Annotated in this window: 222 protein-coding genes, 5 tRNA genes, 1 other RNA gene and 12 pseudogenes (2 of these 240 running past the window's edge); 150 read left to right on the top strand and 90 right to left on the bottom strand. The window is 60.3% G+C overall.

The genetic code is table 11. The features are described 5' to 3' along the window. From H0O21_RS04595 to H0O21_RS13595, 5 genes and pseudogenes are all read left to right on the top strand, one after another. On the top strand, window positions 1-67 hold the end of the coding sequence (locus tag H0O21_RS04595) for a hypothetical protein (RefSeq protein ID WP_185190563.1). Its footprint begins 179 nt before the window's first position; 67 of the gene's 246 nt are visible here — the last part of the coding sequence; its start codon lies beyond the left edge, outside the window; its stop codon occupies window positions 65-67. Continuing rightward, window positions 57-458: a type II toxin-antitoxin system VapC family toxin gene (locus H0O21_RS04600; protein WP_255441132.1), complete on the top strand. Its 402-nt coding sequence runs from the start codon at window positions 57-59 to the stop codon at window positions 456-458. The genes H0O21_RS04595 and H0O21_RS04600 overlap by 11 nt, the downstream gene beginning before the upstream one ends. Before the next feature lie 117 nt (window positions 459-575). Then, window positions 576-875, top strand: coding sequence for a hypothetical protein (locus H0O21_RS04605; protein WP_370523082.1), 300 nt, complete (start codon window positions 576-578; stop codon window positions 873-875). Between the two features lie 946 nt (window positions 876-1,821). Then, window positions 1,822-2,052, top strand: a pseudogene (locus tag H0O21_RS04610) (glutamine--fructose-6-phosphate aminotransferase); the annotation flags it as partial. A 60-nt stretch (window positions 2,053-2,112) separates the two neighbouring features. After that, window positions 2,113-2,190, top strand: a pseudogene (locus H0O21_RS13595) (DUF4351 domain-containing protein); the annotation flags it as partial. Between the two features lie 40 nt (window positions 2,191-2,230). Here the strand turns inward: H0O21_RS13595 and H0O21_RS04620 are convergent. Beyond that, the gene (locus H0O21_RS04620) at window positions 2,231-2,521 is read right to left on the bottom strand and encodes a hypothetical protein (RefSeq protein ID WP_185190564.1); all 291 of its coding nucleotides are present in this window, start codon (window positions 2,519-2,521) and stop codon (window positions 2,231-2,233) included. Next, on the bottom strand, window positions 2,518-2,784 hold the full coding sequence (locus H0O21_RS04625; protein WP_185190565.1) for a hypothetical protein: 267 nt from the start codon (window positions 2,782-2,784) through the stop codon (window positions 2,518-2,520). Before H0O21_RS04625 ends, H0O21_RS04620 begins: the two co-directional genes overlap by 4 nt. Window positions 2,785-2,932: 148 nt before the next feature. On the opposite strand from H0O21_RS04625, the pseudogene H0O21_RS04630 reads away from it, so the two are divergent. The 31 genes and pseudogenes from H0O21_RS04630 to H0O21_RS04780 form a co-directional block, all read left to right on the top strand. After that, window positions 2,933-3,444 (top strand): annotated as a pseudogene (locus H0O21_RS04630) (NAD-dependent epimerase/dehydratase family protein); the annotation flags it as partial. Window positions 3,445-3,764: 320 nt separating this feature from the next. Continuing rightward, on the top strand, window positions 3,765-4,046 hold the full coding sequence (locus tag H0O21_RS04635) for a hypothetical protein (RefSeq protein ID WP_185190566.1): 282 nt from the start codon (window positions 3,765-3,767) through the stop codon (window positions 4,044-4,046). Continuing rightward, complete coding sequence (locus H0O21_RS04640; RefSeq protein ID WP_185190567.1) at window positions 4,043-4,273, top strand: hypothetical protein; 231 nt, start codon at window positions 4,043-4,045, stop codon at window positions 4,271-4,273. The genes H0O21_RS04635 and H0O21_RS04640 overlap by 4 nt, the downstream gene beginning before the upstream one ends. A 174-nt stretch (window positions 4,274-4,447) precedes the next feature. Next, the gene (locus H0O21_RS04645; protein ID WP_185190568.1) at window positions 4,448-4,678 is read left to right on the top strand and encodes a hypothetical protein; all 231 of its coding nucleotides are present in this window, start codon (window positions 4,448-4,450) and stop codon (window positions 4,676-4,678) included. 4 nt (window positions 4,679-4,682) lie between these two features. Beyond that, the gene (locus tag H0O21_RS04650) at window positions 4,683-5,141 is read left to right on the top strand and encodes a type II toxin-antitoxin system VapC family toxin (RefSeq protein ID WP_185190569.1); all 459 of its coding nucleotides are present in this window, start codon (window positions 4,683-4,685) and stop codon (window positions 5,139-5,141) included. A 247-nt stretch (window positions 5,142-5,388) separates the two neighbouring features. Further along, entirely contained in the window at window positions 5,389-6,555 is a 1,167-nt protein-coding gene (gene gmd, locus H0O21_RS04655) for a GDP-mannose 4,6-dehydratase (RefSeq protein ID WP_185190570.1), read from the top strand. After that, on the top strand, window positions 6,552-7,523 hold the full coding sequence (locus tag H0O21_RS04660; RefSeq protein ID WP_185190571.1) for a GDP-L-fucose synthase: 972 nt from the start codon (window positions 6,552-6,554) through the stop codon (window positions 7,521-7,523). Before gmd ends, H0O21_RS04660 begins: the two co-directional genes overlap by 4 nt. A 33-nt stretch (window positions 7,524-7,556) precedes the next feature. After that, the gene (locus tag H0O21_RS04665; RefSeq protein WP_255441133.1) at window positions 7,557-9,362 is read left to right on the top strand and encodes an ABC transporter ATP-binding protein; all 1,806 of its coding nucleotides are present in this window, start codon (window positions 7,557-7,559) and stop codon (window positions 9,360-9,362) included. Between the two features lie 18 nt (window positions 9,363-9,380). Beyond that, window positions 9,381-10,400: a UDP-N-acetylglucosamine 4,6-dehydratase (inverting) gene (pseB, locus tag H0O21_RS04670; RefSeq protein ID WP_185190572.1), complete on the top strand. Its 1,020-nt coding sequence runs from the start codon at window positions 9,381-9,383 to the stop codon at window positions 10,398-10,400. Beyond that, a complete protein-coding gene (gene pseC, locus H0O21_RS04675; RefSeq protein ID WP_185190573.1) occupies window positions 10,397-11,581 on the top strand; it encodes a UDP-4-amino-4,6-dideoxy-N-acetyl-beta-L-altrosamine transaminase in 1,185 nt (394 codons plus the stop codon). Before pseB ends, pseC begins: the two co-directional genes overlap by 4 nt. 289 nt (window positions 11,582-11,870) lie before the next feature. Further along, complete coding sequence (locus H0O21_RS04680; RefSeq protein WP_185190574.1) at window positions 11,871-12,830, top strand: class I SAM-dependent methyltransferase; 960 nt, start codon at window positions 11,871-11,873, stop codon at window positions 12,828-12,830. A 1-nt stretch (window position 12,831) separates the two neighbouring features. Then, a complete protein-coding gene (locus H0O21_RS04685) occupies window positions 12,832-13,992 on the top strand; it encodes an N-acetyl sugar amidotransferase (RefSeq protein ID WP_185190575.1) in 1,161 nt (386 codons plus the stop codon). 6 nt (window positions 13,993-13,998) lie between these two features. After that, on the top strand, window positions 13,999-14,634 hold the full coding sequence (gene hisH / locus H0O21_RS04690; RefSeq protein ID WP_185190576.1) for an imidazole glycerol phosphate synthase subunit HisH: 636 nt from the start codon (window positions 13,999-14,001) through the stop codon (window positions 14,632-14,634). Further along, the gene (locus H0O21_RS04695; protein ID WP_185190577.1) at window positions 14,631-15,407 is read left to right on the top strand and encodes a HisA/HisF-related TIM barrel protein; all 777 of its coding nucleotides are present in this window, start codon (window positions 14,631-14,633) and stop codon (window positions 15,405-15,407) included. The genes hisH and H0O21_RS04695 overlap by 4 nt, the downstream gene beginning before the upstream one ends. 34 nt (window positions 15,408-15,441) lie before the next feature. Continuing rightward, window positions 15,442-16,140 (top strand): pseudaminic acid cytidylyltransferase, encoded by a 699-nt coding sequence (pseF, locus tag H0O21_RS04700; RefSeq protein WP_185190578.1) that lies wholly within the window; start codon window positions 15,442-15,444, stop codon window positions 16,138-16,140. A gap of 1,672 nt (window positions 16,141-17,812) precedes the next feature. Further along, on the top strand, window positions 17,813-18,862 hold the full coding sequence (gene pseI / locus H0O21_RS04705) for a pseudaminic acid synthase (RefSeq protein ID WP_185190579.1): 1,050 nt from the start codon (window positions 17,813-17,815) through the stop codon (window positions 18,860-18,862). 223 nt (window positions 18,863-19,085) lie between these two features. Further along, a pseudogene (locus H0O21_RS04710) lies at window positions 19,086-20,222 on the top strand (IS3 family transposase). Between the two features lie 469 nt (window positions 20,223-20,691). Continuing rightward, window positions 20,692-21,612 carry a radical SAM protein gene (locus tag H0O21_RS04715; protein ID WP_185190580.1) on the top strand — a complete coding sequence of 307 codons (921 nt, stop codon included), beginning with the start codon at window positions 20,692-20,694 and terminating at the stop codon, window positions 21,610-21,612. Between the two features lie 209 nt (window positions 21,613-21,821). Continuing rightward, window positions 21,822-23,111, top strand: a complete 1,290-nt coding sequence (locus H0O21_RS04720; protein ID WP_185190581.1) for a hypothetical protein — start codon at window positions 21,822-21,824, stop codon at window positions 23,109-23,111. Continuing rightward, window positions 23,105-23,941, top strand: coding sequence for a hypothetical protein (locus H0O21_RS04725; RefSeq protein WP_185190582.1), 837 nt, complete (start codon window positions 23,105-23,107; stop codon window positions 23,939-23,941). The genes H0O21_RS04720 and H0O21_RS04725 overlap by 7 nt, the downstream gene beginning before the upstream one ends. Before the next feature lie 14 nt (window positions 23,942-23,955). Beyond that, window positions 23,956-24,885, top strand: coding sequence for a glycosyltransferase family 2 protein (locus tag H0O21_RS04730; RefSeq protein ID WP_185190583.1), 930 nt, complete (start codon window positions 23,956-23,958; stop codon window positions 24,883-24,885). A 353-nt stretch (window positions 24,886-25,238) separates the two neighbouring features. Next, window positions 25,239-26,162 carry a glycosyltransferase family 2 protein gene (locus tag H0O21_RS04735; protein ID WP_185190584.1) on the top strand — a complete coding sequence of 308 codons (924 nt, stop codon included), beginning with the start codon at window positions 25,239-25,241 and terminating at the stop codon, window positions 26,160-26,162. Between the two features lie 83 nt (window positions 26,163-26,245). Continuing rightward, window positions 26,246-27,016, top strand: a complete 771-nt coding sequence (gene rfbF / locus H0O21_RS04740) for a glucose-1-phosphate cytidylyltransferase (RefSeq protein WP_185190585.1) — start codon at window positions 26,246-26,248, stop codon at window positions 27,014-27,016. Continuing rightward, window positions 26,980-28,107: a CDP-glucose 4,6-dehydratase gene (rfbG, locus tag H0O21_RS04745; protein ID WP_255441134.1), complete on the top strand. Its 1,128-nt coding sequence runs from the start codon at window positions 26,980-26,982 to the stop codon at window positions 28,105-28,107. Before rfbF ends, rfbG begins: the two co-directional genes overlap by 37 nt. Continuing rightward, window positions 28,104-29,594 carry a lipopolysaccharide biosynthesis protein RfbH gene (rfbH, locus tag H0O21_RS04750; protein ID WP_185190586.1) on the top strand — a complete coding sequence of 497 codons (1,491 nt, stop codon included), beginning with the start codon at window positions 28,104-28,106 and terminating at the stop codon, window positions 29,592-29,594. Before rfbG ends, rfbH begins: the two co-directional genes overlap by 4 nt. Then, window positions 29,591-30,451: an NAD(P)-dependent oxidoreductase gene (locus H0O21_RS04755; protein WP_185190587.1), complete on the top strand. Its 861-nt coding sequence runs from the start codon at window positions 29,591-29,593 to the stop codon at window positions 30,449-30,451. The genes rfbH and H0O21_RS04755 overlap by 4 nt, the downstream gene beginning before the upstream one ends. Beyond that, window positions 30,432-31,517 (top strand): glycosyltransferase, encoded by a 1,086-nt coding sequence (locus H0O21_RS04760; RefSeq protein ID WP_185190588.1) that lies wholly within the window; start codon window positions 30,432-30,434, stop codon window positions 31,515-31,517. The genes H0O21_RS04755 and H0O21_RS04760 overlap by 20 nt, the downstream gene beginning before the upstream one ends. 353 nt (window positions 31,518-31,870) lie before the next feature. Then, a complete protein-coding gene (locus H0O21_RS04765; protein WP_185190589.1) occupies window positions 31,871-32,779 on the top strand; it encodes a hypothetical protein in 909 nt (302 codons plus the stop codon). Between the two features lie 163 nt (window positions 32,780-32,942). Next, window positions 32,943-33,156: pseudogene (locus H0O21_RS04770) on the top strand (IS5/IS1182 family transposase); the annotation flags it as partial. A 41-nt stretch (window positions 33,157-33,197) separates the two neighbouring features. Continuing rightward, window positions 33,198-33,868 (top strand): annotated as a pseudogene (locus H0O21_RS04775) (IS256 family transposase). Window positions 33,869-34,175: 307 nt separating this feature from the next. After that, window positions 34,176-34,661: pseudogene (locus H0O21_RS04780) on the top strand (transposase); the annotation flags it as partial. Window positions 34,662-35,002: 341 nt separating this feature from the next. Here H0O21_RS04780 and H0O21_RS13350 read toward each other — a convergent pair. From H0O21_RS13350 to H0O21_RS04800, 3 genes and pseudogenes are all read right to left on the bottom strand, one after another. Next, window positions 35,003-35,362, bottom strand: a pseudogene (locus tag H0O21_RS13350) (transposase). Next, complete coding sequence (locus tag H0O21_RS13600) at window positions 35,353-35,577, bottom strand: transposase (RefSeq protein WP_185190591.1); 225 nt, start codon at window positions 35,575-35,577, stop codon at window positions 35,353-35,355. Before H0O21_RS13600 ends, H0O21_RS13350 begins: the two are co-directional and overlap by 10 nt. Window positions 35,578-35,684: 107 nt before the next feature. After that, window positions 35,685-35,831, bottom strand: a complete 147-nt coding sequence (locus H0O21_RS04800) for a hypothetical protein (protein WP_185190592.1) — start codon at window positions 35,829-35,831, stop codon at window positions 35,685-35,687. A gap of 567 nt (window positions 35,832-36,398) precedes the next feature. On the opposite strand from H0O21_RS04800, the gene H0O21_RS04805 reads away from it, so the two are divergent. The 9 genes from H0O21_RS04805 (at window position 36,399) to H0O21_RS13355 (ending at window position 47,996) form a co-directional block, all read left to right on the top strand. Beyond that, the gene (locus H0O21_RS04805) at window positions 36,399-38,297 is read left to right on the top strand and encodes a bi-domain-containing oxidoreductase (RefSeq protein ID WP_221625469.1); all 1,899 of its coding nucleotides are present in this window, start codon (window positions 36,399-36,401) and stop codon (window positions 38,295-38,297) included. Further along, window positions 38,294-39,508, top strand: coding sequence for a UDP-N-acetyl-D-mannosamine dehydrogenase (gene wecC / locus H0O21_RS04810; RefSeq protein ID WP_185190594.1), 1,215 nt, complete (start codon window positions 38,294-38,296; stop codon window positions 39,506-39,508). The genes H0O21_RS04805 and wecC overlap by 4 nt, the downstream gene beginning before the upstream one ends. Then, window positions 39,505-41,442, top strand: coding sequence for a heparinase II/III-family protein (locus H0O21_RS04815; RefSeq protein ID WP_185190595.1), 1,938 nt, complete (start codon window positions 39,505-39,507; stop codon window positions 41,440-41,442). The genes wecC and H0O21_RS04815 overlap by 4 nt, the downstream gene beginning before the upstream one ends. Next, window positions 41,439-42,752 (top strand): glycosyltransferase family 4 protein, encoded by a 1,314-nt coding sequence (locus H0O21_RS04820; RefSeq protein ID WP_185190596.1) that lies wholly within the window; start codon window positions 41,439-41,441, stop codon window positions 42,750-42,752. Before H0O21_RS04815 ends, H0O21_RS04820 begins: the two co-directional genes overlap by 4 nt. 1,352 nt (window positions 42,753-44,104) lie before the next feature. Then, a complete protein-coding gene (locus tag H0O21_RS04825; protein ID WP_185190597.1) occupies window positions 44,105-44,995 on the top strand; it encodes a class I SAM-dependent methyltransferase in 891 nt (296 codons plus the stop codon). 3 nt (window positions 44,996-44,998) lie between these two features. Next, a complete protein-coding gene (asnB, locus tag H0O21_RS04830; RefSeq protein ID WP_185190598.1) occupies window positions 44,999-46,972 on the top strand; it encodes an asparagine synthase (glutamine-hydrolyzing) in 1,974 nt (657 codons plus the stop codon). Between the two features lie 206 nt (window positions 46,973-47,178). Beyond that, window positions 47,179-47,370, top strand: a complete 192-nt coding sequence (locus H0O21_RS04835; protein WP_185190599.1) for a transposase family protein — start codon at window positions 47,179-47,181, stop codon at window positions 47,368-47,370. 102 nt (window positions 47,371-47,472) lie between these two features. Next, a complete protein-coding gene (locus H0O21_RS04840) occupies window positions 47,473-47,724 on the top strand; it encodes a hypothetical protein (RefSeq protein WP_185190600.1) in 252 nt (83 codons plus the stop codon). A 98-nt stretch (window positions 47,725-47,822) separates the two neighbouring features. Beyond that, window positions 47,823-47,996, top strand: a complete 174-nt coding sequence (locus H0O21_RS13355; protein ID WP_255441135.1) for a hypothetical protein — start codon at window positions 47,823-47,825, stop codon at window positions 47,994-47,996. A 341-nt stretch (window positions 47,997-48,337) separates the two neighbouring features. Here the strand turns inward: H0O21_RS13355 and H0O21_RS04850 are convergent, their stop codons facing one another. Further along, window positions 48,338-49,576, bottom strand: a complete 1,239-nt coding sequence (locus H0O21_RS04850; protein WP_370523084.1) for an IS256 family transposase — start codon at window positions 49,574-49,576, stop codon at window positions 48,338-48,340. A 210-nt stretch (window positions 49,577-49,786) separates the two neighbouring features. Here H0O21_RS04850 and H0O21_RS04855 point away from each other — a divergent pair. The 19 genes and pseudogenes from H0O21_RS04855 to H0O21_RS04935 all read left to right on the top strand — a co-directional run. Beyond that, window positions 49,787-49,998, top strand: a pseudogene (locus H0O21_RS04855) (transposase); the annotation flags it as partial. Window positions 49,999-50,383: 385 nt separating this feature from the next. Beyond that, window positions 50,384-51,724 carry a GNAT family N-acetyltransferase gene (locus tag H0O21_RS04860; RefSeq protein WP_185190601.1) on the top strand — a complete coding sequence of 447 codons (1,341 nt, stop codon included), beginning with the start codon at window positions 50,384-50,386 and terminating at the stop codon, window positions 51,722-51,724. 266 nt (window positions 51,725-51,990) lie between these two features. Next, a protein-coding gene (locus tag H0O21_RS04865) for an IS5 family transposase (protein WP_255441136.1) occupies window positions 51,991-52,970 on the top strand; the annotation gives its coding sequence in 2 pieces (ribosomal slippage) (window positions 51,991-52,615 and window positions 52,615-52,970; 981 coding nt in all). A 702-nt stretch (window positions 52,971-53,672) separates the two neighbouring features. Continuing rightward, window positions 53,673-54,686, top strand: a complete 1,014-nt coding sequence (locus tag H0O21_RS04870) for a GNAT family N-acetyltransferase (RefSeq protein WP_185190602.1) — start codon at window positions 53,673-53,675, stop codon at window positions 54,684-54,686. Between the two features lie 246 nt (window positions 54,687-54,932). Next, window positions 54,933-56,099, top strand: coding sequence for a DegT/DnrJ/EryC1/StrS aminotransferase family protein (locus H0O21_RS04875; protein ID WP_185190603.1), 1,167 nt, complete (start codon window positions 54,933-54,935; stop codon window positions 56,097-56,099). An 11-nt stretch (window positions 56,100-56,110) separates the two neighbouring features. Beyond that, entirely contained in the window at window positions 56,111-58,009 is a 1,899-nt protein-coding gene (locus H0O21_RS04880; protein WP_255441137.1) for a nucleoside-diphosphate sugar epimerase/dehydratase, read from the top strand. A 326-nt stretch (window positions 58,010-58,335) separates the two neighbouring features. Next, the gene (locus H0O21_RS04885) at window positions 58,336-58,563 is read left to right on the top strand and encodes a type II toxin-antitoxin system ParD family antitoxin (protein ID WP_255441138.1); all 228 of its coding nucleotides are present in this window, start codon (window positions 58,336-58,338) and stop codon (window positions 58,561-58,563) included. Then, on the top strand, window positions 58,560-58,928 hold the full coding sequence (locus tag H0O21_RS04890; protein ID WP_185190606.1) for a type II toxin-antitoxin system RelE/ParE family toxin: 369 nt from the start codon (window positions 58,560-58,562) through the stop codon (window positions 58,926-58,928). Before H0O21_RS04885 ends, H0O21_RS04890 begins: the two co-directional genes overlap by 4 nt. 254 nt (window positions 58,929-59,182) lie before the next feature. Next, window positions 59,183-59,488, top strand: a complete 306-nt coding sequence (locus H0O21_RS04895; protein WP_185190607.1) for an AbrB/MazE/SpoVT family DNA-binding domain-containing protein — start codon at window positions 59,183-59,185, stop codon at window positions 59,486-59,488. 22 nt (window positions 59,489-59,510) lie between these two features. Continuing rightward, complete coding sequence (locus H0O21_RS04900; protein WP_185190608.1) at window positions 59,511-59,933, top strand: type II toxin-antitoxin system VapC family toxin; 423 nt, start codon at window positions 59,511-59,513, stop codon at window positions 59,931-59,933. 16 nt (window positions 59,934-59,949) lie between these two features. Next, a complete protein-coding gene (locus H0O21_RS04905) occupies window positions 59,950-60,267 on the top strand; it encodes a hypothetical protein (protein WP_255441140.1) in 318 nt (105 codons plus the stop codon). A gap of 197 nt (window positions 60,268-60,464) precedes the next feature. Next, on the top strand, window positions 60,465-60,674 hold the full coding sequence (locus H0O21_RS13605) for a hypothetical protein (protein ID WP_370523085.1): 210 nt from the start codon (window positions 60,465-60,467) through the stop codon (window positions 60,672-60,674). A 99-nt stretch (window positions 60,675-60,773) separates the two neighbouring features. Further along, window positions 60,774-61,028 (top strand): hypothetical protein, encoded by a 255-nt coding sequence (locus H0O21_RS13610; RefSeq protein WP_370523086.1) that lies wholly within the window; start codon window positions 60,774-60,776, stop codon window positions 61,026-61,028. A gap of 18 nt (window positions 61,029-61,046) precedes the next feature. Further along, window positions 61,047-61,388 (top strand): hypothetical protein, encoded by a 342-nt coding sequence (locus H0O21_RS13615; RefSeq protein ID WP_370523087.1) that lies wholly within the window; start codon window positions 61,047-61,049, stop codon window positions 61,386-61,388. 49 nt (window positions 61,389-61,437) lie between these two features. Next, window positions 61,438-62,511 (top strand): UDP-glucuronic acid decarboxylase family protein, encoded by a 1,074-nt coding sequence (locus tag H0O21_RS04915; RefSeq protein ID WP_185190609.1) that lies wholly within the window; start codon window positions 61,438-61,440, stop codon window positions 62,509-62,511. A gap of 89 nt (window positions 62,512-62,600) precedes the next feature. Beyond that, entirely contained in the window at window positions 62,601-63,092 is a 492-nt protein-coding gene (locus tag H0O21_RS04920; RefSeq protein ID WP_185190610.1) for a hypothetical protein, read from the top strand. A 509-nt stretch (window positions 63,093-63,601) separates the two neighbouring features. Then, window positions 63,602-63,892 (top strand): type II toxin-antitoxin system VapB family antitoxin, encoded by a 291-nt coding sequence (locus H0O21_RS04925; protein ID WP_255441141.1) that lies wholly within the window; start codon window positions 63,602-63,604, stop codon window positions 63,890-63,892. Next, on the top strand, window positions 63,892-64,290 hold the full coding sequence (locus tag H0O21_RS04930) for a type II toxin-antitoxin system VapC family toxin (protein ID WP_185190611.1): 399 nt from the start codon (window positions 63,892-63,894) through the stop codon (window positions 64,288-64,290). Before H0O21_RS04925 ends, H0O21_RS04930 begins: the two co-directional genes overlap by 1 nt. Window positions 64,291-64,492: 202 nt before the next feature. After that, window positions 64,493-64,977, top strand: a pseudogene (locus H0O21_RS04935) (sugar transferase). 43 nt (window positions 64,978-65,020) lie between these two features. Here the strand turns inward: H0O21_RS04935 and H0O21_RS04940 are convergent. Further along, window positions 65,021-65,176: a hypothetical protein gene (locus tag H0O21_RS04940; RefSeq protein ID WP_185190612.1), complete on the bottom strand. Its 156-nt coding sequence runs from the start codon at window positions 65,174-65,176 to the stop codon at window positions 65,021-65,023. A gap of 708 nt (window positions 65,177-65,884) precedes the next feature. On the opposite strand from H0O21_RS04940, the gene H0O21_RS13360 reads away from it, so the two are divergent. The 4 genes from H0O21_RS13360 (at window position 65,885) to H0O21_RS04965 (ending at window position 67,836) form a co-directional block, all read left to right on the top strand. Next, window positions 65,885-66,226, top strand: a complete 342-nt coding sequence (locus tag H0O21_RS13360; RefSeq protein ID WP_255441142.1) for a nucleoside-diphosphate sugar epimerase/dehydratase — start codon at window positions 65,885-65,887, stop codon at window positions 66,224-66,226. A gap of 81 nt (window positions 66,227-66,307) precedes the next feature. Continuing rightward, window positions 66,308-66,616 (top strand): hypothetical protein, encoded by a 309-nt coding sequence (locus H0O21_RS04950; protein WP_185190613.1) that lies wholly within the window; start codon window positions 66,308-66,310, stop codon window positions 66,614-66,616. 135 nt (window positions 66,617-66,751) lie between these two features. After that, window positions 66,752-67,084: a hypothetical protein gene (locus H0O21_RS13620; RefSeq protein ID WP_370523088.1), complete on the top strand. Its 333-nt coding sequence runs from the start codon at window positions 66,752-66,754 to the stop codon at window positions 67,082-67,084. Continuing rightward, a complete protein-coding gene (locus tag H0O21_RS04965; protein ID WP_185190614.1) occupies window positions 67,084-67,836 on the top strand; it encodes a YdcF family protein in 753 nt (250 codons plus the stop codon). The genes H0O21_RS13620 and H0O21_RS04965 overlap by 1 nt, the downstream gene beginning before the upstream one ends. 23 nt (window positions 67,837-67,859) lie before the next feature. Here H0O21_RS04965 and H0O21_RS04970 read toward each other — a convergent pair whose 3' ends face one another. Together H0O21_RS04970 and rnpB are read right to left on the bottom strand one after the other, a co-directional pair. Beyond that, window positions 67,860-68,324, bottom strand: coding sequence for a hypothetical protein (locus H0O21_RS04970; protein ID WP_255441143.1), 465 nt, complete (start codon window positions 68,322-68,324; stop codon window positions 67,860-67,862). 101 nt (window positions 68,325-68,425) lie between these two features. Beyond that, window positions 68,426-68,827: RNase P RNA component class A (gene rnpB / locus H0O21_RS04975), an RNA gene on the bottom strand. A 22-nt stretch (window positions 68,828-68,849) separates the two neighbouring features. Here rnpB and H0O21_RS04980 point away from each other — a divergent pair. From H0O21_RS04980 to H0O21_RS04990, 3 genes are all read left to right on the top strand, one after another. Next, window positions 68,850-68,923, top strand: a tRNA-Arg gene (locus H0O21_RS04980). Between the two features lie 94 nt (window positions 68,924-69,017). Next, the gene (locus tag H0O21_RS04985; protein ID WP_185190615.1) at window positions 69,018-69,368 is read left to right on the top strand and encodes a hypothetical protein; all 351 of its coding nucleotides are present in this window, start codon (window positions 69,018-69,020) and stop codon (window positions 69,366-69,368) included. A gap of 38 nt (window positions 69,369-69,406) precedes the next feature. Next, complete coding sequence (locus tag H0O21_RS04990; protein WP_131455672.1) at window positions 69,407-69,862, top strand: hypothetical protein; 456 nt, start codon at window positions 69,407-69,409, stop codon at window positions 69,860-69,862. 6 nt (window positions 69,863-69,868) lie between these two features. Here the strand turns inward: H0O21_RS04990 and H0O21_RS04995 are convergent, their stop codons facing one another. The 3 genes from H0O21_RS04995 to H0O21_RS05005 are packed head-to-tail and all read right to left on the bottom strand — an operon-like array spanning window position 69,869 to window position 75,926. Further along, window positions 69,869-70,921, bottom strand: coding sequence for an acetate/propionate family kinase (locus H0O21_RS04995; RefSeq protein ID WP_185190616.1), 1,053 nt, complete (start codon window positions 70,919-70,921; stop codon window positions 69,869-69,871). Beyond that, on the bottom strand, window positions 70,921-73,449 hold the full coding sequence (locus H0O21_RS05000; RefSeq protein ID WP_185190617.1) for a glycogen/starch/alpha-glucan phosphorylase: 2,529 nt from the start codon (window positions 73,447-73,449) through the stop codon (window positions 70,921-70,923). The genes H0O21_RS04995 and H0O21_RS05000 overlap by 1 nt, the downstream gene beginning before the upstream one ends. Before the next feature lie 47 nt (window positions 73,450-73,496). Further along, a complete protein-coding gene (locus H0O21_RS05005; protein ID WP_185190618.1) occupies window positions 73,497-75,926 on the bottom strand; it encodes a phosphoketolase in 2,430 nt (809 codons plus the stop codon). A gap of 213 nt (window positions 75,927-76,139) precedes the next feature. On the opposite strand from H0O21_RS05005, the gene H0O21_RS05010 reads away from it, so the two are divergent. Next, complete coding sequence (locus tag H0O21_RS05010) at window positions 76,140-77,534, top strand: cation:proton antiporter (RefSeq protein ID WP_185190619.1); 1,395 nt, start codon at window positions 76,140-76,142, stop codon at window positions 77,532-77,534. Window positions 77,535-77,555: 21 nt separating this feature from the next. Here the strand turns inward: H0O21_RS05010 and H0O21_RS05015 are convergent, their stop codons facing one another. After that, the gene (locus tag H0O21_RS05015) at window positions 77,556-77,906 is read right to left on the bottom strand and encodes a hypothetical protein (protein WP_255441144.1); all 351 of its coding nucleotides are present in this window, start codon (window positions 77,904-77,906) and stop codon (window positions 77,556-77,558) included. 47 nt (window positions 77,907-77,953) lie between these two features. Between H0O21_RS05015 and H0O21_RS05020 the strand changes: the two genes are divergently transcribed. Together H0O21_RS05020 and H0O21_RS05025 are read left to right on the top strand one after the other, a co-directional pair. Then, the gene (locus H0O21_RS05020; protein ID WP_185190884.1) at window positions 77,954-78,880 is read left to right on the top strand and encodes an alpha/beta fold hydrolase; all 927 of its coding nucleotides are present in this window, start codon (window positions 77,954-77,956) and stop codon (window positions 78,878-78,880) included. A gap of 49 nt (window positions 78,881-78,929) precedes the next feature. Further along, on the top strand, window positions 78,930-79,790 hold the full coding sequence (locus H0O21_RS05025) for a galactose mutarotase (RefSeq protein ID WP_185190620.1): 861 nt from the start codon (window positions 78,930-78,932) through the stop codon (window positions 79,788-79,790). Here the strand turns inward: H0O21_RS05025 and H0O21_RS05030 are convergent. Further along, window positions 79,783-81,036 (bottom strand): FAD-binding oxidoreductase, encoded by a 1,254-nt coding sequence (locus tag H0O21_RS05030; protein WP_185190885.1) that lies wholly within the window; start codon window positions 81,034-81,036, stop codon window positions 79,783-79,785. The genes H0O21_RS05025 and H0O21_RS05030 overlap by 8 nt on opposite strands. A gap of 32 nt (window positions 81,037-81,068) precedes the next feature. Between H0O21_RS05030 and H0O21_RS05035 the strand changes: the two genes are divergently transcribed. Beyond that, a complete protein-coding gene (locus H0O21_RS05035) occupies window positions 81,069-82,505 on the top strand; it encodes a four-carbon acid sugar kinase family protein (RefSeq protein ID WP_185190621.1) in 1,437 nt (478 codons plus the stop codon). A gap of 12 nt (window positions 82,506-82,517) precedes the next feature. Here the strand turns inward: H0O21_RS05035 and H0O21_RS05040 are convergent, their stop codons facing one another. From H0O21_RS05040 to H0O21_RS13365, 3 genes are all read right to left on the bottom strand, one after another. Further along, on the bottom strand, window positions 82,518-83,831 hold the full coding sequence (locus tag H0O21_RS05040; protein WP_185190622.1) for a (Fe-S)-binding protein: 1,314 nt from the start codon (window positions 83,829-83,831) through the stop codon (window positions 82,518-82,520). A gap of 32 nt (window positions 83,832-83,863) precedes the next feature. Further along, complete coding sequence (locus tag H0O21_RS05045) at window positions 83,864-85,288, bottom strand: NADP-dependent isocitrate dehydrogenase (RefSeq protein WP_185190623.1); 1,425 nt, start codon at window positions 85,286-85,288, stop codon at window positions 83,864-83,866. Window positions 85,289-85,349: 61 nt separating this feature from the next. Beyond that, window positions 85,350-85,472, bottom strand: a complete 123-nt coding sequence (locus tag H0O21_RS13365) for a hypothetical protein (RefSeq protein WP_255441145.1) — start codon at window positions 85,470-85,472, stop codon at window positions 85,350-85,352. A gap of 71 nt (window positions 85,473-85,543) precedes the next feature. Here H0O21_RS13365 and H0O21_RS05050 point away from each other — a divergent pair, with 71 nt between their 5' ends. The 9 genes from H0O21_RS05050 to H0O21_RS05090 all read left to right on the top strand — a co-directional run bounded on the left by H0O21_RS05050 (window position 85,544) and on the right by H0O21_RS05090 (window position 96,421). Next, entirely contained in the window at window positions 85,544-85,954 is a 411-nt protein-coding gene (locus H0O21_RS05050) for a hypothetical protein (protein ID WP_185190624.1), read from the top strand. A gap of 72 nt (window positions 85,955-86,026) precedes the next feature. Further along, window positions 86,027-86,740: a heme oxygenase (biliverdin-producing) gene (locus tag H0O21_RS05055; protein WP_185190625.1), complete on the top strand. Its 714-nt coding sequence runs from the start codon at window positions 86,027-86,029 to the stop codon at window positions 86,738-86,740. Continuing rightward, complete coding sequence (locus H0O21_RS05060) at window positions 86,737-87,825, top strand: glycosyltransferase (protein WP_255441146.1); 1,089 nt, start codon at window positions 86,737-86,739, stop codon at window positions 87,823-87,825. The genes H0O21_RS05055 and H0O21_RS05060 overlap by 4 nt, the downstream gene beginning before the upstream one ends. 81 nt (window positions 87,826-87,906) lie before the next feature. After that, window positions 87,907-89,724, top strand: coding sequence for an ABC transporter ATP-binding protein (locus H0O21_RS05065; protein WP_185190626.1), 1,818 nt, complete (start codon window positions 87,907-87,909; stop codon window positions 89,722-89,724). Between the two features lie 6 nt (window positions 89,725-89,730). After that, on the top strand, window positions 89,731-91,950 hold the full coding sequence (locus H0O21_RS05070) for a glycosyltransferase (protein WP_185190627.1): 2,220 nt from the start codon (window positions 89,731-89,733) through the stop codon (window positions 91,948-91,950). Next, the gene (locus H0O21_RS05075; protein WP_185190628.1) at window positions 91,950-93,113 is read left to right on the top strand and encodes a glycosyltransferase; all 1,164 of its coding nucleotides are present in this window, start codon (window positions 91,950-91,952) and stop codon (window positions 93,111-93,113) included. Before H0O21_RS05070 ends, H0O21_RS05075 begins: the two co-directional genes overlap by 1 nt. Then, window positions 93,106-94,392, top strand: a complete 1,287-nt coding sequence (locus tag H0O21_RS05080) for a glycosyltransferase (RefSeq protein WP_185190629.1) — start codon at window positions 93,106-93,108, stop codon at window positions 94,390-94,392. Before H0O21_RS05075 ends, H0O21_RS05080 begins: the two co-directional genes overlap by 8 nt. A 38-nt stretch (window positions 94,393-94,430) precedes the next feature. Continuing rightward, window positions 94,431-95,546: a glycosyltransferase gene (locus H0O21_RS05085; RefSeq protein WP_185190887.1), complete on the top strand. Its 1,116-nt coding sequence runs from the start codon at window positions 94,431-94,433 to the stop codon at window positions 95,544-95,546. Further along, window positions 95,543-96,421: a sulfotransferase gene (locus tag H0O21_RS05090; RefSeq protein WP_185190630.1), complete on the top strand. Its 879-nt coding sequence runs from the start codon at window positions 95,543-95,545 to the stop codon at window positions 96,419-96,421. Before H0O21_RS05085 ends, H0O21_RS05090 begins: the two co-directional genes overlap by 4 nt. Here the strand turns inward: H0O21_RS05090 and H0O21_RS13370 are convergent. The 4 genes from H0O21_RS13370 to kdsA form a co-directional block, all read right to left on the bottom strand. After that, window positions 96,370-97,563: a hypothetical protein gene (locus tag H0O21_RS13370; protein ID WP_255441147.1), complete on the bottom strand. Its 1,194-nt coding sequence runs from the start codon at window positions 97,561-97,563 to the stop codon at window positions 96,370-96,372. The genes H0O21_RS05090 and H0O21_RS13370 overlap by 52 nt on opposite strands. Further along, on the bottom strand, window positions 97,521-98,246 hold the full coding sequence (locus H0O21_RS13375; protein WP_255441148.1) for a hypothetical protein: 726 nt from the start codon (window positions 98,244-98,246) through the stop codon (window positions 97,521-97,523). The genes H0O21_RS13370 and H0O21_RS13375 overlap by 43 nt, the downstream gene beginning before the upstream one ends. Before the next feature lie 6 nt (window positions 98,247-98,252). Further along, window positions 98,253-98,933, bottom strand: coding sequence for a hypothetical protein (locus tag H0O21_RS05100; RefSeq protein WP_185190631.1), 681 nt, complete (start codon window positions 98,931-98,933; stop codon window positions 98,253-98,255). 219 nt (window positions 98,934-99,152) lie between these two features. Further along, window positions 99,153-100,007, bottom strand: coding sequence for a 3-deoxy-8-phosphooctulonate synthase (kdsA, locus tag H0O21_RS05105; protein WP_131592735.1), 855 nt, complete (start codon window positions 100,005-100,007; stop codon window positions 99,153-99,155). Window positions 100,008-100,051: 44 nt separating this feature from the next. Here kdsA and H0O21_RS05110 point away from each other — a divergent pair, with 44 nt between their 5' ends. Both H0O21_RS05110 and H0O21_RS05115 read left to right on the top strand, forming a co-directional pair. Then, entirely contained in the window at window positions 100,052-100,765 is a 714-nt protein-coding gene (locus H0O21_RS05110; RefSeq protein ID WP_185190632.1) for a hypothetical protein, read from the top strand. A gap of 5 nt (window positions 100,766-100,770) precedes the next feature. Next, complete coding sequence (locus tag H0O21_RS05115; protein ID WP_185190633.1) at window positions 100,771-101,586, top strand: manno-octulosonate cytidylyltransferase; 816 nt, start codon at window positions 100,771-100,773, stop codon at window positions 101,584-101,586. Here the strand turns inward: H0O21_RS05115 and H0O21_RS05120 are convergent. Genes H0O21_RS05120 through H0O21_RS05130 form a run of 3 tightly spaced genes read right to left on the bottom strand, consistent with a single transcriptional unit; the run spans window position 101,583 to window position 104,008 of the window. Further along, complete coding sequence (locus H0O21_RS05120) at window positions 101,583-102,455, bottom strand: sulfotransferase family protein (protein ID WP_185190634.1); 873 nt, start codon at window positions 102,453-102,455, stop codon at window positions 101,583-101,585. The two genes, H0O21_RS05115 and H0O21_RS05120, sit on opposite strands and share 4 nt — an antisense overlap. Then, complete coding sequence (locus H0O21_RS05125) at window positions 102,448-103,011, bottom strand: HAD family hydrolase (protein WP_185190888.1); 564 nt, start codon at window positions 103,009-103,011, stop codon at window positions 102,448-102,450. The genes H0O21_RS05120 and H0O21_RS05125 overlap by 8 nt, the downstream gene beginning before the upstream one ends. 10 nt (window positions 103,012-103,021) lie before the next feature. Next, window positions 103,022-104,008, bottom strand: a complete 987-nt coding sequence (locus H0O21_RS05130) for an SIS domain-containing protein (protein WP_185190635.1) — start codon at window positions 104,006-104,008, stop codon at window positions 103,022-103,024. Here H0O21_RS05130 and H0O21_RS05135 point away from each other — a divergent pair. The 4 genes from H0O21_RS05135 to H0O21_RS05150 are packed head-to-tail and all read left to right on the top strand — an operon-like array spanning window position 103,999 to window position 110,507. After that, window positions 103,999-105,339 (top strand): O-antigen ligase family protein, encoded by a 1,341-nt coding sequence (locus tag H0O21_RS05135; RefSeq protein WP_255441149.1) that lies wholly within the window; start codon window positions 103,999-104,001, stop codon window positions 105,337-105,339. The genes H0O21_RS05130 and H0O21_RS05135 overlap by 10 nt on opposite strands. Further along, window positions 105,336-107,747, top strand: a complete 2,412-nt coding sequence (locus tag H0O21_RS05140; protein ID WP_185190636.1) for a UvrD-helicase domain-containing protein — start codon at window positions 105,336-105,338, stop codon at window positions 107,745-107,747. The genes H0O21_RS05135 and H0O21_RS05140 overlap by 4 nt, the downstream gene beginning before the upstream one ends. A 4-nt stretch (window positions 107,748-107,751) precedes the next feature. After that, window positions 107,752-109,005, top strand: coding sequence for a CCA tRNA nucleotidyltransferase (locus H0O21_RS05145; protein WP_185190637.1), 1,254 nt, complete (start codon window positions 107,752-107,754; stop codon window positions 109,003-109,005). Then, window positions 109,002-110,507: a hypothetical protein gene (locus H0O21_RS05150; RefSeq protein ID WP_185190638.1), complete on the top strand. Its 1,506-nt coding sequence runs from the start codon at window positions 109,002-109,004 to the stop codon at window positions 110,505-110,507. Before H0O21_RS05145 ends, H0O21_RS05150 begins: the two co-directional genes overlap by 4 nt. Here H0O21_RS05150 and selD read toward each other — a convergent pair. Together selD and galE are read right to left on the bottom strand one after the other, a co-directional pair. Beyond that, window positions 110,455-112,608, bottom strand: a complete 2,154-nt coding sequence (gene selD, locus H0O21_RS05155; RefSeq protein ID WP_185190639.1) for a selenide, water dikinase SelD — start codon at window positions 112,606-112,608, stop codon at window positions 110,455-110,457. The genes H0O21_RS05150 and selD overlap by 53 nt on opposite strands. Next, the gene (galE, locus tag H0O21_RS05160) at window positions 112,605-113,684 is read right to left on the bottom strand and encodes a UDP-glucose 4-epimerase GalE (protein WP_185190640.1); all 1,080 of its coding nucleotides are present in this window, start codon (window positions 113,682-113,684) and stop codon (window positions 112,605-112,607) included. The genes selD and galE overlap by 4 nt, the downstream gene beginning before the upstream one ends. Window positions 113,685-113,760: 76 nt before the next feature. Here galE and hisS point away from each other — a divergent pair, with 76 nt between their 5' ends. Genes hisS through H0O21_RS05175 form a run of 3 tightly spaced genes read left to right on the top strand, consistent with a single transcriptional unit; the run spans window position 113,761 to window position 117,599 of the window. Continuing rightward, complete coding sequence (gene hisS, locus H0O21_RS05165; protein ID WP_185190641.1) at window positions 113,761-115,062, top strand: histidine--tRNA ligase; 1,302 nt, start codon at window positions 113,761-113,763, stop codon at window positions 115,060-115,062. 36 nt (window positions 115,063-115,098) lie between these two features. Then, window positions 115,099-116,535 (top strand): nucleotide sugar dehydrogenase, encoded by a 1,437-nt coding sequence (locus H0O21_RS05170; RefSeq protein ID WP_185190642.1) that lies wholly within the window; start codon window positions 115,099-115,101, stop codon window positions 116,533-116,535. Then, entirely contained in the window at window positions 116,532-117,599 is a 1,068-nt protein-coding gene (locus H0O21_RS05175; protein WP_304623036.1) for an NAD-dependent epimerase, read from the top strand. Before H0O21_RS05170 ends, H0O21_RS05175 begins: the two co-directional genes overlap by 4 nt. Window positions 117,600-117,688: 89 nt before the next feature. On the opposite strand, the gene H0O21_RS05180 is transcribed toward H0O21_RS05175, so the two are convergent. From H0O21_RS05180 to H0O21_RS05205, 6 genes are all read right to left on the bottom strand, one after another. Then, window positions 117,689-117,889 carry a photosystem II reaction center protein J gene (locus H0O21_RS05180; protein WP_131455768.1) on the bottom strand — a complete coding sequence of 67 codons (201 nt, stop codon included), beginning with the start codon at window positions 117,887-117,889 and terminating at the stop codon, window positions 117,689-117,691. 11 nt (window positions 117,890-117,900) lie between these two features. Continuing rightward, window positions 117,901-118,020 (bottom strand): photosystem II reaction center protein L, encoded by a 120-nt coding sequence (locus tag H0O21_RS05185; RefSeq protein ID WP_131455770.1) that lies wholly within the window; start codon window positions 118,018-118,020, stop codon window positions 117,901-117,903. 20 nt (window positions 118,021-118,040) lie between these two features. Then, complete coding sequence (gene psbF / locus H0O21_RS05190) at window positions 118,041-118,178, bottom strand: cytochrome b559 subunit beta (protein ID WP_006853745.1); 138 nt, start codon at window positions 118,176-118,178, stop codon at window positions 118,041-118,043. A 3-nt stretch (window positions 118,179-118,181) separates the two neighbouring features. After that, a complete protein-coding gene (gene psbE / locus H0O21_RS05195) occupies window positions 118,182-118,430 on the bottom strand; it encodes a cytochrome b559 subunit alpha (protein WP_115018872.1) in 249 nt (82 codons plus the stop codon). A gap of 100 nt (window positions 118,431-118,530) precedes the next feature. Then, complete coding sequence (locus tag H0O21_RS05200) at window positions 118,531-119,523, bottom strand: photosynthesis system II assembly factor Ycf48 (RefSeq protein ID WP_185190643.1); 993 nt, start codon at window positions 119,521-119,523, stop codon at window positions 118,531-118,533. An 87-nt stretch (window positions 119,524-119,610) separates the two neighbouring features. After that, on the bottom strand, window positions 119,611-120,048 hold the full coding sequence (locus H0O21_RS05205; RefSeq protein ID WP_255441150.1) for a rubredoxin: 438 nt from the start codon (window positions 120,046-120,048) through the stop codon (window positions 119,611-119,613). A 92-nt stretch (window positions 120,049-120,140) separates the two neighbouring features. On the opposite strand from H0O21_RS05205, the gene H0O21_RS05210 reads away from it, so the two are divergent. Genes H0O21_RS05210 through H0O21_RS05220 form a run of 3 tightly spaced genes read left to right on the top strand, consistent with a single transcriptional unit; the run spans window position 120,141 to window position 121,844 of the window. Beyond that, complete coding sequence (locus H0O21_RS05210) at window positions 120,141-120,503, top strand: NAD(P)H-quinone oxidoreductase subunit 3 (RefSeq protein WP_007100866.1); 363 nt, start codon at window positions 120,141-120,143, stop codon at window positions 120,501-120,503. Window positions 120,504-120,516: 13 nt separating this feature from the next. Then, window positions 120,517-121,287, top strand: a complete 771-nt coding sequence (gene nuoB / locus H0O21_RS05215; RefSeq protein ID WP_185190644.1) for an NADH-quinone oxidoreductase subunit NuoB — start codon at window positions 120,517-120,519, stop codon at window positions 121,285-121,287. Continuing rightward, a complete protein-coding gene (locus tag H0O21_RS05220; protein WP_185190645.1) occupies window positions 121,284-121,844 on the top strand; it encodes an NAD(P)H-quinone oxidoreductase subunit J in 561 nt (186 codons plus the stop codon). The genes nuoB and H0O21_RS05220 overlap by 4 nt, the downstream gene beginning before the upstream one ends. Window positions 121,845-121,915: 71 nt before the next feature. Here H0O21_RS05220 and yvcK read toward each other — a convergent pair whose 3' ends face one another. Next, on the bottom strand, window positions 121,916-123,241 hold the full coding sequence (gene yvcK, locus H0O21_RS05225; protein WP_185190892.1) for a gluconeogenesis factor YvcK family protein: 1,326 nt from the start codon (window positions 123,239-123,241) through the stop codon (window positions 121,916-121,918). 277 nt (window positions 123,242-123,518) lie between these two features. Here yvcK and H0O21_RS05230 point away from each other — a divergent pair, with 277 nt between their 5' ends. Next, on the top strand, window positions 123,519-124,262 hold the full coding sequence (locus H0O21_RS05230; protein WP_185190893.1) for an ABC transporter ATP-binding protein: 744 nt from the start codon (window positions 123,519-123,521) through the stop codon (window positions 124,260-124,262). A gap of 5 nt (window positions 124,263-124,267) precedes the next feature. Next, entirely contained in the window at window positions 124,268-125,152 is an 885-nt protein-coding gene (locus H0O21_RS05235) for an MlaD family protein (protein ID WP_185190646.1), read from the top strand. Window positions 125,153-125,203: 51 nt separating this feature from the next. On the opposite strand, the gene bchD is transcribed toward H0O21_RS05235, so the two are convergent. After that, complete coding sequence (bchD, locus tag H0O21_RS05240) at window positions 125,204-127,390, bottom strand: magnesium chelatase ATPase subunit D (protein WP_185190647.1); 2,187 nt, start codon at window positions 127,388-127,390, stop codon at window positions 125,204-125,206. A gap of 91 nt (window positions 127,391-127,481) precedes the next feature. Between bchD and folK the strand changes: the two genes are divergently transcribed. From folK to H0O21_RS05255, 3 genes are read left to right on the top strand one after another with little or no spacing between them, the layout of a single operon-like run. After that, on the top strand, window positions 127,482-128,066 hold the full coding sequence (gene folK, locus H0O21_RS05245) for a 2-amino-4-hydroxy-6-hydroxymethyldihydropteridine diphosphokinase (RefSeq protein WP_185190648.1): 585 nt from the start codon (window positions 127,482-127,484) through the stop codon (window positions 128,064-128,066). Next, entirely contained in the window at window positions 128,044-128,604 is a 561-nt protein-coding gene (locus tag H0O21_RS05250) for an NUDIX hydrolase (RefSeq protein ID WP_131455783.1), read from the top strand. The genes folK and H0O21_RS05250 overlap by 23 nt, the downstream gene beginning before the upstream one ends. After that, a complete protein-coding gene (locus H0O21_RS05255) occupies window positions 128,604-130,085 on the top strand; it encodes an FAD-binding domain-containing protein (RefSeq protein ID WP_185190649.1) in 1,482 nt (493 codons plus the stop codon). The genes H0O21_RS05250 and H0O21_RS05255 overlap by 1 nt, the downstream gene beginning before the upstream one ends. Here the strand turns inward: H0O21_RS05255 and H0O21_RS05260 are convergent. Both H0O21_RS05260 and H0O21_RS05265 read right to left on the bottom strand, forming a co-directional pair. After that, window positions 130,061-131,281, bottom strand: a complete 1,221-nt coding sequence (locus H0O21_RS05260) for a DegT/DnrJ/EryC1/StrS aminotransferase family protein (protein ID WP_185190650.1) — start codon at window positions 131,279-131,281, stop codon at window positions 130,061-130,063. The two genes, H0O21_RS05255 and H0O21_RS05260, sit on opposite strands and share 25 nt — an antisense overlap. Window positions 131,282-131,291: 10 nt before the next feature. Next, a pseudogene (locus H0O21_RS05265) lies at window positions 131,292-131,803 on the bottom strand (thioredoxin family protein). A 9-nt stretch (window positions 131,804-131,812) separates the two neighbouring features. Here H0O21_RS05265 and H0O21_RS05270 point away from each other — a divergent pair. Then, entirely contained in the window at window positions 131,813-132,331 is a 519-nt protein-coding gene (locus tag H0O21_RS05270) for a hypothetical protein (RefSeq protein WP_185190651.1), read from the top strand. On the opposite strand, the gene H0O21_RS05275 is transcribed toward H0O21_RS05270, so the two are convergent. Together H0O21_RS05275 and H0O21_RS05280 are read right to left on the bottom strand one after the other, a co-directional pair. Continuing rightward, a complete protein-coding gene (locus H0O21_RS05275; RefSeq protein ID WP_185190652.1) occupies window positions 132,316-132,765 on the bottom strand; it encodes a hypothetical protein in 450 nt (149 codons plus the stop codon). The two genes, H0O21_RS05270 and H0O21_RS05275, sit on opposite strands and share 16 nt — an antisense overlap. Beyond that, window positions 132,765-133,649, bottom strand: coding sequence for an FAD-binding domain-containing protein (locus H0O21_RS05280; RefSeq protein WP_185190653.1), 885 nt, complete (start codon window positions 133,647-133,649; stop codon window positions 132,765-132,767). Before H0O21_RS05280 ends, H0O21_RS05275 begins: the two co-directional genes overlap by 1 nt. A 118-nt stretch (window positions 133,650-133,767) precedes the next feature. Between H0O21_RS05280 and fabI the strand changes: the two genes are divergently transcribed. From fabI to H0O21_RS05300, 4 genes are all read left to right on the top strand, one after another. Then, window positions 133,768-134,550 (top strand): enoyl-ACP reductase FabI, encoded by a 783-nt coding sequence (gene fabI / locus H0O21_RS05285; protein ID WP_185190654.1) that lies wholly within the window; start codon window positions 133,768-133,770, stop codon window positions 134,548-134,550. Between the two features lie 55 nt (window positions 134,551-134,605). Then, window positions 134,606-135,211 carry an imidazoleglycerol-phosphate dehydratase HisB gene (gene hisB / locus H0O21_RS05290; RefSeq protein WP_185190655.1) on the top strand — a complete coding sequence of 202 codons (606 nt, stop codon included), beginning with the start codon at window positions 134,606-134,608 and terminating at the stop codon, window positions 135,209-135,211. Window positions 135,212-135,285: 74 nt separating this feature from the next. After that, entirely contained in the window at window positions 135,286-136,773 is a 1,488-nt protein-coding gene (locus H0O21_RS05295; RefSeq protein WP_185190656.1) for a carotenoid oxygenase family protein, read from the top strand. Window positions 136,774-136,991: 218 nt separating this feature from the next. Beyond that, a complete protein-coding gene (locus H0O21_RS05300; protein ID WP_255441152.1) occupies window positions 136,992-137,696 on the top strand; it encodes an SIMPL domain-containing protein in 705 nt (234 codons plus the stop codon). A gap of 10 nt (window positions 137,697-137,706) precedes the next feature. Here the strand turns inward: H0O21_RS05300 and H0O21_RS05305 are convergent, their stop codons facing one another. The 6 genes from H0O21_RS05305 to H0O21_RS05330 form a co-directional block, all read right to left on the bottom strand. Next, complete coding sequence (locus H0O21_RS05305) at window positions 137,707-139,302, bottom strand: BCCT family transporter (protein WP_185190657.1); 1,596 nt, start codon at window positions 139,300-139,302, stop codon at window positions 137,707-137,709. After that, a complete protein-coding gene (locus tag H0O21_RS05310; RefSeq protein ID WP_185190658.1) occupies window positions 139,286-140,473 on the bottom strand; it encodes an FAD-dependent oxidoreductase in 1,188 nt (395 codons plus the stop codon). The genes H0O21_RS05305 and H0O21_RS05310 overlap by 17 nt, the downstream gene beginning before the upstream one ends. Before the next feature lie 8 nt (window positions 140,474-140,481). Beyond that, entirely contained in the window at window positions 140,482-141,558 is a 1,077-nt protein-coding gene (locus tag H0O21_RS05315; RefSeq protein WP_185190659.1) for a Glu/Leu/Phe/Val dehydrogenase dimerization domain-containing protein, read from the bottom strand. Beyond that, window positions 141,558-142,595: an SAM-dependent methyltransferase gene (locus H0O21_RS05320; RefSeq protein WP_185190660.1), complete on the bottom strand. Its 1,038-nt coding sequence runs from the start codon at window positions 142,593-142,595 to the stop codon at window positions 141,558-141,560. The genes H0O21_RS05315 and H0O21_RS05320 overlap by 1 nt, the downstream gene beginning before the upstream one ends. An 88-nt stretch (window positions 142,596-142,683) precedes the next feature. Continuing rightward, window positions 142,684-143,271 carry an RdgB/HAM1 family non-canonical purine NTP pyrophosphatase gene (gene rdgB / locus H0O21_RS05325; RefSeq protein WP_131592792.1) on the bottom strand — a complete coding sequence of 196 codons (588 nt, stop codon included), beginning with the start codon at window positions 143,269-143,271 and terminating at the stop codon, window positions 142,684-142,686. Between the two features lie 84 nt (window positions 143,272-143,355). Continuing rightward, a complete protein-coding gene (locus H0O21_RS05330; RefSeq protein ID WP_185190661.1) occupies window positions 143,356-144,843 on the bottom strand; it encodes a phosphoglucomutase/phosphomannomutase family protein in 1,488 nt (495 codons plus the stop codon). 62 nt (window positions 144,844-144,905) lie between these two features. On the opposite strand from H0O21_RS05330, the gene H0O21_RS05335 reads away from it, so the two are divergent. Beyond that, window positions 144,906-146,420 (top strand): TM0106 family RecB-like putative nuclease, encoded by a 1,515-nt coding sequence (locus tag H0O21_RS05335; protein ID WP_185190662.1) that lies wholly within the window; start codon window positions 144,906-144,908, stop codon window positions 146,418-146,420. Here H0O21_RS05335 and H0O21_RS05340 read toward each other — a convergent pair. Both H0O21_RS05340 and pyrE read right to left on the bottom strand, forming a co-directional pair. Then, window positions 146,375-147,274 carry a glycine cleavage T-protein gene (locus H0O21_RS05340; protein ID WP_185190663.1) on the bottom strand — a complete coding sequence of 300 codons (900 nt, stop codon included), beginning with the start codon at window positions 147,272-147,274 and terminating at the stop codon, window positions 146,375-146,377. The genes H0O21_RS05335 and H0O21_RS05340 overlap by 46 nt on opposite strands. Next, on the bottom strand, window positions 147,271-147,855 hold the full coding sequence (pyrE, locus tag H0O21_RS05345; protein WP_185190664.1) for an orotate phosphoribosyltransferase: 585 nt from the start codon (window positions 147,853-147,855) through the stop codon (window positions 147,271-147,273). The genes H0O21_RS05340 and pyrE overlap by 4 nt, the downstream gene beginning before the upstream one ends. Window positions 147,856-147,879: 24 nt before the next feature. On the opposite strand from pyrE, the gene H0O21_RS05350 reads away from it, so the two are divergent. The 4 genes from H0O21_RS05350 (at window position 147,880) to H0O21_RS05365 (ending at window position 150,912) form a co-directional block, all read left to right on the top strand. Further along, window positions 147,880-148,428: an occludin/ELL family protein gene (locus H0O21_RS05350; RefSeq protein WP_255441153.1), complete on the top strand. Its 549-nt coding sequence runs from the start codon at window positions 147,880-147,882 to the stop codon at window positions 148,426-148,428. 60 nt (window positions 148,429-148,488) lie between these two features. After that, window positions 148,489-148,561, top strand: a tRNA-Ile gene (locus tag H0O21_RS05355). 13 nt (window positions 148,562-148,574) lie between these two features. After that, complete coding sequence (locus tag H0O21_RS05360) at window positions 148,575-149,882, top strand: hemolysin family protein (RefSeq protein WP_185190665.1); 1,308 nt, start codon at window positions 148,575-148,577, stop codon at window positions 149,880-149,882. A gap of 25 nt (window positions 149,883-149,907) precedes the next feature. Beyond that, entirely contained in the window at window positions 149,908-150,912 is a 1,005-nt protein-coding gene (locus H0O21_RS05365) for a Gfo/Idh/MocA family protein (protein ID WP_131592804.1), read from the top strand. On the opposite strand, the gene H0O21_RS05370 is transcribed toward H0O21_RS05365, so the two are convergent. After that, complete coding sequence (locus H0O21_RS05370; RefSeq protein ID WP_185190666.1) at window positions 150,896-154,117, bottom strand: glycoside hydrolase family 15 protein; 3,222 nt, start codon at window positions 154,115-154,117, stop codon at window positions 150,896-150,898. The genes H0O21_RS05365 and H0O21_RS05370 overlap by 17 nt on opposite strands. 49 nt (window positions 154,118-154,166) lie before the next feature. Here H0O21_RS05370 and H0O21_RS05375 point away from each other — a divergent pair, with 49 nt between their 5' ends. Then, window positions 154,167-154,922: a WecB/TagA/CpsF family glycosyltransferase gene (locus H0O21_RS05375; RefSeq protein ID WP_185190667.1), complete on the top strand. Its 756-nt coding sequence runs from the start codon at window positions 154,167-154,169 to the stop codon at window positions 154,920-154,922. Between the two features lie 15 nt (window positions 154,923-154,937). Here the strand turns inward: H0O21_RS05375 and H0O21_RS05380 are convergent, their stop codons facing one another. Beyond that, window positions 154,938-155,081, bottom strand: coding sequence for a photosystem II reaction center protein K (locus H0O21_RS05380; RefSeq protein ID WP_007100770.1), 144 nt, complete (start codon window positions 155,079-155,081; stop codon window positions 154,938-154,940). 30 nt (window positions 155,082-155,111) lie between these two features. After that, window positions 155,112-156,230: a tRNA guanosine(34) transglycosylase Tgt gene (gene tgt / locus H0O21_RS05385; RefSeq protein WP_131592810.1), complete on the bottom strand. Its 1,119-nt coding sequence runs from the start codon at window positions 156,228-156,230 to the stop codon at window positions 155,112-155,114. Between the two features lie 74 nt (window positions 156,231-156,304). Here tgt and cobS point away from each other — a divergent pair, with 74 nt between their 5' ends. After that, window positions 156,305-157,072, top strand: a complete 768-nt coding sequence (cobS, locus tag H0O21_RS05390; RefSeq protein WP_185190668.1) for an adenosylcobinamide-GDP ribazoletransferase — start codon at window positions 156,305-156,307, stop codon at window positions 157,070-157,072. Here the strand turns inward: cobS and H0O21_RS05395 are convergent. Continuing rightward, window positions 157,035-158,177, bottom strand: a complete 1,143-nt coding sequence (locus H0O21_RS05395; protein ID WP_185190669.1) for a sensor histidine kinase KdpD — start codon at window positions 158,175-158,177, stop codon at window positions 157,035-157,037. The genes cobS and H0O21_RS05395 overlap by 38 nt on opposite strands. A 388-nt stretch (window positions 158,178-158,565) precedes the next feature. Between H0O21_RS05395 and H0O21_RS05400 the strand changes: the two genes are divergently transcribed. After that, window positions 158,566-158,934 carry a DUF3155 domain-containing protein gene (locus H0O21_RS05400; RefSeq protein WP_131455830.1) on the top strand — a complete coding sequence of 123 codons (369 nt, stop codon included), beginning with the start codon at window positions 158,566-158,568 and terminating at the stop codon, window positions 158,932-158,934. A 54-nt stretch (window positions 158,935-158,988) separates the two neighbouring features. On the opposite strand, the gene H0O21_RS05405 is transcribed toward H0O21_RS05400, so the two are convergent. Continuing rightward, window positions 158,989-159,669, bottom strand: coding sequence for an alpha/beta hydrolase (locus H0O21_RS05405; RefSeq protein ID WP_370523090.1), 681 nt, complete (start codon window positions 159,667-159,669; stop codon window positions 158,989-158,991). Between H0O21_RS05405 and purH the strand changes: the two genes are divergently transcribed. Further along, the gene (purH, locus tag H0O21_RS05410; RefSeq protein WP_185190670.1) at window positions 159,668-161,269 is read left to right on the top strand and encodes a bifunctional phosphoribosylaminoimidazolecarboxamide formyltransferase/IMP cyclohydrolase; all 1,602 of its coding nucleotides are present in this window, start codon (window positions 159,668-159,670) and stop codon (window positions 161,267-161,269) included. The genes H0O21_RS05405 and purH overlap by 2 nt on opposite strands. A gap of 49 nt (window positions 161,270-161,318) precedes the next feature. Further along, window positions 161,319-161,780, top strand: coding sequence for a DUF4079 domain-containing protein (locus H0O21_RS05415; RefSeq protein ID WP_185190671.1), 462 nt, complete (start codon window positions 161,319-161,321; stop codon window positions 161,778-161,780). A gap of 36 nt (window positions 161,781-161,816) precedes the next feature. On the opposite strand, the gene H0O21_RS05420 is transcribed toward H0O21_RS05415, so the two are convergent. The 4 genes from H0O21_RS05420 to sfsA form a co-directional block, all read right to left on the bottom strand. After that, window positions 161,817-162,443, bottom strand: a complete 627-nt coding sequence (locus H0O21_RS05420; RefSeq protein WP_185190672.1) for a DUF1997 domain-containing protein — start codon at window positions 162,441-162,443, stop codon at window positions 161,817-161,819. A gap of 62 nt (window positions 162,444-162,505) precedes the next feature. After that, window positions 162,506-163,702: a 4-hydroxy-3-methylbut-2-enyl diphosphate reductase gene (locus H0O21_RS05425; RefSeq protein WP_185190673.1), complete on the bottom strand. Its 1,197-nt coding sequence runs from the start codon at window positions 163,700-163,702 to the stop codon at window positions 162,506-162,508. A gap of 99 nt (window positions 163,703-163,801) precedes the next feature. After that, a complete protein-coding gene (locus H0O21_RS05430) occupies window positions 163,802-165,352 on the bottom strand; it encodes an ammonium transporter (RefSeq protein WP_185190674.1) in 1,551 nt (516 codons plus the stop codon). Window positions 165,353-165,446: 94 nt separating this feature from the next. Next, window positions 165,447-166,211 carry a DNA/RNA nuclease SfsA gene (gene sfsA / locus H0O21_RS05435; protein WP_185190675.1) on the bottom strand — a complete coding sequence of 255 codons (765 nt, stop codon included), beginning with the start codon at window positions 166,209-166,211 and terminating at the stop codon, window positions 165,447-165,449. Between the two features lie 113 nt (window positions 166,212-166,324). Between sfsA and murJ the strand changes: the two genes are divergently transcribed. After that, complete coding sequence (murJ, locus tag H0O21_RS05440) at window positions 166,325-167,932, top strand: murein biosynthesis integral membrane protein MurJ (RefSeq protein WP_185190676.1); 1,608 nt, start codon at window positions 166,325-166,327, stop codon at window positions 167,930-167,932. Here murJ and H0O21_RS05445 read toward each other — a convergent pair. From H0O21_RS05445 to H0O21_RS05455, 3 genes are read right to left on the bottom strand one after another with little or no spacing between them, the layout of a single operon-like run. Further along, window positions 167,919-168,182: a cytochrome-c oxidase gene (locus H0O21_RS05445; RefSeq protein ID WP_131455848.1), complete on the bottom strand. Its 264-nt coding sequence runs from the start codon at window positions 168,180-168,182 to the stop codon at window positions 167,919-167,921. The genes murJ and H0O21_RS05445 overlap by 14 nt on opposite strands. A gap of 25 nt (window positions 168,183-168,207) precedes the next feature. Further along, a complete protein-coding gene (locus H0O21_RS05450) occupies window positions 168,208-168,498 on the bottom strand; it encodes a DUF3181 family protein (protein ID WP_131592829.1) in 291 nt (96 codons plus the stop codon). Then, a complete protein-coding gene (locus tag H0O21_RS05455) occupies window positions 168,495-168,758 on the bottom strand; it encodes a hypothetical protein (RefSeq protein WP_131455852.1) in 264 nt (87 codons plus the stop codon). Before H0O21_RS05455 ends, H0O21_RS05450 begins: the two co-directional genes overlap by 4 nt. 123 nt (window positions 168,759-168,881) lie before the next feature. On the opposite strand from H0O21_RS05455, the gene H0O21_RS05460 reads away from it, so the two are divergent. From H0O21_RS05460 to H0O21_RS05490, 7 genes are all read left to right on the top strand, one after another. Then, window positions 168,882-168,955, top strand: a tRNA-Arg gene (locus tag H0O21_RS05460). An 87-nt stretch (window positions 168,956-169,042) separates the two neighbouring features. Then, on the top strand, window positions 169,043-170,335 hold the full coding sequence (gene glyA, locus H0O21_RS05465) for a serine hydroxymethyltransferase (RefSeq protein WP_131455854.1): 1,293 nt from the start codon (window positions 169,043-169,045) through the stop codon (window positions 170,333-170,335). A 93-nt stretch (window positions 170,336-170,428) separates the two neighbouring features. After that, window positions 170,429-171,607, top strand: coding sequence for an MraY family glycosyltransferase (locus H0O21_RS05470; RefSeq protein ID WP_255441187.1), 1,179 nt, complete (start codon window positions 170,429-170,431; stop codon window positions 171,605-171,607). Then, on the top strand, window positions 171,579-172,892 hold the full coding sequence (locus tag H0O21_RS05475; protein ID WP_185190677.1) for a competence/damage-inducible protein A: 1,314 nt from the start codon (window positions 171,579-171,581) through the stop codon (window positions 172,890-172,892). The genes H0O21_RS05470 and H0O21_RS05475 overlap by 29 nt, the downstream gene beginning before the upstream one ends. Before the next feature lie 26 nt (window positions 172,893-172,918). Beyond that, window positions 172,919-174,343 (top strand): 3-isopropylmalate dehydratase large subunit, encoded by a 1,425-nt coding sequence (leuC, locus tag H0O21_RS05480; RefSeq protein WP_185190678.1) that lies wholly within the window; start codon window positions 172,919-172,921, stop codon window positions 174,341-174,343. A gap of 49 nt (window positions 174,344-174,392) precedes the next feature. Next, a complete protein-coding gene (locus H0O21_RS05485) occupies window positions 174,393-175,019 on the top strand; it encodes a 3-isopropylmalate dehydratase small subunit 2 (protein WP_185190679.1) in 627 nt (208 codons plus the stop codon). A gap of 74 nt (window positions 175,020-175,093) precedes the next feature. Beyond that, window positions 175,094-175,570, top strand: coding sequence for a pentapeptide repeat-containing protein (locus H0O21_RS05490; RefSeq protein ID WP_185190680.1), 477 nt, complete (start codon window positions 175,094-175,096; stop codon window positions 175,568-175,570). A 3-nt stretch (window positions 175,571-175,573) separates the two neighbouring features. Here H0O21_RS05490 and H0O21_RS05495 read toward each other — a convergent pair whose 3' ends face one another. Together H0O21_RS05495 and H0O21_RS05500 are read right to left on the bottom strand one after the other, a co-directional pair. Next, window positions 175,574-178,663: a DUF3769 domain-containing protein gene (locus H0O21_RS05495; RefSeq protein ID WP_370523105.1), complete on the bottom strand. Its 3,090-nt coding sequence runs from the start codon at window positions 178,661-178,663 to the stop codon at window positions 175,574-175,576. A gap of 171 nt (window positions 178,664-178,834) precedes the next feature. After that, a complete protein-coding gene (locus tag H0O21_RS05500; RefSeq protein WP_006042333.1) occupies window positions 178,835-178,954 on the bottom strand; it encodes a photosystem II reaction center protein I in 120 nt (39 codons plus the stop codon). A gap of 61 nt (window positions 178,955-179,015) precedes the next feature. Here H0O21_RS05500 and H0O21_RS05505 point away from each other — a divergent pair, with 61 nt between their 5' ends. Then, window positions 179,016-182,069 carry an alpha-mannosidase gene (locus tag H0O21_RS05505; protein ID WP_185190681.1) on the top strand — a complete coding sequence of 1,018 codons (3,054 nt, stop codon included), beginning with the start codon at window positions 179,016-179,018 and terminating at the stop codon, window positions 182,067-182,069. A 7-nt stretch (window positions 182,070-182,076) separates the two neighbouring features. Here the strand turns inward: H0O21_RS05505 and psbN are convergent, their stop codons facing one another. Beyond that, entirely contained in the window at window positions 182,077-182,217 is a 141-nt protein-coding gene (gene psbN / locus H0O21_RS05510) for a photosystem II reaction center protein PsbN (protein WP_131455869.1), read from the bottom strand. Between the two features lie 83 nt (window positions 182,218-182,300). On the opposite strand from psbN, the gene psbH reads away from it, so the two are divergent. Genes psbH through H0O21_RS05530 form a run of 4 tightly spaced genes read left to right on the top strand, consistent with a single transcriptional unit; the run spans window position 182,301 to window position 183,693 of the window. Next, window positions 182,301-182,501 (top strand): photosystem II reaction center phosphoprotein PsbH, encoded by a 201-nt coding sequence (psbH, locus tag H0O21_RS05515; RefSeq protein WP_131455871.1) that lies wholly within the window; start codon window positions 182,301-182,303, stop codon window positions 182,499-182,501. A 9-nt stretch (window positions 182,502-182,510) separates the two neighbouring features. Then, window positions 182,511-182,822, top strand: coding sequence for a TatA/E family twin arginine-targeting protein translocase (locus tag H0O21_RS05520; RefSeq protein ID WP_185190682.1), 312 nt, complete (start codon window positions 182,511-182,513; stop codon window positions 182,820-182,822). Then, window positions 182,822-183,439 carry an aminoacyl-tRNA hydrolase gene (pth, locus tag H0O21_RS05525; RefSeq protein WP_185190683.1) on the top strand — a complete coding sequence of 206 codons (618 nt, stop codon included), beginning with the start codon at window positions 182,822-182,824 and terminating at the stop codon, window positions 183,437-183,439. Before H0O21_RS05520 ends, pth begins: the two co-directional genes overlap by 1 nt. Next, complete coding sequence (locus H0O21_RS05530) at window positions 183,436-183,693, top strand: DUF3146 family protein (RefSeq protein ID WP_131592848.1); 258 nt, start codon at window positions 183,436-183,438, stop codon at window positions 183,691-183,693. Before pth ends, H0O21_RS05530 begins: the two co-directional genes overlap by 4 nt. Here the strand turns inward: H0O21_RS05530 and H0O21_RS05535 are convergent. The 4 genes from H0O21_RS05535 to rph form a co-directional block, all read right to left on the bottom strand. Then, a complete protein-coding gene (locus tag H0O21_RS05535; RefSeq protein WP_185190684.1) occupies window positions 183,663-184,115 on the bottom strand; it encodes a resolvase in 453 nt (150 codons plus the stop codon). The two genes, H0O21_RS05530 and H0O21_RS05535, sit on opposite strands and share 31 nt — an antisense overlap. Next, entirely contained in the window at window positions 184,116-185,321 is a 1,206-nt protein-coding gene (locus tag H0O21_RS05540; protein WP_185190685.1) for a DUF3084 domain-containing protein, read from the bottom strand. It lies immediately after the preceding gene. Window positions 185,322-185,384: 63 nt separating this feature from the next. Further along, a complete protein-coding gene (ntcA, locus tag H0O21_RS05545; RefSeq protein ID WP_185190686.1) occupies window positions 185,385-186,134 on the bottom strand; it encodes a global nitrogen regulator NtcA in 750 nt (249 codons plus the stop codon). A 68-nt stretch (window positions 186,135-186,202) separates the two neighbouring features. Further along, window positions 186,203-186,937 carry a ribonuclease PH gene (rph, locus tag H0O21_RS05550; protein WP_185190897.1) on the bottom strand — a complete coding sequence of 245 codons (735 nt, stop codon included), beginning with the start codon at window positions 186,935-186,937 and terminating at the stop codon, window positions 186,203-186,205. Window positions 186,938-187,090: 153 nt separating this feature from the next. Between rph and H0O21_RS05555 the strand changes: the two genes are divergently transcribed. Both H0O21_RS05555 and dcd read left to right on the top strand, forming a co-directional pair. Next, entirely contained in the window at window positions 187,091-187,699 is a 609-nt protein-coding gene (locus H0O21_RS05555) for a cob(I)yrinic acid a,c-diamide adenosyltransferase (protein ID WP_185190687.1), read from the top strand. Next, window positions 187,699-188,292 (top strand): dCTP deaminase, encoded by a 594-nt coding sequence (dcd, locus tag H0O21_RS05560; protein ID WP_130128322.1) that lies wholly within the window; start codon window positions 187,699-187,701, stop codon window positions 188,290-188,292. The genes H0O21_RS05555 and dcd overlap by 1 nt, the downstream gene beginning before the upstream one ends. 16 nt (window positions 188,293-188,308) lie before the next feature. Here the strand turns inward: dcd and thyX are convergent, their stop codons facing one another. Together thyX and H0O21_RS05570 are read right to left on the bottom strand one after the other, a co-directional pair. Continuing rightward, window positions 188,309-189,034, bottom strand: a complete 726-nt coding sequence (thyX, locus tag H0O21_RS05565) for an FAD-dependent thymidylate synthase (RefSeq protein ID WP_185190688.1) — start codon at window positions 189,032-189,034, stop codon at window positions 188,309-188,311. An 86-nt stretch (window positions 189,035-189,120) separates the two neighbouring features. Then, window positions 189,121-189,681, bottom strand: a complete 561-nt coding sequence (locus H0O21_RS05570; RefSeq protein WP_185190689.1) for a thioredoxin domain-containing protein — start codon at window positions 189,679-189,681, stop codon at window positions 189,121-189,123. Between the two features lie 122 nt (window positions 189,682-189,803). On the opposite strand from H0O21_RS05570, the gene H0O21_RS05575 reads away from it, so the two are divergent. Next, window positions 189,804-190,334 carry a hypothetical protein gene (locus tag H0O21_RS05575; protein ID WP_131455892.1) on the top strand — a complete coding sequence of 177 codons (531 nt, stop codon included), beginning with the start codon at window positions 189,804-189,806 and terminating at the stop codon, window positions 190,332-190,334. Here H0O21_RS05575 and H0O21_RS05580 read toward each other — a convergent pair. Continuing rightward, window positions 190,276-192,303, bottom strand: coding sequence for a transglycosylase SLT domain-containing protein (locus H0O21_RS05580; RefSeq protein ID WP_370523091.1), 2,028 nt, complete (start codon window positions 192,301-192,303; stop codon window positions 190,276-190,278). The genes H0O21_RS05575 and H0O21_RS05580 overlap by 59 nt on opposite strands. 51 nt (window positions 192,304-192,354) lie before the next feature. Here H0O21_RS05580 and H0O21_RS05585 point away from each other — a divergent pair, with 51 nt between their 5' ends. Together H0O21_RS05585 and glmM are read left to right on the top strand one after the other, a co-directional pair. Further along, window positions 192,355-192,558 carry a hypothetical protein gene (locus H0O21_RS05585; protein ID WP_131456009.1) on the top strand — a complete coding sequence of 68 codons (204 nt, stop codon included), beginning with the start codon at window positions 192,355-192,357 and terminating at the stop codon, window positions 192,556-192,558. Window positions 192,559-192,604: 46 nt separating this feature from the next. Beyond that, a complete protein-coding gene (gene glmM, locus H0O21_RS05590) occupies window positions 192,605-194,002 on the top strand; it encodes a phosphoglucosamine mutase (protein WP_185190692.1) in 1,398 nt (465 codons plus the stop codon). On the opposite strand, the gene H0O21_RS05595 is transcribed toward glmM, so the two are convergent. Genes H0O21_RS05595 through H0O21_RS05610 form a run of 4 tightly spaced genes read right to left on the bottom strand, consistent with a single transcriptional unit; the run spans window position 193,989 to window position 198,238 of the window. Then, the gene (locus tag H0O21_RS05595; RefSeq protein ID WP_185190693.1) at window positions 193,989-194,960 is read right to left on the bottom strand and encodes a BadF/BadG/BcrA/BcrD ATPase family protein; all 972 of its coding nucleotides are present in this window, start codon (window positions 194,958-194,960) and stop codon (window positions 193,989-193,991) included. The genes glmM and H0O21_RS05595 overlap by 14 nt on opposite strands. Next, window positions 194,957-196,267, bottom strand: a complete 1,311-nt coding sequence (locus H0O21_RS05600) for an IctB family putative bicarbonate transporter (RefSeq protein WP_185190694.1) — start codon at window positions 196,265-196,267, stop codon at window positions 194,957-194,959. Before H0O21_RS05600 ends, H0O21_RS05595 begins: the two co-directional genes overlap by 4 nt. Next, window positions 196,260-196,976 (bottom strand): tRNA (guanosine(46)-N7)-methyltransferase TrmB, encoded by a 717-nt coding sequence (gene trmB, locus H0O21_RS05605; protein WP_185190695.1) that lies wholly within the window; start codon window positions 196,974-196,976, stop codon window positions 196,260-196,262. Before trmB ends, H0O21_RS05600 begins: the two co-directional genes overlap by 8 nt. Beyond that, entirely contained in the window at window positions 196,976-198,238 is a 1,263-nt protein-coding gene (locus H0O21_RS05610; protein WP_185190696.1) for an FIST N-terminal domain-containing protein, read from the bottom strand. The genes trmB and H0O21_RS05610 overlap by 1 nt, the downstream gene beginning before the upstream one ends. Window positions 198,239-198,308: 70 nt before the next feature. Between H0O21_RS05610 and H0O21_RS05615 the strand changes: the two genes are divergently transcribed. Beyond that, on the top strand, window positions 198,309-198,920 hold the full coding sequence (locus H0O21_RS05615) for a DUF3177 family protein (RefSeq protein WP_185190898.1): 612 nt from the start codon (window positions 198,309-198,311) through the stop codon (window positions 198,918-198,920). Then, window positions 198,910-199,218, top strand: a complete 309-nt coding sequence (locus tag H0O21_RS05620) for a hypothetical protein (RefSeq protein WP_185190697.1) — start codon at window positions 198,910-198,912, stop codon at window positions 199,216-199,218. The genes H0O21_RS05615 and H0O21_RS05620 overlap by 11 nt, the downstream gene beginning before the upstream one ends. A gap of 27 nt (window positions 199,219-199,245) precedes the next feature. On the opposite strand, the gene ileS is transcribed toward H0O21_RS05620, so the two are convergent. Both ileS and H0O21_RS05630 read right to left on the bottom strand, forming a co-directional pair. Next, on the bottom strand, window positions 199,246-202,152 hold the full coding sequence (gene ileS, locus H0O21_RS05625) for an isoleucine--tRNA ligase (RefSeq protein WP_185190698.1): 2,907 nt from the start codon (window positions 202,150-202,152) through the stop codon (window positions 199,246-199,248). 22 nt (window positions 202,153-202,174) lie between these two features. Next, window positions 202,175-202,798, bottom strand: coding sequence for a Ycf66 family protein (locus tag H0O21_RS05630; protein ID WP_185190699.1), 624 nt, complete (start codon window positions 202,796-202,798; stop codon window positions 202,175-202,177). Window positions 202,799-202,853: 55 nt separating this feature from the next. On the opposite strand from H0O21_RS05630, the gene H0O21_RS05635 reads away from it, so the two are divergent. Both H0O21_RS05635 and crtR read left to right on the top strand, forming a co-directional pair. Then, window positions 202,854-202,935 (top strand) — tRNA-Leu (locus H0O21_RS05635). A gap of 58 nt (window positions 202,936-202,993) precedes the next feature. Then, on the top strand, window positions 202,994-204,013 hold the full coding sequence (gene crtR, locus H0O21_RS05640; RefSeq protein ID WP_185190700.1) for a beta-carotene hydroxylase: 1,020 nt from the start codon (window positions 202,994-202,996) through the stop codon (window positions 204,011-204,013). A 53-nt stretch (window positions 204,014-204,066) separates the two neighbouring features. On the opposite strand, the gene gatC is transcribed toward crtR, so the two are convergent. Genes gatC through H0O21_RS05665 form a run of 5 tightly spaced genes read right to left on the bottom strand, consistent with a single transcriptional unit; the run spans window position 204,067 to window position 206,588 of the window. Next, a complete protein-coding gene (gene gatC, locus H0O21_RS05645; RefSeq protein ID WP_131455914.1) occupies window positions 204,067-204,360 on the bottom strand; it encodes an Asp-tRNA(Asn)/Glu-tRNA(Gln) amidotransferase subunit GatC in 294 nt (97 codons plus the stop codon). Beyond that, complete coding sequence (locus H0O21_RS05650) at window positions 204,357-205,145, bottom strand: creatininase family protein (RefSeq protein WP_185190701.1); 789 nt, start codon at window positions 205,143-205,145, stop codon at window positions 204,357-204,359. Before H0O21_RS05650 ends, gatC begins: the two co-directional genes overlap by 4 nt. Before the next feature lie 19 nt (window positions 205,146-205,164). Next, window positions 205,165-205,308 (bottom strand): hypothetical protein, encoded by a 144-nt coding sequence (locus H0O21_RS05655; RefSeq protein ID WP_164498747.1) that lies wholly within the window; start codon window positions 205,306-205,308, stop codon window positions 205,165-205,167. 35 nt (window positions 205,309-205,343) lie between these two features. Then, entirely contained in the window at window positions 205,344-206,102 is a 759-nt protein-coding gene (locus H0O21_RS05660) for a queuosine precursor transporter (protein ID WP_131592885.1), read from the bottom strand. A gap of 3 nt (window positions 206,103-206,105) precedes the next feature. Further along, a complete protein-coding gene (locus tag H0O21_RS05665) occupies window positions 206,106-206,588 on the bottom strand; it encodes an HXXEE domain-containing protein (protein ID WP_185190702.1) in 483 nt (160 codons plus the stop codon). A gap of 65 nt (window positions 206,589-206,653) precedes the next feature. On the opposite strand from H0O21_RS05665, the pseudogene H0O21_RS05670 reads away from it, so the two are divergent. Both H0O21_RS05670 and H0O21_RS05675 read left to right on the top strand, forming a co-directional pair. After that, a pseudogene (locus H0O21_RS05670) lies at window positions 206,654-206,887 on the top strand (DNA-3-methyladenine glycosylase); the annotation flags it as partial. 153 nt (window positions 206,888-207,040) lie between these two features. Further along, entirely contained in the window at window positions 207,041-207,715 is a 675-nt protein-coding gene (locus H0O21_RS05675) for a site-specific integrase (protein ID WP_255441155.1), read from the top strand. A gap of 325 nt (window positions 207,716-208,040) precedes the next feature. On the opposite strand, the gene H0O21_RS05680 is transcribed toward H0O21_RS05675, so the two are convergent. After that, complete coding sequence (locus H0O21_RS05680) at window positions 208,041-208,322, bottom strand: hypothetical protein (RefSeq protein ID WP_185190703.1); 282 nt, start codon at window positions 208,320-208,322, stop codon at window positions 208,041-208,043. A gap of 426 nt (window positions 208,323-208,748) precedes the next feature. Between H0O21_RS05680 and H0O21_RS05685 the strand changes: the two genes are divergently transcribed. After that, a complete protein-coding gene (locus H0O21_RS05685; protein WP_185190704.1) occupies window positions 208,749-208,907 on the top strand; it encodes a hypothetical protein in 159 nt (52 codons plus the stop codon). Here H0O21_RS05685 and H0O21_RS05690 read toward each other — a convergent pair whose 3' ends face one another. Then, complete coding sequence (locus H0O21_RS05690; protein WP_185190705.1) at window positions 208,908-211,529, bottom strand: DUF6165 family protein; 2,622 nt, start codon at window positions 211,527-211,529, stop codon at window positions 208,908-208,910. Window positions 211,530-211,584: 55 nt separating this feature from the next. Here H0O21_RS05690 and H0O21_RS05695 point away from each other — a divergent pair, with 55 nt between their 5' ends. After that, window positions 211,585-212,220 carry a DNA-3-methyladenine glycosylase gene (locus tag H0O21_RS05695; RefSeq protein ID WP_185190900.1) on the top strand — a complete coding sequence of 212 codons (636 nt, stop codon included), beginning with the start codon at window positions 211,585-211,587 and terminating at the stop codon, window positions 212,218-212,220. After that, window positions 212,217-213,275 carry an aspartate carbamoyltransferase catalytic subunit gene (locus H0O21_RS05700; RefSeq protein WP_185190706.1) on the top strand — a complete coding sequence of 353 codons (1,059 nt, stop codon included), beginning with the start codon at window positions 212,217-212,219 and terminating at the stop codon, window positions 213,273-213,275. The genes H0O21_RS05695 and H0O21_RS05700 overlap by 4 nt, the downstream gene beginning before the upstream one ends. On the opposite strand, the gene H0O21_RS05705 is transcribed toward H0O21_RS05700, so the two are convergent. The 6 genes from H0O21_RS05705 to H0O21_RS05730 all read right to left on the bottom strand — a co-directional run bounded on the left by H0O21_RS05705 (window position 213,218) and on the right by H0O21_RS05730 (window position 216,038). After that, entirely contained in the window at window positions 213,218-214,729 is a 1,512-nt protein-coding gene (locus H0O21_RS05705; protein WP_185190707.1) for an NAD(P)/FAD-dependent oxidoreductase, read from the bottom strand. The two genes, H0O21_RS05700 and H0O21_RS05705, sit on opposite strands and share 58 nt — an antisense overlap. A 64-nt stretch (window positions 214,730-214,793) precedes the next feature. After that, a complete protein-coding gene (locus H0O21_RS05710) occupies window positions 214,794-215,135 on the bottom strand; it encodes a DUF565 domain-containing protein (protein WP_131455934.1) in 342 nt (113 codons plus the stop codon). A 235-nt stretch (window positions 215,136-215,370) separates the two neighbouring features. Further along, on the bottom strand, window positions 215,371-215,571 hold the full coding sequence (locus H0O21_RS05715; RefSeq protein WP_131455936.1) for a hypothetical protein: 201 nt from the start codon (window positions 215,569-215,571) through the stop codon (window positions 215,371-215,373). A gap of 56 nt (window positions 215,572-215,627) precedes the next feature. Next, the gene (locus H0O21_RS05720) at window positions 215,628-215,786 is read right to left on the bottom strand and encodes a hypothetical protein (RefSeq protein WP_164498749.1); all 159 of its coding nucleotides are present in this window, start codon (window positions 215,784-215,786) and stop codon (window positions 215,628-215,630) included. Next, the gene (locus tag H0O21_RS05725; protein ID WP_131455938.1) at window positions 215,783-215,944 is read right to left on the bottom strand and encodes a PCP reductase family protein; all 162 of its coding nucleotides are present in this window, start codon (window positions 215,942-215,944) and stop codon (window positions 215,783-215,785) included. The genes H0O21_RS05720 and H0O21_RS05725 overlap by 4 nt, the downstream gene beginning before the upstream one ends. 21 nt (window positions 215,945-215,965) lie before the next feature. Then, a tRNA-Ala gene (locus H0O21_RS05730) sits at window positions 215,966-216,038 on the bottom strand. A 59-nt stretch (window positions 216,039-216,097) separates the two neighbouring features. On the opposite strand from H0O21_RS05730, the gene H0O21_RS05735 reads away from it, so the two are divergent. Beyond that, window positions 216,098-216,310: a DUF2555 domain-containing protein gene (locus tag H0O21_RS05735; RefSeq protein WP_131455940.1), complete on the top strand. Its 213-nt coding sequence runs from the start codon at window positions 216,098-216,100 to the stop codon at window positions 216,308-216,310. 23 nt (window positions 216,311-216,333) lie between these two features. Further along, window positions 216,334-217,605 (top strand): bifunctional phosphopantothenoylcysteine decarboxylase/phosphopantothenate--cysteine ligase CoaBC, encoded by a 1,272-nt coding sequence (gene coaBC, locus H0O21_RS05740; RefSeq protein WP_255441157.1) that lies wholly within the window; start codon window positions 216,334-216,336, stop codon window positions 217,603-217,605. Here coaBC and H0O21_RS05745 read toward each other — a convergent pair. Continuing rightward, entirely contained in the window at window positions 217,578-217,895 is a 318-nt protein-coding gene (locus H0O21_RS05745) for a hypothetical protein (RefSeq protein ID WP_370523092.1), read from the bottom strand. The genes coaBC and H0O21_RS05745 overlap by 28 nt on opposite strands. 117 nt (window positions 217,896-218,012) lie before the next feature. On the opposite strand from H0O21_RS05745, the gene H0O21_RS05750 reads away from it, so the two are divergent. The 5 genes from H0O21_RS05750 (at window position 218,013) to H0O21_RS05770 (ending at window position 223,451) form a co-directional block, all read left to right on the top strand. Continuing rightward, a complete protein-coding gene (locus H0O21_RS05750; protein WP_131455947.1) occupies window positions 218,013-218,837 on the top strand; it encodes a photosystem II manganese-stabilizing polypeptide in 825 nt (274 codons plus the stop codon). 106 nt (window positions 218,838-218,943) lie between these two features. Continuing rightward, on the top strand, window positions 218,944-220,113 hold the full coding sequence (gene sat / locus H0O21_RS05755) for a sulfate adenylyltransferase (RefSeq protein WP_185190709.1): 1,170 nt from the start codon (window positions 218,944-218,946) through the stop codon (window positions 220,111-220,113). Between the two features lie 46 nt (window positions 220,114-220,159). Next, the gene (gene ftsH3, locus H0O21_RS05760; protein WP_131592900.1) at window positions 220,160-222,010 is read left to right on the top strand and encodes an ATP-dependent zinc metalloprotease FtsH3; all 1,851 of its coding nucleotides are present in this window, start codon (window positions 220,160-220,162) and stop codon (window positions 222,008-222,010) included. Next, window positions 221,985-222,689 (top strand): bifunctional 4-hydroxy-2-oxoglutarate aldolase/2-dehydro-3-deoxy-phosphogluconate aldolase, encoded by a 705-nt coding sequence (locus tag H0O21_RS05765; RefSeq protein WP_185190710.1) that lies wholly within the window; start codon window positions 221,985-221,987, stop codon window positions 222,687-222,689. The genes ftsH3 and H0O21_RS05765 overlap by 26 nt, the downstream gene beginning before the upstream one ends. A 39-nt stretch (window positions 222,690-222,728) precedes the next feature. Beyond that, window positions 222,729-223,451: a hypothetical protein gene (locus H0O21_RS05770; protein ID WP_185190711.1), complete on the top strand. Its 723-nt coding sequence runs from the start codon at window positions 222,729-222,731 to the stop codon at window positions 223,449-223,451. A 3-nt stretch (window positions 223,452-223,454) separates the two neighbouring features. On the opposite strand, the gene aroC is transcribed toward H0O21_RS05770, so the two are convergent. Further along, entirely contained in the window at window positions 223,455-224,546 is a 1,092-nt protein-coding gene (gene aroC / locus H0O21_RS05775; RefSeq protein ID WP_131455957.1) for a chorismate synthase, read from the bottom strand. 37 nt (window positions 224,547-224,583) lie between these two features. Beyond that, window positions 224,584-225,002, bottom strand: the 3' portion of a protein-coding gene (locus H0O21_RS05780) for a glycosyl transferase (RefSeq protein ID WP_185190712.1). Its footprint extends 865 nt past the window's final position; the window shows 419 of its 1,284 coding nt (coding positions 866-1,284); its start codon lies beyond the right edge, outside the window; its stop codon occupies window positions 224,584-224,586.

Here is a 225,002-nt window from a genome sequence, read left to right on the forward strand (position 1 = left end):
TGGTGTAGAGCCTTTGCAATGGCAGCAGACACCAGAAGATCTGATCCGGGTGGATCGTGAACGCTGACACGCGCTCACTGGTTCTCGATGCCTCCGCTGTGGTGCGGCTGATCTGCCATGACCCTGCGACGGGAAGCTGGGATGCTCAGCTCAGGCAAGCTTCGATGGTGTTGGCCCCAGAGCTGATGCTCACCGAGGTGGCGAATGCCCTGTGGAAACTTCAACGCAACGGCAGTTTGGCCGGAGTCGATCCCCAGGCGCTGCTCGCCGATGCACGCGATCTGGTGGATCAATTTGAGCCAGACCGTGCGCTGCAGGCGGAGGGGCTGGCCCTGGCCTGCCATCTCGATCATCCTGTCTACGACTGCCTCTATTTGGCTCTGGCACGGAGAGAAGCGGCGGCGTTGCTCACGGCTGACCAGCGCCTACGCCGATTAGCAGACCGGGTACTCCCCTGATCACCCCCGCCGACCGCTGCTGATCTGGGGAAGCATTCAGTGGCGGAGCGAATGTCTCCAGGATGCCAGCTTCCGAGCCGGCACCGGCGAGGTGGTGGTGCGCATCAACTGCGGGTCATGCTCGTGCGCACCACTCTGGAGTTGCCGGATCCTCTGTTTGCCCGCCTGAAGGCCCGGGCGGCCAGCGAGGGCGTCTCCCTGAAGAAACTGCTGCATAGGTATGTGGAGAAAGGTTTGAACACTCCACCATCCGAAACCTCGCTGCGGCGATCGGCGGCAGGCCTGCCTCGGCTGGAGGTTCCGTTCGTGAGGGAAGCAGGGTCGCTCAGCAATGCGGCGCTCTTCGATCTTTATCGCGAATTTGCTCAAGATGATCTTCCTGGCATTCGCAGAACAGCTGAGCTTGTGGTCGCTTGAAGCGAACTGGCCGGACTCAACCAGAAGAATTCTTCGCGATCTCCCGGGCTCAATTTGCTGACACCTTGTTGGTAGAGGCAATTCTCAGCGGGTTCGTCAACGCTTTTGCTGATCAAGCTTTCAGCCGAAATGAAGAGCTGAGCCGCCTGTCGCCATCGTCAACTTGATACCATCAGACCCTCACGACCTGCAGCCGACGCTCCGCACCGGAATGCTCTGCATGGAGACCAACGCTGCAGATAGCCAGTCCAAGCTTCTGTGCAGACCGTACAGAACCCTTGCTGCTGCGTTTGAAGAGGCCTTGAGATTGCGATCGCAGCTGATGCCGCCCCAGCACCCTTGCCGCCAACAGCTCTCTGTTCTCCTATGTGTCGATTGAGGAGCGGATTCCGGCCTCTCATCCGCTGCGGCGGATCCGGAGATTGGCGGGTTAGGCCCTCGATCGACTCAAGCCATCGCAACCAATAAAGCAGCGGCCAAGGCGAAAAGATTGTCTTCACCGCCGTAGGCCCAGAGATTTTTCGGAGTCGCCAGTGTCGCTTCGAGGCCCGACGTATCCCTGACTCCAGGTAGGCCGCCATCTCTTTCGATTGCTATGGCGTGGGCAGTTTCCGCCAGATGACGGGGAAGCTACCAAGGCTCGGCCATCAGCGATCAGCCAGCCGCTTCATCCCCGCTGCGTTCTGGGCGTACAAGCGGTCTAGGGCAGCAAGTGCTCCTGCTTCACCTGTAAGCAGTAGCTCCGGGCGAATGCCCACTACTGCTCGCCGGGTTGTGAGGGCGCGGAATCTCATAGAGAATCGTCGGAGCCAGCTCCGCTTCGGCTCTTTGGTGGCGACCACGCTTTTGATCAGGTTTGATTTCGTACGACCATCCTGACTCAGTTGTTGAGGTGATGCCGTTGCTGCTGTCTGGTTGAACCAGCACCTATCCCAGCAGGAGCAGCATGTGCGGAATCGTCGCCCTCGTGGGCTCCCAAGACGCGGCCCCCCTGCTGCTGGAAGGTTTACGCCAGCTGGACTACCGCGGCTATGACTCCGCCGGCATCGCCACAGTGAACGGCGAGCGGCAGCTGAGCTGCCTGCGGGCGGAAGGCAAGCTGATCAACCTCACGCACCGGTTTGAAGCCTCTGGTGCTCCAGGGCAGTGCGGCATCGGTCACACCCGCTGGGCCTCCACGACGAACTCAGGCACACCCGTGCCGCCCAGGAGTGGCTAGCCGAAGGCCACCACCGCCCAGATCCAGGCTTTGCAAATCGATCAGTTGGACGCTCTGGCCGACGCCCTGCTCGACTTTCAGCCCCCAAATTCCTAAGCGCGCTGGAGGAGCTTTCGCCTGAGCCGTGGACGCGGCATCAATAGGCAGAGTCGTGATCGGGGTGGAGCGAGAGCAACCGCAGCCAGGGGCCATCGCGCCAGGCCACAGCCCGGCAGCTGCGGCTGATCCGCAGGGAATACAGCCGCTCACCCGCAGGCCCCTGGCGGCTCTGGATCAGCTCCCAGCGCAGGCCCTTGCTGCTCTGCAGCTGCTCCCAGCTCATCGCCTGAAGCAGGCGAAGGGTTTTGAGCACGGCCCAGGCGTCTGGCTTGGCCAAGGCCAGCAGATTGGCCTGGAACTCAGGGTTGTTGAGGTCGAGCTGAATCACAGCATCCCCAGGTGCTGCTCCAGGGCATCGACATCCGCGGCAAGAGGCGGCTGATCCATGGCATCCATCGCCCGATCGAGACGAGCGGCGGCTTCCGGTTGATGCAACCAGAGTTCGCTGTCGGGAATGGTCTGGGCCGTTTTGATCACCCAGACCCCGGGCTCGCTGCTGTCGACCACCACGGTGCGCCCAGCGAACTCCTTGCCCAAGGAGATCTGGCCGCTGGCCCCCACCTGCTTCACAACCTGCTTGGCGGTTTTCATGCTGCCCTAACTTTCATGCCTTCATGCTAATTGTTAGCGGTTGGAGTCGTCAGGCGCACCGCACGGGCTGCAATCCCAACCCAACCCCAACCCGCGACTATTTTTTCTCCAGCCAGCGCCACGCTTCGTTTGAACACTTGAGTGGTAAGCGATCGCCAAGATCACTGGCATCAAGCTCTGCGAAGCGCTGCGCCAACAGCACGGATTCGATGCGATCAGCCTGTAGGCGCAGCCTTCTGCGTAGCAGTTGCCCACCAACCTCTATGGGCCAGGCGATAACTACCACCCCACCCACAGCCATGTGTTGTCAGCACTGATCCGCCGTTTCCATGAGGCTGCGGAAGCGGATGCTCCAAGCGTGACCTGCTGGGGCACCGGTTCACCGCTGCGCGAGTTCTTGCATGTGGACGATCTCGGCGAGGCCTGCGTGTTTGCTTTGGAACACTGGAGCCCGGCCCCGGGTGAGCTCACCTATCTGAATGTGGCCACCGCTACGGGCTACCAAGGCATGATCACTGGGACAGCAGCAAGCCCGATGGCACCCCGAAGAAACAGCTGGACGTGAGCCGCCTGGCGGCGTTGGGCTGGCATGCCCGGATCCCGCTGGCGGAAGGCCTGGCGAGCACGGTGGCGCTGTTTCGCGAGGAGCTGGCTCAGTAGCTGGTGCGGTTGTAACGACAGGTGATGCATGTGCTGCTCGAGCCCGTGCTGGGGTGGCTTGGATCCAATTCGGCTGATCTGATTCGCGACGAGCGCGATGAGCGTTGAGCAACGTGCCGATCTCTACACCAGCGCACTGTGGCTGCCACTGCCATAGCCCACGGGGTCATGGCTCATCCCCAAGATCACACCAGCTCTGAGATGTTTGAGCCGCTGATTCCTCTCCGGCACCCTTGCCGCGAGCTCGCGCCCGCATCCTTAACCACCGATCGGCTGGTACCGCGAGACTCTTATCATGTGCTGATCATGCACAGGAATTGGTGGTGGCTCGATTAGGCGATGAACGGGCGACAGAGCGGGTGGCCGTGCTGATGACGCCCACGGAGAAGGCAGCCTATGCCGATCGCGCCAGCAGTCTTGGCCTGTCTCTCGGGCAGTTTTTTCGCGAAGCTGGCGCTGTCTATGGAACCCAAAGCACGCACGCCGAAGAAGAGGCGCTGGAGGCGGCTTTAAGGCATCTGGAACTCAGCACCAGCCGCACTGAACAGGCGCTTGACGAAGCCCTGGCTGAGGTCCGTGCTGCGCTGAACGCCGGATCATGAGCGTGACCGATCGAATTCTTACGGCGCTCACCACGGTGATCCGTATGAACGACAAGGTGGAGGAGATGGCTGGCTTGATGAAGGAGCAGCAACGGCACATCGACGACCTGAAGGGGCGTGTGATTCGCCTGGAGACCGTATTGGAACTCGCGCTGAACCGCAGCTCAGCACCAATGACTCGACTCCCGGATGGCGATCAAGCTCAATCACCCGATGGAATCGGGTGATGGCTGGTAACCCCCACGAAGAATTGCGCCACACCCGCGCTGCTCAGAAGTGGCTTGCAGAGGGTCGGCAAGAAGGTCGCCAGCCAGGTGTCGCCCTCCTGCTGCCATGCCCGATTGGGGCAGGACATGCAGGTGGAGGAGATAGCATAATGAGATCATCTTTGGCGAAGCAAGATGCCATCACTCAGCTTGCGTGGGTTGTCGGATCAGACCTATGAGGCCCTGCGGCAACTCGCCACCAACAATCACCGCAGCATGCAGGAGCAGGTGAGGCTCCTGATTGAACGGGAAGTGCGCTATGCCCAGGTGGGTGGGGTGGAGAGGGCCCGGCAATGGCGTTCAAGACTGGCTGGGCGCCATTTTCCTGATCTAGCGGCGGACATTCAGGCCGACCGCAGCCGCTGAAGCGATGACGACCTCAACGCAGACGGCATCAGCGCCGACCCAACCCGACGCTTTTGTGCTCGATACCTCTGCTCTGCTGAGGTTTTATCTGGCTGATGGGCCATGTCTTCCCTCCTTGGAGCTCGCCATGCAGCGGGGGTGCAGTGGCGATGCCTTGTTGTTGATTCCTGATCTCTGCCTGCTTGAGTGCGCTTCGGTGCTGTTGAAACAGGAGCAGCGCCAGTTGCTCAGCGTGGATGAGTGCCGTGATCTGATGACGGATCTGCTGCAACTGCCACTTCGGCCGACCAGCGCTAGCGAACTCGCGGTTGCAGCGCTTGAGCAGGCAATGGCGCTCTCTCTGAGTGTGTATGACGCCAGTTTCCTTGCTTTGGCCCTCAAGCATGACGCTCTTCTAATCACAGCGGATCAACGATTGGCCAAGGCAGCTGCCTCCCTTGGTTGTGCTGCTCCCGTTGAGTGAGCAGTCGTACCGCCATGCCCCCCCTGATCACCCCCGCCGATCGCATCGTCGTGGCCAGCCCATGAATGCTCTCCATTGGTATGACAGGTCGTATGACCTTTGGAGAGCCCTTGCCACTGTCCCAGGGCCCCTGGTTCATGGCACACTCCCAACAATTCACCATCACTGAGACGGTTGAGCAGCTGCTCCCGTCCTGAGCTGGTTGCAGGCAGGACTGGTGTGTCTGCCTGTTTTCTCTCCTCTATCGATGACCGCAAGCGCCACAACTGCCACCCCCACCAAAACCGCCCTGATTACCGGCATCACCGGCCAGGACGGCAGCTATCTGGCGGAGCTCCTGCTGGAGAAGGGTTATGTGGTGCATGGGATCAAGCGCCGGGCGAGCAGTTTCAACACCACCCGGATCGATCACCTCTACCAGGATCCGCACGAGAGCGACCCGCGCCTGGTGCTGCACTACGGCGATCTCACCGACAGCACCAACCTGATTCGGATCATCCAGCAGGTGCAACCCGATGAGATTTACAACCTTGGCGCCCAGAGCCATGTGGCCGTGAGCTTCGAGGCGCCGGAATACACCGCCAATTCCGACGCGCTGGGCACCCTGCGGATCCTGGAGGCGGTGCGGATGCTGGGGCTCACAGCAAAAACCCGTATCTACCAGGCCAGCACCAGTGAGCTCTACGGCTTGGTGCAGGAGGTGCCGCAGAAGGAGTCCACCCCCTTCTACCCGCGCAGTCCCTACGGCGTGGCGAAGCTCTACGCCTACTGGATCACGGTGAACTACCGCGAGGCCTATGGCATGTATGCCTGCAACGGCATCCTGTTCAACCATGAGAGCCCGCGCCGCGGCGAAACGTTCGTGACCCGCAAGATCACCCGCGGCCTGGCGCGGATCGATGCGGGGCTGGAGCAATGCCTGTTTATGGGCAACCTCGACTCCCTCCGCGACTGGGGTCACGCCCGCGATTATGTGGAGATGCAGTGGCGCATGCTCCAGCAGGAGCAGCCGGAAGACTTCGTGATCGCCACCGGCCGGCAGGAATCGGTGCGGCGCTTCATCGAACTCGCCGCTTCCGAGCTGGGCTGGGGCGGCATCGAGTGGCAGGGCGAAGGCCTCGAGGAAGCCGGCCTCCGCGCCGACACCGGCGACGTGGTGGTGCGCATCGACCCGCGCTACTTCCGTCCGGCGGAGGTGGAAACGCTGCTGGGCGACCCCACCAAGGCCAAAGAGAAGTTGGGCTGGACGCCCACCACCACCCTGGAGGAACTAGTGGCGGAGATGGTGGCCGCAGACCGAGACGGCGCTAAAAAAGATGCTTACCTCAAACGCAAGGGCTTTGCAGTGGTGGGGTCGATGGAAAACCCGCCGACCAACCCTGAAGCGATCAAGGCAGCTGGAGGGGCAGCGTGACTCCCCTGATCACCCCCGCTGACCGCATTTACGTGGCCGGCCACCGCGGCATGGCCGGCAGCGCCATCTGCCGTGCCCTTGAGCGTGCCGGCTACCACCAGCTGCTCACCGCCAGCCGCTCTGAGCTCAATCTGCTCGATGGCTCCGCCGTGGAAGCCTGGTTCGCCAAGCACCAACCCTCCGTGGTGGTGCTCGCCGCGGCGAAGGTGGGCGGCATCCAAGCCAACAGCAGCTACCCGGCGGACTTCCTGCTGGAAAACCTCAAGATCCAGACCAATGTGATCGAAACGGCCTGGCGTTCTGGCGTGCGACGGCTGTTGTTTCTGGGCAGCAGCTGCATCTACCCGAAGTTCGCCGAGCAGCCGATCCGCGAGGAAGCCCTCCTCACCGGAGCGCTGGAGCCTACGAACGAGTGGTACGCGATCGCCAAGATCGCCGGCATCAAGCTCTGCGAGGCGCTGCGCCGCCAGCACGGCTTCGATGCGATCAGCTTGATGCCCACCAACCTCTATGGGCCGGGTGATAATTACCACCCCACCAACAGCCACGTGCTTCCGGCGCTGATCCGCCGCTTCCATGAGGCGGCGGAAGCTAAGTCTCCAAGCGTGACCTGCTGGGGCACCGGTTCACCGCTGCGCGAATTCCTGCATGTGGATGACCTAGGCGAAGCCTCCATGTTTGCTCTCGAGCACTGGAGTCCAGCCCCCGGTGAGCTCACTTATCTGAATGTGGGCACAGGCGTGGACCTGAGCATTCGCGAGTTAGCCGAATCTGTTGCTAACGCCACTGATTACAGCGGCATGATCAATTGGGATACCAGTAAGCCCGATGGCACCCTAAAAAAACAGCTGGACGTGACACGAATGTCCACCCTTGGCTGGCGGGCACGGATTTCCTTGGCCGAAGGCTTGAAGAGCACAGTGGCTAAGTTCCGCGACCAGTTGAGCTTGAAACTGGTTCGGCTTTAGATCAATCCAAACTTCATTCCATTTGGGAGCGATTTGACAACACAGCCTTTGGCAAAACAGCAAGCATTCCCTTCAACCCTCACACTCCTGCTGGGCATTTGGGGCAACCTCAGCCGACACCGGCGCATCCAGCTGGGATTTCTTTTGGTGGTTATGCTGGCCAGTGGTGGAGCGGAGTTGGTTTCGCTAGGGGCGGTTTTGCCTTTTCTTGAAGTTCTCAACGATCAAGAGGGGCTTTGGCAGCAACCTTTCGTTCAGGCTCTGGCCCCTCGCGTTGGTTTTACGACGGCAAATGACCTGCTGTTGCCTGCAACTTTAGCGTTTGCGGCGGCGGCTGTACTGGCGGCATTAGTTCGACTGTCAAATCTGTGGCTCAACGGACGACTAGCGGCGGCTGTTGGCTCAGACTTGAGTTGCGAGGCCTATCGACGCACTCTTTATCAGCCCTATGCGGTGCATTTGCAACGCAATAGCAGTGCTGTCATTACTGGAGCAACAGCACAGATTGGTCGAACAGTAGCTGCTCTCGACTCTTTGCTGGGATTGATCACCTCTGCTGTGGTTGCAGTTGGGCTGTTGATGGGGTTGTTGGTCATTGATGCATCAATTGCATTGGGTGCTGCTGCACTTTTTGGCTCCGCCTATGGAGTTCTAGCGATGACAGCTAACCGCCAGTTGCGGAGTAACGGTCAAAAGATCACCGAAGCCTCAAGACTCCAGCTCAAGGCCCTACAGGAGGGATTGGGCGCCATTCGCGATGTACTGCTCGATGGAAGCCAGCTCACCTTTTTGCAGCAGTACAGGAAAGCAGATCGCCCTTTACGCCAACTGACTGCAAAAAACGTCTTCCTTGGGGCTTTCCCTCGCTTCGCCATTGAGGCCATGGGGCTGGTGGCGATTGCACTCCTCGGAGGGCTGTTGGTGTTTCAGCGAGGCAGCAGTGCTGCGGTGATTCCTTCGCTTGGTGCTCTGGCCTTAGGGGCTCAACGCTTGTTGCCTGCGTTGCAACAGGTCTATAACGGCTGGTCGAATTTGACCAGCTTCAACGCTGCCATGAAAGATGTATTGGAGATGCTCAGTCAGACTCTTCCTCCAAAAATTGACGGTGTCAAACCCCTTACAATGCACCAAGCCATAAGTTTTGATGGTGTTTATTTTCGTTATGAGAATGACCAAACGTCTGTTCTTCGAGGACTGAATTTGGAAATAAAATGTGGTGAAAGTATTGGTCTTATAGGGAGTACTGGGAGTGGCAAAAGCACCTCAGTTGACCTTTTGATGGGCTTGCTGGTTCCTACAGATGGAAAGATTCTATTGGATGGTAAAGATCTACATGACCCTGCGCACCCGGAACGTCTAGTGGAATGGCGCGCTTCTATTGCCCACGTTCCACAGACTGTTTATCTGGCCGATAGCTCGTTTGCTGAGAACATAGCCTTTGGTATCCCTAAACAGAACATCGACTTAGGATTAGTAAAGCGCGCAGCTCAACAAGCACAGATCGATAGCTTCATTGAGTCTAATCCTGAGAGCTACGAGGGCTTCGTTGGTGAACGTGGTGTTCGGCTCAGTGGTGGCCAACGACAGCGTCTTGGTATTGCTAGAGCTCTTTACAAAAAAGCGCGGGTTCTGGTGTTAGATGAGGCAACCAGCGCTCTCGATACCCGAACTGAACAAATAGTCATGAAGTCTATCAACAATCTCTCTGAATCTCTCACAGTTATTATGATCGCTCATCGCCTCAGCACTTTGGAGAGTTGTGATCGGGTCATTCGTTTAGAAGATGGTTGTGTATCAGCTGACGGACCTCCACAGCTGGTTTTGGGCATTCAGTCCTAATGAATTAATTTTTTAGTAATGCTGTTCAACTCAAATTCAAGCATCCTGATCACTGGTGGAACGGGAAGTTTTGGCAAAGCTTTTATTGCAGAAGTGTTAGAGAGGTTCCCTGAGATTCATCGGCTTGTTGTCTACAGCCGAGATGAACTCAAACAGTGGGAGCTGCAACAAATCTTTCCTTCATCAAAATTTCCTCAACTTCGATTCTTCCTAGGTGATGTTCGAGATCGTGATCGACTTAGGCGTGCTTTTGAGGGTGTCGATACGGTGGTGCATGCAGCAGCTTTGAAGCAGGTACCGGCTGCCGAATACAATCCTATGGAGTTTGTCAGCACTAATGTTCTAGGTGCTGAGAATATTGTTCAAGCCAGCCTTGACACCAACGTAAAACGAGTAGTCGCATTGAGCACTGACAAAGCAGCTGCTCCAGTTAATCTATACGGCGCTACAAAACTTTGTTCGGATAAGCTGTTTATAGCTGCTAACAACATCAAGGGCCCTCGCGACTTGACCTTTTCAGTGGTTCGTTATGGCAATGTGATGGGCTCTCGTGGTTCGGTCATTCCTTTCTTCCTGGAGAAGGTTAAAACCGGTCTCCTGCCAATCACTGATCCGGAGATGACTCGTTTCAATATTTCTCTCAAAGAAGGTGTTGATATGGTGATTTACGCACTAGAAAATGCTTTGGGAGGAGAGCTATTTGTTCCCAAAATTCCCAGTTACCGCATTACGGATGTAGCCGAGGCTATTGGTCCAAGCTGTGAAAAACCAATTGTTGGCATTAGACCCGGCGAAAAAATTCACGAAGAGATGATCACTTCTTCCGACAGCTTTACTACCATCGATCTCAATCATTACTACGCAATTCTGCCCAACGATCCCTTCCTAATGCAGAAGTACATAGAGTCTGAGGCTGTTTTCAGCAAAGTACCTGCTGGTTTTTCCTATGATTCTGGTACAAATACTGAGTTCTTGTCTGTGGATCAGCTGCGTGCCCTAATTCGTGAGCATGTGGATCATGCCTTTATGCCATTATGAGTAATCATTCAAGATCATTTATCCCTTATGGTCGACAGACTGTTACAGAAGCTGATATACATGCTGTGGTAGAAGTCTTGCGAAGTTCGTATCTAACACAAGGTCCAGTAATTCCAGCTTTTGAAGAAGCTGTTTCATCTAAGGTCAGCGCAAAATATGGTGTTGCCGTAAATAGTGCAACCAGTGGACTTCATATTGCTTGTCTTGCCTTGGGCCTTGGTGCAGGTGATTACCTTTGGACCTCGCCAATCACATTCGTAGCATCTGCAAACTGTGGTCTTTATTGTGGTGCTACTGTTGATTTTGTTGATATTGACCCTACAACAGGGCTAATGAGCATTGATGCTCTCTCTGCAAAACTTGAGCAGGCTGAGATCAGTGGAACTCTTCCAAAGGTAGTTGTTCCAGTACATCTTACCGGCAGTAGCTGTGACATGGCGGCGATTTCACTTTTAGCTGAGCGTTATGGCTTTGCTGTAATTGAAGATGCAAGTCATGCCATAGGTGGTCAGTATCATGGTGAGCCTGTAGGTAACTGTCGCTATAGCGACATCACTGTGTTCAGTTTCCACCCGGTAAAGATTATTACGACAGGTGAGGGTGGGTTGAACACAACAAATAATCCGGTATTGGCTCAATGCATGACAGAGCTGCGCAGTCATGGCATCGTTCGCGAAGCAGAGCAGTTTAAGTACCCCCCAGCTGGACCCTGGGTTTATGAGCAGCAGCAGCTAGGCTTCAATTATCGTATTACTGATTTGCAAGCGGCGTTGGGCTTGAGTCAGCTGCAACGACTTGATGAAATAGTTGCCGAACGTAACAGTCATCTGCATCACTACCAGGTGCTCTTGGCAGACCTGCGCGTTCATCTACTCGAGGTGCCCAAGGATGTTCGTAGCTCGGTGCACCTTGCTGTGATCCGTTTAGTCGACTCCAGACCAGAGCACCATCGTTGTATTTTTGAGGGCCTACGTAATGCTGGGATCGGAGTTCAGCTTCACTATTCGCCGGTACATCTCCAGCCTTATTATCGTAATCTTGGGTTTAAACCAAATGATTTTCCTGAAGCTGAAGCCTACGGAAGAAATGCAATAAGTTTGCCTCTTTATCCAGGCTTAAAGAATCACGAAAAGGAATTTATTGTGAACCTATTGGCTGATTTGTTAGATAGGCGCAGATGAAACTCATTTAAGAGTCTTAGTAAAATCTCTACTCGTCAAAGTGTTTCTCAAGCCTCGTCTTTATTCGATTTTCATTTACTTATTGTATTCATTATAAGCCGCTTCGAGTCAAATCCAAGACATTTAGAGTAATCACTTAATATTGTGCGTTATCATTTGCATCTCACTGGTAAAAAGTGCATAAGATGTATCAAACACTTAAGATATTTTAAATGCTACAGTAACCCTCACTAGTATAGACTCACCTTATCCTCCCCTTCCCTTTTTAGCTGTCACCACTCTAATAAAAATGACGATTGAAACCTCAAACCAAGCTGGCCTCCACAAAAACAGGCAAGATCAGCTTGATAAATCGACCCTTTTTATTGACAGCTTCTTGGCAAGCATGTCACAAGAAAGTGATTACCAATATAATGATTGCCCTACTTGCGGTAATAAGGAAGCTAAAAAGTTGTTCAAGAAGAACGGTGGAGAGTATGGATATTGTGACTTTTGTGATCATATTTTCCTTCTTAAATCACTAAAGCCTATGCATTTAATCGAGTTTTACAAAAATTACCCCACCTCAAGCCTTGATTGGCATAAGAATGAATCAGATTTTTATAAACGCATATACAATAGCGGCTTAGATCTTCTTTGCGAACATCAACCTGCAGGAAATCTGCTTGATATTGGCTGCTCTAGCGGCTATTTCCTTTCTATTGCTTCTAGCAGAGGCTATAATACTTATGGCGTAGAGCCTAACAAGCTCGAATCGACGCATGCAAAAGATAATGGTGTCAATATCATCGGTTCCACTATTGACGAAATACCAGAAAGTTTAAAGTTTAATGCAATAACAATGTGGGACGTCTTAGAACATATAGATTCACCCTCCAATTTTATTGGTAGACTCAAGTCTATCCTAAATCCGGGAGGAGTTGTTTTTATTCAGGTCCCTACTAGCGAATCTTTGGCTGCCAGGATCATGAGAGATAAGTGCAACATGTTTGACGGTATTGAGCATCTTACACTTTTTAGTAGAAAGAGCTTAATCCGATGTTTTTCAAATTGTGGATTCGAACATCTAAATGCTAAGAGCGTAATTACCGATTCTTTTGCCATCAATAATTATTTAAATTACGAAATAGATCCCTATCTTCCCTCCAATCCTAATCCTCATGGTTTAGAAATAAACTGCATAGACTTTAATAATATCGAAAACAGTTTTCTGGGCTATAAAATCCAGGCTTGCTTTAGGGTAAATTAACATGAATGAATTAAAATACTGCAAACGTTGCCTTTATCCTTCCACTAAGCCTGATCTTTGGTTTAAAAATGGGATTTGTGGAGCTTGTCACGCTTTTGAAAGACGTTTAACTTATGACTGGGAGAATGGACCAAGTGTTTTACGCCAAATTATCTCAGAAAATAAGATTAATCCAAAATATGACTGTATTGTGCCTGTTTCAGGTGGCAAAGATAGTACTTATCAAGCTTGGAAGCTTCTCAAAGAGGGCTATAATCCATTGTGTGTAACAGCTCCAACAGATCAACTTACGCCTTTGGGTAGACAAAATATTGAAAATTTGAAAAAAATTGGTTGCGACTATGTTGAAATATCTGTTAATCAGTCAGTTCGCCAGAAAATTAATAGATATGGCTTCTTCAATGTAGGCGATATTCAATGGCCAGAGCATTTGCTTATTTATACCATTCCTGTACATGCCGCAGTGCTGTTTAAAATTCCAATAATAGTATGGGGTGAATGTCCTCAGCGTGAATATGGTGCTGGTAAGCCTGAAGATGCGTCTCTCAAATATTTTGACCGACGTGTACTTGAAGAGTATGGTAGTCTCAATGGCTTGCGCGTCTCCGACCTCCTAATGATTGATGGTGTCGATGAAAAAGATTTATATTTTTATGAATATCCTTCATCAGACCTTGTCGAGGAGATTGGAGTTAAAGGTCTCTATTTAGATAATTACTTCCCTTGGAACGGTATTGCCAACGTCACCATTGCACAAAGTGTGGGATTCAAGACTTACGATAAACCAATTCTAGGTACTATCGCTAACTATGAAAATCTCGATAATTACGTTCATGGTATTCATGATTATCTCAAGTATCTAAAATTTGGCTTTAGCAGGGCCACTGATGTTGCATGTAACTTAATTCGAAGGAATCTTCTCTCACGCACTGATGCCATCGAGCTGGTCAAGCAAAATGACGGTGTTTTCCCTGCTTATTACATGGACAAAACCTTGCAAGAAATCTTAAGTATATATAATATCTCTATTGATGAGTTTCTTGCGCAATGCGATGAATACACTAACTATGATTTGTTTGTACAGGATTCATGCGGAGAATTAGTATTACGTCCTGACGGGTCTCCTACCTTGAATGGTGATTTTAATAGTATCAATTTTTAAAATAAAATGAGTGTTGTCAAGCTTGTTTCATTTCCATTTTGTAATTTAAGGAGTGTCGCCAGGTATCTTCAAGTGATGGGTCATGAGTACTCCTCTTTGGTAGATCAAGCAGATATTGATATTTCAGATACAGTTATTTTGCCAGGAGTTGGAACTTTTGGTGAAGGGATGAAGTATTTATCTCAACAAGGTCTAATTCAGCCCTTGCGAAAGCATGCTCAAGAAGGAGGAAAAATTGTTGGTATCTGTCTCGGTATGCAGCTTTTACTTTCAGAGAGTGATGAGAGTCCAGGCATTGAAGGACTTTCTATTGTCCCAGGACGGTGTTCGAGGCTTTTACCAAAAAATAACTTTGCTGTTCCTCATATAGGTTGGAATAATCTTGTATATAACTCCAAGTGTATAGACGCTCAGCTATATATTGATAGTGATCAAATTGAAGTCATAGAAAGTACAGACTTTTATTTTGTGCATTCATTTGTTGCAAAAACTGACGAAAAAGAGTCTGAAATGTTCCATTTTAGACATCCAGACGCGCTGCAAACAGCAGGCTTGTGCAAAAAAAATGTCATAGGCTTTCAATTTCATCCCGAAAAAAGTGGCCCTTCAGGTTACAGGCTCTTGGAACACTTTTTAAGATGAAGAAAAGAATTATTCCCTCTATTCTCCTTGAGTCTGGCTCCACTAATGCCTGTCTTTCTCAAGAATTCTCTCCCTGGAGAACTGTTGGTACATTGGCTCAGCAGCTTAAACTTCACGTCTCCCGAGGTTGTGACGAGCTGCTTATAATTAATCCACAGTCTTCTTTTAATGGTTTGCTGCCATTTTCAGATAGGATCTCCAAGTTAATAGTAAACAACACTGATATCCCAGTGGCTTACTCTGGTGGAATTCGTGATTCGGCAACAGCTTCTGAATGCATAAATAAATGTTTTGATAAGGTTTTCTTGACCAGTTCCTTCTTGGATTCGCCAAAAATTTTATCAGAAATCGCTTCTATTGTTGGAGTGCAAAGTGTTGGAGTATGTCTTCCTTATCGATGTATCGGTGAATCGAGCAATCGTTTTGTCTGGGACTTTGGTCGGCGAGAATGTCTGACTAAAAAACCACTGCAGTACTATATTCAAAAGGTCTTTGAATGTGGTGCAGGTGAAATTCTACTTTACTCAGTTGATAGAGATGGTACATTGAATGGCCTAGATGAGCAGATTTTGCCACTTCTCCAATCCTGTGATTTATCAAGGCCTGTTCTCTTGGGTGGAGGCGCTGGTAAGCCTGAGCATTTTGTTAATGTTTTGAGGTCCGAATTGGTTCAAGGGGTCGTTGCAAGTTCTATTTTTTCGCTGACACAAGAAACTCCTTCCACTCTTCGTGGTTTTTGCTTGGAGGATGGCATTCCGATGAGAAAAGCATAGAAATTATCTTTTGTAGTTTTTAGGTATTAATCTGATGTCTTTGTGCCTCATTCCCGCTAGAGGTGGCAGCAAGCGAATACCTCGAAAGAATATTCGTAATTTTCGGGGGCAACCTATGATTGCATGGTCAATTCAGGCTGCTCGGCAATCAGGTTGTTTTGATAGAGTTGTTGTAAGTACAGATGATGAAGAGATTGCCTCCATCTCTCTTTCCTTTGGGGCTGAGGTTCCTTTTAAAAGGCCTTCAAGGCTTGCAGATGATTATTCCGGAACAAGAGAGGTCGTGGTGCATGCAATTGATGCTCTCGAGCGCGATATGTGTGCAGGCAATGATGTTTGTTGTATATATGCAACCGCTCCGTTTCTTAGTGCCGAAATTCTTAAAAACGCCAAATCTTACTTGGGATTTTCTAGGCCTGACACAGTGGTGTTTGCGGCCACAAGTTTCCCTCATCCAATCCAGCGATCTTTGACGCTTGATTCGGACGGTTATTCGACAGCCATGGATTCTGCATCTATGTCGATGCGTAGCCAAGATTTAGTTGAGGCTTATCATGATGCCGGCCAATTTTATTGGGCGACAAAGCGAGCTTGGAGTGGCGTGGGAAATATGCTCGAGGGTGCAAGGCCTTTAATCCTTCCTCGATGGAGTGTTCACGATATTGATACCGAAGAAGACTGGCATGGTGCTGAATTAATGCATGCTGCCCTGTTTCCAGAACTTGAAAAATGAAGATCAGGATACTGATTACTGCCGCCCATCCGATGTCGAAGTGCTTGGATGCGGCGGCACCATTGGCCGGCACCCTGATGAGGGGGATTAAGTTCATGTTCTAATCGTTGCTGAGGACTTAACTTCAAGCAGCATGAGTCCGATCGACCCCAAGTTCAAAATGAACTTTAAGTCTTCGCGAAAGCAGAACAAATGGCTGTATCAATCTCACGTGTAGCGATTTTGGAGCTCCTTGACTTTCTAGATAATCGTTTGGATTCATTTGACTGTTTTGATCTTATAAAGCGCATTCTGGATTACATCGAGCACTACGCACCAGAGTGTGTTTACGTTCACTACGGTTGTGATTTGAATGCGGACCATCGCCGATTGCATGGGGCGGTGGTGTCTGAATGCAGGCCTACCCCCGAGTTACACCACTTCCTGGGACGCTGCTCGTTGGCGCCCGGCCGCATCAAACTGCTAAGCAATCGTGGCAGTTGGCTCAATGCGGTTCTTCAAGATCTGATTAAGTTCATTGTGGCAGCAAGGGCTTGATGTTTGTTCGATTCACACTCCGTCAGCTTTATGCACAATCGACGTGTGCCTGTTGCTGAGCTGCAATCTTCTGCTCTGTTCTCAGCAAAGTCGCCTCATCGGCATAACTTCGTGATCCATGTGAGCGCCCTGCCTCAGTGCCAGGACTGGAGTCTCATGACTTGGCAGATTGTCGAGGGGGCAGCTCCATTCAGATCACTCTGTTTGATCTCATCGCTGATCTCGACGCCGGATCCATCCACATACATCACAGACCTCGTTACAGGCTTACAAGCTGGTTGTTGAGTGGCGCTCACTGCAGGCTCGTTCCATTCGAGCTTTGTTTTAGCCTGGTTTTATCGCTACCGAGATGTGGCGGGAACTGCTAAAACTTAATGGTGTGATGCTAGCAATTAGCCCGAATTCTGCCTGCTGAATTTCGCTCTTTTTCTAGGCCATCTATAGCCAAGCAATTTAATGTTCTGCGATTGGTGGACAATCAATGCCCCCGCTCATTTCATGCTCAATGGAAAAAATATAAATCAAATTCTTCAGAATAGCTGCATCATTGTTGAATAATGTTGAGCCCACTGGCTTCTCTTTTCTTCTTATCATGTTTCGCCTGATTCCCTTGTGTTCCTCAAGGTCTGTAGATTCTTGGTTAGATTTTTATCTTTAAATTTTTCGTTTTAAGTGTTTGACATCTTTAAAGCCTGATCTTTCTGCAATGATGTCGCGTTGGTTATTGTGGTTTTCATGCCTTCTGATGGTGCTACTGATCAAGCCTAAGGAGAATATTAAAAATTTAAGAGGTAATTTAAACTTATAGAGATAATAATCTTTAGTCTTTTTGTCAAATTTGCTTATTTTGTCATCGATGACATGTCAATATTCTTGCCTTTTGTTCGAGCATGTTCTTGATAAGCAAGCATACGATCACCATTGAGTCTGCATCTTTTTCTTGTGTCTCTTGCAATAAGCAATAAATTGTACTAATGTAAAAGACTGTTCTACTTTGGCGCTGCATAGCAGAGTATCTTGCGTACTTGCTGCTGGTTTTCTGTTGTTTATGCTGCACATGAAAATTTCGTTTGCTTGGTATTTTAAGATGCTGTAACTGAGTTCATTTTTTCTGTTATCACCTTCTATTTCATTTATGACTATCTGCATTGATGGGCGAGTTATTGGTCGTTCGCACTCTCCTTTCTTAATTGCTGAAATGAGCGGCAACCATAATCAAAGCCTTGAGACGGCTTTAGCGATTGTGGATGCTGCAGCGCAAGCAGGAGCTCATGCGATTAAGCTTCAGACATATACTGCAGATACGCTGACTATCAATGAGCGTGGCGGCAGCTTCAAGATTAATGATAAGGAGTCACTTTGGGCTGGTCAGAGTCTTCATGACCTTTATCAAAAGGCTCACACGCCTTGGGATTGGCATAAACCCATCATGGAGCATGCTCATGAACTCGGTCTTATCTGCTTTAGCTCCCCCTTTGACGAAACTGCTGTTGATTTTTTAGAACAACTAAATGTACCAGCTTATAAGATTGCCAGCTTTGAAAATAATCACCTGCCGTTGATTCATAAGGCAGCTTCCACCGGTAAGCCGTTGATCATTTCAACAGGAATGGCCAGCCTTGGCGAACTTGATGAGGCAGTGCGTACTGCCCGTGATGCCGGTTGCACTCAGTTGATGTTGCTCAAGTGCACAAGTTCTTATCCATCCAGTCCTGAAAATACTAATATTCGAACTATTCCTCACTTGAGGCAGCTCTTTAATTGTGAAGTGGGTTTAAGTGATCACACGATGGGTGTGGGTGTTGCTGTTGCTTCTGTTGCAATGGGAGCCACATTAATTGAAAAACATTTTACCATTTCTCGCTCGGATGGAGGAGTTGATAGTGCATTCTCTTTAGAGCCGAATGAATTCTCAGCACTAGTTCTAGAGACCGAACGTGCATGGCAGTCATTAGGAAAGGTATCGTATGGCCCTACTGATTCCGAACGAAGAAGTATGGTATTTCGGAGATCAATTTACGTTGTTCGTGATATCCAACCTGGAGAACTCTTTACACCGGAGAACATTAGGATCATTCGACCAGGTTATGGCGCACCACCTAACCTGTACAAGAAAATTATCGGTAAAACAGCACAATATCCTTATGAGCGTGGTACTCCTTTGAGTCTCGACAAGCTTCTGTAGGATTCAATTTCGCTTAAGACTATAGTTTGCTGTTATCTTGCCATCATTTTGATTTAAATTACGCGATAATTGCAAAAAAGTTACACCATATTCGTGAATTTCTAGGCCAGTTTATCTAAACGCTTGTCTCTCAGATGCTTAACAGTTCGTGACGTGGCCCCTGGAAATTGGTCCAGGGTGAATGAGAGTCCTCATCCGGCCAGACTGGGCCGGGGACTTCACCATGAAACGCATCCGCCACACAGCCGAGCAGATCATCCGCAAGCTCAAGACCGCTGAGCAGTTGATCGCCCAGGGCAAGACCGTCGCTGACGTCTGCCGCGCCATTGAGGTCACCCAGCCGACCTACCACCGCTGGAAACAGCAGTACGGGGGCATGCAGGCCGAGGAGGCCAAACGGCTGACTCAGCTGGAGAAGGAGAACGCCCGTCTCAAGAAGCTTCTGGCAGAAGCCGAGTTGGAGAAGGCGATGCTCAAGGAGTTAGCCGAGGGAAACTTCTGAGCCCGGAACGACGCCGCAGGGCTGTTGAGGCCCTGCGCGCCATGTTCCGGGTATCGGAGCGGTTCGCCTGCAGGGTGGTGGGTCAACACCGCAGCACTCAGCGACATGCCACCAAGGTTGTCGACATTGAGGAGGCCAAGCTGCGGCGGCGCCTCCGGGAGATCGCAGCTGAGTACATCCGCTGGGGCCGGCGGATGGCATATCGCCTGCTCAGGCGGGAAGGCTGGCTGGTGAACCACAAGCGGGTGCACCGCCTATGGCGCGAGGAAGGGCTGCGGCGCCCAACTCCCCGCAGACAGAAGCGGGCCAGGCCTGCTGATGGCTCCGTGCGTCGTCACCAAGCCGAATACCCGCATCAGGTGTGGGCCATGGATTTCCAGTTCGACGCCACCGCTGACGGCCGCCGGCTCAAGTTCCTGAACGTGATTGACGAGCACAGTCGTCTCTGCCTGGCGATCCGTGTCGGCCGATGCTGCAAGGCCAAGGATGTGGTGGCCGTGCTGGAAGAGCTGACCAGCGTCTATCCGGCGCCGACGTTCATCCGCAGCGACAACGGCCCTGAGTTCAACTGCTTCGCAGAAGCCTGGCGGCTACGCCCACGCTCTCAGGAAGTGGTGCCAGAGCAGCGGCACCAGCACCGCCTACATCAAACCTGGATCACCGTGGCAGAACGGCTTTGCCGAGTCGTTCAACAGTCGGTTCAGGGATGAATTCCTGAATACCGAGTTGTTCGCCACGGTGACGGAAGCCCAGGGCTTGGCCAACCGCTGGCGCTGGGAGTACAACACACTCAGGCCCCATTCGGCCCTCCAGGGGCGTACGCCCCTGGAGGCAGCTCAACAAGGAGCTGCAGCATGATCACGACCACCCACTCTCATAAGCACTGGACCGATGAAGGGGGTCACGTCATTCGCACGAATAGTTTTGCTTTATTGCCTAGAAAAGAGTTCCCCTTGTTCGCGTGGTTTACTCTAGACAATTCTTGGTTCATTGCTTACGATAAGATTTTCACTTTGGCCAATTCTTATTTGTTATGACAATATTCCTCACATTTGCCCTAGTTTTGTAATTAGGTAGAGCGCTCATTGACTAATATTCAATCAGCTTTTGCCGGATCTATGCTGTTTTAATTTACTATTTACTTGTCGCCCTGCGATGCGCTAAATTAAATGAGTCAACCTACTTTATCGATTTTTGCAAGCAATGCTTCGTTGTTGCGCCCTATTGCTGTGATTTTAAGTTTCAGCACCATACTTCCGTTTATTTTCACTTCTGTGCAATACATATTTCCTGATACAGTATATTAAGTATTGCTTTGCTACCGGTCATGCAGATTTCGTTCCCCCCTGTTGTCAGAGTTGAACCAGCTAGTGCTTGCAACTTGGCCTGTAGGCATTGCCCAACAGGGACGGTGAAAATGAAACGGGGAGTAATGTCAAATGCTCTTTTTAACAAGATTTTAAACGAAGTTGTTCAGCACTCTGATTCGTTAAGGGCAATAGTTCTTTATCATGGCGGTGAGCCGTTATTAAACAAAGATTTTGTTTCATGGATTAAGATGTTAAGATCAAAGCTGCCTAATGTTTATATAAAGACGGTTTCAAATGGCATGTTACTTAGTGAAGAGATATCAAATGCGTTGATAGATTCCGGACTTAGTTCTGTCGAGTTCTCTTTAGATTCTACATCGCCAGAAATTAATGATTATATCAGGAGAAACAGCAAATCCTCTACAGTCATTGACAATATATTCAAATTTATAGAAATTAATGCTGCCAAAAACTCTCCCGTCGAAATTTCGATTTCCTCAACACAATTTATACCGTCTTCTGCTGAATTCAATCCTATTAATACAACTCCCTCGGTTCCAGTCTGGCTTAAAAATACTTTTGGACCTTCAATGAATTACAAGGTTTTTGGGGCCATGCAATGGCCACATTTTCCATCTACAGAGTTTTCGGTTCGCAGATTCGGCGATTCATCATTGAATGAAATTTATAATAATAATTGTGACCACGTTGAAAGTAAATTAACTGTTAGATCAGATGGCACGGTTGTTCCCTGTTGTTATGATCTGACTTCACAGATCCCTTTAGGAAATCTTATTACTGATTCTATTAGCCAAATTTGGAATTCAGATGCTTACAATAAGCTTCGCAAAGAAATCAGTACCTCATCTCCATCCGGTATCTGCAAAGATTGCAATGTCATTAAAAATGAAAAGACCTTCTTGCTCTCGCCGATATAACCTTTTTTGTTTTTCTTTTTGCTAATATCTCTTACACATCAACCTCCTTTCGAATCCTTATTAAGATTGTGAGATTATTTATAGGGTGTTGGTTTCGTTCAACTGCAACTAAGTTTTTTCTTGCAAAGAATGTATTTAATTGTCTTAAACTGCAAAACGAAACATGGATTGCTTATGGATCATATCACTTGATTGCTTTAGATTTATATATGCAAAAGCTTGTTTCTAATCATAAGAGTCTTTTAAAGCAGCTCCTTCTTTATATCTATTTGCTATTTCAGCATCTTGGACAAGATTGCAATAACCAATTGCCTCCTCTAGATGTACTTATTTATGTTGGTTCAGATAATCAATATCTTTCTTTGAAGCCAACAATTGATCGATTGAAAGCCCTAGGACTAACAGTTGCTATAGTCTCCTCGAATTCATTAAAAAAACAATTATCTGCGCAAATAGAGCCGATGAAAATAGGCATTGTTGATTTTTTGATTATCGTTATTATTTCCTTGATTCGCCTTCCCTATATATTCTTTTCAATAACCAAAATACGAAGTTTAATTTTTGCTAATTGGTTTTGTGACATCCTCTCAGCAATTTTCTATTTGTATTCCTTTTCAAAAATTCTAAGAGAGACATCACCAAAGATAGTTATCACTTCAAATGATCATAATGTTGCTAATAGATCATTTACTACTTCTGCTCGGTCTATGAATATCAAATCAGCCTATCTACAACACGGAAATGTCTCAAATGTTTTTCCTTTCCCTCTATTTGATTACGCATTTCTATTTGGTCAATACTCCTTGAATGTTTATGAAAGTTGCTTTGAGAATAAGCCAGTCAACTATCATCTATTTCCTAAAACTCATTTCTTTTTGACTGGTATGACTAAGCCCTATTTTCAGTCCAAGCATTCGCTGAACACAAAATCTTCAGATAAAGTTGATTGTATTGGGGTTGCCGTGAGTTCTTTGGATGATTTGTCAGATGTGTTCAAGCTGGTAGACTTTCTGTTGTCTATCCCATATCAAATATGCATTAGATTCCATCCAGGATTAGGTAATTTTTACATATCAAAGGTTATGTCTAGGTACAAGCATTCTGCAACATTTTCGACAAAAAGTTCAGATTGCCTAACAGACTATCTTGGACGTATCTCTTGCCTTATTGCAGGTGATAGTGGTATACATCTAGAAGCAGCTATTTCTAAAGTACCCACTGTCTATTATCAGTTTTCGAAGGCTCAGCCTTTTGATATTTTCGGATATGTAGCGAATGGACTCTCAATTCATCTTTCGTCTGTTAATGATTCCAAAAAGGTAATTCATCAAGCACTAGAACAATCTATTGCCGCTCGTCGAAATGCTATCCGTTACTATATTTCATCTTATGACACTCGTTCGTATGGCGCAGAGCCTTCTACTGTAGCAGAGGCTATCTTGTCATTAGTTAATAATAAAACTCCCTCGGTTCCTTTTTCAATCCTGAAATCATGTTGAGGCGTATCCTCCGTCAACTGCTTCCATTAAATTCGAGAAATAACGGTCCTTGCCACTTTACATTTGACTATAAATCATCTTCTATTGAAGAGATAGCATACGCTCTTCGAAAGTTTGGTGGTGTGCATATTAAAAACTTTTATAGCTCCAGCGAACTCGTTGAGGTTTTTAATGATTATCTTTCTGACTCTTTTACCATTCCTGATAATAAAATTGTATATGATTTCGACGTTAAAGATTATCATCATCAACGTGGGCCTGTTATCCGCGGTTCTGTCGCAACTGAGTTTACGAACAGATTTGGTCGCAGGGAAAAGTTATTTATAGATTCAGGAATGATTGATTTTTTCTCACCTAAATTAGAAGGTAAGCAACAAATTGCTTCGGATTCAATTGTCTCGTTTACTAATAATGTCTTGGCATTAGCCTTTTCAGAGCAGTTTTCTTCTGGACAGCACCATATATACATATATAATTCTGTCAAAACACCTAGATGCTTTCATCGAGACTGTTATGTGCCAAGAGTAAAATCATTTCTTACTCTCAAAGGAGTTGATTCACTTGAACAGGGCCCATACGGCTTTCATCCCTTTTCGCACAGACTTAGATGGCTTCGATTTTCTATTCTTCAGGTGATTAATTTTATTTTCGGATCTGACTTGGGTGGATCTTATACTGATTCAACCTTAACCTCGAGCCGTCAGATAGTTCCCTTTTTCAATACTTGTGGTGATCTCTTAATAACTCGCCAAGATTGTACACATGGTGATTTTCCCTGTACAGTCAGTTTCAAAAAAGTGGTATTAGTACAAAACTTTTTTCTTAGGTAGCCATGCGATCAAAATTGCTTTCAATTGTCATCCCTGTCTACGAAAATTGTGAGGCTCTTAAGTTAAATATCCTATCTATTTCCCAAGGCTTAGATGAATCAATTGATAATGTTGAATTTATTATTTCTGAAAATTTTTCTACTACTCATAATCGTAATCAGTTAAAACTATTTTTGGCATCTATCCCTCAGGCTCGCCTGTTTTGCCATTCATCTAATATTGGATATGCTAGAAACCTTTTTACAGCAATATCTTTAGCTGCTGGCGATTATATATTGTTACTTGGCGATGATGACAGACCCAGTCACTCTCTATTATCTTCATTGATAAGATACTTGCCGCTTAAACGTGATAAAAGTCTTCTATTCCTTCCCTTCAAGGGCTTGCAGTCCTCTTCCTCGCCTGCCAACTCATTCTCCAAGTCTTTTTCTTGGGTATCAATGCGATCTGGTTCTATGCCAGGAATTGTCATCCATAAAAAAACTCTTGACATGAAAAATGTTTCTTTGGATAATTGCATCTATCCGCAAATAGAGATGGCATTGTCGGCATTTGTTAATTTTGGACTTGACCATAAAGTACTAGATGGTGAGCTAGCTTGTGGTTCTGGTTTGGAGCTTGAATCTCGATTTGAAGATCATATGCAACGCCCTTTAGATTTTGGAGTAAATGAACGAATTTCTATTATTAAGCGTGTTGCTGCCGTTCATCACCTTAATGCACTCTCAACCTTTCGTGCTTTTTATTCAACTTATTGTTGGGCCTTTGATAAATCTCTCTTGTTACTGGCTAATCGGAGTAAGTGGACAGCTTCATATACCTTGGCGTATGTTGTTCGTTCGCCTGATTTCATAATCTTATTGCTTACTTTTTCCCTGTATTTGATACGCAAGCTTTTTTCTTTTGTTTCTAAAATTATTTCTCGGATAAAAATTTTGGCATGACGCACAATGCTTCTGCTTGCATTCACTTATGTCCCCATGTATTCAATTCATTTTTGTAGCTTCTGTGTTGTTAATTGATTGCTCTTGTTTTTTACATTTTCTCAAACCGTATGATTAATCATTTTCTCCTGCTCACATGTATGTATTCTCAATTTGTCTCTTAGCGTCAAATGCCTTCTTGTTCCAATAATGTCTCTCTTATGGAATAGCATAGTCACTGTCCTTTCGTTACCCTTTTATTAATTGAAATTTTCATTCACTTGATTTTTGTTTAGCATCTGTTTTCTGATTTGATTGTTACCTATCAAAACTTTTTTGCGGCACACTTTTAGATCAGATTTTTAGTTTTCATTATGAACACTCCTTTGCTTTTGCTGACATGGCGTAGGCCTAATACACTTAAGCAGGTCATCGAAGCAATTCGGCCAGTTGCTCCTACGAATCTGTTTGTTGCCTCTGACGGCCCTAATCTTAGTCGAGATGGGGAAGTTGATAAGGTGAATGCTACTCGCCAAGTAATTCAACAAGAGATAGACTGGACCTGTGACATAAAATTATTTTATTCCGATGTCAATCAAGGTTGTCGATTAGGTGTAAGCCGTGCCATCTCATGGTTTTTTGACCATGTTGAAGAGGGAATTATTTTGGAGGATGATTGCGTTCCCCATCCAGATTTCTTTGTCTTTTGTGAAACCTTGCTTAATTACTACCGTTCTGACACACGCATATCTTGTATTAGTGGAAATAACTTTTTTGATGGGAAATGGATTGGAGATGGTGATTACTTTTTTGGGCAAATTCCAATGTGCTGGGGGTGGGCTACTTGGAAGTCGAGATGGTGCAAATATGACTCTGACCTTCAACTTTGGCCAATTGCCAAGCGGTTGAATCTTCTACAATCTGTTTTCTCTGACTCGGCAATGTGCACATATTGGGCAGAAATTTGGGACACCCTGTACCTTCATTCTAAGCCTGATTCTTGGGCTTACAGATGGGCACTCACTTGTGTTGTCAATGGTGGTTTAACTGCCTTACCAAAGGTCAACCTAGTCTCTAATGTCGGATTTGGTGATGATGCTAGCCACACTCTTGATATTAAATGCTCTCGACCTGCTTCTAGCCTGCTATCTAGTACAATTGCACATCCACATTTTGTAATATCCAATCGTTATAACAACAAACTGATTTTTGATAATCATTTTGGCGGCAAATCGCGCCGTTTTCCTTGGAACTATGTTAGAAAAATTCGCAATTTTTTATTACGTTTATATGGGTAGCCTCGTCGTTTTCACCTCCTCGACTTTTTCTCTCGGCCTGCTATTCTTTCTCTAATTCCTTCCCTACGTATTTATTTTTACTGATGAAAGCAGTTATTCTTGCTGGTGGGCTTGGCACTCGTATCAGCGAAGAAACCCATCTTCGTCCTAAGCCTATGGTAGAGATTGGTGGTAAGCCGATCTTGTGGCATATAATGAAAATCTATAGCGCTTATGGAATTAACGAATTCGTTATTTGTTGTGGATACAAAGGTTATGTTATTAAGGAGTACTTTGCCAACTATTTTCTCCATATGAGTGACGTTACCTTTCATATGAAACTTAATTCCATGGAGGTTCACCACAAGAAGGCGGAGCCTTGGCAAGTTACATTGGTTGATACAGGTGAAACGACGATGACAGGAGGGCGTTTAAAGCGTGTAAGAGAGTACCTAGGGAATTCAAGTTTTTGTTTCACCTATGGAGACGGAGTTTCTGATATCGACATTAACGCTTTGGTTGCCCATCACAAGAATGATGGCCGTCTTGCAACCGTGACGGCAGTACAACCCCCTGGACGTTATGGGGCTCTTGAGTTCGCCGGAGATAATTTAGTAAGTGGTTTTCAGGAAAAGCCTAAAGGTGACGGTGGGATGATAAATGGTGGTTTCTTTGTATTAGAACCAGAGGTAATCGATTTTATAAATGGAGATTCAACTGTTTGGGAGCAAGAGCCTCTTAGGCAACTTGCAGAAGACCGACAACTTACCGCTTATTTGCATACAGGTTTTTGGCAACCCATGGACACTCTTCGTGATCGTAATTATCTAGATAATCTTTGGTTGCAATCAAAGGCTCCCTGGAAGGTTTGGTGATGTTGCAATCTGATTTCTGGCAAGGTAAGCGTGTCTTATTGACGGGTCATACAGGATTTAAAGGAAGTTGGTTGCTTCTTTGGTTGCAGCAGCTTGGCGCGGAAGTTTGGACATATTCACTTGAACCAGAGGGTGATTCTAGCTTGTTTTCTTCCCTTTTTGGGGATTCATTAACTTCTCAACGTTGGCATCATCGGATTGGCAATCTTTTAGATAGGCCTTCTTTAGATCGTGTTGTTCAGTTATCTCAACCAGAGGTTGTGTTTCACCTTGCTGCACAACCCCTGGTCCGACGTAGTTACCAAGATCCTGTTGGGACCTGGTCGACCAATGTTCTTGGAAGTCTCCACCTGCTGGAGTCACTTCGTCTTGTGATGCAACCATGTTCGGTCGTTATGGTCACGACCGATAAGGTTTACGAAAATCAGGAATGGTCCTACGGCTATAGGGAGAATGACCGCCTAGGTGGTCATGACCCCTATAGTGCCAGTAAGGCAGCTTCAGAAATTGCTATTTCAAGTTGGCGTTCAAGCTTTTGTGGCATTGCTCCTCATCAGACTCCCCATATCCGCGTCGCAACTGCGAGAGCGGGAAACGTAATAGGAGGAGGAGATTGGGCTTTAGACAGGATTTTTCCTGACGCTATCCGTGCACTTATGAACAACAGCCCAATCCCAGTTCGAAATCCGTCTGCAACTAGGCCTTGGCAACATGTTATTGAGCCTTTATATGGTTACCTTCGACTTGCTGAGGCACTTTCTTCCGATCGGTCTTTATTTTGTGATGCCTTTAATTTTGGTCCAAACGCATCAAGCAATCGTCCGGTAGTTGATTTGGTTACTACGATATTGAAGCACTGGCCTGGGCATTGGGAGGATCAATCTGTTGACTCTGCTCCACATGAAGCCAATCTTCTCCATCTCCAAATTGACAAGGCTTACCATCACTTAGGTTGGTTCCCACAATGGGATTTCAACACCACCTTAACTCGAACAGTTGGTTGGTATCGAGCCGTTCACGAAGGAGCAAGCCCTTTGGAATGTTGCCTTGCTGATCTTAACGCTTACACCAAACTCCTCACATCATCATGACTGACCCCCAGGCCTTGAAGCAGGAGATCCTGCGCCTTACTCGAGAGTATTCTCGTCAAGTTCACGGAGCTTTTCGTCCTGCTTCAGACTCTGAACGTGCACCTTGGATTGATGGTAGTTCCATTCCGTACGCTGGTCGAGTTTTTACTGAGGCAGAAGTAGAAGCTGCTGTAAGCAGTACACTCGATTTTTGGCTTACGTTAGGAATGGAAGGTGAGGCTTTTCAGGTAGAATTAGCTAATTTTCTAGGTGTTCGCCACAGTCTGCTTGTTAATTCAGGCTCTAGTGCAAACTTAATCGCCATTTCGACCCTTACATCTCCTAAATTACCAGATGTAAGTCGGATTATACCTGGTGACGAAGTCATCACTGTTGCGGCTGGTTTTCCGACAACGGTCTCACCGATTGTTCAAATTGGTGCCGTCCCAGTTTTTATAGATGCTGATCCAATTACAGGAAATGCTCGTTGTGATCAATTGGAGGCTGCTTATTGCCAGGGTAAAACCAAGGCGGTGATGATGGCTCATGCCTTGGGCAATCCTTTTGATTTAGCCACAACTTTGGCTTTTTGTCGTAAGTACAACCTTTGGTTAATTGAAGACAACTGTGATGCGTTGGGCAGTAGTTACTCTATGCCCCGTATACTTGCTGAGAGTTTCGGATTTAATGAGAATAGTCCTGGGTTAGATGATGGACCTGATCGAGTTATTCGTTGGACCGGTACTTGGGGTGACATCAGTACTCAAAGCTTTTACCCTCCTCATCATCTTACGATGGGTGAAGGTGGTGCCGTAAACATCGTTCGTGATCAGAAACTTAAGGTTATTGCTGAGAGTTTTCGTGACTGGGGACGAGATTGCTGGTGCCCAAGTGGTATAGATAACACGTGCAACAAGCGTTTTGCATGGCAGCTTGGTGAATTACCAGAAGGTTATGACCACAAGTACACCTATAGTCATCTTGGCTTCAATCTCAAGCCTCTTGATCCTCAGGCAGCAATAGCTCGAGTTCAGCTCAGACGCCTACCAGATTTCATTGAGGCACGTAAACATAATTGGGACATTCTGAGGCGAGGGCTCGCCAAGAATGATGATGTTCTCGAATTTGCCTTGCCTACTCACGCTACTGGTTGGGATTCTCTGGACGGTTTTTCTTGGGACGATACAGGATGCCGTACTAATTGTTCTTGGTTTGGTTTTAAGATTTCCGTCAAGAATAGTTCACCCTTTACTCGCACACAATTAGCGCAAGAATTGGATCGTAATCATATTGGCAATCGAATGCTTTTCGGTGGCAATCTTGTTAGGCAGCCGGCTTTTGTTCAGCTTAGAAAGGATCGCCCTGAGTCCCTAAGAGTAGTAGGAGATTTGGTTAACTCTGATCAAATCATGAACAATACACTCTTTTTGGGCACTTATCCCGGCCTTACGCCTTCAATGCTAAATACTGAAATCAATGTTATCAGTCGTTTCTGTTCCAGCAAGTGAATATTCTTCTTACCGGGGGAACCGGTTTTATTGGTTCTCATTTTCTTAATCAGGCACTCAATGCATGTCATTATGTACGTGCTCTGAGACGCAGTGAGAATAGTTCGCCTCGTATCAAGCTATTACAGCAACCTGAGTGGCTGAATTGTCAGCTCAATACTGTTACAGCTGCGCAATTGCAAGGCTGTGATGTATTGGTTCATCTTTCAGCACATTCAGTCCAGTATCCTTTCGACTCTCTTGCCGAATGCTTGCATTGGAATCTAATAGCTGTTTTACAACTCTTTGATCAAGCCCGTAAGGCTGGCATCCGCCATTTTGTCGTGGCAGGCAGTTGTTTTGAATATGGAAAAAGTGGAGAACGTTACGAGGTCATTCCATCTGATGCACCATTAGAACCTACCAGCAGTTATGCAGTTTCGAAAGCATCTGCTACCCTAGCTTTAACTCAATGGGCCAATGAGCATCACGTTAATTTAGATATACTGAGGATCTTTCACGTCTATGGAGAAGGAGAATCCACTTCTCGTTTTTGGCCCTCAATGAGAAGGGCTGCTCTTGCTGGTGACGACTTTGCGATGACTGCAGGTGAGCAAATTCGTGATTTTATTCGTGTCGAGGATGTGGCTAATACTTTCTTACTATGGGCTACTGATTCAATATTAAAGAATTCTGGTTCAAACATCTACAATCTTGGCTCTGGGAACCCTACTTCTCTGGCATCATTTGCAACCCAGTATTGGAATAGGTGGAATGCTGCTGGTAATCTGCTGCTAGGTTCCCTCAATTATCGACGTAATGAATGCATGAGACTTGTACCAGGTCCAAATTTAATTAATGTCATTAACTGTGTCTGATATGCACACTCGCGCAAAATATCTAATTTCAGGAATTGGGCCTGGTTCTTCGTCTGGTGTTGGCAGGTTGATGCAATTTCTTGTTCCCGAATATATCTCAAACGGCTTTGTGGTTCTTAATCCTAGCCCTCAGAAATCATTGCGTACTTACTTATCGAGCAAACAATACATTCAGCTTTCTTATGAGTTGGTTATCAGGTTTTTTGACTATATTCTCTTTGTTTTTCGTTGTCTTGCAGTTTTCCGTAGGGATATTCTGCTTCTCCATCCACAGACTATTGGTTACCCTCTCTTCATTTATCTGGTTTTATTCAATAATCCTACCGTCTACTTGATGGATAATTCATTTTTCTGCATCCGCTCTTACAATTATCATCCCATTAGAAAGACCGAATGTCTTGATTGCCTTCAGTCTTTTAAACCTGACTCTTCATGCTTCCCGTTCCCCAATAGGACTCCCCGTTGGTTGAATATTGCTTATCTTCAGATTTTTAAACTCCTTTCTTTTAGAATTCACTTCCAAGCTCAAACCAAACTTCAGGCTGAATTAGTCTGTACCCATTTTGGTAAATCATCATCTGTTTCAGTAGTCGGCCTTCCCTACGTTGAGGAAATCTTCAGACAGCCTCCTCCTCAATATTTAGTTGGTCAGACAGAATCTTTCGACATTGTTTTTCATGGTGCAAGTACTGGACCTAAAGGCTTTTTCTATGCCATTGAGCTTGCAGAGTACTTACCTAATATCAAATTTCTAATTCCTGACCATGCCTCAAATGTGCGCCACCTTACTAATTCTGAGCCACCTCCAAATGTCAGCTGTATTCCAATGACATGGGAGACCGGACTTAAAAATTATGTAGCATCAGCTAAGTTGGTATTGCATCCTAGTCTTTGGTCTGCACCTATTGAGGGAGCTTTAATTAAGAGCTCGGCATTAAACCCAAATATTGCAACTGTTATTTCTTCTTACGGGTATGAGTCCGAGATAAGCACTATCGTAAACCATATTAGATTATCTCGAGATGTATTTACTGCTTCAAGGCAGCTATCAGCTTACTTCTCTTGATTAGCCACATGTTTGTATTCCTCCTTTTTGCTGCGATCTTCTTCCCCTCTCTAGACTTCTTCCCTTTATCTGTTAAAATCTTTCCACTTCTTTCGCTTTTGTATGTTACAGTAACGATCTACAATTTCAATAAATTAAAGTTTTCTAGTTGTAACGTTATTCTTTACCCCGTAGTGTTGCTTCTTGCATTAGGGCAATTTATAGTTGCTACACCTCAGTACCTTTCTCCGCTTCTTTCTTGCATTGTCTATTGCATTGTTTTTAGCTATATAGATTCTTCGGGCTTTAAGCTTAGCTATTTAGGTTTTAGGTCTATTTGTATTAGGTACCGCTATATCTTCTTGCTTCTTTCGTTGGTTGCCTATTTTAGTATTGCTCTCAATTATTTCTCGATACCATTTCCATACGTTAAGGTTTCTTCGGTTTCTTCAGGTTATCTTCAAGCGTCGTACCGTTTACCTGGCTTTTTGGGCCTCATTGGTTCCTCAGGATCAATTGCTTACGCTTCCTTTTTTTTATTAAGTCTAATCCCGGTTTTTCTAATTGGCAAACGATGGTTTTTGTGTAGTATACCATTTTTCCTGCTTTCTATCTTGTCGGGGAGTTCGGGCTTGGTGATAATTCTTGCTTTCTTCGTGTCTTATTTCTTTCTTTCTCTGTCCCTTTCCAATTTTCGATTTCCTAGGAGAGCGCTCAAAAATTCTCTTTTAATATTTATATTTTCTTCTGCCTTCTTCTTCTCTTTTTATATCCTTATCTTTCTCTTGACCGGTCGTTATTATGGCTTGGTCTATATATCAAATCTTTTTCAAGGGGTCGATCTGACCACTCAAAACACTTCGGGTTACTTGTTCGGCCTGCTTTCTGATCTTCCAGTTTATATCTATTCTGCATTGTCAACTATATCGGCTTCAGATTTAACTTTTTCTTTGGGTATGCAAACTTACGAGACTCTGCCTTCTGGCACTGACTCTGGAATACCCAATCTTTTGCTTCTCTTTGGCCTGCCTGCTACGCTTTTGTGGATTCTGTTTATTATTTATGTTTCACTTGTCTCGTTTGTGAAGCTTTTCGATTCATTGCGACGTTCACATTATTCCAACTTCTTGTCTTCCCTTTCGGTTGGCTGTTCCGTCGGTATGTTGTATCTCTTGTACAAGGAACCTTTTTTTGTCAATACACCAGCGATTCTCCCTTTGTACTTGTTGTCATTGATGCTTCCTGCTGATTGTTCTTTGGCTAGAAGGTCTGACGCTGCTTGAACTCCCTTTCGAGCTGAGCTTTTTTCTTGTCAGGCCTCATCGTTAAATGGGGCCTCCTGAATGAGGCCAGATCCATTGCAGCGCAGTCAACTCAGTAGTTTTTGACGCTAAAATGTGCGAAAGCGAGCCGATTTGAGCCCAAAAGCGGTCCGGAGTTTTCCACATGTACCGGCGTGAGCATCGTCATCAGCTCTCGTTCGAGGACTTCTTCCTGCCGTTCGGCGGCAAACTCTCTGGTGACAATCGCTGGATCAAGCTGGCTGGGCTCATTCCGTGGGATGAACTGGAGGATGACTACGCGCCCCAGTTCTGCAAGGGCTTTGGTTGGAGCACCGGCAAAACCCTTTCGCATGGCACTCGGCGCCTTGATCATCAAGGCCGGGCGATGCAGGTCTGCTCCAGAGCCGTCGTTGTGGCCATGGACGTGAACGCTGATGGCCGCAGGGAGTTGCTCGGTCTCAAAGTGGGCGACAGCAAGAGCGAAGCCTTTTGGAGCGAGTTCATTGGCTCGCTGAAAGAGCGCGGCCTCACTGGCGTCAAGCTGGTGATCAGCGATGCGCACAAGGGCCTCACCAACGCCATCCGGCGGATGCTGCAGGGCAGCAGCTGGCAGCGCTGCCGTGTGCACTTTGCCCGGAATCTGCTGCAGCGTGTACCCAAAGCCCATCAGGGCATGGTGACCGCTGCGCTGCGCTCGGTGTTCGCCCAGGAGGAGGCCTCTGAGATCGAGGCCCGCTGGGATGACCTTGCCAGCTCCCTGGCCGAGCGCTTCCCCAAGGCCGCCGAGCTGATGCTTGAGGCCAGAGAAGACGTGCTGGCGTTCCGTCACTTCCCTCGTCCCCACTGGGAAAAGCCTGGAGCACCAACTTGCTCGAGCGCGTCAACGAGGAGATCAAACGCCGCACTCGCGTGGTGGGGATCTTCCCCAATGACGCCGCCATCACCCGCCTGGTGGGAGCGGTGCTGCTGGAGCAGGACGAGCACTGGCAGCTCGAGGGCCGGCGCATGTTCTCAGCTGAAAGCATGGCCGAGATCCCGGCGCTGGATCAGCTCCCGACTCAGCCCTCGTTGCAAGAATCCACGGCCTGAACAGACAACCAGCCCAGGCCCCAGCTGAGCGGTGGAGCTGCGCCCCCACAGGGCGCAGCGGCGCTGCTCAGCGCACGGGGGCCGGCACACACGTCAGCTGCAGAGAAGCAGGCGTAGCCAACAACCACAAACCAATCCAGGCGAACGACTTGACATGTTAATCGTCTGGATTCGTCGTGAAACAACGAGGCACATTTTCGCCTCACGAATGATAGCCCGTCTTTCATCACTGTTCAACCTCAGATCAGTGCAATCGGGCCTCGGGTTTTACACCACGGAAAGGGACGCGGCCCAATCGCTCGCTTGCAATGTTGAGTTCGGAGCCAAGATCTTAATCTCGGTCACCGGTGAGGGATTCACCTTCCTCGATCGGCTTAGTTACGACCCCTACAACGAAGGAGAAGACCTCAAGGCTCAAGCGATAGCCTATCGGCGCCGCCATGGTCACTATCCGAAGGTGATTTGTGCCGACCAGATCTACCGGACAAGATCAAACCGTGCATCCTGTCAGCGTCACGGAATCCGCTTGAGCGGCCCCCGTCTGGGACGGCCGAAGAACGATCTTGAGTTGGTGGCCGCCGAGAAGCAGCAGTTCATCGATGACCAGCGCCAAAGGAATGCCGTTGAAGGCAAAATCGGACAAGGCAAAAGGCGTTTTGGACTGGGCCTGATTCGTGAGAAGCTCCCTGCGACACAGGGTTCAACCATCGCACTGAATGTTCTGGTGATGAACCTGGAGAAGCTGCTGGAGCTTCTTTTTGTCTTTTTTGCGTACTGGCTCCAGCTTCTCCTCGGCAAGGAACCAGGAACGGGTTCACGTTTCGCACATCTGAGTAATCAGGTGGCCCCCGCATGAACTACAAGGCTCCAAGCCATTCGAGCTCAGGTCTTTGACGGATTGGGCTCGTGCTCACTTTCTCAGGAAACCCTAAATGCTGATCTGAGGCGGGCTTGCGTTCATCGCCTCTTCCCACTCGTCAGTATGTGCAGTGCTGATGGTCTTGAATTCATTGCTTGATTCGCCATTGGGGCGATCAGTGGGCGCAAGACACTCTGAAACATTCCTGCGTAACACGCGATCGATCATATCCTTCCGGTTTAAGAAAACTTCTCACCGTCCTGATCTGAACCCGATCAGCGTCCCAGCAAGTGTAAATCGGGGGGCGCTACCTTCCATTGCTCCAGCACCGCCTCCTTGCTCTGCTGTGCGAGTATCCAGCGCAGGGCAGCGGTGACCATCTCCTGGTGAGCTTTGGGCACGGTCTGGAACAGGTTTCTGGCGAAATGGACGCTGCAGCGCTGCCAGAAGCTGCCCTACAGCATCCGCCGAATGGCGTTGGTGAGCCCTTTGTGGACATCGCTGTTCACGAGCTTGACGCCACTGAGGCCGCGCTCTTTGGGCGAACCGATGAACTCGCTCCAGAAGAGCTCGCTCTTGCTGTCGCCCACTTTGAGACCGAGCAACTCCCTGCGGCCATCAGCGTTCACGTCCATGGCCACAACGACGGCTCTGGAGCAGACTGCATTATTTCGCGGCCAGCCGGCCGGCTGAGGAACGCCTGCACCTGCAGGTCGATCACAGCGCAGATGCAGCTCACCTGGGATTTGGAGATCCCGGCGGGTTGAACGCCGGCGAAATAGGCCTCTATCACGACGGCGTGGAGGGCCTGAACCACGTGCCGGCGGGGCTCGAGGATCGAGGGCAGCAAACTGCCGCTGCGCAGTTTGGGGGTTCGAAATCGTTGTCGCCCACCTGAGTGGTGAGCAGCCGAGGCCGGTGGCCGTTGCGTTGGCCGAAGCGCTCCTCGCGGCGCTCTTAGCGCTCAGCACCGAGCACAGCAGCGATCTTCAGCTCGATCACCTGCTGCAGGCCATGGCGCATCAGCTCAGGGATCAGCTCCCCGGCGCTGTAATCATCCATTAGCGGTGCCAAATCCGCTGCGGCACTATGACTCTTCAGCATGCTTCGTCTGGTTGAGGTAGGACTCAAACCAGGGTCACGGGCTTACCCACCCCCTGCAACGACGGCAGCTGAGCTGAGTACCTGAGCTGCGCGCTCAACCCCGGCTCACCCCGGGTTGAGATCCCCAGAGATTTTCACTACTCCCGGGGACGCTGGTTATCGCTTTCCATTCCACCTGAATGGTAATTCTGGAGTCACACCTTCCCTGAAAGTCACCGCCACTGACCTTTCAGATAGCTGCGGAATTTTGTTCGAGTAGCGTAGTGCGATCTCCTTGTTGGGCCTAATCCCACTTTTTCGTCTCAGAGTTCTCTTCTTTTTTGACGTTACATCCAGTCCTTACCCATGTTTTCTGACTTCTGAATTATGAAACAGCTTTTTCAATTACTTGACACAGGTTCCAGCGATCTACGTTGTCTTCCTTCGCCTGTGGCTTCCCGAGGCCAGTTACTGGTCCGCAGTGCCTGTTCGCTGGTCTCTGCTGGTACAGAACGAATGATTGTTGACTTCGGTAAGGCTAATTGGATCGATAGGGCTCGCCAGCAACCAGAGAAGGTGCAGCAGGTGTTGGATAAAGCCCGCACCGATGGTCTTCTCACTACATTCGATGCGGTTCGCTACAAGCTCGATCAGCCCCTGCCCCTTGGCTACTGCAACGTAGGTACTGTGGTGGCAGTGGGCGAAGGAGTTTCAGGCTTCCAGGTAGGTGATCGTGTGTCCTCCAACGGCCCCCATGCCGAATTGGTGGCCGTACCCCAGCATCTTTGCGCTCCCATCCCCCCTGATGTGAGCGATGAGGCCGCCGCCTTCACGGTGCTGGCTTCCATTGGTCTCCAGGGTATTCGCCTCGCTAATCCAACCCTGGGAGAAACCTTTGTGGTGAGTGGTCTTGGCCTGATCGGCCTGCTCACCGCCCAGCTCCTTGCTGCTCAGGGTTGCCGTGTGCTGGGCCTTGACCCCGATTCCTCCAAATGCGCCCTCGCAGAAAAGCTAGGTATTGTCTCTTTTCATCTTACCAGCGGCGCGGATCCGGTGGCCTGGTGTCTGGAGTACACATCTGGAGTCGGTGCGGATGGGGTGTTGATCACTGCTGCCACCCCTTCCAGTGAGCCGGTGCACGTGGCCGCCAAAGCCTGCCGCCAGCGCGGACGCATTGTTTTGGTCGGCGTCACTGGCCTCGAACTTCGCCGCGATCTCTTTTACAAAAAGGAGCTCTCCTTCCAAGTGAGCTGCTCCTACGGCCCTGGCCGCTACGACCCGGTCTATGAGCAGCATGGCCACGACTACCCGATCGGCTTTGTGCGCTGGACCGAACAGCGCAACTTCCAGGCCGTCCTTCACGCGATGGCCACTGGTTCTCTGCACACCAAGGCGCTGATTTCCCATCGCTTCCCGATCGATCAGGCATCCGACGCCTATGAGCTGCTCAGTAGCTCTGAGCCTTCACTCGGAATTCTGCTGCGCTACCCCCAAACAGCTGACCCTGAGCAGCGGGTGATTCAGCTCCCTGTAACTGCTGAATCGGTGGCCGCCAGCCAACCGCTGCTCAGCGTGATCGGTGCCGGCAACTACGCCAGCCGGATACTCATCCCAGCTTTTGCGAAGGTCGGCGGGCGCTTTCACACCCTGGCCGCTTCCTCCGGAATCGGCCCGGTGCATGTGGGCCGCAAATTCGGCTTCTACCAAGCAAGCACAGATATTGCAGCTCTACTTGCCGATCCCATTGCCAACAGCGTGGTGATTGCCACCCGCCACGACAGTCATGCTTCTCTAGTACAACTGGCTCTCGATGCTGGCAAGCACGTGTTTGTGGAGAAGCCGCTCTGTCTTACGGCTGATGAGCTCTCTGCGGTCGAAGCCGCTCACTCAGGCAATGCGTTGCTGATGGTGGGCTTCAATCGCCGCTTTGCTCCCCTTTTGATCGAGCTTCAGCAGCATTTGTCCCGCCTCAGTGGCCCCAAGGCTTTCGTTTACACCTGCAATGCCGGCGCCCTTCCCGGCGACCATTGGACTCAAGATCCAGCTGCAGGAGGTGGGCGGCTGCTGGGCGAGGCTTGCCATTTCGTAGACCTGCTGCGCTTTTTGGCAGCTAGCCCCATCGAAGACCTGCAGTTGATCAACGCCGCTGATTGCAAACCCTGCCCCGACACCTTCTCGATGCAGCTCCGTTTCGCTGACGGATCGATTGGCACCGTGCACTACTTCGCCAACGGCAGCAAGGCCTTCCCCAAGGAGAGACTCGAAGTGTTTGCTGATGGCAAGGTGCTGCAGCTCGACAACTTCCGCAAACTCAAGGCTTGGGGCATCCTTGGCTTGCGAACCCGCCGACTCCTGTCGCAAGACAAAGGCCAGGAGGCCTGTTGTAAGGCTTTTCTTAAAGCGATTGAAACTGGTGGCTCACCGCCGATTCCAGTTGAAGAGATCTTTGAAGTGCAGCGATGGCTGCTGCGGGCGGTGAACCGATGACGACGTGCTGCATCCTCGGCCTCGGCTACATCGGATTGCCCACAGCTGCCGTGCTTGCCCGCGCCGGCCATCGCGTGATCGGCGTTGATGTGAACGCTCAGGTGGTCGCCACCGTGAACCAGGGCCATATTCATATTGTGGAGCCCGATCTTGATCAGGCCGTGGCCGACGCAGTGGCCTGCGGTGCTCTCAGCGCCCAGCTCACCCCGGCCACTGCGGATGTGTTCCTGATCGCCGTGCCCACCCCATTCCGCAGTGGTGTGGATGGCATCCCCCAACCCAACATCGACTATGTGCTGACCGCAGCCCGCGCGATTGCACCGGTGCTGCAGCCCGGCGATCTGGTGCTGCTCGAATCCACCTCGCCAGTGGGTACCACCGAGCAGGTCGCCCAGGTGATCGCAGAGCTTTCTGGGGTGAATCCCGATCAGCTGCACATCGCTTACTGTCCCGAGCGGGTGTTGCCTGGCCGGATCCTGAAGGAATTGGTTGGCAACGATCGTGTGATCGGTGGACTCACCCCCGCCGCGGCAGAAGCCGGCAAGGCCTTTTATGCCACCTTCTGCCAGGGCGATTTACTCACCACCACCGCTCGGACAGCTGAGCTAGTGAAGCTCACCGAAAACAGCTTTCGCGATGTCAACATCGCCTTCGCCAATGAGCTCTCGCTGGTGTGTGATCGACTTGGCATCAAAGTGCGCGAGCTGATCCGCCTCGCCAATCACCACCCCCGTGTGAATGTGCTGCAACCCGGCTGCGGTGTGGGTGGCCATTGCATCGCCGTCGATCCCTGGTTCATTGCTGCAGAAGCTCCCGACTGCACTCCCCTGATCCAAACGGCCCGCCGCGTGAACGACGGAAAGAGCCGCTGGGTGATTGAGCAGGTTCAGGCTCGTGCTGAGGCCTTGGAAGACCAGCTTGGCCGACCTGCCCGCATCGGCTGCTTGGGCCTGGCCTTCAAGCCTAATGTGGATGACCTGCGTGAGTCCCCCGCTCTGCACATCACCACTGAGCTGTTGGTGGCCGGCCTGGATGTGCTCGCCTGCGAACCCAACCTGCACGACCACCCCACCATCAAGCTCCATAGCCTCGAGCAGGTGCTCGCCGACGCAGATCTGCTTGTTTTCCTCGTGTCCCATAGTCCCTTCCGCAACCTGAATCTCGCTGGCCGCACCGTGTTTGACCTCTGCGGCGTGACTGAGCAGGCGTGAAGGTTCTCTCCCAGCTCCGCACCAGCAAGCAGCTGGGCTGGCGTAATTGTGCGGCAGTTGCCGTTCATCGAGTAGCGCTGCAGGCTGGCCTCTACGAGCGCCAGTTTCCCATAAGGCCGTGCCCCATCCCTGAGCCTCTTAACGGCCAGCCCCAACCGGCTCCGTTATCTGCCGATGGCTGTCTTGCTGCGGCCGATGCTCTGCTGGCAGGCACGGCCACCTGGTTCAGCCATGAGAGCCATGCCGCTGGCTCTCCGCCCGATTGGTTCCTCGATCCCGCCTCGGGTCAGCGCTTTCCGGGTGGCGCGCAGCATTGGAGTCGCTGCCGGCCCTTTGCCGGCGCCGACATCAAGCGCTGTTGGGAGCTATCCCGCTGGGGCTGGGCGCCGCTGCTGATCCGCGCCTGGCGCTTTAGCGGCGACCACTGTTACCGCGATGCTCTTAACAGTTGGTGCCAGAGCTGGTGCCATGCCCACCCAGTGAATAGCGGCAGCAACTGGCTCTGCGGCCAGGAGGTTTCCATGCGCCTGCTCCATGCCCTGCAGGCCTGGCAGCTTGCTGATGCCCCCGCCCAGCTGCCTGATCCCAGTCCCCAGCGGGCGGCTTTTGTGGCAGCGCATCTGCAGCGCATCGCCACCACCGAGCGCTACGCGCAAGCGCAAGACAACAACCATTGGACCTCAGAATCCGCAGCCCTGTTCATCGGCGGCAGTTGGCTCGCCGCTTCCGCCAGCGCCCATGCCCCGGCTGGCCGTCGCTGGGCCGCTGATGGCCTCCGCGCCCTGGAGCGCAGCGTGGCTCGGCTGGTGATGCCCGATGGCTCTTTTGCGCAGCACTCGCTCACTTATCACCGCCTGCTGCTCGACACCCTCGCCCAGGTGGAGCTCTGGCGTCGTTGGCTCGATCTGCCTCGCTTCTCGGGGCGCTTTCAGGAGCGCTGCCGTAAGGCCACCCATTGGTTTGCTGCGCTGCTGGATCCCTGCAGCGGTGATGGCCCCAACCTCGGCAGTAACGACGGTGCCTTTTGCTACCAGCTGCACAGCCAGCCCTACCGCGATTTCCGGCCCACCCTGCAGCTGGCCTCGGTGCTGTTGACAGGTCAGCCTGCCTTGGCGCCGGGCCCCTGGGATGAGCCGCTCCACTGGCTTGGGCTGATCAGTCCGACAGCAGAGGGGCTCGAGGATGCATCACCTCAAGCGCCGGAGACCGCTTTGCCCAAGCCCCCACCAGCAGTTGAGCTTTTTGCCGATGGCGGCTATGGTCTGCTGCGTCCCAGCAGCACCAGCTGGGCTTTGCTTCGTTTGCCTGTCTACCGTTTCCGGCCGGCCCATGCCGATCCTCTGCATCTGGATCTCTGGCACCAGGGCGTGAACCTGCTGCGCGATGGCGGCAGCTACGGCTACAATGCCGATGCTGTCGACCTGGCCTACTTCCCAGGCATCTCCAGCCACAACTCCGTGCAGTTCGATGGCGTCGAGCCCATGCCCCGCCTTGGTCGCTTCCTCTGGGGCAACTGGCTTCAGCTGGAATCACCGCCGCAGGTGGAGACGGGCAAAGCCATCTCGTCGATTACAGCGGCCTACCGCTGCCCCCACGGCCGCCATCAGCGCCGGGTAGAGGCCGATTCCAGTCGACTGCTCTGGACGATCATCGACCACTGCGCCGCGTTTAGTGATCGTCTGGTGCTGCGCTGGCGCCTCTGCCCCGCCGATTGGCAGCTGTGTATTGATGGTGCATCAGCTCAGCTTTTCAGCTTCTATGCCCAGATCAGCGTGGAGTGCAATCAGCCGATAAAGCGACTGGAACTTGTGGAGGGCTGGGAGTCGCATTTCTATGCACAGAAAACACACCTTCCGGTGTTGGAACTTGAAGTGGCTGCTGCATCAACCCCCGTTTTGATCACCACCTACATCGCCCTACCACCGCAGCCGTGAAGGTTCTCTATTACCACCAGTACTTCTCTACGCCTGCGGGTTCCAACGGGACCCGTTCTTATGAATTTGCACGCGATCTCGTACGTCATGGTCATCAGGTCACCATGGTTTGTTTGCGGACAGACCGTTCAGTGACTGGCCTGACAGGGGATAGCCGTAATGGTCGCCGCCATGGCTTTGTCGATGGCATCGAGGTGATCGAGTTCGATTTGCCTTACACCAATCACGCTGGCCTGTTGGAACGCGCCCTGGTGTTTCTGCGCTACAGCTGGCAAAGCCTGCTGCTGGCGCTGGGCTCCGATGCCGATCTGATCTTCGCCACCACCACCCCGCTCACAGCGGGCATTCCTGGAATCGCCACCCGCTGGTTGCGGGGGATTCCCTTCGTGTTTGAGGTGCGCGATCTTTGGCCCGAGCTGCCCCGTGCCATGGGGGTGGTGCGTAATCCTCTAGTGCTCCGAGCTCTCTCCGTTCTGGAGTGGTGCAGTTATCACTCGGCAGATGCCTGCATTGGCCTGGCCCCCGGCATCTGTGAGGGCATTGCCGATCGGGGCATCCCCCCCAGCCGCATAACCAGCATTCCCAATGCCTGTGATCTTGAGTTATTTCAACCGCTTGACTCACACCAGTTTAAGCAGCCAGAGCTAATCCGCGACTTGGTTTCATCCATACCAGCAGGATCTTTTGTTGCGGCCTTTACGGGCACTCATGGTCTGGCCAATGGCCTTGATGCAATCCTCGATGCAGCCACCGAATTGCAGCTGAGAGGACGCCATGACATTCGACTACTCTTCATCGGCGATGGCCGTTGCAAGCCCTTACTCGAGCAGCGTACGCAGGCTGAAGGCTTAGTCAACTGTAATTTCATGTCGCCGATTCCCAAATTCCAACTGGCCCAGATCTTGAGGCAGTCGGTGCATGTGGGTCTAATGGTGCTTGAAGATGTACCGGCCTTTTATCGTGGCACCTCACCTAACAAGTTTTTTGACTACCTCGCATGCGGATTGCCAGTTGTGAACAATTACCCTGGCTGGTTGGCCGAACTCATTGATGAATATCAATTAGGGATTACAGTTCCTCCACGGAATCCTATAGCCTTTGCAGAATCTTTGATAAGTTTAGCGGATTATCCAGATCGGCGAGAGTTTATGGCTGCCAACGCGCGCCGCCTCGCTGAATCCCATTTCTCTCGTGCGGTGTTGGCTGGTCAGTGGCGTCACGTTTTGACTTCTATAGCAGTTCGCAATAGTCGGCGAACTAGGAGTCACCCGCTCATAGGCTTGCGCAAAGTACTCCAAAGACGCTTCTAGATGTGTATTCTCACTAGGCTATTCTGCTGTCAAAGAGATGTGAGGTCGTCATCTTCCGGGTTTTACCTCCGACCCACAGACTCCAGACCCCATGCATATCTACTCGAAGGATTCGGTTGGCGCCCTGGTGGAGACGTTGTGGCCAGCCCTCATACATCACCAACTGTATCTGCATGCCTACACGATGGCTGGGAGGCTGAATTCAATCTGGTCCGCTTCCTTTGGAGGTACTTTCATGTAAGGCCACATAGCTCTATAGGAGTCAAAACTCCCCAAGAGGTTCATGCTGAAACTGACCCTGTTCTTCTCGCTTAAACAAACGTTATCATGGGACAGAATTGTTCAACAAAAGCTTCCTACGCCACTCCTCTCATTTCCTCCCCTTGTTCGTTTGATTGCATTTCGATACATCCTCTAAAACACGACTTGCAGCTCAATGAATAAGCCATCAATTGCTGTTGTTATTCCTACGCACGGTCGGTTGCATCAGACGAGAAAACTTGTTTCTTCAATCTTGTTTCAGACAATTCAACCTGCTCATGTGATTATATCTGATTCGAAGGGCGATCCTCTTCTTAGCGAATATATTCGTAGTCTTAATTCACTGTCTTGCTCGATTGTCTTTCACTATCTTCCTCTGTCATCAGATAATTTTTGGACTGGCGCTGTTCGTCAATCTTTGATTGACCTTGTAAGTCTTTCTTCGCCTTTTGATTGTTTCTGCATCATGAATAACGATGTTGTGTTAAAGACGCGGGAAACATTCTCTGCTTTATCGCATTACTGTTGTGATTATCAAATTGTTGTCTCCCCTATCAATCTACTTGTGAAGACACAACAAGTTATTTATTCTGGAGCTCGTTCTGTTTTCCCACCCTTTGCGCTTTTTTATCCTCCATTCGTCGGCTCAGACTACTCTGTAATCTCAAACCTTTCAAACGTTCTTCAACCGATGGATGTCTTAGGTTTTCAATGCACTTTTGTGCCCGCTGAGGCTATTTATAGAAATATTTTGCCGGATGATATTAATCTTCCGCATTACCACGCTGATGGTGAATGGTGTCTTCGTCTTCATCGATTTGGTTATCCATCATTTACTTGCCTTTCGGTTTGTGTTGATCATGATAATACTTCGACGGGACCTGGTAATAACTTTTCCACTTCTAGCATGAATCCATATCTTTACTTCAAATTATTATTTGACATACGATCGCCTAGGCATCTGTTGAGTCGTTACAAATTTCACTGTTGTATTCTCCCTTTCTATTTTATTCCATTAGCGATTATCTCCGATTTGCTTAGGTTTTTTCTATCCTACATACTCTTGATTCGTTTTCAGCTTTTCTCTTCTAATGATTAAGTACGACAATCATCAGTCAGAATGGGATCGAGTTCTCAGCGATCCGCATCGCGCTGCGGTCGGTGAGAGTTGGATGCATTCTGATACCCTAGATTCTTTTGCGCACAATCGTCAACGTTCTCCCTTCCTTAAGCTTCTAAACTTTTTCAATTCTCCCAGCCTTCTAACCTTGGGAGATGGTCGTTATGGAAACGATGCTGCTTATTTTTATCATAAGGGTTTTAATGTTCATGCAACCGATATTTCTGATACCTTACTCTCTATTGGGAATTCAAGGGGGTTTATAGGTGATTTTTCCGTGCAAAATGCGGAGTCAATTGGTTTTGCGGACCAGTCTTTTGACTTTATATTTGTCAAGGAAGCTCTTCATCATTGCCCGCGGCCTTTTCTGGCTATATCTGAAATGCTACGTTGTGCAAAGGTTGGTGTTTTCATTTCTGAGCCAAATGATTTGTTTGCTTCCATGTCACCATTTCTCCGAGCCCTCCTATTTTTGTATCGCTGTTTGAAATCTAAGCCTTACCCGCGCCATGCTCATGAGCCTGTTGGCAACTATATGTATTCTATATCGTATCGGGATATAGAAAAAGCTTGTATGGGCTTGCATTATCATCACCTGGCTTTCTATCCGCTTAACACGACATATTCACCAGGATATGAATTTATTCGCATGAGTGATACTTCCTTAAGGTCTAGGTGTATTATTTTTCTTTTCAAGGCAAAGCTCTTCTTTTTGGATTTTCTTGTTCGGTTTCGGTTTATGCCTCCGTTGATTACCTGCGCTTTTATTTTTAAGGTTGAACCTCCTTCTCAATTGGTTATTCAAATGCAACGATATGGCTGGGTCTTCCCACAATTGCCTAAAAACCCTTATATTAACTGAGTCATGTGCGGTATTGCTGGCTTTAGCCTTTTTGAATCTGTAGAGTATCCCTCTTCTGGTTGGTATAATCATTATTTTGCTCGACTGTCTCACCGAGGGCCAGATGGTCACGGTTATTATCAAGATTTTGCGTCCAATATTGGCCTAGTCCACACGCGTCTCTCTATTCTTGACCCTTCGGAAAATGGGCGCCAACCGATGCGCAGTCTAGATAATGACGTTGTTGTTACTTTCAATGGTGAGATTTATAATTTTTCTGCATTAAAGAAAGGCTTGGAAAGTCAGGGTTTCCTGTTCAAAGGATCATCTGATACCGAAGTTCTTCTTGCTTCTTATCTTGCTTGTCGTAATTCATTTGATGGTTCTTTTGATACACAGGCTTTCTCTGATTTCTTGAATCGCCTCAATGGTATTTTCGCTTTTGCGATTTGGGACAAGCGTTTTGATTCTCTTATATTAGCTCGCGACGCTTTTGGAGTCAAGCCTCTTTATTTTCAGGAATCGAGAGATGGTTTCTTTTTTGCTAGTGAGATCAAGTGTCTTGATACAGCGTATAGTGATGTTGATGTTGTTGCGCTTGAGCGTTATCTTACGTTTCTATGGAATCCAGGCCCAAGTACACCTGTTCGTCAGGTCGCTAAACTAGAGCCTGGCAACGCTATGGTCATTTCCCGGGGATTGATTCAAGAATACTTTTCTTGGTATCGGTTGTCATTTTTTAATCCCCTGCTGAATTCAACATCTATTCCTGATAAGGCCGAAGCTATTCACGGTTCTAGATCTTTCCTCCGTCAGGCCGTCCATCGCCAAATGGTCTCTGATGTGCCAGTGGGTGCCTTCCTTTCAGGTGGTCTCGATTCAAGCAGTGTCGTTGCTTTTGCGCAGGAAATTAATTCTGATCTTCAGTGTTTCACGATTAATGTACGAAGCGATTCGAGTGAAGGTTTTTCTGATGACCTTCCTTATGCACAAAAAGTTGCACGTCACCTCGGTGTACCTCTGAACGTCGTTGATGTTGACGCTGCGCGTATGGCACATGGTCTTGAGGATATGGTTTATCAACTCGATGAGCCACTTGCCGACCCTGCTTCTTTAAACGTCTTACTGATCAGTCAGCTTGCTCGTGATCATGGTATAAAAGTCCTCCTATCTGGTGCAGGAGGTGATGATATCTTTACTGGATATCGTCGACACTTCGCCTTGCAATCCGAACGTTATTGGCGTTGGTTGCCACGACCTCTACGGATTCAGTTGCGCAATCTTTCTGCCCGACTACCCGTAACCTATTCCTCGTTTAGACGTCTTCGAAAAGCCTTTTCGGGTGCTCATCTAAATGGTGATCAGCGTCTCGTTCATTATTTTCGCTGGATTGATCGAGCCGATCTTCATGACTTGTTCACCCCTGCTTTCCGCCACGCCTTGGGTTCGACAATTGCTGAAGATCCAATGTTGGCATACTTAGCAGAGCTTCCATCAGAAACAGATCCACTTCATCGTATGTTGGCTCTCGAGCAACGTTTTTTTCTCTCTGATCATAACCTTAATTATACCGACAAAATGTCCATGGCAGCTGGTGTCGAAGTGCGTGTTCCTTTCTTGGATCGTGATTTGGTCGAGTTTTCTTCCCGCATTTCACCTCATTTTAAGCAGCGCGGTGGCCAGAGCAAATGGGTCCTTAAGAAAGCGATGGAACCCATTTTGCCTTATGATGTGATTTATCGTCCCAAAAGCGGTTTTGGTGCACCTTTGCGCTCCTGGTTGCGTTATGAACTCAAGGATTGGTTGTTCGACAATTTATCAACGGATCGATTGCGCCGCCGTGGTTTGTTCGATCCTCAGGCTGTTCACGGTTTAATTTCTTCTAATAGTGAGGGTGATGTTGATGCGAGTTACACCCTCTTGTCTCTTGCCTGCATTGAAGTCTGGTGTCGCCGTTTTATCGACCAACCCGCTCTGAATCTCTCTTCACATTCTTAGGAGTTTGGACCCTCTACAACTGGAGGAATGCCTGGCGGTTGCAGGGAGAGGCAGGGCTGATTCAAAGTCTGTCCCAGGCTCTCTTGCCGGGGCTGTTAACATGGGTTGAGTTCGGCGGAATCGCCTCCTCTATATGCTCGAAAGCGCACCCGCCGCAACCGATCTCGACCTGATCAGCTAATCGAGGTCGACCCCCCTATGCGCGGATGCGGCGCGGGGTTCGGTTTCCAGCCTGGTATCTGCTGCTGGTGGCCGTTTTCGGAATCCTGAGTGGCTGCCAGAGCTTGCGGGATCTGCAGCGCTTTGCCATTCACCACCACGCCGTGCTCACCGAGGCGCCTGGCGTGGAGCTGCGGCTGCCGCCATCGGATTCCTCGTTTCGTTACTTCTTCCACTAGGTGGACGTGGCGGCGCTCTGCGCGGCGATCCGTGACTGGACGATTGCCCAGATCCCAGACGAAGCAGCGGATCTCGATCAGCTGGTCTGTGACGGTTAGACCTTGAGAGGCTCGATTCAGCCCACAGCCGGTGGTGGAACGGCGTTCATTGCCCAGGTCACGCTGTACTCCGCCGCTCTGGGCGTGGCGATCAGCCAGGCTTGCTACGCCACCGGCGAAAGCCACGAGCGGGCGGTGCTGCGCCAACTGCTCGGCGAGCTCGATCTTGAGGGTGTGCTGATCCAGGCGGATGCGCTCCATACCCAGCGACCGTTTTTCGGCAGCTCTAGGAGCAGGGAGCCGACTTCCTCCTGACCGTGTAGCCGAAGGCTTCTCCGAAGGAGTGAGCCATCCAGAAGACGCTGCACCGCCAGATCCGCAGCCAGTTCCAGGGCAAGCGCAGAATCCCTTTCGTGGCAACGGATCACGAGGTTGGCCATGGCCGCGATATCACCTGGACGCTGCGCGCCAAGCAGGCTCTCGAGCACATCAGCGAGGCCTGGATCGGCACCAGCTGGACCGTGGAAGTCACCGAGCCAGCGGCACCCGTGACGGCAAGGCCTTTCACGCCACCCACGTGTTCCTGACGAGCCTGCGCACCACGCCAGAAGCGCTGCTGCAACTGGCGCGACCGCTGGAGCATTGAGGCCTGGCACTGGATCCGTGACAACCAGCTCCATGAGGATGCCCACCGCTACCGGGGCAATGGCGCTGGAGTGATGGCCACCCTGCGCACGGCAGCGATGAACCTGCTGAGGCTGGCTGGCTTCCGCTCGATCCGGACTGGCTTACAGGCAGTGATGCACGACATCACGGCATTGCGTGCAAGGTAGCGCACCCCTCTGAGTGGTGTAACTCAGGTGGTCCTATGACCCTTTCCGGAGGGTGAACAGGTGCAATCAGAAGATGACTGCCCGGGACTGATTGTTCAGCTCCGTTCATCCACTTTGAACCCTGATCGCTGAATGTGCAACTCAACGATCGTGGAGTTCTGTATGGAATCTGCAAGATGCTGATGTGATTCAGTTGATGGCTGCAACCGTCTGATCTGCCGCATCACCATCGGTGAGCTCCAGCGGCTCTTCTGGCTCTGGAATCTTGGCCATGGTGGCCTCAGAGAAGAAGCGACGACGCTCCAGCTGCCATTCCTCCTGTTGCTCCAGATCTTGCGCCAGTGCGTCTGCGGGAAGTGCAGGAAGGCCAGGACGTCGTCTCTGGCAGCCTCCATCACCGGCACAGCGGAGGGGAACTGCTTTCGCAGCATCTCAGTGACCCGCTGCCAGTGGGCGCGGACCTGATCGGGTGCCTGTATCACGAACACCGCTTTCATTGCAGCAGCCACCATGTCCTGACCCGCCTTGGGCACGTGGGAGAGCAGGTTGCGCAGGAAGTGCACCCGGCAGCGCTGCCAGCAGCAGCCCTGGAACATGCGTTTGATCGCCGCGGTCAGCCCCAGGTGGGCATCGGAGATCACCAGGCGGGTGCCATTGAGTCCTCGCTCCTTGAGGCTGCCCAGGAACTGGCGCCAGAAGCCCTCCGCCTCGCTGTCGCCCACGGCGATCCCGAGCACCTCGCGGTAGCCGAGGGCATTGATGCCGATCGCCACCACAACGGCCCGCGACACCACCTGCAGGTTGCGGCCGAGCCGGCCAGGGAGATAGGTGGCATCGAGGTAGACGTACGGAAAACGGGCATGGTCCAGCGGCCGGCCCAGGAAGGCCTTGACCTGCTCGTCCAGGCCAGCGCAGATGCGGCTCACCTCGGATTTGGAGATGCCGCTGGCACCGCCCAGCGCCTCCACCAGAGCGTCGACCTTGCGGGTAGAGATTCCACCGGTGTAGGCCTCCATCACCACGGCGTAGAGGGCCTTGTCGACCCTCCGGCGTGGCTCAAGCCAGTTGGGGAAGACGCTGCCCTGGCGCAGCTTTGGGATGGCGAGGGTGAGGTCGCCCACCTGGGTGGTAAGCACCCGCTCGCGGTAGCCGCTGCGGTGCGTGGCGCGTTCATCAGGCCGGCGCTCGTGCAGCTGCGCACCGATGGCAGCTGAGACCTCGGCCTCCAGCAGATCCTGGAAGCCCCGCCGCACGATCTCCGGGATCAGGTCGCAAGCGGTGGTGCCCTCCATGAGCAGAGCCAGCTCGGAGGCGCCACTATGGGTGAGGGTCATGGTCTGTGTTCGGTTTGGTGGTACTGCTCCGAACAGGGTCACAGACCTGCCCACCCATTGCTACATCACAGACGTGAGTGAGGCGAGCCGTCAGCCCCGGCTACGCCGGGGCTGATGCCCCCGAGTTACACCACTTGCTGGGACGCTGCTGCTGGCAATGGCGCGGCGGCAGCCGGAATCCACTCCTGGCTGAACTTTTAATCAGCCCTGGCCGAGAAGCAGCAGTTCATCGATGACCAGCGTCAAAGAAATGCCGTTGAAGGCAAGATCGCACAAGGAAAGCGGCGCTTTGGACTGGGCCTGATTCGTGATAAGCTCCCTGCAACAAGGGTTTAACCATTGCACTGAATGTTCTGGTGATGAACCTAGAGAAGCTACTGGAGCTTCTTTTTGTCTTTTTTGCGTACTGGCTCCAGCTTCTCTTCGGCAATGAACCAGAGAAGGGTTCACGTTTCGCGTATCTGAGTAATCAGGCGGCCCCCGCATGAACTACAAGGCTCCAGGCTATTCGTGCTCAGATCTTTGATGGGTTGGGCGTGGGTTCACTTTCTCAGGAAGCCCTACTTGGACCTTTGCATGCCTCATTGTCTCAGTCAGATCCGTTGGTGTCACTGCGATCTCGTCTGATTTAGGGGCGTTTTTGGAAAGCCGCGATAGGCTCTATGTGAAACAGCTTCACTGGAGGCAAAATTCCACAAGAGGCCTACGATATAACCGAATCCTGTTCCTTTCGCCCGGCGCTCACCGTGTTAGCTGCTAGAACTGTCCAATAAAAGCCATCAACCTCACTAAGCCTTTTACAACTGTATGATTTATTTCTTTTTTAAGGCAATCTGCGACCGCATCATTGCTTTAATTGCTTTACTCCTTCTTGCTCCGATGCTGCTAGCAGTGGCTCTACTGGTGCTTGTGAATCTGGGATCGCCTGTTTTGTTCCACCAGCAGCGAATCGGTTACCGCGGCAAGGCCTTCTGGTTAGTAAAGTTTCGGTCAATGACTGATGATCGTGATTCATCGGGAGCTCTTTTAGCAGATACCTATCGTCTTAAACCTTTTGGCTGCTGGTTGCGTTCTACCTCACTGGATGAATTGCCAGAGCTTTGGAATGTACTCAAGGGCGAAATGAGTCTGGTGGGGCCTAGGCCACTGCTAATGCGATACCTGCCCTTTTTTAGCGAAAGAGAACTATCTCGATTCAAAGTTCTTCCTGGGATGACTGGGTATGCTCAAGTTCAGGGCAGAAATTTGTGTGGGTGGGATCAGCGTTTGGCAGCAGATGTCAAATATGCAGTTGGTTATAACTTGTGGATTGATTTGCGTATTTTACTGAAAACAGCTTTCGTGGTCACTCGGGGCCATGGCGTCTTAGTAGACCCAAGTCTCTCCATGAAAGATTTGGATACAGAGAGAGCTCATTCTCTTCATGTTAAACAAGTGCCTAGTAGTAAAATAATCAGTGCTGGAAAGCTGATTCAGTCAGAAATTTCAGATGAAATTAAAGATGCGACGATTTTGTCAGCAGTCAACTTCCCTTTTTTTCTTAAACAGGTGCTGCTCAAAGAGTCGAAGTTGATGGGTGTTTTTAGGGGGCAAGAGATGCTTGCCGCTATTTGCTATATTGTACATGATGCATTTTTTCATGTCAATTACTTTGCCGTCTTGCATTCTGAGAGATCAAAAGGTATCGGGAAAAAACTGATCAACTATCTAAAGTTTCTTTCTGGTGGTCTTGCTGTAACCCTGCACGTTGATTCAAGAAACCATGACGCAATACGATTCTATTCTCGCAATGGATTTAGGGAAGTAAGCAGGCAGTCAACTTGCATTTTGAGCGCACATGGGTCTGGCCGTAATTCATTGGAAGATTATATTCAAATAATTAATTCCGAGCAGTATAAAGTTTACGGAATTTCTCATTCAATTATAGACGGAATCAAAGTGGGAATTATTGATGGTAGATTCGTGAATCTGCCTTCTGATGCGCCTCCGCGTGTTTTAGAAAAATGCCTCATGTTACCCGATTATCTTAAAATTAGATGTCCTGTTTCAATATTTAAATCTCTTTTAAATGAAAGGCCTGCTTTTGTGAACGTATGCGCTACATATGATATTATTCTAATGCAATGGACTCCATTTGCGGGCTCGTAATTGTTCCATTAGGGGCTTCTGACATCACTCTGCCTGCGTTAAATTCTTGCTTAAGAGGCTGATGAAAAGCTAGTCAGTTTCGAGAGAATCGAACAATTGCAGTGAGTGTATGCGCGGCCTGCAGGTGTGTACCGGTCCCCCTGGCTGCCCAACACATCTGCGAGACCACTTGTTAGTGAACGGGTCTCACTTGATTAGGGAGACTCTGGAAAACCAGGGCCATTCGCGGGACAATGTCCCTGTGATCGCAGGCCAAGACTGGGTTGATGGGCGGCAAACAGCTCGGCTTCTTGGATTACGAGCTCACCACGGCCAAGAAGCAGACTAAACGGGAGAAGTTTCTCTCTGAGATGGAGGTCGTTGTGCCATGGCAGGCGCTGATCGACTTGATCGAGCCCCACTACCCAAAGACGAGCAAGAAAGGCGGTAGGCCTCCCTATCCGTTGGCCACCATGCTGCGGATCCACCTGTTGCAGCAGTGGTATTCCCTCAGCGATCCGGCCATGGAAGAGGCCCTGATCGAGGTGCCCACCATGCGCCGCTTTGCCGGCATCGAGTTGATCAGCGACCGGATCCCTGATGAGACGACGATCCTGACCTTCCGCCACCTGCTGGAGAAGCACGATCTGGGCCAGCAGATCTTTGAGACGGTCAAAGCCCATCTCAGCACAAGGGGCATGACGATGCGCCAAGGCACGATCGTCGATGCCACCTTGATCGCGGCACCCAGTTCCACCAAGAATAAAGAAGGGAAGCGCGATCCCGAGATGCACCAGACCAAGAAGGGAAACCAGTGGTATTTCGGGATGAAAGTCCATATCGGCGTCGACAAGGACTCCGGCCTGATCCATTCAGTCGTCGCCACAGCCGCCAACGTGCACGACCTCACCCCACGGCTGAGCTGTTGCATGGCGATGAGGAGGTCGTCTACGGCGACGCCGGCTACCAGGGCATCACTAAACGACCTGAAATGGCGGGCCATTCAGCAGTGTTTCGGGTGGCGATGCGACCAGGCAAACGCCGAGCGCTACCTTACACTCCAGAAGGAAGGCTTGAGGATCTGATCGAGGCTGCAAAGGCACACGTCCGCGCCAAGGTTGAGCACCCATTCAGGGTGATCAAACAACAGTTCGGCTTTCAAAAGACCCGACTGCGTGGCCTGGCCAAGAATCGATGCAAGATTAATGTGATGGCCGCACTGACCAATCTGTTTCTCGCTCGTGGCCATCTACTGGCTGCAGCATGAACACAGAACTGGTGTGGCTGTTGGGATGAACAGGGTGCCAAAAAAGAAGGCAAAGAGCCCGTAATCAGCTATCCAGGAGCTGATTCAAGTCTCAATGCAACACAAAGGCCACGTCAGACAACTTTTGGCGGCCCCGCGCCGCTCAAACCGGCGTTGCCCAGAGCTTCCCTAGCGTCAACCTGACGTTGTCTGGATCAATGAACCGCCAGATGACGCAACCGCAGAGCAAGAGTTACTATTTCAACAGGTCGCCTGAAGAGGCGCCGACAGCGACATCTTTCCTGAAATTCACCGCAATCCCACTGACCACTCCATGCCAAGAGCCACAGCAAGCATGCCTGTGACACACTTTGAATCAACCTTGGAGTCTGATCCGCGAGAAGCTTGCTTTTACCCAGGTTGCCACCGAAACACTGAATAAGCTGCTTATGACGCTCCAGAAGCAGCTGGAACAGTATGTTGACCTTTTGCGACCTTTCTACGCTCCCTAGTGATCAATTTGCGCGGTTAAAATGTTCGCACTCTGCCACCGAAGCCTCAGATAGCTGCGGCGTGTTGATTGATTGCTCGACTCCGATTCTATCTTCTCGGTAGTCCCTATTCTCGGTAGTCCCTAAATTTTCAAGTTTCACATGTCTCCTATGCTCTTCCAGCGTTTCAGCTCTTTATTCCTTTTGACCGGTTGCTTGTTGTTCTCCTAAAATGATTACTGAAATTATCTCTGATAAGACTCGATGGAAATATATCCTAAAACAATTAAGATCTTATGATTATTCGCATTCATTTGACTACCATGAGATTAGTAAAAATAATGGCGAGGGTGATCCTTTGCTATTCACCGTCTTTGATGATCGCCATAGAGTGCTGGGTTGTTGGCCAACTCTGAGGCGTAATATACAAAATACAGTCTACCATGATCTTTCTGGCGCGTATGGCTATGGGGGGCCGTTGTTTATGAAAGGGGTTGATTCTAGTCTAATTCTGGAATGCTTGCTTAGTGAGATGAAGAACTATGGCGCTATTTCTTTGTTTTCGAGAATTCATCCGCTTTTTGCAGATTACTTAGATGCTGGATATTATCGAAGCGATCACGACAAAATTGGAGATGTCGTTGTCATTGATATTAGGCCAGGGCAGCCCATCTTGCAGTCTTATCGTGGCTCTCATCGTAGGGAAATTATTAACGCCAGGCAAAAAGGACTGCGGCTTGAAGTTGATTGGCAATGTTCCCGGCTAATGGAATTTATTCGTATCTACGTAAATGCAATGCGTGACCTAGGTGCGCGCGACTACTATTTTTTCAGCGAGAGCTATTTTGAGCAGCTTGTCGCTGTTAATGACTTTAAGCCTTTTATCATTTTCGCGTCTTTTGAGGGAAAGGTGATAGCGGCTTCTATGTTTGTTGTTACGAATAAAATAATGCAGTACTATTTGAGTGGATCTTGTCGTGAGTTTCGGGGTTTGTCTGCTTCCAAGTCGATAATAGCTACAGCGCACGAGCTGGCGGAGAGCATGAACCTCGATCATTTAGTTTTAGGTGGTGGTCTTGGTGGCGCTAGGGACTCGCTTTTCAAGTTTAAGGCTGGCTTCTCGGGTGCGATCAAGCCCTTTTATGTTACTAAAATGGTATTCTCGGAGCGTATCTATTGCGAACTTTGTGAGTCCAAGCAGCATCTTCGCGCCGATAACTGCTTCTTTCCGTTGTATCGGCAATAGATTATTTATTTAATGTTTTATTTTTACCGTACCTCCTGTGAGAGATTCATTTGGTACTGCTTTGCTTCTCTTATTTGGCCCCGCGCCCTTTTCCGAGTAGAAAAATATTGCTGTTCAGCCGCCTGCTTAGAAAGTCGCTAAATATTTTGGCTACATCGGCAAGACTGCCCGATGGCATTATAGTTTTTGCCTTGCCAGTGCAGGTGTTGCCCCCACCTAATTTATCACTTTTGTCCTCATTATATCGTGACCCTCGCCCCCTGGCCCCATTTCGATGCCGATCAGATCGACGCTGCAAGCCAAGTGCTCGCCTCCGGCAAGGTGAACACCTGGACCGGCCAGGAAACCACCGGGTTTGAGCAGGAGTTCGCCCATTGGTGCGGTACCGCCCATGCCATCGCCATGGCTAACGGCTCTCTCGCACTCTCGTCCGCCTATCTTGCGATTGGTCTTGGGGAAGGCGATGAGCTGATCACCACCCCGCGCACGTTCATCGCCACAGCCTCAAGCGCTGTGCTGCTTGGCGGCAAGCCGGTGTTCGCCGATGTGGATGCTGAGTCCGGGGCTATCACAGCCGAAACGATCGCGCCGTTGATCACCCCCCGCACCAAGGCCATTTCCGTGGTGCACCTGGGAGGCTGGCCCGCCGACATGCCCGCGATTCTCGAATTGGCCCAGGCCCATGGAATCGCTGTTATTGAAGACTGCGCTCAGGCCCATGGCGCCAGCATCCACGGTCAGTCCGTCGGCAGCTTCGGTGATTTGGCCGCCTGGAGCTTCTGCCAAGAAAAAATTATTTCCACTGGCGGAGAAGGCGGCATGGTCACTACCAACCGAGCCGATCTCTGGGATTCGATGTGGGCCTTCAAAGACCACGGCAAAACCCACGAGGCGGTTTACGGCTGCGAACACCCCCCCGGCTTTCGCTGGTTGCACAAGCGCTTCGGCTCCAACTTCCGCCTCACCGAACTGCAGAGCGCCATCGGCCGCATCCAGCTCCAGCGCCTACCCGAGTGGACCGCCGCCCGCACCCGCAACACCCTCCTGCTCGCCGATGCACTGGCCGATTGCTCCGCCGTGCGTGTGCCTCTGCCGCCAGAAGGGATCACTCACGCCTGGTACAAGTTCTATGCCTTTGTGAGGCCTGAAGCATTAGCCGATGGCTGGAGTCGCGATCGCATCCTCAGCGAGATCGCATCCCTGGGATACCCCGCCCTCTCTGGCAGTTGCAGTGAGATTTATCTGGAGAAGTGCTTCCAGGAGGCTGGCTTGGTACCTGCGCAGCGGTTGCCTGTGGCCCGTGCGCTGGGGGAGACCAGTTTGATGTTTTTGGTGCACCCCACCATCATCCCCGAGCAGATGGCTGGCTATGCAGAGGCTGTGCGGACGGTGGTGAAGTGCGCTTGCCGGTGAGATCTGAGTCATTGCGCCAGCTCGTTTGGTTGTCTCCGCTCGCCCGCCGGCTGCTGCTGATCGGCATCGACGCCCTGCTGCTGCCATTGGCGGTGTGGCTCAGCTTTTGGCTGCGGCTGGCCCATCCGCTCCATCCCAGCTTTCAGGCTGCCGGGTTGTGGTTGCTGCCGGCGGTGCTGCTGGTGGGCCTGCCTCTGTATGCCCTCACCGGGCAATACAAGGGCCTCACGCGCTACGTCGGTAGCCGCGCTCTTTACCGGCTCGCTGGTCGCAATGGACTGTTGGTGCTGCTGTTGGCGGGCCTTGGCGTGATCTTGCGTCTGCCGATGCCGCCTCGCAGCAGCTGGATCCTGCTCTGGTTGCTGCTCACCGGGTTCACCGGAGCAGTGCGTTTTGCCTTGCGAGATCTGCTCCTGTCCCTCCGCTCGGTGAGCCAGAAGCAGATGGTGCGTGTGGCGATCTACGGCGCCGGTGAGGCCGGTGCCCAGCTCGCCGCGGCTCTGCGCCTGGCCGGCAACCATCAGATCGTGTCCTTTCTCGATGATGCACCGTCGCTTTGGCAGCGCTCGATCAACGGCATTCCGATCCAGCCGCCCCAGGTGCTGAGTGAGATCCAGGAGCAGCTCGATCAGGTGTTGCTGGCGATTCCCTCGCTGCCCCGCAGTGAACGCCGCCGCATCGTGGCTGAGTTGCAACGCCAGGCGATCCCGGTGTTGCAGATCCCCTCGGTGGACGACCTCACCTCCGGCCGGGCCCGCATTGATGCGCTCCGCCCGGTCGCCATTGAAGACCTGCTCGGCCGTGATACCGTGCCGCCCGTGCCGGAGCTGCTCGGTCCTTGCCTGCGTGATGCGGTGGTGTGCGTCACCGGCGCCGGTGGCTCGATCGGTTCGGAGCTCTGCCGCCAGATCCTGCAGCTGTTTCCCAAAACGCTGATCCTGCTCGAGAGCAGTGAACCGACGCTCTATGCCGTGGAGCAGGAGCTGCGCCAGCAACTGCCTGCATCAGTGGCCCTGCTGCCGGTGCTCGGTAGCGCCGCCGATCCGGCGCTGGTGCAACGGCTGTTTGCCGGCCATGGCGTGCAGACCGTGTTCCATGCCGCCGCCTACAAACACGTACCCCTGGTGGAAGCGAATCCGCTGGCTGGCCTCGCCAACAACGTGGGCTCCACCCGGGTGGTGTGTCAGGCCGCGATTGCCGCGGGCGTCAGTGAACTGGTGCTGATCTCCACCGATAAGGCCGTGCGTCCCACCAATGTGATGGGCGCCAGCAAGCGCCTGGCGGAGCTCGTGGTGCAGGCGTCAACATTGGAGCTCTTGCAGAGTGCCAAGGGCTCTGGCCATCCCCGCACCCGACTGGCGATGGTGCGCTTTGGCAATGTGCTGGGTTCGTCGGGTTCGGTGGTGCCCCTGTTCCGTAAACAGATCGCCGCTGGCGGGCCGATCACCCTCACCCACCCGGAGATCATCCGCTACTTCATGACAATCCCGGAAGCGGCCCAGCTGGTGCTCCAGGCCGCCACCCTCGCCAAAGGCGGTGATTTATTTCTGCTCGACATGGGTGAACCGGTGCGCATCAAAGACCTGGCCGAGCAGATGGTGCGCCTCAGTGGCCTTTCGCTGCGCGATGCCCAGAACCCCAATGGTGAGATCACCATCACCTGCACCGGCCTGCGCCCCGGCGAGAAGCTCTACGAAGAGCTGCTGATCGACGCCGAATCCGAACCTACCCAGCACCCCCTAATCTTCCGCGCCCAGGAACGAGCGCTGCCGCCAGAGGTGCTTTGGCCTCGTCTCGATGTGCTCGACGCCGTCATCGCAGCCCAGGATGTGGAGGCTGCCCTTGCTCTCCTGGCGGAGCTGGTGCCGGAGTGGCAGCGGGGGGATGGGGCAAAGACAGCCGAGAGCTGATTTTTTGGGGTTAAACGATGCGTCTATGGGCATCAAGGCCAGCGCTTCTCCGTCTCCATGGGGTGATCTGCTGCCAACGCGGCTTTGAGGCCGCGGCTGTGTTGGCTGTGGCGATCAAGCCGGAGGCCTTGTGAGAGCCGCTGGGGAACTTGTCATTGGAGGAATACGGCGGGCTTGTCGATAGGGCTCACCCATGAAGCCAACGCGGCTTTCAGGCTGCGGCGGTGTGACTCGAGAGCGATGGTCAGGACCCTTGACGACCCGGTGTTACTCAGTCACACTAAGTTTTGCTTGTGCGTGTTGTTCTAGTGGTCATCAAGAGTTCTGTGTCTCTCCGCGAGGATCAGCATGCGTTTGCCAAGGCCCTGGTGGGCGCCGGTCGCTTCCCTTCGGTGAGTGCTGTGCTGCAGCAAGGGCTTGAGCTCCTGCAACAGCAGGAGGCGGATGCTCAAGCCGATCGAGCCGCTTTGCAGGTCTTGCTGCAGCAGCGCGCTCGTGGGGAATTTATCTCTGCCGATCAACTGCGTGCCAAGTTGGCGGCGCAGCCCCGATGAGCGAGGCTCCGTGGACGGTTGTCTTCGCTGCAGAGGCCATCAACGATCTGTTGCTGATCACTGAGTACCTCGCTCAGGCCTACTGCAGCTTTGGGGAATCACCGGCCGAGGCTGATCGTCACGCACAGGCGCGCATCGAGGTGATCATTGCTGCCGCTGAACGGTTGGCCACCGCTCCTTGGCGCGGAGAATCGCACGATGATCTGATGCCTGGCCTTCGACATCTGGCTCTCGATCGCGCGGTCTATTGGTTTCGGCCACGCGCGCAGCATCGCGAGATCCAGGTGCTTGCTGTGTTCTTCGGTGGCCAAGATCACCAGCGCAGCATGTTGGTTCGCCTGCTGCAAAAGAGTTCCGAGGTCTGAGCCTGCCTTGTTCACTGGCTACGCCAAGGCTGTGCGGTCGGGGCCCTCGTGGGTAGGGTTTGGTTCTTCGGCATCCAGTGCTGGATCACCCTGGTCCTGGGCGGCCTGCTCGCGCTGATCTCTCTTTTCACGTCGTACAACCATGTCCACCTCCCCTACCTCGGCGCCGTTGAGCTGCTTCCCGCGTGGATGGTTTTCAGCCTGAAAACGTAGAGACGTGTGTCTACACTGGTGGCCGCGAGTGGGGTGATGTCGTGACGCAATCCGACTCTCAGGGCCGAGACGGTGTTCCACGCAGGCGCTTCCACCAGGCAGTCCGCCGCTGGGGAAACAGCCTGGCCTTGCGTCTTCCTGCTGCTTGTCTGCGTCAGGCCGGTCTGCGGGAAGGTGATCAGGTTGAGATTGTTGTCGGTGACGATGGTCGGTTGAGCCTGGAGCCTTTGCACCATTTGCACCAATTGGACCGCTCGGCTCTCGCCATGGATCTGCGCCGGCTGCAGGCCACACTGCCCCTCACCCCTTCGGTGATGGAGGAATGCCGAGCCGCTGAGCGCTGGTGAGGCCAATCCGGGGGATCGCTCAATGATCTATCTCGACACCAGCGTGGTGGTGGCACTGTTGACGCCAGAAGATCGCAGCCCTCTGGCTCTCGACTGGTTTGCACAGTGCCGAGGACCCCTGATCAGCAGCGATTGGCTGATCACCGAGACCCACAGTGCCCTAGGCCTCAAGCAGCGCCATCACGGTCTCAGCCCTGAGTTCAGCCTGGTGGCTGGCGAGCAGTTCGAGCGCTTGCTGCAGAGCGGTGTTGAACTGCGCTCGCTCGAACGCGATCGTTTCCGTCGGGCAGCTGACTTGCTTCGGGATCCAGCCCTCGGTCTCCGTGCTGGTGATGCCCTGCATCTTGCGGTGGCGCTGCACAGCCACTGCACTCAGTTGGCCAGCTTCGATCGGCAGATGTTGATAGCCGCGGCCGCCCTGGGGATGAGCCCAGCACTCGACTAAGCCCATCATCTGACTGTTGCCATCGCGTCTTTCAGGCCGCGGTTGTGGTGGCTGTGGCGATCGAGGTCAGCGGCACCTCAGTGTTGGTGCGGTGATCAGTGAGTTGGCGCGCCAGGCGTTGCGCCGGCCTGCTGGGCCGGAGGCGCCGCCATCGGAGCGATCCGGGTTGCCGCTCCTGACCATCACCTCTTCAGGTGGCGTGGTGGATCTCAACCTGGTGAATCAGCGGCACCCCCTGCTCCAGCGCTGCGTCAGGCCAGAAGGAGTCGTTCGAGGCCAGCGAAGCGCTCGAAGTCGCGATCAAAGCTCACAAGCCGCCAGCCATTGCAGATAGCCAGCGCTGCCAGGTAGGTGTCGGTGCAGAGGCATCCCGGGCTCTGTTCACCGCGGCGCCCATCACCTTCGCTTGGCTCACCAGGCGCACGAGGCCCAGGGCTGTCACCGTGCAGAACAGCACCTGTTCAGCGAAGTCATGGCGCGATGGCGAGGCTTGATTGATCCTGAGGTTTGAGCGGACGCTCCATCAGCCCCATGGCTCCCACCCTGTATCTGCACTGGACTGCCACCGGTTACGACTGGATTCGGCCCGGCCACTATCACGCGATCATTAGTGGTGCGGGCCGGGTGCACCGGCTCCATGCCTACAGCGTGGATCTGCCCGCCCACACCTACGCCCGCTACAGCAACAGCGTCGCCCTCTCCTGCGCCTGCATGGGCGGCAGCCCCGACCCCTGGAGTTAGCCGCCCACGTCACCCCAGCTGCAAGCGCTCTGCGAGGAGGCTGCCGCCATCGCCCGCAGCTGGGGCTGGAGCGCTGATGCCATCACGGTCCGCACCGTGATGACCCACGCGGAAGCCGCTTCCAATCGTGATGGTCGCGTCATGCACGACAACTACGGCCCCATGATCTGGGGCGGCACCGGCGAGCGTTGGGATCTGCTGCAGCTCCAGAAGAACGGCCCCACCGATGGTGGCGATCAGCTGCGCGCCCGCATTCGCGCCATCCTCGCTGGCACCGATGGTTCGCCTTCGGCAACGCAACCTGGGCAGCCGTCCGGCGCACAGCTGCAGTTCCGCGGCAGCACCACGATTTAGGCCCGCGGCGAGGCGCTCATGGTGCAAAGCGATGCCCAGGGCACCTCCTGGGCCCTGGTCTCCGATCTGCTCGCGCGCTATGGAATCGCCTACGCCTGGGATGCCAATGGCCGCCGGGTGTTGATCGGTGCCCTCGATGTCGCCCCCACCTATCGCGACGACTCCGTGCAGGCGTCGCTGGGCTGGCCCCTGTTCACGATGACCCTGCAAACCGGCAGCGCCCCAGTAGTGCTCACCGGCATCCTCCGCCCCTCGGATGCGGGCGATCGCGCCTGGTGCCGCGTGGTGGAATTCGCCGAGGAGTTCGGCATCTCCGTGCAGTTCGATCCCCTCTCCCTCGGCGAACGCCGCGGGGGCTGAGCCAGTGGCTTCGCTCTGACTAGCGTTGGCTCGGTTGTGATTGATGTCCATGCCCGCCGGCCCCACCCGCAACTTGGTCACCGGTGGTGCCGGCTTCCTTGGCTCCCACCTGGTGGATCGGCTCATGCAGGCCGGTGAGGAGGTGCTTTGTCTCGACAACACCTTCACGGGCCGCAAAGCGAACGTGCGCCAGTGGTGGGAGCACCCCCGCTTTGAGTTCATACGCCACGACGTCACCGAACCGATCAAGCTCGAGGTGGATCGCATCTGGCACCTGGCCTGCCCTGCCTCACCGATCCACGACCAAACCAACCCGGTCAAGACCGCCAAAACCAGTTTCCTGGGCACCTACAACATGCTCGTCCTGGCTCGCCGCGTTGGCGCTCGGCTGTTGCTCGCCTCCACCAGTGAGGTGTATGGCGACCCTGAGCTGCACCCCCAGCCCGAGAGTTACCGCGGCTGTGTGAACACCATCGGTCCCCGCGCCTGCTACGACGGGGGCAAGCGCATCGCCGAAACCCTCTGTTTCGACTACCGGCGTATGCACGGCAGTGAGATCCGCATCGTCCGCATCTTCAACACCTATGGGCCACGCATGCTCGCCGATGACGGCCGCGTGGTGAGCAATTTCATCGTGCAGGCTTTGCGCGGTGAGCCCCTCACCCTCTATGGCGACGGCAGCCAAAGCCGTTCGTTTTGTTATGTCGACGATCTGATCGAGGGCTTGATTCGCTTGATGAACGCGGAGCACACCGGTCCGATCAACCTGGGCAATCCCGATGAATTCACGATTCGGGAGCTGGCTGAGCAGGTGCGCGCCCGCATCAACCCCGCGCTGCCCTTGATCGACCAGCCGCTGCCTGCTGACGACCCGCGCCAGCGCCAGCCTGAGATCGCTCTGGCCCAGCGCGAACTGGGCTGGGCACCATCGGTGAGCCTCGAGCAGGGCCTGGAGCCCACCATCGCCTGGTTCCGCAAACTTCTCGATAGCTCCTCCACCCCGCCCGGATTCCCTCATCCTCACCGGCGCCGCCTCGATCGCCGCACGGCCGTTAGTGCATGCGCTCCTGCGTGGTCGCTTCGCTGCCGTGCAGCTTTGTGCCGATCTGCCCGAGCTTGCTGATCTCCAGGCCCATCTCTCGCCTTGGTGCGGAGCCCAAGGCTTGGCAACTGCGCTGCAGTGGTTAGCCGAGGAGCCCGAGAGCAGCTCCGTTGCGCCGATGCCGTGCCACCGCTCAGCGTTTGGAGACGCTGCCCGATTGCGGAGTTGACCTTGTGTTGCTCAGCAGCCACCAAGCTGCCCACCGATCCGGCATCTCCGGCTCCACCCTCGCCGCCGCCGAGGCCCTGGTGGAGAACTGGAGTGCGAGCCATCCCGCAGCGTGCGTGCAGGTGTGGCGGCTCCCGGCGGCCTTCGATGCCGAGCAGGTGTTGCCCCCCGAACCCCCCGAGCTCAACGCAGCCTGGCAGCGCGAAGCCCTTGCCGAAGCCTTTGTGGATGCATTGGCTGCCGCCCAGCCGGGTGGCTGGCTGGTGCAGGCGGATGCGTGCGGATCACCCTGTCTGCAGCAGGTGCCGTTGGCTGAGGCGGTGCATCGGCCCAGGGAGCCGGTGGATGCATGGCTCGAGCGGTTGCGGGAGCCCCTGGACCGCTACGACGAGGATCTGGTGCGGGGGGAGCTGGAGATATTGTGGGGCCAGTGAGAGGGGATTTGGGATTGGAGAGGGCAGCCAATACTCTTTTTTGCGCTCAAGATATGTGTCTATACTCATATGCCGCTATCGCGTGATGCTGGTCATTGCTTCGGTTTGAGGGTTGTTAACGGCGTTTGCCCCTGCTCCATGGATGGGTTCACTGCCTTCTTGGTTCGCCCGACTTGCCGTTCTGTGCAGTCTGTTCAGAATTCATTAGGGCCCAGGGCTCCGTTTCTGCGCCGCGCTACCGCTCGGGAGTTGTTCCGGCTGCAGCCCGTGAGGTCGCCATGCCGCCGTGAGTGGTCCGCTGAAGGTGGCCCAGGTATGGTTCCGGCGGGGTTGGCTGGCGGCTGCGAGGGCAAGCTCCTTCGTCTTCTGTCGACTGGCTTCGGTGACACTGTCGATGCAGCCGAGTGCCAAGAATCAGTACAGCTTGGGCCGGTGCAATTCGCTGATATGCCGGCCTGATCCGCCTGCTTGTCTTCGAGCTCGCCTTTCGCAGCTACACTAAACCAAGCTTGTCTACACACGCTAACGCCGTGGCTCTCAACATCCGAAACCCGGAGGCGGATCGCCTAGCCGCACAGGTGGCCTGCCTCGCTGGAGAAACCAAAACGGATGCTGTGATCCTGGCCCTCAAGGAACGCCTCCAGCGTTTGCAGTGCCAGCCCGAGGCGGGCAAGGTTCGGCAGCGTTCGCTGATCCATCGCCTCGATCAGATTGCCCTGCGCTGTGCCGCTCGACCGATCCTGGATCGCCGCAGCGCTGATGAGATCTGCGGCTACGACGCCAGCGGCCTTCCCTCCTGATGGTGATCGATCCCTCAGCCGTTTTGGCCATCCTCCAGAACGAACCGGAGCGCCCTGCTTTCAATGCAGCCATCGCCAGTGCCGATCACTGCGCCTTGTCGGCCGCATCCCTCGTGGAACTCTCGATCGTGATTGAAGCCCGGTACGGGTCTGATGGCCAAGGAGATCTGGATCTGTTTCTCAGCACGGCACAGATCAGCATCGTGAGCCTGGATCGCGAACAGGCCGAAATCGCACGCGCAGCCTTCGCGCGGTATGGCAAGGGTCGTCATCGTGCCAGCCTCAATCTCGGCGATTGCTTCTCCTATGCCCTAGCCCAGTGGCTCGAACAACCCCTGCTGTTCAAAGGTGATGATTTCTGCCACACCGATCTCAAGCCAGCCTGCCCTATGACATGAGGCGTCGTATCGCTTTCAATGGCGGGCCCCATCGCGCAGGTCTCTGATCAGTGCAGTGGCATCTGCTCCCTCATGCAGGGGCTGCGCTTGGGTAGTGGCCTTCAAGATCAGCCAGGTCAAACGCCGGTTCTGGTGCCACGTTCGGTCGCACCAAACGGGCCACTGGCGCGCCGTGCTGCTGCTGCTCAGTCCTCTGTTGCTTGTGATTGCCGGGGCTATTGCTCTTACCAGCCCGGGGTCGGTGCTGTTCGCCCACGATCGCTACGGCCTTGATGGCCGCCGCTTTCGCATCCTCAAGTTCCGCACCATGCGCGTGCTCGAGGCCGGCGACCAGCAGGGCCTGCGCCAGGCCACCCGCAACGACCCGCGCCTCACGCCCATCGGCGGCTTCCTGCGCCGCTGGAGCCTCGATGAGCTGCCCCAGCTCGTCAATGTGCTGCGCGGCGACATGAGCCTGGTGGGCCCCGCCCCCATGCGGTGGATCACAACGAGCAATACCGCCGCCTGATCCCCGGCATCACTGGCCTGGCCCAGGTGGAAGGCCTTCGCGGCGAAACCAGCACCCTCGACCTGATGGCGAATCGCGTAGACGCCGATCTCCGCTACCAGCGCGATTGGAGCCTCAAGCTCGACATCAAGATCCTGATCAAAACCCTGCTGCATCTGCGCTCGCCGCATGCGTATTGATTGGGCGAGCTGTCCACCGAAGCCCTTGGGGCCTGGGTGTGGATCAGCGCTGTTCCTCCAAGTAGCGCCGCAGGTGCGCTGGAAGCACGCGCTGCAGAGCCTGCTCGCGAGCCATCCAGGCCGTCGCCACGATTTCCAGCTGATCAGGGTTGAGTGGTAGCCGCCGCTGCCCAGCCGGGTGGCTGCTTGGTGCAGGCATGGCTCGAGCGGCTGCGCGAACCCCTGGACGGCTGCGACAAGGATCTGGTGCGGCGGGAGCTGGAGAGAGCAGCTCAATGCACCTTTTTGTGCTCAAGCTATGCGTTTATGGCCATATAGCGCTAACGCTTGTTGCTGGTCGTTGCTTCGGTTTGAGGGATGTTGACGGCGTTTGACGCTGCTCCTTGGATCGATGCACTGCCTTCTTGGTTCGCCCGACTCGCCGTTCTTCGCAGTCTGTTCAGAATTCGCGCGGGCCCAAGGCTCCGCTTCTGTGCCGCACCACCGCTCGGGAGTTGTTCCGGCTGTAGTCCGTGAGGTCGCCGTGGCGCCGTGAGTGGTCCGCTTAAGGCGGCCCAGGTGAGGTCCCGGCGGGGTGAGCTGGCGGCTGCGAGTGCAAGCTCCGTCGTCTTCTGTCGACTGGCTTCGGTGACACTTTCGACGCAGCCGAGCGACAAGAATCAGTCGAGCTTGTGCTGCGACTGGCCCATCCGCTCCATCCCAGCTTTCAGGCGTCCGGCCTGTGGTTGCTGCCAGCGGTGCTGCTTGTTGGCCTGCCGCTGGTTGCCCTCACCGGGCAATACAAAAGCCTCATGCGCTACGTCGGTAGCCGGGCTCTCGATCGCCTCGCAGATCGCAATGGACTGTTGGTGCTGCTGTTGGCGGGCCTTGGCGTGATGTTGCGTCTGCCGATGCCGCTCCGCAGCAGTTGGATCCTGCTCCTGTCGCTGCGGTCGGTGAGGCCGGTGCCCAGCTCGCCGCGGCTCTGCGCCTGGCTGGCAACCACCAGATCGTGTCCTTTCTCGATGATGCGCCAAGTCTCTGGCGGCGCACGATCAACGGCATCCCGATCCAGCCGCTCCAGGTTCTGCGTGAGATCCAGGGTCAGCTCGATCAGGTGTTGCTGGCGATCCCCTCGCTGCCTCGCAGTGAACGGCGCCGCATCGTGGCTGAGTTGCAACGCCAGGTGATCCCGGTGTTGCCGATCCCGTCGGTGGATGACCTCACTCCGGCTGGGCTGCATCGATGCGCTCCGTCCTGTCGCCATTGAAGACCTGCTCGGCCGTGATCCCGTGCCGCCTGTGGCGGAGCTGCTCGGTCTAAAGGGTTTCTAAGGGGCCACCTCGTCCCCATGGGGCATGGGGCGATCTGCTGCCAGCGCGGCTTTCAGGCCGCGGGTGTGGTGGCTGTGGCGTCCGAGGCCGGCGGCCTTGTGAAAGCCGCTCGGGAGTTGCGGCAGCTGCCGTTTGTGCTGCAAGACCAAATCACGGCTGTGAGCTCGCTCTTTAGGCGTTACGACAACGTGCCAGCCTCACTGACCGATGCGGACCTCATCCGCCTCTCGGAGATCAACGCTTCTCCTTGTCGACTCGCCACCGACAGAGACTTTCAAATCTATCGCCGTCATGTCCGGCAGGTGATCCCCCTCATCTCTCCCTGATTCGCAGTCATCGACGCCTGCACCCAGGTCGATCGCGCTGATGTCTTGGCACCCCTTTCCTTGGCGCCGTGATAACAGCTGAGGAGCAAGAACGCGCAGTTTGCGTAGCATGAGGGAGACCGCCGGATGTCGGCGATGACCCTCACCACCGCGTCGCCAGATCCGGCCGCTACATCGAACGCCTTGGCGCCATTGCGCCTGCCTGCAGATCAGCAGGGCGGTTGGAAGGTGTTTGAGAGTTCGGGTGGCTTCCGTTTGCCTGATGGCTCCGTCTTGAGCCCCGATGCGACCCTGGTGCGCCTCGAGCGCTGGCATTCGCTGAAGCCTGAGCAGCAGCGTCGCTTTGCGCCCCTCCGCCCCTCCGACGCTGGCGATCGCGCCTGGTGCCCCGTGGTGGAATTCGCCGAAGAGTGCGGCATCACCGTGCGCTTCGAGCCGCTGGAGCTGGGCGAACGGCGCGGCGGCTGATGACCTACTGGCTCAGCAAGATCCTGCCCCTGGCTCTGCTGCCCCTGGGGCTCAGCCTCATCCTGTTGCTGCTGGGGTTGTGCATGCGCTGGCGCTGGCCCCTGATCGGCGCCCTTGCGCTGCTCTGGTTCTTCTCGCTGGGTCTGGTGAGTCAGGTGCTCTGGCGTTGGTTGGAAGCGCCCTGGCAGCGCTTGCCTGCGGTAGCGGCCCCAACCGCCGATGCGATTGTGGTACTCAGTGGCGGCCGTCACCCGGCTCCAGGGGCGGCCCGGATCAGCGAATGGGAGGATCCCGATCGCTTCCTGGCTGGGCTCGATCTCTACCGTGCCGGAAAAGCGCCGCGCCTGCTCTTCACTGGCGGTGCCAGCCCTTTCCGACCCGGTCAACCACCGGAAGGCCAGCGCTATCTCGTCGAAGCGGAGCAGCTGGGAATTCCTGCAGCGGCCATGGCCAGCACGCCGGTGGTGGTGAACACCGCTGAGGAAGCGGTGGCGATTCGGCGGCTGCTCCAGGCTCCTTCCGCCAGAATCCTTCTGGTCACCAGCGCGTTCCACATGCGCCGCGCCCAGCGGCTGTTCGAGCGGCAGGGGCTGGAAGTGAAGCCGTTTCCGGTGGATTTTCAAACCCGTGGGGCCTGGGTAGGTCCCCTGTGGCGGGATCCCAGTCAGTGGTTCCCCACAGCCCAGGCTCTGGACCACAGTTCCCGCGCCCTGAGGGAGCTGCTGGGGCGTCTCGTCTATCGGTCTTGGTGAGTTGTGCGCTTCTCCCGTGGGCGCTAGTCGTAAAAGCGTTTGTTGTCGAGGCGCTTCTGACGGTGACGCCTCGCTTCCCGGCGCGTGAACTGGCTCACCGTGGGATTGGCCGCAATCGGATCGACGTGAGCGACCTGTTCCCAGAGATGCCGCGGTGCCCAGCGCACGCTGTGCTCCACCCGGTCGTGCTTGGTGATGTGGCACCAGCGGCTGCCGCCGCATTGCGGGCAGAACAGTTCCTCAAGCCACTCGTTACTCAAGACCAGCACCGGATGGGCCTGAATCACCAGGCGGGCCGTCTTGGCGGCCATGCCCCGATGCTGCAGCTCTTCAGCGCTTAGCAAGTGCAGGAAGTACTTTCTGCCATTGCCCTCGATCCGTTGCTCGGGATGGGCGGGGCAGAACAGCTCCCGTCGCTTCGGCCGACGGCGCTGCCTTTGCGGTGGGCGTGAGGTCTGGATTGGATTGCGATCTGGCGTGGCAACCAAAGCTTTCCTGTCTAGCCCTCTTAATAACTTACGCCGTACCGAGGCCAAAAACAGTGGCGGGGCACACGTCAGGTGGCTTGTATGCCAATGACGCATCAAGAGGGTGAAAGCAGGACATAAGCCGGGTTCTGTTCTCCCTCCCGAAGGAGGGGGGCGGTCATCTATCTGGGATCGCCGTTGCCGACGACCTCGAGCGGCACGCTGTTGGCGGAACGGGGCAGATGGCCAACCGTCGTTCCTGGGCCTTGCTCCCGGCCGGGGTTTACCGAGCCAGCACCTCTCGATGCTGCTGGTGCGCTCTTACCGCACCTTTGCACCCTTGCCTGTGCCCGGGGCGGAACCCCATGGGGCCATCGGCGGTGTGTTTCTGTGGCACTCTCCTCACGGTCACCCGCACTGGGCGTTACCCAGCAAGCCTGGCCATCGGGGAGCCCGGACTTTCCTCAACCGAGCCCGTCAACCCTTGGGCCAACGGCTCGATCGCGACCACCTCGCCTGCTTTCAAACCCCATAATGGCGGGTGATGGGGCTGTAGCTCAGCCGGATAGAGCGACGGTTTCCTAAACCGTAGGTCGTGGGTTCGAGTCCCGCCAGCCCCGTGAGCTCGATCACTGCTCCGGTAGCCGCCACTACATTTGGTGCACTAGCCAGACGCCACACTCCCGCTAGCGTTGCCGTAGTGAACACGGTGCCATGACCCAGCTTCACGATCTGCGCCTGAGGCTCCTCGTGCAGCAGGAAAGCGAGCGCATCGCCGACTCCCAGCCCACCGACCTTGATCTTTCGGTGGTTCAGGCCCGATGCCTCTGCTGGCTTGCTCTCCTGGTCGAAGCCCACGAGGACCAGGCCAGTGACGCCGAGCGCCGGGGCGATACGGAGCAGGCGATGGGCTGGTTCGCTGACTCCATGCGCCTTCGCGACGTGATTCAGGTGGTGAGCTCGATTGAGATCCCGCTTCCCGGTGCCAGCGAGGAGGCAGACGCTGATGGTCGCTACGGAGACGACGATGGCGGATTTTCGGGAGAACCCCCCCTGGCAGCTTGATCAGGTGCCATAGTGGACGTTGATCTCGAGGGTCTGCGGTGCCTGAAGAGCCCTGTCAATGCCCTGATTGTCAACGCTTCTACCGGGAGCATGACCGTTTGATCCGCGAATGCCCGACCCTGCGACAGCAGCAGGAGCTCAGCTGGGCAGCGCTGCAGGCCTTCCGGACCCTTTCGGGGCGCGTGCTCGAAGATCTTCAGAAGCAGCACGGCTCCCGGGCGTCAGAGGCCCAGGCCCATGCCACCCCTGTCGGTGGCAGCGAAGAGCCGACCGATGCGATCCAGCAGGCCATGGCTGACCTGGAAAACATCAATGCCCACCTCTTCTCGATCGAGGCACTGATGGAGCGCATCTTCGATGTGCGCGTGCCCGACGACATCGAGCAGAAGTTCCAGGAGCTGGCTGGTGAGCTCGCCCCGGATCCCCTCAATGCCGATCGTTTGCGGCTCAATCGCCTGCTGCACCAGACACCGGATCTCCCCGACCGCGGCTGATTGTCGTCAGGTCTCGGCTCGCACGCAGAGCCTGGCGATCATCCCTTCCTCATCGGCCGGCACCACCAGGATCTCCAGTCCGGGGATCCAGCCCAGGGCTTGTGCGAGTTCCTCGCGTAGGGCTCCATCGTGCTCGCCGATCCCACCCGTTAGGGCGAGCACATCCACCCCGCCAAGGCTGGCGGCCATCGCGCCAAGTTCTTGGAGCAGCCGGTGCCTGAACACCTCCAGGGCCAGGCCCGCACCGGTATGACCTTGCAGGGCCTGTTCACGGATTTCGCGCATGTCGCCGCTCAGGCCTGACAGGCCCTTCAGCCCTGCCTGCTTCTGCAATTGATCGGCCAGCTCTGCCGCCGTGTGCCCCTCGCGCATCAGTTCGAGCAGCACGCCGGGATCGACACTGCCGCAGCGGGTGGCCATCACCAGACCTTCGAGGGGCGTGTAGCCCATGGTGGTGTCGATGCAGCGGCCCCCTTGCACCGCCGCCAGGGAGGCGCCGGCCCCCAGATGGGCGCTGATCAGACGCAGCTGGCTGGGCTGCTTCCCTTGCTCCTGCCAGCGCCGGCTCACCGACTCGCTCACGTGCTGGTGGTTGAGGCCATGGAAGCCGAAACGCCGGAAGCCTCGGGCCCGTATTGGTTCCGGCAGGGCGTAGGTGCGGGCCGCATCCGGCAGGGTGCTGTGGAAAGCTGTGTCAAAACAGGCCCACTGGGGCAGCTCGGGCGCCCAGGCCCGAGCCCAGGCCACCCCTTCAAGCGCCGGTGGATTGTGCAGCGGTGCCAGCGGGATCAGCGCCTGCAGGGCCGCTTCCATCTCTGTGCTGATCCGGGTTGGTGCGGTGAAGCGTTCGCCGCCATGCACAATCCTGTGGCCGATGCGCCGCACAGCAGCACGGTGGGGCTGGAGTGCCGGCGCCAGCCAGCTCTCGAGCACGTCGTTGAGTGCTTCGCCTGGGGCGAGGCTGCGGCCTTCGTGCCAGATGTTGGCCCCGCCCGAATCGAGCAGGGCCGCCTTGAGGCTGGAACTCCCCAGGTTGATCACCAGGGAGAGATCCAGCATCAGCGCACGTCGCAGGTGATCTCCACGTTCAGCGGCTGCACGTTCCAGATCGACTGGCAATACTCCCGAATCGAACGATCGGAGGAGAAGAAGCCGGAGCGGGCCGTGTTCAGCAGCGACATGCGGTTCCAGTGCTGGCGGTCACTCCAGGCGCGGCTGACCTCATCCTGGGCTCGCAGGTAGTCGGCGAAATCAGCCATCACGAAGAAGGGATCGCTGCCGGTGAGGTTGTCGAGTAGGGGACGGAATAGGTCGCCATCTCCGTTGCTGAAGTGGCCGATCTCCACCAGGCGGATCGCCTCGGCGAGTTCGGGCAGTCCCTGAATCACGTCCCAGGGGCGATAGCCCGCTTGCTTGAGGGCACTGATCTCCTCCACGGTCTTGCCGAACAGGAAGAAGTTTTCGCCGCCCACCCGCTCGCGGATCTCCACATTGGCGCCATCGAGGGTGCCGATCGTGAGCGCACCGTTCATGGCGAATTTCATGTTGCCGGTGCCGGAGGCTTCCTTGCCGGCGGTGGAGATCTGCTCGGAGAGATCCGACGCCGGATACACCTTCTCGCCCAGCTTCACGTTGTAATCCGGCAGGAACACCACCCGCAGGCGGCCATCCATGTCTGGATCAGCGTTCACCGTTTCGGCGATGCCGTTGATGAAGCGGATGATCAGCTTGGCCATGTAATAGCCCGGTGCTGCCTTGCCGCCAAAGATCACCGTGCGCGGGGCCATGCCGTCGGCCTGGCCGTTCTTGATCCGCAGGTACTGCGTGATCACCTGCAGGGCGTTGAGGTGTTGGCGCTTGTACTCGTGGATGCGCTTCACCTGCACGTCAAACAGGCTGGCGGGGTCTACCAGCACACCGGTGTGACGGTGGATGTAGCTGGAGAGCTTGCGCTTCACCGAGAGCTTGGTGTTGCCCCAGTGCTCCAGGAAGCCGTGGTCGTGCTGGCGCTCCTCGAGGCGGCGCAGCTGTTCCATGTCGGTGATCCAGCCCTCGCCGATGTGCTCGTCCAGCAGGGTGGAGAGTTCGGGGTTGGAGAGGGCCACCCAGCGGCGGGGGGTGACGCCGTTGGTCACGTTGCTGAATTTCTCCGGCCACAGCTCGGCGAATTCAGGCAGCAGCTGGCTCTTCACCAGGTCGGAGTGGAGAGCGGCCACGCCATTCACGTGGTGGGCGCCAATCGTGGCCAGGTGGGCCATGCGCACCGCCTTGCCGCCCTCTTCGTCAATGATCGACAGCTTGCGCTGAATCGTGTCGTTGCCAGGGAAGCGCAGGCGCACCTGCTGCAGGAAGCGGCGGTTGATCTCGTAGATCAGCTCCAGGTGGCGGGGCAGCAGGTCGGCGAACAGGCTCAGATCCCACTTCTCCAGCGCCTCAGGCAGCAGGGTGTGGTTGGTGTAAGCGACCGAGCGGCTGGTGATGTCCCAAGCCTTCTCCCACTCCAGGTGGCGGTCATCGATCAGCAAGCGCATCAGCTCGGCCACGGCGATCGCCGGATGGGTGTCGTTGAGCTGAACGGTCCAGTAGTTGGGGAAGTCCTCGACGTTGAGACCGCGATGGTCAAGGCTGCGCAGCATGTCCTGCAGCGAGCAGCTCACGAAGAAGTGCTGCTGCTTCAGGCGCAGGCGGCGGCCCTCATCGGTGCCGTCATTGGGATACAGCACCTTGGAGAGGGTTTCACTGCCCACTTTCTCCTCAACGGCGCCGTAGTAATCGCCGATGTTGAAGGCATAGAAATCGAAGCTTTCCGTGGCATCGGCGCGCCACAGGCGCAGGCGATCGCAGGTGTTCACCCGGTAGCCCAGCACGGGAACGTCGTGGGGCACACCGATCGCATGCTCGGCTGGGATCCAGCGGGAGCGGTAGTTGCCTTTGTCGTCGATGTAGCTTTCGGTGCGGCCGCCGAAGCCCACGAAGCAGGCTTCATCCGGCTGGGGTAGCTCCCAGGGCCAACCGCCTTTCAGCCACTTGTCGGTGACCTCCACCTGCCAGCCGTCGCGGATCAGCTGATCGAAGATGCCGAACTCGTAGCGGATGCCATAGCCGGTGGCGGGCACCTGCAGGCTGGCCAGCGATTCCATGTAACAGGCGGCAAGACGACCAAGGCCGCCATTGCCCAGCCCGGGCTCCTCCTCGACCTCGAGGATCTGTTGCAGCGACTCGATGCCAAAACGTCGGAGCGCTTCCTCTGCCTCCTTCTGGATGCCCAGGTTGAGGAGGTTGTTGTTGAGCTGGGGGCCAATCAGGAATTCCGCCGATAGGTAAGCGACGGTTTTCTGCGGCTGGGCACGGATCGCTTCCAGACTGGCCAGATAGCGGGTCATCAGCCGGTCGCGCACCGCATAGCTGAGGGCCATGTAGAGGTCATGGCGGCTTGCGGTGGGAGCCAGCTTGCCGAGCGTGAAGAAGAGGTGCTCGGTCATGCCGTCAAACACCGAGTCAGCGTCAAGGCCCGCCCGTTCCGGGTCGGCGTAGCAGCCGGGGGTGGGCAGACGCAGGTCGAGGCTTTGGGAAGGTGTGGTGCTCATGGCTGGGACGATGGGGAAGGGGGGCTTGGAAGTTCAGGCGATGCAGTTCAGGCGTTGCAGGAGGAGCGGCCGAGGCTCCAGCGCCAGTTGTTGATCTCCGGGGCATCGGTGCCGTGCTCGTAGGCGTAGGCACGTTGCTTTTGGATCTCGTCTTTCATCTGCTCCTTCACGTGGGCGGCGCGTGAGCCGAGACTCTCGACCCGGTCGATCACATCGATCACCAGGTTGTAGCGGTCGATCTGGTTGCTGATGGCCAGCTCAAGAGGGGTGTTGATGTTGCCTTTTTCCTTGTAACCACGCACGTGGAAGTTGTCGTGGTTCGGGCGGTTGTAGGCGAGACGGTGAATCAGCCAGGGATAGCCGTGGAAGTTGAAGATCACCGGCTTGTTGGGGGTGAACAGGCTGGCGAAGTCCAGGTCGCTGAGGCCATGGGGGTGATCCTTGGGTGCCGCGAGGGCGAACAGCTTGACCACATTCACGTAGCGGACCTTGAGATGTGGAATCCGCTCCCGCAGGATTTCGATCGCCGCCAGGCACTCTTTGGTGGGGATGTCGCCGGCGGAGGCGAGCACCACATCGGGCTCATCCGGTTCATTGCTGCAGTTGTCATTGCAGGCCCACTCCCAGATGCCGGCGCCCTTGGCCACATGGCGTCGGGCTTCATCAAGGGTCAGATATTGCAGGTGTTTCTGCTTGTCGGAGACGATGATGTTGGCGACATTGGTTTCGACCAGCGCCTTCTCGGCCACCGCCAGCAGGCTGTTGGCATCCGCAGGTAGGTACACGCGGGTGATGCTGCCCTTTTTGTTGCCGGCCAGATCGATAAAGCCGGGGTCTTGGTGGGTGAAGCCGTTGTGGTCCTGGCGCCAGACGGTGGAGGAGATCAGGCAGTTCCAGGGGCCGATCGGGGCGCGCCAAGGGATCTCCTCACAGTGCTCGAGCCACTTGCAGTGCTGGTTGAACATTGAGGCGACCACATGGGCGAAGGCCTCATAGGTGTGGAAGAAGCCGTTTCTGCCCGTGAGCAGATAGCCATCCATCATTCCCACCAGGGTGTGCTCTGACAGCATCTCTACCACCTGGCCATCCCGGGCGAGTTCACTGCCGTTGAGGTCTTCGGGCAGGAATTCGGCCATCCAAGCTTTCTTGGTGGCTCCGTAGACCGCCTGAAGGCGATTGGAGGCGGTTTCGTCGGGACCGAACAGGCGATAGCCGCCTGGATTGAGGCTGATCAGGTCGCGGATCAGCTCCCCGAGTGGGTAGGTGTTTTCCTTCTCAGTGGCGCCCGGCATCGGCACAGGCACCTCAAAGTTGCGCAGGTCGGGCATGACAAGCGCCTTGCGTAGGACGCCTCCATTCGTGTGCGGATTGGAGCCCATCCGCCGCTCACCTTTCGGGGCCAGGGCGCGGATTTCCTCGCGCACGGCCCCGTTGTCATCGAACAGCTCCCAGGGGCGGTAGCTCTTCATCCAGTCCTCGAGCAGGCGCAGGTGGCTCTCGTTGGTCTTGACGTCTGCCACCGGCACCTGATGGGAGCGCCAGAAGTTTTCGATTTTTTTGCCGTCGATCTCCTGAGGGCCGGTCCAGCCTTTAGGGGAGCGCAGCACGATCATGGGCCAGCTGGGGCGGAAGGCCTCCCCGCTGTTGCGGGCTTGCTCGCGGATCGCACGGATCTCCAGCACGGACCGCTCCATCGCCACCGCCATCTGGCGGTGCATGGTCATCGGGTCGGACCCTTCGACAAAAATGGGCGTCCAGCCATAACCGCGCAGCAGGCTCTCGAGCTCCTCGTGGGGGATGCGGCTGAGGATTGAAGGATTGGCGATCTTGTAGCCGTTCAGGTGCAGCACCGGCAGCACGGCGCCGTCCTGGATCGGGTTCAGGAATTTGTTGATGTGCCAGCTGGTGGCCAGGGGACCGGTTTCGGCTTCTCCATCGCCGACGCAGGCGATCGTGATCAGCTCCGGGTTGTTGAACACCGAACCGCAGGCGTGGGAGAGCACATAGCCGAGCTCACCGCCTTCATGGATCGAGCCAGGCATCTCGGCGGTGCAGTGGCTGCCGATGTGCCCGGGGAAGGAGAACATCTTGAAGAACTTCTTCAGCCCCGCTTCGTCCATCGACTTGTCGGGGTAGCGCTCGCTGTAGCTGCCGTCGATGTACACCGGACCACGAGCGCCCGGGGCTCCGTGACCAGGGCCGGACATGTAGATCATGTCCAGGTCGTATTTGTTGATCAGCCGGTTGGCATGGGTCCAGATGAAGGCTTGCCCTGGGCTGGATCCCCAGTGACCGAGCAATCGGTTCTTGATGTGCTCGGGCCGCAGCGGCTCCCGCAGCAGCGGGTTGTCCTGCAGGTAGATCATGCCAACGGCCAGATAGTTGGCGGCACGCCAGTAGGCGTCCAGGTGCTGGAGCTCCTCCTCCATGGGCGCCTGCACGGCCGCAGCTGAGGCCTGATAGGGCGTGGTGGTCATGAGCCTGTCGATCCAGGGTGCGTACGCGGAAGGTAGCCATGGCCCCTTGGCCTGGTCGTTAACGACCGCACATCGACACCGTGTAATGGCAAACGTGTCAGGGCCAACCTTTGAACGGTCCTGATCGGGCCGGTTTGGTCCCCATGGATCGCTGGAAGCGTCGCCCTGAGACGTTTCCCCTTAAGGTCCCCCACAGTTCAAAGCGATGCCTGCATGGCTCCCCCCCTAGTGCTGGCCCAGCTGCCCGAGCTGCTGACCCAGCTCAGCAGTCATGACCTGGAGGTGGCCGAGACCCTGATCGGGGTGATCCGCTTTCTGCTGATCTTCGTGGCGGCTCGCACCCTGGCGGAGGTGCTGGTGCGGCTGCAACTGCCCACGATTCTCGGGGAGCTGCTGGCGGGCGTGATCATCGGCGCCTCCGGCCTGCACCTGCTGGTGCCGCCGGAGACCCAGGCGCAGCTCAGCAGCGGTTTTGTTTCTCTGATCAGCGGTTTGGCGGCGATCCCGCCGGAAACGATTCCCGAGATCTACAACGAGACCTTCCCCTCCCTGCAGGCCGTGGCCACCCTCGGCCTCTACGCCCTGCTGTTTCTCACCGGGCTGGAGAGTGAGCTCGATGAGCTGGTCGCCGTCGGCGGTCAGGCGTTCACGGTGGCCGTGGCCGGAGTGGTGCTCCCCTTCGCTCTCGGCACCTTCGGCTTGATGTCGCTCTTTCACGTAGAGCTCATCCCGGCGATCTTTGCCGGTGCCTCAATGACAGCCACCAGCATCGGCATCACGGCCAGTGTGTTTGGCGAGCTGGGCTATCTCAAAACCCGCGAGGGGCAAATCGTGATCGGAGCCGCCGTGCTCGACGACATCCTCGGGATCGTGATCCTGGCGGTGGTGGTATCGCTCGCCAGCGGCGGCTCCTTGGCGATTGCGCCGATCGTGAAGCTGGTGGCTGCGGCGGTGATCTTCGTGGTGGCAGCGATCGGCCTCAGCCGCACGGCGGCCCCTGCCTTCGATTGGCTGATCGACAAGCTCAAGGCCCCGGGCGAAGTCTTGGTGGCCTCCTTTGTGATCCTCTCGCTCAGCTGTTTTGCTGCCACGGCCATCGGCCTGGAGGCAGCACTGGGGGCTTTCGCTGCCGGCCTGATCCTCAGCGGCTCAAAGCACAACCACGCCATTCAGCAGGCGGTGCTGCCGATCGTGACCCTCTTCGCCACGATCTTCTTTGTGCTCGTGGGCGCCGGCATGGACCTGTCGGTGATCAACCCCCTCGATCCCTCCAGCCGTTCAGCCCTCGTCGTGGCCGGCTTCCTTTTGGTGGTGGCCATCATCGGCAAAGTCGTTGCCGGTTGGGCCTTCGTCAGTGACAAGCCCACCCGTCGGCTGGTTGTGGGTTTGGGCATGATGCCCCGCGGTGAAGTGGGCCTGATCTTCCTGGGCCTCGGTACAAGCGCCGGTTTGCTTTCACCCTCTCTTGAGGCGGCGATTCTGCTGATGGTGATCGGCACCACGTTCCTGGCACCGATCCTGTTGCGATTGGTGCTCGGGGGAGACAAGCCTGATGACGGAGACCAGGTCAACGAGGAGGTCGCGGCCGATCCGGTCGGCCTGGTCTGATCGGGTTCCTTGGAGCGGGCTTCAGCCCCGTTCCCGTCGGGCGAGCAGCAGAAACAGGCTCCAGCCCACCGTGATCAGGGCCAGGCTGGAGCCCCATCCGGGCCCAAGGGTCCAGCTCAGCAGCAACTGCACCACAAGGCCCACGGCCAAAGCCAGCAGCAGGCTGCTGATCACCAAAGCGATCTGCTGGCTCTGCCCGTTGAGGGGGCCCTGGGTCAGGCTCTCCTCCAGCCGTTGCAAAGGCCCGCTCAGGGGCACGTAGAGGGCCAGGGCCCAGAACAGGCCACCCCTCAGGATCGCTGGATCGGCCAGGGGACCGATGGCGCCGCTCCACTCCTGCATGAACCGCACCTCGGCAAGGCTGCCTAGCATCGCTGGCCTTGCGGGCGATTGTGGTGACCCCTGCTCCAGCTGCTGCTTTGGATCGGAACCAGGGCGCTGACCTGCCCCCCTGGAGCTTTCAAGGCCACGCTGTGCACTGCCTGCGGCAGGGCCCCCTGGAGCCTGATGCAGGCCTTGATCAGCCGGCCCTGTTGCTGGTGCATGGCTTCGGTGCCTCCACGGATCACTGGCGCCACAACATCCCCGTGTTGGCCCGCCGCCATGAGGTGCATGCCCTTGATCTGCTCGGCTTCGGGCGGAGCAGCAAGCCGGCTGAACTGGCCTATGGCGGTGCCCTCTGGCGCGATCAGTTGGTGGCCTATGTCCGCGAGCGGATCGGCCGTCCCACGGTGATCGCTGGCAACTCCCTGGGTGGTTTTGCTGCCCTTGCGGCCGGGGCTGCCCTCGGGGAGCAGGCCGGTGGGGTGGTGCTGCTGAATGCCGCCGGCCCTTTCAGCGATGAGCAGAAGCCTCCCCAGGGCTGGGGGGCGATCGCCCGTCAGACGATTGGTTCCGCCCTGCTCAAGAGCCCCGTGTTGCAGCGGCTGCTGTTTGAGAACCTGCGCCGTCCGGCCACGATCCGGCGCACCCTCAACCAGGTGTACATCGACCGCACGAATGTGGATGAGGCCTTGGTGGAAGCGATCCGTCGGCCGTCCCTGGATCCCGGAGCCTTCGGAGTGTTCCGCACCGTGTTTGACATTCCCCGCGGTCAGCCTCTTGATGAGCTGTTCGCCCAGCTGCAGGCCCCCTTGCTGCTGCTCTGGGGCATTCGTGATCCCTGGATTAACGCGGCCGGGCGCCGCGCCAGTTTTCAGCGCCATGCGCCGGAGGCGACCACGGAGGTGGTGCTGGAGGCCGGGCATTGCCCCCACGATGAGGTGCCTGATCAGGTCAATGCCGCTCTGCTGGATTGGTTGGCGAACCTGCCGCTTCACGGGGCATGTCAGCCAGAACACCCGTGATTCGTGGGCGGGTCGGTAGTTTCCCGCCAATCTTGGGTCTCTGGAATCGATGGCCATGACGCTCACCCAGCAGTCCGAGCCCTACGCCCACTGGGAGTTTGTGCATCCGGACAGTGGGGATCGCCTCAGGATCGTCCCTGAGCGTGGCGGTCTCGTGAGCGAGTGGCGTTGCAATGGCCGCGAGCTGCTCTATTTCGACCAGGAGCGTTACGCCGATCCGGCTAAGAGCATCCGTGGCGGCATTCCGGTGCTGTTCCCGATCTGCGGCAACCTGCCTGGCGATCGGTTGCCCCTGGCCAGCGGCGACTACACCCTCCAGCAACACGGGTTCGCCCGCAATCTGCCCTGGCAGCTGCAGCTGCTTGAGGATCAGAGCGGCGTTCGCCTCAGCTTGAGCGACACCCCGGAGACCCGGGCGGCCTATCCGTTCGCGTTCCTGGTGGCGATGGAGGTGCGTCCGGTGCGGGATGCCCTGGACATCGTCACCACGATCAGCCATTGCGGCGATGAGGGCGAAGCGATGCCCTTCAGCTTCGGCCTGCATCCTTACTTCAATGTCACTGATCTGGGCCGGACCCAGCTCGAGGGCCTGGCACCGGTCTGCCTCAATCATCTGGAGATGGCTGAGGCCGAGACGGCCACTCAGCTCGCCCGCCTGCCGGAGGGCGTTGATTTCCTGACCCGTCCCGCGGGGCCGGTGACCCTCGTGGATGACGCCGCCGGCACCCGCCTGCAGCTCCAGCACCTGGATCCGATGGATCTCACCGTGGTCTGGACCGAGCCGCCCCGGCCGATGGTGTGCCTCGAGCCCTGGACCGGGCCCCGGCAGTCATTGATCAGTGGTGATCGCAAGCTGGAGCTGGCCCCGGGCCAGAGCCAGACCCTCACCTGTCGCTACTCGGTCAGCTGAGGAAGGGCTGGGCCACCCCCGGCAGCCGCCCGCGGCTGAGTTGCTGCAGGGGGTCGAATTCCCGCTTCACCGCCTCGATCAGTGGCTTTGAGGGCGCATCGAGCCAGGCGGGCAGGGCCAGTTCCGCGTTGCCGGCATCGGGTTGCAGCAGAACGCTGAGCTGTCCCCCCAGAGTGCTGAGCTTGTGGCGCAGCGCCTGCACCTGATGGTGGGCGGAAGGCTTTTCAGCACACTGCCAGAGCTCACCGCTGCCTGCTCCTGCCGCCAGCTCTCCGCTCCAACCCCGCAGGCCGCGCAGTTCTTGACTCGCCAGGAGTTCGCTCACTCGGGCGGGTGGCAGGGCCAGTCGCAGCAGCCAGCCAGGCTCAGCGCCCGCTCGCTCAGCAGGCAGCTGTGAATGGATCGGTGTTGGAAGTGGGCTCGCCCAGGGGTGGCGTTCCGCGCTCAGTCGCTGGGGCACCGCGAGCGCTTCGAGGCGGTTCAGCTGGGCCTCCACGGCCAGCTCACTGACGCTGGCGATGCCCACCCGGATCGACCAGCCTTGGTCGGAACCACCCCGCCAGTTGATCCACTCCGGGGTCAGGGTGCTGGCCAGCACCTCGGCCCGCCAGGCCTCGAGGGCCTCCAGCTCGCCCTGCACCAGCAGTTGGGCCCGGGCCGGACGGATCGGCTGGGTGCGCAGGGTGAGGGTGTGGATCAGGGCCAGGCTGCCCCAGCTGCCGCAGAGCAGGCGCATCAGGTCATAGCCGGCCACGTTTTTCACCACGCGTCCGCCGGCGTTGGCGCTGATGCCATCGCTGCGGATCAGGCCGATGCCAATGATCTGGTCGCGTAGGCCCATGTGCCGGTGGCGCAGGCCGCCGCTGAGGCCCCGAGCCACCAGCCCGCCGATGCTGCCGGAGCCGTCGGAATGGCTTGGGTCACTGCCCCAGGGCCAGTCCACCGGCAGCCACTGGTTGTGTTCGATCAGGGCTGCCTGCAGCGCCGCCAGGGGCAGTCCCGCTTCCACGGTCACGGTCAGGTCGTCGACCGCATGGTCGAGGATTTGGTTCAGGTTCCGGGTGCTGAGCGTTGGGATCGGCTCCCCTGCGGCGTGGGTCTGCAGCGGTGCCCCCCAGGCCAACCTTGTGCCTAGACCACTGGGCACCCAGGGGCGCCCTCCCCGGTGCCAGTCACTAACGAGCGACTGCAGCTCTGCCTTGGACTCGGGGCAGTGGAGCTGCTGGTGGGCCGGTGACGCAGTGATGACGACAGAGCGGTGCAGGCCATGATCGTGCCATGACCATCGTGGTGATCGACGACGACCCCACCGGCTCCCAGACGCTGCACAGCTGCCCACTGCTGCTGCGCTGGGACCTGGACAGTCTGTGCCGTGGTTTGCGTCAACGCCCGCGCTTGTTGTTTCTTCTCGCCAATACCCGGGCGCTGACGGCGGCCCAGGCGGCGGAACGCAACCGCGAGATCGTGGCGGCACTGGCTGAGGCACTGGCGGCGGAGGGGATCCCAGCGGATCATGTGCAACTCGTGAGTCGTGGAGATTCCACCCTGCGCGGCCACGGGGTGCTGGAACCCCAGGTGTTGGCGGAGGCTTGGCAGGGGCTGGTGGGGCCGGTCGACGCCACCTTGCATGTGCCCGCCTTCCTGCCCGGTGGACGCACCACGGTTGATGGTGTGCATCGTCTCCATGGTGAGCCGGTGCACACCACGGCGTTCGCTCGCGATCGCCTGTTTGGTTACAGCACCAGTGATCTCGCCGCCTGGCTGGAAGAAAAGAGCGCTGGCCAGATCAAGGCCGCGTCCGTGGCGCGGCTGGGGCGGGTCCAGTTGGATCAGGCTGCAGTGAGCAGGGCCGCCGGTTCAAGGGCAGTCGGTGATTCCGCTGGTTTTGAGGCGCTGGTGGGCTGGCTCGCTTCCCTCGAGGGCAACCGCGCGGTGGTGGTGGATGGGGAGCGGCCGGAACAACTGGAGGCGTTGGGGGCCGCGGTGGAGGTGCTGCGGGGCCGCAAGCGGTTTCTGTTTCGTTCCGCTGCCAGCCTCCTGAACGGACTGGTGGATGGGGGCGTGCGGCCCCTGGGTCCTCAACCCCTCGATGCAGCTGGTCTGGCTGGTTTGCGTCGCCGCGCCTCCTCCGGTCAGCCGTGGCCAGGTTTGGTGCTGGTGGGCTCCCATGTGCCCCTGGCGGATCAGCAGCTGGATCAGCTTTTGAAGGAGCCTGGCTGCCTTGGGGTGGAGTTGCCGGTGGCCAGGGTCGCCCGGGTGCTGGAGGGGGGGTGCCCCGATCTGCTGTTGGCGGATCTGGAACGGGAGTGGGGAGCACAGCTGCAGAGCGCCCTGGCGGCAGGACGCACCCCGGTGTTGTTCACCAGTCGCGGAGAGTTGAGCTTCGGTGCTGGGGATGCGGCGCTTGAGCGGCGGCTGGCCTTCGGAATGGAACTGGCGCGGCTGATGGCTCGCTTGGTGGCAGCCTTGGCCCCCCAGCTGGGCTACGTGATCAGCAAGGGCGGCATCACCACCGGCACGCTGCTGGCGGAGGGCCTCAGGCTTGAGGCGGTGCAGCTGGAGGGGCAGCTGCTCCCAGGCCTCTCGCTGGTGCGCCCTCAGGACGATGGCGCTCAGGCTGTTGGTGTGGAGGGACTGCCGGTTGTGACCTTCCCCGGAAACCTGGGGGACGGAAGCACCCTGGCGGAAGCATGGCGGCTGATGGAGGCGGGCTGAGTCGGCGTCGGTTCAGGCTTTGTCAGCCTCTTGATTGCTCTTCTCAGAGGTGCTGTTCAGGCTTGCAGCGCGGGCCAGCAACTCCATCGGATGCATGACCTCCGGGCCACCCTTCTGGAGGTGGCGACGCAGCTGCAGGCTGCAGCCGATGTTGGCGCTGGCGATGACCGTGGCGCCGGTGCCGCTCAGATCGTCGGCCTTGATCCGGCCAAGCTCGGCGGCCTCCGCCGGTTGCACCAGGTTGTAGATGCCGGCGCTGCCGCAGCACACGCCTGCCTCGCTGGCTTCGTGCAGTTGCAGGCCTGGGATGGCGCGCAGCAGCGCCCGTGGCTGGGCGGCGATGCCCTGGCCGTGAATCATGTGGCAGGCGTCGTGATAAGCCACCGCAATCGGCAGGGGTTGCAGGGCCGCGCGGAAGGCTTCCGAAAGACCTCGGTCCGCGAGGAATTCATGCACATCGAGCACGGGGCAGGCAAAGCCGCTGCGTCCCTCGTTCAGAAGCTCGCCGTAGGCCTTCATGGTGTGGCCGCAGCCAGAGGCCGCCACCAGCACGGCATCCAGCGTCTCTCCAGCGAAGCGGGCCACCAGGGCACTGGCCAGTTCCCGGGTCTGCTCGAGCTGCCCCTGGTGATGACTCACGGCACCGCAGCAGCCCTGATCGGCTGGAATCACGACGTCAAAGCCGTTGGCCTGCAGCACCGCCACCGTCGCCGCATTGACGGCCGGATCAAAGCAGCGCTGCACGCAACCCAGCACCAGCCCGACGCGGCCGCGGCGTTCCCCCTGAGCCGGATTCAGCTTGGGGAAGCGATCGGCGAAGCCCTCCGGGGCCAGGGGCGGTAGCAGCGCCTCCATCGCCTCCAGTTGCGGCCCGAGCAGGCGTGGCAGCCCAGACCGTCGGGCCAGGGCCTGCAGAGGTCCGCCTGCATAGGCGCGGAGGGGGGTGAGCAGGGCGCGCAGGCGTCGGGGATAGGGAAGCACCGCCAGGAGCAGCTGGCGGAAGCTTTGCTGCCAGCTATTGCGCAGCTCGGCTGAGTTCAGTTTTGGTCGAGTCGCTTCAATGAGCTGGTCGTAGCGCACCCCTGAGGGGCAGGCGCTGACGCAGGCGAAGCAACCCAAGCAGCTGTCGAAATGGCTGGCCACCGTCGCATCGAGCTCCAGTTCGCTCGCCTCAATCGCCTTAAGGGTGTGAATGCGCCCCCGTGGCGAATCCATCTCCGTGCCCAACACCCGATAGCTGGCGCAGGTAGGCAGGCAGAAGCCGCAGTGCACGCAGGGGTCGGAAACACCGGTCGGCAGGCCGGGCAGGGAGGTCTGAGAAGCCATGCCGCAGAGTCTGGCGCCTTCTGCCGCGTCCGTTAGAAGCGGGCGATGATCGCCTCGGCGAAACCGCTGCAGCTGACAGGCTCCACCTGGGGTTCCATCAACCTGGCCAGGTCGTAGGTCACCTGTTGATCGGCGATGGCGGCACTGAGCCCCTTTGTGATCAGGTCAGCAGCCTCCTGCCAGCCCAGGAACTCCAGCATCATCACGCCGCTGAGGATCACCGAACCCGGATTGATGCGATCAAGCCCCGCATGCTTTGGAGCGGTGCCATGGGTGGCTTCGAAGATGGCGGCGGTTTCGCCGATGTTGGCGCCGGGAGCCATGCCCAGACCGCCCACCATGGCGGCGGCGGCATCCGAGATGTAGTCGCCGTTCAGGTTGAGGGTGGCCAGGATCGAATACTCCTGCGGTCGGGTCTGGATCTGCTGGAAGATGCTGTCGGCGATGCGGTCATCGACCAGCACCATGGCTTTCCACTTGCCGCCACCGTGGCTGCTGCCGATGGCGTCGATCACGGCCTGCACCTCGGCGTCGATGTCGGCTTTTTTCTCAGGGGTGAGGCTGTCGTAGCCCGGCTCGATCATGCGGGCGTTGGCCTGCACGCTCAGGTTGGGATCCTTCTCGAGGTTGCCGAGAATCCAGCTCTCCCGCTCGGTGATGCACACATTGCGGAACTCGGTGGTGGCCAGTTCATAGCCCCAGTCACGGAAGGCCCCTTCCGTGAACTTCATGATGTTGCCCTTGTGCACCAGGGTCACGTGGCGCTTGTCGCCTTGCAGGCGCAGGGCGTGCTGAATCGCCTTGCGGATGTGGCGCTGACTGCCGTGCTTGCTCACCGGCTTGATGCCGATGCCTGAACCTTCGGGGATCTGGCGCTTGCCCAGCTTGCCGTTGGCGGGGATCACCACCTCGTTGAGGTGCTTGCGCAGCTCCTGGCCAACGCTGTCATCGGCCTCCCATTCGATCCCCATGTAGATGTCTTCCGTGTTCTCGCGGTAGACGATCACGTCCAGATCCTGGGGGCGCTTGTGGGGGCTGGGGGTGCCTGCGTAGTAGCGACAGGGGCGCACGCAGGAATACAGATCAAAGATCTGGCGTAGGGCCACATTCAACGAACGGATGCCGCCGCCCACCGGTGTGGTGAGGGGACCCTTGATGGCCACGCCATAGGCGCGGATGGCCTCGAGGGTGTCCTCCGGCAGGTACTGGTAGGTGCCGTAGAGCTCGCAGGCCTCATCGCCCGCGTACACCTTGAACCATTCGATCCGCTTGCTGCCGCCGTAGGCCTTCGCCACCGCTGCATCCAGAACTTTCTGAGTGGCCGGCCAGATGTCCACGCCGGTGCCATCGCCGCGGATGAAGGGAATGATTGGGTCGTTGGCCACCACCGGCTGACCGTTCTCGAAGCGGATCGGAGTGCCCTGGCTGGGGGCGGTGAGCTTCTCGAACTGAGCCATGGCTTGATCGCCGCCGGGCGGCATTCACGACGTGGCGAGCCTATGACTCAGAGCAGGCTCCCTAAAGTTCGCCCTGATCCGGCGCCCGCCCGAGGCCAATCAGCACAGAGGCATGACCGGCGGTTGCCACGATGCCCACCAGGCCGTACAGGCTGATTCGGGTTCCCAGCGACCGCAGGATCATGGTGGCAACCGTAACGGCGGCTGGCGGCGCCGAGCGGCATCCTTCACCCTGGAGACAGAGATGGCACGCGGGTGAACGCAGCGGAAGCGGTTGACAGTGTGGTGCTGGCCCAGGCTCTGGCTTCGGCCGTCACGCTGGTGCGCGATCAGTTCCCTGCGGCGACCGCCAACCTCAGCCCCTGGCGGGATGACCCCCTCACCCGTCACTGGAGCGAGGAGGAGACCCTCGACCTCTCCTTTCACTTCCCGGGTTGGAGTCCTCGCCTGGAGTGCCGCAGTCTGTTGCTGCAGCTTCGCTTGAACAGCAACCGTGCCCTGCTGGGGGTGCTGATGCGCGGCATGACCTACGACGGCGAGCGCTGGCGGCTGGCCACTGTGGGTGATTGGCAGCCCTCTGGGCGGCATCTCCCCCAGCCGGATCGCGTGCTTCAGCTGCAACAGATCTGCCGCGATCTGCACAACCTCTTCCCAGCGGTCTCGTAACCCTTCGCAACCCTTGTTGCCGAAAAGCCGGGCATGGCTTTTAAGGTTTTGCGACTGCCGACCCTTCGTTTCATGTCCGTCGCTCTTGCTGCCCAGCTGCGTGAAGGCACCAAGAAGTCGCACACCATGGCCGAGAACACCGGTTTCGTGAGCTGCTTCCTCAAAGGTGTGGTCGATAAGGGGAGTTACCGCACGCTCGTGGCCGATCTGTATTTCGTGTACAGCGCCATGGAGGAGGAGATCGCACGCCTGTCTTCCAACCCGGTGATTGCTCCGATTGCCTTTCCTGAGCTCAACCGCCGCGAGGCCCTCGAGCAGGATCTCGCTTACTATTTCGGTGCCGATTGGGCCCAGCAGCTGAAGGCCACCCCTGCCGCCCAGGCGTATGTGGAGCGCATCCGTCAGGTGGCGCAGGAGGCGCCGGAACTACTGGTGGGCCATCACTACACCCGCTATCTCGGCGATCTCTCCGGCGGGCAGATCCTCAAGACCATTGCCCAGAAGGCAATGAACCTGTCTGACAACGATGGTCTGAGCTTCTATTCCTTCCCTGCCATCGCGGACGAGAAGGCCTTCAAGACCACCTACCGCGCTGCCATGGATCAGCTGCCGATCGATCAGGCGATGGCCGACCGGATCGTGGAAGAGGCCAACCATGCCTTCCACCTCAATATGAAAATGTTCCAGGAGCTGGAGGGCAATCTGGTGGCCGCGATCGGCAAGGTGCTCTTTGGCTTCCTGACCCGCCGTCAGCGGGCCGGAAGCACTGAGGCAGTGGCTGCTTGAGCCCCAACGTCACGATCGACTCCATTCGGGTTCTGGTGCCGGGCACCGGGGCCCGTTTTCGTTGTGGCGGTTTGAGCGTGGCGTTGCAGACCGCCCGACTGCTCGGGAGGTTGCGTCCCACTGAGCTCGTCACCTACCGGGCTCGGGAAGCCGAGCATTCCTTTCTGGATGACGTGCTCGCTCAAGAAGCGTCTCCCGGCAACGCACTCTGGCTGGTCAGCTGGGGTTTTGACGTCCCAGCCACCCTGAAGAAGCTGCGGGGTCGACCGGTGCTCTATCAGGCCCACAGCAGCGGCTATGGCTTTGATCTGCCTCCAGGTGTTCCGCTGGTGGCCGTGAGTCGCAACACACTGGGCTATTGGGGTGACCGGGCACCGCGGAATCCCCTCTTCCTGGTGCCCAATGCTCTCGAACCTCAGTGGCTGGAGCGGGGCGCCCGTCCCAGGCTGATGGGCGCTGCGGCCGGGAAACGTCCGATTGATGTGCTGGTGCAGCAGCGCAAGAGCAGCCCTTATGTGCTCAACACGCTGGTGCCCGCCCTGAGGGCGCGAGGACTGACGGTCGAGGTGCAGAGCGGTTGGGTGGATGATCTTGTGGCTCTGTTCAACAGTGCCAGCGTTTACCTCTACGACTCGGCCGAGTACTGGCGGGGCCGCGGGGTGAGCGAGGGCTTTGGCCTCCCCCCACTGGAAGCGCTGGCCTGCGGCTGTGTCGTGTTCAGCAGTTTCAATCACGCCCTTGCCGACACCCTGACCCCCGGAGTCAGCGCCCATCAAATTGGCCAGGGCTCTCTCAGCAATGATCTCGAGCGAATCACAGCGGCGGCGGCTGACCCCTCCGCCTGGGGCCCCGATGCTGCGACGCTGGCTGCTCTGCTGGAGGAGGTGTCGGAGGCTCGGCTGCTTGAGCGTTGGCGCAGCACGCTCGGGCAGTTGCAATCCCTTCAGGCCAACAATGCCATGGGTCTGAATCCGGCCTACAGCCTGCGCAGTCCATCCACCCGTCGCCTGCGCTGGAGCCAGCGTTTCGATCGCTTGCGTGGCAAGGTGGTCAATCGGTTGCCCGGCTGGCTGCCAAAGCCCTGAAGAACTCTGGCTGCGGTCTTAAATAAAGCATTGCAAGAACAGGCCTCTGCCATTGAGGCAGAGTCTTCAGCACCCTCGTTCATGCCCCTGAAAAGCCAGACCTGGACTGAACTGAAGCTGCTGCTGCAGGAACTGTCGCCCAAGCGTCTGCGCTACCTCGCTCTTGTGTTGCTTGCTTCCCTGTTTCAGGGAATCATCGACATTCTTTTGGTGGGGCTGCTCGCCCGCCTCGTGGGACTTCTGGCCGGCGCGAAGCTCGGTGATCAGATCCCAGGCATTCGTTTTTTCGGTGGTGGTCTGCTCGATCAGGCCGGATGGATCGTTGCTCTGTTGATTGCGGCCTATTGGCTCGCCTCTGGAATTCGCTTTGGGGTGGCGCTGCTGGAGTCATTGCTCACAGCTGAGATCTGGTCTGACCTGGTGAATAAGGTCTACCGGAATCTGATGCTGCAGCGCTATGAGTTTTTCATGCACAAGCGCACTTCAGTGTTGTCCGAGCGCTTCAATCGCATTCTTAGTCGTGTCACCGGAGCGGTGATTACGCCCATGATTGCGATTGCAGGGAGCCTGCTGTCGGTGATGGCATTGATTATGGGTGTGGTGTTTGTGCTCGGTGGTTCGTCAATTCTTATTTTCTCTTTGCTGCTACTCGCCTATGCAATTTCTTCTAAAATCATTACTCCATATTTGCGATTAGCTGTTCGTCAAAAAAATCGCTATACCCGTCGCCTTCATATTATCTTTTCGGAGTCTATTCGCTCCATGCGCGATGTGCAGCTTTACTCATCGCATGAGTTTTTTGTTGATCGATTTTCCCGCGATGGAGTGCTTGCTAAGCGCAACGATCGACTCTCGACCCTGTTGCCAAATGTTCCGCGTTTTTTGATCGAACCAGCGGGGATCACGATACTTTTTGCTGTTGGCCTGGCCCCGGCGATGATCGCTGGTGACGGATCAAGATTAAGGGAGGCTCTTCCAGAGCTGGCCACGATTCTTGTGGTGCTGCTGCGGATCTCTGGCCCGCTGCAGTCAGTGTTTCGCAGTATCAATAAATTGCGCGGTGGCCTGCCTGAAGTTAAAGATGCGCTCGAACTTTTGCGGATGCGGCCAGAGAGACTCTCTCTGGGAGATCCCGGAGTGCCATCGCCGGAGGGGGTGATGGCGCGTCGCTTAATTGAGCTCCACGATGTGAGCTTTAGCTACCAGGGCAGCAGCACGCCCGTGCTTGAGGGCATCAATCTTTCCATTCCTGTGGGGTCTCGGATTGCCCTCGTCGGCAAGACGGGTAGTGGCAAGACCACCATGGCTCATTTGCTGCTCGGTCTTTACACGCCCACGCTGGGTGAGTTGTTGCTTGATGGCGTCCCGGTTTCCGATGAGGAGATGCCGGCATGGCAGGCTAATTGTGCGTTTGTGCCGCAGTTGATTCGTCTTCTTGATGCCAGCGTCCGTGAAAACGTCGCCTTCTGTGAAGATCCCGATCTGATTGATGACGATCAGGTCTGGGCGGCTCTGGAGGCGGCTCAATTTGCTGAGTTTGTCTCTCAGATGCCCTATGGCCTGTTCACGATGTGTGGAGAAAATGGCATGAAGCTTTCGGGTGGCCAGCGTCAGCGTCTGTCGTTGGCGAGAGCTTTTTATCGCCGCGCCAAGTTGATGGTGCTCGATGAAGCCACCAGCGCTCTCGATAACAAAACCGAACACGATGTGATGCAGGCCCTCGATCTTGTGGGACGTCGTTGCACGATGGTGGTGATTGCCCATCGCCTTTCCACCGTCAAGAAATGCGATCGCATTTACGAGGTGGACCGCGGGCGAATCATCGCCTCCGGTGACTTCCAGCGTCTCACTGAAATCTCCCCCAGCTTCCGCGAGAGGACCATGTTGGATGCGGTTTGAGTGTTGATGGCAGACATTGTTCTCCTGGCCACGGCTGACTGGGATCACCCCCTTTGGACGAATAAGCAGCACGTCGCCTGTGCACTCGCGGATCTGGGCCATCGCGTGCTCTACATCGATTCCCTTGGGGTTCGCGGCCCGAGGGGCGATCACGCCGATAACGGGCGGATTCTGCGACGCCTGAGCCGTGGCCTGCGTCTGCCGCGAGCCGTGCGCCCCGGAGTCTGGGTTTACTCCCCGCTCGTCTTGCCCGGTAAGACTCTCGGTCTGGCCGGTCGCCTTAACCGCTGGAGCCTTTATCTCGGCCTGCTGATCGCTGATGTCGTCCTCGATCTACGTAGGCCCCTGCTGTGGACGTTCAATCCCCTGACGAGTCATTATCTGCCCCTGGGCAAGTTTCACGCCACCATTTACCACTGCGTGGATCGGATCCAGGCGCAGCCAGGGATGCCAGGGGCAGAGCTGGAGCTTGCTGAGCGGCATCTCTGCAGTGTCGTCAAGGTTGTCTTTACAACCTCTCCGGAGCTGCAGCATTCCTTAGCGCCGCTCAATGCCGGAACCCATGGCTTCGGCAATGTCGCTGATGGCGAACACTTCCGGCGAGCGCTCGATCCAAGACTCCCCAAGCCGTCCGACTGGCCCCTGATCAGTGGTCCGGTGCTGATCTTCATCGGCGCGATCGATGCCTACAAACTCGATTTGGCCATGCTGGAGGCCTTGGTGCGATCCAGTCCTCACTGGAATTACGTGTTCATTGGTCCAGTAGGAGAGACCGATCCGAGCACGGACATTGCGTCCTTGGACGCTTTGCCCAACGTGCACCTGTTGGGTCCGCGCTCTTACGCCACCCTGCCCGCCTACCTGGCCCAGGCCGATGTGGCCTTGCTGCCCTTGCAGCTCAATGACTACACCCGCCACATGTACCCGATGAAATTCTTCGAGTACCTGGCTGCGGGTTGTCCTGTCGTCGCGACGGCGATTCCCTCCCTGGAGGATCAGGGAGATGTCGCTCTGCTCTGTCCACCGGATGCCGAAGCCTTTGCCCAGGCGATCAGCCTCGCTTTGTCAGGGGCAGGTCCAACGCTTGAGCAACGGCTGGCCCGTGCAGAGCAGCACACCTACAAGAGCCGCACGAAAGCGATGCTCACCTGCCTGGAAAACCATGGCTTGATGCCTGCTGTTCCCCAGGCACCGCAGGCTCCTCCCTACAACCGCATACGCAGCCAGTGGCGACGCTCCTCCCTCGCTGCCCAGCTGCGGCTTGTCCTGCTACGCGGTCTCGATCGCCTCGGGCAGGGGCGGTTGGTTCGGACTCTGCTCAGTCGCTGGTTCAGCGCTGATCCGCACAACATCCCCTTGCTGACTGAGCTCACCCAGCGCCTGCTGGAGGCCGGTGACTATGCCGAGGGTTGTCGGATGATCGAGCGGATCTGGCTCGAGGATGGTGAGGCAGACATCCTGCATCAGCTTCTGTTCCGCAGAGGATCACGTCCTGGCAGTCGCTTCGATCAGCTCTTGCTTTTTGATGTCCTTGCGGCCAGCCCTGTGCTGCCCCTGCATTATTCCGGCTATTGCTGGGTGGTGCGCACCTACCGGGCTACTGATGCCAAGGATGCGCAGGCGATGCGTCGAGGGGTGCAGGGTCTAGGGGGGATCCTCGCCAGGCTCGAAGCAGATCCCAACACCTACTGCTGTTTGAAGCCGAATCGAGAAAATCGAGCCAAGCTTTTGATCTCCAGTCAGCTCACGCGTCTACGCGCTCTTATGGCGCTTGAAGACTGGTCTGGGCTTGACCTGGCTGCCCGAGAGCTGCTGCACAGCGCCCGTCGCTATGACCCTTTCCTGATCGAGCGCAACACAGCCACTCGGATGACGCGCAACATCATGCGCAGTCTCACGGTCGCGGCGGTGATGGCCTGGCATCGGGGCGATGCCTGTGGCTTCGATGCTGTGCTGGATCAGATCAGGCGCCTGCGAGAAGCCTGTTACGCCGAACGCTTTGACCCCATTGCCAACAAAACTCAGGAGGATCACCGGGGCTTCTCCGACGCCATTCTCGAGATCCTCTCGGCCTGTCACTGGCCGGCGGATCAGCCTGAGGCAAGGCCGGATGCTGAACAGCTCGTTGATGCGTTGCTGCTGGTGTACTTCCCCACCTTGAAGCGAGCACGCGCCGAGAAGGCGCATGACTTTTTTCGTGCCCTTGCGCTGGCTCCGGCCCTCTGATGGCCCTCCTCCGCGTTGCCTTCACCATTGATTCGCTCAAGCTCGGGGGGGCTGAGCGGGTGCTGCTCACTTGGGCGCGCTGGTGTCGTGATGCTGGTTGGCAGGTGCTGGTGATCACAAGGCAGGGGGCCGAGCGCGATGCCTATCCCCTGCCGGAGGGGGTGCAACGTCGGGTGGAACCCGGCCTCCGCCCCACGCTGGAACGATTGGGTTGGTTCGCCTTTCCATGTCGCGTCTGGACCCTGCGCCGCCTTCTGCAGGAGGAGCGCTGCGAGCTGGTGGTGGGGGTGACCACGCTTCCTGCCATCAAGCTTCTGCTGGCCTGCAGTGGTCTCGCCATCCGCACGCTGGTCTCGGAACGCAACTATCCGCCTGCAAAGCCCCCCGCCTTGCCATGGCGCTGGTTACGTCGTCTCACTTACCCCCGGGCCGACCTGCACCTGGTCCAGACCGACACCACGGGCCAATGGCTCAGCCGGCATTGCGCGGTGCGTCGCCAGCTGCTGCTGCCCAATCCGGTGGTCTGGCCCCTGCCGGATCGTGAGCCTGTGCTGGATCCCGAGCTCTGGATCCAGCCGGAGCATCCCTTGCTCCTGGCGGTGGGGACCAAGGCCCATCAGAAGGGGTTCGATCGGCTGATCCCGGTCTTCGCTGCCTTGGCCCGTCGAGATCCAACCCTGCATCTGGCCCTGCCAGGCCTGGCGCCAGGCACGTATCACGGTCTTGATCAGCAGGCCTGGTTGCGGGAGCTGCTGGGTCCCGACCCCGATCTGCAGCGCCGCCTTCTGCTGCCTGGCGTTTGCGGTTCCATGGCCCGTTGGTATGCACGGGCAACCGTCTTTGTCTTGCCCTCCCGCTTTGAGGGTTTCCCCAATGTGCTGCTCGAGGCGATGGCGGCTGGCTGTGCCTGCATCGCCAGCGACTGTCTCACTGGGCCTCGCGATTTGATCTGCGATGGCGATAACGGTGTGTTGTTACCAGCGGAGGCCAGTGGTTCCGATTGGATCGCCGCGCTTGGGGATCTGCTGGGCGATCCCGACCGCCGCCGTCGTTTCGGCGAGCGGGCAGCTGCGGTGCGTGAGGGTTTTGCTGAACAACGCCTCCGCCATGATTTTCTGGAGGCGTTGAGCAGCCTGCAGCGGAGCAGCCTCCACCATGGATGATCTCTGGGTCGTGCTTCCCCATTTCGGTGCCGGTGGAGCCCAGAAGGTGGGTCTCCTCGCTGCAGAGCATTTCGCGGCTCAGGGTCTCAAGGTCAGCGTGCTCTCCCTGCGTCATGGACATCCGATCAAACATGCGTTGCCAGATGGTGTTCGCGCGTTTGACCTCGGTCCCGATCTGCTGCATCCCTGGCTTGCTGACGTGCACAATCGCTCCCTGCCGGCGTGTGGCCGACGGTTTTTACTTGCCCAGGTGCTGCGCTTGCAGCGGGCAGGTGTTTGCTTGCTGTTTGCTTTGTGCTGGCCCTGGATCGCCCGGCGGATGCGTCCAGAGCTGCAAGGCCTGGTGACTCGTTTCATGGCCAGCGCCATGCCATGGATCGGTGGTTCTCGGTTCGTGCGCTTGCGTCAGGAGATGTTGGAGCAGCGCCCGAAACGGGTGCTGGCCCTGCTCACCAAAACCAACATCCTCTGCTGCGCGGCACTCTGGGATCAGCCGGTGCACCTGGTGGTGTCGGAGCGGAACGATCCCCGTCGCCAGAAGTTGGATCGACTCTGGAGTTGCCTGCGCCGCCTGTATTACCGCCGAGCCGATGTGGTGACAGCCAACACCGAAGGTGTGCTTGAAGCCCTCCAAGCGATGGGGAGTTGGCAACGCTTGGATCTGCTGCCTAACCCCCTCCCGGGTGGGCTGCATCTCCAGGAGAGCGCTGGGTCGGGCCAAGGCGAGCTGCAGGTCGCCAGCCGTGAACTGGAGGTGCTGGCGGTGGCACGGCTGGTGCCCCAGAAGGGGCTGGATCTGCTGATCCGAGCCTTCGCCTCCCTACCAGAGCCGGTTCGTGCCGGTTGGCGCCTCGTGCTGGTGGGTGATGGTCCAAAGCGCAGTGCGCTCAAGGCACTCGTGCACCAGAAGGGCATCGGTGATCATGTGGCCTTCGAAGGGTTCCAGGCGGACCCGCTTCGCTACATGCAGCAGGCCTCGATCTTTGCACTGCCCTCTCGCTTTGAAGGCATGCCCAATGCCCTGCTGGAGGCGATGGCCTCTGGACTGCCCTCCGTGGTGAGTGATGCGTCGCCGGGCCCCCTGGAGATGGTCTGCGATGGCCGTCAGGGGTTGGTGGTGCCGAACGAGAACGTGGACGCTTTCGCGGTGGCCCTGGAGCGTTTGATGGTGGACGAGTGTCTGCGCCTGCGGCTTGGGGCGGCAGCCCAGGACACCCTTCGCGCTCTCGACTGGGATGTGGTGGAGCCCCACTGGCGCTCGGTGCTGGCACTGCCGTGAGCATCGGCATCCCCGTGACGGCTCACCATCGGCTGCTGATGCTGGCGCCCACCCGTCGCGCCGCCAGCGAGACCTTCATCCGCGCCAACCTGGAGGGTTTGCCCTTCCAGGTCACGGCCGGTTTCGGGGACGAATGTCCCCTGGGTCGTCCCCTTGCTCTGGCCTATGGCCTGGCGATTGTGCTCAGCAAGCTTCTCACCCGCTTGCATCTGTTGCGTCTCGCGGGGATGCCCGCTGCTCTCGTGACTTGGCTGCTGATTCGCTGGAAGCGCCCTGAAGCGGTGCTGGTGGACTTCGGGTTTGAGGCGGTGCGGGTGATGGAGGCCTGCGCCTGGACCGGCGTTCCACTGGTGGTGCATTTCCGCGGATCGGACGCATCAGCCCGAGGCCGCCTTGGTTTGCTGAGGGGCCGCTACCGGCGGCTGCTGGCGATCGCCGCTGGGGTGGTGGTGAAATCACGGCCGATGGCCGAAACGCTCCTGGCCCTGGGTGCTCGCCCGGAGCGGCTGTTGATCAGTCCCTCGGGAGCTAATGCCCGGCTGTTCCATGGCAGCCATCCGGCCGAGATGCCACCGGTGTTGCTGGCGGTGGGGCGCTTCGTAGCGAAGAAGGGGCCTTTGCACACAATTCGTGCCTTTGCGCTGGTGTGTGAGGCCCTGGGGGCTGCAATGCCGACCTTGGCGCTCTGGATGGTGGGCGAGGGTCCGTTGCTGAGCGAGGCTCGCGCCCTGGTGAGGTCGTTGGACCTAGAGGGGCGAGTGCATTTCCTCGGCGTCCGCGGGCAGGACGAGGTGGCGCAGCTGATGCGGCAGGTGCGGGGCTTTGTGCAGCACTCCCTTGTGGCGCCTGACGGCGATAGCGAGGGCAATCCAGTGGCAGTGATGGAGGCGCAGCTCAGTGGGCTGCCGGTGGTGGCCACGCGCCATGCCGGCATTCCTGAGGTAGTGCTCGATGGCGAGAGCGGCCTGTTGGTGGACGAGGGGGATGAGCAGGCGATGGCCGAGGCGATCACGCGCCTGGTCGTCGATCCAGCCCTGGCGGCACGTCTGGGAGACTGCGGTCGGCGCCGCATCCAGGAGGGGTTCACGATCGACCACCACCTCCGCCAGCTCTCCGACCTGCTGTTGCAGGTGATGACGGAGGTTGAGCCATGAGCCGCAGACTTCTGCTGATCCGCGGCCTCGGCCATAGCGGCACCACGATTCTCGACTTGGCCCTCGGGGCCCATCCCCAGGTGGTGGGTCTGGGGGAAGCCGTCAGGATCCTGGCGACACCGGGTGCTGGTGAGGAGAAGCGCGGGCCTGCTCAGCTGCGCGGTGATCTGCGTTTTCAGCGCCGCTGCACCTGCGGAGCGCTTGCCGCCGACTGTGCGGTCTGGGGGCCGCTGCTTGCTTGGCTTCCCGCCCATGAAGCTCAGCCCTTGGCCGACAAGATGCAGCATCTGATGACCTCCTTGGAGGCAGCCACTGAGGCAGCGCCCACCTGGGTCGTGGATTCCTACCAGGGGGATTTCGTCTTGCCCTTTGATCAGGATGACGAGCTCGAGATTCGCATCCTGCATCTCACCCGCGACGTGCGTTCGTGGGTCCATTCCCGTTCCCGGGATGGGCGTCAGCGGGGCCAGTGGCTTCCTTGTCTGAAACCGTTGCTGCGCTGGTGCCGGATCAATGCTCGCCATGAGCGCTGGTTGCGCCGCTGTGGCAAGCCTGTGTTCCGGCTGGGTTATGAGGAGCTGGCCCTGCAGCCGGAGCCAAGCCTGCGCCGCCTTTGCGCCTGGCTGGAGATCCCATTCGATCAGCGGATGCTGGCACCCGCTAGCCATAGCAGCAGCCACGTGCTCGCTGGCAATCGGGTGCGTTTTGATCCGGAGCGCAGCGCTTCGATCCATTACGACGGCGCCTGGATGGCAGCCCCTGCAGGTTTGGCCCAGCTGGCCCTGGCCCTGCCTTGGGTGGCGGCCCTCAACCGCCGGCTTGTTTATTCCGCCACGGAGGATCCAGCGGGAGCCGACTTGCCAGCACCTCGGTAGCGGAAGATGCGTCCGCTGCCGGCTGGCTTAGCGCGATACACCTGGTCATAGCGATCGAGTTCCGCACCGAGGGAATCGAGATTCCCTCGGTCGATGCTGATCAGGACATCACCAGGTTTGGGGGTGTAGGTCTCCCCAGGGCGGATGCCATCGACCGTGGTGTAGGTACCTGTCTCGGGATCGAGAAAGATGAGGCGATCCACCTTGAAGCGATCCAGGTGACGTTTTCGTCGAAACCAGGATTTGGTGAAAATCAGATTCACCTCCTCCCCCCGACGTTTCGCTTTCGCTGTGAGGTCTTCGATTTTGTTGAAGGTTTTCAGCCAGGAGTGCTGTTTCGCTTTGATCGCACTGACCCGTTCGACGAAGCCATCCCCCCGCTGATGTTCAACGCCGAGCAGGCCAGCGCTGGCGGTCACGGCCACCAGGACCAGGGCTGCAGGTGAGGAGAGGCGTTGGCTGAGTGCGGGAGCGATCCAGGCACACCAGGCGAAGCTCAGATCGAGCACCGTCACCAGCTGCACCGGCAGGCTCATGTAGCTGCTGCCCTCGTAGCCAACGGCTGCGTAGAGCGCTGCCATGTAAATGACGGCCGCAGCATTGAGCCCATCGAGCAGGTTCGCCCCGCAGCGCCGACTGCTGATCAGGGCGATGCGTAGGCCGATGAAGGCGAACAGGATCCAGCAGCGCAGATCCCCGAGGAACCGGAAACCGTCATCGGAGCCATAGGCCTGCTTGCCGTGATAAAGGCTGGGTAGATAGCTCAGGTAGGTGTAAGCCAGGGCAAACACCACCAACAGGCTGATCAGCCAGAGCTCGAGGTTGTAGCTGCTCAGCCAGTCGCGCAGTCGTTGGCGGCTCAGCTGGCCGCCTGGAAAGGCCGGGTAGCGGTAGCGCGCCAGTCGTCCAGCCGCCCCAGCCACCAGGGTGAAGCCGGCGGGGGTGATGAACAACAGCACGCCGATGTCCTTGAAGAACAGCCCCACCAGGGCGAACAGCAGGCTGAAGCACCAGGCCTGGCGATGGCCTGATTCTTGGTAGCGGCAATAGAAGAAAGCGAAGGCCACGAAGCAGAGCATGAGCATCCGCTCGGCATAGATCAGTTGGAAGAATCCGAAGCCCGTGGCGGGTGCGACCAACAACAGCAGGCTGACAACCAATAGGAGATGACGGGGGCCTGACGGGGCAGCAGCCCGCGCACGATGCGAGTGGCCAGCACCACGATCGTGAACAGTTCAGCGGCACTCACCAGCATCCACACCTTCACGTAGGGGGTGAACCAGCTGAGAACGTGCAGGTCCTGATGGGCGAGCGGGAAGAAGCGGTAGTCATTGCGGCGCATGGTCTCCGCGATGAATTCGTGGCGGACCGAAAAGTTGTCGAGCAGGTGGTGATCAAGGATTCCGTCGTACCAGGCCACCAGTTCCGGGTAGAGCCAGCTGGTGCCGTTCACCATCGCCACCGTGTAGCCGATCCAGAGGATCAGCACCAAGGGATGCTCACGCGAGAACGTCAACAGCCGCTGTCCCCACATCCCCCGTTTGGGGGATGCCGACCGCTCAGCTCCCGGCTGATCGTGAGCGCGCAGTCCTACCCAGAGCAGCACCAGCACGGTGATGGCTAGGAGGGCCAGAGCGATGTCGTGGGAGGTGCGGTTGTAAAGGTAGAGAAGCTTCTCGCCAGCTTCACTGCGGGGAGAGGGCAGCCAGTCTTTGGCTTTCTGAAGCCATAGCCAGCTGCTGAAGGCACCCATCCCCAGAGCAGCGGCCAGGACCGTCAGCGGCACCCAGGGTTGGATGCGCCGTGAGATCGACTGCAGGGGCATGAAGGCTCAGCGGTGGCGGAAGATTCGCCCAGCACGTGTTGACGCGCTGTGGCGGTAGATCTCCGCGAAGGCCTCGCCATCCTGCCCGAGGTCGCTGCGTTCACGTTTGTCGATCGTCAGTAGAAAATCCCCCGCCTGGGGGATGTAAGGCTCTCCCTGGTCGATGCCCTCCACCACGGTGTAGGTCTTGCGCTGGCGGTGGTACTCGATCAGACGATCCACCGCCAGTGGCTTGAGGCTGTGTCGATTGAAATAGGAGCGCATGAAAATCACGTTCACAGGCTCCCCCTTCTCCCGGCTTTCGCGGCTGAGTGTTGCCATGGCATCGAAGGTTTCGCGCCATCGGAGCTGGGTGGTCTTGATCGTGTGAACGCGTTTGCTGAAGCTGTCGGAGCCACGCTGCTCGAGGCCAATCACCAGGAGGCTGGCGGCCAGCCCCAGGCTGGTGACCGCTGCTGAACCTGGGCGGCCTCTGAGCTGGGGAACCAGCCAGTGGCACCAGATGAAGCCGAGATCCATCACCGTGACCAGCTGCACCGGCAGGGTCCAGAAGCTGGCGTAGGGGTAGCCGACGCTGGCCCAGAGGGCCGCGGCATAGGCGATGGCTGCCAGGTTGAGCCCATCCAGCAGGTCCGTGCGCCGCTGCTTGCGCAGCAGCGGCAGCAGGCGCAGGCCGTTGAAGCTCACCAGGGTGATGAGGCGCCAGTCGGTGTCCAGGCTCCAGCGACCGCCAGCGGCGTTGCTCCGGGAGGGTGAACCAGCTCAGCAGGGCTGGTGTCACGAACAGCAGCAGGGCGATGTCTTTCACAAACACCCCCAACAGGGCGAAGGCCAGGGCGATCACAGCCAGCCCAACCAGATCAGCCAGCAGCCACTGTTTGCCGGCTTCGCTGCCGGCGGTGGGGATCAAAGCGTGCTGACGGCCGGCTGGTCGCCGACGGCGGCACGGATCGCCACCACCTGGGCTAGCAGTGCTTCCAGGCGATGGAGAGGAACCATGTTCGGGCCATCGCTCAGGCCCTTGTCGGGGTCAGGGTGCACCTCCATGAACAGGCCATCCACGCCAACCGCCGCTGCGGCCCTCGCCAGAGGCGCCACGAATTCCCGTTGGCCGCCGCTGCTGCTGCCTCGTCCGCCCGGTTGTTGGACGGAATGGGTGGCATCAAAGATCACCGGGCAGCCGAGGGCCTGCATCTGAGGAAGGCTGCGGTAGTCCACCACCAGGGTGTTGTAACCAAAGCTGCTGCCCCGTTCGGTCAGCCAGAGGCGACCGCTGGCGGGATCGAGCCCGGCCTCGGCCATCTTGTTGACGACCTGGGCCATGTCCCAGGGGGCGAGGAACTGTCCCTTCTTGACGTTCACCACCTTGTCGCTTTCTGCCACAGCCGCGGCTGCGGCGAGGAGCAAATCGGTCTGACGGCAGAGGAAGGCGGGGATCTGAAGCACATCCACCACCTCGGCCACGGCCGCGGCCTGGCTGGATTCATGGATGTCGGTGAGCACCGGCAGGCCGAATTGCTGCTTCACCTCCGCCAGGATCGCCAGACCCCCCTCCACGCCGGGGCCGCGGAAGGAGTGGCCGGAGCTGCGATTCGCCTTGTCGAAGCTGGCCTTGAAGATGTAACGGATGCCCAGGCGCTCGCAGATGCTTTGCACCTGACTGGCAACCTCCAGCACGAGTTCGCGGCTTTCGATCACGCAGGGGCCGGCGATCAGGGTCAGGGGTGCGGTCACGGCCAGTGGCTGAGCTGCCCCGATCATCGGACAGGGCCGCCGTAACCTGCGCGCGACGGCAGAGGTTTGCGGTGGCAGTGACTCCGATCCCAATCTTCATCGGTTATGACCCGCGCGAGCGGGCTGCCACCAATGTGCTGCTTGACAGCCTTTATCAACACAGCACCACTCCCTTAGCGATGACTCCCCTGGTCACGCCTCAACTCGAGACCCAGGGGTTGTATCGGCGGGAACGAGACCCGAAGCAGAGCACTGCGTTTTCCTTTACCCGGTTTCTGGTGCCCCACCTGATGGGTTACGAGGGCTGGGCACTGTTCATGGACTGCGACATGCTCTGTCGCGCCGATATCAAGGCTCTGTGGGACCAGCGTGATGACCGCTACGGGGTGATGTGCGTGCAGCATGAGCATGTGCCTGGAGAAACGGTGAAGTTCCTCGGGGAGGTGCAGAGCGCTTACCCCAAGAAGAACTGGAGTTCACTGATGCTGCTCAACTGCAACCGCTGCACCAGATTGACGGTCGATTATGTGAACACGGCCACGGGCCTGGAGCTTCACCGCTTCCACTGGTTGGACGGTGACCATGAAATCGGCGCCCTCGATGCCGGTTGGAACCATCTCGTGGACGTGCAGGCGGCACCGACGGCTGCGGCGTCTGCTGGTGGCCCGGGGCTGCTGCACTGGACCCTTGGTGGACCTTGGTTCCGAGACCAGCGCACCATGGGTGGACCACTGGCGGCGGAGTGGTTTGGCGCCCGGGATGACGCCATGAAGCTCTGGGACTGACGGCGATGGCCATGGCACGTTCAGTGGTGGCGGTTCCAGCCCGCCTGGCTTCTTCGCGGTTGCCCGACAAGGTGCTGGCAGACATCGGAGGTAAGCCGATGATTCAGCGGGTTTTGGAGCAGTGCGCCAAGGCAGCCGGGCCGGCCACCGTGGTGCTCTGCACCGATAGTGAACGGCTTCAGGGTCTGGCCGAGGCCTGGGGCTTTCCTGTCTTGATGACATCAGAAGCGTGCAGTTCCGGCAGCGAGCGGATTGCTTCTGTCGCTGATCAGTTGGTCGCCCTGGCTTGGGATGAGCAGCCTGACGGCTGGGATGCCACCACCCGTGACCAGCGGCTGTCATCCACGGCGGTGATCAATGTGCAGGGGGATCAGCCGTTCCTGGATCCGGCCGTGGTGACCGCCATGGTGGCGGAATTCTCCCGTCGGGATCCGGTCCCTGCGGTGGTGACGCCGGTGTATCGACTGCAGCCGGACACGATCCACAACCCCGCTGTGGTGAAGACCCTTCTGGCCCATGACGGCCGTGCTCTTTATTTCTCCCGCTCGGCCATCCCCCATGTGAGGGATGTGGATCCTGCCGACTGGCATCGGCACTCCCCCTATTGGGGCCATGTGGGCATGTATGGCTTCCGCGGCGATGTGCTCGCTGGCTGGGACCAGTTGCCTGCTTCACCCCTGGAGGATTTGGAGCGGCTGGAGCAGTTGCGTCTGCTCGAAGCGGGGCACACGATCGCCACCTTCCGCGTGGAGGGCACGTCTCTGTCAGTCGATACGGCAGAGCAGTTGGAGGAAGCCAGGCGGATGGCAGGGGGGGCCTAGGTCTGACACCAGCGGCTGGCGGTCGGCCAGAGCTGCTCCAGGTTCGCGTTTGGCAGCACCCTGCGGACCGTCCTCAGATCTTCCGCGAGCTGCTCCCCCAGTTGAGCCAGGAGCTGCTCAGGGATTGGGTTGGCAGTGGCGCTCACATTCACCTTCTCGCTCCAGGCTGGTTCCAGATACGGGATCTCCAAAAAGCGGCACAGATTGGCGTAGCTGGTGGGGGTGAACAGGGTTTCGAACAGGCCGATGAAACACTCCTCCAGTCCAAAGGTCTGCTGGAGTGCTTCTAGGGTCTGGGCGTAATTGCTGCGCAGCCCGCGGCCTTTATTGATGCGTCGGCGCAGGGCGGCCTGCTCCGACTCGGCATCGCGCTGGCCCAGTTTGCGCAGCTTCATGCGTTGGCTGGAGATGATCCGTTCGATCGGATCGCGCATCAGGAAGACGGGGCGCACGGGAACCCCCCGCTGCTGAAAACCGCGCTTGATTTCCCCTAGGGCGTCGGCGCTCAGCAGGGCGTAGGAGGGGGTGATGTCGCCGGTGAGGCAGACCTTCCGACCAGGCCGGTGGGGGCGCCTCAGCAGCCAGGTGAAGTAGTCGTAATAGAGGCCAGGGCTGCGGATGAAGCACTGGCGGAGCCAGGTGCGTGGCTGCACCCAGCTGCGGGGCCGTCGCAGCTCCATGGGAACCTGCCGAAAGCGGGCCAGTTCCGGCACTGTTCGGGCGTCATGAACGTGATACTCCTTCAAGACGCCGAAATCGGCATCCTTGCGGTTGTGCAGCTGCTGATGCAGCCAGGTAGTGCCCGCCTTCTGGGCACCCACTCCGAGCAGAAACACTCCTGGACCGTCTGGAGAGCCAGTCTTAGTCATTGCGATCCCTCCAGCCTTGGCGGCGCAGGGTCTGCCAGTCGCCCCGGGCCTGCAGGATCCGTTCCGCCAGCTCGCGCACGGCGCCATGGCCGCCACGCCGGCGAAGTACAGCGTCGGCCTGGCGGCGCAGGGGGCGGCAGGCATCGGCTGGGGCCAGCAGAAGTCGCACCTGGGCGCGCACGGCCAGATCGTTCAGGTCATCCCCCACAAAGGCTGTGCTCGCAGGGCTCACCTGCAAGTGCCGCTGCAGGGCCTCCAGGGCCACGGGCTTGTCCTTGATTCCCACCAGGCAATGCTCAATGCCCAGCTGCCGCGCCCGCACCTCGGTGGCACCTCCGCGGCCGCCACTGAGAAAGGCCAGTTGAAGTCCGGACTGCTGGAGCAGGCGAAGGCCGAGCCCATCGCGCACATCGAAGCGCTTCTGCAGGACACCCTCAGGATCAAACCAGAGGCCGCCGTCGGTGAGGACCCCATCCACATCCAGCACCAAGAGTTTCAGCGCCGCCAGGCTGGAGCGCTGGCGCTGCCATTGCCATTCGCGCAGGACTGCTCGCATCAGTTCATCCTCAGGCCAGGCCGGCCTGGACCAGGTCATGGAGCCGCAGCAGCCCTTGCAACTGGCCGCTGGTGTTGATCACCGGCAACACAGAAATCGGCTTGCGTTGGTTGTGCTCCATGGTCTGGATCGCTTCCACCGCCAGTCGTTCGGCGCTCACCGTGATCGGATCGACGGTCATGAGGTCGGCGGCCGTCAGGCTGGCCCAGCTCTCACTGCCGTGGTCGCGCAGGGCGCGCCGCAGGTCACCGTCGGTGATGAGCCCGATCAGCCTGCCGGCCTGAGCGGGGTCCTCCACCCAGCCGCTGCCGATTGCGCCTTGGGTTAGGCGACCAATCACCTCCGGCAATGGGGTCCCTGGTTGCAGGGGTGGCAGCTGGGCTGCGGGCACCATCAGGTCGGCCACGGTCATCGTGAGCTGTTTGCCCAGGGATCCGGCCGGGTGATTGAGGGCGAAATCAGCCGGCGAGATCCCGCGCCGCTCCATCCAAACCGCGGCGAGGGCATCGCCGATCGCCATCGCCACCGCCGTGCTGGCCGTGGGGGCGAGGTTGAGGGGGCAGACCTCCCGATCCACCGAGGCTTCCAGCACTACATCGCTTCCCTGCGCCAGGGGCGACGCGGCACGGCCCACCAGCGCGATTCGGGCGGTTCCGCGCCGCTTTAGGTGGGGCAGAACTTCCAGCAGTTCGCTGGTTTCGCCGCTGTTGGAGAGCAGCAGGCACACGTCATCGGGAGCCACGACGCCTAGATCGCCATGGAGGGCATCGAGGGGGTTGAGGTAGAGCGCCATCAGCCCGATCGAGGAGAAGGTGGCCGCGATCTTGCGCGCCACGATGCCGCTCTTGCCGACGCCAGTGATCACCAACTTGGCCTTGCGGTCGGCGCAGCGCTCGAGCAGGGCCAGGGCTCCTTCCACCTGGTCGCTGCTCAGCCGTTCAGCGGCCGCGGCGATCGCGGCCGCCTCTTCTTGCAGGCAGCGGGTGAGTGCGGACACGCGAGCGGCCTCCAATTGAGCGCATTCTCAACCATGCCGGGTCTGTCAGGCTGGAGGGCCTTCTGAGGTTGCCGGGGGTGCTGAGCCAGATCAGAACGTTTGTTGGCTCCCCCTGGCTGGATGCCCTGCTGCCCCTGTCGCTGCTGGGTCTGGCGCTGGAACGCAGCGAGGATCCTGCTGGCATGGTCTGGCTGCTGGCCCTTTGGTGTGGCCTCAAGTTTGCGTCCCGGCTCCCTGCTCAGCCGGCTTATGGGGTGTTGATCGGTGTGCTGATGGTCAGCCTCAGCGCCGTGCTGCATCCCCTGAGCCTGTCGTCACCAGCGGATCTGATCTTGGTGCTGCTGGCGTTCGCCGCAGGTCTGCAGCAGTCCGGCAGCCAATGGCGCATCGCCCTCTGGATGCTGCTCTGCGGCGTGCTGGTGTCGTTGCCCTTCATTGCCTGGGATCGCAGCAACGGCAATCTGGCTCTGATTCCCTTGGAGGCGCTTCGGGAGGGACTACCGGAACAAGCCGTGCGGATTCAGAAGATCACCATCAATCGCTCGGGTTATCTCTTCGGTCTGTTCAGCCTGATCGGCTATGGCTTAGCCCGTAAGGAGTCTTGTCCACGGCTGGCCTGGCTCGCCGCTGCTGGTGGTGCTCTGGCTTACCTGCTCGCCTTCGCCACTGGATCACGCGCTGCGGCAGCCTTTCCGCTTGTGGCGGTGTTGCTCTGCGAGCTCTGCTGGCGCCATCGGCTGTGGGTCGCGCGCCGGTCAGGTTGGCTGGCCAGCATGGTCCTGGTGCTGGCCTTGGCCTTCAATCTGCTGCTCTACGTCCCGTTGAGTCCACTGGCCAATCGCAATCCGAGCGATGCCGGGCGAGCCAGCGTCGCTCAGTGTTTCGTTCGGGAGTCCTTGCGTTCTGGTGCCGACCTCTTCTCAGGCAGCGGCTTTGATCGCCGTTCGGATCGCTGTCTGGCGATCACGGCTGCGATTCCCGGTCGTGATCGGGGCATTCCCCATGCGCATAACGCCTTCCTCCAGGTTCTTGCCGATCAGGGGGCATTGACGCTGACCCTGCTGATCGTGGTGCTCTGGTGTTCTCTGCAGCGTCTACTGGCTGGCTTGGTTGGCGCCGATGGTGCGATCGCCTTCGTCGGTCTGGCTTGTTTGTCGTTCATGGTGAGTTCGTCTCTGGTGGAGTCGACCCTGATCAAGACCTCCCTGCAGCAGGTGGTCAGTGGTTATTTGCTTGCGATCGCCTGGAGGCGTTCGCCAGGGTCACCGCAAGGGGGATCTCAAGCGCCAGAGCTGGCGGCCTCGACGGACTCCCATACCATCGACCCATGAGCTTTCTGGCAGGCCTCAACGACGCCCAGCGCCGGGCGGTGGATCACCATGAGGGTCCGCTCTTGGTGGTGGCGGGGGCCGGTAGCGGCAAGACCCGGGCACTCACCCACAGAATTGCTCATCTGATTGGAGAGCACGGTGCCGATCCGGCCCAGATCCTGGCGGTGACCTTCACCAACAAGGCGGCCCGGGAGATGAAGGAGCGGCTGGAGCTGCTGCTGGCCCAGCGGTTGGCGCAGAGCCAGTTCGGCCAGCCCTGGAGCACCCTGCCAGCTGTCGAGCAGCGGCAGTTGCGCAGTCGCATTTATCGGGAGGTGACCAAGGAGCTGTGGATCGGCACCTTCCATGCTCTGTTCGCGCGCATGCTGCGCTTCGACATCGACAAGTTCAAGGATGCGGAGGGCCTGACCTGGACCAAGCAGTTCTCCATCTATGACGAGAACGATGCCCAGAGCCTGGTGAAGGAGATCGTCACCCAGGAATTGCAGCTGGATCCCAAGCGGTTTGATCCCAAGAAAACGCGATGGGCGATCAGCAATGCCAAAAACCAGGGTTGGCTGCCGGATGATCTGGAGGCCAATGCCGAGGGGCAGCGGGGCAAGCTCACCGCCGATGTCTATCGGCGCTACCGCAAAGCGCTGGCGGCGAACAATGCGCTCGATTTCGATGATCTGCTGTTGCTCCCGGTGCAGCTGCTCCAGCAGAACGAACAAGTGCGCGCCTACTGGCACCGGCGCTTCCGGCATGTGCTTGTGGATGAGTACCAAGACACCAATCGCACCCAATACGAACTGATCAAGCTGCTGGTGACCGATGGCCTCGATCCTCAGGTTTACGACAACTGGAGCGGTCGCTCGGTGTTTGTGGTGGGCGATGCCGACCAGAGCATCTACAGCTTCCGGGCCGCCGATTTCACGATCCTGATGGGTTTTCAGGACGACTTCGGCGACAAGGCCCCCGATGACAGCACCCGCACGATGGTGAAGCTGGAGGAGAACTACCGCTCGACGGCCACGATCTTGGAGGCGGCCAATGCCCTGATCGCTCACAACAGCGAGCGGATCGACAAGGTGCTGCGGCCCACTCGGGGCGAGGGTGAGCTGATTGCGCTCACCCGCTGCGATGACGAGATCGCGGAAGCGGAGGCGGTGGTGCATCGGCTGCGGATGATGGAAGCGGCCAATCCGGAGTTGAGCTGGCGCGACATGGCGGTGCTGTACCGCACCAATGCCCAGTCGCGGGCGATCGAGGAGTCGTTGGTGCGTTGGCGAATTCCCTATGTCGTGGTGGGCGGCCTGCGCTTCTACGACCGGAGGGAGATCAAGGATCTGCTCGCCTATCTGCGCCTGTTGATCAATCCAGCTGACACCGTCAGCCTGTTGCGGGTGGTGAACGTGCCCAAGCGGGGGATCGGCAAGACCACGATTCAACGGCTCACCGACGCGGCCAATCAGCTGGGGATTCCCCTCTGGGATGTGGTGAGTGACCCTGAGGCGGTGCGCTCCCTTGGGGGGCGTTCCGCCAAGGGGCTGCTCCAGTTCTGCGAGCTGATCCAGGGCCTCAAGGACCGGATCCATGACGCCGCTCCGTCGGAGCTGATCCAGACGGTGATGGAGACCAGTGGGTATGTGAGCGAGCTGATCGCCGAGGGCACCGACGAGGCGGAGGAGCGGCGACGCAACCTGCAGGAACTGGTGAATGCGGCGCTGCAGTATCAGGAGGAGAACGACGAAGGCGATCTGGAGGGCTTTCTTGCCTCTGCCGCCCTGGCCAGTGATGCCGACAGCAAGGACACCGCCGCCGATCGGGTGACCTTGATGACCCTCCACAGCAGTAAGGGTCTGGAGTTTCCGGTGGTGTGTCTGGTGGGTCTGGAGCAGGGCCTGTTCCCCAGCTATCGCTCGTTGGATGATCCGGCGTCGCTGGAAGAGGAGCGTCGCCTTTGCTATGTGGGCATCACCCGGGCGAAGGAGCGCTTATTTCTTTCCCATGCCAGTGAGCGTCGCCTCTGGGGTGGGATGCGTGAGCCGGCGGTGCCGAGCGTGTTTCTGTCTGAGTTGCCGGAAGCGCTGGTGCAGGGGGAGATTCCCCGTTCAGGCGGAGCGGCGTTGCGGCGAGAGCAGCGGCTCGACCGCCTCACCCGCGTGGATCGCGACGACTCCCGCAGGGTGGCGGCTGCGGGTTCCGCCGGTGCCCCTGCCAATGCGGTGCGCAGGCGCCAGGCCGGTCCGGCACCGGGCAAGAGCTGGAGTGTCGGCGACCGGGTGATGCACGCCAGCTTTGGGGAGGGAGAGATCACCCACACCTTTGGTAGCGGGGAGAAGGTGTCGATTGCGGTGAAATTTGCCGGGATGGGGCCCAAGATCCTCGATCCGCGCCTGGCGCCGATCGAGCCGGCCGGGAGCTGAAGCTGTGGAGCTCCCCGGCATTCCCCCAGGCTTGCTGGTCACTCTCCAGACCACGGCAGTTGCCAGTGGGATCTCACGTCTAGCCCTGGTGGGCGGAGCCGTGCGTGATGCCCTGCTGCACCACGAACACCTGGACCCCTGGCGGGGCCTGCCCGATCTCGACCTGGTGGTGGAGGGATCGGCGCCGGAACTGGCGATGGCCTTGAGGCGCCTGTGCGGTCATGAACGGGTGCCGGAGCTGCGGGCCCATGGGGCCTATGGCACCGTCGAGCTGGTGCTGGATGGGGTACTGCTTGATCTGGCCGGAGCGCGTCAGGAGCAGTACCCGGCCCCTGGCTTCAACCCTGTGGTGGAGCCCGGCCCCCTGGAGCGTGATCTGGAACGTCGCGACTTCACCGTGAATGCAATGGCCCTGGAGCTCCCCCTTCTGGAGGGGGGCGAGCCCCGCTTGTTGGATCCCCATGGTGGCCAGCAGCATCTCGCCCGTCGAAAGCTGATGTTTCTGCATGCGGGAAGCGTTGCCGATGACCCCACCCGGCTGATCCGGGCGGCCCGCTACGCCGCCCGGTTGGGGTTTGAACTGGCCCCTGAGGCTTTGGAACAGGTGGGCAGCACCCTGGCGGTCTGGCCCTGGGGGTGGCGACCGGGAGATCCGCCGAACCAGGCGCCGCCCGCGTTGGCCACCCGCTTGCGCATGGAGCTGGAGTTGTTGCTTGGGAAAGAGCCCTGGCCCGTCGCCCTCGAGCATCTGCAGCATTGGGGTTGCTTGGTGCTGCTCGATGACGCCCTGCAGGCGGACACTCGTTTGGTCCGACATTGTCATCAGGCCCAACGGCTTGGCGTGCCTTTGCTCACCGCTCTTGTGGCCGCAGCCTCCGACCCTGTCGCCCTCGCGGCGCGCCTGCAACTGCCCCAGCAGCAGCAGCGTGACCTTGAGGCGTTGGTGGCCATGCGCCACTGGTTGGCCCAGCAGGAGCGCCAGTCAGGGTTGGCTGGTTGGCGGGCAGCCGAATGGACGCAGGCGTTGGAGGCCCGCGCTGTTCGTCCCGATGTGGCGGCCCTGGCCGTTTGTGCCCTGCTCAGGGAGGGGGGGGCGACGGCCTGGCGGCCGCTGCTGCGCTGGTGGGGGCGCTGGCGTCATGTCAGTGCCCCGCTGTCGGCGCGCCAGCTGATCGCTCAGGGTTGGACGCCAGGGCCTGCCCTCGGGGCTGAACTGGACCGCCAGCGCCTGCAGGCGCTTCGGGCGCAGCAGCGATGAAAGGAGGCGCCGTGAGCCGCGTGCGCTGGCCTGCCGCTTGGGTGGCTCTCGTCTGTGCGGCGTTTGCCTTCAAAGCTCTGGCCTTGATCGACGCCATGACCCTCTGGAGTGATGAGCTCTACAGCGTCGGCAAGAGCTTCCAGCCGAGCTATTCCAGCCTGTTGGCCATGCTCCGGGAGGTCACCCATCCTCCGCTGTATTACTCCCTGCTCTGGTTCTGGGGGCGGTGGCTGGATCCGAGTGCCGTCAGCTTGAGGTTGCTTTCCTGGCTGGCCTATGGGCTTGGGGCTGTGCTGATCAGTCGTCAGGCCTGGGCCCTGGCAGCGCCAGCAGTGGCTCCACGGGCAGCCGCCCTCGCGGCGCTGTTGGCCTTCTGCAGCCCTTACCCCGTGCGCTTCTCGATCGAGGGCAAGAGCTACGCCTTCCTGGTGCTGCTCGTGGTGCTGGCCCTGATGGCCCGGCGACGCTGTCTTCAGAGCGGTCGCTCGCCCATCGGCTTGGCTGCCTATGGCCTTGCTCCCTATGCGCTAGCGGTGGCCGCGGCTGCCCTCACCCATTTCTATGGGCTGTTTCTGTTCGCTGCTGCGGCCCTCTGGGATGGCTGCCGCCGTCGCTGGGCGCTGGCCAGCGTTGCCCTGATGGGCCTGTTGCCGGCCTTGGCCTGGATTGGTTACGCCTCGGCCTATCTGTTCAGCTCCCGATCGGCGAGTTGGATCGGTCGCCCGGATCTTGCATTGCTGGAAGACACCCTCGCGCGGGCGCTGGGCCCTTGGCCCCTGCCCAAGCTCGCCTTGTTGTTGCTGCTGCTGTGGGCCCTGGGCCGCTGGGGAATGGAGCGAACCGCCGTTGAGGCGGATCAAACGCTGCGCATCAAAGGGCCGCGTTTGCTGGATGCCAGCGGTCTCGGGCTTTCCGGGCTGATGGTGCTTGGGGTGGTGCTGCTCTCGTTCGTCAAGCCATTCGCCTTCAGTCGTTACTTCGTGGTGCTGCTGCCGGCCCTGGTGCCCTGGTTGAGCGTGCGGGCTGCTTGTCTCCCCTTGAATGGGCGTGGACGTGCCCTGGCTCTGGTTGGGCTCGCACTGATGCTCGGCCTCTGGTGGCAGCAAGCCTTCGCTGCGCTTGATTCGGAGGGCGGCAGTCGGGAGGCGGATCAATTCCGGGCGATTAGTCAGCTCACCGCCGACCAGCCTGAGCGCTACAGCCCCCGCCCGCGGCTGCTCAACCTCAGCGATCGCATGGAGTTGGCTGCCGGCAGGATTCAGCGGCCCGTTTCTAGCTGGGGAGACGATGATGCGCTCCGCACCCGCCTCCACCGTGATCCGTTGCCTGAACAGATCTGGCTGGCGGCCACTGGCCCCGATGCTGTGGTGCGTCGCCGATTGAAACCCCTGGGCCGAGAGCTGGAGGCAGCTGGATTCCGCTGCAGCACCCTCACATCCGCTCCTCGCTTCAGCCAGGTGATGCAGTGCCGATCTGCTGCCAGTCCGTCTGGGGATCCCTGAGCAACGCTTCAGCCAGGGCAGGCCCCACGGCAAGCAGAAGCGGGCCGCAAGTTTGTGGATCGACCAGTAGCTCGAGCAGGGCCCGATGTTTGCTGCTCCCTGTAGGGATCGCACCCAGATTCAGCGCTACGGCAGCGGGCTGTGCCCCTGTCCCATCCAGAAGCGACCAGGCCCGTCGGTTGGCGGGAGCGAGGCTGCTGCTGTGGCCGGCCTCCAGCAGGGCAAAAGCACCAGGTAGAGCTGGGATCGCAGCTCCATCGAGCTGGAGCTGCAAGCGGTGATCATCTGAAGAGGGAGGGCCGAGCATTTCACCGAGATGGCCCAGGAGGCCGAACCCGGTGATGTCCGTGGCGGCATGGAGCTCGCCGGGGTGGGAGCGCTCGAAGCGGCGCAGCCTCTCCACCATGGTGTGCTGGCTGTTGGTCATCTGGGCCAGGGCGGAATCAAGATCCTCGGGGCGGGTGGCTCCAGCCATCGACGCCGCGAACAGCACACCAGTGCCGAGCGCCCGGCTCAGCAGCAGCACATCCCCGGCCTGCAGGCCCCGTTTGGGCCAGGGCCGCGGGGTCGGTGCACTGTTCACCGTCAGCACCACCTGCACCCCCAGGCTTGGGGAGCCATCTGTGGGTGCAGAATCCCGCGCCTCGAGCGTGTGACCGCCGATCAGGGCGGCTCCCTGCTCCTCGAGGGCAGCGCGCAGACCCGCGAGGGTTTGGCTGAGGAGCCATTGCTGCACCCCAGCATCCGCCCGGGGCAGGGTGATCACCGCCTGGGCGCTCTGCACAGTGGCTCCACAGGCCCAGAGGTCGGAGCTGGCATGCAAGGCGGTGAGGCGACCGTTGAGCCAGGGGTCACTCACCAGGGCGGGGAAGCCATCCACGCTCTGCAAGATGCCGCTTCCTTCGCCGGCTGGGTCAGCTGTTAGCTGGGCGGCATCCTCTGGAGCGCTGCCAAGGTGAGCGAGTCCAGCTGCACTCAGGGCAGTCTCCAGGGGGGCGGCGGGCAGCTTGGCGGCGCAGCCTCGGCACAACATGGCGTCCCCGCCTTCAGAGCGGGTCCGCATGCTCCCCTGGAGCTGGAAGCGTTCCATGAAGCGCCTGTCGATGCGTTGTTTCCAGCGCCAGAGCAGCGGGTGGGGGCCCACCAGCCAGCGACCCCAGAGGGCCCAGGCCGTGGGCTGTCCGTTCCGATCAGCGCCTCCCAGCAGCTGCAGGGCCCGGCGTTGGGGACGCCAGCGCTGCAGCGGTTTCCCTTGGCTGCTTGCTTCCAGGTTGCGGGCGAGGGGGCCAGCGGCCCGCACCGCCCAGACGCCGGATGGGGGACGTGGGGAGCTGCGGATCACGGCGCAATCACCGCTGGCGAAGACAAAGGGATGGCCGATCACCTGCAGGGAGGAGTCCGTTTGCACACGCCCCTGGGCATCCACCGGCAGGCCAGCTCGCTCCAACCAGCTGGGCGCGCGGCTTCCGGTGCAGCGCAAGCCGGGTCCATCGCTGCTGAGGTTGGAGCCGACCAGCCGATCGATCTGCGCCACCTCCAGGGCCCGTCGCAGGTTGGGGTGGGGGTGATCGGAACGGGCGATGAGCTGCAGGGGGCGTTGCGGCCAGCGTTGTCGCAAGGCGAGCGCCACCTCGACGCCGGCCAGGCCGGCCCCAAGGATCCGGAAGGGCCCCTCCTTTTTTGACCGCTTGGCATCCTGCGTCTGCAGATAGGCCAGGGCAGGTTCCAACGGTTTGATGGCCTGCTGGCTCTCATTCGACTCCCGGCTGATCGCGCCCACGTCCAGGCTCAGTTGATCAAAGGCCAGTGCCGGTCGATCCGCGAGCTGAAGCCGGCGTCGCCTGAGATCAAGCCCGGTGATCTCGGCCACCACCAGGATGACCCCGGCCTGGTCGGCCAGTTGGCGCAGATCGATCGCCACCTCGTCACGGCTGTAGCGGCCTGCGATCAGCCCGGGCACCATCCCGGAATAGAGGGCGGTGCTGTGGCGGTTGACCAGGGTGATCAGTCCGCGGGGCCGCTGTTGGGGCTGCATGGCCCAGCGGCGCAGCACCAGGGCATGGCTGTGGCCGCCACCGGCCAGCAGCAGGTGGCCGCTCATGGGGCCTCAGCGTCGAGGTCGTATCCCTCGGGGTTGCCCTGCTGCCAGATCCAGCCGTCGCGGCAGATGTCTGCGAGGCTGCGTTGGGTGCGCCAGCCGAGCCGCTGCCAGGCCGCCGTGGGATCTGCAACGGTCACGGCTGCATCACCAGGCCGTCGTTCAGTGATCTCGAAGGCAATCGTTCGGCCGGAGGCTTCCTCAAAGGCGCGGATGACGTCAAGCACCGAGGCCCCCTGGCCGCTGCCCAGGTTGAGGGTGAGGACCTGGGGTGACTCAGAGACAAGCGTCTCTAGAGCGGCGCGATGGCCCTCGGCCAGGTCCATGACATGGATGTAATCGCGGATGCAAGTCCCATCGGGGGTTGGCCAGTCGCCACCGAACACCGAGAGTTTCGGGCGACGCTTAACCGCCACCTGGCAGAGATAGGGAAAGAGATTGTTGGGAATCCCGTTGGGTGCTTCGCCGATGCGTCCGGAGGGGTGGGCGCCCACCGGATTGAAGTAACGCAGACATGCGATTCGCCAGCGGTCGGGAGCTGCGGCGCTCAAGTCATGCAACATCCTCTCCACAGCAGCCTTGGTGTGGCCGTAGGGATTGATCGGTTGCACCGGAGCTGATTCCGGAATCGGCACCTGGCTGGGATACCCATAAAGGGTGGCGCTGCTGCTGAACACCAGGGTGTGACATCCATGACTCTCCATGGCCGCCAGCAGCGCCCGGGTCCCATTCACATTCACATCCCAATAGCGCAGAGGGTCTTGCACCGACTCCCCCACCGCTTTGAGGCCAGCGAAATGAATCACCCCTGTCAGGGGCTCACCCTTGGCAGAGGCCGTTGCAAACAGCTGGTTGAGAGCGCAACCGTTCCGAATGTCGCCTTCAATCAGCTGCAGCCGGCCGCTCCCGCTGCCATTCCGGATCTGCACGCCCGCCAGTTCGGCCACCCTTTGCAAGGCTTCCGGCGCGCTGTTGCTGAAGTCATCCAGCACCGTGAGGTCGTGACCGGCATCCAGCAGCACCACACAGGTGTGACTGCCGATAAATCCGGCACCTCCGGTGATCAGAAGACGGGCCATGTGCAGACCCTATGGCAGGGACAGGGTCTTGTCCCGCCCTCCGCCGGGCAGACTGGACCACTGCCATAGGAATTGCGTGAGTCAGCTGCAGAGCCTGCGCGGCATGGTCGACCTGCTGCCGGAGCAGACCCGCCGCTGGCAGGCGGTGGAAGCCGTCGCTCGGGACCACTTCCGTCGTGCTGGTATCGAAGAGATCCGCACCCCTCTGCTTGAGGTCACCGAATTGTTTGCCCGTGGCATTGGTGAAGAGACCGATGTGGTGGGTAAGGAGATGTATTCCTTCCTCGATCGCGGTGAGCGTTCCTGCACCTTGCGGCCGGAGGGAACAGCCTCCGCAGTGCGGGCGGCGGTGCAGCACGGTCTGCTGAGCCAGGGCGCCCAGAAGCTTTGGTACGCCGGGCCGATGTTCCGCTATGAGCGTCCCCAGGCAGGGCGGCAACGCCAGTTTCACCAGATCGGCGTGGAGTGCCTAGGGGTGAGCAGTGCCCGCAGTGACGTGGAGGTGATCGCTTTGGCCTGGGATCTGCTCGCCGCCCTTGGCGTGCAGGGCCTGGAGCTGGAGATCAACAGCCTTGGCACCCCTGAGGATCGTCTGCGCTACCGCAACCAGCTGGTGGCGTGGCTGGAGGCGCGGGTGGATCAGCTCGACTCTGATTCACAAGAACGGCTGGCGACCAACCCCCTGCGCATCCTCGACAGTAAAAACAAAGCCACTCAGGCTCTTTTGGTCGATGCTCCCACCCTGCTCGAGGCCCTCAGCCCGGAGAGTGCGTCGCGGTTCGAGCAGGTGCAAGAGCTGCTCAGCCAGCTGGGGATCCCGTTTCAGGTCAACACTCGGCTGGTCCGTGGCCTCGACTACTACGGCCATACCGCCTTCGAGATCACCAGCGATCAGCTTGGTGCCCAGGCCACCGTCTGCGGGGGCGGCCGCTACGACGGCCTGGTGGAGCAGCTGGGCGGCCCGGCAACCCCCGCGATCGGTTGGGCCCTTGGGATGGAGCGGCTGCTGCTGGTGCTTGAGGCTGCGGCCCAAGCGGATCCTGAGGGCCCTGCTGCTCGGCTCACGGCCCCGACGCCTCCCACGGTGTATCTGGTGAACCGCGGTGAGGCGGCGGAGTCCGCTGCCCTGGGCGTGGCCCGCAGCCTGCGTCAGCTTGGCCTGTCCGTTGAGCTCGATGGCTCCGGTGCCGCCTTCGGAAAGCAGTTCAAACGAGCCGACCGCAGTGGTGCGGCCTGGGCCGTGGTGATCGGCGATGAAGAAGCGGCCGCCGGTGTGCTCCGTCTCAAGCCCTTGCTTCGGGAGGGTGAGGAGCAACGCTTGGCCTTGAACGCACCGTCTGAGCTGGCTGAAGCTCTACGCCAAGCCGAACAGCGATAACCTGCCCCGATCTTCTGCGCGTAGATACCCGTCGCAATGACCGCCACCTCCATCCGCTCCATCTGCTGCATCGGTGCCGGTTACGTCGGAGGCCCGACCATGGCGGTGATTGCGGACCGCTGCCCCGACGTGCAGGTGACCGTCGTCGATATCAACCAGGCCCGCATCGATGCCTGGAACGATGAAGACCTGACTCGCCTACCGGTCTACGAGCCGGGGCTTGATGCTGTGGTCGGCCGTGCCCGTGGCCGCAATCTGCACTTCTCCACCGCTGTCGAGGGGGCGATCGCCGCTGCAGACATGGTGTTCATTTCCGTGAACACTCCCACCAAGACCAAGGGCCTGGGCGCTGGTCAGGCCAGTGACCTGCGTTGGGTGGAAGCCTGCGCCCGTACGGTCGCCAGGGCTGCCAAGGGTCACACGATCGTGGTGGAGAAGAGCACCCTTCCGGTGCGCACGGCGGAGGCGGTGAAAGCGATCCTTAGCGCCGCCAGCACCGAGGGCGGCGAGCGCAGCTTCTCCGTGCTTTCCAATCCCGAATTCCTGGCGGAGGGCACCGCGATTCCTGATCTTGAATCGCCGGACCGGGTTCTGATCGGTGGCGAACACCCTGAGGCGATTGATGCACTTGCCCAGGTGTATGGGCAGTGGGTGCCTCAGGAGCGCATTCTGCGCACCAATCTCTGGAGTAGTGAACTCTCCAAACTCACGGCCAATGCCTTTCTGGCTCAGCGCATCAGCTCAATCAATTCGATCGCTGCCCTCTGTGAAGCCACCGGTGCTGATGTGCGGGAGGTCGGCCGTGCCATCGGCACTGACAGCCGAATCGGCCCCAAGTTTCTCAATGCAGGCCCTGGTTTCGGAGGGAGCTGCTTCCAGAAGGACATTCTGAATCTGGTATATCTCTGTCGCCATTTCGGGCTTCCCGAGGTGGCGGACTACTGGGAATCAGTGGTCAACCTCAACACCTGGCAACAGCACAGGATCGCTCGCATCGTGGTGCAGAAACTGTTTGGCACTGTCACGGGCAAGCGACTGGCCATTCTTGGTTTTGCCTTCAAGGCCGACACCAACGACACCCGCGAAGCTCCGGCGATTCGGATTGCCCGTGACCTGTTGGAGGAAGGCGCGCAGTTGGCGATTCACGACCCCAAGGTTGAGCCAGAGCAGATCGAGCGCGACTTGAATCTCCCAGCTAGTGAGGCCCCCGATGCTGAGGCAGGACCCACTCGGGCCGCCCTCAGTGGTGAAGGGACCTGGTGGAGCAGTGCCGAAGTGGCTGATGCAGTGGCTGGAGCTGATGCCGTGCTGATCCTCACCGAGTGGAAGCACTACCGCCAGCTCAACTGGGATCAGCTTGCCCCTCTGCTGCGGAAGCCCGCCTGGGTGTTTGATGCTCGCGCTGTTGTTGATCCTGCAGCGGTGGCTGCTTCAGGATTGAAGCTTTGGCGTGTGGGAGACGGCGACGCGTGACAGGGATTCCTGCTGCCACAGGGGCCGCCGCCGTCCGTCGACCCATTCTCGTGACTGGTGCCGCAGGTTTCATCGGTGCCGCCCTCTGCCAGCGCCTGCTGGAGCGCGGCGATCGGGTCATCGGCATCGACAATCTCAACAGCTACTACGACCCGGCCCTCAAGCGCGCTCGCCTCGCTGAGGTAGAGGCTGTTGCGCAAGCAGCGGGCACCGGCAGCTGGCGCTTTGAACCCATCGCTCTCGAGGATGCTGAGGCGCTCATGGCTCTGTTCGCTGCGGAGCGCCCGGCTGTGGTCGTCAATCTCGCCGCCCAGGCCGGCGTGCGTTATTCGCTCGAGAATCCTGCCGCTTACATCCAGAGCAATCTGGTGGGCTTGGGGAACATCCTGGAGGGCTGCCGCCATCACGGCGTCGACAACCTGGTGTATGCCTCGAGCAGTTCGGTGTATGGCGGCAACCGCAACCTGCCCTTCCATGAGCGCCAGCCGGTGAATCACCCGGTGAGCCTCTATGCGGCTAGTAAGAAAGCCAATGAGTTGATGGCTCACACCTACAGCCATCTCTACGGCTTACCTGCAACCGGCCTCCGTTTTTTCACTGTGTATGGCCCTTGGGGCCGACCCGACATGGCGCCGATGCTGTTCGCCAAGGCGATTCTGGCTGGCGAACCGATCAAAGTTTTCAACCACGGCAAGATGCAGCGGGATTTCACCTACATCGATGACATCGTGGAAGGGGTCCTGCGCTGCTGCGACAAGCCCGCCACCGCGAATCCCAACTTTGATGCGTTGAATCCTGATCCCGCCACGGCGGCGGCCCCCCACCGGGTGTTCAATATCGGCAACAGTCAGCCCACCGAATTGCTGCGGTTCATCGAGGTGATGGAGCAGGCCCTGGGGCGTAAGGCGATCAAGGATTTCCAGCCGATGCAGCCGGGTGATGTGGTGGCAACAGCTGCTGATACTGCCGCTTTGGAGTCATGGGTGGGGTTCAGGCCTTCAACACCCATTGAGGAGGGTGTTGATCGCTTTGCCCGTTGGTATCGCGAGTTTTACAGGGTTTAGGCCTCCGCTTCGGCAGCGAGAGCCTCATCAATAAAAAAACCGCTGGGGTCACCAGCGGTTCAAATGATCGATGGGTTGTAGAGCTGCGATCAGGCGGAACCGACGCCGGTGTAGGAACCGTAGAAGAACAGGCCCACCACAAAGATCACCGCCATGCCACCGGCTGTGGCGACGAGCCAGAGGGGAAGCACGCCTTCGGTCCAGCGGGAGCGCCAGGCAACAGCTGGGCGACCGTCGGGAAGGCGGTCGGGAATACGACCGTCAGGCAGGTTGGATTTCTTGCCGCTCATGACTCAGTTCCTCAGTTGAAGAAGTAGCTGGAGAACAGAACCCCGGTGGTGAACACCAGCAACAGCCCCAGGTAGAGGCTGGTGCGGTTGAGTTCCACCGGCAGGTTGTTCGGATTGGGATTGCGCTGCATGGGGAGATCCGTTGGGTTGATCAGCGGCGGATGAACTGCATGGCAGCCAGGGCGCCAAGGAAGAACACCGTGGGAACGCCCAGGGTGTGCAAAGCGAGCCAGCGCACCGTGAAGATCGGGTAGTTGCGCGGCGTGGAGGTGGCGGGAGTCTGCGTCATGGCTTATTTCAGGCGAACGTCAAGCTGGGACTTGCCTTCATAGCGCTGGCTCACAACCGGAGCCTTGCTCTCAGATGCCTGGAAATAGGCGTCTGGGCGAGGTGTTCCGAAGGCGTCGTAAGCGAGGCCGGTGGACACGAACAGGAACCCAGCGAGGAAGATCGCGGGCAGGGTCACGGCGTGGATCACCCAGTAGCGAATGCTGGTGATGATCTCAAAAAACGGGCGTTCCCCGGTGGAGCCGGCAGCCATGGCTTCGGGCGTATCAGCTTCGGGATCCTAAGGCGCGAAGCCGAAGGGCCGGGGCTGGCGGCGGGGCTTGGTTACACAGCGTTGTGGCTTTCGCCGGCCCTCAACCCTGCCAGCGCAGCAGGATGCCGCGCTCGCCGAGCAGGAAGGCCTTGCCATCAGCGGTTTCAAAGCGAGTGAAGTTGGAGGGTTGCTCTGCACCCACAGGGTCCCTTTGCCAGCTGTCGCCGCCATCGCGGCTCAGCAGCAGCGTGCCGTTGCCGCCTCCGGCCCAGATCGTGCCGTCAGGCGTCCAGGCCAAATCCATGTAGCCATAGCCGTTGGTGATGGGGATCACCGGCTTGCTCCAGCTTTCGTTGTCGCCCTGCTCGCTGTTGAAGCGGATCTGGGCGCCGCGGGCCAGCATCCACAGGCGGCCGTCGGGCTGGAAGCCGATGCTCTGCAGCCGCTGGCTGCTTACCCGCTGGTGCACCTGCCACACGTCCTGGCCGGGATCCCAGCTGGCGTAGAAATTGCCCAGGCTGCTCACACTCACATAGCGGCCGTCGTCACTGCGGCGCAGATCGCGCACGGCACCGGCCGCGTCGCTCACCTCGGCCTCCCAGCTCCCGCCTCCATCACGGGTGCGATACACGGCGCCCACGTTGGTGGCGAGCTCGGCGCTGTCGGGTCCAAGAGCCGTGATCAGATAGGGCTCACCTGGCAGCTTCGTGTCCAGGAAGAGGCGGGTCCAGTTGCTGCCACCATCGCTGCTGTGCATCAGTAGGCCGGGCTGGCCAGCGATCCAGCCGTCATCGCCATCGAAATCGATGCTGATCAGTCGGAAATTTTCCTCTTCAGGCAGATCGAGGCTGCGCTCACTCCAGCTGCTGCCGCCATCGTTGGTTTCCAGGATCATCCGGTTGCTTCCCACCAGGAAGCCATGGTTGGAATCGGTGAACGCCACATCCAGGGGGTTGGCCTGGGTGTGCAGATCGATCGGTTGCCAGGGGCTGGTCTCCGCTGCAGCGAGACGAGTGGAGACACAGCCGCCGAGACCGAAGCCGATGCAGGCCACCAGCAGCAGGTTGAAGAGGGGAGCAAGCAGTCGCTTCATGGGGAGAGAGGCAGGTCCTTTGAACGGGTTGGCTGTGAACGCAGCGGCTGTCAACGCAGTAGCTACGAAGGCAATGGCTGGGTTAGGTCAGCGCAGGGAGTAAAGCGAGAGGAAGAAGGCGAAGGCGAGGGCAAGGCTGCCGAAGATCAACACATTCTTTTGGCCGGGGGTGAGTCGGTTCACACCGAGCCCGTAGTTGAGGTTCTCCTCGAAGCCGCTGGCTTTGGAGCGGGGGCCGATGTCCCGGAAGGCGCCCACCTTGCTGCGGCACACCGGGCAGCGGAAGCGGATCGCATCGAGATCCTCGAAGGCGGTACCGGTGGCAATCCCCAACTTTTTGACACCCTCATCCGGGTCGTAGACGTAACCGCAGCTGCGGCATTCGAAGCGGTGGGTGCGTGGGTCGCTGGTTTCGGCGACAGGTTGCTCCCCTTCAGAACCAGCGGCCCCCTGTTCAGAAACAGCCTGTTCAGAGGCCGCCCGTTCGGACAAGGGTTCTGGAGCTGTGCTCTCGTCGCTCACCATGGATCGGCCGGGCCCCGCAACTCTATCGGGGGCATTCCGCAACAGAGGGTGGCGGTGAATGCCAGACTGCCTGCCAGATCGGGCCTGCCCAGATGTTTGCGCTGCCGGGTTATGACGCCTTTCTCGGGTTTCTGCTGATCGCAGCGGCAGTGCCTGTGCTGGCGTTGGTGACCAACAAACTGCTGGCACCGCGCAGTCAGCAGGGGGAGCGCGAGCTCACCTATGAATCCGGCATGGAGCCGATCGGTGGCGCCTGGATTCAGTTCAACATCCGCTACTACATGTTCGCGTTGGTCTTCGTGATCTTCGACGTGGAAACGGTGTTCCTCTATCCCTGGGCGGTGGCGTTCCACCGCCTCGGGCTCTTGGCTTTCATCGAAGCCTTGATCTTTATTGCCATTCTGGTCGTGGCACTGGCCTATGCCTGGCGCAAGGGCGCCCTCGAGTGGAGCTGATCCGATGTCTGAGATGACCACCCCTTCCCTCTCAACGACGCCCTCCATCGATGCTGTGCGCGACCTGCGTGCCGCAAGCTGTGGACCCGTCGCCGGTGCTGCAGGGGGAGCGCCAGCAGTCACGAGCGATCTGAGTGAGAACGTCATTCTCACCAGCCTTGATGACCTCCACAACTGGGCCCGCCTCAGCAGCCTCTGGCCCCTGCTGTACGGCACGGCCTGTTGCTTTATCGAGTTCGCGGCCCTGATCGGCTCCCGCTTTGATTTCGACCGATTTGGTCTGGTCCCCCGCAGTTCACCGCGCCAGGCCGATCTTTTAATCGTGGCGGGTACCGTCACCATGAAGATGGCCCCGGCGCTGGTGCGGCTCTACGAGCAGATGCCGGAGCCCAAATATGTGATTGCCATGGGGGCTTGCACGATCACCGGCGGCATGTTCAGCGCCGACTCCACCACCGCGGTGCGGGGGGTCGATAAGCTGATTCCCGTTGATCTGTATCTCCCCGGCTGCCCTCCTCGCCCGGAAGCGATCTTTGATGCGGTGATCAAGCTGCGCAAGAAAGTGGCGAATGAGTCGGTGGCGGACCGCCGTCAACTGCAGCAGACCCACCGCTATTTCACGGTGCAGCACGCCATGCAGCCGATCGAACCCGCCGTGACCGGGGCCTATCTGCGCGCTGAAACCCAGGTGGCTGCCCTCAAGCCCGGCATCGGCCTGGCCATGCCAGCCGTGCCCAGCACTGAACCTTCCGAGACCGCCACCGCACCCGCCGAATCGTCATGAGCGCGACTCCCGACAACAAGCCCGCAAGCGAAGCAGCGGCAGAAACCACCGTTCCAGCAGCACCTGAGCCCGGCCTTGTCAGTCAGTGGCTCAGTCAGCAGGGATTTGACCATGATCTGCTGCCTGCCGATCACATCGGCACGGAAACCATCGGTGTTGAGGCGATCTTCCTGCCGGTGATCGCCGCCGCGCTCAAGAGCCACGGGTTTGATTACCTCCAGTGCCAGGGTGGCTACGACGAGGGCCCCGGCGAGCGGTTGGTCTGCTTCTACCACCTGGTGGCCATGGCTGAAGTCACCGAGGGTGGAGCCCAGGCCGTGCGTGAAGTGCGCCTCAAGGTGTTCCTCTCCCGGGAAGGTCAGCCCAGCGTGCCCAGCCTTTATGGCCTCTTTCGTGGAGCGGATTGGCAGGAGCGGGAAACCTTCGACATGTTTGGGATTCAATTCGAAGGCCATCCCCATCCCAAACGTTTGCTGATGCCAGAAGACTGGAAAGGTTGGCCCCTGCGCAAAGACTATGTGCAGCCCGATTTCTACGAAATGCAGGACGCTTACTGATCAGCAAGTGATTGATTGACGCTGATTGATCAGCCCTGATCGATTCAGGATCTTCGATTTTGCGGTTGGATTTAGGTGTCTTTATCGCGTTTGTGTTTGCGGTAGAAACGCATGACTGCCAGGGCAAGACTGCGCGGATCGTGTCGAAGCGTGGCTGTGGGCCTCGCACCTTGAAGGGGTGCTTCGGTCACGTCGTAGCCCTCCCGCTGCAAATGCAACCGGTCGCAGGTCACGGGCTCGGCACCGCGTTGTCGGTAGTGGGCGATCAGTGGTGATTCCGCCAGGGGTTCCTGAGCAAGCACCGCATGGAACAGCCGCTGGCTGATTCCGAGTGAAGCGAGCTGCGCTTCGATGGCGCGCAGATGACCGCTCACATCCAGGCCATCGGTTTCCCCGGGTTGGGTCATCAAATTGCAGATGTAAAGCCGTGGTGCTCGGCTGCGTTGAATCGCCGTCACCAGTTCAGGCACCAGCAGATTCGGGAGCAGAGATGTATAGAGGCTTCCTGGGCCCAGCAGGATCAGATCGGCCTGGGCGATCGCCTCCAGGGCCCTTGGAAGTGCTGGAGGCTGTTCGGGAAGGCAGCCGAGGCGCACGATCGGGCTCGGGGCCTGGCCGATCGCTGATTCGCCTTCGAGGCGGGTGCCGTCCTCCAGCTCCGCCCAAAGCCGCACATCCACGTTGGTGGCGGGCACCACCTGACCTTGCACCGCAAGCACCCGGCTGGAGGCGGTGATCGCCGTTTCCAGGCTGCCGGTGATCGCCGTGAGCGCCGAGAGGAACAGGTTTCCGAAACTGTGGCCTTCTAGGCCGCCACCGGCGGAGAAGCGGTATTGAAACAGTTTGGTGAGCAGGGGCTCTTCGGTGGAGAGGGCCGCCAGGCAGTTGCGGATGTCGCCGGGGGGCTGCACGCCCAGCTCCCGTCGCAACACCCCGCTGCTGCCGCCGTCATCGGCCACGGTCACGATCGCTGTGATGTGGCTGCTGTAACGCTTGAGGCCGCTGAGCAGGGTGGAGAGCCCCGTGCCGCCACCGATCGCCACGATGTTGGGGCCCCGGTTGAGCCTGCTTTTGGCCCGCAGGGCATCCACCAGCACCGTGTCTTTCTCCGGGGCGAGCGCCTGCTGGATCGAGCCGAAGCTGCGGCTTTGCCCCCACAGCACCAAACCAATGCCGATGAGCAGCACCAGAGGGCCGGTGATGCCTCTTGGCATCACGCGGGTGATCCAGCTGAGTCCTTCTTGGATCGCCCAGAGGGTCCAGTAGATCGGCTGCAGATCGGCCCAGACAGCGGCCCCCAGCAGCGCCATCACCAGGCCGATTCCGGAGGTGAGCAGCCAGCGCTTCACTACCAGCCCGGGTTGGAGCCAACGCACCGCACGCCTGGAGCGGGTCACCAGATCCTTCTGGCGCAGAGCCCGCTCCTGAACAGCCTGCTGCCGGCGCCGGTTGCCGCGTCGCTCGCGGCGCTGGGTGGGTGGAATCGGCGCAGTCAAACGGGCGTCTTCAGTGATTGCCTTAGCAGGAACTGTACGGAAATTGCGCTGTCCCACCACTGTCCCTGGCCAGCGCAGGCAGGATGAGCCCGGTTGCACGTTCGATTCCGTGCCTGAGCCCACGGCCAACACTCCATCCATCGCAGCCTGTCCTGTGGTGGAGATGCGCAACCTCACCATGCAGTGGGGACCGAGGCCCGTTCTGGATGCGGTCAACCTCACGATGCAACCTGGGGAGCGTTTGGCCGTCGTGGGCCCCTCCGGTGCCGGCAAGTCCACTGTGTTGCGTCTGCTGGCGGGCTTGCAACTGCCCACCTCAGGCGAGTTGCGTCTCTTTGGTCAGCCTCAGATTTACCGCCGCTTGGATCAGCGTCAGCCCCCTGATGTGCGCCTCGTGTTTCAGAACCCGGCGTTGCTGGCCTCTCTCACCGTGGAGGAGAACGTCGGCTTCCTGTTGATGCGGCTGGGACGGTTGCGGCCCCGGGAGATCCGTGAGCGTGTGATGCAGTGTCTGGAAGCGGTGGGCCTCAATGATGTGGCCGACAAGTATCCGGGTCAGCTCAGCGGCGGTATGCAGAAGCGGGTCAGCTTTGCGCGGGCCCTGATCGACGACCCCGACCGTGCCGCTGATGCAATGCCCCTTCTGCTCTACGACGAACCCACGGCCGGTTTGGATCCCGTGGCCTGCACGCGCATCGAGGACCTGATTGTGAAGACCACCACCGTGGCCAATGGCTGCTCCGTGGTGATCAGCCATGTGCGCAGCACGATCGAGCGTTCCGCCGAACGGGTCGTGATGCTCTACGGCGGCAAATTTCGTTGGGATGGCTCGATCGACGAGTTTCGCTGCACCGACAATCCCTATATCGAACAGTTCAGGACCGGTAGTCTGCGCGGACCGATGCAACCCTCCGACCACTAATCCTTATGCGTCGCAGCGTTCGTGAGGCCATCGTTGGATTCTCAATCGTGGGGGCGGTCACGGCGTTTGCCGGCACCATGCTCTGGCTGAGGGGTGTGCGTCTCGGCGCGGAAACCTGGACGGTGACCGTGGATTTCGCCGACGCTGGCGGTCTGGCAGAGCGTTCCCCCGTCACCTATCGCGGCATCCTTGTAGGGGTGGTCAAGAACATCCAGGTCACCCCTCAGGCGGTGCGCGCCACCCTTGAAATCGATCAGGAGGATTTACGTCTGCCCCTGCCGGTGTCGGCAAGCGTGGGAGCTGCTTCGTTGCTGGGCGGTGATGCCCAAGTGAACCTGGTTAGCCGTGGCAAGCCCCTGGCGGCCAATGCTCCCTTGCCGAAATCAAGACACTGCGCCGGAAGCGGTGTGCTCTGCAATGGTGCCGCGATTCGCGGACAGCAGGCCGCCAGCCTCGACAGCGTGACCGCCTCGCTGCAGCGTCTGCTGTCCCAGGCCGAAAAGGACAAGCTGGTGTCGCGTCTTGTTGAGTCGACCGATGAGTTCGATGCCACAGCTCAAGACATTCAAAAACTGATCCAGCAGCTCAGCGCTGAGCTGGAGCGAGCCGAGCCCACGATCAACAACCTCAACCAGGCCACGGATGATGCCGCCAAGGCGGCGGCCCACATCCGCAACTTGGCGGCGGCCCTTGATAACCCGAAAACCGTCAGTGAGCTGAAGCGCACGGTGAGCAACGCTGAGTCGCTGACGCGCAAGATTGACACCGTGGGCGGCGATGTGGAGAAGCTCACCTCCGACCCCAAGTTCATGAAGGCCGTTCGGGACGTGACGATTGGCCTGGGCGCCTTTTTCCAAGAGCTCTACCCAGCCCAAACCGGCAAGCCCTGAGGGCGCCAACCCTTTGACCTGGGCTCCCGTAACGGGGGCGTGCCGTTTTCGTTACGTCACTGCGTTAATGGCCTCCATGGCGATCGCGGCGATGGCTTGATCGCTGGCTTTCGGGAGTTGCACATACTTGCCACCGGCGGCTTCGGCCAGGTCCTTGCCCATGCCACTGCCGATGAACTTGCGTTCGGTGTCGATCACCAGCAGCTTGATGCCGAGCGCCCGGTAGCGGGAGGCCACATCGAGCACCTCCTGCTTGAGATCTGGTTTCTCCTCCCCCTCCAGCTCCGGCTGCCCTAGGGAGGTGCTGAGGGGAACGTTGCCGCGCCCATCGGTGATGGCCACCACCACCACTTGGCCCAGATCACCAGTAGCCAGGGCGTTGGCCCCGACCCGGGCTGCCTGGGTGAGGCCGTGGGCCAGCGGTGAACCACCGCCGCAGGGCATCGATTCAAGCCGTCGTCTTGCGGCGGTGATCGAGCGGGTGGGCGGAAGAAGCACCTCCGCCTGGTCGCCGCGGAAGGGGATCAGGGCCACTTCATCACGGTTTTCGTAGGCCTCGGTGAGCAGACGGATCACGGCACCTTTGGCGCTCTGCATTCGATTCAGCGCCATCGATCCGCTGGCATCCACCAGGAAGATCACCAGGGCGCCGGCCTTGCGCTGCAGCAGCTTGGCGCGCAGGTCGGCCTCCTTCACGATCACGGTGCGCTCCGGTTGGCGGGCGCGGCGCGCCCTCTGGTACGGAGCGGCCGCGCGCAAGGTGGCGTCCACGGCGATCCGGCGCACGGGCCCGCGGGGCAGCATCGGTTTCACATAGCGGCCGCGGCTGTCGCTGAGCACCACCGAACGGCTTCCGCTGTTGCCGCTCTTGCCCTTGGCGGCGCCAAACAGCAGCAGCTCCGGGTCGATCGCCACCGCTTCCGGGTCGAGCATGAACTCTTCCGGCACCGAGGGAGGCGCCTGGTCTTCTGGAGAGTCGTCCTCCGGGCTGTCGTCTTGGTCCGGATCGTTGTCGTCGCTGCTGTCGCCCTCGGGAGGGTCGCTCTCGTCCTCGCCGGATCCTTCCGGCGGTGGCGGCTGATTCTCCGGGTTCTGATCCCCCGCCTCCGGTGGCGGGGGGCTCTGGTCCTGTGGCTGCTCGGGGGGAGGTGGCGGCTCCATCTGCTGATCCGGTGGCGGCAGTTGCGAGGCTCTCGGGGCGATCACCAGGGCCACGGCCACCTGCAGGTCAGCGGCCTCCACCTGGTCGCGGCCGCTGAGGGCCGCATGGGCCTTGGCGACGCGCACGGCATACAGCTCGGAGCGATGCCCTTCCACGCCGCCGCGAATCGCCTCGGTCACGAGGTATTCGATCTGTTCGCCGCTGATCTGCACATCCGGCAGCCATTGGCGCGCGAGCAGTAGCTGCGTGGCCAGGGCATCGGTCTCCTCGCGCCATTGCTCCGCAAAGCTGCGGCTGCACTGGCCGTGGGCCAGCACCGCCTCGGTGATCTCCACCCGCTGTTCGGTGCTCACCAGCTGATTGGCAGAGAGAGCAATCGCGAAACGATCGAGCAGATGGTCGCGGACGTTGCCTTCCTCCGGGTTGTAGGTGGCGATCAGCAGCGGCCGGCAAGGGTGGCTGAGGCTCAGCCCCTCCCGTTCCACTTGGTTCACGCCGCTACCCACCGCCGCCAGCAGCAGATTGACGATGCCGTCATCGAGCAGGTTGAGCTCATCCACATAGAGCACGCCCCGGTGCGCTTCCGCCAGCAGGCCTGGTTGGAACACGGCATTGCCAGTGGTGAGGGAGGCGGTCACGTCCACGGCACCGACGAGCCGGTCTTCGGTGATGCCCAGGGGCACCTGCACAAAGGGGGCTGGGATCACCTTGGTGGGCAACAGGGCTTCTGTGCCGGTGGCCTCGGGATTGCCGCCTAAAGCGGTGATGCGTCGCCGGGCGTTGTCGTCCCATTCCTCAGGGTTGAGGGGGTCGAGGTTGCGTCCATGGCTCTGGGGCCCATCACCGCCCTCCACATTGAGCACTTCGATCGGAGGGAGCAGGGCATGGAGGCCGCGGGCCAGCACCGATTTGCCCGTCCCCCTGCCGCCGGCGATGATCACGCCCCCCAGGCCGGGGTCCACCGCCGCCAGCATCAGGGCAAGCTTCAAGGTGCCGTGGCCGGTGATGGCCGCCAGCGGGAAGGCGCGGTTGGCTTGGTCTTGGGCTGCCGTGCTCACCACTCCGCTTGCCACCATGAATGCGTCCGGCGCTGTTCTGGAGGCTCAGTCTCGCTGATGCTCTGCAGCGGGCGTTGGATCAGGCTTGGGAACTGATTGCAACGCGCGGATGCCCGCCACCCGTCTGGCTATTGCCCTCGGCGCCAATCTGCCTAGCTCTGCTGGAAGCCCCTATCAGACTCTGCTGGCGGTGCGGCCACAGCTGGAGGGTGTCCTGGCGGCATGGGCGGATTCGGGCCTTGATGGTGCGAGTGGCAGGGACGACGGCCGCGATCAGGGCTTCCGCTGCGCTTGGTCTCCTCTGCTGAACACCGCGCCCGTCGGGGGGCCGCCGGATCAGCCCAGCTATCTCAATGCCGTGGTGCTGGTCACAGGGGATCTTGGCGATCCTTGCCTTGAGAAGGCCTTGGCATTGCTGGATCAGCTTCATGCCATCGAACGACAGTTCGGGCGTGACCGTGCCAGGGAGCAGCGCTGGGGGCCGCGCCCGTTGGACCTCGATCTCCTCTTCTGGGAGGAACTGCGCCTCGAGCACCAGCGCCTGCGTTTGCCCCATCCCCGACTGCATTTGCGCGAATTTGTGATCCAACCATTGCTGGCAGCGATGACGGGATCCGCCAGCTGGGATGAACAACCCGTCATGCTGGGCCGCAGCGATCTCCCCGCGTCCCATGGCTCCGCTGCCGCCTCCTGAACCTTTCCAGTTGTTGGAGACGCTCGAGGCTCTGGATGCGCGCAAGATCCGATTTGAGCGCAACCGCATCCGGCTGCCCCTCGGGGTGGAGGGCACCTTCGGGCTCATTCGCCACCCAGGGGCCTCCCTGGCGGTGCCGATCACGGACGAGGGCCAGGTGGTGCTGCTGCGCCAGTACCGCTTTGCGGTGCAGGCCCGCCTGCTGGAGTTCCCCGCCGGCACCCTTGAGACGGGGGAAGATCCTCTGGAATCGATGCAGCGGGAGCTGGGAGAGGAAGCGGGTTACAGCGCTGCTCGCTGGGATGCTCTGGGGCCGATGCTCCCCTGTCCCGGTTACTCCGATGAGGTGATCCACTGTTTCCTGGCCCGCGAGCTCACTCCGCTGGAGAACCCGCCGGCCGGTGACGACGATGAAGACCTCGAGGTGGTGCAGATGAGCCCTGCTGAGCTCGATGCTCGCCTGGCCTCCGGCGAGGAGTGGCTCGATGGCAAGAGCGTCACCGCCTGGTTCCGCGCCAAGCAGCTGTTGGGTCTGTGATGGCGATGGCACGCACGCTCTTCTGGCATCGACGCGATCTGCGCCTGGCCGATAACACCGGTCTGAACGCTGCCGTCGCCCTCGGCCCCGCCGTTACAGGGGTGTATGTGCTGGATCCGGCGCTGATCACGCCGCCAGAGCAGCTGCCGCCGATGGCGCCGGCCCGGCTGTGGTTTCTGGTGGAGAGCCTGCTCGAGCTGCAGCGTCGTTGGCGCCAAGCAGGCAGCCGCTTGCTGGTGGTGGCGGGTGATCCCGTGGCTGTGCTTCCGCAGCTAGCCGATCTGCTGCAGGTGCCGGCGGTGGTGTGGAGCCGCGATGTGGAGCCCTATGCCCGTGAGCGTGACCGGGCGGTGGCCAAGGCCTTGCAGGCCGATGGCCGCAAGGTGCTGGTGGATTGGGATCAGGTGTTGGTGGCCCCTGAGGCGCTCAAGACCGGCGGTGGTGATCCCTACCGGGTGTATGGCCCTTTTCTGCGCAACTGGCGCGGCCAGGTGGAACGCAGCGAGCCCAGCACCGTTGACGCGCCTGCCGGCTTGATCGATCTGGAGGCTGCAGCGCTCGACGCCATCAGCAGTGGTGAGGGTCCTCTGGGCCGCCTCTGCCTGGAGGGTCAGCGGACGTTGGAGCGCCTGAGGGCTGAGCATGGTTTCCGTGGCACTGAGATGTGTCCCTGTCGGCCTGGGGAGGCCGCGGCGGCGGAGCAGTTGGCCACGTTTGTGGATGGCCCGTTGATGGCCTACGAGCCCGACCGTAACTTCCCTGGTGTGGTGGGCACGTCCTATCTCAGCGCTGCCCTGAGTGTGGGCACGGTGAGTCCGCGTCAGGCCTGGTGTGCAGCCCAGGAGATCAAAGCGTTGGCCCGCAGCGATGAGCAGCGTCAGGCGATCACGGTGTGGGAGCAGGAGCTGGGCTGGCGCGAGTTTTATCAGCAGGCCTTGTTTCATTTTCCCGAGCTGGCGGACGGTCCCTACCGGCCGCAATGGCGTCAGTTCCCTTGGGACAACAACAAGGACTGGTTTGACTTCTGGAAGGATGGTCAAACCGGCATGCCGATCATTGATGCGGCGATGCGACAACTGAACGAAACCGGATGGATGCACAACCGTTGCCGCATGATCGTGGCCTCGTATCTGGTCAAAGATCTGATCTGTGATTGGCGCTGGGGGGAGCGCGCCTTCATGGAGCTGGAGGTGGATGGCGATTTGGCGGCCAACAACGGCGGCTGGCAGTGGAGCGCCAGCAGCGGCATGGACCCCAAGCCCCTGCGCATCTTTAATCCCGCCACCCAGGCTTCAAAGTTCGATGCGGAAGGGGAGTACATCCGCCGCTGGGTGCCGGAGTTGCGCCACGTGAACACCAAGGATCTGCTCAGTGGAGAGATTGCTGCATTGGAGCGGCATGGTTATCCCGAGCCGCTGGTAAATCACAAAACCCAGCAGGTGCGCTTCAAGGCGCTCTACGCCACCATTCGCTCCGCCTGAGTGGTGCTGGCCAGTAGGTTGCGCAACACGGCAATCACCCTGTCCTGCTGATCGCTGGATAGCTCAGGGAAGATCGGCAGGCTCAGGACCTCGCTGCAGAGCTGTTCGGTGATCGGCAGGCTTCCGGGTGCGAGGCCGAGGGCCTCGTAGGCCGGCTGGCGGTGGATCGGAATGGGGTAATAGATGATCGTGTTGACGCCCTGCTCCTGAAGGCTCTGCTTGAGCCAGTCACGGCAGCGGCTGCTGGGTAATCCGAAGCTGCTGGCTGGGGCGTCGTCGCACCGACCGGCGCAATGGGGCTGGTTCTCGGGGCAGAGGCGCACGCGCACCACGAACTGGTTCCAGCCATGGCCGACGGCTGTGGCAGAGGCGGGGTCGGGGAGTTGGAGACCATGCAGGCCTGCCAGAGCCTCCTGATAGCGGGCGGCGATTGCACTGCGCTTCTCCACCCAATGGCCCAGATGGGGCAGTTTCACGTTGAGCACTGCGGCCTGCAGAGCATCGAGTCGGCTGTTGTAGCCCAGCTCCGTGTGCAGGTAGCGCCGGGGCATGCCATGCACCGCCAGTTCGCGCATGCGTTGGGCTAGGTCGGCATCGCAACAGGTCACGGCACCGCCGTCGCCAGCTCCTCCAAGGTTCTTGGTGGGGAAGAAGCTGAAACAGCCCACATCCCCCCAGCTGCCGACGGGTTTGCCGTTCCAGTGCGCACCGGTGGCCTGGGCGCAGTCTTCCACCACCTTGAGGCCATGGCGCTTGGCGATGGTCATCAGCGCGTCCATGTCCACCGGTCGGCCGAACAGGTGCACAGGGATGAGCGCTTTGGTGGCTGGAGTGATGGCCGCTTCAGCCTGTGCCAGATCGATCAGATAGGTGACGGGATCCACATCCACGAACACCGGGGTGGCGCCCACGGCGCTGATCGCTTCGGCTGTGGCAAAGAAGCTGAAGGACGCCGTGATTACCTCGTCACCGGGGCCGATGCCCAGGCCGCGCAGGGCCAGAATCAGGGCATCGGTGCCGCTGTTGCAGCCCACGGCATGGGGGCTGCCGATGCTCGCGGCAAAGGCCTCCTCAAACCGCTGGATTTCGCTTCCACCGATGTATTGGCCGCTGCGCAGCACCCGCAGAACGGCATTGTCGAGCTCCGCTCCCAGATCGCTGAGCTGCTGACTGAGACTGAAGGGAGGCACCTGCATGGCAGGCACCTTAAGCCGAGCCGCTGAACCACGGGGGCTCCTGGCCTGGATGCCATTTGATGTTGCAGCCGATCGATGCCTGCTGGTCTGCACTGGGGGTGCCTCCTGCCAGCACCGCTTGGAGGGCCGAGCGGAGGTCGCTGCCAGTGACGGGCAGGCGGCCCGCAGCGCCTTGGCCAGCGTCTGCTCCTGGTCGATGCAATAAGGGAATCGCCAGCCGTTGGCTTGGGCCTGGCGAGCCAGGGCCTCAGGACCATCCTCGGGGTGGGTGATCCAGCTGTTACTGGCGACGGCCACCAGGCTGACCCGATCGCCGTCATCCAGATCAAGCCGGCTGAGCTCTGCCTCGATGTGTTTCACAAAGGGGCAGTGGCTGCAGAGCAGCATCAGCAGCAACGGTTGTTGCGGCAGCTCGCCGCTGCTGAGATGGCTCGCGCCAGGTCCGGTGCCGGTTGCAATCGGCAGCGAAAAAGCCGGAAGGACGCTGCCCAGCGGCAGCATGGTGGAGGGTGTGAGAACCATGGGGCAACGATGGCTCGTTTCTGGACGGCGGCACTGTTCTTACTGATTCTCAGTGGATGCGGTGGTGGCGACCAGAAAGCGAGCTGGCGGATTTTCCCCCTTCAGCGCCGTCAGCCCCATGACGGTCTGGCGGTGGTCAGCCAGCCCGATGGCTATGGGCTCCATCTGTATCTGGAAACCGACAGCAGCGATCCCGCCTTCTGCAGGCCCCGCTGGCTGGCGAGTCCGGCCCGTCTGTTCAACGGCAATGGCACGGCTCCCTTCTCGTCTGGGCTCGCTGATCAGGAGGAGTTCTTTGCCGCGGTGAAGCGTCAGGATGTGCGCCATGCCCTGCGCAGGGAGCTGGAGGCTCTCTGCAAGGCCCGTGCCCCAAAGGCTCGCTGGCAGTGGCAGGAGCCGCCGCGGCAGGCCTCAGAGCTCAAGCCCGTTCGTCTGCCCGCGCTGGAGGAAGAGGATCTGCTGACGGATCCAGCCCTGGAGCAGCAACGCGAGGAGGCACTGCTCCATGGGGGTCAACCCCGTTCTTGAGGCGGGAATCCCTCCCAGACCACCGGTTCCGCCTCGCGCCAGTAACGGCTGAAGCGCCCAAGCCGTGGTGGTCTGGGCAGGGTGACGAACGGGTCAGGCTCGAGCATCCAGAGGGGTAGCTCCCGGTCGATCGCAGCCGCGATCCGTTGCAGGCGTGGATCCACTGCCTCGCTGGTGATCACGCCATCGGCGCCATGGTGCTGCGCAAAACCAATCACCTCGGCGGCCACATCGCCGTGGCGAATGCTTACGGGCAGTTCCAGGACACACTCGTAAAGAAAACCCAGGCGCTTGCGACTGATGCACTGGTCGCGGATCCAGTGGCTGTCAAACACAAACAGCGCCGGCGTTCCTGGGGCGGCATCCTCCAGGGCGGGGTTCCTGGGGCCGAGCGCTTCATCATGAATCCAGAGGATCGGTTTCTGGAGGTCCATCAGCGTCGTCTGCGCGCGGGAACGTTGCCAATCGCTCCAGCCATGGGGATGGCGAATAAACGCTGTTCCAGCTGCTCGTAACTGCCTTCAAAAGGGCAGTTCTGGGCGCTGGGGCAGCCGTTGCAGTAGCGCCCCTCGCTGTAGCGCTCAAGGTTGTCGCGATTGAAGAAATAAGGCTTGTGGCTGAAGCTGCTGGCCACCCATTGCCAGCTCAGGTGATTGCTGGCCGGATCACCATCGAGCAGGTGCTCGAGGAACCAGTCGGCGCCGGCTTTCCAGTGGATACGCCGCCAATGCACCACGTAAGCGGCCAACCACATGCGTGCGTGGTTGTGCAACCAGCCGCTGCCCACCAGGTCCGCCTGAAAACCATCCATGCAAGCCAGCCCAGTTCGCCCCTCGCGGATGTCTTCGGGCAGCGTGCGGCCATAGGAGGAAGGATCGTGCCCCGTTTTGAGCTCCTCCTGGCTGTGATGGATGGCATCGCCCAGATCCATCCACATCCGCTGCCAGAAATCCCTCCAGCCCAACTCGTTGATCAGCTTGCCTCCCTCCTGCTGGCCCTGCCCCCGGCCCGATAACTGGGCAAAGACGGCATCGCGCACCTCAGCAAGGGTGAGGACGCCGTGACGGATCCAGGGCGACAGCCTGGTCACCGCACCTTGGAGATGGTTGCGGCTGCGCCCGTAGCGCTTTGCATCCAGCCGATTGAGCTGGGACTCCGCCGCCTGGCGGCCCCCGCGGATCCCACTGAGGCCCCCCTCCGCCTCTGGGAACGTCTCCTTAAGTAGGTCTTGCAGGGCATCACGATCGGCCAGGTGTCGCGGGAGGTCGCCGGGGCGATCAGGCCAAGACAGGGGAGGTGGCGTAGGCAGCGGCGGCACCGTCAGGAAGCTTGAGCACACGTCATCCTGTCGATCCGTTGGTCCGATTGCGAGTGATCGGACGGTGGCGGACCCTGGATGGGGGAGAATCCCCGTCAGTTACCTCTGTGCCGGTCCGATGCTTCTCGATCTCACGGGCAAGAAGATCCTCGTTACCGGCATTGCCAACAACAAATCGATCGCTTGGGGAATCGCCCAGCAGCTGCGGGCCGCTGGGGCCGAGCTCGGGATCACCTATCTGCCCGATGAGAAGGGTCGCTTCGAGACCAAGGTGCGCGACCTCACCGCCCCCCTGGAGCCCAGCCTGTTTTTGCCCCTGAATGTGCAGGACCCGGCTCAGATGGAAGCGGTGTTTGCGGAGATCAAGAAGACATGGGGTGTGCTCGATGGATTGGTGCACTGCCTGGCCTTCGCCGGCAAAGACGAGCTGATCGGCGACTACAGCGCCACCACCGCCGAGGGCTTTGCCCGTGCCCTGGAGATCAGCGCCTACTCCCTGGCACCGCTTTGCGCCCACGCCAAGCCCCTGTTCAGCGAGAAGGCCGGCGTGGTCACCCTCACCTATCTCGGCGCTGAGCGGGCGATCCCGAACTACAACGTGATGGGTGTGGCCAAAGCGGCGCTGGAGGCCTCCGTTCGCTACCTCTCCGCTGAGCTGGGTCCCGAGAAGCAGGTGCGGGTCAACGCGATCAGTGCTGGTCCGATCCGCACACTCGCGAGCAGCGCCATCGGCGGCATCCTCGACATGATCCACAACGTGGAGGAGAAGGCGCCCCTGCGCCGCACCGTCACCCAGACCGAGGTGGGGAACACCGCCGCCTTCCTGCTCAGCGAACTCTCCAGTGGGATTTCCGGTCAGACCATCTATGTGGACGCCGGCTACTGCATCAATGGCATGTAAGTCCGGCATGATCGGATTGTTCTGACTGAGTCAGCGCTTCGGGCGCCAACAAGCCATGCGCACAGGTGAAGTGCATCGCGTCACCGGAGAAACCGATGTGCGGGTGAAGCTCGGGCTCGATGGTGGCGGCAGCTGCCAGGTCGAGACGGGGGTGCCGTTCCTTGATCACATGCTCCATCAGATCAGCAGCCACGGCTTGATCGACCTGGAGGTTGCCGCTCGGGGAGATACCCACATCGATGATCACCACACCAATGAGGATGTGGGCATTGCTGTGGGTCAGGCCCTCTCCCAGGCGCTGGGGGATCGCCGGGGCATTCATCGCTTCGGCCATTTCGTGGCGCCCCTGGATGAGGCTCTGGTGCAGGTGGCGTTGGATTGTTCCGGACGCCCTCATCTGACTTTCGGTCTGCAGATTCCTGCCCAGAAGATCGGCAGCTACGACACCGAACTGGTGAAGGAGTTCTTTGTGGCCGTAGTCAATAACTCCGGTCTCACCCTCCACATCCGTCAACTCGATGGGGTGAATTCTCACCACATCGTGGAGGCCTGCTTCAAGGCGTTTGCTCGTGCCCTGCGCATGGCCACCGAGATCGACCCCCGCCGGGCTGGATCGGTGCCCAGCAGTAAAGGCGTCCTGGAGCAGGCCGGCGGCAGCTGAAGGGACTGAGCGGGCCGTGATCCGCGCTTCACACTCCGTTACGAGAGGATGGTCACGCTGCTGTGCTTTCCGCTGTGACCGTTGCCCCTGCCGTTGACCGTATCAACCGCGCGGACTGGGCCAGCGCGTTTCGCAACGTGGAGCAGGAACTGACGGACGTGGCGCTGACCCCCGTGCGCGGCAGCGTGCCCTCCGCATTGCTCGGCACCCTCTACCGCAACGGCCCAGGCCGTCTCGAGCGGGGTGGCCAGAGGGTGCATCACCCCTTCGATGGGGACGGGATGATCACGGCCTTGCGCTTCAGCGGCGACGGCGTGAAGCTCAGCAACCGATTCGTGCGCACCGCCGGCTGGCTGGCGGAGGAGGCGGCCGGGAAGGTGCTGTATCGCGGGGTGTTCGGCAGTCAGAAGCCTGGAGGGGTTGCCGCCAATGCCTTGGATCTGCGTCTCAAGAACATTGCCAATACCGGCGTGGTGCAACTGGGCGATGACTTGCTCGCTCTCTGGGAAGCAGCGGAGCCCCATGCCCTCGATCCCGTCACCCTGGAGACCCGCGGCATCAGCTTGTTGGGAGGGGTGCTCAAGAAAGCCGAGGCCTTTAGTGCCCATCCCCGCTTCGATCCTGGCCATCACGATCGGCCCCGCATGGTCAATTTCGGAGTGAAAACCGGACCTCGCAGCACGATCCGGCTGATGGAGTTCGCGACGGAATCGGACGCCGCTGCTGGCATCAAGGCTGGGGATCTGCTCAGCGAACGCCGCGACAGCTTCAACGGGTTCGCTTTTCTGCACGACTTCGCGATCACACCCAACTGGGCGGTGTTCCTGCAGAACGCTGTGGAGTTCAACCCCCTGCCCTTCGTGCTTGGCAAGAGAGGTGCGGCCCAGTGTCTGCAATCCAAGCCAGACGGTCAGGCGAAGTTCTGGCTGATTCCCCGTGATTGCGGTGCCTTTGCAGGCGAGAAGCCCCGGATCATCGACGCCCCAGACGGCTTTGTCTTCCACCACCTCAACGCCTGGGAGCAGGACGGGGATGTGGTGGTGGAGAGCATCTACTACGCCGACTTCCCCTCGATCGGTCCCGATGTGGATTTCACGGCCGTTGATTTCGATCTGATTCCTGAAGGGTTGCTGGAGCAGTGCCGCATCAATCTGAAGACCGGTCGGGTGGAGACCCGTCGGCTCAGTGAGCGTTGTTGCGAATTTGCGATGGTGAATCCCAACAAGGAGGGTCTCCCCTGCCGTTTCGCTTGGATGGCGGCGGCGGCTCGCGAGCAGGGCAACGACCCGCTTCAAGTGATCAAGAAGTTGGATCTGAGCACGGGTGAGCGTTTGATTTGGAGTGCTGCTCCCCACGGGTTTGTCAGTGAGCCCTTGATGGTGCCCCGTCCCGGTGCGGAGTCAGAGGATGATGGCTGGGTGCTTGAGCTGCTCTGGAACGGTGCCCGCGAAGCCTCTGATCTGGTGATCCTTGATGCTTCAGATCTCAGCGAGTTGGCAGTCTTTGAGCTTCCCTTGGCGATTCCCCATGGCCTGCATGGCAGCTGGGTCACCGCAGCCTGATCGCACGGTTCTGATCGCACGGTTCTGATTGCTCGGTTCTGATTGCACGGTTCTGTGCAGGGTTGCCCGAACGCTCAGATGGATCTGGTGATGATTCGCGCTCTTGTGGTCATGCATCCGTCACAACTCCTGCGCCGGAACGACTTAGACAGCGGTAACCATCGTTGTCTCCCTCTCGAGTGTTTGTGAAACCGTCCAGACCGCATCGCGCGGCAGCCTTGTTGAATCGTTCGGGCCTGGCTCTGTTGCCGGCTTTGGTCTCGCTACCGACTGCGTTCCTGCCGCCTGCAGCGTCAGCTGCGGCAGCGAATCCGCCGGTTTGCAATGGCACCCTGCTGGAGCTGAGTGTTTCCGAACAGGGGCAGACCCGTAGCGATCGTTTCCGCTTCAGCCTGAGGATTCAGGCGGAGGGTGCCACGGCCGCTGCGGCGATGGATCAGCTCAATCAGCGGCTCGAGCAGACGCGGATGACCCTGGATTCGTTGATCAGTGGGCGGCTGACGGTCCCCGCCCCTCGCACCTATGCCATCGGCGGGGGCAGCCAGGGTCCGCGTCGGCAGCAGGCGAGTACAACCATCAGCGGCGAGGTGGATCGAGGGCGCTACGACGCGCTGATTCAGGCAGCCGGGCGCTTGGCTGGGGTCAGCCTCCAGGGGATGACGTCCTTGGCATCCGATCAGGACGGAGCCGCCCTTGCCGATCAGCTGCTCCAAAAGGCCTTGCGCGATGGTCGTCAGCAGGCTGAGCGCACGGCCTCCATCCTCGGGCTCCGAACGGTGACGCTGCTTCGGATTGACCAGCGGCGAGGTGGTTCGATCCGTCCGCTGCCCTATGCCCTCAATACGGCGCGCCAGTTCCGTCCAGATGAGGCACCCAGGCCGGGGCAATCGCTAGCGCTGGACCTGGATTATTGCCTCTCCTGAACGGCGCCGATCAGGTGTTTGTGCCCTGCTGCCTTGCCTCCTTCCAGGCGAGTCTTGGGGCGCTCCACAGTGTGGTGAGCACCAGCGGGGTCACGGGGACCGCTGTGATCACGATGAAGGCCTGAAGGGCGTCGATCGAGGTGCTGTCCCCCACGCCTGAGCCAATACGGAGCAGCACCAGGGTGAGGCTGCCGATCATCAGGGCCCAGAACAGACGCAGCAGCGGCGCAGGTTCGCTCTTGCCACTGACCACCATGGCCGCGGCATAGCTCATGGAGTCGGCGCTGGTGGCCATAAACAGCACCACCAGCAGCAAGCCCACAGGAATCAGCAGCCAGGCCATGGGTAGTTGGCCAAGGATCGCCAGCAGGGCTGCCGCGGCTCCGTTATCCCCCAGGGGACCGCTGATGCTCCCTGCCGTCGCCAGTTCCAGCGCCATGCCCGTGCCTCCGAGCAGGGTGAACCACAGATTGGTCACCAAAGGGCAGAGAATCGCCACGGCCAGCACCAATTCGCGAAGGCTGCGGCCGCGGCTGACCCCTGCTGTGAACAGGCCCATCAAGGGGGCATAGCCAAGGAACCAACCCCAGTAGAAGACGGTCCAGCCGTTCAGCCAGCTTCCCTGAGCTCCTTCATTGGAAGCCAGAGCCATCTGGGGCAGGTTGAGGAGATAGGTGCCAAAGGCGGTGAAGAAATGGCGGGTCAGCCAGAGCCCAGGTCCGAGGAGAAGCAGGCCTGCGGCCATGATCAACGTCAGCCACACGTTCAATTCGGAGAGCCATTTGATCCCTCGCTGGATTCCGCTCACCGTTGAAGTGGCGAACACTGCTGTCAGGAGGACCACCACCAGTGACTGCAGTCCGGCGCTGTCACTGAGTCCCGGTAGTTGGCCGGCGGCATTGCTGAGTTGCAGTGAAAGAAAGCCCAGGGGACCGACGGTTCCGGCAATGGCTGCCACCACTGAGAGGCCATCGGCCAGGTCTCCGATGGGCCCATCCACCATGGAGCGAGGCACCAGCCCGACCAGCAGTGTGCGCGGGCGCAATGGTTCCCCACGGCGCTCGCGGATCGAGAGCGTGATCGTGACCGTGGTCGCCACAAGAGCCCAGGCCAGAAAGCCCCAGTGGAGAAAGCTCACAGCCAAGGCCGGGTCGACGGCTGCTGCGGTCGAACCCTCCACACCTTTGAAATACGGGGCCGGCGTCTGGAAATGAAACAGGGGCTCGGCGGCGGACCAGAACACGCCACCTCCTGCCAGCAGGGTGCAGATCAGCACGGCGCACCAGTCGAAGAATTTCAGACTTGGCTTCGCCTCGGCGCCGCCAAGGCGCAGCCTGCCGATCGGGCTCACCGCCAGCGCGATGGCGATCACGAACAGCGCCACCACCATCCACTGCCAGAGCCCACCCAGGAGGTTGCTGGCCAGCAGCTTGCCTTCGTTGGTGAATTGTTTGGCGACTGCCAGATCAGCGGCAGCCAACAGCAGGAAAAGCAGCAGTGGACCTGCGCCGATCCAGAGGGGTGGGTGGCGCCACCAGCCCTTAGGGGCCTCGATGGGCAGGGGGGACGATCGTTGGTCAGGCAAGGCTTCAGGCGCGAACGGCATCCCGCTGGTGGTTCCAGCAGGTGAGATCGACGGCGGGTTGTTCACCCCTGGCGAGACGAGCCAGGGAATCGCCGATCAGGGGGGCAAATTTGAAGGCCTGGCCGGAGCCGCCGGCAAACAGGCTCAGTTTTGGGGTCAGGCGATCGAGCACGAAATTCACATCGCTGGCCATCGAATAGGGGCTGATCACGGTTTCAACGCGCTCCTGCACCCCCTCCAGTTCGTTGAACAGGAAGCCATCGAGGAGTTCCACCAGCCGAGCCGGAGGCTCGGTGACCATCGCATTGGGTTCGGCCACCCGTAGCTCTTTCGGGCTCCAGTCGATGCCGCACTTGATGCGGGGGCGGCCGTCGGCGGTGGTGCTCAACACTGGGAAGCCGTAGTACAACCCGCCGTCATCACCCCGTTCCCGCTGGAAGCAGAACCACTGCGGATAGCGGCTGGCCAGGGCCGGATCCACGGTGTAATGAGCCCAGAGCATCGGCCATACCTCAAGCTTTGGAGCCAACCCGAGGGGTGCCAAGAGCAGCTGACTCCAGATGCCGCAAGCCACCACCAGCTGATCGGCGCTGATGTGATCCCCGGAGCTGAGGGTGACGCCTCCGCCATCGGCATCCAGCTGGCTCACGGGGCAGTGCTCCAGCAGTTGATGGCCAGCCTTGCGGGCTGTGCGAATCCAGTGGGCCACGACCTTGTCGCTGCGCACCGCGCCAGCGGTGGGTTCGAAGAGACCGGTGAAGTCGGGTTTGGGCTTCAGGGGAAAACGCGCAGCGATTGCGCTGGCACTCAAGGCTTCATAGGGAATTCCCTGGTCATCCATCACCCGGCGGGCACCGGGAATTGAGCCCTCAATCGTTTCTTCATCCCAGCTCTCGCCGTAGAAGAGCAGCCCGTGGGTGTCGCGTAGCTGTTCCCCGGCGTGGGTTTCTTCCTCCCGCCAGAGACGGTTGGCTTCCTGGGCCAGCCGGCAGAGCACGGGATCGGAGTACATCTCCCGGAACATGCGGGTTTCCCCAAAGCTGCTGGCTTTCGCATGGGCCAGGGTTTCGGCCTCGAGCAGCACCACATCGGACACACCGCGGCGGGCGAGGGCTGCGGCGCAGCTGAGGCCGGCCATGCCACCGCCGACGATCACCACAGACGCCCTCTGGGGTAGGGCGTTGGCCTGCATGGGTGCCGTCACAGTCCCACTCCCGTGGGTTCTCCGAAGCTGAGTCCGATCGGCTCGGTCCTGGATTCCGCTGTCACCTCGGTGAGGGCGTCGCGCACGCTCAGTCCTTGACCACGCTGGCTCAGGTAGTCACTGGCCCGCTGGCGTACCTCCTCGCGAACGAAGCCGTAAACGTCCTCGGCGCTGGCCGATTCCCAGGCATCGGGAGCGAAGCGTTCGATCGAGTCGGCGATGACCGCCCCGGCATTCACGAGCGGATCAGGCAGCACCCGGATCCCTCGGCGTCGCAGATCATCAGCGAGCTGGGGGACTTGAAAGGGGGCATTGGCGGCCGGCACAACAGCGCCGGTGCGCAGGGCGCTGGCCATTTCTGTGTTGATCAGACCCGACACAGAGCAGGGCAGCAGCAGATCGAGTTTCAGTTCCCACCAGGGACAACGTTCCGGTAGCGGCGTGGCGCCCGGAAAGCCAGATCGACCACGGTCGAGATCCACGGTGAACACGGTCCAGCCATGCTCCACCAGCTGTCGAGCGACTGTGCCTCCCACAGCTCCGCAGCCATGGACTAAGGCGCGTCCGGGAGTGGCGTCGACCAGCTCGGCTTCCAGCACCGCTTCCACAGCGCCGAGGGTTCCGTGGGCCGTTGCGGCGCTGGCATCCACGGGGCTGCCCACAGCTGCCAGCACATAGGGAGTGAGCGCACTGAGACGCTCCATGTCCTCGAGGCTGGTGTTGAGATCGCAGCCCGTAATCATCGAACCGTCGAGGGATTCCAGCAAGGCAGCGGTGACGCTGATCAGCTCCTCCTTGACGGCCTCTGGTTCTGTGGCCCGGGCCACGATCTTGCCGCCGGCAAATCCGGTGCCGTACAGGTCGTGTTTGTGGGTCATCAGGCCTGCCAGTCGCTCGCCGTCGGCGATGCAGGCTTCGTCACTGGGGTAATTGAGCAGGCGCAGTCCCCCGTTTGCGGGGCGACTGGCATCGGTGTCTTCGCCGACCACGAAGACCGACAGGTGGTCGGAGACGTGTTCCGCTAGCACCGACACCGCGGGAGCGGTCGGTGGGGTGGGATTCGGGTCAGTCATCAGGCCACTCGCTCCATCATCTGGTGATGCTCCACGTAATCCAGGCTCCATTCGCTCGGGGCGTCAGCGATGCGCTGCTCCAGGCGTTGGAAGACCGCATCGGCGGCTGCATCTCCGGCGCTGCTGGCGAAGCTGTGACGGCTCCAGCTGCGGATCGTGGCCATGAGGCCGGCGGCGAAGGCTGCGGTGTTGCCGTCGTCGTTCCAGCGTTTTCTGTAAGGGCAGCTCACGTGGACCGTGCGTTCATCGACAAGACGCAGGCCATTGCGATACGGCGCTGAGGTTGGATCCTTCAGCGGCGCCATGAACTCCTCGGGCGATTTGTAGAAATTGAGAACGGTGCCGTTGCGGTACTGCTCCTCACTGATCGCTCCCTCATCGGCCAGTTCCCGCCAGATCTGATGCAGCTGGTCGTGAACGTTGCGGGTCTTGCCGCCGTTATGGCCCAGGTAGCGGCCCTCCTCATCACGGGAGAGATTCACCGTGAGTAGGCGACCTCCCACCTGCAATTCGCGGCTGCGCAGCTCGAGGATCGCCGTCCAGTCCTGCATGGCCTTGGCGGTGAAGCGCTCCAACGCTTCTGCATCGCCGGATGCCAGCACATGGGTATGGCGCGGGAGTGGTCCCGGAGACTGGCTCAGCCAGTGCATAGCGGTGGCGGAGAAGCCGAAGCTCACCGTGCCGGGTGCCGTGGTCGGCTCATAGAAGCTGCGGGCGCTCAAGAGCACCGTCGGCTTCGGTGGCCGGGGGATCTGCAGGGCCAAGTTGGCGGCGAGTGCAACGTTGTCGTTGCTGGGCAGATCGTTCCCGATCAGGGTCAGATGGGCTCCGGGTTGTTGGGCATGGAGGTGATCAAGCACCCGGTTCCAATGCTCCACGGCCGTGCCCCCATCGGCGGCGCCGTAATCAACCAGAACGTGATGGTTCTGATCGTTCAGTTGTTCAACACAAGTCAAGGCCCAGTCCGAGGCGGCATCGATGCAGAGACGTGCGCCTTCGGTCTGCGCGCTGTAACCCGTGGTCATGGCGATGGCCATGGACCTCGTCAGCGGCAGCTTTCACCGTACAGGGTGCATCTGTCAGCACTTCGTGACAGGGAACACGCTGCGCTGATCCCTGCGGGCCTCAACCAGGCTGGAGAAGTTGCTGGAGCTGCGGCTCCAAGAGGGCGAAGGCTCGGCCGCGGTGCCCGTGATGTTTCTTCTCTTCCAGGCTCATCTCGGCAAAGGTCAGCCCGGTGTTGGCGACTTCAAAGATCGGGTCGTAGCCGAAGCCCTGATCGCCTCTGGGGGCAGTCGTGATCAGACCGTGGCACTGCCCTTCCACCTCCGCCAGCACGCTCCCATCGGGGGCGGCAATGCAGAGGGCCGCGCTGAAATGGGCGTCACGGTTTGCGTTGTCTCCCAGTTCCTGCAGCAATCGAGCAATTCGCTCTGGATCCGTGGCTGCATAACGGGCGGAGAACACGCCCGGCGCTCCCTGCAGCGCGTCCACGCTGAGCCCGGAATCATCCGCCAGCGCCCATGCGCCTGTGGCTGCCGCCACCGCACAGGCCTTGAGGCGGGCATTCGCGGCAAAGGTGGAGCCGCTTTCCTCCACCTCCAGGCCCTCAGGTTGGGGCTGCACCTCCAGCGGTAGTGCACTGAGTAGGCGGGCGAATTCGCGGATCTTGCCGGCATTGCCGCTGGCGATCACCAGGGTGCGTTGTCTCATGGTTTTCAACACTTGGCTCGTCCCATAGCTCTCTTGTCAGACAGTTTTTTCATCACACAGCTTTCTCATCAGACAGCTTTCTCATCAAACAGCCGTGGCGAAATCGCGGGCCCAGTCCAGCACCGCTGCGACCCGCTCCTCGTCGGGGCCTTCGCAGTAAAGCCGCAGCAATGGTTCGGTTCCCGAGAAGCGAAGCATCAACCAGTGGCTTGGTCCGAGCCGAAGCTTCACGCCATCGGTGCGCACCACCTCCTGCACGGCAACACCGGCGACCTCCTGGGGCGGTTGATCGGCCAGCAGAGTCTCCAGGCGCCGGCGCGATTCCATGTCGGCCAGCCTCAGGTCGAGACGGTCGTAATGGCTGGCTCCACCACAGCGGCTCTGCAAGCTGCGGATCCGTTCGCCCAGGGGCTGGCCACCTTCGACCAGGGCCTCGAGCACCAGCAGGGCTGCGAACAGTGCATCCCTTTCCGGCAGATGCATCCCAAAGCCAACCCCACCGGATTCCTCGCCACCGATCAGCACCTCGCCAGCCAGCATCTCGGCAGCGATGTATTTGAAACCCACCGGCAGCTCCAGCACCGTTCGACCAAGGTCTTCAGCGACCAGGCGCATCAGATCCGAACCACTCACCGTTTTCACCACGGAGCCCGGTAGCTGTCTGGCCCTGGCGAGATGATCGATCAGGAGGGGCATCAGCTGTTGGGTGCTGCAGAAGCGACCCTGTTCATCCACCGCTGCAATCCGATCGCCATCGCCATCGAACACCAGGCCAACGGCTGGCTTCCCGGCTGCTGTGGCTGCTTTCACCGCAGCGATCAGCTCCCCCAGATAGGGGGCGAGGGGTTCGGGGGGGGCTCCCCCGAACAGGGGATCGCGCTGGCTGCGAATTTCGCGGACAAGGCTGTTTTCGTTAGAGCTGTTTTCGTAAGAGCTGTTCTCGCCGAGCAATTCCCCCACGCAGCCTGCCGCCGAGCCGTGCATCGGATCCACAATCACCTGGAGACCCATCCCCTCCAGGCCGCGGCGCAGGGAGGAGAGATCAAGCTTGCGGCGAAGGCCTTCGATGTGTTCACCACGGCCGTCAAAGCGTGCGGTGACCCCCTGCACCGGTGGCGTGATGCCACCAGCCGCCAGGCGCTGCTCCACCGCGGCAGTGAAGTCTCCCTCCACTGATCCTCCGAAGGTGCCCTTGATCTTGAGCCCCAGCCATTCCGGTGGGTTGTGGCTGGCGGTGATCACCAGGGCGCCGAGGGCGCTGCGCTCCACCACCGCCCAGCTGCAGGCGGGCGTTGGTACAGCTGAGTCTGTGAGCAAGGGCTCCAGATCACAACCGCGTACGGCGGCGGCAATGGCCTCCGCCAGCTCAGGGGCAAGAAAACGGCGGTCGTAGCCGATCACAACCGTTCGAGAGTTCAGGCCGGCAGGAGCGCGGTGGGCCAGTTCCTGGGCGGCAGCCGCCGCCACGGGGAGGAGCCGCTCCACGGTGATGTCCACCCCGAGAATCCCTCGCCAGCCATCGGTCCCGAACTTGATCGGCGCTGCAGCCAGGGGCAGAGGGGCAGAGGCCATGGGCGCAGATGGAGGAACGCACTGAAACAGGATTTAGCAGCCGGCCGCCGTAACGTCGTTGGATGGGTGACACCCCTGCTGCTGACAAGGCTGTCCCGTCCGGACAGGTGCTGACAGACCGCCTGTTGCGGAGCTGGTTGCGCTGTCGCCGTCGGGCCTGGCTGGATCGCCATGGGGATCCGAGCACTCGCTTGTATTCAGCCCATCGCACCCTTCAGCTGGATGATCAGCAGCGCAGTTTCGTGGCGTTGCTGCCTGAGAAACCCGCTCGGGGACTCGCTGCCTTGGAGCAGGGGGCGGCGGCGGCCGTGGGGGTGCGTCTCAGGGGGGCCGGCCCGGCCGGGTGGTGGCTTGAGGCCCATCCACCCCTCCTGCAGCGGGTGTCCGGCCAGAGCCGCTGGGGTTCCTTCGCCTATTGGCCAGTGCTCGCCCGTCAGGGGCGTCGGTTGACCCGAGAACATCGCCTGCCGCTGGCCCTGGCTGGCCGGCTGCTCGAGCCGCTGCAAGGGGCGGCAGTGCCCGAGGCGCTGGCGGTGGCCGGTGCCGGACGCCGATTGGAGAAGGAACGTCTGCCTCTCAACAGCAGCCTGCAGCGCCAGCTGGATGAAGCCCTGCGCAAGCTGGCTCAGGATTTGCTTCGGCCCAATCCACCGGCCCTTGCGGCGGATCGTCGCAAGTGCACGCTCTGTAGCTGGCGCGGGGTCTGTAATGCCGAGGCGGCTGCGGAGGGGCACCTCAGCGAAGTGAGTGGCATTGGTGCCAAGAGGCGAGAGATGCTGCAAGAGCTCGGATTTGCCCGATTGGCCGATCTTGCGGCTGCCGACCCGCAGCAGTTGGCCCTGCAGTTGGAGCGCTTCGGTGAGCAGCACGGTGCCATCGCGGCTCCGCTCGTGGCTCAGGCCAGGGCCCAGAGAGATGGAAGGGTCGAACACCTGGGGTCAGGCCCGGCTTTGCCGGAGCTGGGCTCTGCTCCTGGGGTTTTGCTCTACGACATTGAGTCGGATCCCGATGCCCGCGATGACTTCCTGCATGGGTTTGTGCGTCTGCCGCGCTCAGATTCCGGTGGGTGGGATCTGGCTGCAGCCACCTACCACCCAGTGCTGGTGCTCCAGGAGCACGGGGAAACACGCTGTTGGGAGCGTTTGCAGGCTTTTCTGAGTCGCTATCCCGACTGGCCGCTTCTGCATTACGGCGAAACGGAATCCCTTGCCCTCGTGCGGATGGCCCAGCGGCAAGGGCTCGCAGAGGGGGAGCTGGCGACCATTCGCGCGCGAATGGTCGATGTGCATGACCGTCTTCGCCGGCACTGGCGCCTGCCACTCAACAGCTATGGACTCAAAACCGTGGCCGCCTGGCGCGGCTTCCGCTGGAGGCAGCAGGGTGTCGATGGAGCCCGTGCCCTGCTCTGGTGGCGGCAGTGGCGTGGTTCCGGCCGGCACGATCGCGGCCATGTGCAGGCCTTGCACTGGATCTTTATCTACAACCACGACGACAGCCTGGCCACCTGGGCAGTGGCGCAATGGCTGCTCGGTCAGGACAGTTCAGGATCCCGGAAGCCGGCGGGCACGTCCAGCTGAATCTCGACGGGATGCTCCGTGGCGAGACCTGCCAGTTGAAGATGGCTGGCCTCCAGTGCGGCTCGGCGCACCAGGGCCAGACCCTGGTAACGGCCTTCACTGGCCAGCACTGACGTGATCACCCCGGCTCGTTCATCGCCCTGCAGCAGTTGTTGGCCGGCGGCAATCGTCAGGGGTGCAGCCGTGGTGGTGGCTTCGGCGGGCAGCTGCCAGCAGCGCAACTGCTGCTTGACCCCCTGACGGCCGGCCACTTTGGCGATGGTTTCCTGACCCAGGTAGCAGCCTTTGCTCAGGCTCAGCCACTCCCCCAGGCCGAGTTCAAGGGGATTGGTCTCTCCGTTGAGTTCTCCGGTGCCGAGGGGCAGTCCCAGCCCTAGGCGCCAGCGTTCGAGTTCTTCAGCACTCGCAGTCGTTGGGGCGGTGGCAGCAGCGATGGCGGTCGATTGGCTTGATGCGGTCTTAGACCTTGAGGCGTCGCCCGACCACTGCACGTCCTCGTGCCAGCTGGTGTTGCTCAGCTCGGAGCGCAGGCGCTGTTGTCGATGCTGTTGTTTGATCGGCAGCAGGCGTACCCGGTCGGCGGGGAAGATCACCCGATCGAAGCCCGAGGCCAGGGCCTCGGCATCACCGGCCAGCACAAGAACGTCAGCGCCGCTGCTGTCCAGTTGGATCTCGAGCAGGGCCTGCAGGCGGCCGGTGGCACTGAGCCAGCAGCTGCGGATCAGTTGACTCTCGTTGGCCGCGTTCACATCCGCACTGGTCTGGCCGTGAAGGAAGGCCCGGGTGCCGCTGCCCTCGAGCCGCAGTAGCGGAAACCAGGCGTCCCAGAGCTTGTCGGATCCTGTGCCGTTCATGCCGCCAGCTCCTTCGCCCTGGCAGCCACTTGTTCGAGACGGAACAGGCTCATCAGCTCCAGATCGGCAGCGGCCATGGCTGCTGCACCCCCCTCCTCCCGGTCGACGATCGTCACCACCCGATTCACCACAAAGCCGGCATCACGCAGCTGGTTCACGGCTTTGATCGATGAGCCGCCCGTGGTGACCACGTCCTCGAGCACGGTCACGCGGCTGCCAGCCGGTGGGAGCGGTCCTTCCAACCAGGCGCCGGTGCCGTGGCCCTTGGCCTCCTTGCGCACGATCAAGGCATCCAGCGGTCTGCCGCTCTGGGCAGCGGCCATCGCGACGGCGCTCACCAGTGGATCGGCGCCGAGGGTGAGGCCTCCTACCGCCAGCGCATCCGCCTCCACCAGGTGAAGCATGGCGGGCCCAAGCATGGCCAGTCCGCTGCCGCTGAGCGCCACCGGTTTGCAGTTCACGTAGTGATCACTGCTGCGTCCGGAGGCCAGGGTGAAGCGGCCATGGCGGTAGGCCTCCCGGGCCAGACGGGTGAGCAGTGGATCGCGCGCGTCGTTCTGGGCGGGGGATGGAGTGCTCATCAGGGCTGGTGCATCGCGAATCCTGTGTCTAGTTTGCGCTCAACCCTGGAAACCTCTGTGGCAAGGCTTCCCCTCTCTCTGGTCCTGCTCGCTCTCGGCGGTTTGGCAGCACCGACGGCCTGGGCCAATCCGGTGGTTTGTACCACCAGCCTCGAGGCACCGGCGCCACTGAGCCCTTCCACGGACACTGCTCCGGCACCGGTGGAGGTCACCCACTGCGGACCGGTGGAGCGCACGGATCAGCTGGTGGTGAACCGCTTCTACACCTGGACAGCGCCCTACGCCCGGGGTGTTGACCTGCTCCATCAGGTCACGGATCTGCTGGGCATCGCCGTGGCCGGCCCGGAGGGCAACAGGGTGATGGGGCTTGGTTTCCCCGATCAGACCATCGTCTGGGATGGATCGGCGCTCCAGAACACCTACCAGGTGCTCCTGGAGGAGCAGAGCTCGCCAATTCCTTGGCGGACGGTGGATCTGAGCAGCGGTTTCAGTGGCAGCCTCGCTGGCGATCAGCCGGTGCAGAGGCTCGCTCCTGAGCCATCGTCGGTTCCGCCGGTTCGCGGCCTGTGGTAACACTTTGCAGGCACTGATTTTGGCGGCACTGTTTTGCAGCATTGTTCGTCAGGCCGGTGAGGGGGTCTAGCAATCTGGTGAATGCAGCGAACTCATAATTCGCCTAAGGCGAGTTCGATCCTCGCGACCCCCATTTCATCCATCCAATGCGACTGCTGCTGCTGATCGTTCTGCTGCTGTTGCCAGCTTTCTTTGCAGCGGTTGAGGTCTCCCTGCTGCGGCTTCGCCCCAGTCGTGTGCAGGTGCTCACCGAAGAGGGTGTCCCTGGTGCACCGGCGGTCCAGCGTTTGCAGCGGCGTTTGCGGCGGGCCCTGCTGATGTCGCAGCTGGGCGTGACTCTTTCCCTGGTGGCCTTGGGCTGGGTGGCGCGGGGCCTTGGCCATCAGTGGTGGCCCCACGACGCCCAGGCTGGTCGCTGGTGGGACCTGCTCTGGTTCGTGCTGCTGGTGGCCCTCGCCACCCTGTTGGCCGGTCTGCTGCCCCGTGCTTGGGTGCTGAATCGTCCGGAGCGGGCAGCGCTGCGTCTGGCGCCCTTGCTGGAGGTGGTGATGCGGGTGCTGAGACCCCTGCTCACGCTGCTCGAGGGGTGCGGCACGGTGTTGCTCCGGCTTGTGGGGCTGACCCCCCGCTGGGATGCTCTCGTGCCTGGTCTGACGGCCGGTGAGCTGGAGACCCTGATTGAGACCGGTGGGGTGACAGGCCTGCGGCCCGATGAGCGCAACATTCTTGAGGGCGTGTTCGCTCTGCGCGACACCCAGGTGCGTGAGGTGATGGTGCCCCGCTCCGGCATGGTCACCCTGCCGGTGGAGGTCCGTTTTGCCGAACTGATGGAGGCCGTGCATCGCACCCGCCACGCCCGCTTTCCCGTGATCGGCCAGTCGCTCGATGATGTGCGCGGTGTGCTCGACCTGCGGCGTCTCGCCGAGCCGATCGCCCGCGGGGCTCTTCAGGAGGACTCTCCGTTGGAGCCTTATCTGCTGCCAGCCCAGCGGGTGCTTGAGACCAGCACCCTGGCGGAACTGTTGGCCCTGATCCGCAGCGGTCACCCCCTCCTGCTGGTGGTGGATGAGCACGGAGGGACGGAGGGACTCGTGACCGCAGCTGACCTCACCGGTGAGATCGTCGGTGAGGAAGTGGAGCCGGAACCGGCCGTTCCCGACCTGCAGGCCCTCCCCGATCAGCCTGGCGTCTGGTTGGTGGCCGGTGACCTGGAGATCTTCGAGCTGAACCGGCAACTTGGCCTTGAGCTGCCGGAAGCCACGGATCACCACACCCTGGCGGGGTTTCTGTTGGAGCGTCTTCAGCACATCCCGGCCCCCGGGGAAGCCTTGCGACATCAGGGCTTGCACTTCGAGATCTTCGAGATGGAAGGGCCGCGGATCGTGCGAGTGCGACTCCTACTTCCTGACGATCGTGGTGCGTCAGTAGCGGATCAGGAGCAGGATCACCGATAATCTGCCCCGACCCGTGCCTCTGCCGATGACCGACCCCATGGTTCCGGTGAAGGTCGGCGTGATCGGCATCGGCAACATGGGCTGGCATCACGCCCGCGTGCTCAGCCTGCTCAAGGATGCGGAGCTTGTGGGCGTCGCAGATCCCGATGCTGAGCGCGGTCATCTCGCCACCGAGCAGTTCGGATGCCGCTGGTTTGCCAGTTACGAGGCCATGCTCAGCGAGGTGGAGGCGGTTTGCATTGCCGTGCCCACGCTGCTGCACCATGCGGTTGGACTGGCCTGTCTGGAGGCTGGTCTGCATGTGCTGATCGAGAAGCCGATCGCCGCCAGCCAGGAAGAGGCGGCGGCCCTGATCGCCGCCTCCAGCCGCAACGGTCGCCTGCTGCAGGTCGGTCACATTGAGCGTTTCAACCCTGCCTTCCGTGAACTGACCAAGGTGGTGGCCAGCGAGGAGGTGGTGGTGCTGGAAGCGCGCCGTCACAGCCCCCATGCCGACCGAGCCAATGATGTGTCCGTGGTCTTGGATTTGATGATCCACGACCTCGATCTGGTGCTGGAGCTGGCCCAGGCACCGGTGGTGCGCCTTGCCGCTGCCGGAGGCCGCAGTGCCGAAGGTCCGATCGATTACGTCAACGCCACGCTTGGGTTTGCCAATGGTGTGGTGGCCAGCCTGACGGCCAGCAAGATGAGCCACCGCAAGATCCGCAGCCTCAGCGCCCATTGCCGGGCGAGCCTGGTCGAGACCGATTTCCTCAATCACACCCTGCATATTCACCGCCGTGCCCACGAGTGGTACTCGGCCGATCACGGTGAATTGCTCTACCGCAATGATGGATTCATTGAGGAGGTCAGTACCACCTCGATTGAACCGCTTTACGCCGAGCTGGAGCACTTCCTCCAGTGCGTCCGCGGTCGTGAAACCCCTGCAGTGGATGGTCTTCAGGCCTCCCGGGCCCTCCGCTTGGCCGATTTGATCGAGCAGGCGGTGGAGCACCCCGGCATGGGAGTGCCCCTCAGCGATCCGATCTGATCAGCTCCCGCAGAGCGGCGATCTGCCAGCGACGGCAGTCGGCGGGCGAGGACCGGTAGAACTGATCCCAGGCGTCAGCCTTATGCACTGCGTAGCTGGAAGCCTCCAGCTCAGGGTGGGTCATGAGCCAGCCCACCCGCACGGCGTGACCGATGACCACATCAAGGGCCACATCGTCATCGATGTGCACCGTTGGGTTGGTGGTCACAAACGCCATCAGTGACAGCAGGCACTCCGTACAGAGCTGTCTGTATTCCGGCGCCGGGATGCGGCTGAGCAGATGCTCCACGAGGGTGGCGAAATTTTTCTCGCCCGGGGTCTTCTCCAGCAGCAGAGCACTGGTGAGACGGTTGCGTCGTTCGAGCTTGTCGCCGATCACGAGGCCGCGGCAATGCTGCAGCAGTGACCAGATCCCAGCATGGAAATCCTTCGGGACCCGTTGCAGAGAGCCCAGCCGGATGCGTTGCTGCAGCCAGTCGTCACCGCTGGGCGACTCCTCCAGGGGGGAGGGAACGGCCCACTGCACCGGACCGCTGAGGTGCAGGGCTTCATTGCGCTGCAAGGAGGCGTGGGCATGTTCAAGGTCGGCGAGCACCGCCCGTAGCCGGCGACCGATCGTATGGGGAGGGTCAGAGCAGAGGGCCTCAAAGGCTTGGTCCTGACTGAGTCTTGATTCCGCCGCCAGTTCGGCGGTGAGCATCAGCATCAGCTGCCCGAGTTGCAAGGTGAGCGTGCCCTTGAGCATCTGGGGTTCGCGGCGAGCGATCCCGTCGAGGGCGAGGAGCAGCTCCTGCTGCAGAGCCTGCTCACGGGAGTCAGTACCGCAGGTGCGTCGGATTCTTGTGGCGATCGCCCCATTGGCCAGGGGGGTGGCCAGGAGGGAGTCGCTGCTGTAGCTGCGCCCCACCACCACAGTTTTCTGACGGGCCAGCAGGTCGATCAGCGCATCCTCCAGCTGGGGATGCACCAGGCCGAGCACTCCGGCGCAGCGGCGCACCACATTCCAGTCCTGTTGATGCAAGCCTCGGTGATAGATCTCCTCCAGCAGGCTGCGCAGCTCCACCGGCGATCCACTCGGACCGGTGAGAATCGCTTCGTCACCGAGATGGCGGTGGAGCAGTTCCAGCACCTCGGCTTGCTCCCGGAGGGAGGAGCTTCTCCATAGACGAGCCCGCAATTCCGGCAGGGAGATCTCATCGAGCTCCTGTTCCTGCGCGGCGGTTAGATCCTCCAGGTCAGTGGAATCCTGCAGCAGTTCGGATGCCGCTGCAGGGGGCTGGAAGGACCGAACCCTTCCGGGATCGAGGCCGGCTGGCAGGTCCAGCCACTGCCCCTGGCTTGCCAGTTGCTCCAAGGGGGCGAGCTGCACAGCAATGCCTTCCAGTTCACCGCTTGCCAGTCGGCTTGCCAGCTCCTGCACGGTCTCGAGATCCCGCTGAACAAGAACGTCTGGCAGGGGGATCAGCAGAAGCGGGGCGCCTGCGCCCCGCCAGTGACGCTGCAGCAGATGCAGTTCGTTCACCACGGTGTCCAGCAGCTGCTTTGGGTCATCCGCGAGGTAGAAGGTGTCCTCCTCAAGCACCGCAGGCAAAAAGGCCATCCGGGCTTCGCCCTGGCGGTAGAAGCGTGCAGTCGTGGCGGTTTCAGCGCGCAGGGGTGGATGGCCGCCAAGCCCCAGGGCTGGGTTCGCCCCCAGTTGCTGAAGTCGTTCACCCAGGGCATCGGAGGGCAGCACCTGGATGCTGCACCGGTCGGGATCGGTGACTGGGATCCCGCGGCTCTGCAGGCTGGCGCTCAGGGTGGAACTGGCTGGAACCAGGGCAACCAGCACCTGATCGGCACCGAGCTGCTGGGGCAGCCTGCGGCCACAGGGGTCCAGGTCTTCCGGCAGGAGCAGTCCGCTCAGCAGCATCTCTCCCAGCCAGGTCAGGCTCTGGGTCCAGAGCAGGGGCACGTTGTCGTTGGCAAGCCGCTTCTGGCTGCCGGGGCTGCGTCGCTCCAGCTCCACCACCGAATCCGGCACCAGATACAGCTCAGGGAAGAGCCGTTGTCCGTTGTGCTCGACCGCTAGCGGCTGCAGCCGCTCCCGCCAGTGACGGGCGTCCTCCCAGCGCTCTTCGCAGCAAGCGGTGACCAGTTCATAGGCGAGGAATAGGGGCCATTCCGATTCGATCCCCTCAAACGTGGCGAGCTCGTCCCGTTCGTAATGAAGGCGGCTGATGTCCTCCACCACGGTTTGGTGACCATCACGTCGGAAGCGCTTGTAGCCATAGGCCCCCCCAAGGTCGCGGCGGATCCGCTCGCAGGTGCGTTGCACAAGTTGGGGGTCTTCCACGGCCCAGGCTGGATACCCCACCACGGAGAGGCAGGCGCTGTCTGCCTCCTTGCTGGCCGATTCCCGTGGCAGCAGACCCTGCAGGGCCCGTCGCAGGCGCACAACGGCGCCATGGGGAATCTGCGCCTGCAGGGATCCGTCACCGTGGACGCCGAACAGGTCGAGGCCGTCGAGGGCCTCGAGGGCAGCCTTGGCCATGCCGATCGAACTGGCGTTTCGTTCGGGCAGGCCATGGTTTCCCTTGTCACCCCGCTCCCAGATCCCGTAGTCAGGCACGCGATAGGCCCGGGCCACGTAATAGATCAGGTTTTGGACGAAGTCGGCCTCGTGGCGACTCTGCAACACGGTCAGACCGCTGCGGGTCAGCTGGGCGAGCTGCAGCAGAAACAGCGAAGTGGCGTCGATTTGCAGATGCCCCCAGCCGTCGTCAGGCACCACGGTGTCGCCACTAGCGGTGTCGTATTTGGCGTGGAGTGCATCGAGGGGATCAAGGCTCTGCTTGAACCGCTCCACCTTGGCGGCCTGGCGCATCATGGCGTTCAGCAGGCCGCGCATCAGGGCGAGCACGCGTTGCTCCAACTCCCAGGAGCGTGCTGTGGCGCCGTCGTTCAGTCGACGATGGGCGAGGGCCAGGCCCCAGACGCACTGGATCGAGTACACACAGTCCCGTACCCAGGCGTCGCCGTAGTTGCCATGCACGGTGTGGGCGGTGCTTGCGGGCAGCAAGCCGCTGATCGGATGCTGTCGCTGCAGCACCACCTGATCAATGGCCGCATCAAGGCTTTCGAGCAGGCTCCAGCGCGCCTCCTCTGAGGTGCTGTCTGGGCTGATGAGGGAGGGGTGCGACAGGGAGGGGTGCGACAGAACCATGACCTCCAGGCCGACCAGTTCTAAATTCTCTCCTGTAGCAGGACCGCGGATGGACGCCGTCAGTACCGATCCGTGTGATCAGCACCGTTGTCAGGTGCTTGGTGTTGGGGTGGATGCCTGTCGGGATGTCCACGCCGCTGCCATCGGTTTGCATGCACGAGGCGGTGGTCAGATCGTCACCCTGAATGCAGAGATGACGATGGCGGCCAGGGCTGATGCGCAGCTCGGCGCAGCGATTGCCGCCGCCGAGCTGGTGATCCCCGACGGTGCTGGGGTGGTCTGGGCCTTGGCTCGCCAGGGCGTGCGGGTGGGCCGCAGTCCTGGAATTGAGTTGGCTCGTGCTCTCTTGGCCTATGCCGAAGCGCATGGCTGGACAGTGGCCCTGATCGGCGCGGCGCCGGAGGTCATGGATCGCTTGCGCCAGCGTCTGGCGGCAGAGTTGCCGGCCCTGCGACTCGTGATGGCCGAACACGGCTATCAATCAGCCGAGAGCTGGCCGCTGCTCGAGCGGCGCCTGCAGGTGCTGAAACCAGACCTCGTCCTCGTCGCCCTCGGAGTTCCCCGTCAGGAGACCTGGACCCAGCGGCTGCATGCCGATCAACCCGGACTCTGGATGGGTGTTGGCGGCAGTTTTGACGTCTGGGCCGGAGTCAAGCAGCGTGCACCCCAATGGATGGGGCGACTGCAAGTGGAGTGGCTGTATCGATTGGTGCAGGAGCCGAGTCGTTGGCGGCGGATGCTGTCGTTGCCTGGCTTCGCCTGGGAGGTGATCCGCAGGGGTGAAGGCAGAGCCAAGCGACGCTGAGCTCGGCTTCAGGATTCAGCGGAAGCCGACGGAGGCCTGCCAAACGAAGGCAAGCAGCAGGAAGAACAGGGGAATGATCGGCAGGATGTCGACCAGCGGTCCGAAGGCCTGATAGGCCTCGGGCAGTTGGGCCAGCAGATCGAGTGTGGTGGCGGCCATCCCGGCGATGTCATGGGCGATGAGCGGACGCTACCACGTGTGATGGGCGGGAGACTCTGGGAGCCAGGGAGCGAAATCCTCTGCAAAACAACCGTCCCGGATCGCTTGCCCCATTGCAGTCGTGAAGCGGATCAGGTGGGTCAGGTTGTGGAGGCTGAGCAGGGTCAGTCCGAGCAGTTCATCGCTGCGGATCAGGTGATGGAGGTAGGCGCGGCTGTGGCGTGTGCAGGCGGTGCAGGGGCAGCTGGCATCCAGCGGGCTGTGGTCGTGGCGGAAGCGGGCATTGCGCAGATTCCAGCGCTCGCCATCGACCAGGGCGGTGCCATGGCGTCCGAGCCGGGTCGGGAGCACACAGTCGAAGAGGTCGATGCCATTGGCCACGGCCACCGCCATCTCCCGGAGGGTGCCGATGCCCATCAGATACCGAGGACGGTCATCGGGAAGTAAGGGCGTGACCTCTCTGACGATCCGGTGCATCTCCTCCACCGGTTCGCCCACACTCACGCCACCGATGGCGATACCGGGCAGGTCGAAGCCAGCGACTGTGCGGGCACTCTGCTCGCGAAGATGCGGGAAGCAGCCCCCCTGCACAATGCCGAAGAGGGCTTGGTCAGGCCGATTGTGGGCTGAGGCACAGCGCTCGAGCCAGGCGTGGGTGCGGCGACAGGCTTCCTCCACGTCGCTTTCGCTGGCCGGATAGGGCGGGCATTGATCGAAGGCCATCGCCACATCAGCCCCGAGAGCCATCTGGATCTCCATCGACCGTTCCGGGGTCAGGAGAATCTTGCTGCCATCGCGGGGGTTACGGAAATCAACGCCGTGATCGTCGATGCGGTTCAGCTCACCCAGGCTGAACACCTGGAAACCACCGGAATCGGTCAGCATCGGGCCGTCCCAGCCCATGAAACGGTGGAGGCCGCCGGCCTCCGCCACGATCCCTTCGCCGGGCTGCAGATGCAGGTGATAGGTGTTGGACAGCACCATCTGAGCGCCTGTGTCCGCGAGCTGGGTGGTGCTCACCCCTTTCACGGTGCCAAGGGTGCCCACGGGCATGAACCGTGGGGTGTTCACCGGGCCGTGGGGGGTTTGGAAGCAGCCGCAGCGTGCACGCGTGTGGGTGCAGTGGGCTTCGATCTGAAAGCTGAACACAGGCCCCTCAGGCGCCATCCCTGACCTTACGGTGAACCCCTGCCCCCGCCCCTCACCTCTCTCGTCTGGCTGCCATGGCTCCGCTCTGGATCCGCGACTTCGCTGGCGCCTGGGTCTTCTACACCGTGTTGCCGGGTTGGCCCCGCCTTCAGCCCCGCTTTGAACGGATCGCTCGCTTCGCTCCCTGGATCGGCTTGGTGATCGGCAGCTTGCAGGCCCTGCTTTGGCTGCTGTTGGAGGCATTGGGCTGGTCGCCACTCCCGCTGGTGCTGGCGGTGACCAGTTTCGGTGCCTGGTTGACCGGAGGTCTCCATCTCGATGGTGTGATGGACACCGGGGATGGCCTGGCGGCTGGTCGAGATCGATGCCTGGAGGCGATGGATGACAGCCGCGTCGGGGCCAGCGGCGTGCTGGCGTTGTTGCTGGTGCTCGCACTGCTGGTGGCAGCGCTGTTGACGCTGGCCCAGCATCAACCGTCCCTTGTGCCGCTAGTGCTCCCCGTCGTTGCGTTCTGGGGGCGCTGTTCTCCGCTCTGGGCGATGTTGGGCTTCCCTTATCTGCGCGAGGAGGGAACGGCGTCCTTTCACCGAACCCATGCCCGATCAGGCCAAGAGCTGATTCCCGCCGCAGCGGTTGTTGGGCTTGGGCTCGTGGTGTTGCTGCCGTGGCCGCAGTGGCGAGGGCTGCTGATCAGTGTTCCCTGCGGACTACTAGCGGCCTGGGGAGTGGCCACTTGGCTGGGGCGCCGTCTGGGGGGGCACACCGGAGATACCTACGGTGCCTCCGTGGTCTGGACTGAAACACTCACGTTGGTGTTGCTGGCGCTTCTGCTGGGAGGGTGAGCAGGAAGGCATTGCCTTCCACCGGTAGCTCCGGGCTCAGTGTCTGTGGGTTGCAGAGCAGGCGCAGCTCTCCGCCTCGGTCTTCGGCTAGTTGCCGGGCGAGGGCCAGCCCTAGCCCGCTTCCGGATCGCTCGCGGCTGCGTTCGCCGCGGACGCCCTGCTCGAAGATCTGCTCTCGCTCTGAGGGATGGATGGCTGGTCCTCCGTCCCAAATACAGATGCCGCGTTGGTCGCCCTGATTGCTCAGATGCAGGCCCAGGGGCGCACCGGAGGGGCTGTAGCGGAACGCGTTTTCCAGCAGGTTGGCGATGATCTCGGCGACCACGCCGTCTTCTCCTGGACGCTCCTCATCGCTCCAGTCAGGCCAGGGTTGCGGACTCGACCAGGAGCGTCCCTGGAGTGTTGCCGTCGCTGCGGCGCGATCCGCTAACGGTGCCAGCAGGGAGCGCAGGCTCTGCTTTTGGCGGCTGGGGAGCATCGGTGGCAGCAGCAGGGCGCTGGATCCCTGGGCTTCCAGCAAGCGGCTCTCCCGGCCGATCCCGTCGATGGCAGTGATGTAACGGTCCAGTCGTCCTTGCTCATCGAGCAGGTTCTCCACGAGGGGGCGGTGCTGGCTCTCGGGCTCAAGTCGGCGCAGGAGCAGTTGGGCATAAGTCCGTAGGGCGGCCAGAGGATTGCGGAGCTGATGCACGACGAGATCAAGCTGCTCTCGCTGCAGCTGAAGTTGGTGGCTCAAGCGGCTGCGTTCCAGGTCGAGGCTGAGGTTGTAGGCGAGGGCGCCCGCACAGGCCTCCAGGCGGCGATCGAGCCCGCGGGTCCAGGTTGCGGCACTGCTGCATTCAGCCCGCAGAGCCCCGAGCAGCAGGTTGCCTTCACGGAGGGGGTACCAGCGGCGTTCGGCGGCCGGTGCCCGCAGGGCTGGATCCGTTTCGACGGGCGGAAGCGGTGTGGCGCTGTCCGGCCATTGATGCACCATCGCAAGGCCTGGCTCCGTCCCGTCCTGGCCACGGGCGACGTACAGCACGAGCCTGGCGATACCCTTCTCTCCCTCAAAGCAATCCAGCTGTTGCTGGGCAAGGGCAAGAAAGCGTTCGCTGAGGAGCATGGAACCCAGATGTGCCGTCGAACACAGACGGATGGCGCTTACCCCGTCTCGGGGGGTTGTCAATCAGGGAAAAAGTCTTAAGATCTGATGATCGACCGATAGCACGCCCCCTCCGAGAGGCGAGGCTTCGGCGTCAACTCCGCTGCGGTTGCGCTTTAGTCGCTACCAAGGCTACAGCAGAGGTTGATGCGTCCCCTGTTGTGCATCGGTTTCGGCCGGTGATGTTGATGCCGTGAGCCGGCGTCAGTGTGGCTCGCCACAGCTGGCGCACCTTTCGGATTGCTGACGTCTCGACGCTTTGCGTCTGTTTTTGCGCTGGTGTTCGTCCGCTCTGACGGGCTGCTCCGACGCTTTCCACCTTCATGCTCCCCAGTGGGAGTCTCTCGCCATGTCCAAAAAGCGCAAGCGGATCAGTCGCCGCCGTCTCGCCGGTCAGCGTGTTCTCGCCCACGTGCCGACCTACAACCTCGAAACCGGTGAGCACAAGCCCGTCACCGCCGGTCGTCGCTTCATTGCCGAAAACGGCATTACACCTCCTGCACTGCTGAAGGTTCGCCGCAACGAACACACCACGGATCATTTCTTCTGGGGAGAAAAGGGTCTGTTCAGCGCTCAGTACGCCGAAGAGAACCACTTCCTTTTCCCTTCTCTGCGCTCCATCGTCGACAACATTGGCGAGGACACCCTGTTTGAAGGCCTCGAGCTCGTGGCTGATGACTGGGAAGAGATGGAGGAGTACGAATACGCCTTCGTCTGAAGCCGTCCCCAGGCCTAAAACCACCACCATGGCGAGCAAGCCCTCAGAGTCTGGTCATGACCACCAGGCCCTGAGGGCTTTTGCGATGGCTGGCAGAGCTGCGGCGTCGATGGTGTGTCCGGATTCGCTGGCGACGAGGTCCGCTTTCGCTGCGTTGGTGTTCGCGTTGAGAAGGCTCTGGAGTTGAAGGCTGGCCTGAAACGGCACGATCTCATCGTTTTTTCCATGGAGCAGCAGCACCGATGGCCGATTCGCCGGCGCTGCCCAGCCTGGATGGGGGTAACCGCTGCAGGAAATCACCCCCGCCAGAGGCAGATCACAGCCACTGAGCACGGCCATGGCTGCACCTTGGGAGAAGCCCAGCAACACGGTTTGCGCCAGCGGAATCCCTCCGCTCTCCAGCTCCTTCAGTCGTTGGCAGAGCGCTGCCTGGGCGGAGGGAACGGCTTGCCAGTCGGAGGGGAAGAGTCCATACCACTGGCGGCCCGATCCCTGGGGATGGGGCTCCGGCGCGCGCAGGGCGATCAGTTCCACCGGCTGGGGGAGATCCGCTGTCAATGCCTGGCCGAGAGGCAGCAGGTCATCGGCATCCGCACCCCATCCATGCAGCAGCACCAGCCGCTGCTGCGCCCCTGGGGGGCTGAGCAGAAGTCGGTCGCTGGGGTTCGCTGCAGGCATGAACAGAGGCGGAGTCGCTGCTGCGTAGGTTGGCCCATGGAATCCTTCTGCTGCCATGGCTCCCACAGCCCTGCTGAGCGTGTCCGACAAGCGGGGGCTGGTGCCCCTGGCGGAGGCCTTGCACCGTCGCCATGGCTTCCAGCTTCTCTCGAGTGGCGGCACGGCTACGGCGCTCGAGCAAGCGGGCTTGCCCGTGACCCGCGTCGCTGATCACACAGGCGCTCCGGAAATTCTCGGTGGTCGGGTCAAGACCCTGCATCCCCGGATCCATGGGGGGATCCTGGCCCGTCGTGGGGATCCCGCCCATGAGGCCGATCTCGCGGCTCAGCAGATTGCACCGATCGATGTGGTCGTGGTCAATCTCTATCCCTTCAGGGAAACGGTGGCTGATCCTGCTGTCAGCTGGGACACCGCCATCGAGACCATCGACATCGGCGGACCCACCATGGTGCGCTCGGCAGCCAAGAACCATGCGCATGTGGCTGTGCTCACCAGCCCCGAGCAGTACGACCGGGTGGTCGCTGCCCTCGATCGCCCCGGTGGGATTGATGCTGGCCTGCGCCGTCGTCTTGCTCTTGAGGCGTTTGCGCATACAGCCGCTTACGACACCGCCATCAGCCATTGGATGAAGGGCCGGATGAACCCGGCCGACAGCGATGCAGGGCAACAGGACAGCGAGGAGGGTGGAGCAGCGCTGCCGTGGCTCGAAGCAGTGCCCTTGCGTCAGACCTTGCGTTATGGCGAGAACCCCCATCAGCAGGCGGCCTGGTACAGCGCACCCCGCCGTGGCTGGGGAGGAGCGCTGCAACTGCAGGGCAAGGAGCTCAGCACCAACAATTTGCTCGACCTGGAGGCGGCCCTTGCCACGGTGCGCGAATTCGGATATGGCACAGAGGGGTCCCACCCTGCGGAGCAGCCGGCGGCCGTCGTGGTCAAGCACACCAACCCCTGCGGCGTGGCCGTTGCCGAGGGGGTGGCCGGGGCGCTCACCCGTGCGCTTGATGCTGACCGTGTCAGCGCCTTCGGAGGGATCGTGGCCTTGAACGGTTCCGTGGATGCCGCGGCGGCCCGTGAACTGACCAGCCTGTTTCTGGAGTGTGTGGTGGCACCGGGATTCAGCCCTGAGGCGCGGGAAATCCTTGCCGGCAAAGGGAACCTCCGTCTGCTCGAGCTTGCCCCTGCGGCGATCGATGCGGCCGGCCGCGATCACGTGCGCAGCATCCTCGGCGGTGTCCTGGTGCAGGATCTGGATGATCAACCGATCGATCCAGCCGGATGGACCGTCGCGACGCAGCGCCCGCCGACAGCCCAGGAACAGGCGGATCTGCGCTTCGCATGGCAGTTGGTGCGCCATGTGCGTTCGAACGCGATTGTGGTCGCCAGGGACGGACAGAGCCTGGGGGTGGGCGCCGGACAGATGAACCGCGTCGGTTCCGCTCGCTTGGCGCTCGAAGCTGCCGGAGAGCAGGCCCGGGGGGCGGTGCTGGCCAGTGACGGCTTCTTCCCTTTCGATGACACGGTGCGTCTTGCGGCCAGCCATGGCATCACCGCAGTGATTCATCCCGGCGGCAGCCTTCGCGACGCTGAGTCCATCAAGGCCTGCGATGAACTGGGCCTGGCGATGCTGCTCACCGGGCGGCGCCACTTCCTGCATTGAGGCCCTGAACCCCTAGCCTCGCCCCACGCTCTCTTCCCTCTTCCGCGCGATGACCCTCGCAGCCCTTCCTTTTGCCCTCAACTTTCTGCATCCGCTGATGATGTGGGTGTTACTGGCCGCCGGTGCTTATGCACTGTTCCTGGGCATCAAGGCCAAAAAAGTGCGCACTGGCACCCCGGAAGAGCGCAAAGCCCTGATCCCCGGCAAGTTCGCTCAGCGTCACTACCTCTGGGGAAGCCTGCTGCTGGTGGTGATGGTGTTCGGCACCCTCGGAGGCATGGCCGTGACCTATCTCAACAACGGCAAGCTGTTCGTGGGCCCACACCTGATCGTCGGTTTGGCCATGACCGGGATGATCGCAGCCGCTGCGGCGCTTTCACCGCTGATGCAGCAGGGGAATCTCTTGGCCCGCAAAGCCCATGTGGGCCTGAATATGGGCATGCTCACTCTGTTCCTTTGGCAGGCCGTGAGCGGGATGGAGATCGTCAACAAGATCTGGACCAACCGCTGAGCCGGATCAGGCTGCTACGGGAAGGCCGTCAGGGATTCAGAACGCTGCCCGCTTTCTCGGCGGGCAGACGAGTCCATGGCTGGCATGGAAATCTTCCTGCACTTTCCAGGTCAGCTTGCGTGAGATCTGGCGCACGATCTGGCGCAGCAGGTGATCGCCACTCGACTGCACCAGTCCCTCAGGCAGCATCGTAATCACCTTGGGCAGCCGGATCCAAACGGAGAGATCCAGTGACCAGCTGACGCTGGTGGCTTCGTTGTTGCCGTTTTTGCTGGTCTGCGGTTCCAGGTTGAGAGTCGCCTGGAAGTCAACGTCGTAGAGCTCCTGAAGGGCCGGATCCGCATCGGCGAGGGGCACGGTCACGATCGCGTAAGTGCCCTCTTGCTGCGGCAGCAACCTCAGGCCGATGGTCGGTTCCACCTCAAAGCCGAAATTGCCGAAGCGACCGAGGCGCAGGGCGTAGGCCTGGTTGTCGATCGCCGCGACCTCCATTGGGGCGGCACAACGTCGGAACCAGCCTTCATGCCGGTCGAGGTAGACCGCCACCGGGTCGCGTGGGGCCAACATCTCCATGCGATCGGAGAACGTGCTCCGATAGCAGCGGACCTGGCGATCGTCGCTGTGGCGCAGGGTTTCGGCTGGAGGTCTCGCCAAAAGCAGCACGGATGAATGTCCCTCGCCGGGGACGGTCCCCGTTAGATCAACCAATGTAAAGGGGCCGGGCCTCAGCGTTCGCTCAGAGCGATCAGACGCTGAATCACATGCTCCACGACGCGATCAGGGGTCGAGGCGCCGGAGGTGATTCCCACCTTCACGGGGCCGTCCGGCAGAAAGTTCTGTTCGCGCACCAAGTCCTGGCCCAGGGGTTTGTGCTCGATGCTGTTGTCGGCATCGATGCGCTCGGGCGTATCGATATGGAACGAGCGAATCCCGCGGCTGATGGCGATCTCCTGAAGATGGGTGGTGTTGGAGGAGTTGTAGCCCCCGATCACCACCATCAGATCAAGGGGTTCATCCACCAGGGAGAACATGGCGTCCTGCCGCTCCTGGGTGGCATCACAAATGGTGTTGAAGGCGAGAAAGTGCTCGTTGAGGTGGGCCGGTCCGTATTTGCTGAGCATCGTGCGTTCGAACAGCCGACCGATCTCCTCGGTTTCGCTCTTGAGCATCGTGGTTTGGTTGGCGACCCCCAGGCGCTCCAGGTCGCGATCGGGGTCAAAGCCTGGTGAACAGGCCTTGGCGAAGCGAGCCATAAAGGCGTCCCGATCGCCCTGACCGAGGATGTAATCGGCCACCATGCGGGCTTCCTCGAGATCGAGGACCACCAGATAGGTGCCGGCGAAGGAGCTGGTGGCGAGGGTTTCCTCGTGCTTCACCTTGCCGTGAATGATGGACGTGAAGGCCTGTTTCTTGTGCTTCTCCACGGTCGTCCACACCTTGGAGACCCACGGACAGGTGGTGTCCACGATGTGGCAGCCCCGTTCATTGAGCAGCTGCATCTCCTGCACCGTCGCACCGAAGGCCGGCAGGATCACCACGTCTCCTGAGGCCACTTCGGAAAAGTCCTTCACCCCTTCATCCACCGGGATGAACTGCACATTCATGTCGCGCAGGTGGTCATTGACCGAGGGGTTGTGAATGATCTCGTTCGTGATCCACAGCCGTTCACTTGGATAGTGCCGACGGGTTTCGTAGGCCATGGCCACCGCCCGTTCCACGCCCCAACAGAATCCGAAGGCTTCGGCTAGTCGCACCGTCAGTCGGCCGTGGTTGAGGCGGTAATCGTTGTCGCGGATCGAGCCGATTAGGCCACTTTGGTAAGCCTGCTCCAGGCTGCCGGCCACCTCCTCGGCGCGACCGAAGCCCCGACGGTTGTAGCGATCGGAGTGATGCAGAGAGCGCTTGAAGGCGTGGGTATCCATGGCGCGACGTCGGCGGTGGGATGACTCTATGGGTCCAAAACAAAACCCGACCCCCTGAGGGGTCGGGTCGGAACGCCCAGGAGGCTGAGCCAAGCGGTCTTAGTTGCCGGCTGAAGCGAAATCGGGATAGGCCTCCATCCCGTGCTCACCGATGTCGAGACCTTCGATCTCTTCCTTCTCAGTGACGCGGATGCCACCAAAGAGACCGCCGATCACAGACCAAGCGATCCAGCAGGTGGCCAGGGTCCAGATGGCGTAGGCAGCACAGCCCAGGGCCTGAATACCCAGCTGGGAGATGCCACCGCCGTTGAAGAGGCCGATGCCGGCAGCACCGGGATCCATGCCATCCACGCCCCAGAGGCCGATCACCAGGGTGCCCCAGATGCCGCACACACCGTGCACAGAGAAGGCGCCGACGGGATCGTCGATGCCAGCGGCATCGAGTGCGGAGACTGAGAAGACAACGATGATGCCGCCGACAGCACCAGCGACCCAGGAGCCCACCAGGGTCATGTTGCCGCAACCGGCAGTGATGCTCACCAAACCGGCGAGAATGCCGTTGATGATCATCGTCAGATCCGGCTTGCCGGAGGTCAGGGTCGACACAATCGTGGCAGCGATGGCGCCACCGGCAGCCGCCAGGGTGGTGGTCACAGCCACGTAGGGCACGTACTGGTCCATCTGCAGCTCGGAGCCGGGGTTGAAGCCGTACCAGCCGATCCAGAGGATCAGGGCCCCCAGGGTTGCAATCGACATGTTGTGGCCAGGAATGGCCTGCGGCTTGCCGTCGATGAATTTGCCGATGCGGGGGCCAAGCAACATGGCGCCCACCAGACCGGCCCAAGCACCCACGGAGTGGACGATCGAGGAACCAGCGAAGTCAATGAAAGGGTGAATGGCAGTGCCAGCAAGTTCGGGGTCACCTGCTGCCTGGGCAGTTGCTTCGGTATACAACTCGCCAACTTTGTTGAGCCACCCGCCGTTCCACTCCCAGCTTCCGGAAATCGGATAAATGACCGCAGTGAGGACGAGGGCGAAAATCACGAACTCACCGAACTTGACTCGCTCAGCGACCAGACCGGAAACGATCGTTGCAGCTGTGCCGGCAAAAGCCGCCTGGAAGAGGAAGTCAACGGAAGGGACGAGATCTCCATTCGTCACCATTTCAGGGGTGACTGTTGGATCGAAGAAAAGTCCGAGGGCACCACCCTTGCCGTAGTACAGAAGGCTGCCCCAAAAGGCTTCGCCGTACATCAGCGAATAACCGACGAACCAGTAGGCGGTCACCGCAAGAGCGAACACAAACAGGTTCTTGGCGAGGATGTTGACCGCATTCTTCTGACGGCACATACCGGCTTCGACCATGGCGAATCCGGCGTTCATGAAGATCACCAGGATGGTGGCCACCAGCAACCAGAGGTTGTTGGCCAGGAAGGCGGCATTCAGCTCGGGCATCTCAGCGGCGTGGGCCGAGAGATTGAAGAGACCGAGGCCGAACAGCGCGACCGGCACACAGGCCAGCCACATCAAAGAGCGGTTCGACTTAAAGCCGCGGATGCTGCGCAGGAGGAGCATGGGGCCTTCCAAGAGACTGGCGTCTTGGAGGCGTGTCTTGCCCCGCCTTGCAGGCGAGTGCAGAGCAGTTGTCATGAAAGGAGAGCAGGGCTGCAGAAAGGGCTGGACGCTGGGTCCGGCTTCCAAGCCCCAAAGTGCTCGCTTATGAACCTTTCCCTGGTGACGATTGCTACGGAATTGCCGATTGGTGGCTTTGAACCGGCCTGAGGCCATTCCAGAAGACCCCGTTCCGTTCGAACTGAAACGCGCAGGGAAAGACCTCCACGCCAGCACTCAGGGCCTCTCGGAAGAGCTCGCCGTAGCGGGGATCAGCACTGTCTCCCGGCGCGAACGCCGTGACATCCGGTCGGCTCAGGCAGGGCACCAGCACGGCCCGTGCCTCCGGCGGTAGGGCGCTCAGCTCCTTCAGGTGTTTCTGCCCTCGCTCGGTCACCGTGTCGGGAAAGAGAGCTAGAGACCCCTCGCTCCAGGTGGTGTTCTTGACTTCGAGATAAATGGGGCGCTGATCCTTGGCTGTCTCGTCAGGTTGAAGCAGCAGATCAATGCGACTGCGTTTGTCGGCTCCATAGGCGACTTCTGGCCGAATCGAGCCGATGGCCCCGAGTTGTGTGTCCAGGTGTCCCGCTTCAATCGCCGCCCGGATCAGGCGATTGGGAAGGGCCGTGTTGATGCCCACCCAGCAGGGGCTGCCATCAGCCCCTGCGACTTCCGCCTGCTCCCAGGTCCAGGCGAGTTTGCGGGTCGGTGAGGGGGCGTAGCGCAGTCGCACGCGTCCGCCGGGATGCAGCACTCCTGTCATCGGTCCGGTGTTGGCGCAGTGGGCGGTCACCTCGCTGCCGTCATCAAGACGCACGTCAGCGAGAAAACGCTTGTAGCGCTTCAGCAGCACGCCCTCCTGCAGGGGCTCGAATTCAAGAAGCGGTTGGCCGGGCATAGCTGCGCAGCACCAGGGACGGAGATGGTGGCCATGGTGGCCCCTGGAGTGGGCCTGACAGCGCCGTGGGGTCGAGAATGCCGCGCAGTTCAGACGTGCCGGCCGGGCTGTTGATGGCGAGATCCCTGAAGCGCATCGCCCTGGTGGTGACCTACGGCACCTTGCTCAGCAAGTTGGGGGGGCTGGTGCGGCAGTTGGTGATTGCCGCTGCCTTCGGGGTAGGGGCTGCCTACGACGCCTACAACTACGCCTATGTGCTCCCGGGCTTTCTGCTGATTCTTCTGGGTGGAATCAATGGCCCCTTTCACAGCGCCATGGTGAGCGTGCTCAGCCGTCGGCCGCGGCAGGAGGGGGCTCAGATCCTCGCCACCCTCAACACGATGGTGAGCGCCGTGCTGTTGGCGGTCACCATCGTGCTGGTGTTGGCCGCCGATCCCTTGATCACCCTTGTGGGACCTGGCCTGAGTCCCGAGCTGCACCAGAACGCCGTACTTCAGCTTCAGGTGATGGCGCCGATGGCACTACTTGCTGGTTTGATCGGCCTGGGGTTCGGCTCACTGAATGCCGCCGATGAGTTTTGGATCCCGGCCATTTCGCCGTTGATGTCTTCCCTGGCCCTCATCCTTGGCGTTGGGCTGTTGTGGGGGCAGCTCGGTGCCTCGATCGCGAGCCCCGCCTTCGCGATCCGCGGGGGGGTGGTGCTGGCCTTTGCCACTCTGGTGGGCGCCTTGCTGCAGTGGCTTCTGCAGTTGCCGGCCCTGGCCCGCCAGGGATTGGCTCGGATGCGTTTGGTCTGGGACTGGCGGCATCCCGGGGTTCGTGAGGTGTGGCAGGTGATGGGGCCGGCCACCCTCTCCTCGGGCATGCTCCAGATCAATGTCTTCACCGATCTGTTCTTTGCCTCCGGCATCCTCGGCGCGGCTGCTGGTCTCGGTTACGCCAACCTGCTGGTGCAGACACCTCTGGGCCTGATCTCCAATGCCCTGCTGGTGCCGCTGCTGCCCACCTTCTCGCGTCTGACCGCTCCGGAGGATCGCGAGGCCCTGGTGGCGAGGATCCGGCAGGGTCTGATGCTTTCCACCGCTTCGATGCTGCCGTTGGGCGCTTTGTTCGTGGCCCTCGGACAGCCGATCGTCGCTCTGGTTTACGCCCGTGGTGCTTTTGACCAGCAGGCCGTCCTTTTGGTCACAGGACTTTTGATGGCCTACGGGGTGGGGATGCCCGCCTATCTGGGGCGAGACGTGCTGGTGCGGGTCTTCTATGCCCTTGGTGACGGCACGACACCCTTCCGCCTCTCCCTGGCGGGCATTGGCCTGAATGTGGTGTTCGACTGGTTGCTCGTTGGCGGCCCGACCCCCTGGGGGCCTCAGCTGCCTTTCAATTTCGGGGCGCCGGGCCTGGTCTTAGCCACTGTGGCGATCAACCTGATCACCTGCGCCGCTTTGGTTCTGGCCCTTCAGCAGCGTCTCGGCGGCCTGCCGTTGGACGCCTGGGGTCGGGATGGACTGCGGTTGCTGCTGGCGGCGGTGTTGGCCGGTTTGTCTGCTTGGGCGCTGAGTTCAGGCCTCGATTGGGCTCCTGATGGCATGGGTCGAATCCTGCAGGTGGCCCTATCCGGTGCGATCGGATTGGTGGTGTACGCCCTGATCGGTCAGGCCAGTGGTGTCCCGGAAGTGCGTGAGATCACGCATGGACTGATGCGTCGGTTCAATCGTCGCTGAGCCGAACCTCCCGCTCCTCCCGCACCTGGATCGGAAGCTCCAGTTGCTGACGGCCCACCACCTGCGGTCCTTGGACGGAGAGGATTCTTGCTTCGATCCCGAATTCGCGGAACGCGGTATCCAGTTCTTGGATCAACGCTTTCTCCACCTGGGCCTCAGCGTCGACCACTTTGCCGATCAGCCGCTCGCCCAGCCGGCCAATCCGTTGGCGCACCACTTCACGTGCGTTGGTGACCTCAATGATCAGCACGGGACCTCCCGGGATGGCAGCAACCTTATCGGCAGTACTCCTCCAGGATCTCCTCGAGATCGCGGAGTTGTGCGGCTGGCATCAGCCTGGCGAGGGGGAGCCTGGTGCTGCCGCCGCCGATGGGCACCTGCACGGCTTCAAGGGCCTGACGGGCCGCTACAGCAGCGCCCTGGTCCATGCGAGCGCTGCATTCAATGGCCAGGGCCTCGGCGAGTCCGGCATCGCCGAGATACAGATGCCAGTTGGCGATCTGCAAATAGAGACGGTCGCTCAGGCTGTTACTGAGATCCCGCAGGGATGCGGCGTCAAGGCTCATGGTCCTGGAGGGGCAGAGGGCTGGTCTTCAGAGGCTGGTCGCATCTTGATCAGCACACCGAGTTGCACCACCAGGATCGCCAGCCAGAACTCGCTGAACAGGTTGAGGTGCTCCCAGGGGTGGCGCATCTGCTGAACGAACCAAAGGCCGCTGTTGACGGCCGCGAAAACCATGGCGTGCAGGCACAGGTTCACAATCCGATTGAAATGCCTGTAGGTCGGGTCCGTGGGATCAGCAGGGCCGTACCAGCGGATAGGCATGGAGCTTCCCGTGACGATGCGTTGATTCTGGCGCCCGGGCTGTTGCTTCCAGTCGATGGGCTCCCAGTCGATGTGCCCCAGTTGACGAAGGGTGCCTCGATAGGGTCAGATGGTTGGGCGCAAGCGCTTGTAGCTCAGCGGATTAGAGCATCTGACTACGGATCAGAGGGTCGGGAGTTCGAATCTCTCCAGGCGCGCTTCTCCAACTGCCTTCGGGCAGTTTTTTTTTTGGCTGCTCGCAGGGGTCCTATTTCCTACGATTCGACAACAGTCGGATTGTGTCGATGTCTGAACGAGCCCCTTCCAAGATCAATGTCGCTCTAGGGGAGACCGATCCCGCTATCGCAGCACTGATCGCACGGGAGCAGGACCGTCAGGAGACCCACCTCGAGCTGATCGCTTCCGAGAACTTCGCCTCCCGGGCCGTGATGGAGGCTCAGGGGTCGGTGCTCACCAATAAGTACGCCGAAGGCCTGCCGCACAAGCGCTACTACGGCGGCTGTGAGCATGTGGATGCGATTGAGGAGCTGGCGATCGAGCGGGCGAAGCAGCTCTTTGGTGCCGCCTGGGCGAATGTGCAGCCCCACAGCGGCGCTCAGGCCAATTTCGCCGTGTTCCTGGCCCTGCTCCAGCCCGGCGACACGATCATGGGCATGGACCTCAGCCATGGCGGCCATCTCACCCATGGGTCACCGGTGAATGTCAGTGGCAAGTGGTTCAAGGTCGTTCAGTACGGCGTTGACCGGGAGACCCAGCGTCTCGACATGGAGGCGATCCGGAAGCTTGCGCTCGAGCATCGGCCCAAGTTGATCGTTTGCGGATACTCCGCTTATCCCCGCACGATTGATTTCCCTGCTTTCCGGGCGATCGCCGATGAAGTGGGGGCCTTCCTGCTTGCCGATATGGCTCACATTGCCGGCCTCGTGGCAGCAGGTGTGCACCCCAGCCCTGTTCCCCATTGCGATGTGGTCACCACGACCACCCACAAGACCCTTCGCGGTCCCCGTGGAGGTCTGATCCTCTGCCGTGATGCCGAGTTCGCCCGTCAGTTCGATAAGGCGGTCTTCCCCGGCACCCAGGGTGGCCCGCTCGAGCATGTGATCGCCGCTAAGGCCGTGGCCTTTGGGGAAGCACTTCAGCCCGCTTTCAAGGCCTACAGCCAGCAGGTGGTGGCTAATGCACAAGCCCTCGCTGCCCGGATTCAGGAGCGGGGAATTGATGTGGTGAGCGGTGGCACTGACAATCATGTGGTGCTGCTCGACCTGCGCAGCATCGGCATGACCGGCAAGGTGGCCGACCTGCTGGTGAGCGATGTGCACATCACCGCGAACAAGAACACCGTGCCCTTTGATCCGGAGTCCCCCTTCGTGACCAGTGGTCTACGCCTGGGCACTGCCGCTCTCACCACCAGGGGCTTTGATGCTGAGGCCTTCCGAGAGGTGGCTGATGTGATCGCTGATCGTCTGCTGAATCCCGAGGACGACGCCATCCAGGCCCGGTGTTTGGAGCGGGTCCGTGACCTCTGCTTGCGTTTCCCGCTCTATGGCGGAGTCGCTGTTGCACCGGCGCTTGCCTGACTGTCCCAAATGGTCTTGGAGCCTGGGCATGGACCTGCCTAGGATTTTTCCATTCGATCCCTTTTCGGGGTGATTCCCTCCGCGGAGCTTCCTGTGACCCTCGCGAGCAGCCCCCTCGCAGTCGCCGTGGCGAGCTTCGTGATGGCTGCGGGCATCACCACGATCATTGTTCCTCGGGTGCGGGCTCTAGGACTGCATTTCGGCCTCACCGATCAGCCCGATCCGCGCAAGCAGCACTCCACCCCGATGGTTCGTCTCGGTGGGGTGGCCATGGTGATTGGTTTCGCCCTCGCTCTCGCGGTGACCTGGGGGCTGGGGGGCTTTGGCCTGCTCGCTCCGGAACGAGATCAACTGATCTGGACCACCCTGGCGGGTTCCCTTTGCTTTTTTGTGATCGGCCTGGCCGATGACCTCTTTGCTCTTTCCCCCTGGCCCAGGCTCGCGGGGCAGGTGGCTGTCGCCGTCGTCGTCTGGTCCCAGGGGGTGAGGATCGGTGCCATCGATTTCCCCTGGCTGATCGATGGCGGCACGCCTCTTGTACTGCCCGATCTGCTCAGCCTCGCGGCCACAGTGATCTGGCTTGTGGGTATCACCAACGCGATCAATTGGCTTGATGGCCTCGACGGCCTGGCCGCTGGGGTGGCGGGTATTGCCGCCGTTGGCCTGGTGTCCGTCAGCTTCTCGCTCCATCAGGTGGCCGCTGGTTTCTTAGCGGCTGCTCTGGCTGGCTCCTGCCTCGGCTTTCTTCGCCACAACTTCAATCCCGCCCGCATTTTCATGGGGGATGGAGGGTCTTATTTCCTCGGCTTCACCCTTGCAGCGATCAGCATTGTGGGGCCGGCCAAAGGCATCACGACCGTCAGCTTGCTGCTTCCCCTGCTCATCCTGTCCCTCCCTCTGGCCGACATGAGCGCCGTGATCATGGGGCGTCTCCGGGAGGGGCGCTCGCCTTTCTACCCCGATCGACGCCACCTTCATCACCGCTTACTCAGGGCCGGTTTCAGCCATCGACGGACGGTTCTCTTGATCTATGTGTTCACCCAGTGGCTTGCTGCCTTGGCCATGGTGGTTGCCAATGTGGAGCTGCGCTTCCTCTGGCTGGGCTTGGCCACAGCCATTTTGGTGGGAACCGTTGTGGTGCTGCGTCGTCGCCAGCAAGAAGAGCGAGCCGAGCTGCGCCGCTCCTCAGGTTGTGGACCCGACGACGGTGAGCGTCAGACCTGTGTGTCACCGAACTGTTCCCATGGGAACACCCCTGCGCAGCGTGGCTGAACGGGACGATCAACGGGAAGATGGCGTTGAGCTTCTTTGTGTTGGCACGGAGTTGCTGCTCGGCAACATCCTCAATGGCAATGCCCGCTGGCTGGGCGAACAGCTGGCGGCACTCGGTTTGCCTCACTACAGGCAGTCGGTGCTTGGAGACAATCGCTCCCGTTTGATCCGCTTTGCTCAAGAGGCTGCAGAGCGCTCCAGGGTGTTGATCACCACGGGCGGCCTTGGCCCTACGCCGGATGACCTCACGACCGAGGCATTGGCCACAGCTTTCGAGACTCCCCTGGAGGAGCGGCCCGAGGTCTGGGCCGACATCGTCGCGAAGTGCCGCAGTCGCGGCCGCGAGCCTGGCCCGAGCCTGCGTCGTCAGGCACAACTGCCTCGAGGGGCCCAGGTGCTTCCCAATGCCACCGGTACGGCGCCAGGGATGATCTGGTCACCCCAGGAAGGATTCACGATCCTCACCTTTCCTGGTGTCCCGAGCGAGATGCGGGCGATGTGGAGTGCAACGGCAGCCCCGTGGCTGCGCGATTCCGATCTGGCCCAGGGGGTGATTGCGAGTCGCCAGTTGCATTTCTGGGGCATCGGCGAATCCAGCCTTGCCGAGCAGATCGAGGACTTGCTGGCTGGTCGCAATCCCACCGTGGCCCCCTATGCCGGTGGCGGTGAGGTGATGCTGCGTCTCACCGCAAGGGCCCAGACCGAAGACGAGGCGTTTCGCTTGTTGGACCCCGTGGAGCAGGAGTTGTGCCGTCGCACTGGGCGACTCTGCTTTGGAGCCGATGACGACACCCTGGCCTCTGTGGTGATTGCCTCGCTTCGGGAGCGTGGGCAGACCCTGGCGGTGGCGGAATCCTGTACTGGGGGCGGCCTTGGCGCTTCCCTGACGTCTGTTCCGGGCGCATCGGAGGTGTTGCTTGGAGGCGTGATTGCCTACGCCAATCCCGTCAAGCGAGACCTGCTCTCGGTTCCTCAAGAGCTGCTCGACCGCCATGGGGCCGTCAGTGATCCAGTGGCGATTGCCATGGCGGAAGGGGTCCGTCGCTGCACTGGTGCCGACTGGGGAGTGGCGATTACTGGGATCGCCGGTCCATGTGGCGGTAGCGAGACCAAGCCGGTGGGCCTGGTGCATTTGGCCGTGGTCGGTCCTGATGGTGCCGAAAGTAGTGGCGAGCGTTTTGGTGCCAGCCAAGGTCGTGACTGGATCAGGCGGCTCAGTGTGGGAGAGGCCCTGAACCGCCTTCGCCTTCGCCTTCTCGAGAGTGCTGCTGTTGCTGACGCTTAGGCTGATGCGCTGATCATTTGGCGGGCATGAGCAGCGGCACGCTTTACGACAAGGTCTGGGAGTTGCACCGGGTGGCGGAGCTTCCCGGTGGATCCACTCAGCTCTTCATCGGTCTGCATTTGATCCATGAAGTCACCAGCCCGCAGGCTTTTGCGGCGTTGGACGACAAGGGTCTCGCCGTGCGCTGTCCTGAGCGCACGGTTGCCACGGTGGATCACATCGTGCCAACCACAAGCCAGGCGCGTCCGTTCGCCGATCCCCTGGCTGAAGAGATGCTCAGCACGCTTGAGCGCAACTGCGCGCGGCATGGCATCACCCTGCATGGCCTCGGCAGCGGCCGTCAGGGCATCGTGCATGTGATCGCTCCCGAGTTGGGTTTGACCCAACCCGGCATGACCGTGGCTTGCGGCGATTCCCACACCTCCACCCATGGCGCCTTCGGTGCGATCGCTTTCGGGATCGGCACCAGTCAGGTCCGCGATGTGCTCGCCAGTCAGAGCCTGGCGATGAACAAGCTGAAGGTGCGACGCATCTGGGTCGACAATCAGCTCAGTCCAGGCGTGTTCGCCAAGGATCTGATCCTGCATGTGATCCGCACGTTGGGTGTGAAGGCCGGTGTGGGCCATGCCTATGAGTTCGCTGGTCCAGCGATCGATGCGCTCTCCATGGAAGAGCGCATGACGCTCTGCAATATGGCGATCGAGGGTGGTGCCCGGTGTGGCTACGTGAATCCCGATCAGGTGACATTCGATTACCTCGCCGGTCGGCCAGCGGCACCCAGCGGTGATGCCTGGGAGCGTGCTGTGACCTGGTGGCGCTCACTCGCTTCCGATCAAGACGCCAGCTTTGATGATGAGGTGCGCTTCGACGCGGCTGCGATTGCGCCCACGGTGACTTGGGGGATCACCCCTGGCCAGGGCATCGGTGTGGATGAAGCGGTGCCGACCCCTGATGAGCTTCAGCCATCGGACCGACCGATTGCGGAGGAGGCCTACCGCTACATGGATCTGGCTCCAGGTCAGGCGATTGCCGGAGTGCCGATTGATGTCTGCTTCATCGGCAGCTGCACCAATGGTCGTCTCAGCGATCTGAAGGCTGCGGCTGCGGTGGCCCGTGGACGCCATGTGGCTGAAGGCATCAAGGCGTTTGTGGTGCCTGGATCAGAGCAGGTGGCTCGGGCGGCGGAAGCGGAGGGGCTTGATGCGGTCTTCCGTGCAGCTGGTTTTGAATGGAGAGAGCCCGGCTGCTCCATGTGTCTGGCCATGAATCCTGACCGCCTGGAGGGGCGGCAGATCAGTGCAAGCTCCAGCAACCGCAACTTCAAAGGGCGCCAGGGTTCTGCCAGTGGGCGCACGCTGCTGATGAGCCCGGCGATGGTGGCCGCGGCTGCGGTGACCGGCACCGTCACGGATGTCCGCAGCCTGGTGGCAACAGACGCCGTCTCCGGCTGAGTCAAGTCTCATTTCGTTTCTTCCCCGAGTTCTCCACCCGACGCTGTCCATGACCCAGTCAGGCGCCTTCCCCCAAGGCATGATCACCCAAGTGCATGGGCGTGCCTTCACCCTGCGGGGCGATGACATTGATACCGACCGAATCATTCCCGCTCGCTATCTCAAATGTGTGAGCTTCGAAGCGCTAGGCGATCAGGTGTTCGCGGACGATCGTCAGGAACTCGCTGGTGCTCACCCCTTTGATCAGCCCGAGCATGTCGGGGCAAGGATCCTTGTGGTCAACGGCAATTTTGGTTGTGGCTCCAGCCGAGAACATGCGCCTCAGGCACTGATGCGTTGGGGGATTCGTGCTGTGATCGGTGTCAGTTTTGCTGAGATCTTTCACGGCAACTGCCTCGCTTTGGGCATTCCCTGTGCAACGGCAACACCTGATGAGGTGGTGCGCTTGCAGGCAGCGGTTGAAGCTGACCCAACGCTCGAATGGTCCCTTGATCTGGAGCGCGGCCGTTGTCAGAACGAGCGGGCGGGCGACTGGGAGGTGCGCCTGGATCCAGGAGCGCGGGAGATGCTGCTGAGCGGTCGATGGGATGCCACGTCCCAGCTTGTGGCTAGGGAGGCGGAGCTGAACGCAACGCTGCAACGGTTGCCGTATCTCAACGGTTTTCATCCCCTCTGAGCACGCGGGGATGAGCCTGGGGCTGCGGACACTTGCCTGAGTGTCTATGACGGAAGGAGAGGAGTCTTCCGTCCATGGCCTCCATTGCAGCCTCAGCATCTGTCCTGGCGGGGGTCTTCACCCTGGGCCTGACCGCTGTTGCACCCTTGCGCAGCGAGAGCGTGGTGCCTCTCCAGGTGCAGCCGTTCATGGCGCCCATCGAGCAGTTACTCACCGTTGGTGCTTGCCGAGCCTGTGATCTGCGTGGTGCTGATCTGCGCGGTGCTCATCTGATCGGTGTTGATCTCCGTGATGCCGATCTGCGCGCTGCCCAGCTCGCGGATGCCAACCTCGAGGGAGCTGATCTCAGTGGTGCGCGCCTCGACGGGGCTGATCTGCGTGGGGCGATGCTGACCAATGCCGAGCTCTCCGGCACGGATCTTCGCCATGCCGATCTGCGCAACGCGGTTGTGATCAATGCCTATGCACCGGGGGTGCAAACGAAGGGCATGCAGTTTGCCGGCTCCGATCTCACCGGTAGCCATCTGATTTATGGAGGTGGGCCCGACTGATGTTCAGAAGGGTCTGGCTTCCAACGTGTTCGGCAGGTTGCGCGGGGTGTAAGGGATGAAGGGCACACCGGTGCCGGTGAAATTGAAGTCATTGAGACGGAAGCGGAAGCCACCGATTCCTTCGTAGGGGTTGTAGTAGAAGCCGAAGTCATAGCTGCGCCGCTGCCAGCGCAACTCGATGTTGGAGTTGATCACGTCGCCGTAAAACTCTGAGGCTGGATCCACGTTGAGAGCCACGCCCATGTTCAGGAGCAGTGGTCCTGCGATCTGCTGGGTGATGCCAATCCCAAGAGTGCCCAGATCGATGGCCTGGTCAAAGTCGAAGGGGCTGCTTCCCTGCTTGAGCGTGCCGCCGCCGCTGACCGACAGCTGGGTGTAGTCGAGGAAGGGTTTGCTGAAGGTGCCCAGGGTGAGGGTTGGGCCGCCCGACAGACTGATCGTGTTCTGCGATGTGCCGTTGCCGTAAGCCGCCAGCAGGGTGTTGACGTTGGTATTGAAGGTGAGGCCAGGCACAATCGCTACGGGTGAGTAGCGATAGGCCCCTTCAGGAGTAAGGGGAGCTGTTTTGCCGCGCCAGAGCGGATAGCTGCTGTTGAAGGAGCCGTAGAAATTTGCCCTCCAGAGTTCGCTCAGGTTGGTGCTCTCGAAGTCTTCGGCCTGGTAATTGCCCAGCCCGATTCGCCACAGATAGGAATTGCTGAGTTTGCCCCAGTTCACGTTGCCCTTCTGTTCGGCGAAGCCGCCGAACGCCGAATACACATCGGTTTCGCCTAAGGAACCGTTCCAGGTCCGGTAGCGATAGGCGCCGAAGAAGCGGGTGGTGAATTCCCCGATCCAAGGAAGCGTGAAGTTGTTTTTGATGCTTCCCCAATAGCGACTGCCATTGGCGATGTTCTGAGGGCTGAAGGTGCTGATGTCGGCGTTGACCGTGGTGTCCCAACCCCAGAGCTGGCCATTCAGCTCGGCTTCCAGTCCAAACAAATCGCCGATGGTGGTGGGCTGAGTCACATCGCCGCTGTCGACGGAGGAGCCCGGTGCCACGTAGCTGTTGGTCTGGCCATCAATGGCCCGCTGCACCAGAAACTGCGGTTGCAGGCTCAGGGTGTAGTCACTGCTGAGTTCGATCGGCTTGAGGTTTTTGCCGATGAAGAATCCATCACGGTCTTCATTGTCGATGCCGAACACCCAGCGATTCTCAATCTCCTCCTCCTTCTGAATGCGTTGGGTGCGGCTCACTGGAATCGGGAGCCGTTCCTCGACAATCAAACGGTTGCGATCGCTTTGGATCACGATGTCGCCATTGGGCTGTTCCCTGGCAATGACGTTGTCTGCATCGATGCGGGTCTGGGCTGGTGTGAACGGGTCATTGCTGAAACCCATGCGATCGGCTTGCCAGCCTTCTGGGGTCACGCGGACCCGTGCCGCCTGAATGCGCCAGCGACTGATCTCTCCGGTGACCAGCTGGGTACGGCCCATCTGATTGAGCTGGCTAGCGCGCACGCCGCCGTAGTCGTTGGTTTCCTCTACAGCGCTGTTTTGCACAGTGCCGGGCACCCCGAGGCGACGTTCGACCGTGAGTGCTTGTTGGAACTGGATGCTGCTGATTCGCTGGTCGATGGCTGCGATCGCTCTGGCCCTCTCTGCTTCCTGTTCTGAAAGGGACAGCTTGGAGGTCTCGCTCTGAGCCAGACGGGTGACCGGTGGCTGGGCAGCGGTTGGGGTTGGGTTGCCCAAGGTGATGTCATCCAGCAGCTCGTTCAGGCTCTGCGGTGGTACGCGACTGGCGCGGTCAGGGTCGGGACAGCCCAGGGGTGGCGGTACCACCGCCTGTTCCGGCGCTGCAGGATCCTGGCCCCAGCGGTAGCGCACCCCGACTAGATAAGCGTTGCTGCCCTCCCTGACACCGCTGTAGGTGCCGAAGGCGCCGGAACGGTGGTGGATCCTGCCCACCACTGAGAGCTCGGGAGAGACGGCGGCCTCGAGTTCAAAGGCCAGGTAATTGAGCAGCTGCGCGTAGTTCTCCCGGTAGGTGCGCTCGTAGTTGCTGACGGAGGTGTTGTAGCTGATGCCCTCGACAAATCCGAAGCTCAGCCAGGGTTGCAGCCAGAGCCGCGCCCCTAGGCCGAGGATCCCTTCAGCAAAGGTCTGATCAGGCGTGTCGGCATAGGGCACGGATTGGTTGAATTGGCCGCCTTTCTGGCTGTAGGCGTGGTGGCCAAACAGGTCGGCCTCCAGTTCCAGCGATAGGGGGCCTGCCCGCCAGATGCGCTTCTGAAGACTCAGGCCGAGCAGGTATTCCGGTCGCATCCTTCCGTTGAAGAGGAAGGTATCGCCGAAGTTGGAATCGATCATCTGCCCACCCCAGGCCGTCACAGCCCAGGGATGGGGATGCCAGGGGGGGACCGGGGGCAGCACTGGCGGGCAGGCCATCCCTGCATCGGCGGGTTTGTTGTTGGGTTGTGCCGCATCGGGCACCTGCCATTCCTGTGCCGGCGGGAGTTCCACGTCCCAAAAGCCGCTGCCGTCACCCTGGGGGCTGATCCGCTCGGGGGTGCTTGCCTCCAATTCGATGCCGAGGGCTGTGGGGAACCCCAGACCGCTGCTTTCAATGACCGGCAGGAGGCGCGACGTGCCAGTTGATCGATCCGTGGGCTTCTCCGCAGGCTTGGGGTTGGCTCCGCCGTAGGGGTTGAGATCGATGGCGGCGCTGTCGAGATCCAGGACGCCGTACACGTCTTCCAGCTCGCCCTCGCCCTGGATCAGGCTGAAGCGAAGCGTGCTGGCCTGGAAATACTGCGCACCCTTGCGATAACGAACGCTGCCACGGGCGAACAGGGTGTTGAAGTTGCTGTCGAACTCGATGCGGTCCGCCTGCAGGACTCCGCCGTTGAGGACGGCCCGTACGTTGCCCTCGGCGATGAACAGGTTTCTGCGCGAGTCGTAGCTCTGTTGATCAGCCTTGAGCTTGATCTCCAGCGGTGGACGGGGAGGTTGCTCCGAGTCTTTTGTGCTGCCGGCTGACTTGCTTTCCGTGGGCGCAGGCGTCTTTGCCGCCGCTGGCGAGATCGGGCTGATCAGGGAGCCCAGGAGCACAAGCGTGTAAAAGTGCCTGGCCAGCAGGCCTGAATGACCGGATGTGACGTTGCGAGCCGGCAAGCGCTGCTGCTGCTGTGGCCGCTGATCTTGCCACGCGCAGCACGCTCAACTCTGCAGATGTTGTCCAGTGTCTGGCGTGACTGAACGCGCGGTCAGCCGACTCTGGATTCAGTCTTCGAGGTCCTTGCGGCTGGGGGTGCGGCTGGGATCGCTCGCCAGGAAGCCGAACACGAAGATCCCGAGGAAGAAGAAGACGACCGAGTAAACGGAGATCTTGAGGGCAAGCATGGAGACCGACCGGCGTCTGGGACAGCGCCATCATCCTATGGGGCAATGTTTGGTGATCACGATGCAAACCCAGCTCCAGGCCCGGCGATTGGGGTGGATTGAAACGTTTCGAAGCCGCTCGCGTCTGGATCTGATCGGTCATTGGCTGCGCAGCGATGCCCCAGAACGGGGCCCTGCTTTGGAGGATCCATGGGGGCGTGAGCACCGTCCCGACTGGGTGCAGCGGGGGTTGCTCGTCTGGCCGAGAGGTGGAGTTTGGAGGCGACTGCGACAGGAGATCCGCTGCCCGCCTGCCTGGCGGGATTGCACGGGAGCCCAGGCGCGTCTGGTCTTGAGCTGGTGGGCTGATGCCGTGCGCATCTGGGTGGACGGTCAGCTCGTCCATGAGGGCGACCTCTTCGATACCCGCTGTCGCTGGCCGATTCCCTCGGTCTGGTTGGCCGGCAGGCCGATCGTTCTGGAGCTGGAATTGCGCAGCCCTCTCCACGACGACGGTGCCCTGATCAGCAGTGCCATCGTTCTTGAGCCAGAGACGTCGTCGGCAGCCGATGGGGCGGAACGGCTGTTGCTGCCTCAGGCCCTGGATTTAGCGCTCGCGGCCTCTCCGGCAGGGCCTGAGCAAGAGGCCGAGACAGGGTTGCCGGAGTCATGTCTGGATCTGGATCCCCTGCAGGACGCCGCGGCTGAGGCGGTGGCGGATGCGTTGAGGCGGCTCGCTCCTGCGGCCGGCCAGGTGCATTGGTTTGGTCACGCTCATCTCGATCTCGCCTGGCTCTGGCCGGTGGCCGACACCTGGGAGGCCGCAGAGCGCACCTTCCGCTCTGCTCTTGCCTTGATGGAGCGATTCCCTGATCTGCATTTCGCCCACTCCACTCCTGCCCTCTATGCATGGCTCGAGCGCTTTCGTCCGGCTTTATTCGCCAGGATCCAGGCCGCCAGTTCGGCTGGCCGCTGGGAACCGATCAATGGCCCCTGGGTCGAGACCGACTGCGTGCTGATTGGCACGGCGTCGCTGCGGCGCCAATTCGCATTGGGCCAGGCCTACAGCCATCGAGCGTTCCCCGACTGGCGCCATGAGCTGGCCTGGCTTCCCGACAGTTTCGGCTTTGCCGCCGGCCTGCCGGCGATTGCGGCCATGGAGGGGGTGCGGTGGTTCTGTACGCACAAACTGGCCTGGAATGCCTCGAACCCCTTCCCCCATCGCCTGTTTCGCTGGCGAAGCAGGGGTGCGGCTGAGGTGCTGGCGTTGATGTTGCCGCCGATCGGCACCGATGGTGACCCTGGGGCCATTCAGGCGGAACAGCGTGCCTTCGAAGCGGCCACAGCGTTAGACCAGGCCCTCTGGATTCCAGGGGTGGGTGACCACGGTGGTGGTCCCACCGCTGAAATGCTCGAGCAGTTGCAGCTTTGGGAGGGGCATCCCCAGGTTTCGGCCCGGCGGCCAGGCAGTCTCCGTGACTACCTGCAGGGGTTGGAGGCTCACATGGAGAGCCTGCCGGTCTGGCGGGATGAGTTGTATCTGGAACTTCACCGGGGCTGCCCCACCAGCCGTCCGGATCAGAAGCGCCACAACCGCAGCCTGGAGCGGCTGCTCAGAGAGGCGGATCTGGTGGCTGCATTGCTGAGCGCAGGGTTCAATGCTCGAGCTGGTGCCGGCGCCCGCGCTGCTACTGACTGGCGACCGCTTCTGTTTCAGCAATTTCACGACATCCTTCCTGGTACGTCGATTCCGGAGGTGTTTGAGCAGGCTGAACCCGTCTGGCGGGCTTCGCGGCGGCAGGCCCTGCGCCAGCGCAATCAGGGATTACGCGACTTGCTCGGGCTTGCTTCTGGAGAGAACCGCTGGTGCTGGGTTGGTTTGCAGCCGCTGGCGCGCTGGTCACCTCTGCTGCGCCTGCCCCGGGGGCACTGGACCCATGCCGGTCAGGCGTTGGCTGTTCAGGATGCGCCCACCGGTGGCAGCTGGGTGCAGCTGCCCTGCCAGGAGGGGGTCGCGGCGGTTGCGCTCGAGCACGTGCCGCTCGAAAAGGCTGCTTTGCCCCAACAGGCTGCTGTCTTGAAACAACCGCCAGTGCGGGGCGCTGTGCAAGTGACCACCCTCCCAGGGGGTGGTTGGCGGATCTGCAACGGCTTGGTCTCCGCCGAGATCGATGCCTCTGGACTCCGCCAGCTCAGGGATGCGGCTGGTGCTCCGCAGCTGTCCGCCCCGCTGGAGTTCCGCCGTTTTGGTGATCACGGCGAGTTTTGGGATGCCTGGGATCTGGCGGCTGACTACCGGGAGCACCCCCTGCCTCTCGAGGGGCCGCTTGATCCGCCTGAACTCGTCGAATCGGGGCCGCTGCTGGCCCGTTGCCTGTGGCGTTGTAACGCCGGTGCGAGTCAGATCCGAGTGGATCTGCAGCTCCGTGCCGATCACCCTTGGATTGAGATCACCTGCAGCATTGACTGGTGTCAGACCCATGAGCTGCTGCGCCTGGAGCTTCCCCTGGCCAGCGAAGCCGTCCGCTGGGCTGCGGACACCAGCGGCGGGGTCCTTGAGCGGCCGGCTTTGGCTCAGACCGCCAGGGAGCAGGCCCGTTGGGAGGTGCCGGTGATCTCCTGGCTAGCGAGCCAGGCGGCAGCTCCAGCAGGGGGGCTCGCGGTGCTGCTGGATGGTCCGCAGGGGGTGGACCTGGTGCCGGATCGGCTTGGCGTTTCCCTGCTGCGCGGCCCTACCTGGCCGGATCCCTCGGCGGATCGGGGCTGGCATCGCCAACGGCTTGCGCTCATGCCGGTTCCGGAGGGCTGGGAGCGAGGCGCTGTTCCCCAGGCGGCCCTCGCCTTTCGTGAAACCGGTTGGTGGGGCAAAGCGACTACAGCAAGAGACCAACGTCTGTTGCCGGGCCTTCCGCCGGGGTTGGTGCCGATTGCCCTCACCAGCGAAGCCCCAGAGGGTTCTGTGCGTCTTCAGGTCCACAACCCCGGTGGTCGCCGCCAGCAATGGAAGCTGCCGCAAGACGCCGGCTGGACTGTTCGATCCTGTGGTTCCAGCGATGGAGATGGCGAATGGGGTGAAGCCATCTCAGTCAGGCCGGGAGCGCTGGTGGATCTTGAGCTCCGCCGTTCCGACCCCTGAGCGGGCTTCAGTCGTCGTGATCGTCGAAGGGATCGTCCAGCTGCTTTGAGGGAGGTCCAAAGGCTGTGTAGACGCCGAACCCGGTCAGCCCGAGCAATACGGCCAGCACGGCGATCGCCACGGAAAGGGCCGGGGAGGAGGTTTCCATCACATCTCTCGACAGGTTCGGCCCGATCAGGACCGTGGCCCCTACAGTATCGAGACTGAACCTCACCCGAGACCAAGCCCGCCATGGCTCAACGCACTCGTCTGGGAGATCTCCTCCGTCCCCTCAACTCTGAGTACGGCAAGGTGGTGCCCGGCTGGGGAACCACTCCTGTGATGGGCGTGTTCATGGCCCTGTTCCTGGTCTTCCTACTGGTGATCCTGCAGCTGTACAACAAGTCCCTGATCCTCGAGGGCATCAACGTCAACTGGAACGGTCTCGGCTGAGGAAAGCCCATGAATGTCTTCGGCATCGGCCTCCCTGAGATGGCCGTCATTGGTGCTGTGGCCCTGCTTGTGTTTGGGCCCAAGCGCCTGCCGGAGCTGGGGCGGACCCTGGGCAAAACCCTCAAGGGTTTTCAGTCTGCTTCCAAGGAATTCGAGCGAGAGATCAACAAGGCGATGGCTGAGCCAGAGCTGCCTGAAGCTGGCGAAGTGAACGATGTGAAGGTGATCCCTAGCACCGCCTCAGTGGATAGCGCCTCTCCCGACATCGCCTCTGCCGACATCGCCTCTTCCGACATCAAGGCCTCCAATCCTGAGCTCTGATGGATCGGGGCCAATTGCGCCTCGTCGTCGGTCTCGGTAACCCCGGAGATCGCTACGCGGGCACGCGTCACAATGTTGGCTTCATGGCCCTCGAGGCCATGGCTCGCCGCGAGGGCACTCGCTTCCGTTCCATGCCCAAGCTGCATGGGGAGCTGGCTGAGCTTGGCCTTGGGGCCGAGCGTCTGCGCCTGCTGATGCCGCAGACCTTCATGAACGACAGCGGTCGGGCGATCCGTGCTGCCCTCGATTGGTTCGATCTAGACGTGAACCAGTTGCTGGTGGTCGTCGACGACATGGATCTGCCTCTGGGAAGACTGCGGCTGCGGGCCAAGGGCAGTGCCGGTGGTCATAACGGGCTGCGCAGCACGATTCAGCATCTGGGCACCCAGGACTTCGCCCGCTTGAAGATCGGCATCGGTGCCCCTGGTCGCACCCCCGAGGAGCGGCGCGCCCGCACGGTGTCGCATGTGTTGGGCAGCTTCAGCAAAGAGGAACAGCCGCTCCTGGAGACCGTTCTTGATGCGGTGCTCAAGGGGCTCGATTTGATCCAGCGTCAGGGTCTGGAGAAGGCTGGGAACCAGCTCAATGGTCTCCAGCTCGCGGAGACGGACGCATGAGTCCGCTGCCTGTGACAACGGCCCATCTCAGGGTGTTGCGTCAGAGCTTTCAGGAGCAATGTCTGGAGGGGGAGGTGCAAGCTGGCGGATTTGCTTGGCAGTTCTGCTGGGCCTTTGATCGCGGTGAGCTGACGGTGGAGCCATCCCTCGGCAGGGCCTTGATCCAGGACGCTCTCCAGCGATTTCTGGTCAAGGCTGACTATCACCTCGAGCCTGGCGGCGATTACACCTTCACCGTTCGGGCGCGATTTTGAATCGGTGGAGGGCAGGTCCATTCCAGGGGCCGGCCGAGGTGGTCTTCGAGCATCACCAGAGCAGCGATGGCATCCAGCTCCACAGGGGGCAGGTCGAGCCCGCGAGGCAGCAAGCGTCTCCAGCCTTGCGGTGGCCATAGCTGCCAATAACGTTCTCTCGCTCGCAGGGTGGTGCCCCGCTCGTCCATGAGCTCAGGTTCCAGCTGCAGTTGCTCCTGCAGACGTTCACGCCAGAGGCTGCTGCCGGTGCCATTGCCAAGAAGGACCTGATCGATCGGACTGCTGCTGCTCCAGTGCCGGATCTGATCGAGCACTGTGTCGACTGGATACACGCCTGATGCAATCACCTGGTGGCGTTCCTTGTCGCAGAGCACCAGGCCGCATTTGCTGCGGCCAGGGTCGATGGCCAGGAGCCGTGCCATTTAGGTGGGGCCTGAGACCTGGCCTGGGCGCACCCCATTGACGGGGCGCAGCTCCACGACGATCGGGTCTGCGGTGTCGCTGCTGCGCAGGGCCACGACCTCAAGCTCAACGCGGGATGGTGCTCGGCTCAGGAGCTGTTGGCCCAGGCTATTCAGGGCTGTCGCGTCAAACTGAAGTCCCTGACTGAGGGATCCCCGGCGCTGGACCTCCGCGAGGGCGGAGGCGAGCAGGAGGTTGAGCCGATTGCGTACGGCTTGTCCTTCCGTTTCCTGGCGTTCGATGGAGGTGCGGGCCAGCACGTCGCCGGTTTTCACGATGCGGGTGTTCGGACGAGCTTCAGGGAAGGCATACACCACCTTTTCGCCCAGCAGAACATTCGCTGCCGAGCGCACATTCACCACCCAGGTGCCCGGTTGGCGGATGGTTTTTTCAAGTCGTTCGATGTCGCTGCGCGGCACCAGCAGGATCTGTCGATCGGGTTTTACCCCAGGGAGGACCTGCTGGTAGGCCTGCAGGTTCGCTTCCCGCAGCAGCTGATCAATCACCTGTTTCGCCTGTCTGGGGTTGTCGAGTCGCAGGGTGGCGGTGGCCAGGGGCTGGCCGCTGCTCAGCACCACGTTCCCCTGCCGCAGTGCGAGCACGTTTTTCTCGAGTTGGCGCAGCTCCGCTTCACCGTTGCTGATGCGCTGCCGCACGCTGGCCAGCTCCGCTTCGGTGCGTCGGATTTCCGCATCCCGAGCCTGCACGTCGCGACTGAGGCGAGCCCGTTCTGCTTCCAGACGTTCCCGCTGCTGGTTGAGGGGAACCAAGGCCTGGCGCAAGGTCTCTGCCTTTGCTTTCGCTTCCGCAAGATCCCGTCGTGTGCGTTCCCGTTGCTCCTGGGCTTGCGCCAGTTCTCGGGTGGCTTCCTTCTGGGCTCTGCGGCTGCTCTCAAGGGCCGTGCGGCTGTCATTCAGCCGCTTCTGCAAGGCATCCAGTTCAAAGAGGCCCACGCGAAGCTGGCGGCTTACCAGCAGCATCAGCCCAAGGGACAGCGCTGAGATCAGGCTCCCTGTGAGCACCGTGATCAGCACGGCGGTGCGGCGGGGGCGCATGCCCAGCAGGCTGAGTCGGGCCTTCCCGACCCTGGAGCCGAGTCGATCCCCCAGGGTGGCGAGCACGCCACCGAGCACAAGCAGGGAGAGGATCAGCAGCCAGCCGGTCACGAATTCAAGGGCGAGGGAAGGCGAGCTGAGGCCGTCCGGGCTCCATCTTCTCCCGTGACCCGCTCAGCTGAAGCGTTTCGCCAGGGCGATTGGATCGAGCACCGTGATTTTCTTGCGGTCGATCTCCACCAGACCAGAGATGCGCAGATCCCCGAGCAGGCGCGTAATCGTGACCCGGGTGGAGCCGATGGCCTCGGCGATCGACTGGTGCGAGAGGCGCAGGTCAATGGTGATTCCCGTATCGCCAGGCACTCCGAAGTCACGGCAGAGCACCAACAGAAAACTCACCAGGCGGGACGACATGTCGCGATGGGTGAGGGTTTCGATCATGGTCTCGGTTTGCAGGATCCGGCTCGAGAGACCCTGCAGCAGGAGCAGGCCAACACCGGTATCGGCTTCAATCGCCTGGCGCACCGAGGCAGCTGGAGCTGTGACCATCTCCACGCGGGTGAAGGCCACGGAGTGATAGAAGCGATCGGATCGGTGGCCGGTCAGCAGGGACAGCACGCCGAACAAGCTGTTTTCCCTCAGCAGAGCCACGGTGATTTCCTCCCCGGACTCGTAGACCCTGGAGAGGCGAACCGCCCCGCGCCTGATCAGATAAACCCGTTCAGCGGGATCGCCGGGGAAGAAAATCGTCTTGCCGCGTTCCACCAGCTCCGTGCTCGCGCCTTCGAGATCACGGATCACTTCCAGCAGCGTGCGTGCGTTGGCTGCCGGAGCGTTCGCCAGGGTGACTCCTGCTCCGGCACTGGCCGTCACGGAGGCGGTCTGCGGTGAATATCGGCTGAAGCCGCGTGTGGCTCCGACCATGGCGGCTTTGCAGTTGGCAGGACGCTACGGATGGTCCTGGCTCCACCTTGTAGCAACCCACACGAAATTCAGCGTTGAGTCAGGGCGCTGCGTTGGTGCTGCATTAACTCCGTCAGGCCTGGTTCGGCGAGGTCCAGGAGGCCGTTGAGGGCGCTGCGACTGAACGGAGCCCCCTCCGCTGTGCCCTGCAGCTCCAGCAGACGCCCTTCGCCGTCCATCACCACATTCAGGTCCACGTCGGCCCGGCTGTCTTCGCTGTAGTCCAAGTCGAGCAGGGGGGTTCCCTGCACTAAACCCACGGAGACGGCCGCCACCTGCTGGCGGACCGGTTGACGCGTGATGACCCCGTTCGTCAGGAGTTGGTTGCAGGCGTGCTGAAGCGCAATCCAAGCGCCGGTGATCGAGGCCGTGCGCGTGCCTGCATCGGCCTGGATCACATCGCAATCGATCAGCAACGTGTTTTCACCCAGAGCTTCCATGTCGAGGCAGGCCCTGAGGCTGCGGCCGATCAGGCGCTGGATCTCCTGAGTGCGACCCGAAAGTTTGAGCAGCTCCCGGTTCTGGCGTTCGGGAGTGGAACCAGGAAGCAGCCTGTATTCAGCACTAAGCCAGCCTTTCCCTTCCCCCTGACGCCAGCGCGGGACACCTTGTTCATGGCTGACGCTGCAGAGCACGGCGGTGCGGCCCGTGCGCACGATCAGGGAGCTGATGGCAAAGCCCATTGGATCCCACTCGATCGCGAAGGGGCGCAGTGCGGCGGCATGGCGACCGTCGTGACGGAGTGGGGGCTGGTGGCTGCTCATCAACCGCAGAAGCGCTGCCATTGAGCCTGACAGGGCGGGTGTCACCAGCAGGCGGGGCGCTCAAACACCATCAGTGGTGTGTCAGGGGCTTGTGAGCTGCGACTCCGGCGCTAGATTTTGCTTCTGCCGGCATGCCGGCCGTGTGAGGAATCAATGACCGCCAGCCTGAGCTCCAGCCATCGCCCTGCCGATCCGCGCACTGCGGATCACCGGGCACTGGAGCGAGCGGGTCTACGGCCCTTGCCCCCTGTGCCACCCCGGGCACCCCTCCATCTGGTGGCTGCCGAGGGTCAGCTGCAGGTGCATACCGCCCCCTACCGCGGCAGTTTTTCCAATGTGCTCAGTCAAGCGTTGCGTGCTGCCGGTCTGGGCAGTCGTGTGCTGGTGGTGCAGTTCCTGAAGGGAGGGGTCGACCAGGGTCCGGAGCGGCGTCTGACGCTCTGCGGTCGGCTCGGCTGGTTACGGCCTGCTGTCTCCACTTGCCTCGATGGGCCTGCCGCTGACCAGGGTCAGGCTGTGCAGGAGGCGGTGGAGGAGGTCTGGCAGGTCTGCCGACGTGAGCTGCTGGCTGGCGAGCTCGATCAGCTGGTGCTTGATGAGCTGGGGCTGGCCATTGCCCTGGGCTACCTCAGCGAGGAGGAGGTGCGTGCGACTCTGGAGCGCCGCCCCGGCTCGGTGGACGTGATTGTCACCGGACCCTCCATCCCCGAGTTCTTGATGGGGCTTGCCGATCAGGTCACTGAACTGCGTCGAGGCTTCTGATGCTCAAGAACGATCGCTGGATTACTGAACAAGCTCAGGCCGGCATGCTTGAGCCCTTCCAGGCGGGGCTGGTCCGTCACCTAGAGCCGGATCAAAAGCAGCGCCCGGTGCTCAGTTTCGGTTGTTCGTCCTATGGCTACGACCTGCGCCTGTCACCTCAGGAATTCCTGATCTTCAAGCACGTGCCGGGCACGGTGATGAATCCCAAGCGATTCAATCCGGCCAATCTGGAGCCCACTGAACTTCACCACGATGAGGATGGTGATTACTTCATCCTCCCTGCCCATTCCTACGGGCTTGGTGTGGCCCTCGAAAAGATGAAGGTGCCCGCGAACATCACGGTGATTTGTCTTGGCAAGAGCACCTATGCGCGCCTGGGAATCATCGTGAACACCACCCCGGCGGAAGCGAGCTGGGAGGGACATCTCACCCTGGAATTCAGCAACAGTTCCGGTGCTGATTGCCGCATCTATGCCAATGAGGGCATCTGTCAGCTTCTCTTCTTTGAAGGTGATCCCTGCGACACCACCTACAGCGACCGCCAAGGCAAATACCAGCATCAACCGGAGCGAGTGACGCTGGCGAAGGTGTGATCAGGGATCAACCTGATCAGGGCGCCAGCCTTGCTTTATGGAGGCGACTCTTTTCGTACCAGGCTGCGAATTCAGGGGCCCATTCCTGCAGGTGCGGCCACATCAGGTCGCACAGTTCGCGGATTTCCTGCTGAGCATCGAGCTTGGCGCGGAGGTCCATGAAGTGCAGGAAAGCTCGCAGGCTGAAGCTCACCACGAAGTGCTGGCGGTAATCAAAGGGCAGGATCCCGCGCGCGTGTTCTTCCGCGAAGCCTGCCTGGAGAAGATCCCGATAGCGGGCAGCAGCCTGCTGGCAAAGCTCCAGATCCTGGCGGCGCAGATCTTCGCTGTAGTGATACTTCTTGCCTTGACGATCGCTGTAATCCCCCACCGGCCGGAGGTAAAACACCTCCTCGAGGGGGAGCTCGCCGTTGGCGGCTTTACAGATGCGATCGCCGGTGTAGCGCATCGACTGCACGTCGAAGCTCACACCCACCCGGTGGGTGCGGGCCTGTTGCATCACCGAGTGGGGGAACCAGCCCACGTTGAGCACGATCTGGGCATGTTCGAGCGGTCCGTAATGGCCTCGCTCGCCCGCCAAGAGCCGTTTGACGCAGATTTCTCCGGCCCGCGTTTCATCCGGCCATTGATCCCGATCAGCGGCTACGAAACCTTCGCTGTAGTCCTGGTGCATGCCGGCATACACACACTGCTGAGGGTTGGGTGTCGCGGCAATCAGGTCGACCCGGAAGCGGGGATCCATGGCGGGCGTCAGGTCGGAGTGAACGGTTGTGGGCTGATCATGGCCGGTTCGCGCCTGGATGGCCGCCCTTCATGAAGGCTCAGGTCTCAGGAATGGCTGCGCGGACCGGGGCTGCTGACCAGGGAGCTGGCTGTCGTTTCGCTGGCGGTGAGTGCCGAGAGGCTGCCGATGCCGGCCAGCTGTGGGAGCTTCGTGTTGTCGATCAGAGCGTTGCTGATGGCCTCCAACTGGGCAGCGCTACGCACCCCCAGGGAGCGGCCCCGCAGGCTCCCGTCAGCGGCGAACAGATTCAGTTGAGGGATGCCATTGACCTCGTAGCGATCAATGAGGTCTTGCCAGCGAGGGTTCTCGATGTTGACCAGCACCACGTTCATGCGGCCATTGGTGCGGCGTTCGGTCTCCAGCATCGCTGGAGCCATTTCCCGACAGGCTTCACACCAATCGGCGTAGAACTCGAGCATCGTCGGCTTCTGATTGCTGAGTGCTTGCTCGGGGGGCAGAGAGCGTCGCGCCAGCTGATCCATCGGCGACTCCACGCTCAGGCCATTGCGAAGCAGAAACAGGATCAGCGCCAGTGCGATGGCACCGATCACAAGCAGGACCTTCTGGCCGGCGGAGAGGCTGGCGGATGGTGCGCTGCCGGTCATGCCTCGAGCGATGGACGCTTCGCCACTCTGGCAGGACTCCCGCGTCAACGTTGCTAGTTTGAACGCGGCTTTCTGGCTGTTGCGGCGCTCTGCCGGATGACCCGAGTCCTGATGTTCTCCTGATGGCTCTGCTGCGTTTCCTGGCCCTGCCGTTCCGCGCGCCGCTGTTGCTGGTGTTGTTCGTGGTGGCGATCCTGCTTGGTCACCACTGGACCATCTTTCAGCAGGACTTGATGAATGATCGGGGGATTGACCCTCAGCTGTTCTGGACCGTGGAGGTGGTTCAGGCTCTGGTGGTGGTGGTGGTCTGCACGATGCCCGATCTGCTGCTTCGGCAGGTGTCGATGTTGATGGCCTCCAGCCGGGTGATCAGTCTTGTGGTCACCCTCCTGCTGGTGATCACCGGTGGCTTGTATGTGCTGCAGCTGAGCCTGCTCTCCGATGTGCTGATCCTGTCCTCGGCGGTCTTGTTGGCCCGCCTGGATCTCACGCGCATCAAGGTGGTGCCACCGCCGGTTGTGATGGCCGCCTGGATGTCCGTGATCGTGCTCTGCGGGGTGTGGCTCGGCCACGTGCTGCCCAATCCATTTGCGATTAGTCCCCTGGGGGCCGAAGCGCTTCGCTTCTTGTACACCCCTGGTCTGCCGGCTTGAGATAGGCCCAGAGATTCCCCAGCACTTTCTTGGTGTAGAGCCGAGTTTCTGGATAGGGGATCCGCTCAACCCAGAGCTCCGGGTCGCGTGTCAGTTCTTCGTTGCGCCAGCGGCCTGCGGCGCCTGGGCCTGCATTGTAACTGGCGATTGCCAGCCAGGCATTGCCTTGCCACTGCCGGAGCAGCTGGGCCAGGTAGCGCGCTCCAAGGCGGGCATTGGCGCTTGGCTCCTGCAGTGCCGCCTCGCTGAGGGGGGCACCGGCCAGCTCCGCCGCGGTTTCCGGCATCAGTTGCATCAGCCCGATCGCTCCCACGGGTGAGGCCACCCCTGGTGAGAAGCGTGATTCCTGCTTGGCGATCGCCTGAAGTAACTCTCTGCGAACGCTTGCCTCCTGGCCGGCAGTCGACAGATGGTCGAGGAAGGTCTGGGGCTGCTGACTGCGATGCACCAGGGTGCGGGTGGAGCAGTCGTCAGACACCAGGCGGAGGCTGGCACGCCAGAGACGCTCGAGGCCGTTCCAGCTGTCGCCGTTGGCCAGCCGCAAGCGGCCCTCCACCACCCCTTCTTTGGCAGTGGGCGGCTGGGGATGGCGGCTCTGCCAGGTTTCAAGGGCAGTCTTGACAAGCCCCAGGCGCCAGAGCTCATCCACCTCCTGGTCGCCACTCTGCAGTGGTTGCCAGGGGTCCAGCTCCGGGGCCGAACTGGTGGCTGTATCCAGGGCTGGCAGGGGGGTGCCTTTGAGCCGATGCTCCGCCCGCCAGGTGTAGAAGCCGGGGGGATGCTCCGCCAGCAGTCGCTTCCAGATGTCTGCTGCGGCCTGAGGGCGTCCCTGTTTGCCGATCGCTAGCCCCAGCCAGAACTGCTGACGTGCCGCCAGAGGTTCCGGGAGCTGATCGGAGGGAATGCGACCGAGCCAATCTTCCGCCTGTCGCCATTGCCCTTTCAGCAGAGCCTCCCGGGCAAGATCCCATTGCAACTGCCAGATGGCGGGATGTTGGGGCCAGCGACTCAGCACCGCGGCCCCATCATGGCGACGACCCAGACGGACCTCGGCAGCGGCCACATCGGCGGAGCGATTGCGAACTGCTTTAGGGATCGCCTCCAACAGCGCGGTATCCGGTTTCAGGGGGGCGCTCAAGAGTTCCGCCGCTGCCAGGGGGATGTCGATCTCTTGCGACCCCTGCGCTGGCGTGGACTGGATCTGGCTGAGCTGCACGAGCATGGCTTCGGCAGTTCGTTGCTGTTGGGCATCTCCCTGCAGCAGCGCCCGTGCCAGAGCCAGCGCTGTGATCGGTTGAGGGGGGTGTCCGTTCAGGCAGCGCAATGCCGCAGGGCCATCGCCCAGCTCTGCGAGGCCCCGGACCAGCCACTGGCGCTCATTGGCAGTCGCTGCTGACAAGGGTGCGTTGCAGGCCCGACGCAGGAGTGCTGCAGCGCCGGGATGCCTCGGGGCCCAGCGGGCCAGGTGCAGCGCCTCGCCATCGCGGACGGCGCTGTCGAGAGCAGCGGGGTGGGTCGGTTGGCGTCGGCGCAGCTCCCGCTGGAGGGCTGGATTGGTTGCGCTGAGGTGATAGCGCGCATCGGCGCTGGCGGCGCTGTCTGGAAAGCGCTGCAACAAGTCGCGCCAGAGCCCTTGTGCTGCTTCAGAGGCCTGGCGCTGTTCGGCGGTTTGGGCCTGGCGTTGCAGGGTGACTGCCGCCAGGGGGGAGTGCCCCCAGCCCTGCCCGGCCAGCAGTCGTTGCCTGGTGCTGGCGTCGTTCACCGTTGTGCTGAGCAGCAGTGCCGCCTGGCGGCGCTGACCTGGATCGCTTGACCAGCGGTATTGGTTCCAGAGGGTGGTTCCATCGAGTTCGGGCGTGAGCCTGAGCTGCAGCTGCTGCAGGAGTGGCTGGCCCGCCAGGATCACCGCAAGGCTGGCGATCGCCGTGCCACCGATCAGCAGCAGCCCGCGGGGGGACGACTCGGACACGCCACAAGCGATGACTGCTGGCATTCTGGGCGCAGTCAGGGACCGATGGCGATGGCAGAGGATCCGCGCTGGACGCGCCCAGGACAGGGTCAGCGCCGCCGCTGCGGACTCGCCTGGTTGCTGTTGCTGCTCGTCTGGGGGTTCCGCTGGCTCTGGCCCCTCCAGTGGCTTCCCGGTTGGGTCGTGGTGGCCGTGGCGGTTTGGGCCATGCTCGAGCTGGTGGGGCTGCTGGTTGCGCCGCGGCGCTGGCGCTGAGTGCATGGGCTGGGCCCCGTAATCTTGGTTGCCTTCCCTGGATCCCATGGACGAGATCGCGGTTCCGCCCTTGGGCACGCCACACCCTCCCGCCCAGGTCAGCTTCGGGACCGATGGCCTGAGGGGACGGGTTGGCTCCGCGATTACCCCTGCCCTCGCCCTGCAGGTGGGCTTCTGGTGTGGACGGGTGCTGCCGCAGTCTGGTCCGGTGCTGATCGGGATGGATTCCCGCAGCAGCGGAGCCATGGTGGTGGCCGCGCTCACCGCCGGGCTGACGGCTGCCGGTCGTGAGGTTTGGACTCTCGGACTCTGTGCCACCCCCGCCGTTCCCGGACTGATTCGCCGTTGCGGTGCCGCAGGCGGCCTGATGGTCTCGGCGAGCCATAACCCCCCGCACGACAACGGCATCAAGGTGTTTGGCGCCGATGGCAGCAAGCTGCGAGCGGAGTTGCAGCAGTCGATCGAAGCCGGACTGCGTGGTGAGCGGGATGCCGGGCCTGCCGATGGGCTGCTCAGCTGCGCAGCGGCGCACCATCGGCCGGAGTTGCTGGTTCAGTACAGGGACTCCTTGCTGGACAGTGTGGGCGGCCAGCGCTTGGACGGGGTGCCGATTGTGCTGGATCTCTGCTGGGGATCGGCGACCGCCTGCGCTGCGGATGTGTTTGCAGCCCTCGGCGCTGAGCTGACCGTGCTGCATGGTGAGCCGGATGGAGCACGGATCAATGTGAATTGCGGCTCCACGCACCTGGAGCCCCTGCTCCAGGCCGTGCTGCAGCAGAGGGCTGCCATGGGTTTTGCCTTTGATGGTGATGCTGACCGCATGCTTGCGGTGGATGGCAGAGGCCGAGTGGTCGATGGCGACCATGTGCTTTTTCTCTGGGGGGCCGCCCTGCAGGACGCCCAGGCCTTGCCGGAGCAGCGTTTGGTCGCCACCGTGATGTCCAATCTCGGGTTTGAACGGGCCTGGCAGGCGCGGGGTGGCGTGCTTGAACGCACGCCGGTGGGTGACCAGCACGTCCATGCCGCCATGGTCAGCACGGGCGCGGCCCTCGGCGGAGAGCAGTCGGGCCACATCCTTTCCGCCGCCCATGGCCTGGCCGGTGATGGGGTGCTGACCGCTTTACAGCTCGCCAGTCTTTGTCAGGCCCGGCAGCTGACCCTGGCTGATTGGTTCGATCAGAGCTTCCAGGCCTATCCGCAGAAGCTGGTGAACGTGCGCGTTCCTGACCGAACGCGCCGCAAGGGTTGGGCTGACTGTGCACCGCTTCAGGCTCTGGTGCTTGAGGCTGAGGCGGCCATGGCCGATCAGGGCCGGGTGCTTGTGCGGGCCAGCGGAACGGAGCCCCTGCTGCGGGTGATGGTTGAGGCAGCGGAGCAGGCTGTGGTGGAGCACTGGACGAGTCGCCTGGCTGAGGCGGCTGATCACCATCTCAACGCGGCCTGAGCAGCCCCTTCGCGAGGGCCAGTGCTCCGGCGCAGGCGTCGCCACCGCCCTGCTGCCAGTGCCAGCCCGGTAAGCGTTCGCCGAGAGCGTCCTCCACAAGGTCTCGCATCAGCGGCAGGTGACTGAGCACGCCGCCTCGGGGACTGATCGCAGGAGCGCTCAGCGCCAGGGTTGTGGCCACGGCCTTAACCGCTTCCGCCAGGGCCTGAGCCGAGTGCTGCACGATCCTGCGGGCGTCGTGATCCCCATGGCCGGCGGCCTCCACCACGAGCGGTGCCAGTTGGGCCAAGGCGGCCACGCTTCGCTCCGGTCGCACCACCAGGGCCTTGATCTCTGCAGCACTGTTGCAACCCAGGGCATCCCAGAGCCGATGACGCAAGGGGGCACCGGCCATGCGGCCATCGGCCATGCGCAGGGTCAGCTGCAGTCCTTGATGGCCAAGATCGAAGGCGCTGCCGCCTCCATCCAGCATCCAGCCCCAGCCACCACTGCGGGCCTCAACGCCTTGGTCATCCCTGCCGACGGCGATCATGCCGGTGCCACTGATCAGCACGATGCCTGGGCGATTCGGGAAGGCGCCGTGCAGGGCGGTGCGCTCATCACCGGTGGCCAGACAATGCTCCGCCGGCAGTCCAAGGGCTGCAGCCATCAGTGCTTGGGCTCGCCCCTGCAGGGCGGTTCCCTGCTCCAGGCCGCTGGCGCCGATCACCGCAGCGAGCGGCGCTGCCGTTGACGGCAGACCCGCCGCTGCCCTGGCGGCGGTCAGGCTGCTGTTGATGGCAGCGATGAAGCGGGCTTCACCGTGTTCAGCCTCAAGGTGGCTGACACCAGACCCCTCGCCATCTCCAAGCGTTGGCTCGTCGAGGCCGTCGCTGGGGTTGGTTGGGTCCCAGCGCAACAGCCGGCAGCGGCAGGTGGTTTGGCCTGCATCGAAGCCGGCCACAAAGAGGGGACTCATCCGTCGCTGGGCTCTGCCGTCAGGGGCTGCGCCAGGGTCGCCAGACAGAACCAACCGATGATCTGCACCTCCGGTCGGAAGAAGATCGTGTCGGTGGCGCCCTGTACCAAAAGGCCGGCGATGGCCGCCAGGGCCGCCAGGCGGGGCAGGCTGAGGTTGCCGCGCTCCCGCAGTCCGATCAGGCCCTGCTGCAGGCTGCTCCAGGCCAGGCCAAGGCAGGTGATCAGGCCGGGAACACCGGTCTCAACCAGGATCTCGAGGGGCACCGAGTAGGCGCTCAGGGCATTGAATTTGGGTTGTTGGTAGAGGGGGTAGATGCTGTTGAAAGCGGCATTGCCAGGGCCAATGCCGATCCAGGGGCGGTCTTGGATCATGTCGATTGCGGCGAGCCAGACGTTGATCCGGAAGTTGTTGGAGCTGTCGCCACGGCCGGCCAGCAGGCTCACCACCCGGGTGCGGATCGGCTCGATCTGGGTGGCGGCGATGGCGATGGCCAGTCCGGCCAGCACGAGCAGGGCCAGGGGCAGCAGCCTGCGCCAGAGGGCAGGCCAGTCGCGGATCGCCCGCAGCAGCAGCAGCAGCACGAACAGCCCTAGTGCAGCGAGCATGCCCAGCCAGCCACCGCGGCTGTAGCTGAACAGGGTGGCTGCGCTGCCCAGCAGGAGGCAGCAAGCGGCGAAGAGCCGCTGCCCCCAGCCGCGCCAGCGGATCAGGGCCACAGCGGCGATCGGCAGGATTGGCACCAGATAGCCAGCCAGCAGGTTGGGATTGCCCAAGGGGCCGTAGATGCGGATCGTTCCTTCGGCCACGGAATTGGGATCGGCCCAGCGGGCGAGTTCTTCGGTTGGGCCATAGAGCTGACGCAGGGCGATCACGCTGCTCACCAGTTCTCCGGCCAGCAGGGCCGCCACGAGTCGGTCCCACCAGGCCGGCTGGCTTGCCAGCAGCTGTCGCATCAGGGCGTACACGCCCAGATAGCTGAGCAGTTTGGCCAAGCCTTTGGCGGCAGCCATCGGCACCGGTGAGAGACCCGTGGCCAGGACTGCGATGCCCAGGAAGAGCAGCAACCAGCCGCTGATGGAGCCAATCCGTCCGGAGGGGGTGCATGCGGCCCAGAGCAGCCACAGCGCTCCGGCGCTCAGGACTACCAGGCCGAGGCCGGTTCTGCTGATCAGGGGTAGGCCCGCGAGTAGGGCGATCAGGATCAGACCCGCCCAGGTGCTCAGCCGTTGCCTGAGGGCATGGCTGCTGGGAAGCAGGCCCTGCCAGCGCAGGAGCAGAGGAGTCGGGGCCGCAGCCTCAGCCATCGGGGGTGCCTGGGGTGTCGTCTGCCGGATTATCGACCCGTTCCCAGGCGGTTTCGAGTGCCTCCCGCCCGGGCAGTGGGCGATCGTTGCGACGGAACAGTGCCCGGTAAACCGGCAGGTCCTGGGCAAGCACGTAGCGCTCCCGTTCGGTGGCGACGGGTAGGGGATTATCTCCGCGCCAGGGCCTTGCATCCTCTGGAGGCCTGGAGAAGACCCCGGACAGCTCCGTGAGCTGCACCATCGGTTCAATCACTTCGAGAACATCGCTCTGCAGGAACAACTCCCGGCCGGGGGCGAGGGCCGCGGCGATGGCAAGCAGCAGCGACGGTTGCAGCACCCGTCGCTTGCGATGGCGCTTTTTGAACCATGGGTCGGGGAACTGGATCGAGACCCGCTGCAGGCGGTCGCTCGCTAGTGCGCCAAGCCAGCCCTCCAGGCTGACGTTGGCGTTGCAGAAGAGGAAATGAAGGTTGCCCAGCTCCAGCTGTTGGCATTCGCGCTGGGCGGCGTCCACGAGGGGCCGTCGAATCTCCACGCCCAGATGATTCCAGTGCGGTTGCACGGCGGCGAGATCGAGCAGGAAGCGACCGCGGGCACAACCGATGTCGAGGTGAATCGGCTGCAGGGGATCGTTGAAGAGCTCGGTGGGACCAGGCAGCTCACGGGGCAGCTGGAAGAACCGGCTGAGGGGATTGACGTGCTGACGCATCAGACGTTGAGAGGGGCATGTCGCAGAAGCCCCCAGCAGGCGGTGTAGCCGTGGAGGTGGGTGCTGCCGCCGAGGGGACCGATCTCGCCGTTGCAGAAGGCGCCGGCGATGGGCAGATCGGCCATCACGCTGCGGGCGATCGAGACATCCCCGTCGGCGCAGCCAAAGAGCCCGCTGCCGCGGCCCAGGCAGGCGAACAGTAGGCCCATGAGCGGGGCACTCTCGCAGCGTTCGCGGGCCGCGCAGAGCAGCTGACTGGCCTCCTGGCGGGAGGCATTGGCTTCCCGCAGCTGAAACTGCACGTTTTGTCCGGGGCGCACCCGCTCCGCCACCGCGACAGCGCCGTTGCGGGGATCCACGCCGATCAGATTGCGCACCAGGAAGGCGCTGCCTGGCCCAGCGTCGTTCTGATGACCGACCACCCAGTCACGACGTTCGACACCAAGGAAGAGGGAATCCTTGGCCTGTTCCCGCTCCTCGTCGGAGAGATCGGCCAGCACCCGCTGCAGGCAGTCCACAGGGCTAGCACTGGTGTTGTTGGCACTGAGCTGCAGGAGCACATTGCGGTGCGACTGCTCGATGGCAAACACCGGCCCAATCGGCCGGCAGCCCTGGGCGACCACCGGTTCGAGGGTCCAATCACCACCGATGCCGAGCCCGATCGCTCCATTGCAAACCTGGTCACCGATCAGCAGGGAGCCATGGGGAGCGTTGTGGGGCGCAGCGATGCCGCCGATGCAATCCGCCCCGGCATAGGCATAGTCGCGACCGCTGATGAGATCGTTGATGCCACTGCTGCCTGGATCGACCAGCAGCAGCATCGAGCGCGTGGTCGCGGGGTCGAGATCAAACCATTCCTGCCACCGCTCGGCGGGGCCATCGAGATCCGGCAGTGTCTCGGTGGTGACGGCAAAAGGCTTGAGGATGGCCCCCGGCAGGTTGAGCAGGGTCACGCTGAGGGCTGCACTGCGCTCAAGCTCTGAGGCCTGGCCACTTCGGTCTGTGCCGACGACTCCACCCCCGGTGCAGCCCAGCCAGTGCTCCGCCTTCAAACGCTCCCTCAGCAGTGGCAGCAGGCGGGGGAGGTCACTGGCGAAATGACTGGACACAAAGACAAGCGCCAGATCAGCTGAAGCACTGCCCAGCTCTTCTGCCACCTGTTTCACGGCCGCGTCCAGGGAGGTCTGGCTCGAGAGGGCCGTGCGGCATCGGGCCTGCGCAGCGGGCGAGCGGAACCAGTTGAGCGGCGAAAACGGCGTCATAAATCGGACCCTACCAACGGCGGCGGTCCTTGCGCCGGCGTCGATAATGGCGCCTTCCCGAACCTTCCTGGTGCCTGATCTTCCCTATCGCAGCCTGGTCTGGCTCACCTACAGGCTGGGGGCCACCTTCGCCTTCGGTGTGCCGCTCCTGCTCCTGATCTGGGCGGCCGTGCGCCGGGAGGGGGCGATGGTGCGCCTGCTCACGATTTACTGGAAGGTGGCCAGCCTGATGGCAATCAGTCTGCTGCTGCTCACCGATCAACGGCCCCTCGGCTACATCGTTCTCTTCATCGCGCCGATTCTCATGTTGGTGTCGGTGTGGTTCTGGGTGGATCTGAATGAGGAGCTGGCGGATCTGCCCCCTTGGCGTCCGCTGCCGCTCACTGTGCGGGTCTGGCGCTGGGCCCTGAGTGGCTTCGCTGTGCTGGCGACGCTGATGGCCGCCAGCAGTCTTCCTTGCAGTCGTGTGTTGGCGACTGCGGATTGCAAGGCATGGCTGGAGGCGCCCCAGGGGCTGCACCGGGTGGTGGAGCGATTGTTTGATTTCGTCTTCGGCGGGCAGTGGACGGAGGCTGTGGCCGCTTTTGTTGGTTACGTCGTGCTGGTGGCTTACCTGGTGGGCTTGATCCAGTGGCTGCTGGTGCGCTTGCCAAAGCAGGGGCGGGTCGCTGGTGAGTTCTGAACTGCTGCAAACGCTCGAGTCAATCAGCCGCGAGCGGCCGGATCGGGTCGTGCGTCTCAGGGGGATGGTGACGGCCGCTGATGGGGGGGCTGAGCCCCTGGAGGTTTTGATCTTTCGCGGTTTCAGCAGCTGCACGACGCATCCCACCGCCTTCGATCCCGATCAGAGCGTGCTGCCTGATGGAGCCAGCATCCAACACGCCGATCTCCTGCAAGGGCCCCTCAACCCGCTCCAGGAACAGCTGCTCCTAGAGGGGGTGCCTCCGGAAAGGCTGCTGGACCCTTTGGCCTGGGGTTGAGTGAAGGGTGCTGGAGCGACGGGTGAATTAGCGCCGTTCCAGCACGGCTACGCAGCGGCCGCAGAGGCTGGGGTGGGCACTGTGTTGGCCGATATCGCCTTCGTAATGCCAGCAGCGCTCGCATTTCTCGCCGCGGGCGCGGGCGACTTCGATCACAGCGAGGTCACTGTTGTCGCTGGCCAGCAGCTCTGCCCAGGGTTCACCCCCGAGTTGCAGTTGGGAGACCAGCAGCCAATCCCGCAATCCATCGACCTCCGGATCACCGTGATTGGCCAGCCAGGACAGCGCGGACTGGAGCGTTTCGGAGCAGGCGTCGATTCGCACGGATGCCTCCAGGGAAGCCCCCAACTCCTGACGGCCGCGGCAACCCTCCAGCACCCGGTTCACGGCACTGCGCAGATCGCGCAGCTGTTGCATCGGTGCTTGCAGGCTGTCATCGCGCCAGCTCTCTGGCACCACGGGCCAGCCACGACGGAAGACGGAGTCGTCCTTCACCGGATAGGGCAGGTTCTGCCAGATGTCTTCGGCCATGTGGCAGAGAACGGGCGCGATCGCTCCGGCGAGTCCTTCGATGATCAGAGCCATCACCGTCTGGCAGCTGCGCCGCCGCCTGTCGTTCGGTGCGCTGACGTAGAGCCTGTCCTTGGCGATGTCGAGGTAGAAGTTGGAGAGATCGGCAACGCAGTAGTTCTGCAGGATCTGGAAGAAGCGGAAGAACTCGTAGCGTTCGAAGGCTTCGCTGATCTCATCAAGCACCACGGCGGTGCGCTGGAGCATCCAGCGATCCAGGAGCGGTAGCTCCTCCACTGGCATGCCATCGCGGGCGGGATCGAAGTCGTGGAGGTTGCCAAGCAGATAGCGAGCGGTGTTGCGCACCTTGCGGTACACATCGGCCAGTTGGCGCAAAATTCCGGCACCGATCGGCACGTCGGCGGAATAGTCGACGGAGCTCACCCAGAGGCGCAGCACGTCGGCGCCGTAGGGAGGTTCCTGTTTCTGGTTCTTTCCACCCTCGATGATCACCATCGGATCCACGACATTGCCGAGGGATTTGCTCATCTTGCGGCCCTTCTCGTCCAGGGCGAATCCGTGGGTGAGCACCGTCCGGTAAGGGGCATGGCCATTTACCGCCACGGAGGTGAGCAGGGAGCTTTGGAACCAGCCGCGGTGCTGATCCGATCCCTCCAGGTAGAGATCGGCCGGATAGCTGAGACGATCGCGCTGACTGGCAACGGCGGCCCAGCTGGAGCCGGAGTCAAACCACACATCCATCGTGTCGGTGCCCTTGCGCCATTGGTCTGCCTCGCCCTGATGGCTTTGGGGGAGTAGCTCGGATTCGTCTTTCTCCCACCAAACGTCGGCACCGTGTTCGGCGATCAGTGCCTGGATGTGCGCAATGGAGTCGGCGTTGAGCAGTACATCGCCACGACTGCGGTGATAAAAAACCGGGATTGGCACACCCCAGGTGCGCTGACGGGAGATGCACCAGTCACCCCGTTCCGCCACCATCGATTCGATCCGGTTGCGGCCGGAAGCCGGCAGCCATTCCACCGCGTCGATCGCGGCGAGGGCTTCGCTGCGGAATCCCTCCACGGAGGCGAACCATTGTTCGGTTGCGCGGAAGATTGTCGGCTTCTTGGTGCGCCAGTCGTAGGGATAGCGGTGGCCGTAGCTCTCGTGCAGCAGCAGCGCACCGGAGGCCTCGAGGGCTTCGATGATTGCCGGGTTGGCGTCTTTGAGCACGTTCAGGCCCGCAAAGGGGCCGGCCTCCTCCGTCAGGGTGCCGGCTTCATCGACGGGGCACAGCACGGGCAGGCCGTGCTTGCGGCCGGTGTTGAAGTCATCAACGCCATGGCCAGGGGCCGTGTGCACAAGACCTGTGCCCGATTCGGTGGTGATGTAGTCGCCACCGATGACCACCGGGCTCTGACGCTCGAATAAGGGGTGGCGGTAGCTGAGACCCGCCAGCAGGGCGCCTTTCACGACCGCTTTGGTCTGAAGTGGGCGCTCGAGTTTGCTGGCCAGGGTTTCGCGTAATTCGGCTGCCACGACCAGCAGTCGGCCACTGCCGTCATCGGCTAGGCAGTACTCGAGCCGATCATTCACCGACACCGCCAGGTTGGCGGGCAGCGTCCAGGGTGTGGTGGTCCAGATCGCCACCTGCAGGGTGCTCTGCAGGCTGTCCCCATCAGCGGGTAGATCAACGCCCTGGTCCTGCAGTGCCGCACGAAGCTGCTGCGGTGCCTCCACAGCAGGGAACGCCACATAGACGCTCGGGCTGGTGTGACCGTCTGGATATTCCAGCTCCGCTTCCGCCAGGGCGGTACGGGAGCTGGGGCTCCAGTGCACCGGCTTGAGGCCTCGATAGATGTGGCCCTTCAGAGCCATGCTGCCGAACACCTCGATCTGAGCGGCCTCGTACTCCTTCTGGAGGGTCAGATAGGGGTTGTCCCAGTCGGCCCAGATCCCCCAGCGCTTGAAGCCGGCCATCTGGCCATCCACCTGTTTGCGGGCGTAGGCGGCTGCTTTCTTGCGCAGTTTGAGGGGGGTCAGTGCCTGGCGCTGCTCCTGGTCCATCGCCTGAAGCACCTTGAGCTCGATCGGCAGGCCGTGGCAGTCCCAGCCGGGCACGAAGCGCACTTGGCGGCCCTGCATCAGCCGGTGCTTGTTGATGATGTCCTTCAGCACCTTGTTGAGGGCATGGCCCATGTGCAGGGCCCCGTTGGCGTAGGGCGGCCCGTCGTGCAGGGTGAACACCGGGCCCGGATTGTTCAGTCCCAGCTCGAGATCGATGCCTCGCTCGCGCCAGAGGGCTTGAAGTTCCGGCTCGCGCTGGATGGCATTGGCGCGCATCCCAAAACCAGTCTCCAGCAGGTTGAGGGTGTCCTTGTAGGACGGTCGCGCATCAGCGTCAGGGCGCGTCTGCTGGGTCACGGTGGCGCTGCAGCAACCGGAATTATCCGTCTTTGCTGGCACCTGCGGTGGATTGCGGCTCCGCTGTGGGATTTGGCTCCGCTTTGGGTTCTGGCTCCGCGGTGGGTTCTGAATCGTCTTCAGCAGACATCACTGGGGCTGATGAGGCTCCTGCATCGGCGTCCCCTGACTGTGAAGGCGTGTCCGTAGTGTCCGTCGGTGCGGCTGGCTCGGGTCTGACCCAGCGCTTGCCGCTGCGGTTGCTGCCTTCCGGGCGGTTGTCTGCCGGAGCAGCTGGTTTCAGGCTGGTGAGCGCAGTTCCGGCATTGCCGGCCAGGCGGGTGATCGCGGCGATCAGCTGCTGGAGGCTGGTGGTCCAGCGTTCGCGGGAGCCAAGCCGTTGCTGCTCCTCGGGGGTGAGTTGATTCCAACGGTTCTGGCCCACTTCCGTTCCCAGGCGTGCGATCAGCAGGGAGGCGCAGACCACGGCGAGCATCGGTGCGCCCCGTAGACGATCACTGCTGGTCACCAGGACCAGGCCAAGGAGCAGGACGACCGCTCCCCAAACCCCATCCCGGGGGCGACTCAGTTCGGTGGCCAGCAGGGGCAGCAGCAGCACCAGCAGGCCGAGGAGGAGGCAAAGGTCTCCAGTGAGAGAAGCCAGCATGTCGGAGAGTCGCCGCTTGGCTCCATTGTGGGTGGATGCCTAGAGTTCGTCCCTTGCCCATCTGGCGGAATTGGTAGACGCGCTGGTTTTAGGTACCAGTGGCTTCGGTCGTGGGGGTTCAAGTCCCCCGGTGGGCATCACGAGTCCTCTAGGGTTCAGAGGGTTCGAGGCAAGGTGAGAGGGCTGGGTCCACTGATGACACACGTTGTGACTCCAGCTCCTTCTGCGGCATCGCCGACTCGCTTGGCTTCAGTGCCGAAAGAGTTTCTTGATCCTCCAGCCGCCTGGAATCCAACGGTTGCCCTGTTTCTGGGCGGCTATGCCTTGGCGGCGATCACGATCTGGGGTTGGTTTGTTGCTGGTTGGCCGCTGCCTGTGCTTTTGATCACAGGGTTTCTGGCTCTCCACCTTGAAGGCACCGTGGTGCACGACGCCTGCCATAAGGCGGCCCATCCGGTGCCTTGGATCAACCAGGCGATGGGCCATGGATCAGCCTTGCTGCTTGGTTTCAGTTTCCCTGTCTTCACTCGGGTGCACCTGCAGCATCACTCCCATGTGAACGATCCCAAGAATGATCCGGATCACATCGTGAGCACCTTCGGGCCGCTCTGGTTGATTGCTCCGCGCTTTTTCTATCACGAGCTTTTCTTTTTTCAGAGGAAGCTCTGGAAGCGCTGGGAACTGATGCAGTGGGGCTTCGAGCGGGCCGTCTTCTTCACGATCATTGCGGCAGCGGTGAGCTTCGATTTCCTGCCCTTCATCTTCAACTGCTGGTTTGCTCCGGCGTTGATGGTGGGAGTGACTCTGGGGCTGTTCTTCGATTACCTGCCCCATCGGCCATTTCTCTCTCGCAACCGCTGGCAGAACGCCCGGGTGTATCCAGGGCGCACCATGAATTGGTTGATCATGGGTCAGAACTATCACCTGGTTCATCACCTCTGGCCGTCGATTCCCTGGTTTGAGTACAAACCGGCTTATGAGGCCACGAAGCCTCTTCTCGATGCGAAGCAATCACCCCAAAGGCTGGGTCTGTTTGAAACCCGTCGTGATTTCAATAACTTCCTCTACGACATCTTTCTGGGAGTGCGCAGCCACAAGTCCCATGGCAGCAAGATGCGTCCCCTGGCTCGTTTGATGCCGACGGCCCGCATGCGCCGGGGTTGGCTCAACCTTTTGCAGCGCACTGCCGTGACACCAGCACGTCGGCGTTACTGAGCCAACGCGCTAATGACACGCTATTGTGCCATTGGCTGGATTGACTGGCTGGTTCAGTCCGCCAGGATTTTTGGCACCCGGAAGAAGTCGCCTTCTCGCAAGGGCGCTTGGTTCAGCAAGTCTTCGCGCACGTCGGTGGTCTCCACCCGATCGTCACGGGTGGCATTGACCACCTCCACCGCGCGCGTGGTGGGAGCAACCCCTTCGGTGTCCACCGCTTGCAGCTGGTCGACGTAATCGAGGATGCGCTCGAGCTGACCGGTGTAGGTGGCGATGGTCTCCTCGGGAAGCTCCAGCCGTGCAAGCTGGGCCACCTTGCGCACGTCATCGGCGGTGATCTTGCTCATGCGGCGGCCAGGAACGTCTCGAGATCATCGCGCAACGCCATCGCTGCCTTGCTGAGAAACTCAGCGCCGTGGTCTGGTTTGGCCAGATAGGGATCCGATCCCATGCGTCCATCCGGATGGCGGCGGCGGAAATCGGCTGGTCCATGGATGGCACCGCAAGGCGCCGGCTCCGGCAGGGGGCGTTGCTTTTGGATCAGGCAGTCGTGCAGGTGCAGGGTGAGGGCGATCTCGCTGGGGGTGGCGTGCTGGCCCTCCCGTTCGCCATAGAGCGCCCGAGCGTGCTGCATCACCGGGCCGGCCATAAACCAGTTCGCCAGACGGCAGCGAAGACGGGGAGCCACCGGCAGTCCTCGGCTGGCGGCGGTGCCATAGGCCTGGGCGAAGGCAGCCTTGGCCGTGGCGATGTTGCCGCCGTGCCCATTCACCACAAAGATTCGCTCGAAGCCATGGCTGGCCAGGGAGAGCACCAGGTCGTGGAGCACCGCCAGCAGGGTGCTGGGCTGGAGGCTCATGGTGCCCGCAAAGCCCAGGTGATGTTCGGCCATGCCGAAGGCTTGGGCTGGCGTCACCAGAACGCCGCTGAGGCGGCCTAGCTCCAGGGCTACCGCTTCGGCTGTGAGTGCATCGGTGCCGATGGCGCCGGTGGGGCCATGTTGTTCGGTGGATCCGAGGGGGATGATCACCCCTCGGCATTGCTGCAGATAGCTCTCCACCTCTGGCCAGCTTTGGAGGGCTAGGCGAATGGCGTCAGTGCTGGCGACGGGACCGGGCAGGAGTGATGTCATCGAGCCAGTCTGAATGGCATCAGTGAGCGGTGCCGTTGCCGTCGTATTGATCGGTGTTGTAGTAACCGCCCCGGGTGCCGAAGTAGAGCGTTGCGAGCACGAACAGGCCACTGCCGAAGAGCAGCACGGTGCCCAGATTGAAACCGGAAAGAGCTGCGTCCATCAGACATCGTCCATCTCTTTAAAGCCTGGCAGGGATTAGGCGCTTGTCACGCTTCCAGTGCGCGGTTCGTCATCGAGATCGCAGCCGATTTCGCTCCCGCGCCTTGGAACGTCGAGCCATTGGCGCAGCCAGCCGGTGAGCCAGATGAAAGGCATGGTGTCGGCCAGTGCGGCAAGGGCTTTAAACAGATAGCCACTGGCAATGAACGCGCCGAGCTGAGGCAGCACCGGTTCGCCGGCGCGTACGGGCAGCACATGGGCGCCGTAGTGGCTGATCAGGACGACCGCACTGGTGTCGACCAGCTGGCTGATCAGCGTGGAGCCGTTGTTGCGAAGCCAGAGAGCTTTGCCATTGGTGCGTTGTTTCCAAAAATGGAAGAGGCGCACATCCACGAACTGGGCCGTGAGATAAGCCGCCATGGAGGCCCCCACCGAGCCGAAGGCGAGGCGTTGAATTTCAAAGAAGGTGCCTTCCGGCGCACCGGCCAGTCCTGGCAGGAGGCCTCCCAGCCAGAGGATCAGCACCACCCAGCCATTGAGCAATAAGCCCACCCACACCACCTGGGAGGCGCGTTCCTCCCCCCAGAGCTCGCTGATCAGATCGGTGCAGAGAAACGTGATCGGGTACGGAAGGGCGCCAACGGCGACCACGATCGGCCAGGAGCCGATGTGCCCGAGTTCGAGAAACCGGGTGAGCCCAAGGATGTTGAGCATCCCGAGGGTGCCGAGGAACAGGCCTGCCAGCACCAGGAAGCAGAGGTCGCGGCGTTGCTGGAGGGTGGCGTTGATGGGCATGGGTTAGCCGAAGGCCAGCAAGGGTTTCAGTTTCAGCATCGCCACCGGGAATGCCATGAGCAGCACGGACATCGGCATCGCGAGCAACAGCGCCCTGTGGTGATGGCGAAATGCGGTGATCACACACCAGCCTCCGAGCGGTAGGAACAGGCCCAAGGCAGAGATCAGTCCGGGGGAATAGAGCCCGGTGCTGATGGTGGGAAGGATGTGGAAGCCCACCATGTTCACCAGCATCACCCCGGGGAGTAACAGCGAGGCGGCAGGGACGCTCCAGCCCAGGCTTCCGGCCAGCAGTCCCAGGGGCACGACGCCGAATCCGTTGGTGATAAAGAAGTCGCCCCAGGTCACGGGCAGCCCCAGCACCTCCACGGCCCAGGGTTGCCAGCCGAGGTCGTATTCCTCAATCACATGCAATCCGTAGGCCAGCAGACACAGCCAGAACACCGAACGTCCCAAGGGGGAGCTGGTTGAGAAGCGTTCGTTCATGGTTGAACTGAGACAGGAGGGCGGGCTGGAGAGCCTTGAAGGCATGATCGAGAGCCCTTGAGCATCTGTCCATCGCTTGCTCAGCCCTGCCCCACGCTTTCTTCTGCCGCCCTGCCGAGCTGGTTGCCCCCGAGCTCATCGGTTGCCTGCTGGTGAAACGCCAAATAGACGGCAGCTTGCTCTGGGGTGTGGTGGTGGAAACCGAGGCGTATTCCCAAGACGAGCCCGCCTGCCACGGCAACCGCCGCCGCTCCCCCAGCAACGAAACGCTCTTTGGCGAGCCAGGGCAGTTTTATGTCTAAGTGAGCTACGGCATTCACCACTGCGTGAAGCGAGCCCGTCACTCAACGACCCTTGGCTGGGCTTGAGATTGGATTGCTGCCAACGGGTCTCCCAGCCAATCGCCAAGCCACTCCCAGAAAAATCCCCCGATTTGCACCATCCCTGGGCTGATGACCCATTACCGCCAGTGCTCGGGGGGTAATCGCCACCTGTTTTCCCACAAGCTGAAGTGGCAGCGGCGGTCGGTGCAGAGTGATGTGCTGAGCGCGTGTGAAATCCAGGCGGTGCTTGCTGACCTGCAGAGCAATGAGAGCTGGTATTACCCGTTGTTTTTGCTGTGGCTCAGCACGGGGATGCGGAATGGCGAAATCAGGGGTTTGACCTGGGATTGCATCCGCTGGGAAGAAGGTGAGCTGCTGGTCTGCAAGAGCTTGCGGCGTGATGGGTATTGCTCAGGTCAACACAGCTGGGCAACGACGAAGACAGGCAAGGAGCGAGTAGTGCCGCTCACGCCCCTTGTGTTGGAGACCCTGAAGAAGCACCAGCAGAAGATGGGGCGACTGGGCGTGTATGAGCCCTATGGGCTTGTGTTTGTCGCTCACAGCAATCACAGCAATGTCTATGACCACCTGCTGGGTCGTGTTTGGAGGCGGTCATTGCAGCGCTGTGGCTTGAAGCCAAGGCGTCTGTATGCCCAACGCCATAGTTTTTTATCTCACGCTTTAGCGATGGCAAACTCCCCCGCTGACTTGGCAGCTGCGGCAGGGCACTCCACCAAGATGCTGCTGGATACCTATGCCAAACCGACAGGCAGATTGAAGATGCCGAGTTGTCAGACAGCCTGAAGCTGAAAATGGAAAAAGATGTTATGAGCCAAGCTATAAGAGTGGGTGCGTCGCCAAGTGATGAAACAGAGAATGGCAATAAAAATAAGCCTGCGTGATGGGCCCCTCTTGTTGGCCTTGCCTGCAGGTATTGGAGTGTCAGTAAATCCATATATTGATGCCCTGTAAAAACAACAACTTGAATAAATAATCATCGCCTGCAGTGCTCACTCGGTGGATTAAGGGGCGATCTCTGCAAGCCATAAAACAGAAGAGATGTGTTGGCTGCCAAGGGATTGGTGTCAGTGCTTCTGCGTGAGAAGAAACAGGAGAAACTCAAATGACTTCAATGAAAACTCAATATCAACAACAACAGAGACAGCAAGCCCAACGCCTCAAGCGGAATATCAAACGCCTCATCACAGGTGAGCTCCATAGCATCAATCCCTGGTGGCTCATCAGCTTCCACTACCGAGACCACCACGGCAAAGAAGATGAGTTGCTGAAGGATGTATCTGGCCTGAAGCGTAAGCTCCACCGCATCATTTGCAAGAGCCGTGATAAGAGCATCAAAGGTGCTGGTGAATACTCTTGTCCACGAATGCTGTTTTTCAACGAAACAAGCCACCAGGGCACAGGTCAGTTACATACGCACCTGATTGTGGAGAAGCTGCCAGAGAGCCTAAATAAGCAATAGGAGATGGAGCCCCTGTTTCACAAGTGACTGCCCAGCAAGGTCAAAGCCTTGTCTAAGTGGAAATCAATAGATATTCAACGCATCAAACAAGCAGAAGATGACTACAGACGCATCAGCAGTTATTTGTGCAAGCAGACCAGCTTGGAGCTGATTTCCCTTGACCCATTCAATGGCGACCTATCACCCAGAAAAAATGAGACGAAACCAACTCACCATCACCTACCCAGAAGGAGATGCTCAGCAACTCCACCAAGCACTGCTCCTGCTGAAGATAAGTCGTTGCCTGAATATCTCAGCATTCTGCCGAAAGGCGAGTGCTGAGAAGTTGGAGCGATTGGAGATGCAGGAGGCAGTCCAATGAAGACCTTCACTATTCGTTTGCCTGATGTGGAGGCGGCGATGCTGGTGGAGGTGCACAAAAGGAATAAGGTATTCAAGGATCTGCAGCAGCTGTTGATCCAGCAAATCCATCAGGAATACGCCAAGACCCCAACAGGCAAAGCCTCCAAGCAATGATCAGTAATCCTGGTATGCCTTCTCTTCCACTAGGGAAGATCCGTAGGTGGTGTTGATCTCTCTCTTGATGATTGAGCGACGATCGTTCTGTTGATAGACCGACCGAGCAAGGCGGATGAATGTTTCACCAAAGTTCTTCTGTCGCTCTTGATCCCGAATAGCATCTTCTATCAGCCAGAGGTCTTGATTGACTTCCTTGAGGCGTTGAATAAGTTTTGGATCTACCTGAAGATCCAGGGCATCCAGCGTCTGTTGAAGAGCTGATCGTTCTTTCTGGACATTCTCCAGAGCCTTTCCTTGGAGATGGTTGCTCTTGATTTGGAGAATGGTGATCTTGTCAATCAGTTCGCCAAGGGAGATGGGCGCTTGGATTTCGGTGAGTGGTTTTGGTGAGGTGGATGCCGCTTCTGCCTGCTTTGGTTGGGCGCTGCCGCTCTCTGCAGCAGAGAGCCCTGGAAACTGCTCCTGCAGTGCCTCTGCGACCCGCTCAAGCACCTCATCCCAGTTGCCTCTCTCTCTTTGGCGGAAGAGTCGCATCGAGGGATACCAGAAGGTGGTGTCGCCTTCTAAGCCCCAACGCCAATCAGGAACTTTGTGGAGGAGCAGCCAGGTGGTCTTCCCCATTCCCCCTGCCAAGTGTGCAACTGCGGTGTCGCTGGTAATGACCAGATCGCAGTTGTCAATGATGGCTGCTGTCTCTAGGAAATCCCAGGTCTCATCCACCTGTGGCTGGCAACTGACGAAACGATCCCTGAACGGACAAGTTTCTAGCTGCTCACTGCCAAAGCCCTTCTGCAGCGACAACAGGGATATATGGCGATTCGTTGTGACAGGTGCGAAGGCTTCTAATGCCAACGAACGCCCACGCAGACCTGTTTTCTCTGTTTTTGGATTGCCTTGCCAGTTGATGCCGATGATGGGTCGCTGTTCGGTTGAAAAGATGCCCTTCCACTTGTCAATGAGTTCGTCAGTGGTTTTGATGTATGGCTCGGTGATGACGGGGTTGTCTGGGTTGACTTCTAAGTGGCGAGGAACAGATAGAAGAGGTATCCATTGCCCATCATTGATTTTGTTGGCTTGTTGTGGCGTGAGTGGTGATGGGTCAATGCCAGAGGTCTTGATGAGGCTGTGTAGCTTTGGCTGGGCACAAAATGAAACCGATGCTCCTTGTTCTCTTAGCGCAATTGCATAACGCATGAACTGAAGTGTGTCGCCAAGACCTTGCTCGCTGACAAGGAGAACTTGGCTGCTTGTATCTGGTTTCAATCCATCCCATAGGCTGCATTGGGGTTGGGCGTGTGGCTTTGATGGTGTTTTCTTTTTCTTGCTTCTCCATTCGTATTTCTCCCAGCCATTCTTGTAGTCGCCACCCAGAAGCATTGTTAGCGAAGAGTTCCAGTGAACATCTGTGTAGTTGGGCTTGAGTTGCAGGGCAGTGTTGTAGGAGGCAATGGCAGCGTCTAGGTCGCCATGGTCCTTGAGAGCATTGCCGAGGTTGTAGTGAACTTCTGGGTAGTTGGGCTTGAATTGAAGAGCAGTTTTGTAGGAGGCAATGGCAGCGTCTAGGTCGCCATGGTCCTTGAGAGCATTGCCGAGGTTGTTGTGAGCTTCTGGGTAGTTGGGCTTGAGTTGCAGGGCAGTGTTGTAGGAGGCAATGGCAGCGTCTAGGTCGCCTTGGTTCTTGAGAACATTGCCGAGGTTGTTGTGAGCTTCTGGGTAGTTGGGCTTGAGTTGCAGGGCAGTGTTGTAGGAGGCAATGGCAGCGTCTAGGTCGCCATGGTCCTTGAGAGCATTGCCGAGGTTGTAGTGAGCTTCTGGGTAGTTGGGCTTGTGTTGCAGGGCATTGTTGTAGGAGGCAATGGCAGCGTCTAGGTCGCCATGGTCCTTGAGAGCATTGCCGAGGTTGTTGTGAGCTTCTGGGTAGTTGGGCTTGAGTTGCAGGGCATTGTTGTAGGAGGCAATGGCAGCGTCTAGGTCGCCATGGTCCTTGAGAGCATTGCCGAGGTTGTTGTGAGCTTCTGGGAAGTTGGGCTTGAGTTGCAGGGCAGTGTTGTAGGAGGCAATGGCAGCGTCTAGGTCGCCATGGTCCTTGAGAGCATTGCCGAGGTTGTTGTGAGCGTCTGGGAAGTTGGGCTTGAGTTGCAGGGCAGTGTTGTAGGAGGCAATGGCAGCGTCTAGGTCGCCTTGGTCCTTGAGAGCATTGCCGAGGTTGTTGTGAGCGTCTGGGAAGTTGGGCTTGAGTTGCAGGGCAGTGTTGAAGGAGGCAATGGCAGCGTCTAGGTCGCCTTGGTCCTTGAGAGCATTGCCGAGGTTGTTGTGAGCGTCTGGGAAGTTGGGATTGAGTTGAAGAGCTTTCTTGAGAAGTTCTACGAGTTCGTCAAACCTCCCCTGCATCCCGCAGATTGCCGCCAGGTTTCCATAGACAATGTGATTGTTTGTGCCAGCGGAAATCAGGTCTTTGTAAATCGCTTCTGCTTCTTGCAGCTTGCCTTGATTGATCAGTGCAACAGCCTGCTGTTCCTTGGCAGCTTGATCAGCAGACCTCTTGGTGATTTGCTGTTTGGGGGCTGTTGCTGGCTTGGCAGCTGAGAACCCACCGCTATTCCGCTTGGGCTTGCCCACTCCAGACCACCTGCTTCCCCCCAATCTAAGAAGCGAGAACTCTCAAGCCACTCCCATAGCCACCACCCCCACCCAAGACCCCCCAGCCCTCCCCCAGAGTTTCTTCGCCCGCCCTGCCGAGCAGGTCGCCCCAGAGCTCATCGGTTGCCTGCTGGTGAAACGCCAAACAGACGGCAGCTTGCTCTGGGGCGTGGTGGTGGAAACCGAGGCGTATTCGCAGGAGGAGCCTGCCTGCCACGGCTACCGCCGCCGCTCCCCCAGCAACGAAACGCTCTTTGGTGAGCCAGGGCGTTTTTATGTCTATGTGAGCTACGGCATCCACCACTGCGTGAATGTGGTGACCGATCGGGCGGACTGGGCCAATGGTGTGTTGCTTAGGGCCGTGGCACTGCCTGGTGAGCCTGAGCGCGTGGCAGCGGGACCTGGGCTCCTGGCCCGTCGCTTCGGGATCGACCGCCGCCATGACAGCAGCTCCGTCTGTGGGGAGAATGACGTGTGGTTGGCGACCCGGCCTTCCGTTCTCGGTCATCCTGAGCTTGTGAGCACCACACGGATCGGCATTACCCAGGGGCAGGATCTGCTCTGGCGCTGGTACCTCAGGGGCAGCCGCAGCATCAGCCGTCGCGCCTCTGGTGATCGCATGCCTGGGAAGGCGCAGGCCTGGAGCCCGGACGGGCTGGAGTCTCCATGAGTCGCTGGACCCATCGCCACATCCTCGATCTTGCGGCCTTCTCACGGGAGGACTACGCCGCTGTCCTTGAGCTTGCCCATCGGTTCCGGTCCATGCCGGTCACCGGTGCCCGCAAGCTCCCTGCCCTGCAGGGACGCCTCGTGGCGACCCTGTTCTTTGAGCCCAGCACCCGCACGCGCAGCAGTTTCGAGCTGGCGGCTAGGCGTCTGTCTGCCGATGTGTCGAGTTTCTCGCCGGGCAGCAGTTCTCTGAGTAAGGGGGAATCGCTGCTCGACACGGCCCGCACCTACGTGGCCATGGGCGCGGATGTGCTCGTGGTGCGCCATCAGTGCACCAGTGTTCCTCAGCAGCTGGCGGAGGCGTTAGAGGCCTCTGGTGAGCGCACGGTGGTTCTCAATGGTGGTGATGGACTCCACAGCCACCCCAGCCAGGGACTGCTGGACCTTTACACCCTGGCCCATCATTTCGATCCTCTGCACCCACTGCCTGAGGCGTTGCGGGGTAAACGGATCTTGATCGTGGGCGACATCCTGCATTCGCGGGTGGCCCGCTCCAATCTCTGGGCCCTCACCGCCTGCGGTGCAGATGTGGTGCTCTGCGGCCCCCCCAGCCTTCTGCCGTCCGCTTTTGCCGGCTTCGTGGATGCGCCACCACCTGGACAGTCTGTGGACCCGGTGCGCGATCGCGGTTCCGTGACCGTGAGCCATCGGCTCGACGAGGCCTTGCCTGGTGCCGACGCCGTGATGACCCTGCGCCTGCAGAAAGAGCGCATGAGCCAGCACCTGCTCACCGATCTGGATCGCTATCACCGCGACTATGGCCTGAGCCATGCCCGGCTCGAGCGGTGTGGCAAGCCAGTGCCGGTGCTCCACCCCGGTCCGGTGAACCGTGGGGTGGAGATGACCGGGGCCCTGCTCGACGACACTGGCCGACACAGTGGCCGCTGTCTGGTGGAGGAGCAGGTGCGTCATGGCATCCCGATCCGGATGGCACTGCTCTATTTGATGGCAGCTGCAGAGTCGTCCGCTGATTCGGCCCTGGCTTCGGTGGGTTGATAGCCCTGGCCTGTCATCTGATTGGAGTAATACTCCATGGCTGCTTGCAGAGCCGCATCCGGTGAGGCGATCGAGGGGCCGCTGCCGCTTTTCATCGGGAATGGTGCGTCGGGTGCATCAAGACCCATGTGCTGGCTGGGCATTCCAGTGAGCAGCATGGAGGACCGGGCCTGGGAGACCACGGCGAAGATCCACTTCAGCAGGAGGGACAGACGATTTTCCCGATCGGGCATGAAGGCCAGGTGGGCAGCAGCCCAGAGCAGCCAGCCGATGCCTCCTGAGAATTTGAAGCCGCGCAGATCGGCGACGGCATCCACTCGATCGAGCACGGCCATGCTGCCGAAGTCGAACCAGCTGAAATTGGGACGATTGGTTCCGGCGATGATCGCTGCAATGTCCTTGCCCACGAAGCCTCCTGCTTGCGTGGCCGGGCCGGCCATCCCCGGGAGTGGGTTGCCATCGCTGGTGTGCTTGTAGCAGCAGAGATCACCCACGACGCGGATCTCGGGGTGCCCTTTCACGGAGAAGTCGGGTTCCACAACCACCCTGCCCCCACGGTCCAGTTCACACTCGATCGAGTCGGCCAGCTTGCGCCCCAGGTGGGAGGGGCGCACGCCGGCGGTCCAGATCACGGTGGCGGCCTGGAGGCGTCGATCGCCATTGGGGGTGCCAACCGTCACTTCCCCTGGTTGCATCGTCTGCACCCGACCTTTGAACAGCATCTCCACACCAAGACCCTCCAGAGTCTTCTGGGCTCGCTCCGACAGCAGTTCAGGCATGGCCCGCAACAGTCGCTCCCCAGGATCGACGAGCACGATCCTGGTTTTGGCTGGGTCCAGCTGTCTGAATTCCCGGCGCATGGCGTTGCGCATCAACTCGGAAACCGCGCCGGCCATCTCACATCCGGTGGGGCCACCACCCACAATCACAACGGTTTGAAGGAACTGACGGGTCTGAGGGTCAGGCGTCTGCTCGGCCTGCTCCATGGCCATCAGCAACCGGCGGCGAATCTCCTCGGCGTGCTCGAGGATCTTCATCGGCGGCGCGAAGGTGCGCCAGTCTTCATGGCCGAAGAAGGTGCTGCCAGAGCCGGTGGCCAACACCAGGTGGTCGTAGCTGTAGGCCTTGCCGTTGAAGACGATCTGCTTGCCTTCTGGATTGATCTGGGTGACTTCCCCCAAGAGCACCTGCACATTGCGCTGGCGGCCGACCAGTTGGCGCAGGGGGGTCGCCACATCCCCGCGGGAGACCAGTCCGGTTGCCACCTGGTACAGGAGTGGTTGAAACAGGTTGAAGTTGCGCTTGTCGATCAGGGTGATGCGCACGTCTGCATTGGCCAGGGCTTTGCAGGCGCGCACCCCGGCAAAGCCACCGCCCACGATCACCACATGGGGGGCATGGCGAAGTCGCTCCTCAGGTGGTTCGAGCTCCAGAAAGAAATGCTCTCCAGCCATGGGTCAAGACGCAGTAGGGCTTTCCCGAAGGGTATGGATACCCCGGCGATTTGTCCGTGGGCCGTCAGAGCAGTTTGAAACCTTCGAGAAGCAGGCCATACAAGAGCCCGAAGCGGCCCATGTCGAGGACTTGCAAGGCCAGGCCCCCTTGATTGAGGGGACGCCAGCTGCGCCGGAGCCTCACCATCAGTTCCAGCAGTGCCACCGTCACCAGGGCGGCGATTGGATCGAGCTGGCCGGTTGCGCCGGCGATGCTCGCCACTGAACTTCCGAAAAAAAAGCCACCCATCAAGACGATGGCCAGCAGAGAAGCGCGTCGCCAAGGATTGTCTGCCCAGGCCTCAAGACGGCTAGCCCACTCGCCCAAATTGCGCTGGAGCCTGGTGGATTGCAAACGCGCGGCCATGAAGTCGACGGCTCGAACGTCAGAAAAAAGGAGGCAGGGGGTGAACCGAACGATCCCCATCACCCGACCCGTAGCCCTGCCAATGCCTGTATACACCATTTCTGGTGATCGTGCCGTCTTCTGGCGCTACTGATGGGGTATTGCTATGAAAAAGCTCGGGCGAGCCCGAGCCGGGTGATGGGGTCTGGTGAAGGAAAGCTTGCCTAGGTCCCCTTGGCAAGGGGGGCTGAAGCAATCAGTCGGAATCAGCCTTGGCTTTGCGGGACCCTTTGCCTTCGAGTAACTCGAGAAGTGCTTCCATCTGGGCCATCACCCCGCGCACTTCACCGGCTTCGGGCAGCAGGCCATCTTCCATGACGCCCTGATGCATCTCACGAAGTTCCTGGCGGATGTAGCGCAGATGGCTCACCACCTGTTCGCGTTTCGACTGAGACATCGGTGCGTATACCGCTCAACCTCTCTTTTACCAAATCGTCATCCCAGGCTGGTCGCTCAGGGCTGTCGACGCCCTTCGCTCCACTGCCCAGCAAGGGCGATCAGCGCAAAGGTCAGAAGGGCGGAGGGCCTGGCAATCACGCTCAAGGTCACCAACGCACCCAAGCCCGTCAGCAACGGGGGGCGGGGGAGCGAGCTGGGCCAGGGGCTGCTCATGACTGGCCGAACCGGGCGCGGGCCTCGGCGTAGAAGGCGGCATCAATGCTGGATCGACCGCTCTCCTTGGCCATCGACTCAATGCGCTTGCGCACGGCTGGACGCACGAAGAACGGCACTTCTTTGAGAGCCTGCTCAGCGTCTGCGCTCCAGTCCACGTCTGGTCCTGTTGGTCTCAATGGAGAATAGGGGACTCGAACCCCTGGCCTCTGCGGTGCGATCGCAGCGCTCTACCAGCTGAGCTAATTCCCCCCAGGCGAAAAACTAGCGTCTGAGCCCAGGCACAATGGATAGGCGCGCCAGGCGGCCCCATGTCCAGTGCAGGTATCACGGAGGAACAGCTCGCCCGCTTTGATGAGGAGGGTGTTGCCGACCTGGCCAGGCGTCTGGAGGACGATGACTACGCCACCCCCTTTGCGGGTCTGGCTGACTGGCACCTGTTGCGGGCCCTCGCGATTCATCGCCCAGAGCTCACGTTTCCCTATGTGCATCTGATCGACCAGGAGCCTTTTGATGAGGACTAGTTCCCTTGGCTGGCACTGATGGCGTGACCTCCTCGCCTCTCCAGGGAAAGCGTCTTCTGGTCGCTGCCAGCGGAAGCATTGCAGCGGTGAAGACACCCCTGCTGGTGAGTGCCCTGGTTCGGGCCGGCGCCGAGGTGCGCTGCCTCATTACGCCCAGTGCCTCACGCCTCGTGAGCGCTACGGCGTTGGCCAGCCTCAGCCGCCATCGTTGCTATCAGGATGAAGACCAGTGGGACCCTGCAGAACCCAGGCCCCTCCATATCGCCCTGGCGGAATGGGCCGATCTTGTGATCGTTGCCCCCTTGAGCGCCACCAGCCTGGCCCGCTGGAGCCAGGGGCTGGCAGAGGGACTGCTGGCTGGGGTCCTGATCGCAACGGAGCGTCCCGTGCTCGCGGCCGCGGCCATGAACACCGGCATGTGGAGGCACCCGGCCGTGCAGCGCAATTGGCAGGAGCTGCAGGCCCATCCCCGGGTGCTGGCTCTGGGTCCGGAATCCGGCCTGCTCGCCTGTGATCGGATCGGCGATGGGCGGATGGCCGACCCCGCGTTGATCGAGCTTGCGGCCTCCAGTGTTCTGGAACAACAGGCTGCCGGCGGGACGCTGTCTTTCGATTGGTCTGGCCGTCGGTTGCTGGTGTCAGCTGGCCCCACGCGGGAGCAGCTGGATCCAGCGCGGTTCATCAGTAATTGCAGCAGCGGTCGGATGGGCGTGCTGATCGCCCAGGCAGCTCGCCTGCGCGGAGCGGAGGTGACGCTTGTGCATGGCCCCCTCGATGTGCCGCACGCCTGGCTGGAGGGGATTGCCTGTCATCCAGTGACCAGTGCCCTCGCCATGGAGCAGGCCCTAGGGCAGCACTGGCCTTCGTCCGATGCCCTGGTGATGGCGGCCGCTGTTGCTGACTGGCGTCGACGCGGTGGCCCCTCCGGCGTCAAGCTGCCCAAGCAGGAGATGGTCGCCGATCTGTTGGCGGATCTAGAGCCAGTGCCAGATCTGCTCGCAGGGTTGATGCAAACCCGTCGCCCTGGCCAGGTGGCTCTGGGATTCGCCGCCCTCAGTGGTGAGCCATCGGCTCTGCTCGAGCAGGCCCGGAGCAAACGTCAAGCCAAAGGTTGTGATCTGCTGTTTGCCAATCCGGTGGACCGTCCCGGCCAGGGATTTGGTGCGGTCAACAATGGTGGCTGGCTGCTCTTGCCCAAGGATCGGGTGGAGGAGTTGCCGGTCACCAGCAAATTACGGCTGGCCCACCAGCTGCTGGACAGCCTGATTCAGGCTGCAATCGAGGCGGAATCCTGATCGAGGAGGGCGATGAAGGTCTTCAGTTGCAGGCGGGGGATGTAGGGCCAGCCGCCACTGCGCTCCAGGGTCTGAAGGAAGCTAAACAGCTTGTTGCGGTCTTCCGGAAGGCTGCTTCGGAAGGGCCCCTCCTGGATCGTTCGATGCAGAGCCTCGAGGCTGCGAAGGATTTCGAGCAGAGCCTCCGGATCGCCATTCTCTTCAGCGGCTAGGCCTTCCAGCGCCGACAGCAGGGGGCTGAGCCTCTCCTGCAGGTCTCCCTTCGTCATGGTTGGGTAGGTGCTGGACACGCGGTTCGCGACGGGTTGTTGAGAGCTGCAAAAGGCTAGCCGGTTCCAGGATTTAACCCCTGTAGGATCCGCCTGATCGGTGGATACCGTCATCGTCTGGCCTTTTGGCTTTCTTCCATGAGCATCCGTCCTCTGCTGGCCTTGGTGCTGGCTCTCTGTCTCACCCTGGTCACCGCATGCAGTGGTGATGCCCAAGCGGTGGACCGTACCAATGCCACCCGTTACGAAGACATCGTCAACACGGGCAAAGCCAATGATTGCCCGACCCTTTCTGATTCAGCTCGCGGCTCGATCAGCCTCAATGCTGGTGGCTCCTATGAGCTGCGTGGCATCTGCCTGCACCCCTCCCAGGTGTTCGTGAAGGGCGAGCCCACCAACAAGCGTCAGGAAGCTCAGTTCGTCGAGGGCAAAATCCTCACCCGCTACACCTCAAGCCTTGATGAGGTTTACGGCACCCTGACGGTGTCCAGCGATGGACTCAGCTTCAGCGAAGAGGGTGGCATCGACTTCCAGCCGATCACCGTGTTGCTTCCTGGCGGAGAAGAGGTGCCTTTCACCTTCTCCAGCAAGAATCTCCAGGCCAAGGCTGACGGTGCTGTTCTCAACACCAGCACCGATTTCGAAGGCGCTTATCGCACCCCTAGCTACCGCACCAGCAACTTCCTCGATCCCAAGGGTCGCGCCCTGACCACCGGCGTGGAGTACGCCCAGGGTCTGGTGGCCCTCGGGGGAGATGACGACGAGCTGAAGGGTGAAAACGTCAAGCGCTACATCGACGGCACCGGCCAGATGAGCCTCTCGATCACCAAGGTCGACAGCGAAACCGGCGAATTCGCTGGCGTGTTCACGGCGATCCAGCCTTCTGACACCGACATGGGTGGTAAGGAGCCTGTTGACGTGAAGATCAGTGGTGAGCTCTTCGGTCGCCTCGAAGAGGCCTGATCGGCTGACCGCTTCCATCACAGCGACGGATCGGGGGGGCAAGGCCCCCCTTTTTTGTGCGATCTGGGAGAATCGCGCCGTTGTCTGAATCCAGCCAAGGCCTGCCATGACCGCGACCTCCTCCCCCTCCCGGGCCTCCGGCGTGATCGCTCCCTACGGGGGAACTCTGGTGGACCTGATGGTTCCGGAGGCGGAGCGGGCTGCCCTGAAGGCTTCTGCCACGCGGACTCTGGAGTGTTCCGACCGCAATGCCTGCGATGTGGAATTGCTTGTGGTCGGTGGCTTCTCCCCTGAGCGGGGGTTCATGCATCAGGCCGACTACGACGCAGTGGTGGCGGGTCATCGCACCACCTCTGGCTATCTCTTCGGTTTGCCGATCGTGATGGATACCGATCGCGACGATGTTGCTGTCGGCGACAAGGTGCTGCTGACCTACAAGGGCCAGGACCTGGCGGTGCTCACGGTTGAGGACAAGTGGGAGCCCGACAAGGTGGTTGAGGCCAAGGGTTGCTACGGCACCACCTCCATCGAGCACCCCGCCGTGCGCATGATCACGATGGAGCGCAAGCGGTTTTATCTCGGCGGTTTGATCCAGGGCCTGGAGCTGCCCAAGCGTGTGTTTCCCTGCAAGACCCCGGCGGAAGTTCGCGCCGGGCTGCCTAACGGGGAGGACGTGGTGGCGTTTCAGTGCCGCAACCCGATCCACCGAGCCCATTACGAGCTCTTCACCCGTGCGCTTCATGCCCAGAACGTGAGTGAGAACGCTGTGGTGTTGGTGCATCCCACCTGCGGTCCCACCCAGCAGGACGACATCCCTGGTGTGGTGCGCTTTCAGACCTATGAGCGCCTCGCCGCTGAGGTGAACAACGACAGCATCCGCTGGGCCTATCTGCCCTATGCCATGCATATGGCTGGCCCCCGCGAGGCCCTTCAGCACATGATCATCCGCCGCAACTACGGATGCACCCACTTCATCATTGGTCGGGATATGGCTGGCTGTAAGTCCTCACTCACCGGTGATGACTTCTATGGCCCTTACGACGCCCAGAACTTTGCCAAGGAGTGTGCAGAGGAACTGATGATGGAAACGGTTCCGTCTCTCAACCTCGTCTACACCGAAGAGGAGGGATACGTCACCGCCGAACATGCCGAGGCTCGAGGCCTGCATGTGAAGAAGCTCAGCGGCACCCAGTTCCGCAAGATGCTCCGCAGCGGTGAGGAAATCCCCGAGTGGTTCGCCTTCCGTAGCGTTGTTGACGTGCTTCGGGCCGCCTAAGTCCTCAGGATCCCATTAACATTCCTTCATCAGAGGCAAGACAACCTTGAACAAGCGCTGGCGCAACGTGGGGCTTTATGTCCTCCTGGTGGTGGTGGTGATCGTCGTTGGTACGGCGTTTCTGGATCGTCCTGATCCAGCCACTGCTGCCCGCACCCTTCGTTACAGCGACTTCGTGGAGGCGGTTCAGGAGAACCAAGTCAGTCGTGTGCTGATTTCTCCCGATCGGGGCACCGCGCAGGTGGTGGAGAACGACGGACGACGCGCTGAGGTCAACCTCGCCCCCGATAAGGATCTGCTCAAGCTGCTCACCGACCACAACGTCGATATCGCAGTGCAGCCCACCCGTCAGCCAGGTGCCTGGCAGCAGGCGGCTGGCAGTTTGGTCTTCCCCCTGCTGCTGCTGGGTGGCTTGTTCTTCCTGTTCCGCCGCGCCCAGGGTGGTGGTGGTGGCGGGAACCCCGCCATGAACTTCGGCAAGAGCAAGGCCAGGGTTCAGATGGAACCCTCCACCCAAATCACCTTTGGTGATGTGGCTGGCATTGAAGGGGCCAAGCTCGAGCTCACCGAGGTTGTCGACTTCCTCAAGAATCCCGACCGCTTCACTGCAGTTGGAGCCAAGATTCCCAAGGGCGTTCTGCTGGTCGGTCCTCCCGGCACCGGTAAGACTCTGTTAGCCAAGGCCGTGGCCGGTGAAGCAGGGGTTCCCTTCTTCTCGATCTCCGGCTCCGAGTTCGTCGAGATGTTCGTCGGCGTTGGTGCCAGTCGCGTGCGCGACCTGTTTGAGCAGGCGAAAAAGAATGCTCCCTGCATTGTTTTCATCGACGAGATCGATGCCGTTGGGCGTCAGCGGGGTGCAGGTCTCGGCGGTGGCAATGATGAGCGCGAGCAGACCCTCAACCAGCTGCTCACCGAAATGGATGGTTTCGAGGGCAATACCGGGATCATCATTGTGGCCGCCACAAACCGGCCGGATGTGCTGGATGCCGCTCTGATGCGTCCAGGTCGTTTCGATCGTCAGGTTGTGGTGGATCGCCCTGACTACAACGGTCGCCTGCAGATCCTCAAGGTTCATGCTCGTGGCAAGACCCTCGCCAAGGACGTCGATCTCGACAAAGTGGCCCGCCGTACTCCCGGCTTCACCGGCGCTGACCTCTCCAACTTGCTCAATGAAGCGGCGATCCTCGCGGCCCGTCGTGAACTCACCGAGGTCAGCAATGACGAGATCAGTGACGCGATTGAGCGTGTGATGGCTGGTCCGGAGAAGAAAGACCGGGTGATGAGCGAGCGTCGTAAGCGCCTTGTTGCGTATCACGAGGCTGGTCATGCTCTGGTTGGCGCCCTGATGCCCGACTACGACCCGGTGCAGAAGATCTCGATCATTCCTCGCGGTAATGCTGGTGGTTTGACGTTCTTCACCCCGAGTGAGGAGCGCATGGAATCCGGCCTTTATTCCCGCGCCTACCTGCAGAATCAGATGGCTGTGGCCTTAGGCGGTCGTGTCGCTGAGGAGATCGTTTACGGCGAAGACGAAGTCACCACCGGTGCCTCCAATGACCTTCAACAGGTCGCCCAGGTGGCTCGCCAGATGGTCACGCGTTTCGGCATGAGCGACAAGCTCGGCCCGGTGGCTCTTGGTCGTGCCCAGGGAGGCATGTTCCTCGGCCGCGATATCGCCGCCGAGCGTGATTTCTCGGAAGACACTGCGGCAACGATCGATGAAGAGGTCTCTGATCTCGTTGCGGTTGCCTATCGTCGCGCCACCAAGGTGCTGAACGACAACCGCTCTGTTCTCGACGAACTGGCCGACATGCTTGTTGAGAAGGAGACGGTCGATGCGGAGGATCTGCAGGACTTGCTGATCCGTCGTGATGTGCGGGTCGCTGAGTACGTCTGACCCTGGTGTCGGGGAGGTCAGCTGCTGGCAGAGCCGGCAGGTTGATCTGATCGCCTCGTTGCGGCGGCAACCACTTCTGATGGTGGTTCGCCCTCAAGAAACAGATCTCAATCGGCCCTTGGCTGAGGCTGGTTCGTTGTGGAGGCTGCTCGAAAGCCTCGCCCTCCATGGCGTTCATCATGTGGAGGTTGCCTGGAGTCGGCACCCACGCTGGCCGGAGCTGATCCAGGCAATTCAGCACCGCTTTCCGGCCTTTTCCCTCGGGGCTGCCTCGATCGTCTCCAGGGATGGATTGGAGTGTGCGGCCGAGCTTGGGCTCGCTTATGCGATGTCTCCTTGTTTTGATGACGATCTGATCGCCCATTCCCGCGCCCTCGGCCAGGTGCTCGTTCCTGGTGTGATGACACCCACGGAGATTCACCGTGCTGCTTTACAGGGCTGCCGACTTGTCAAACTGTTCCCCGCAGCGGCACTGGGGATTGACTACCACCGGCAGTTGTCGGCTCCCATGGGGGCCTTGCCGTTCATGGTCGCAGCCGGTGGGCTGCGCGTGAATCAGCTGAGCGATTGGTTGCATGCCGGCTATGACGCTATTGCGTTGGGTCGATCGGCGATCCACGCTGATTGCCTCGACCCGGTGCTGCATGCATGGCTGGAAAGCAATCGCTGGTCGACTTGAGTCCCGGATGCTACAGATGAGATAGGTATTTGTGGATTCATGTCTCAGCTGTCGATCAAATTGAGCGACAAGGCCGATGCTCTGATCGCTCAACTTCAGAAGGAGATCTTCAACCGTCGCCGCAAAAAGGTCACTGCTGCAGGTGTCGTGGAATCTCTTGTCGAGAGTGGTGCCCGCTCTCAGTCCGATAAGCGTTTCGCGACGTCCTGGACGAATCTGATTCAGGACATTGAGAAGGCAGCCAAGCTTGCGAATGCCCATGGCAGCAAACCTTCATCGCTCACCGATGAAGAGTGGGTGATGGTGCTCAGTCACCGGGCCCGAGCACAGTCTTCTCCCGTGCGATCGGCGAAGACAGCTGTTGCCAAGACAGTTGTTGCGAAGACATCCGTCGCCAAGACATCCGTCGCGAAGACAGTGACTGCCAAGAAGCCAGCGGCCAAAAAGTCGGCTGTTGCAAAGACTGCTGCAAAGACTGCTGCGAAGAAACAAGTCGCTAAGAAACCAGTCGTGAAGAAGGCTGTTGCGCGGAAGGCTGTCGCGCAGAAGGCTGGTGTGGGCAGATCAGGTGCGGCGACAGCCACAACCGTCGTTTCCAAACCCAGGCCCGCTCGTCGCGCCCGCAAAACGGCTGCGGCAGGCAGCACCAGCACCTCGGTGGCCAAGCGCATGGCCAAGGCAGCGGGGCGTCTGGCCAGCGGCGGCAGCTTGCTGTCGACCACCGCTGGAAGCAACGGGATCAATTCTCCGGCCCGTAGCTAAGCGTCACGCCAGCAGGCTGCACTGACCCTGTTGGCGCAAGAGGTGATCGGCTAACACCAGATTCACCATCGCTTCCACCATCGGTACGGCCCTTGGCAGCACGCAGGGGTCGTGCCGTCCCTTTGCAGCCAGGGTCGTGGCCTGGCCGGCGGCATTGATCGTTTGTTGTTCCTTGCGGATGGTGGCGGTGGGTTTGAAGGCCACCCGGATCAGAATCGGTTCGCCGTTGCTGATGCCTCCCTGGATCCCACCGGAGTTGTTGGTGGCAGTGCGCAGGCGACCATCGTCTGTGGGCAGAAAGGCATCGTTGTGCTCGCTGCCTTTGAGCAGAGTCCCGGCGAAGCCCGATCCGATCTCGAATCCCTTCGTGGCGGGTAGCGACATCACCGCCTTAGCCAGGTCGGCCTCAAGCTTGTCGAACACCGGCATCCCCAGCCCCACAGGTGGCTGGCGCACGATGCATTCGATCACGCCGCCACAGGAATCGCCATCCCGTCCGATCGCCTCGATCCGCTCGATCATCCGCTCGGCCATCAGCGGATCAGGGCAGCGAACGATGTTGGCCTCCACCGCATCGGCCTGAACGCTTGCAGGATCGATGCTTGCCTCCAAATCATGGATCCGTTTCACCCAGGCGATCACTTCCGTTCCATGGGTTTTGCGAAGTAATTGACGAGCGATCGCGCCGGCGGCCACGCGACCGATGGTTTCCCGCGCCGAAGCGCGACCGCCACCGCTCCTGGCTTGGATGCCGTATTTCGCCTGGTAGGTCGCATCGGCATGGGAGGGCCGGAAGGCCACTTCCATTTCCTTGTAGTCCTGCGGACGCTGGTCCTTGTTGCGCACCACCAAGGCAATGGGTGTTCCAAGGGTGACGCCATCCAGCAGTCCACTGAGGATCTCGACCCGGTCGTCCTCCTTGCGCGGCGTGGTGATTTTGCTCTGCCCCGGTTTACGCCGGTCGAGCTCCGCTTGGATGGCCTCAAGATCCAGTTCCAGCCTCGGTGGGCAGCCATCGACGATCACGCCGACGCCTCCCCCATGGGATTCACCGAAGCTGCTGATGCGGAAGAGATCGCCGAAACTGCTGCCCATGGGGGCTCCTTGCTAGCAAGAGCGTAAAGACTCGTCTTCAGGCTGCGGGTGCGGCGGCAGGCCGAGGGCGTCGAGCTGTGGCGGGACGATGGCGCAAGGTCGGCCGTTGATGCAGGGCTGTGATGCTGGAGCTCTTGATTGATCCAGCTGCTGCCAGATCGTTTTGCAACCCATGGGTGCAGCTGACCAGACGCGACCAGCTAGGGAGCTGATGGGCGACTGGCGTCTCCATCAGCTGGTGGATTCCAGGCTTCAGCAGAGTGGCAAAGCTCTGGAGCGCGAGCTCTTCGCTGTGGCGGTCGTAGGGAAGACGATTAATCGCTGAATCCAGTCCGAACTGCCGCACCCGGTCTTCTCCCACCCTGCGGTACAGCACTTCGAGGGTGGCTAATTCTTCCGGCGCCAGGCTGCGTCCTTCATGCTCCATGACTCCGCGAAGCACGGTGCGCAGGATTT

This window comes from Synechococcus sp. HK01-R, from assembly GCF_014217855.1.
In the GTDB taxonomy this organism is placed as follows: Bacteria; Cyanobacteriota; Cyanobacteriia; order PCC-6307; family Cyanobiaceae; genus Synechococcus_C.

Coding starts and splice junctions, on each gene's coding strand:
- H0O21_RS04605 (WP_370523082.1), top strand. CDS start 576: ATGCTCGTGCGCACCACTCTGGAGTTGCCGGATCCTCTGTTTGCCCGC.
- H0O21_RS04625 (WP_185190565.1), bottom strand. CDS start 2,784: ATGAAAACCGCCAAGCAGGTTGTGAAGCAGGTGGGGGCCAGCGGCCAG.
- H0O21_RS04640 (WP_185190567.1), top strand. CDS start 4,043: ATGAGCGTGACCGATCGAATTCTTACGGCGCTCACCACGGTGATCCGT.
- H0O21_RS04645 (WP_185190568.1), top strand. CDS start 4,448: ATGCCATCACTCAGCTTGCGTGGGTTGTCGGATCAGACCTATGAGGCC.
- H0O21_RS04650 (WP_185190569.1), top strand. CDS start 4,683: ATGACGACCTCAACGCAGACGGCATCAGCGCCGACCCAACCCGACGCT.
- gmd (WP_185190570.1), top strand. CDS start 5,389: ATGACCGCAAGCGCCACAACTGCCACCCCCACCAAAACCGCCCTGATT.
- pseB (WP_185190572.1), top strand. CDS start 9,381: ATGCTGTTCAACTCAAATTCAAGCATCCTGATCACTGGTGGAACGGGA.
- pseC (WP_185190573.1), top strand. CDS start 10,397: ATGAGTAATCATTCAAGATCATTTATCCCTTATGGTCGACAGACTGTT.
- H0O21_RS04680 (WP_185190574.1), top strand. CDS start 11,871: ATGACGATTGAAACCTCAAACCAAGCTGGCCTCCACAAAAACAGGCAA.
- H0O21_RS04685 (WP_185190575.1), top strand. CDS start 12,832: ATGAATGAATTAAAATACTGCAAACGTTGCCTTTATCCTTCCACTAAG.
- hisH (WP_185190576.1), top strand. CDS start 13,999: ATGAGTGTTGTCAAGCTTGTTTCATTTCCATTTTGTAATTTAAGGAGT.
- H0O21_RS04695 (WP_185190577.1), top strand. CDS start 14,631: ATGAAGAAAAGAATTATTCCCTCTATTCTCCTTGAGTCTGGCTCCACT.
- pseF (WP_185190578.1), top strand. CDS start 15,442: ATGTCTTTGTGCCTCATTCCCGCTAGAGGTGGCAGCAAGCGAATACCT.
- pseI (WP_185190579.1), top strand. CDS start 17,813: ATGACTATCTGCATTGATGGGCGAGTTATTGGTCGTTCGCACTCTCCT.
- H0O21_RS04715 (WP_185190580.1), top strand. CDS start 20,692: ATGCAGATTTCGTTCCCCCCTGTTGTCAGAGTTGAACCAGCTAGTGCT.
- H0O21_RS04720 (WP_185190581.1), top strand. CDS start 21,822: ATGCAAAAGCTTGTTTCTAATCATAAGAGTCTTTTAAAGCAGCTCCTT.
- H0O21_RS04725 (WP_185190582.1), top strand. CDS start 23,105: ATGTTGAGGCGTATCCTCCGTCAACTGCTTCCATTAAATTCGAGAAAT.
- H0O21_RS04735 (WP_185190584.1), top strand. CDS start 25,239: ATGAACACTCCTTTGCTTTTGCTGACATGGCGTAGGCCTAATACACTT.
- rfbF (WP_185190585.1), top strand. CDS start 26,246: ATGAAAGCAGTTATTCTTGCTGGTGGGCTTGGCACTCGTATCAGCGAA.
- rfbH (WP_185190586.1), top strand. CDS start 28,104: ATGACTGACCCCCAGGCCTTGAAGCAGGAGATCCTGCGCCTTACTCGA.
- H0O21_RS04760 (WP_185190588.1), top strand. CDS start 30,432: ATGTCATTAACTGTGTCTGATATGCACACTCGCGCAAAATATCTAATT.
- H0O21_RS04800 (WP_185190592.1), bottom strand. CDS start 35,831: ATGCTGAAGAGTCATAGTGCCGCAGCGGATTTGGCACCGCTAATGGAT.
- wecC (WP_185190594.1), top strand. CDS start 38,294: ATGACGACGTGCTGCATCCTCGGCCTCGGCTACATCGGATTGCCCACA.
- H0O21_RS04825 (WP_185190597.1), top strand. CDS start 44,105: ATGATTAAGTACGACAATCATCAGTCAGAATGGGATCGAGTTCTCAGC.
- asnB (WP_185190598.1), top strand. CDS start 44,999: ATGTGCGGTATTGCTGGCTTTAGCCTTTTTGAATCTGTAGAGTATCCC.
- H0O21_RS04835 (WP_185190599.1), top strand. CDS start 47,179: ATGCGGCGCGGGGTTCGGTTTCCAGCCTGGTATCTGCTGCTGGTGGCC.
- H0O21_RS04850 (WP_370523084.1), bottom strand. CDS start 49,576: ATGACCCTCACCCATAGTGGCGCCTCCGAGCTGGCTCTGCTCATGGAG.
- H0O21_RS04860 (WP_185190601.1), top strand. CDS start 50,384: ATGATTTATTTCTTTTTTAAGGCAATCTGCGACCGCATCATTGCTTTA.
- H0O21_RS04870 (WP_185190602.1), top strand. CDS start 53,673: ATGATTACTGAAATTATCTCTGATAAGACTCGATGGAAATATATCCTA.
- H0O21_RS04890 (WP_185190606.1), top strand. CDS start 58,560: ATGAGCGAGGCTCCGTGGACGGTTGTCTTCGCTGCAGAGGCCATCAAC.
- H0O21_RS04900 (WP_185190608.1), top strand. CDS start 59,511: ATGATCTATCTCGACACCAGCGTGGTGGTGGCACTGTTGACGCCAGAA.
- H0O21_RS13605 (WP_370523085.1), top strand. CDS start 60,465: ATGGCTCCCACCCTGTATCTGCACTGGACTGCCACCGGTTACGACTGG.
- H0O21_RS13610 (WP_370523086.1), top strand. CDS start 60,774: ATGACCCACGCGGAAGCCGCTTCCAATCGTGATGGTCGCGTCATGCAC.
- H0O21_RS13615 (WP_370523087.1), top strand. CDS start 61,047: ATGGTGCAAAGCGATGCCCAGGGCACCTCCTGGGCCCTGGTCTCCGAT.
- H0O21_RS04915 (WP_185190609.1), top strand. CDS start 61,438: ATGCCCGCCGGCCCCACCCGCAACTTGGTCACCGGTGGTGCCGGCTTC.
- H0O21_RS04930 (WP_185190611.1), top strand. CDS start 63,892: ATGGTGATCGATCCCTCAGCCGTTTTGGCCATCCTCCAGAACGAACCG.
- H0O21_RS04940 (WP_185190612.1), bottom strand. CDS start 65,176: ATGCCTGCACCAAGCAGCCACCCGGCTGGGCAGCGGCGGCTACCACTC.
- H0O21_RS04950 (WP_185190613.1), top strand. CDS start 66,308: ATGGGGCATGGGGCGATCTGCTGCCAGCGCGGCTTTCAGGCCGCGGGT.
- H0O21_RS13620 (WP_370523088.1), top strand. CDS start 66,752: ATGACCCTCACCACCGCGTCGCCAGATCCGGCCGCTACATCGAACGCC.
- H0O21_RS04965 (WP_185190614.1), top strand. CDS start 67,084: ATGACCTACTGGCTCAGCAAGATCCTGCCCCTGGCTCTGCTGCCCCTG.
- H0O21_RS04985 (WP_185190615.1), top strand. CDS start 69,018: ATGACCCAGCTTCACGATCTGCGCCTGAGGCTCCTCGTGCAGCAGGAA.
- H0O21_RS04995 (WP_185190616.1), bottom strand. CDS start 70,921: ATGCTGGATCTCTCCCTGGTGATCAACCTGGGGAGTTCCAGCCTCAAG.
- H0O21_RS05000 (WP_185190617.1), bottom strand. CDS start 73,449: ATGAGCACCACACCTTCCCAAAGCCTCGACCTGCGTCTGCCCACCCCC.
- H0O21_RS05005 (WP_185190618.1), bottom strand. CDS start 75,926: ATGACCACCACGCCCTATCAGGCCTCAGCTGCGGCCGTGCAGGCGCCC.
- H0O21_RS05010 (WP_185190619.1), top strand. CDS start 76,140: ATGGCTCCCCCCCTAGTGCTGGCCCAGCTGCCCGAGCTGCTGACCCAG.
- H0O21_RS05015 (WP_255441144.1), bottom strand. CDS start 77,906: ATGCTAGGCAGCCTTGCCGAGGTGCGGTTCATGCAGGAGTGGAGCGGC.
- H0O21_RS05025 (WP_185190620.1), top strand. CDS start 78,930: ATGGCCATGACGCTCACCCAGCAGTCCGAGCCCTACGCCCACTGGGAG.
- H0O21_RS05035 (WP_185190621.1), top strand. CDS start 81,069: ATGACCATCGTGGTGATCGACGACGACCCCACCGGCTCCCAGACGCTG.
- H0O21_RS05040 (WP_185190622.1), bottom strand. CDS start 83,831: ATGGCTTCTCAGACCTCCCTGCCCGGCCTGCCGACCGGTGTTTCCGAC.
- H0O21_RS05045 (WP_185190623.1), bottom strand. CDS start 85,288: ATGGCTCAGTTCGAGAAGCTCACCGCCCCCAGCCAGGGCACTCCGATC.
- H0O21_RS13365 (WP_255441145.1), bottom strand. CDS start 85,472: ATGATCCTGCGGTCGCTGGGAACCCGAATCAGCCTGTACGGCCTGGTG.
- H0O21_RS05055 (WP_185190625.1), top strand. CDS start 86,027: ATGTCCGTCGCTCTTGCTGCCCAGCTGCGTGAAGGCACCAAGAAGTCG.
- H0O21_RS05065 (WP_185190626.1), top strand. CDS start 87,907: ATGCCCCTGAAAAGCCAGACCTGGACTGAACTGAAGCTGCTGCTGCAG.
- H0O21_RS05070 (WP_185190627.1), top strand. CDS start 89,731: ATGGCAGACATTGTTCTCCTGGCCACGGCTGACTGGGATCACCCCCTT.
- H0O21_RS05075 (WP_185190628.1), top strand. CDS start 91,950: ATGGCCCTCCTCCGCGTTGCCTTCACCATTGATTCGCTCAAGCTCGGG.
- H0O21_RS05080 (WP_185190629.1), top strand. CDS start 93,106: ATGGATGATCTCTGGGTCGTGCTTCCCCATTTCGGTGCCGGTGGAGCC.
- H0O21_RS05085 (WP_185190887.1), top strand. CDS start 94,431: ATGCTGGCGCCCACCCGTCGCGCCGCCAGCGAGACCTTCATCCGCGCC.
- H0O21_RS05090 (WP_185190630.1), top strand. CDS start 95,543: ATGAGCCGCAGACTTCTGCTGATCCGCGGCCTCGGCCATAGCGGCACC.
- H0O21_RS13375 (WP_255441148.1), bottom strand. CDS start 98,246: ATGCCCCTGCAGTCGATCTCACGGCGCATCCAACCCTGGGTGCCGCTG.
- kdsA (WP_131592735.1), bottom strand. CDS start 100,007: ATGATCGGGGCAGCTCAGCCACTGGCCGTGACCGCACCCCTGACCCTG.
- H0O21_RS05115 (WP_185190633.1), top strand. CDS start 100,771: ATGGCCATGGCACGTTCAGTGGTGGCGGTTCCAGCCCGCCTGGCTTCT.
- H0O21_RS05120 (WP_185190634.1), bottom strand. CDS start 102,455: ATGACTAAGACTGGCTCTCCAGACGGTCCAGGAGTGTTTCTGCTCGGA.
- H0O21_RS05125 (WP_185190888.1), bottom strand. CDS start 103,011: ATGCGAGCAGTCCTGCGCGAATGGCAATGGCAGCGCCAGCGCTCCAGC.
- H0O21_RS05140 (WP_185190636.1), top strand. CDS start 105,336: ATGAGCTTTCTGGCAGGCCTCAACGACGCCCAGCGCCGGGCGGTGGAT.
- H0O21_RS05150 (WP_185190638.1), top strand. CDS start 109,002: ATGAAAGGAGGCGCCGTGAGCCGCGTGCGCTGGCCTGCCGCTTGGGTG.
- selD (WP_185190639.1), bottom strand. CDS start 112,608: ATGAGCGGCCACCTGCTGCTGGCCGGTGGCGGCCACAGCCATGCCCTG.
- galE (WP_185190640.1), bottom strand. CDS start 113,684: ATGGCCCGTCTTCTGATCACCGGAGGTGCCGGATTTATCGGCAGTCAC.
- H0O21_RS05170 (WP_185190642.1), top strand. CDS start 115,099: ATGACCGCCACCTCCATCCGCTCCATCTGCTGCATCGGTGCCGGTTAC.
- H0O21_RS05180 (WP_131455768.1), bottom strand. CDS start 117,889: ATGAGCGGCAAGAAATCCAACCTGCCTGACGGTCGTATTCCCGACCGC.
- H0O21_RS05185 (WP_131455770.1), bottom strand. CDS start 118,020: ATGCAGCGCAATCCCAATCCGAACAACCTGCCGGTGGAACTCAACCGC.
- psbF (WP_006853745.1), bottom strand. CDS start 118,178: ATGACGCAGACTCCCGCCACCTCCACGCCGCGCAACTACCCGATCTTC.
- psbE (WP_115018872.1), bottom strand. CDS start 118,430: ATGGCTGCCGGCTCCACCGGGGAACGCCCGTTTTTTGAGATCATCACC.
- H0O21_RS05200 (WP_185190643.1), bottom strand. CDS start 119,523: ATGAAGCGACTGCTTGCTCCCCTCTTCAACCTGCTGCTGGTGGCCTGC.
- H0O21_RS05205 (WP_255441150.1), bottom strand. CDS start 120,048: ATGGTGAGCGACGAGAGCACAGCTCCAGAACCCTTGTCCGAACGGGCG.
- H0O21_RS05210 (WP_007100866.1), top strand. CDS start 120,141: ATGTTTGCGCTGCCGGGTTATGACGCCTTTCTCGGGTTTCTGCTGATC.
- nuoB (WP_185190644.1), top strand. CDS start 120,517: ATGACCACCCCTTCCCTCTCAACGACGCCCTCCATCGATGCTGTGCGC.
- H0O21_RS05220 (WP_185190645.1), top strand. CDS start 121,284: ATGAGCGCGACTCCCGACAACAAGCCCGCAAGCGAAGCAGCGGCAGAA.
- H0O21_RS05230 (WP_185190893.1), top strand. CDS start 123,519: ATGCAGTGGGGACCGAGGCCCGTTCTGGATGCGGTCAACCTCACGATG.
- H0O21_RS05235 (WP_185190646.1), top strand. CDS start 124,268: ATGCGTCGCAGCGTTCGTGAGGCCATCGTTGGATTCTCAATCGTGGGG.
- bchD (WP_185190647.1), bottom strand. CDS start 127,390: ATGGTGGCAAGCGGAGTGGTGAGCACGGCAGCCCAAGACCAAGCCAAC.
- folK (WP_185190648.1), top strand. CDS start 127,482: ATGCCCGCCACCCGTCTGGCTATTGCCCTCGGCGCCAATCTGCCTAGC.
- H0O21_RS05250 (WP_131455783.1), top strand. CDS start 128,044: ATGGCTCCGCTGCCGCCTCCTGAACCTTTCCAGTTGTTGGAGACGCTC.
- H0O21_RS05255 (WP_185190649.1), top strand. CDS start 128,604: ATGGCGATGGCACGCACGCTCTTCTGGCATCGACGCGATCTGCGCCTG.
- H0O21_RS05260 (WP_185190650.1), bottom strand. CDS start 131,281: ATGCAGGTGCCTCCCTTCAGTCTCAGTCAGCAGCTCAGCGATCTGGGA.
- H0O21_RS05270 (WP_185190651.1), top strand. CDS start 131,813: ATGGCTCGTTTCTGGACGGCGGCACTGTTCTTACTGATTCTCAGTGGA.
- H0O21_RS05275 (WP_185190652.1), bottom strand. CDS start 132,765: ATGGACCTCCAGAAACCGATCCTCTGGATTCATGATGAAGCGCTCGGC.
- fabI (WP_185190654.1), top strand. CDS start 133,768: ATGCTTCTCGATCTCACGGGCAAGAAGATCCTCGTTACCGGCATTGCC.
- hisB (WP_185190655.1), top strand. CDS start 134,606: ATGCGCACAGGTGAAGTGCATCGCGTCACCGGAGAAACCGATGTGCGG.
- H0O21_RS05305 (WP_185190657.1), bottom strand. CDS start 139,302: ATGCCGTTCGCGCCTGAAGCCTTGCCTGACCAACGATCGTCCCCCCTG.
- H0O21_RS05310 (WP_185190658.1), bottom strand. CDS start 140,473: ATGCAGGCCAACGCCCTACCCCAGAGGGCGTCTGTGGTGATCGTCGGC.
- H0O21_RS05315 (WP_185190659.1), bottom strand. CDS start 141,558: ATGACTGACCCGAATCCCACCCCACCGACCGCTCCCGCGGTGTCGGTG.
- H0O21_RS05320 (WP_185190660.1), bottom strand. CDS start 142,595: ATGGCCATCGCCATGACCACGGGTTACAGCGCGCAGACCGAAGGCGCA.
- rdgB (WP_131592792.1), bottom strand. CDS start 143,271: ATGAGACAACGCACCCTGGTGATCGCCAGCGGCAATGCCGGCAAGATC.
- H0O21_RS05330 (WP_185190661.1), bottom strand. CDS start 144,843: ATGGCCTCTGCCCCTCTGCCCCTGGCTGCAGCGCCGATCAAGTTCGGG.
- H0O21_RS05335 (WP_185190662.1), top strand. CDS start 144,906: ATGGGTGACACCCCTGCTGCTGACAAGGCTGTCCCGTCCGGACAGGTG.
- H0O21_RS05340 (WP_185190663.1), bottom strand. CDS start 147,274: ATGAACGGCACAGGATCCGACAAGCTCTGGGACGCCTGGTTTCCGCTA.
- pyrE (WP_185190664.1), bottom strand. CDS start 147,855: ATGAGCACTCCATCCCCCGCCCAGAACGACGCGCGCGATCCACTGCTC.
- H0O21_RS05360 (WP_185190665.1), top strand. CDS start 148,575: ATGCGACTGCTGCTGCTGATCGTTCTGCTGCTGTTGCCAGCTTTCTTT.
- H0O21_RS05365 (WP_131592804.1), top strand. CDS start 149,908: ATGACCGACCCCATGGTTCCGGTGAAGGTCGGCGTGATCGGCATCGGC.
- H0O21_RS05370 (WP_185190666.1), bottom strand. CDS start 154,117: ATGGTTCTGTCGCACCCCTCCCTGTCGCACCCCTCCCTCATCAGCCCA.
- H0O21_RS05375 (WP_185190667.1), top strand. CDS start 154,167: ATGGACGCCGTCAGTACCGATCCGTGTGATCAGCACCGTTGTCAGGTG.
- H0O21_RS05380 (WP_007100770.1), bottom strand. CDS start 155,081: ATGGCCGCCACCACACTCGATCTGCTGGCCCAACTGCCCGAGGCCTAT.
- cobS (WP_185190668.1), top strand. CDS start 156,305: ATGGCTCCGCTCTGGATCCGCGACTTCGCTGGCGCCTGGGTCTTCTAC.
- H0O21_RS05395 (WP_185190669.1), bottom strand. CDS start 158,177: ATGCTCCTCAGCGAACGCTTTCTTGCCCTTGCCCAGCAACAGCTGGAT.
- H0O21_RS05400 (WP_131455830.1), top strand. CDS start 158,566: ATGTCCAAAAAGCGCAAGCGGATCAGTCGCCGCCGTCTCGCCGGTCAG.
- purH (WP_185190670.1), top strand. CDS start 159,668: ATGGCTCCCACAGCCCTGCTGAGCGTGTCCGACAAGCGGGGGCTGGTG.
- H0O21_RS05405 (WP_370523090.1), bottom strand. CDS start 159,669: ATGGCAGCAGAAGGATTCCATGGGCCAACCTACGCAGCAGCGACTCCG.
- H0O21_RS05415 (WP_185190671.1), top strand. CDS start 161,319: ATGACCCTCGCAGCCCTTCCTTTTGCCCTCAACTTTCTGCATCCGCTG.
- H0O21_RS05425 (WP_185190673.1), bottom strand. CDS start 163,702: ATGGATACCCACGCCTTCAAGCGCTCTCTGCATCACTCCGATCGCTAC.
- H0O21_RS05430 (WP_185190674.1), bottom strand. CDS start 165,352: ATGACAACTGCTCTGCACTCGCCTGCAAGGCGGGGCAAGACACGCCTC.
- sfsA (WP_185190675.1), bottom strand. CDS start 166,211: ATGCCCGGCCAACCGCTTCTTGAATTCGAGCCCCTGCAGGAGGGCGTG.
- murJ (WP_185190676.1), top strand. CDS start 166,325: ATGGCGAGATCCCTGAAGCGCATCGCCCTGGTGGTGACCTACGGCACC.
- H0O21_RS05450 (WP_131592829.1), bottom strand. CDS start 168,498: ATGAGCCTTGACGCCGCATCCCTGCGGGATCTCAGTAACAGCCTGAGC.
- H0O21_RS05455 (WP_131455852.1), bottom strand. CDS start 168,758: ATGCCTATCCGCTGGTACGGCCCTGCTGATCCCACGGACCCGACCTAC.
- glyA (WP_131455854.1), top strand. CDS start 169,043: ATGTCTGAACGAGCCCCTTCCAAGATCAATGTCGCTCTAGGGGAGACC.
- H0O21_RS05475 (WP_185190677.1), top strand. CDS start 171,579: ATGGGAACACCCCTGCGCAGCGTGGCTGAACGGGACGATCAACGGGAA.
- leuC (WP_185190678.1), top strand. CDS start 172,919: ATGAGCAGCGGCACGCTTTACGACAAGGTCTGGGAGTTGCACCGGGTG.
- H0O21_RS05485 (WP_185190679.1), top strand. CDS start 174,393: ATGACCCAGTCAGGCGCCTTCCCCCAAGGCATGATCACCCAAGTGCAT.
- H0O21_RS05490 (WP_185190680.1), top strand. CDS start 175,094: ATGGCCTCCATTGCAGCCTCAGCATCTGTCCTGGCGGGGGTCTTCACC.
- H0O21_RS05500 (WP_006042333.1), bottom strand. CDS start 178,954: ATGCTTGCCCTCAAGATCTCCGTTTACTCGGTCGTCTTCTTCTTCCTC.
- H0O21_RS05505 (WP_185190681.1), top strand. CDS start 179,016: ATGCAAACCCAGCTCCAGGCCCGGCGATTGGGGTGGATTGAAACGTTT.
- psbN (WP_131455869.1), bottom strand. CDS start 182,217: ATGGAAACCTCCTCCCCGGCCCTTTCCGTGGCGATCGCCGTGCTGGCC.
- psbH (WP_131455871.1), top strand. CDS start 182,301: ATGGCTCAACGCACTCGTCTGGGAGATCTCCTCCGTCCCCTCAACTCT.
- H0O21_RS05520 (WP_185190682.1), top strand. CDS start 182,511: ATGAATGTCTTCGGCATCGGCCTCCCTGAGATGGCCGTCATTGGTGCT.
- pth (WP_185190683.1), top strand. CDS start 182,822: ATGGATCGGGGCCAATTGCGCCTCGTCGTCGGTCTCGGTAACCCCGGA.
- H0O21_RS05530 (WP_131592848.1), top strand. CDS start 183,436: ATGAGTCCGCTGCCTGTGACAACGGCCCATCTCAGGGTGTTGCGTCAG.
- H0O21_RS05535 (WP_185190684.1), bottom strand. CDS start 184,115: ATGGCACGGCTCCTGGCCATCGACCCTGGCCGCAGCAAATGCGGCCTG.
- ntcA (WP_185190686.1), bottom strand. CDS start 186,134: ATGGTCGGAGCCACACGCGGCTTCAGCCGATATTCACCGCAGACCGCC.
- rph (WP_185190897.1), bottom strand. CDS start 186,937: ATGAGCAGCCACCAGCCCCCACTCCGTCACGACGGTCGCCATGCCGCC.
- H0O21_RS05555 (WP_185190687.1), top strand. CDS start 187,091: ATGACCGCCAGCCTGAGCTCCAGCCATCGCCCTGCCGATCCGCGCACT.
- dcd (WP_130128322.1), top strand. CDS start 187,699: ATGCTCAAGAACGATCGCTGGATTACTGAACAAGCTCAGGCCGGCATG.
- thyX (WP_185190688.1), bottom strand. CDS start 189,034: ATGGATCCCCGCTTCCGGGTCGACCTGATTGCCGCGACACCCAACCCT.
- H0O21_RS05570 (WP_185190689.1), bottom strand. CDS start 189,681: ATGACCGGCAGCGCACCATCCGCCAGCCTCTCCGCCGGCCAGAAGGTC.
- H0O21_RS05575 (WP_131455892.1), top strand. CDS start 189,804: ATGGCTCTGCTGCGTTTCCTGGCCCTGCCGTTCCGCGCGCCGCTGTTG.
- H0O21_RS05585 (WP_131456009.1), top strand. CDS start 192,355: ATGGCAGAGGATCCGCGCTGGACGCGCCCAGGACAGGGTCAGCGCCGC.
- glmM (WP_185190692.1), top strand. CDS start 192,605: ATGGACGAGATCGCGGTTCCGCCCTTGGGCACGCCACACCCTCCCGCC.
- H0O21_RS05595 (WP_185190693.1), bottom strand. CDS start 194,960: ATGAGTCCCCTCTTTGTGGCCGGCTTCGATGCAGGCCAAACCACCTGC.
- H0O21_RS05600 (WP_185190694.1), bottom strand. CDS start 196,267: ATGGCTGAGGCTGCGGCCCCGACTCCTCTGCTCCTGCGCTGGCAGGGC.
- trmB (WP_185190695.1), bottom strand. CDS start 196,976: ATGCGTCAGCACGTCAATCCCCTCAGCCGGTTCTTCCAGCTGCCCCGT.
- H0O21_RS05610 (WP_185190696.1), bottom strand. CDS start 198,238: ATGACGCCGTTTTCGCCGCTCAACTGGTTCCGCTCGCCCGCTGCGCAG.
- H0O21_RS05630 (WP_185190699.1), bottom strand. CDS start 202,798: ATGCTGGCTTCTCTCACTGGAGACCTTTGCCTCCTCCTCGGCCTGCTG.
- crtR (WP_185190700.1), top strand. CDS start 202,994: ATGACACACGTTGTGACTCCAGCTCCTTCTGCGGCATCGCCGACTCGC.
- gatC (WP_131455914.1), bottom strand. CDS start 204,360: ATGAGCAAGATCACCGCCGATGACGTGCGCAAGGTGGCCCAGCTTGCA.
- H0O21_RS05650 (WP_185190701.1), bottom strand. CDS start 205,145: ATGACATCACTCCTGCCCGGTCCCGTCGCCAGCACTGACGCCATTCGC.
- H0O21_RS05655 (WP_164498747.1), bottom strand. CDS start 205,308: ATGGACGCAGCTCTTTCCGGTTTCAATCTGGGCACCGTGCTGCTCTTC.
- H0O21_RS05660 (WP_131592885.1), bottom strand. CDS start 206,102: ATGCCCATCAACGCCACCCTCCAGCAACGCCGCGACCTCTGCTTCCTG.
- H0O21_RS05665 (WP_185190702.1), bottom strand. CDS start 206,588: ATGAACGAACGCTTCTCAACCAGCTCCCCCTTGGGACGTTCGGTGTTC.
- H0O21_RS05675 (WP_255441155.1), top strand. CDS start 207,041: ATGACCCATTACCGCCAGTGCTCGGGGGGTAATCGCCACCTGTTTTCC.
- H0O21_RS05685 (WP_185190704.1), top strand. CDS start 208,749: ATGAAGACCTTCACTATTCGTTTGCCTGATGTGGAGGCGGCGATGCTG.
- H0O21_RS05700 (WP_185190706.1), top strand. CDS start 212,217: ATGAGTCGCTGGACCCATCGCCACATCCTCGATCTTGCGGCCTTCTCA.
- H0O21_RS05705 (WP_185190707.1), bottom strand. CDS start 214,729: ATGGCTGGAGAGCATTTCTTTCTGGAGCTCGAACCACCTGAGGAGCGA.
- H0O21_RS05710 (WP_131455934.1), bottom strand. CDS start 215,135: ATGGCCGCGCGTTTGCAATCCACCAGGCTCCAGCGCAATTTGGGCGAG.
- H0O21_RS05715 (WP_131455936.1), bottom strand. CDS start 215,571: ATGTCTCAGTCGAAACGCGAACAGGTGGTGAGCCATCTGCGCTACATC.
- H0O21_RS05720 (WP_164498749.1), bottom strand. CDS start 215,786: ATGAGCAGCCCCTGGCCCAGCTCGCTCCCCCGCCCCCCGTTGCTGACG.
- H0O21_RS05735 (WP_131455940.1), top strand. CDS start 216,098: ATGTCCAGTGCAGGTATCACGGAGGAACAGCTCGCCCGCTTTGATGAG.
- H0O21_RS05750 (WP_131455947.1), top strand. CDS start 218,013: ATGAGCATCCGTCCTCTGCTGGCCTTGGTGCTGGCTCTCTGTCTCACC.
- sat (WP_185190709.1), top strand. CDS start 218,944: ATGACCGCGACCTCCTCCCCCTCCCGGGCCTCCGGCGTGATCGCTCCC.
- H0O21_RS05765 (WP_185190710.1), top strand. CDS start 221,985: ATGTGCGGGTCGCTGAGTACGTCTGACCCTGGTGTCGGGGAGGTCAGC.
- H0O21_RS05770 (WP_185190711.1), top strand. CDS start 222,729: ATGTCTCAGCTGTCGATCAAATTGAGCGACAAGGCCGATGCTCTGATC.
- aroC (WP_131455957.1), bottom strand. CDS start 224,546: ATGGGCAGCAGTTTCGGCGATCTCTTCCGCATCAGCAGCTTCGGTGAA.